The 229,101-nt window shown below is 46.2% G+C and carries 240 protein-coding genes and 2 pseudogenes (2 of these 242 cut by a window edge); 169 read left to right on the top strand and 73 right to left on the bottom strand.

What is annotated here, in order from left to right:
- From SB847_RS14565 to bacF, 7 genes are all read left to right on the top strand, one after another.
- Positions 1 to 1,146, top strand: the 3' portion of a protein-coding gene (locus SB847_RS14565; protein WP_108725258.1) for an MFS transporter. The gene continues 93 nt to the left of window position 1, outside the view; the window shows 1,146 of its 1,239 coding nt (coding positions 94-1,239); its start codon lies beyond the left edge, outside the window; it ends in the stop codon at positions 1,144 to 1,146.
- 160 nt (positions 1,147 to 1,306) lie between these two features.
- Positions 1,307 to 1,921 carry a bacilysin biosynthesis protein BacA gene (locus tag SB847_RS14560; protein WP_032875842.1) on the top strand — a complete coding sequence of 205 codons (615 nt, stop codon included), beginning with the start codon at positions 1,307 to 1,309 and terminating at the stop codon, positions 1,919 to 1,921.
- On the top strand, positions 1,911 to 2,621 hold the full coding sequence (gene bacB, locus SB847_RS14555; RefSeq protein ID WP_322435785.1) for a 3-((4R)-4-hydroxycyclohexa-1,5-dien-1-yl)-2-oxopropanoate isomerase: 711 nt from the start codon (positions 1,911 to 1,913) through the stop codon (positions 2,619 to 2,621). Before SB847_RS14560 ends, bacB begins: the two co-directional genes overlap by 11 nt.
- Complete coding sequence (gene bacC / locus SB847_RS14550; protein ID WP_410564051.1) at positions 2,618 to 3,379, top strand: dihydroanticapsin 7-dehydrogenase; 762 nt, start codon at positions 2,618 to 2,620, stop codon at positions 3,377 to 3,379. Before bacB ends, bacC begins: the two co-directional genes overlap by 4 nt.
- A 17-nt stretch (positions 3,380 to 3,396) precedes the next feature.
- Entirely contained in the window at positions 3,397 to 4,815 is a 1,419-nt protein-coding gene (gene bacD / locus SB847_RS14545) for an alanine--anticapsin ligase (protein WP_014419149.1), read from the top strand.
- Positions 4,812 to 5,993, top strand: coding sequence for a bacilysin exporter BacE (gene bacE / locus SB847_RS14540; protein WP_410564049.1), 1,182 nt, complete (start codon positions 4,812 to 4,814; stop codon positions 5,991 to 5,993). Before bacD ends, bacE begins: the two co-directional genes overlap by 4 nt.
- A gap of 12 nt (positions 5,994 to 6,005) precedes the next feature.
- Positions 6,006 to 7,205 (top strand): transaminase BacF, encoded by a 1,200-nt coding sequence (gene bacF / locus SB847_RS14535; RefSeq protein WP_410564046.1) that lies wholly within the window; start codon positions 6,006 to 6,008, stop codon positions 7,203 to 7,205.
- 16 nt (positions 7,206 to 7,221) lie between these two features.
- Here bacF and bacG read toward each other — a convergent pair whose 3' ends face one another.
- Both bacG and hemQ read right to left on the bottom strand, forming a co-directional pair.
- Entirely contained in the window at positions 7,222 to 8,001 is a 780-nt protein-coding gene (gene bacG / locus SB847_RS14530; RefSeq protein WP_410564044.1) for an NADPH-dependent reductase BacG, read from the bottom strand.
- Between the two features lie 119 nt (positions 8,002 to 8,120).
- Positions 8,121 to 8,885, bottom strand: a complete 765-nt coding sequence (hemQ, locus tag SB847_RS14525; protein ID WP_003151011.1) for a hydrogen peroxide-dependent heme synthase — start codon at positions 8,883 to 8,885, stop codon at positions 8,121 to 8,123.
- A 257-nt stretch (positions 8,886 to 9,142) separates the two neighbouring features.
- Between hemQ and pta the strand changes: the two genes are divergently transcribed.
- On the top strand, positions 9,143 to 10,114 hold the full coding sequence (gene pta, locus SB847_RS14520) for a phosphate acetyltransferase (RefSeq protein WP_003151012.1): 972 nt from the start codon (positions 9,143 to 9,145) through the stop codon (positions 10,112 to 10,114).
- 36 nt (positions 10,115 to 10,150) lie between these two features.
- On the opposite strand, the gene SB847_RS14515 is transcribed toward pta, so the two are convergent.
- The gene (locus tag SB847_RS14515; protein WP_410564039.1) at positions 10,151 to 11,128 is read right to left on the bottom strand and encodes a YeiH family protein; all 978 of its coding nucleotides are present in this window, start codon (positions 11,126 to 11,128) and stop codon (positions 10,151 to 10,153) included.
- Between the two features lie 116 nt (positions 11,129 to 11,244).
- Here SB847_RS14515 and cysL point away from each other — a divergent pair, with 116 nt between their 5' ends.
- The 6 genes from cysL (at position 11,245) to SB847_RS14485 (ending at position 15,950) form a co-directional block, all read left to right on the top strand.
- Positions 11,245 to 12,144 (top strand): cysJI operon transcriptional regulator CysL, encoded by a 900-nt coding sequence (gene cysL / locus SB847_RS14510; protein ID WP_410564037.1) that lies wholly within the window; start codon positions 11,245 to 11,247, stop codon positions 12,142 to 12,144.
- A 46-nt stretch (positions 12,145 to 12,190) separates the two neighbouring features.
- On the top strand, positions 12,191 to 13,054 hold the full coding sequence (gene lipL / locus SB847_RS14505) for an octanoyl-[GcvH]:protein N-octanoyltransferase (protein ID WP_410564034.1): 864 nt from the start codon (positions 12,191 to 12,193) through the stop codon (positions 13,052 to 13,054).
- Positions 13,055 to 13,205: 151 nt separating this feature from the next.
- Complete coding sequence (locus SB847_RS14500; protein ID WP_003151018.1) at positions 13,206 to 13,385, top strand: hypothetical protein; 180 nt, start codon at positions 13,206 to 13,208, stop codon at positions 13,383 to 13,385.
- Positions 13,386 to 13,433: 48 nt separating this feature from the next.
- The gene (locus SB847_RS14495) at positions 13,434 to 14,357 is read left to right on the top strand and encodes a DUF6895 family protein (RefSeq protein WP_410564030.1); all 924 of its coding nucleotides are present in this window, start codon (positions 13,434 to 13,436) and stop codon (positions 14,355 to 14,357) included.
- Positions 14,326 to 15,123, top strand: coding sequence for a hypothetical protein (locus SB847_RS14490; protein ID WP_410564028.1), 798 nt, complete (start codon positions 14,326 to 14,328; stop codon positions 15,121 to 15,123). Before SB847_RS14495 ends, SB847_RS14490 begins: the two co-directional genes overlap by 32 nt.
- The gene (locus SB847_RS14485; RefSeq protein ID WP_410564025.1) at positions 15,114 to 15,950 is read left to right on the top strand and encodes a hypothetical protein; all 837 of its coding nucleotides are present in this window, start codon (positions 15,114 to 15,116) and stop codon (positions 15,948 to 15,950) included. Before SB847_RS14490 ends, SB847_RS14485 begins: the two co-directional genes overlap by 10 nt.
- Here the strand turns inward: SB847_RS14485 and SB847_RS14480 are convergent.
- From SB847_RS14480 to SB847_RS14460, 5 genes are all read right to left on the bottom strand, one after another.
- On the bottom strand, positions 15,940 to 16,893 hold the full coding sequence (locus SB847_RS14480; RefSeq protein WP_012118698.1) for an ABC transporter permease: 954 nt from the start codon (positions 16,891 to 16,893) through the stop codon (positions 15,940 to 15,942). The two genes, SB847_RS14485 and SB847_RS14480, sit on opposite strands and share 11 nt — an antisense overlap.
- Positions 16,890 to 17,810 (bottom strand): ATP-binding cassette domain-containing protein, encoded by a 921-nt coding sequence (locus tag SB847_RS14475; protein WP_044802454.1) that lies wholly within the window; start codon positions 17,808 to 17,810, stop codon positions 16,890 to 16,892. Before SB847_RS14475 ends, SB847_RS14480 begins: the two co-directional genes overlap by 4 nt.
- 97 nt (positions 17,811 to 17,907) lie before the next feature.
- Complete coding sequence (locus SB847_RS14470) at positions 17,908 to 18,462, bottom strand: HAAS signaling domain-containing protein (RefSeq protein WP_088461817.1); 555 nt, start codon at positions 18,460 to 18,462, stop codon at positions 17,908 to 17,910.
- On the bottom strand, positions 18,463 to 18,777 hold the full coding sequence (locus tag SB847_RS14465; RefSeq protein ID WP_007614461.1) for a PadR family transcriptional regulator: 315 nt from the start codon (positions 18,775 to 18,777) through the stop codon (positions 18,463 to 18,465).
- Positions 18,778 to 19,037: 260 nt separating this feature from the next.
- Entirely contained in the window at positions 19,038 to 19,811 is a 774-nt protein-coding gene (locus SB847_RS14460) for an RsfA family transcriptional regulator (RefSeq protein WP_038464372.1), read from the bottom strand.
- Between the two features lie 202 nt (positions 19,812 to 20,013).
- On the opposite strand from SB847_RS14460, the gene SB847_RS14455 reads away from it, so the two are divergent.
- From SB847_RS14455 to SB847_RS14445, 3 genes are all read left to right on the top strand, one after another.
- Positions 20,014 to 20,238, top strand: a complete 225-nt coding sequence (locus SB847_RS14455; RefSeq protein ID WP_003151034.1) for a YuzB family protein — start codon at positions 20,014 to 20,016, stop codon at positions 20,236 to 20,238.
- A gap of 160 nt (positions 20,239 to 20,398) precedes the next feature.
- The gene (locus SB847_RS14450) at positions 20,399 to 21,700 is read left to right on the top strand and encodes an HD domain-containing protein (protein WP_032875878.1); all 1,302 of its coding nucleotides are present in this window, start codon (positions 20,399 to 20,401) and stop codon (positions 21,698 to 21,700) included.
- A gap of 39 nt (positions 21,701 to 21,739) precedes the next feature.
- Positions 21,740 to 22,240, top strand: coding sequence for a YwgA family protein (locus SB847_RS14445; protein ID WP_007407653.1), 501 nt, complete (start codon positions 21,740 to 21,742; stop codon positions 22,238 to 22,240).
- A 64-nt stretch (positions 22,241 to 22,304) separates the two neighbouring features.
- Here the strand turns inward: SB847_RS14445 and SB847_RS14440 are convergent, their stop codons facing one another.
- Positions 22,305 to 23,684: an amino acid permease gene (locus SB847_RS14440; protein ID WP_032864567.1), complete on the bottom strand. Its 1,380-nt coding sequence runs from the start codon at positions 23,682 to 23,684 to the stop codon at positions 22,305 to 22,307.
- Between the two features lie 385 nt (positions 23,685 to 24,069).
- On the opposite strand from SB847_RS14440, the gene SB847_RS14435 reads away from it, so the two are divergent.
- Complete coding sequence (locus SB847_RS14435; protein WP_007407650.1) at positions 24,070 to 24,489, top strand: MarR family winged helix-turn-helix transcriptional regulator; 420 nt, start codon at positions 24,070 to 24,072, stop codon at positions 24,487 to 24,489.
- Positions 24,490 to 24,526: 37 nt separating this feature from the next.
- On the opposite strand, the gene SB847_RS14430 is transcribed toward SB847_RS14435, so the two are convergent.
- Positions 24,527 to 24,715 carry a 2-hydroxymuconate tautomerase gene (locus tag SB847_RS14430; RefSeq protein WP_003151042.1) on the bottom strand — a complete coding sequence of 63 codons (189 nt, stop codon included), beginning with the start codon at positions 24,713 to 24,715 and terminating at the stop codon, positions 24,527 to 24,529.
- Positions 24,716 to 24,820: 105 nt separating this feature from the next.
- Here SB847_RS14430 and SB847_RS14425 point away from each other — a divergent pair, with 105 nt between their 5' ends.
- From SB847_RS14425 to SB847_RS14415, 3 genes are all read left to right on the top strand, one after another.
- Positions 24,821 to 25,480, top strand: coding sequence for a site-2 protease family protein (locus tag SB847_RS14425; RefSeq protein ID WP_003151043.1), 660 nt, complete (start codon positions 24,821 to 24,823; stop codon positions 25,478 to 25,480).
- Positions 25,481 to 25,492: 12 nt separating this feature from the next.
- A complete protein-coding gene (locus SB847_RS14420) occupies positions 25,493 to 26,011 on the top strand; it encodes a YwhD family protein (RefSeq protein WP_410564012.1) in 519 nt (172 codons plus the stop codon).
- Positions 26,012 to 26,154: 143 nt separating this feature from the next.
- Positions 26,155 to 26,586: a hypothetical protein gene (locus SB847_RS14415; RefSeq protein ID WP_088461814.1), complete on the top strand. Its 432-nt coding sequence runs from the start codon at positions 26,155 to 26,157 to the stop codon at positions 26,584 to 26,586.
- A gap of 24 nt (positions 26,587 to 26,610) precedes the next feature.
- Here the strand turns inward: SB847_RS14415 and SB847_RS14410 are convergent, their stop codons facing one another.
- The gene (locus tag SB847_RS14410) at positions 26,611 to 28,683 is read right to left on the bottom strand and encodes a transglycosylase domain-containing protein (protein ID WP_410564008.1); all 2,073 of its coding nucleotides are present in this window, start codon (positions 28,681 to 28,683) and stop codon (positions 26,611 to 26,613) included.
- Between the two features lie 199 nt (positions 28,684 to 28,882).
- Between SB847_RS14410 and speE the strand changes: the two genes are divergently transcribed.
- The 3 genes from speE to SB847_RS14395 all read left to right on the top strand — a co-directional run bounded on the left by speE (position 28,883) and on the right by SB847_RS14395 (position 31,030).
- Entirely contained in the window at positions 28,883 to 29,713 is an 831-nt protein-coding gene (gene speE, locus SB847_RS14405; protein ID WP_003151052.1) for a spermidine synthase, read from the top strand.
- A 58-nt stretch (positions 29,714 to 29,771) separates the two neighbouring features.
- Complete coding sequence (speB, locus tag SB847_RS14400; protein WP_101670746.1) at positions 29,772 to 30,644, top strand: agmatinase; 873 nt, start codon at positions 29,772 to 29,774, stop codon at positions 30,642 to 30,644.
- Positions 30,645 to 30,811: 167 nt separating this feature from the next.
- A complete protein-coding gene (locus SB847_RS14395; protein WP_003151056.1) occupies positions 30,812 to 31,030 on the top strand; it encodes a helix-turn-helix transcriptional regulator in 219 nt (72 codons plus the stop codon).
- Between the two features lie 590 nt (positions 31,031 to 31,620).
- Here the strand turns inward: SB847_RS14395 and SB847_RS14390 are convergent.
- The 7 genes from SB847_RS14390 to SB847_RS14360 all read right to left on the bottom strand — a co-directional run bounded on the left by SB847_RS14390 (position 31,621) and on the right by SB847_RS14360 (position 34,731).
- Positions 31,621 to 32,133, bottom strand: a complete 513-nt coding sequence (locus tag SB847_RS14390) for a stage II sporulation protein M (RefSeq protein ID WP_410564003.1) — start codon at positions 32,131 to 32,133, stop codon at positions 31,621 to 31,623.
- Between the two features lie 43 nt (positions 32,134 to 32,176).
- Positions 32,177 to 32,458, bottom strand: coding sequence for a hypothetical protein (locus SB847_RS14385; RefSeq protein ID WP_007407643.1), 282 nt, complete (start codon positions 32,456 to 32,458; stop codon positions 32,177 to 32,179).
- Between the two features lie 186 nt (positions 32,459 to 32,644).
- Entirely contained in the window at positions 32,645 to 32,830 is a 186-nt protein-coding gene (locus SB847_RS14380) for a DUF4177 domain-containing protein (RefSeq protein WP_325084594.1), read from the bottom strand.
- Between the two features lie 34 nt (positions 32,831 to 32,864).
- Complete coding sequence (locus SB847_RS14375; RefSeq protein ID WP_007407641.1) at positions 32,865 to 33,068, bottom strand: hypothetical protein; 204 nt, start codon at positions 33,066 to 33,068, stop codon at positions 32,865 to 32,867.
- Between the two features lie 13 nt (positions 33,069 to 33,081).
- Complete coding sequence (locus SB847_RS14370) at positions 33,082 to 33,285, bottom strand: helix-turn-helix transcriptional regulator (protein WP_003151064.1); 204 nt, start codon at positions 33,283 to 33,285, stop codon at positions 33,082 to 33,084.
- A 197-nt stretch (positions 33,286 to 33,482) separates the two neighbouring features.
- Positions 33,483 to 33,602, bottom strand: coding sequence for a PhrC/PhrF family phosphatase-inhibitory pheromone (locus SB847_RS14365; protein WP_021494790.1), 120 nt, complete (start codon positions 33,600 to 33,602; stop codon positions 33,483 to 33,485).
- Positions 33,586 to 34,731 carry a response regulator aspartate phosphatase gene (locus tag SB847_RS14360; RefSeq protein ID WP_410563997.1) on the bottom strand — a complete coding sequence of 382 codons (1,146 nt, stop codon included), beginning with the start codon at positions 34,729 to 34,731 and terminating at the stop codon, positions 33,586 to 33,588. The genes SB847_RS14365 and SB847_RS14360 overlap by 17 nt, the downstream gene beginning before the upstream one ends.
- A 230-nt stretch (positions 34,732 to 34,961) precedes the next feature.
- On the opposite strand from SB847_RS14360, the gene SB847_RS14355 reads away from it, so the two are divergent.
- A complete protein-coding gene (locus tag SB847_RS14355; RefSeq protein ID WP_410563995.1) occupies positions 34,962 to 36,317 on the top strand; it encodes a YncE family protein in 1,356 nt (451 codons plus the stop codon).
- Between the two features lie 39 nt (positions 36,318 to 36,356).
- A complete protein-coding gene (locus tag SB847_RS14350; protein ID WP_410563992.1) occupies positions 36,357 to 37,733 on the top strand; it encodes a YncE family protein in 1,377 nt (458 codons plus the stop codon).
- Between the two features lie 6 nt (positions 37,734 to 37,739).
- Here the strand turns inward: SB847_RS14350 and SB847_RS14345 are convergent.
- Positions 37,740 to 38,252: pseudogene (locus SB847_RS14345) on the bottom strand (bacteriocin biosynthesis protein AlbG); the annotation flags it as partial.
- A gap of 153 nt (positions 38,253 to 38,405) precedes the next feature.
- On the opposite strand from SB847_RS14345, the gene SB847_RS14340 reads away from it, so the two are divergent.
- The 4 genes from SB847_RS14340 (at position 38,406) to fnr (ending at position 42,639) form a co-directional block, all read left to right on the top strand.
- On the top strand, positions 38,406 to 38,834 hold the full coding sequence (locus tag SB847_RS14340; protein WP_032869448.1) for a YwiB family protein: 429 nt from the start codon (positions 38,406 to 38,408) through the stop codon (positions 38,832 to 38,834).
- Positions 38,831 to 40,501 carry an arginine--tRNA ligase gene (gene argS, locus SB847_RS14335; protein ID WP_038461659.1) on the top strand — a complete coding sequence of 557 codons (1,671 nt, stop codon included), beginning with the start codon at positions 38,831 to 38,833 and terminating at the stop codon, positions 40,499 to 40,501. The genes SB847_RS14340 and argS overlap by 4 nt, the downstream gene beginning before the upstream one ends.
- Positions 40,502 to 40,634: 133 nt before the next feature.
- Complete coding sequence (gene narK, locus SB847_RS14330; RefSeq protein WP_032875893.1) at positions 40,635 to 41,825, top strand: nitrate transporter NarK; 1,191 nt, start codon at positions 40,635 to 40,637, stop codon at positions 41,823 to 41,825.
- A 97-nt stretch (positions 41,826 to 41,922) separates the two neighbouring features.
- Positions 41,923 to 42,639, top strand: a complete 717-nt coding sequence (fnr, locus tag SB847_RS14325; protein WP_032875896.1) for a fumarate/nitrate reduction transcriptional regulator Fnr — start codon at positions 41,923 to 41,925, stop codon at positions 42,637 to 42,639.
- Positions 42,640 to 42,670: 31 nt separating this feature from the next.
- On the opposite strand, the gene SB847_RS14320 is transcribed toward fnr, so the two are convergent.
- The gene (locus SB847_RS14320) at positions 42,671 to 43,390 is read right to left on the bottom strand and encodes a YwiC-like family protein (RefSeq protein ID WP_410563986.1); all 720 of its coding nucleotides are present in this window, start codon (positions 43,388 to 43,390) and stop codon (positions 42,671 to 42,673) included.
- A gap of 142 nt (positions 43,391 to 43,532) precedes the next feature.
- Between SB847_RS14320 and SB847_RS14315 the strand changes: the two genes are divergently transcribed.
- From SB847_RS14315 to SB847_RS14280, 8 genes are all read left to right on the top strand, one after another.
- Entirely contained in the window at positions 43,533 to 44,009 is a 477-nt protein-coding gene (locus tag SB847_RS14315; RefSeq protein ID WP_410563984.1) for a cyclic nucleotide-binding domain-containing protein, read from the top strand.
- Positions 44,010 to 44,185: 176 nt separating this feature from the next.
- Positions 44,186 to 47,872: a nitrate reductase subunit alpha gene (locus SB847_RS14310; RefSeq protein WP_410563981.1), complete on the top strand. Its 3,687-nt coding sequence runs from the start codon at positions 44,186 to 44,188 to the stop codon at positions 47,870 to 47,872.
- Positions 47,862 to 49,325, top strand: coding sequence for a nitrate reductase subunit beta (gene narH / locus SB847_RS14305; protein WP_410563978.1), 1,464 nt, complete (start codon positions 47,862 to 47,864; stop codon positions 49,323 to 49,325). Before SB847_RS14310 ends, narH begins: the two co-directional genes overlap by 11 nt.
- A gap of 25 nt (positions 49,326 to 49,350) precedes the next feature.
- Positions 49,351 to 49,908 (top strand): nitrate reductase molybdenum cofactor assembly chaperone, encoded by a 558-nt coding sequence (gene narJ, locus SB847_RS14300; RefSeq protein WP_410563976.1) that lies wholly within the window; start codon positions 49,351 to 49,353, stop codon positions 49,906 to 49,908.
- Positions 49,905 to 50,576 carry a respiratory nitrate reductase subunit gamma gene (gene narI, locus SB847_RS14295; protein ID WP_101670612.1) on the top strand — a complete coding sequence of 224 codons (672 nt, stop codon included), beginning with the start codon at positions 49,905 to 49,907 and terminating at the stop codon, positions 50,574 to 50,576. Before narJ ends, narI begins: the two co-directional genes overlap by 4 nt.
- A 139-nt stretch (positions 50,577 to 50,715) precedes the next feature.
- Complete coding sequence (locus tag SB847_RS14290; RefSeq protein ID WP_410563972.1) at positions 50,716 to 51,345, top strand: YitT family protein; 630 nt, start codon at positions 50,716 to 50,718, stop codon at positions 51,343 to 51,345.
- 95 nt (positions 51,346 to 51,440) lie between these two features.
- Positions 51,441 to 52,943, top strand: coding sequence for a cardiolipin synthase (gene cls / locus SB847_RS14285; protein WP_410563969.1), 1,503 nt, complete (start codon positions 51,441 to 51,443; stop codon positions 52,941 to 52,943).
- 80 nt (positions 52,944 to 53,023) lie between these two features.
- Positions 53,024 to 54,751 carry an ABC transporter ATP-binding protein gene (locus tag SB847_RS14280; protein WP_007614400.1) on the top strand — a complete coding sequence of 576 codons (1,728 nt, stop codon included), beginning with the start codon at positions 53,024 to 53,026 and terminating at the stop codon, positions 54,749 to 54,751.
- 65 nt (positions 54,752 to 54,816) lie between these two features.
- Here the strand turns inward: SB847_RS14280 and SB847_RS14275 are convergent, their stop codons facing one another.
- The 3 genes from SB847_RS14275 to cls (SB847_RS14265) all read right to left on the bottom strand — a co-directional run bounded on the left by SB847_RS14275 (position 54,817) and on the right by cls (SB847_RS14265) (position 57,332).
- Positions 54,817 to 55,089 carry a hypothetical protein gene (locus tag SB847_RS14275; protein WP_003151087.1) on the bottom strand — a complete coding sequence of 91 codons (273 nt, stop codon included), beginning with the start codon at positions 55,087 to 55,089 and terminating at the stop codon, positions 54,817 to 54,819.
- Positions 55,090 to 55,157: 68 nt separating this feature from the next.
- On the bottom strand, positions 55,158 to 56,120 hold the full coding sequence (gene uvsE / locus SB847_RS14270; protein WP_410563965.1) for a UV DNA damage repair endonuclease UvsE: 963 nt from the start codon (positions 56,118 to 56,120) through the stop codon (positions 55,158 to 55,160).
- A gap of 12 nt (positions 56,121 to 56,132) precedes the next feature.
- On the bottom strand, positions 56,133 to 57,332 hold the full coding sequence (gene cls / locus SB847_RS14265; RefSeq protein WP_082998269.1) for a cardiolipin synthase: 1,200 nt from the start codon (positions 57,330 to 57,332) through the stop codon (positions 56,133 to 56,135).
- 138 nt (positions 57,333 to 57,470) lie between these two features.
- On the opposite strand from cls (SB847_RS14265), the gene SB847_RS14260 reads away from it, so the two are divergent.
- The 3 genes from SB847_RS14260 to pyrG all read left to right on the top strand — a co-directional run bounded on the left by SB847_RS14260 (position 57,471) and on the right by pyrG (position 62,182).
- Positions 57,471 to 59,579: a (Fe-S)-binding protein gene (locus tag SB847_RS14260; protein ID WP_032875925.1), complete on the top strand. Its 2,109-nt coding sequence runs from the start codon at positions 57,471 to 57,473 to the stop codon at positions 59,577 to 59,579.
- A 227-nt stretch (positions 59,580 to 59,806) separates the two neighbouring features.
- Entirely contained in the window at positions 59,807 to 60,334 is a 528-nt protein-coding gene (rpoE, locus tag SB847_RS14255) for a DNA-directed RNA polymerase subunit delta (RefSeq protein ID WP_032875929.1), read from the top strand.
- 240 nt (positions 60,335 to 60,574) lie between these two features.
- Positions 60,575 to 62,182 (top strand): glutamine hydrolyzing CTP synthase, encoded by a 1,608-nt coding sequence (gene pyrG / locus SB847_RS14250; protein ID WP_007407615.1) that lies wholly within the window; start codon positions 60,575 to 60,577, stop codon positions 62,180 to 62,182.
- Between the two features lie 47 nt (positions 62,183 to 62,229).
- Here pyrG and SB847_RS14245 read toward each other — a convergent pair whose 3' ends face one another.
- A complete protein-coding gene (locus tag SB847_RS14245) occupies positions 62,230 to 62,751 on the bottom strand; it encodes a DUF2529 domain-containing protein (protein WP_007614394.1) in 522 nt (173 codons plus the stop codon).
- A 164-nt stretch (positions 62,752 to 62,915) separates the two neighbouring features.
- On the opposite strand from SB847_RS14245, the gene spo0F reads away from it, so the two are divergent.
- From spo0F to SB847_RS14190, 11 genes and pseudogenes are all read left to right on the top strand, one after another.
- Complete coding sequence (gene spo0F, locus SB847_RS14240; RefSeq protein ID WP_012118670.1) at positions 62,916 to 63,290, top strand: sporulation initiation phosphotransferase Spo0F; 375 nt, start codon at positions 62,916 to 62,918, stop codon at positions 63,288 to 63,290.
- A gap of 175 nt (positions 63,291 to 63,465) precedes the next feature.
- Positions 63,466 to 64,323 carry a class II fructose-bisphosphate aldolase gene (locus SB847_RS14235; protein ID WP_003151102.1) on the top strand — a complete coding sequence of 286 codons (858 nt, stop codon included), beginning with the start codon at positions 63,466 to 63,468 and terminating at the stop codon, positions 64,321 to 64,323.
- Between the two features lie 118 nt (positions 64,324 to 64,441).
- Positions 64,442 to 65,080, top strand: a complete 639-nt coding sequence (gene fsa, locus SB847_RS14230) for a fructose-6-phosphate aldolase (protein WP_007407613.1) — start codon at positions 64,442 to 64,444, stop codon at positions 65,078 to 65,080.
- A gap of 309 nt (positions 65,081 to 65,389) precedes the next feature.
- Positions 65,390 to 66,679 carry a UDP-N-acetylglucosamine 1-carboxyvinyltransferase gene (locus SB847_RS14225; RefSeq protein WP_007407612.1) on the top strand — a complete coding sequence of 430 codons (1,290 nt, stop codon included), beginning with the start codon at positions 65,390 to 65,392 and terminating at the stop codon, positions 66,677 to 66,679.
- 33 nt (positions 66,680 to 66,712) lie between these two features.
- A complete protein-coding gene (glpX, locus tag SB847_RS14220) occupies positions 66,713 to 67,678 on the top strand; it encodes a class II fructose-bisphosphatase (RefSeq protein ID WP_003151105.1) in 966 nt (321 codons plus the stop codon).
- A 201-nt stretch (positions 67,679 to 67,879) separates the two neighbouring features.
- Positions 67,880 to 68,089, top strand: a pseudogene (locus tag SB847_RS14215) (hypothetical protein).
- Entirely contained in the window at positions 68,086 to 69,372 is a 1,287-nt protein-coding gene (gene rho, locus SB847_RS14210) for a transcription termination factor Rho (RefSeq protein ID WP_410563957.1), read from the top strand. Before SB847_RS14215 ends, rho begins: the two are co-directional and overlap by 4 nt.
- A 121-nt stretch (positions 69,373 to 69,493) precedes the next feature.
- Entirely contained in the window at positions 69,494 to 69,694 is a 201-nt protein-coding gene (gene rpmE / locus SB847_RS14205; RefSeq protein ID WP_003151132.1) for a 50S ribosomal protein L31, read from the top strand.
- 84 nt (positions 69,695 to 69,778) lie between these two features.
- Complete coding sequence (locus SB847_RS14200; protein WP_007614390.1) at positions 69,779 to 70,363, top strand: thymidine kinase; 585 nt, start codon at positions 69,779 to 69,781, stop codon at positions 70,361 to 70,363.
- A 283-nt stretch (positions 70,364 to 70,646) separates the two neighbouring features.
- Positions 70,647 to 72,344 (top strand): oxaloacetate-decarboxylating malate dehydrogenase, encoded by a 1,698-nt coding sequence (malS, locus tag SB847_RS14195; RefSeq protein WP_044802909.1) that lies wholly within the window; start codon positions 70,647 to 70,649, stop codon positions 72,342 to 72,344.
- 86 nt (positions 72,345 to 72,430) lie between these two features.
- The gene (locus SB847_RS14190; RefSeq protein ID WP_007407608.1) at positions 72,431 to 73,387 is read left to right on the top strand and encodes an AEC family transporter; all 957 of its coding nucleotides are present in this window, start codon (positions 72,431 to 72,433) and stop codon (positions 73,385 to 73,387) included.
- Positions 73,388 to 73,420: 33 nt separating this feature from the next.
- Here SB847_RS14190 and racA read toward each other — a convergent pair whose 3' ends face one another.
- Entirely contained in the window at positions 73,421 to 73,984 is a 564-nt protein-coding gene (gene racA / locus SB847_RS14185; RefSeq protein WP_029325733.1) for a chromosome-anchoring protein RacA, read from the bottom strand.
- 110 nt (positions 73,985 to 74,094) lie between these two features.
- Complete coding sequence (gene gloA2 / locus SB847_RS14180) at positions 74,095 to 74,478, bottom strand: SMU1112c/YaeR family gloxylase I-like metalloprotein (protein ID WP_007614387.1); 384 nt, start codon at positions 74,476 to 74,478, stop codon at positions 74,095 to 74,097.
- Between the two features lie 111 nt (positions 74,479 to 74,589).
- Between gloA2 and prfA the strand changes: the two genes are divergently transcribed.
- The 3 genes from prfA to SB847_RS14165 all read left to right on the top strand — a co-directional run bounded on the left by prfA (position 74,590) and on the right by SB847_RS14165 (position 76,871).
- A complete protein-coding gene (gene prfA, locus SB847_RS14175) occupies positions 74,590 to 75,660 on the top strand; it encodes a peptide chain release factor 1 (protein WP_003151139.1) in 1,071 nt (356 codons plus the stop codon).
- A 1-nt stretch (position 75,661) separates the two neighbouring features.
- Positions 75,662 to 76,522 carry a peptide chain release factor N(5)-glutamine methyltransferase gene (prmC, locus tag SB847_RS14170; RefSeq protein WP_410563951.1) on the top strand — a complete coding sequence of 287 codons (861 nt, stop codon included), beginning with the start codon at positions 75,662 to 75,664 and terminating at the stop codon, positions 76,520 to 76,522.
- Between the two features lie 70 nt (positions 76,523 to 76,592).
- Positions 76,593 to 76,871: a DUF5316 family protein gene (locus SB847_RS14165; RefSeq protein WP_029325732.1), complete on the top strand. Its 279-nt coding sequence runs from the start codon at positions 76,593 to 76,595 to the stop codon at positions 76,869 to 76,871.
- Here SB847_RS14165 and SB847_RS14160 read toward each other — a convergent pair.
- Entirely contained in the window at positions 76,858 to 77,232 is a 375-nt protein-coding gene (locus SB847_RS14160; protein WP_410563948.1) for a UPF0715 family protein, read from the bottom strand. The genes SB847_RS14165 and SB847_RS14160 overlap by 14 nt on opposite strands.
- Positions 77,233 to 77,393: 161 nt before the next feature.
- On the opposite strand from SB847_RS14160, the gene spoIIR reads away from it, so the two are divergent.
- The 18 genes from spoIIR to SB847_RS14070 all read left to right on the top strand — a co-directional run bounded on the left by spoIIR (position 77,394) and on the right by SB847_RS14070 (position 91,573).
- Positions 77,394 to 78,074 (top strand): stage II sporulation protein R, encoded by a 681-nt coding sequence (gene spoIIR / locus SB847_RS14155; RefSeq protein ID WP_308826229.1) that lies wholly within the window; start codon positions 77,394 to 77,396, stop codon positions 78,072 to 78,074.
- A 70-nt stretch (positions 78,075 to 78,144) separates the two neighbouring features.
- Positions 78,145 to 78,588 (top strand): GNAT family N-acetyltransferase, encoded by a 444-nt coding sequence (locus SB847_RS14150; RefSeq protein ID WP_007614382.1) that lies wholly within the window; start codon positions 78,145 to 78,147, stop codon positions 78,586 to 78,588.
- 156 nt (positions 78,589 to 78,744) lie between these two features.
- A complete protein-coding gene (locus SB847_RS14145; RefSeq protein ID WP_410563944.1) occupies positions 78,745 to 79,785 on the top strand; it encodes an L-threonylcarbamoyladenylate synthase in 1,041 nt (346 codons plus the stop codon).
- A gap of 68 nt (positions 79,786 to 79,853) precedes the next feature.
- The gene (locus tag SB847_RS14140) at positions 79,854 to 80,411 is read left to right on the top strand and encodes a manganese efflux pump MntP (protein WP_021494810.1); all 558 of its coding nucleotides are present in this window, start codon (positions 79,854 to 79,856) and stop codon (positions 80,409 to 80,411) included.
- 73 nt (positions 80,412 to 80,484) lie between these two features.
- The gene (locus SB847_RS14135; protein ID WP_410563941.1) at positions 80,485 to 80,940 is read left to right on the top strand and encodes a low molecular weight protein arginine phosphatase; all 456 of its coding nucleotides are present in this window, start codon (positions 80,485 to 80,487) and stop codon (positions 80,938 to 80,940) included.
- A gap of 133 nt (positions 80,941 to 81,073) precedes the next feature.
- Positions 81,074 to 81,523: a ribose 5-phosphate isomerase B gene (gene rpiB / locus SB847_RS14130; RefSeq protein ID WP_003151149.1), complete on the top strand. Its 450-nt coding sequence runs from the start codon at positions 81,074 to 81,076 to the stop codon at positions 81,521 to 81,523.
- Between the two features lie 13 nt (positions 81,524 to 81,536).
- Positions 81,537 to 82,079, top strand: a complete 543-nt coding sequence (locus SB847_RS14125) for a TIGR01440 family protein (protein WP_410563937.1) — start codon at positions 81,537 to 81,539, stop codon at positions 82,077 to 82,079.
- 147 nt (positions 82,080 to 82,226) lie between these two features.
- The gene (gene glyA, locus SB847_RS14120) at positions 82,227 to 83,474 is read left to right on the top strand and encodes a serine hydroxymethyltransferase (protein ID WP_007614376.1); all 1,248 of its coding nucleotides are present in this window, start codon (positions 82,227 to 82,229) and stop codon (positions 83,472 to 83,474) included.
- A gap of 134 nt (positions 83,475 to 83,608) precedes the next feature.
- Positions 83,609 to 84,238 carry a uracil phosphoribosyltransferase gene (upp, locus tag SB847_RS14115; protein WP_003151154.1) on the top strand — a complete coding sequence of 210 codons (630 nt, stop codon included), beginning with the start codon at positions 83,609 to 83,611 and terminating at the stop codon, positions 84,236 to 84,238.
- A gap of 421 nt (positions 84,239 to 84,659) precedes the next feature.
- Complete coding sequence (atpI, locus tag SB847_RS14110) at positions 84,660 to 85,043, top strand: ATP synthase subunit I (protein ID WP_003151155.1); 384 nt, start codon at positions 84,660 to 84,662, stop codon at positions 85,041 to 85,043.
- 7 nt (positions 85,044 to 85,050) lie between these two features.
- Positions 85,051 to 85,785, top strand: coding sequence for a F0F1 ATP synthase subunit A (gene atpB, locus SB847_RS14105; protein ID WP_029325729.1), 735 nt, complete (start codon positions 85,051 to 85,053; stop codon positions 85,783 to 85,785).
- Positions 85,786 to 85,830: 45 nt separating this feature from the next.
- Entirely contained in the window at positions 85,831 to 86,043 is a 213-nt protein-coding gene (gene atpE, locus SB847_RS14100) for a F0F1 ATP synthase subunit C (protein WP_003151167.1), read from the top strand.
- A gap of 142 nt (positions 86,044 to 86,185) precedes the next feature.
- Positions 86,186 to 86,698 carry a F0F1 ATP synthase subunit B gene (gene atpF / locus SB847_RS14095; RefSeq protein ID WP_003151168.1) on the top strand — a complete coding sequence of 171 codons (513 nt, stop codon included), beginning with the start codon at positions 86,186 to 86,188 and terminating at the stop codon, positions 86,696 to 86,698.
- Positions 86,695 to 87,240, top strand: a complete 546-nt coding sequence (locus SB847_RS14090; protein ID WP_003151169.1) for a F0F1 ATP synthase subunit delta — start codon at positions 86,695 to 86,697, stop codon at positions 87,238 to 87,240. The genes atpF and SB847_RS14090 overlap by 4 nt, the downstream gene beginning before the upstream one ends.
- Before the next feature lie 16 nt (positions 87,241 to 87,256).
- Entirely contained in the window at positions 87,257 to 88,765 is a 1,509-nt protein-coding gene (gene atpA / locus SB847_RS14085) for a F0F1 ATP synthase subunit alpha (RefSeq protein ID WP_003151170.1), read from the top strand.
- A 75-nt stretch (positions 88,766 to 88,840) separates the two neighbouring features.
- Complete coding sequence (gene atpG / locus SB847_RS14080) at positions 88,841 to 89,704, top strand: ATP synthase F1 subunit gamma (protein WP_003151172.1); 864 nt, start codon at positions 88,841 to 88,843, stop codon at positions 89,702 to 89,704.
- A gap of 25 nt (positions 89,705 to 89,729) precedes the next feature.
- Positions 89,730 to 91,151, top strand: a complete 1,422-nt coding sequence (gene atpD / locus SB847_RS14075; RefSeq protein WP_003151173.1) for a F0F1 ATP synthase subunit beta — start codon at positions 89,730 to 89,732, stop codon at positions 91,149 to 91,151.
- Positions 91,152 to 91,174: 23 nt separating this feature from the next.
- Positions 91,175 to 91,573 carry a F0F1 ATP synthase subunit epsilon gene (locus SB847_RS14070; protein WP_003151176.1) on the top strand — a complete coding sequence of 133 codons (399 nt, stop codon included), beginning with the start codon at positions 91,175 to 91,177 and terminating at the stop codon, positions 91,571 to 91,573.
- 44 nt (positions 91,574 to 91,617) lie between these two features.
- Here the strand turns inward: SB847_RS14070 and SB847_RS14065 are convergent, their stop codons facing one another.
- Positions 91,618 to 92,088, bottom strand: a complete 471-nt coding sequence (locus SB847_RS14065) for a hypothetical protein (protein WP_032875950.1) — start codon at positions 92,086 to 92,088, stop codon at positions 91,618 to 91,620.
- 172 nt (positions 92,089 to 92,260) lie between these two features.
- On the opposite strand from SB847_RS14065, the gene SB847_RS14060 reads away from it, so the two are divergent.
- The 16 genes from SB847_RS14060 (at position 92,261) to SB847_RS13985 (ending at position 105,545) form a co-directional block, all read left to right on the top strand.
- Positions 92,261 to 92,491 (top strand): DUF1146 family protein, encoded by a 231-nt coding sequence (locus SB847_RS14060; RefSeq protein ID WP_007614366.1) that lies wholly within the window; start codon positions 92,261 to 92,263, stop codon positions 92,489 to 92,491.
- 141 nt (positions 92,492 to 92,632) lie between these two features.
- A complete protein-coding gene (locus SB847_RS14055) occupies positions 92,633 to 93,373 on the top strand; it encodes a YwmB family TATA-box binding protein (protein ID WP_007614364.1) in 741 nt (246 codons plus the stop codon).
- A gap of 33 nt (positions 93,374 to 93,406) precedes the next feature.
- Positions 93,407 to 94,717 (top strand): UDP-N-acetylglucosamine 1-carboxyvinyltransferase, encoded by a 1,311-nt coding sequence (gene murA / locus SB847_RS14050; protein ID WP_007614362.1) that lies wholly within the window; start codon positions 93,407 to 93,409, stop codon positions 94,715 to 94,717.
- Between the two features lie 199 nt (positions 94,718 to 94,916).
- Positions 94,917 to 95,948 (top strand): stage II sporulation protein D, encoded by a 1,032-nt coding sequence (gene spoIID / locus SB847_RS14045; protein ID WP_007614360.1) that lies wholly within the window; start codon positions 94,917 to 94,919, stop codon positions 95,946 to 95,948.
- Positions 95,949 to 96,214: 266 nt separating this feature from the next.
- Complete coding sequence (locus tag SB847_RS14040) at positions 96,215 to 96,901, top strand: VWA domain-containing protein (RefSeq protein ID WP_007407590.1); 687 nt, start codon at positions 96,215 to 96,217, stop codon at positions 96,899 to 96,901.
- A 309-nt stretch (positions 96,902 to 97,210) separates the two neighbouring features.
- Positions 97,211 to 97,891: a VWA domain-containing protein gene (locus tag SB847_RS14035; protein WP_012118657.1), complete on the top strand. Its 681-nt coding sequence runs from the start codon at positions 97,211 to 97,213 to the stop codon at positions 97,889 to 97,891.
- Positions 97,892 to 97,976: 85 nt separating this feature from the next.
- Positions 97,977 to 98,141 (top strand): hypothetical protein, encoded by a 165-nt coding sequence (locus SB847_RS14030; protein ID WP_007407587.1) that lies wholly within the window; start codon positions 97,977 to 97,979, stop codon positions 98,139 to 98,141.
- A 94-nt stretch (positions 98,142 to 98,235) separates the two neighbouring features.
- Complete coding sequence (gene fdhD, locus SB847_RS14025) at positions 98,236 to 99,024, top strand: formate dehydrogenase accessory sulfurtransferase FdhD (RefSeq protein ID WP_044802920.1); 789 nt, start codon at positions 98,236 to 98,238, stop codon at positions 99,022 to 99,024.
- Positions 99,025 to 99,041: 17 nt separating this feature from the next.
- Entirely contained in the window at positions 99,042 to 100,067 is a 1,026-nt protein-coding gene (gene moaA / locus SB847_RS14020; RefSeq protein ID WP_012118655.1) for a GTP 3',8-cyclase MoaA, read from the top strand.
- A gap of 190 nt (positions 100,068 to 100,257) precedes the next feature.
- Positions 100,258 to 101,388: a response regulator aspartate phosphatase gene (locus tag SB847_RS14015; protein ID WP_007614349.1), complete on the top strand. Its 1,131-nt coding sequence runs from the start codon at positions 100,258 to 100,260 to the stop codon at positions 101,386 to 101,388.
- A gap of 121 nt (positions 101,389 to 101,509) precedes the next feature.
- Positions 101,510 to 101,989 carry a hypothetical protein gene (locus SB847_RS14010; protein WP_021494817.1) on the top strand — a complete coding sequence of 160 codons (480 nt, stop codon included), beginning with the start codon at positions 101,510 to 101,512 and terminating at the stop codon, positions 101,987 to 101,989.
- Positions 101,990 to 102,063: 74 nt separating this feature from the next.
- Positions 102,064 to 102,252 (top strand): CsbD family protein, encoded by a 189-nt coding sequence (locus SB847_RS14005; RefSeq protein ID WP_410563922.1) that lies wholly within the window; start codon positions 102,064 to 102,066, stop codon positions 102,250 to 102,252.
- Positions 102,253 to 102,605: 353 nt separating this feature from the next.
- The gene (gene ureA / locus SB847_RS14000) at positions 102,606 to 102,923 is read left to right on the top strand and encodes an urease subunit gamma (RefSeq protein WP_003151198.1); all 318 of its coding nucleotides are present in this window, start codon (positions 102,606 to 102,608) and stop codon (positions 102,921 to 102,923) included.
- Positions 102,920 to 103,294, top strand: a complete 375-nt coding sequence (ureB, locus tag SB847_RS13995) for an urease subunit beta (protein ID WP_003151199.1) — start codon at positions 102,920 to 102,922, stop codon at positions 103,292 to 103,294. Before ureA ends, ureB begins: the two co-directional genes overlap by 4 nt.
- Positions 103,291 to 105,000: an urease subunit alpha gene (gene ureC, locus SB847_RS13990; RefSeq protein ID WP_410563918.1), complete on the top strand. Its 1,710-nt coding sequence runs from the start codon at positions 103,291 to 103,293 to the stop codon at positions 104,998 to 105,000. The genes ureB and ureC overlap by 4 nt, the downstream gene beginning before the upstream one ends.
- A gap of 140 nt (positions 105,001 to 105,140) precedes the next feature.
- Positions 105,141 to 105,545, top strand: a complete 405-nt coding sequence (locus SB847_RS13985) for an Rrf2 family transcriptional regulator (RefSeq protein ID WP_007614341.1) — start codon at positions 105,141 to 105,143, stop codon at positions 105,543 to 105,545.
- 346 nt (positions 105,546 to 105,891) lie between these two features.
- Here the strand turns inward: SB847_RS13985 and xynA are convergent, their stop codons facing one another.
- Positions 105,892 to 106,533, bottom strand: a complete 642-nt coding sequence (gene xynA / locus SB847_RS13980; RefSeq protein WP_007614337.1) for an endo-1,4-beta-xylanase XynA — start codon at positions 106,531 to 106,533, stop codon at positions 105,892 to 105,894.
- 307 nt (positions 106,534 to 106,840) lie between these two features.
- Here xynA and SB847_RS13975 point away from each other — a divergent pair, with 307 nt between their 5' ends.
- Positions 106,841 to 106,978: a hypothetical protein gene (locus SB847_RS13975; protein WP_325084612.1), complete on the top strand. Its 138-nt coding sequence runs from the start codon at positions 106,841 to 106,843 to the stop codon at positions 106,976 to 106,978.
- A gap of 37 nt (positions 106,979 to 107,015) precedes the next feature.
- Here the strand turns inward: SB847_RS13975 and SB847_RS13970 are convergent, their stop codons facing one another.
- On the bottom strand, positions 107,016 to 107,402 hold the full coding sequence (locus SB847_RS13970) for a DUF5362 family protein (RefSeq protein WP_032875973.1): 387 nt from the start codon (positions 107,400 to 107,402) through the stop codon (positions 107,016 to 107,018).
- 135 nt (positions 107,403 to 107,537) lie between these two features.
- Positions 107,538 to 108,986: a cardiolipin synthase gene (gene cls / locus SB847_RS13965; protein ID WP_410563914.1), complete on the bottom strand. Its 1,449-nt coding sequence runs from the start codon at positions 108,984 to 108,986 to the stop codon at positions 107,538 to 107,540.
- Between the two features lie 220 nt (positions 108,987 to 109,206).
- Between cls (SB847_RS13965) and SB847_RS13960 the strand changes: the two genes are divergently transcribed.
- Positions 109,207 to 109,644, top strand: coding sequence for a DUF5392 family protein (locus SB847_RS13960; RefSeq protein WP_014419085.1), 438 nt, complete (start codon positions 109,207 to 109,209; stop codon positions 109,642 to 109,644).
- A gap of 31 nt (positions 109,645 to 109,675) precedes the next feature.
- On the opposite strand, the gene SB847_RS13955 is transcribed toward SB847_RS13960, so the two are convergent.
- Positions 109,676 to 110,125 carry a DUF5362 family protein gene (locus tag SB847_RS13955; protein WP_072176879.1) on the bottom strand — a complete coding sequence of 150 codons (450 nt, stop codon included), beginning with the start codon at positions 110,123 to 110,125 and terminating at the stop codon, positions 109,676 to 109,678.
- Positions 110,122 to 110,613, bottom strand: coding sequence for a GNAT family N-acetyltransferase (locus SB847_RS13950; RefSeq protein WP_105938219.1), 492 nt, complete (start codon positions 110,611 to 110,613; stop codon positions 110,122 to 110,124). The genes SB847_RS13955 and SB847_RS13950 overlap by 4 nt, the downstream gene beginning before the upstream one ends.
- 138 nt (positions 110,614 to 110,751) lie before the next feature.
- Here SB847_RS13950 and spoIIQ point away from each other — a divergent pair, with 138 nt between their 5' ends.
- Both spoIIQ and SB847_RS13940 read left to right on the top strand, forming a co-directional pair.
- Positions 110,752 to 111,621 carry a stage II sporulation protein SpoIIQ gene (gene spoIIQ / locus SB847_RS13945; RefSeq protein ID WP_007614325.1) on the top strand — a complete coding sequence of 290 codons (870 nt, stop codon included), beginning with the start codon at positions 110,752 to 110,754 and terminating at the stop codon, positions 111,619 to 111,621.
- A gap of 91 nt (positions 111,622 to 111,712) precedes the next feature.
- Positions 111,713 to 112,135, top strand: a complete 423-nt coding sequence (locus tag SB847_RS13940; protein WP_007407570.1) for a VanZ family protein — start codon at positions 111,713 to 111,715, stop codon at positions 112,133 to 112,135.
- A gap of 16 nt (positions 112,136 to 112,151) precedes the next feature.
- Here the strand turns inward: SB847_RS13940 and SB847_RS13935 are convergent, their stop codons facing one another.
- Positions 112,152 to 112,727 (bottom strand): undecaprenyl-diphosphatase, encoded by a 576-nt coding sequence (locus SB847_RS13935; RefSeq protein WP_061860945.1) that lies wholly within the window; start codon positions 112,725 to 112,727, stop codon positions 112,152 to 112,154.
- A 164-nt stretch (positions 112,728 to 112,891) separates the two neighbouring features.
- On the opposite strand from SB847_RS13935, the gene ftsW reads away from it, so the two are divergent.
- Positions 112,892 to 114,046, top strand: a complete 1,155-nt coding sequence (gene ftsW / locus SB847_RS13930; RefSeq protein WP_015418402.1) for a putative lipid II flippase FtsW — start codon at positions 112,892 to 112,894, stop codon at positions 114,044 to 114,046.
- Positions 114,047 to 114,098: 52 nt separating this feature from the next.
- Here ftsW and SB847_RS13925 read toward each other — a convergent pair whose 3' ends face one another.
- Together SB847_RS13925 and SB847_RS13920 are read right to left on the bottom strand one after the other, a co-directional pair.
- Positions 114,099 to 114,449 (bottom strand): P-II family nitrogen regulator, encoded by a 351-nt coding sequence (locus SB847_RS13925; protein ID WP_003151222.1) that lies wholly within the window; start codon positions 114,447 to 114,449, stop codon positions 114,099 to 114,101.
- 17 nt (positions 114,450 to 114,466) lie between these two features.
- Positions 114,467 to 115,678 (bottom strand): ammonium transporter, encoded by a 1,212-nt coding sequence (locus SB847_RS13920; RefSeq protein ID WP_003151223.1) that lies wholly within the window; start codon positions 115,676 to 115,678, stop codon positions 114,467 to 114,469.
- A 252-nt stretch (positions 115,679 to 115,930) separates the two neighbouring features.
- On the opposite strand from SB847_RS13920, the gene SB847_RS13915 reads away from it, so the two are divergent.
- The 3 genes from SB847_RS13915 (at position 115,931) to SB847_RS13905 (ending at position 119,480) form a co-directional block, all read left to right on the top strand.
- Positions 115,931 to 116,497, top strand: coding sequence for an isochorismatase family protein (locus SB847_RS13915; protein ID WP_007614320.1), 567 nt, complete (start codon positions 115,931 to 115,933; stop codon positions 116,495 to 116,497).
- On the top strand, positions 116,494 to 117,858 hold the full coding sequence (locus SB847_RS13910; protein ID WP_410563905.1) for an MFS transporter: 1,365 nt from the start codon (positions 116,494 to 116,496) through the stop codon (positions 117,856 to 117,858). The genes SB847_RS13915 and SB847_RS13910 overlap by 4 nt, the downstream gene beginning before the upstream one ends.
- A 167-nt stretch (positions 117,859 to 118,025) precedes the next feature.
- Positions 118,026 to 119,480 (top strand): NCS1 family nucleobase:cation symporter-1, encoded by a 1,455-nt coding sequence (locus tag SB847_RS13905; protein ID WP_045209105.1) that lies wholly within the window; start codon positions 118,026 to 118,028, stop codon positions 119,478 to 119,480.
- Between the two features lie 33 nt (positions 119,481 to 119,513).
- Here the strand turns inward: SB847_RS13905 and SB847_RS13900 are convergent, their stop codons facing one another.
- Positions 119,514 to 120,710 carry an MFS transporter gene (locus SB847_RS13900; RefSeq protein WP_014419077.1) on the bottom strand — a complete coding sequence of 399 codons (1,197 nt, stop codon included), beginning with the start codon at positions 120,708 to 120,710 and terminating at the stop codon, positions 119,514 to 119,516.
- Between the two features lie 22 nt (positions 120,711 to 120,732).
- Entirely contained in the window at positions 120,733 to 121,146 is a 414-nt protein-coding gene (locus SB847_RS13895; RefSeq protein ID WP_007407562.1) for a MarR family winged helix-turn-helix transcriptional regulator, read from the bottom strand.
- A 331-nt stretch (positions 121,147 to 121,477) separates the two neighbouring features.
- On the opposite strand from SB847_RS13895, the gene spoIIID reads away from it, so the two are divergent.
- The 4 genes from spoIIID to SB847_RS13875 all read left to right on the top strand — a co-directional run bounded on the left by spoIIID (position 121,478) and on the right by SB847_RS13875 (position 124,744).
- Positions 121,478 to 121,759 (top strand): sporulation transcriptional regulator SpoIIID, encoded by a 282-nt coding sequence (spoIIID, locus tag SB847_RS13890; RefSeq protein ID WP_003151236.1) that lies wholly within the window; start codon positions 121,478 to 121,480, stop codon positions 121,757 to 121,759.
- 180 nt (positions 121,760 to 121,939) lie between these two features.
- On the top strand, positions 121,940 to 122,941 hold the full coding sequence (gene mbl, locus SB847_RS13885; protein ID WP_003151237.1) for a cell shape-determining protein Mbl: 1,002 nt from the start codon (positions 121,940 to 121,942) through the stop codon (positions 122,939 to 122,941).
- Between the two features lie 159 nt (positions 122,942 to 123,100).
- Positions 123,101 to 123,898: a flagellar hook-basal body complex protein FlhO gene (gene flhO / locus SB847_RS13880; protein WP_410563897.1), complete on the top strand. Its 798-nt coding sequence runs from the start codon at positions 123,101 to 123,103 to the stop codon at positions 123,896 to 123,898.
- 24 nt (positions 123,899 to 123,922) lie between these two features.
- The gene (locus SB847_RS13875; RefSeq protein ID WP_032876942.1) at positions 123,923 to 124,744 is read left to right on the top strand and encodes a flagellar hook-basal body protein; all 822 of its coding nucleotides are present in this window, start codon (positions 123,923 to 123,925) and stop codon (positions 124,742 to 124,744) included.
- Positions 124,745 to 124,761: 17 nt separating this feature from the next.
- On the opposite strand, the gene SB847_RS13870 is transcribed toward SB847_RS13875, so the two are convergent.
- Complete coding sequence (locus tag SB847_RS13870) at positions 124,762 to 125,826, bottom strand: tetratricopeptide repeat protein (protein WP_007407559.1); 1,065 nt, start codon at positions 125,824 to 125,826, stop codon at positions 124,762 to 124,764.
- Positions 125,827 to 126,021: 195 nt separating this feature from the next.
- On the opposite strand from SB847_RS13870, the gene fabZ reads away from it, so the two are divergent.
- Positions 126,022 to 126,447, top strand: a complete 426-nt coding sequence (gene fabZ / locus SB847_RS13865; protein WP_003151242.1) for a 3-hydroxyacyl-ACP dehydratase FabZ — start codon at positions 126,022 to 126,024, stop codon at positions 126,445 to 126,447.
- A gap of 55 nt (positions 126,448 to 126,502) precedes the next feature.
- Entirely contained in the window at positions 126,503 to 126,898 is a 396-nt protein-coding gene (mscL, locus tag SB847_RS13860) for a large conductance mechanosensitive channel protein MscL (RefSeq protein ID WP_015418395.1), read from the top strand.
- Positions 126,899 to 126,945: 47 nt separating this feature from the next.
- Here the strand turns inward: mscL and SB847_RS13855 are convergent, their stop codons facing one another.
- Positions 126,946 to 127,356: a YwpF-like family protein gene (locus tag SB847_RS13855; protein ID WP_044802928.1), complete on the bottom strand. Its 411-nt coding sequence runs from the start codon at positions 127,354 to 127,356 to the stop codon at positions 126,946 to 126,948.
- A gap of 172 nt (positions 127,357 to 127,528) precedes the next feature.
- Here SB847_RS13855 and SB847_RS13850 point away from each other — a divergent pair, with 172 nt between their 5' ends.
- From SB847_RS13850 to SB847_RS13835, 4 genes are all read left to right on the top strand, one after another.
- Complete coding sequence (locus tag SB847_RS13850; RefSeq protein WP_003151247.1) at positions 127,529 to 127,882, top strand: hypothetical protein; 354 nt, start codon at positions 127,529 to 127,531, stop codon at positions 127,880 to 127,882.
- Positions 127,883 to 127,979: 97 nt separating this feature from the next.
- Positions 127,980 to 128,321 (top strand): single-stranded DNA-binding protein, encoded by a 342-nt coding sequence (locus SB847_RS13845; RefSeq protein ID WP_007614303.1) that lies wholly within the window; start codon positions 127,980 to 127,982, stop codon positions 128,319 to 128,321.
- A gap of 208 nt (positions 128,322 to 128,529) precedes the next feature.
- A complete protein-coding gene (gene glcR / locus SB847_RS13840; RefSeq protein WP_003151250.1) occupies positions 128,530 to 129,312 on the top strand; it encodes a transcriptional regulator GlcR in 783 nt (260 codons plus the stop codon).
- Complete coding sequence (locus SB847_RS13835; RefSeq protein ID WP_410563890.1) at positions 129,309 to 130,166, top strand: Cof-type HAD-IIB family hydrolase; 858 nt, start codon at positions 129,309 to 129,311, stop codon at positions 130,164 to 130,166. The genes glcR and SB847_RS13835 overlap by 4 nt, the downstream gene beginning before the upstream one ends.
- A 112-nt stretch (positions 130,167 to 130,278) precedes the next feature.
- Here SB847_RS13835 and SB847_RS13830 read toward each other — a convergent pair whose 3' ends face one another.
- On the bottom strand, positions 130,279 to 133,053 hold the full coding sequence (locus SB847_RS13830; protein ID WP_032876000.1) for a DEAD/DEAH box helicase: 2,775 nt from the start codon (positions 133,051 to 133,053) through the stop codon (positions 130,279 to 130,281).
- A complete protein-coding gene (locus SB847_RS13825) occupies positions 133,040 to 134,650 on the bottom strand; it encodes an SWIM zinc finger family protein (protein WP_014419070.1) in 1,611 nt (536 codons plus the stop codon). Before SB847_RS13825 ends, SB847_RS13830 begins: the two co-directional genes overlap by 14 nt.
- A gap of 203 nt (positions 134,651 to 134,853) precedes the next feature.
- Between SB847_RS13825 and SB847_RS13820 the strand changes: the two genes are divergently transcribed.
- The 11 genes from SB847_RS13820 to SB847_RS13770 all read left to right on the top strand — a co-directional run bounded on the left by SB847_RS13820 (position 134,854) and on the right by SB847_RS13770 (position 143,805).
- Positions 134,854 to 134,997 (top strand): YwzD family small protein, encoded by a 144-nt coding sequence (locus SB847_RS13820; RefSeq protein ID WP_003151259.1) that lies wholly within the window; start codon positions 134,854 to 134,856, stop codon positions 134,995 to 134,997.
- A 215-nt stretch (positions 134,998 to 135,212) separates the two neighbouring features.
- Positions 135,213 to 135,959 carry a protein-tyrosine kinase activator TkmA gene (gene tkmA, locus SB847_RS13815; RefSeq protein ID WP_410563881.1) on the top strand — a complete coding sequence of 249 codons (747 nt, stop codon included), beginning with the start codon at positions 135,213 to 135,215 and terminating at the stop codon, positions 135,957 to 135,959.
- Positions 135,946 to 136,635 (top strand): CpsD/CapB family tyrosine-protein kinase, encoded by a 690-nt coding sequence (locus SB847_RS13810; RefSeq protein ID WP_038460137.1) that lies wholly within the window; start codon positions 135,946 to 135,948, stop codon positions 136,633 to 136,635. Before tkmA ends, SB847_RS13810 begins: the two co-directional genes overlap by 14 nt.
- 45 nt (positions 136,636 to 136,680) lie before the next feature.
- Positions 136,681 to 137,445, top strand: coding sequence for a tyrosine-protein phosphatase (locus tag SB847_RS13805; RefSeq protein WP_410563878.1), 765 nt, complete (start codon positions 136,681 to 136,683; stop codon positions 137,443 to 137,445).
- 199 nt (positions 137,446 to 137,644) lie between these two features.
- A complete protein-coding gene (locus SB847_RS13800) occupies positions 137,645 to 138,970 on the top strand; it encodes a UDP-glucose dehydrogenase family protein (RefSeq protein ID WP_015240736.1) in 1,326 nt (441 codons plus the stop codon).
- A 63-nt stretch (positions 138,971 to 139,033) separates the two neighbouring features.
- Entirely contained in the window at positions 139,034 to 139,822 is a 789-nt protein-coding gene (locus SB847_RS13795) for a YwqG family protein (RefSeq protein ID WP_410577953.1), read from the top strand.
- Between the two features lie 280 nt (positions 139,823 to 140,102).
- Positions 140,103 to 140,537, top strand: a complete 435-nt coding sequence (locus tag SB847_RS13790; RefSeq protein WP_007407544.1) for a coiled-coil domain-containing protein — start codon at positions 140,103 to 140,105, stop codon at positions 140,535 to 140,537.
- Positions 140,537 to 140,797: a YwqI/YxiC family protein gene (locus SB847_RS13785; RefSeq protein WP_007614257.1), complete on the top strand. Its 261-nt coding sequence runs from the start codon at positions 140,537 to 140,539 to the stop codon at positions 140,795 to 140,797. Before SB847_RS13790 ends, SB847_RS13785 begins: the two co-directional genes overlap by 1 nt.
- Positions 140,798 to 140,816: 19 nt before the next feature.
- A complete protein-coding gene (gene ywqJ / locus SB847_RS13780; protein WP_410563874.1) occupies positions 140,817 to 142,625 on the top strand; it encodes an LXG family T7SS effector putative deaminase YwqJ in 1,809 nt (602 codons plus the stop codon).
- A complete protein-coding gene (locus SB847_RS13775) occupies positions 142,615 to 143,079 on the top strand; it encodes a toxin-antitoxin system YwqK family antitoxin (RefSeq protein ID WP_044802938.1) in 465 nt (154 codons plus the stop codon). The genes ywqJ and SB847_RS13775 overlap by 11 nt, the downstream gene beginning before the upstream one ends.
- A 9-nt stretch (positions 143,080 to 143,088) precedes the next feature.
- Positions 143,089 to 143,805, top strand: a complete 717-nt coding sequence (locus tag SB847_RS13770) for an endonuclease V (protein ID WP_410563870.1) — start codon at positions 143,089 to 143,091, stop codon at positions 143,803 to 143,805.
- An 86-nt stretch (positions 143,806 to 143,891) separates the two neighbouring features.
- Here SB847_RS13770 and SB847_RS13765 read toward each other — a convergent pair whose 3' ends face one another.
- Positions 143,892 to 144,773 carry a LysR family transcriptional regulator gene (locus SB847_RS13765; RefSeq protein WP_410563869.1) on the bottom strand — a complete coding sequence of 294 codons (882 nt, stop codon included), beginning with the start codon at positions 144,771 to 144,773 and terminating at the stop codon, positions 143,892 to 143,894.
- A 122-nt stretch (positions 144,774 to 144,895) separates the two neighbouring features.
- Here SB847_RS13765 and SB847_RS13760 point away from each other — a divergent pair, with 122 nt between their 5' ends.
- On the top strand, positions 144,896 to 145,441 hold the full coding sequence (locus SB847_RS13760) for a flavodoxin family protein (RefSeq protein WP_410563866.1): 546 nt from the start codon (positions 144,896 to 144,898) through the stop codon (positions 145,439 to 145,441).
- Complete coding sequence (locus SB847_RS13755) at positions 145,438 to 145,656, top strand: hypothetical protein (RefSeq protein ID WP_017418770.1); 219 nt, start codon at positions 145,438 to 145,440, stop codon at positions 145,654 to 145,656. Before SB847_RS13760 ends, SB847_RS13755 begins: the two co-directional genes overlap by 4 nt.
- A gap of 26 nt (positions 145,657 to 145,682) precedes the next feature.
- Here SB847_RS13755 and chrA read toward each other — a convergent pair whose 3' ends face one another.
- The 3 genes from chrA to chrS are packed head-to-tail and all read right to left on the bottom strand — an operon-like array spanning position 145,683 to position 147,296.
- The gene (chrA, locus tag SB847_RS13750; RefSeq protein WP_032876039.1) at positions 145,683 to 146,219 is read right to left on the bottom strand and encodes a chromate resistance efflux protein ChrA; all 537 of its coding nucleotides are present in this window, start codon (positions 146,217 to 146,219) and stop codon (positions 145,683 to 145,685) included.
- Positions 146,216 to 146,806 (bottom strand): chromate efflux transporter subunit ChrB, encoded by a 591-nt coding sequence (chrB, locus tag SB847_RS13745; protein ID WP_007407538.1) that lies wholly within the window; start codon positions 146,804 to 146,806, stop codon positions 146,216 to 146,218. The genes chrA and chrB overlap by 4 nt, the downstream gene beginning before the upstream one ends.
- Before the next feature lie 13 nt (positions 146,807 to 146,819).
- Positions 146,820 to 147,296: a chromate efflux transcriptional regulator ChrS gene (gene chrS, locus SB847_RS13740; RefSeq protein WP_007407537.1), complete on the bottom strand. Its 477-nt coding sequence runs from the start codon at positions 147,294 to 147,296 to the stop codon at positions 146,820 to 146,822.
- A gap of 207 nt (positions 147,297 to 147,503) precedes the next feature.
- Between chrS and ggt the strand changes: the two genes are divergently transcribed.
- On the top strand, positions 147,504 to 149,081 hold the full coding sequence (gene ggt / locus SB847_RS13735; RefSeq protein ID WP_410563860.1) for a gamma-glutamyltransferase: 1,578 nt from the start codon (positions 147,504 to 147,506) through the stop codon (positions 149,079 to 149,081).
- Between the two features lie 7 nt (positions 149,082 to 149,088).
- On the opposite strand, the gene SB847_RS13730 is transcribed toward ggt, so the two are convergent.
- The 3 genes from SB847_RS13730 to SB847_RS13720 form a co-directional block, all read right to left on the bottom strand.
- Positions 149,089 to 149,379 carry a DUF4181 domain-containing protein gene (locus SB847_RS13730; protein ID WP_046702387.1) on the bottom strand — a complete coding sequence of 97 codons (291 nt, stop codon included), beginning with the start codon at positions 149,377 to 149,379 and terminating at the stop codon, positions 149,089 to 149,091.
- A gap of 204 nt (positions 149,380 to 149,583) precedes the next feature.
- Positions 149,584 to 150,204, bottom strand: coding sequence for a flavin reductase family protein (locus tag SB847_RS13725; protein WP_032876047.1), 621 nt, complete (start codon positions 150,202 to 150,204; stop codon positions 149,584 to 149,586).
- Between the two features lie 156 nt (positions 150,205 to 150,360).
- Complete coding sequence (locus tag SB847_RS13720) at positions 150,361 to 150,891, bottom strand: CotG/ExsB N-terminal domain-containing protein (RefSeq protein WP_265972767.1); 531 nt, start codon at positions 150,889 to 150,891, stop codon at positions 150,361 to 150,363.
- A gap of 139 nt (positions 150,892 to 151,030) precedes the next feature.
- Between SB847_RS13720 and SB847_RS13715 the strand changes: the two genes are divergently transcribed.
- The 3 genes from SB847_RS13715 (at position 151,031) to SB847_RS13705 (ending at position 153,857) form a co-directional block, all read left to right on the top strand.
- On the top strand, positions 151,031 to 152,125 hold the full coding sequence (locus tag SB847_RS13715; RefSeq protein ID WP_410563856.1) for a CotH kinase family protein: 1,095 nt from the start codon (positions 151,031 to 151,033) through the stop codon (positions 152,123 to 152,125).
- Positions 152,126 to 152,247: 122 nt separating this feature from the next.
- Positions 152,248 to 153,141 (top strand): spore coat protein, encoded by an 894-nt coding sequence (locus SB847_RS13710; protein ID WP_101670490.1) that lies wholly within the window; start codon positions 152,248 to 152,250, stop codon positions 153,139 to 153,141.
- A 41-nt stretch (positions 153,142 to 153,182) separates the two neighbouring features.
- A complete protein-coding gene (locus SB847_RS13705) occupies positions 153,183 to 153,857 on the top strand; it encodes a hypothetical protein (RefSeq protein ID WP_029325794.1) in 675 nt (224 codons plus the stop codon).
- 48 nt (positions 153,858 to 153,905) lie between these two features.
- Here SB847_RS13705 and SB847_RS13700 read toward each other — a convergent pair whose 3' ends face one another.
- Both SB847_RS13700 and alsR read right to left on the bottom strand, forming a co-directional pair.
- The gene (locus SB847_RS13700) at positions 153,906 to 155,237 is read right to left on the bottom strand and encodes an arsenic transporter (protein ID WP_007614225.1); all 1,332 of its coding nucleotides are present in this window, start codon (positions 155,235 to 155,237) and stop codon (positions 153,906 to 153,908) included.
- Between the two features lie 195 nt (positions 155,238 to 155,432).
- On the bottom strand, positions 155,433 to 156,341 hold the full coding sequence (gene alsR, locus SB847_RS13695; protein WP_038460104.1) for an acetoin biosynthesis transcriptional regulator AlsR: 909 nt from the start codon (positions 156,339 to 156,341) through the stop codon (positions 155,433 to 155,435).
- 156 nt (positions 156,342 to 156,497) lie between these two features.
- Here alsR and alsS point away from each other — a divergent pair, with 156 nt between their 5' ends.
- The 3 genes from alsS (at position 156,498) to SB847_RS13680 (ending at position 159,664) form a co-directional block, all read left to right on the top strand.
- Positions 156,498 to 158,210: an acetolactate synthase AlsS gene (alsS, locus tag SB847_RS13690; RefSeq protein WP_032860108.1), complete on the top strand. Its 1,713-nt coding sequence runs from the start codon at positions 156,498 to 156,500 to the stop codon at positions 158,208 to 158,210.
- A gap of 60 nt (positions 158,211 to 158,270) precedes the next feature.
- Complete coding sequence (gene budA, locus SB847_RS13685) at positions 158,271 to 159,038, top strand: acetolactate decarboxylase (protein WP_003151318.1); 768 nt, start codon at positions 158,271 to 158,273, stop codon at positions 159,036 to 159,038.
- Positions 159,039 to 159,139: 101 nt separating this feature from the next.
- Complete coding sequence (locus tag SB847_RS13680) at positions 159,140 to 159,664, top strand: NAD(P)H-dependent oxidoreductase (protein ID WP_224181234.1); 525 nt, start codon at positions 159,140 to 159,142, stop codon at positions 159,662 to 159,664.
- Positions 159,665 to 159,788: 124 nt separating this feature from the next.
- Here SB847_RS13680 and SB847_RS13675 read toward each other — a convergent pair whose 3' ends face one another.
- From SB847_RS13675 to SB847_RS13630, 10 genes are all read right to left on the bottom strand, one after another.
- Positions 159,789 to 160,322 (bottom strand): SH3 domain-containing protein, encoded by a 534-nt coding sequence (locus tag SB847_RS13675; protein ID WP_024085887.1) that lies wholly within the window; start codon positions 160,320 to 160,322, stop codon positions 159,789 to 159,791.
- A gap of 60 nt (positions 160,323 to 160,382) precedes the next feature.
- Positions 160,383 to 161,300: a ribose ABC transporter substrate-binding protein RbsB gene (gene rbsB / locus SB847_RS13670; RefSeq protein ID WP_007407524.1), complete on the bottom strand. Its 918-nt coding sequence runs from the start codon at positions 161,298 to 161,300 to the stop codon at positions 160,383 to 160,385.
- Positions 161,301 to 161,313: 13 nt separating this feature from the next.
- Positions 161,314 to 162,285 carry a ribose ABC transporter permease RbsC gene (rbsC, locus tag SB847_RS13665; RefSeq protein ID WP_012118605.1) on the bottom strand — a complete coding sequence of 324 codons (972 nt, stop codon included), beginning with the start codon at positions 162,283 to 162,285 and terminating at the stop codon, positions 161,314 to 161,316.
- The gene (locus SB847_RS13660) at positions 162,275 to 163,768 is read right to left on the bottom strand and encodes a sugar ABC transporter ATP-binding protein (protein WP_014419046.1); all 1,494 of its coding nucleotides are present in this window, start codon (positions 163,766 to 163,768) and stop codon (positions 162,275 to 162,277) included. The genes rbsC and SB847_RS13660 overlap by 11 nt, the downstream gene beginning before the upstream one ends.
- Positions 163,769 to 163,784: 16 nt before the next feature.
- Positions 163,785 to 164,180 carry a D-ribose pyranase gene (gene rbsD / locus SB847_RS13655; protein WP_410563852.1) on the bottom strand — a complete coding sequence of 132 codons (396 nt, stop codon included), beginning with the start codon at positions 164,178 to 164,180 and terminating at the stop codon, positions 163,785 to 163,787.
- The gene (gene rbsK / locus SB847_RS13650) at positions 164,177 to 165,058 is read right to left on the bottom strand and encodes a ribokinase (RefSeq protein ID WP_410563850.1); all 882 of its coding nucleotides are present in this window, start codon (positions 165,056 to 165,058) and stop codon (positions 164,177 to 164,179) included. The genes rbsD and rbsK overlap by 4 nt, the downstream gene beginning before the upstream one ends.
- Positions 165,051 to 166,040: a LacI family DNA-binding transcriptional regulator gene (locus SB847_RS13645; protein WP_410563848.1), complete on the bottom strand. Its 990-nt coding sequence runs from the start codon at positions 166,038 to 166,040 to the stop codon at positions 165,051 to 165,053. The genes rbsK and SB847_RS13645 overlap by 8 nt, the downstream gene beginning before the upstream one ends.
- A 93-nt stretch (positions 166,041 to 166,133) precedes the next feature.
- Positions 166,134 to 167,267 carry a Ger(x)C family spore germination protein gene (locus SB847_RS13640; protein ID WP_007614183.1) on the bottom strand — a complete coding sequence of 378 codons (1,134 nt, stop codon included), beginning with the start codon at positions 167,265 to 167,267 and terminating at the stop codon, positions 166,134 to 166,136.
- Positions 167,257 to 168,348: a GerAB/ArcD/ProY family transporter gene (locus tag SB847_RS13635; RefSeq protein WP_410563845.1), complete on the bottom strand. Its 1,092-nt coding sequence runs from the start codon at positions 168,346 to 168,348 to the stop codon at positions 167,257 to 167,259. The genes SB847_RS13640 and SB847_RS13635 overlap by 11 nt, the downstream gene beginning before the upstream one ends.
- Positions 168,338 to 169,807, bottom strand: a complete 1,470-nt coding sequence (locus tag SB847_RS13630) for a spore germination protein (protein WP_007407516.1) — start codon at positions 169,805 to 169,807, stop codon at positions 168,338 to 168,340. The genes SB847_RS13635 and SB847_RS13630 overlap by 11 nt, the downstream gene beginning before the upstream one ends.
- 731 nt (positions 169,808 to 170,538) lie before the next feature.
- Between SB847_RS13630 and pgsB the strand changes: the two genes are divergently transcribed.
- From pgsB to SB847_RS13605, 5 genes are all read left to right on the top strand, one after another.
- On the top strand, positions 170,539 to 171,720 hold the full coding sequence (pgsB, locus tag SB847_RS13625; protein WP_003151337.1) for a poly-gamma-glutamate synthase PgsB: 1,182 nt from the start codon (positions 170,539 to 170,541) through the stop codon (positions 171,718 to 171,720).
- 14 nt (positions 171,721 to 171,734) lie between these two features.
- Complete coding sequence (gene pgsC, locus SB847_RS13620; protein WP_003151340.1) at positions 171,735 to 172,184, top strand: poly-gamma-glutamate biosynthesis protein PgsC; 450 nt, start codon at positions 171,735 to 171,737, stop codon at positions 172,182 to 172,184.
- 18 nt (positions 172,185 to 172,202) lie between these two features.
- Positions 172,203 to 173,351 carry a CapA family protein gene (locus SB847_RS13615; RefSeq protein ID WP_007614174.1) on the top strand — a complete coding sequence of 383 codons (1,149 nt, stop codon included), beginning with the start codon at positions 172,203 to 172,205 and terminating at the stop codon, positions 173,349 to 173,351.
- 7 nt (positions 173,352 to 173,358) lie between these two features.
- Positions 173,359 to 173,520, top strand: coding sequence for an extrachromosomal elements maintenance protein EdmS (edmS, locus tag SB847_RS13610; protein ID WP_003151344.1), 162 nt, complete (start codon positions 173,359 to 173,361; stop codon positions 173,518 to 173,520).
- A gap of 150 nt (positions 173,521 to 173,670) precedes the next feature.
- On the top strand, positions 173,671 to 174,906 hold the full coding sequence (locus SB847_RS13605) for a C40 family peptidase (RefSeq protein ID WP_410563837.1): 1,236 nt from the start codon (positions 173,671 to 173,673) through the stop codon (positions 174,904 to 174,906).
- Between the two features lie 39 nt (positions 174,907 to 174,945).
- Here SB847_RS13605 and SB847_RS13600 read toward each other — a convergent pair whose 3' ends face one another.
- The 3 genes from SB847_RS13600 to SB847_RS13590 form a co-directional block, all read right to left on the bottom strand.
- Complete coding sequence (locus SB847_RS13600) at positions 174,946 to 175,671, bottom strand: sunset domain-containing protein (RefSeq protein ID WP_032876089.1); 726 nt, start codon at positions 175,669 to 175,671, stop codon at positions 174,946 to 174,948.
- A gap of 106 nt (positions 175,672 to 175,777) precedes the next feature.
- Complete coding sequence (locus tag SB847_RS13595) at positions 175,778 to 176,635, bottom strand: Cof-type HAD-IIB family hydrolase (protein ID WP_410577951.1); 858 nt, start codon at positions 176,633 to 176,635, stop codon at positions 175,778 to 175,780.
- 154 nt (positions 176,636 to 176,789) lie between these two features.
- Positions 176,790 to 177,776 carry an LCP family protein gene (locus tag SB847_RS13590; protein ID WP_007407510.1) on the bottom strand — a complete coding sequence of 329 codons (987 nt, stop codon included), beginning with the start codon at positions 177,774 to 177,776 and terminating at the stop codon, positions 176,790 to 176,792.
- 304 nt (positions 177,777 to 178,080) lie between these two features.
- Here SB847_RS13590 and SB847_RS13585 point away from each other — a divergent pair, with 304 nt between their 5' ends.
- Both SB847_RS13585 and SB847_RS13580 read left to right on the top strand, forming a co-directional pair.
- Positions 178,081 to 179,457 (top strand): sugar porter family MFS transporter, encoded by a 1,377-nt coding sequence (locus SB847_RS13585; RefSeq protein WP_038460090.1) that lies wholly within the window; start codon positions 178,081 to 178,083, stop codon positions 179,455 to 179,457.
- Positions 179,458 to 179,550: 93 nt separating this feature from the next.
- The gene (locus SB847_RS13580) at positions 179,551 to 180,963 is read left to right on the top strand and encodes a glycosyltransferase (protein ID WP_410563829.1); all 1,413 of its coding nucleotides are present in this window, start codon (positions 179,551 to 179,553) and stop codon (positions 180,961 to 180,963) included.
- Positions 180,964 to 180,966: 3 nt separating this feature from the next.
- Here the strand turns inward: SB847_RS13580 and SB847_RS13575 are convergent, their stop codons facing one another.
- From SB847_RS13575 to gerBA, 3 genes are read right to left on the bottom strand one after another with little or no spacing between them, the layout of a single operon-like run.
- The gene (locus SB847_RS13575; protein WP_410563827.1) at positions 180,967 to 182,097 is read right to left on the bottom strand and encodes a Ger(x)C family spore germination protein; all 1,131 of its coding nucleotides are present in this window, start codon (positions 182,095 to 182,097) and stop codon (positions 180,967 to 180,969) included.
- Positions 182,094 to 183,200, bottom strand: a complete 1,107-nt coding sequence (locus SB847_RS13570; RefSeq protein ID WP_285979970.1) for a GerAB/ArcD/ProY family transporter — start codon at positions 183,198 to 183,200, stop codon at positions 182,094 to 182,096. The genes SB847_RS13575 and SB847_RS13570 overlap by 4 nt, the downstream gene beginning before the upstream one ends.
- 5 nt (positions 183,201 to 183,205) lie before the next feature.
- The gene (gene gerBA / locus SB847_RS13565; RefSeq protein ID WP_285979969.1) at positions 183,206 to 184,657 is read right to left on the bottom strand and encodes a spore germination protein GerBA; all 1,452 of its coding nucleotides are present in this window, start codon (positions 184,655 to 184,657) and stop codon (positions 183,206 to 183,208) included.
- A gap of 216 nt (positions 184,658 to 184,873) precedes the next feature.
- Here gerBA and manA point away from each other — a divergent pair, with 216 nt between their 5' ends.
- Positions 184,874 to 185,824, top strand: a complete 951-nt coding sequence (manA, locus tag SB847_RS13560; protein ID WP_410563823.1) for a mannose-6-phosphate isomerase, class I — start codon at positions 184,874 to 184,876, stop codon at positions 185,822 to 185,824.
- A gap of 140 nt (positions 185,825 to 185,964) precedes the next feature.
- The gene (locus SB847_RS13555; RefSeq protein ID WP_410563820.1) at positions 185,965 to 188,610 is read left to right on the top strand and encodes an N-acetylglucosaminidase; all 2,646 of its coding nucleotides are present in this window, start codon (positions 185,965 to 185,967) and stop codon (positions 188,608 to 188,610) included.
- Positions 188,611 to 188,671: 61 nt separating this feature from the next.
- On the opposite strand, the gene SB847_RS13550 is transcribed toward SB847_RS13555, so the two are convergent.
- On the bottom strand, positions 188,672 to 189,838 hold the full coding sequence (locus SB847_RS13550) for a CDP-glycerol glycerophosphotransferase family protein (protein WP_410563817.1): 1,167 nt from the start codon (positions 189,836 to 189,838) through the stop codon (positions 188,672 to 188,674).
- A gap of 32 nt (positions 189,839 to 189,870) precedes the next feature.
- Positions 189,871 to 190,641, bottom strand: a complete 771-nt coding sequence (locus SB847_RS13545) for a WecB/TagA/CpsF family glycosyltransferase (RefSeq protein WP_410577949.1) — start codon at positions 190,639 to 190,641, stop codon at positions 189,871 to 189,873.
- Between the two features lie 355 nt (positions 190,642 to 190,996).
- Between SB847_RS13545 and tagD the strand changes: the two genes are divergently transcribed.
- From tagD to tagH, 5 genes are all read left to right on the top strand, one after another.
- Positions 190,997 to 191,386, top strand: a complete 390-nt coding sequence (tagD, locus tag SB847_RS13540) for a glycerol-3-phosphate cytidylyltransferase (RefSeq protein ID WP_003151361.1) — start codon at positions 190,997 to 190,999, stop codon at positions 191,384 to 191,386.
- A gap of 162 nt (positions 191,387 to 191,548) precedes the next feature.
- The gene (locus SB847_RS13535) at positions 191,549 to 193,567 is read left to right on the top strand and encodes an alpha-glucosyltransferase N-terminal domain-containing protein (protein ID WP_410577948.1); all 2,019 of its coding nucleotides are present in this window, start codon (positions 191,549 to 191,551) and stop codon (positions 193,565 to 193,567) included.
- Between the two features lie 49 nt (positions 193,568 to 193,616).
- Positions 193,617 to 195,782 (top strand): teichoic acid poly(glycerol phosphate) polymerase, encoded by a 2,166-nt coding sequence (tagF, locus tag SB847_RS13530; protein ID WP_410577946.1) that lies wholly within the window; start codon positions 193,617 to 193,619, stop codon positions 195,780 to 195,782.
- A 154-nt stretch (positions 195,783 to 195,936) separates the two neighbouring features.
- On the top strand, positions 195,937 to 196,764 hold the full coding sequence (gene tagG / locus SB847_RS13525) for a teichoic acids export ABC transporter permease subunit TagG (RefSeq protein WP_015240701.1): 828 nt from the start codon (positions 195,937 to 195,939) through the stop codon (positions 196,762 to 196,764).
- A gap of 19 nt (positions 196,765 to 196,783) precedes the next feature.
- A complete protein-coding gene (gene tagH / locus SB847_RS13520) occupies positions 196,784 to 198,337 on the top strand; it encodes a teichoic acids export ABC transporter ATP-binding subunit TagH (RefSeq protein ID WP_044801931.1) in 1,554 nt (517 codons plus the stop codon).
- A gap of 34 nt (positions 198,338 to 198,371) precedes the next feature.
- Here the strand turns inward: tagH and galU are convergent, their stop codons facing one another.
- Complete coding sequence (galU, locus tag SB847_RS13515) at positions 198,372 to 199,250, bottom strand: UTP--glucose-1-phosphate uridylyltransferase GalU (protein WP_044801930.1); 879 nt, start codon at positions 199,248 to 199,250, stop codon at positions 198,372 to 198,374.
- 277 nt (positions 199,251 to 199,527) lie between these two features.
- Between galU and wecB the strand changes: the two genes are divergently transcribed.
- On the top strand, positions 199,528 to 200,667 hold the full coding sequence (wecB, locus tag SB847_RS13510) for a non-hydrolyzing UDP-N-acetylglucosamine 2-epimerase (protein WP_015240699.1): 1,140 nt from the start codon (positions 199,528 to 199,530) through the stop codon (positions 200,665 to 200,667).
- A 51-nt stretch (positions 200,668 to 200,718) separates the two neighbouring features.
- Here the strand turns inward: wecB and tagU are convergent, their stop codons facing one another.
- Positions 200,719 to 201,639 (bottom strand): polyisoprenyl-teichoic acid--peptidoglycan teichoic acid transferase TagU, encoded by a 921-nt coding sequence (tagU, locus tag SB847_RS13505; RefSeq protein WP_044801929.1) that lies wholly within the window; start codon positions 201,637 to 201,639, stop codon positions 200,719 to 200,721.
- 177 nt (positions 201,640 to 201,816) lie between these two features.
- Between tagU and SB847_RS13500 the strand changes: the two genes are divergently transcribed.
- The 12 genes from SB847_RS13500 to SB847_RS13445 all read left to right on the top strand — a co-directional run bounded on the left by SB847_RS13500 (position 201,817) and on the right by SB847_RS13445 (position 216,150).
- Complete coding sequence (locus SB847_RS13500; RefSeq protein WP_410577944.1) at positions 201,817 to 202,119, top strand: hypothetical protein; 303 nt, start codon at positions 201,817 to 201,819, stop codon at positions 202,117 to 202,119.
- Between the two features lie 22 nt (positions 202,120 to 202,141).
- Positions 202,142 to 204,259 (top strand): SpoIID/LytB domain-containing protein, encoded by a 2,118-nt coding sequence (locus SB847_RS13495; protein WP_410577943.1) that lies wholly within the window; start codon positions 202,142 to 202,144, stop codon positions 204,257 to 204,259.
- A 25-nt stretch (positions 204,260 to 204,284) separates the two neighbouring features.
- The gene (locus SB847_RS13490; RefSeq protein ID WP_015240695.1) at positions 204,285 to 205,775 is read left to right on the top strand and encodes an N-acetylmuramoyl-L-alanine amidase; all 1,491 of its coding nucleotides are present in this window, start codon (positions 204,285 to 204,287) and stop codon (positions 205,773 to 205,775) included.
- 253 nt (positions 205,776 to 206,028) lie between these two features.
- Positions 206,029 to 206,688, top strand: a complete 660-nt coding sequence (locus SB847_RS13485) for an exopolysaccharide biosynthesis polyprenyl glycosylphosphotransferase (protein ID WP_003151373.1) — start codon at positions 206,029 to 206,031, stop codon at positions 206,686 to 206,688.
- 36 nt (positions 206,689 to 206,724) lie between these two features.
- Positions 206,725 to 208,173, top strand: a complete 1,449-nt coding sequence (gene tuaB / locus SB847_RS13480) for a teichuronic acid biosynthesis protein TuaB (protein WP_406528503.1) — start codon at positions 206,725 to 206,727, stop codon at positions 208,171 to 208,173.
- Positions 208,170 to 209,366 carry a teichuronic acid biosynthesis protein TuaC gene (gene tuaC / locus SB847_RS13475; protein ID WP_410563800.1) on the top strand — a complete coding sequence of 399 codons (1,197 nt, stop codon included), beginning with the start codon at positions 208,170 to 208,172 and terminating at the stop codon, positions 209,364 to 209,366. The genes tuaB and tuaC overlap by 4 nt, the downstream gene beginning before the upstream one ends.
- Before the next feature lie 4 nt (positions 209,367 to 209,370).
- Complete coding sequence (tuaD, locus tag SB847_RS13470; protein ID WP_017418810.1) at positions 209,371 to 210,711, top strand: UDP-glucose 6-dehydrogenase TuaD; 1,341 nt, start codon at positions 209,371 to 209,373, stop codon at positions 210,709 to 210,711.
- Between the two features lie 67 nt (positions 210,712 to 210,778).
- The gene (tuaE, locus tag SB847_RS13465) at positions 210,779 to 212,266 is read left to right on the top strand and encodes a teichuronic acid biosynthesis protein TuaE (protein WP_410563797.1); all 1,488 of its coding nucleotides are present in this window, start codon (positions 210,779 to 210,781) and stop codon (positions 212,264 to 212,266) included.
- Positions 212,263 to 212,943: a teichuronic acid biosynthesis protein TuaF gene (tuaF, locus tag SB847_RS13460; RefSeq protein ID WP_032876147.1), complete on the top strand. Its 681-nt coding sequence runs from the start codon at positions 212,263 to 212,265 to the stop codon at positions 212,941 to 212,943. The genes tuaE and tuaF overlap by 4 nt, the downstream gene beginning before the upstream one ends.
- Positions 212,944 to 212,966: 23 nt before the next feature.
- On the top strand, positions 212,967 to 213,725 hold the full coding sequence (gene tuaG, locus SB847_RS13455; protein ID WP_044801923.1) for a teichuronic acid biosynthesis protein TuaG: 759 nt from the start codon (positions 212,967 to 212,969) through the stop codon (positions 213,723 to 213,725).
- 19 nt (positions 213,726 to 213,744) lie between these two features.
- Positions 213,745 to 214,941 (top strand): teichuronic acid biosynthesis protein TuaH, encoded by a 1,197-nt coding sequence (gene tuaH / locus SB847_RS13450; protein ID WP_349552123.1) that lies wholly within the window; start codon positions 213,745 to 213,747, stop codon positions 214,939 to 214,941.
- Between the two features lie 132 nt (positions 214,942 to 215,073).
- On the top strand, positions 215,074 to 216,150 hold the full coding sequence (locus SB847_RS13445; RefSeq protein ID WP_003151382.1) for a glycosyltransferase family 4 protein: 1,077 nt from the start codon (positions 215,074 to 215,076) through the stop codon (positions 216,148 to 216,150).
- Between the two features lie 98 nt (positions 216,151 to 216,248).
- Here SB847_RS13445 and SB847_RS13440 read toward each other — a convergent pair whose 3' ends face one another.
- Positions 216,249 to 217,466 (bottom strand): LCP family protein, encoded by a 1,218-nt coding sequence (locus SB847_RS13440; protein ID WP_410563793.1) that lies wholly within the window; start codon positions 217,464 to 217,466, stop codon positions 216,249 to 216,251.
- A 4-nt stretch (positions 217,467 to 217,470) separates the two neighbouring features.
- Positions 217,471 to 218,118 (bottom strand): YigZ family protein, encoded by a 648-nt coding sequence (locus SB847_RS13435; RefSeq protein WP_007614107.1) that lies wholly within the window; start codon positions 218,116 to 218,118, stop codon positions 217,471 to 217,473.
- Positions 218,119 to 218,340: 222 nt separating this feature from the next.
- On the opposite strand from SB847_RS13435, the gene degS reads away from it, so the two are divergent.
- The 15 genes from degS to SB847_RS13360 form a co-directional block, all read left to right on the top strand.
- Positions 218,341 to 219,504: a two-component sensor histidine kinase DegS gene (degS, locus tag SB847_RS13430; RefSeq protein ID WP_007614106.1), complete on the top strand. Its 1,164-nt coding sequence runs from the start codon at positions 218,341 to 218,343 to the stop codon at positions 219,502 to 219,504.
- Between the two features lie 76 nt (positions 219,505 to 219,580).
- On the top strand, positions 219,581 to 220,270 hold the full coding sequence (gene degU, locus SB847_RS13425; protein WP_003219701.1) for a two-component system response regulator DegU: 690 nt from the start codon (positions 219,581 to 219,583) through the stop codon (positions 220,268 to 220,270).
- Positions 220,271 to 220,367: 97 nt separating this feature from the next.
- Positions 220,368 to 221,216: a DegV family protein gene (locus SB847_RS13420; RefSeq protein WP_410563786.1), complete on the top strand. Its 849-nt coding sequence runs from the start codon at positions 220,368 to 220,370 to the stop codon at positions 221,214 to 221,216.
- Between the two features lie 108 nt (positions 221,217 to 221,324).
- Positions 221,325 to 222,710, top strand: coding sequence for an ATP-dependent helicase ComFA (locus SB847_RS13415; RefSeq protein ID WP_410563783.1), 1,386 nt, complete (start codon positions 221,325 to 221,327; stop codon positions 222,708 to 222,710).
- Positions 222,711 to 222,767: 57 nt separating this feature from the next.
- On the top strand, positions 222,768 to 223,052 hold the full coding sequence (gene comFB, locus SB847_RS13410) for a late competence protein ComFB (RefSeq protein WP_003151389.1): 285 nt from the start codon (positions 222,768 to 222,770) through the stop codon (positions 223,050 to 223,052).
- Between the two features lie 5 nt (positions 223,053 to 223,057).
- Positions 223,058 to 223,747, top strand: a complete 690-nt coding sequence (locus SB847_RS13405; RefSeq protein WP_198161198.1) for a phosphoribosyltransferase family protein — start codon at positions 223,058 to 223,060, stop codon at positions 223,745 to 223,747.
- 73 nt (positions 223,748 to 223,820) lie between these two features.
- Entirely contained in the window at positions 223,821 to 224,240 is a 420-nt protein-coding gene (locus SB847_RS13400) for a TIGR03826 family flagellar region protein (protein WP_012118571.1), read from the top strand.
- A gap of 69 nt (positions 224,241 to 224,309) precedes the next feature.
- The gene (gene flgM / locus SB847_RS13395) at positions 224,310 to 224,576 is read left to right on the top strand and encodes a flagellar biosynthesis anti-sigma factor FlgM (protein WP_003151393.1); all 267 of its coding nucleotides are present in this window, start codon (positions 224,310 to 224,312) and stop codon (positions 224,574 to 224,576) included.
- 14 nt (positions 224,577 to 224,590) lie between these two features.
- Positions 224,591 to 225,073: a flagellar protein FlgN gene (locus SB847_RS13390; RefSeq protein ID WP_003151394.1), complete on the top strand. Its 483-nt coding sequence runs from the start codon at positions 224,591 to 224,593 to the stop codon at positions 225,071 to 225,073.
- Positions 225,074 to 225,088: 15 nt separating this feature from the next.
- Positions 225,089 to 226,606, top strand: a complete 1,518-nt coding sequence (gene flgK / locus SB847_RS13385) for a flagellar hook-associated protein FlgK (protein WP_044801917.1) — start codon at positions 225,089 to 225,091, stop codon at positions 226,604 to 226,606.
- A gap of 11 nt (positions 226,607 to 226,617) precedes the next feature.
- The gene (gene flgL, locus SB847_RS13380; RefSeq protein ID WP_007407477.1) at positions 226,618 to 227,535 is read left to right on the top strand and encodes a flagellar hook-associated protein FlgL; all 918 of its coding nucleotides are present in this window, start codon (positions 226,618 to 226,620) and stop codon (positions 227,533 to 227,535) included.
- A 90-nt stretch (positions 227,536 to 227,625) separates the two neighbouring features.
- Complete coding sequence (locus tag SB847_RS13375) at positions 227,626 to 228,195, top strand: DUF6470 family protein (protein WP_410563772.1); 570 nt, start codon at positions 227,626 to 227,628, stop codon at positions 228,193 to 228,195.
- 29 nt (positions 228,196 to 228,224) lie between these two features.
- Entirely contained in the window at positions 228,225 to 228,656 is a 432-nt protein-coding gene (gene fliW / locus SB847_RS13370) for a flagellar assembly protein FliW (RefSeq protein ID WP_007407475.1), read from the top strand.
- A complete protein-coding gene (gene csrA / locus SB847_RS13365; protein ID WP_003151402.1) occupies positions 228,650 to 228,874 on the top strand; it encodes a carbon storage regulator CsrA in 225 nt (74 codons plus the stop codon). Before fliW ends, csrA begins: the two co-directional genes overlap by 7 nt.
- Before the next feature lie 143 nt (positions 228,875 to 229,017).
- A protein-coding gene (locus SB847_RS13360; RefSeq protein WP_007407474.1) for a flagellin N-terminal helical domain-containing protein crosses the window boundary here: on the top strand, positions 229,018 to 229,101 show its beginning. 903 nt of this gene lie beyond the right edge of the window; only the first 84 of its 987 coding nucleotides appear in the window; its start codon is at positions 229,018 to 229,020; its stop codon lies off the right edge, out of view.

Raw genomic sequence — 229,101 nt, 5'->3', positions numbered from 1 at the left:
TCTGAAGAGCTGGTGATTTCTCCGCTGCTTCCGGATTTAGCGCGGGCTTTCAGCTCGGATGTCAGTGTGCTGGCGCTTTCCATCAGTATTTACGGAGTGATGATTTTTATCGGCGCGCCGCTTCTCGTTCCGCTGGGAGATAAATATTCCCGGGAGCTCAGCCTGATGGCGGGGCTGCTTATATTTACGGCCGGCACGGTGATCTGCGCGCTGGCGCACAATCTCTTTTTCTTCTTTCTGGGCAGGGCGCTTTCCGGGCTTGCGGCGGGTGCGTTTGTGCCGACAGCTTATGCGGTGGTCGGCGACCGTGTGCCTTATGCGTACCGCGGCAAGGTGATGGGTCTGATCGTGTCAAGCTGGTCGCTCGCTTTGATTTTCGGCGTTCCGATCGGCTCTTTTATCGGCGGTGTTTTGAATTGGCGGTGGACGTTTTGGATTTTCGCCCTCATGTCTGTCCTCGTTGCTTCGCTCATTTTCATTGAGGCGCGCCGCAGCACGGCGGATGGGGATAAAACAGAAGAGGAAAACGGACGGCAGGCAGGCACTTTCCGGGATGCGCTGAAGGTGCCACGTGTCCCTGTATACCTCACGATCACTTTTTGCAACATGATCGGTTTTTACGGCATGTATTCCTTTCTCGGCACCTATCTTCACCGCGTGCTGCCGGGGGGAAATACAGCTTCAGGGCTGCTGATCATGGTGTACGGAATCGGTTTTTCCATGAGCGTGTTCACCGGAAAAATCGCAGATAAGGCGGGGAAAATGCGCTCTTTGATCGCGGCATTGGCCGTGATCAGCATATGGCTTTCCTGTCTCGCCTATGCGCCGTCATCAATGCCGTTTTTGGTCATCGGGTTATTCGTCTGGGGATTGATGCAAAGCCTGACGGTGACCTTGCTCAGCACCATTTTAAGTGATTGCTCACAGAGCCGCCGGGGCAAAATCATGGCATTTTACAGCCTGGCGTCCAATTTGGCCGTCACCTTGGGTTCTGCTGTCATGGGTCCGGTCTATGTCGGATACGGATATGCAGCTGTCGGATTTATTTGTGCGGCCGTCACCCTCATCGGCTTTGTCCTCAGCGTTTTCGCATACAGAAGGTATGGGAAATATGAGCATCAGGCCGACCAATCATTGTATCGGTAAAATAAAGTTTCTATAATTTTATAAATGTTAATTTTAACACCCTATGTCATAGGGTGTTTTCTAATATATAGGAATAATTATCAATATTTTCAAATAATATTGACAGCTTGAACATCTATGGATAATATTTACTTAAAATTTAACAGATTGGTTGGTGCTCATGATTATATTGGATAATAGCATTCAAACAAAAAGCAAGGCTTATTCAATATCTAAACTGATTACGATCAACACGCTCGGTCCTGAAGGGACAAGCAGTGAGTACGCAGCAAAAAACTTCATCACCAATTTTACCCTTCTCCAAGGGGTGAACAGCAAATTATCACTGCATGATACATTTGAATCGTGCATTGAAAAAACGCTTCAAAGTCCGCTGGAATACACAATTGTGCCTCACGCGTATGACGGCATTAAGCACTTCTACATGAGACCGGATCTGCAGCTTCTGCAAATTTTCAGGTGCGACACCCCGATGTACGGCCTGGCTGTCCGGCCCGGTTTTGAATATACGGATGACATGCTTGAACAGGCTGTCATCGTATCCCACCCGTCTCCTATCAATTTGATTAAGTATTTTACCCGTAAAGATGTCACGTTTGATCTGGTGAACTCGACGAGCGCAGCCGCGAAAAGAGTGAAGGACGGTTTGTCCGACATCGCGCTGACAAATGAGCTGGCCAGACAAAAGTACGGCCTTCACTTTGTCAAAACATTTAAAAGCATTCCCATGAGCTGGTCATTATTCGGAAAAGGAGAGATTCATGATGAAAACTGAACAAGATTTGCAGGAACTTTATTTCCCGACGCCTAAATTAATAGAATGGGATAACGGAGTAAGACAATATTCGTCCGTCAGAGGAGATACGGAAGTTCTGCTTTCTTACGTTCCGCCGCATACAAACGTGGAACCGCATCAGCATAAGGAAGTCCAAATCGGCCTTGTCGTTTCCGGTGAGCTGTCCATGACTGTCGGAGATGTCACAAGAAAGATGACAGCGCTGGAATCAGCCTATATCGCGCCTCCTAACGTGCCTCACGGCGCAAGAAATGAGACGGATCAAGAAGTGATCGCCATTGATATCAAACGCCTGAAAGCCGGTGAAACCTACACAAGCCCCGAGGGCTATTTTTTGAATATTTTTAAAACGAGAGACTTATTGCCTGGGATGGAAGTCACGTTCTTCGTGGAAGACTGGGTGGAAATCATGCTTGCCAACATTCCCGGCAACGGGGGAGAAATGCCGTTCCATAAACACCGCAATGAACAGATCGGCATCTGCATCGGCGGCGGCTATGATATGACCATTGAAGGCTGCAAAGTGGATATGACATTCGGCACAGCTTATTTCTGCGATCCGAGAGAAGATCACGGCGCCATCAACAGATTTGAAAAAGATTCAAAATCAGTCAATATCTTTTTCCCTCCGCGCTATAACAGAGCAAAAGCGAAAAAATTAGAGGCGAAAGAGTCATGAACCTGACGGATAAAACCGTCCTCATCACAGGGGGCGCATCAGGCATCGGTTATGCCGCGGTTCAGGCGTTTCTGAATCAGCAGGCGAATGTGGTCGTCGCGGATATTGATGAGGCGCAGGGAGAAGCGATGATCCGGAAAGAAAACAATGACAGGCTGTATTTTGTCCGGACGGATATTACAGATGAACCGGCATGTCAAAACGCCATCCGGTCAGCGGCGGACAAGTTCGGCGGATTGGACGTGTTAATCAATAACGCCGGCATCGAAATTGTCGCCCCGATTCATGAGATGGAGCTGAGCGATTGGGACAAGGTGCTCAACGTCAATCTGACGGGCATGTTTCTTATGAGCAAGCACGCGCTCAAGTATATGCTCAAAAGCGGCAAGGGCAATATCATTAACACGTGCTCCGTCGGAGGAGTCGTTGCATGGCCCGACATTCCCGCATATAACGCCTCTAAAGGCGGCGTATTGCAGCTGACGCGTTCGATGGCCGTCGATTACGCCAAACACAACATCCGCGTCAATTGCGTGTGCCCGGGAATCATTGACACACCTTTGAATGAAAAGTCGTTCCTTGAAAACAATGAAGGCACGCTTGAAGAAATCAAAAAAGAAAAAGCGAAAGTCAATCCGCTGCTGAGACTCGGCAAGCCTGAAGAAATAGCGAACGTCATGCTGTTTCTCGCCTCGGATTTATCAAGCTATATGACCGGAAGCGCGATCACCGCAGACGGTGGATACACCGCACAATAGAGAAGGAGTGTTTACATATGGAGAGAAAAACAGTATTGGTTATCGCTGACCTTGGGGGATGCCCGCCGCATATGTTTTACAAAAGCGCAGCCGAAAAATACAACCTCGTCAGCTTTATTCCGAGACCTTTTGCAATTACAGCCTCTCATGCAGCTTTGATTGAAAAATACTCGGTCGCGGTCATTAAAGATAAAGACTATTTTAAGAGTCTGGCTGATTTTGAGCATCCCGATTCGATTTACTGGGCTCATGAAGATCATGATAAACCTGAGGAAGAAGTAGTCGAAGAAATCGTCAAGGTGGCCGGCATGTTCGCGGTTGATGCCATTACGACCAACAATGAACTGTTTATCGCTCCGATGGCAAAAGCGTGTGAACGTCTCGGCCTGCGGGGAGCGGGCGTACAGGCCGCTGAAAATGCCAGAGATAAAAACAAAATGAGAGCCGCCTTCAACCGGGCCGGCGTCAAGTCTATCAAAAACAAACGGGTGACGACGCTGGAAGATTTCCGCGCCGCGCTTCAGGAAATCGGAACGCCGCTCATTCTGAAGCCTACATATCTGGCGAGCTCCATCGGCGTGACGCTTATCAAAGAGATGGAAACGGCCGAAGCCGAATTTAACAGAGTCAATGAATACCTGAAGTCGATCAACGTACCGAAAGCGGTCACGTTTGAAGCGCCGTTTATCGCGGAAGAATTTTTGCAGGGCGAGTATGACGACTGGTACGAAACAAGCGGTTATTCCGACTATATCAGCATAGAAGGCATCATGGCCGACGGGGAATACTTCCCCGTCGCGATTCATGATAAAACACCGCAAATCGGATTCACGGAGACATCGCATATTACGCCGTCCATCTTGGATGATGACGCGAAGCGGAAAATCGTCGAAGCAGCCAAAAAGGCGAATGAAGGACTCGGCCTCGAAAACTGCGCAACACATACAGAAATAAAATTAATGAAAAACCGGGAAGCCGGACTGATTGAATCAGCGGCACGATTTGCGGGCTGGAACATGATTCCGAATATTAAAAAGGTCTTCGGCGTCGATATGGCGCAGCTGTTATTGGATGTTCTCTGTTTCGGAAAAGAAGCCGATCTGCCGAAAGGGTTATTGGAGCAGGAGCCATGCTATGTCGCCGACTGCCACTTGTATCCTCAGCATTTCAAAGAGAACGGCCAGCTGCCTGAGACGGCTGTCGATTTCGTCATTGAAAGCATTGACATTCCCGACGGCGTCTTAAAGGGAGACACCGAAATCGTTTCTTTCTCAGCGGCCGAAGCGGGTACATCCGTGGATCTGCGGCTGTTCGAAGCGTTCAACAGCATTGCGGCGTTTGAGCTGAAAGGAAGCAATTCGGGTGACGTGGCCGAATCAATCAAACAAATTCAGCAGCAGGCGAAGCTGACTGCAAAGTATGCGTTACCGGTATGAAACAGCTGAAACCGAACTCTAAGTATTTGCTTTTCGGGCAGGCGCTTTCGTTTATGGGAGACTATTGCGTTCTCCCGGCCCTGCTCATTTTGTCTACATACTATCACGACTACTGGGTGACGTCCGGCGTCATCGCGGTCCGCAGTATTCCGATGGTGTTTCAGCCGTTTTTAGGCGTGCTCGTGGACCGGCTCGACAGGGTGAAAATCATGCTGTGGACGGATGTGATCAGAGGTGTCATCTTTTTGGGGCTGACATTTCTCCCGAAAGGCGAATATCCGCTGCTTTTTCTGGCGCTGCTGTTTGTTTCTTACGGAAGCGGCGTGTTTTTTAACCCGGCACGTCTCGCGGTCATGTCGTCTTTAGAAGCGGATATTAAAAATATCAACACTTTGTTTGCAAAAGCCACGACGATTTCGATTATTGTCGGCGCTGCAGCCGGCGGACTTTTTCTATTGGGCGGTTCTGTGGAGCTTGCCGTCGCGTTTAACGGGGTGACCTATCTTGTCTCCGCGTTTTTCATCAGCCGCATTAAGCTTCAATACGTGCCGATTCAGTCAGAAAACGTGAGAGAAGCTTTTCAGTCGTTTAAAGAAGGCCTGAAGGAAATCAAAACAAATGCTTTTGTGTTAAATGCCATGTTCACGATGATTACGATGGCGCTTTTGTGGGGTGTTGTCTACAGCTATTTCCCGATTGTCAGCCGCTTTTTAGGCGACGGGGAAATCGGCAATTTCATCCTGACGTTCTGTATCGGCTTCGGCGGCTTTATCGGCGCCGCTCTTGTCAGCAAATGGGGCTTTAACAACAATAAAGGGCTGATGTATTTTACAGTGTTATCGATCGTCTCGCTTGCGCTGTTTTTGTTTACCCCGGTTTTCGCCGTGTCAGTCATTGCCGCCATTCTTTTCTTTATCGCAATGGAATACGGTGAAGTGCTGGCAAAGGTCAAAGTTCAGGAGAACGCGGCGAACCAGATTCAGGGCCGGATCTTTTCGGTGGCGGAGGCGTCCATCGGATTGTGCATCGCCGTCGGTTCCATGCTGATCAACATTGTAGACGCGGCAGTCATCATGGCGTTTATCGTCCTTTTGGTCAGCGGGCTGTTTCTGCATACAAAACTGGTCAATAAATCCTTTTCAGAACGGAATAACGAATCAGAGCAAATTCATTTATAAGGAGCCTTTCAGATGGAAATCATACCGTCCGACGTCATCAAGACACTTCCGAAACAGGAATTTTCGCTCGTTTTTCAAAAGGTAAAAGAGTTGGAGAAAACGGGAGCCCAGATTATTAACCTCGGGCAGGGGAATCCCGATCTCCCCACACCGCCGCATATCGTTGAAACATTGCGGGAGGCTGCGCTGAATCCTTCGTATCACGGATACGGCCCGTTCAGAGGCTATCCGTTTCTGAAAGAAGCCATCGCGGAATTTTATGAGAGAGAGTACGGGGTATCGGTCAATCCGGAGACAGAAATCGCGCTGTTCGGCGGAGGGAAAGCTGGTTTGTACGTTTTGACGCAATGCCTGCTGAATCCCGGCGATATCGCCTTAGTCCCGAACCCCGGCTACCCTGAGTATTTATCGGGCATTACAATGGCCAGAGCGGAGCTGCATGAGATGCCGCTTCATCCGGAAAACGGCTATTTGCCGGATTTTGAGCGGATTGATCCCGCCGTCCTGAAAAAAGCCAAGCTGATGTTTTTGAATTACCCGAATAACCCGACGGGCGCGACTGCGGATCAGGCGTTTTATGAAAAAGCGGCAGCGTTTGCAAAAAAACATGACATCCACCTTATTCACGATTTTGCATACGGCGCGTTCGAATTTGATCAGAACCCGGCCAGCTTTCTTCAGGCGAAAGAAGCGAAAACGGTCGGCGCGGAGCTTTATTCATTTTCGAAAACCTTCAATATGGCTGGCTGGAGAATGGCATTTGCCGTGGGGAATGAGAAAATCATTCAGGCGGTAAATGAGTTTCAGGATCACGTCTTCGTCGGCATGTTCGGCGGTCTTCAGCAGGCGGCAGCGGCGGCGCTGTCAGGAAATCCTGAGCATACCGAGCGTCTGAAGCGCACATATAAAGAACGGATTGACTTTTTCACGGCGTTATGTGAAAAGGAATTAGGCTGGAGCATTGAAAAACCGAAAGGGACTTTTTATGTCTGGGCTGAAATTCCGAATGAATTCGAGTCTTCACACCAGTTTTCGGACTATCTGCTGGAGCATGCCCATGTTGTCGTGACGCCCGGCGAGATTTTCGGCAGCGGCGGAAAGCGTTATGTCAGAATATCAATGGTGGCCAAGCAGGGCGATTTGAGGGAATTTGTGGTGCGGATTCAAAAGCTCGGTTTGTCCTTTCCTTCATTACAAGAAACATCCCGCTGAGAGCGGGATGTTTTTATTATATGCTTTTCATGCTGCCGCCGTCGGCTGACACTTGCTGCCCGGTAATATAAGAGGCTTCTTCAGAGGCAAGAAAGGCAGCCAGCGCCGCGGTTTCTTCCGCAGTTCCGACACGCTTCATCGGGACGCCTGAGGCAATCCGTTCTTCCGCTTCCGCTTTAGAAATGCCGTTTTGCTTCATGACATTCTTCACGAATTGGTGATAACGGTCTGTGGCGATAAATCCGGGATTCAGACAGTTGACAGTAATGTGAAAAGGCGCAAGCTGAATGGCGATGTTTTTGCTGGCATTAATTAAAGCGGCGTTCATCATGCTGTTGGTAAACATATTGGCGCCGGGTTCTTTCCATAGGTTTCCGACGATATTAATGATTCTGCCGAATTCGTGCTGTTTCATGATTGCTGCGGCCGTTTTCATAGAGTCGATATAGGCGATCGTTTTATTCGTAAAGGTATTTGTCATATCCTCTATATCACAGTTTTCAAAGGTATCCGGCGAGCCGCCCGGAATGTTGTTGATCAATACATCAAGCCGTCTGCATTGTGATCTGATCTCTTCAAAAATGCCGGCTCTTGTCTTCTGGTCCGACATATCCCCGGCGAGAACGGTGACGCCCGCATCCGGATGTTTGGCGAGGATCTCTTCTTTTACCGATTCGATATTTTCGGGAACTCGTGAATTAATGACGGTATGAAAGCCATTGTCCGCCAGTTTCAGAGCGATCGCTTTGCCGATCCCCTGACTGGCTCCCATAATAAACGCGGTTCGTTTTGACAACTGTCTGCACCCCTTTACCAAAATGGAATCTCCTTTACATCGTAAAAAAAAATGATAAAAATAGCAAATTTTATTTAAATTCTGACAAATAAAAAACCCGCCGGACAGGCGGGTGGTTGTTACACGTGCAAAAACTTCGGAAGCGTGTCGAGGGACAAGCGGTTTCCGACAAAAAATGAACCGAATTCGCCGTAGCGCGCGCTGACTTCATCAAAGCGCATTTCGTAAACAAGTTTTTTGAACTGAAGCACATCATCGCTGAAGAGCGTGACGCCCCATTCGTAATCGTCAAAACCGACAGATCCCGTGATAATCTGTTTGACTTTGCCGGCATAGCTCCGTCCGATCAAGCCGTGGCTTCTCATCAGGTTTCTGCGTTCATCCATAGAAAGCATGTACCAGTTGTCATTGCCGCTTCTTCTTTTATCCATCGGATAGAAGCAGACGTATTTCGCTTCAGGCAGCTCAGGATACAGGCGGGCGCGGACATGCGGATTTTCATACGGATCGCCTTCTCCGCTTGCGAGGTAGTTGCTCAGCTCAACCACGGACACGTAAGAGTAAGCCGGGATTGTAAATTCTGCAAGCTTTGATTTGTTAAATTCAAGCTCGATTTCGTTCAGCTCTTCCATTGTCGGGCGAAGAATCATCAGCATGAAATCAGCTTTCTGTCCGACGATGCTGTAGATGGTTTGCGAGCCTTTGCCTTCTTTTTGGGCGACGCCCCATTTTTCAAGCAGTCCCGTAAATTCGTGAATAATCGACAGGCGCTCATCGCTGGATAACATCTTCCATGACGTCCAGTCCATTGTGCGGAAATCGTGAAGCGCGTACCAGCCGTCAAGCGTTTGGGCGGCTTCGTTCGTTTTTTGCTGCTCACTCATGTATCTTCACTCCTATATCTTTTCATTGATGCCTTCACTATATCACAGTTTAACCGTTTCGGCTGTGGAGAAACCTTGAATAATCCGAAGCCTTGTTTCAGAAACTAAGCCGTGAAACAAACCGTCAATTAAATTAGTTAGAAAAATAAGATTTCTTTTTGAAAGCGCTATAATAGAAGTTGCTTATTTGAATTTAGCTGGAAGAAGAGTATGCTGTAAAAGTAAGCGTTTTTTGTCAACATAGAGGAGGGTATATCGTGGCAGATTTATTTACAAAAGTACAAGAAAAAGTCGCAGGAAAAGATGTGAAAATCGTATTTCCTGAAGGGTTGGACGAACGTATCCTGGTTGCGGTCAACAACTTGGCGGGCAACAAGGTATTAAAGCCGATCGTAGTCGGCAATAAAGAAGACATTCAAGCAAAAGCGAAAGAATTAAATCTTACGCTTGACGGCGTGGACATTTTTGACCCGCATACATATGAAGGCATGGAAGAACTCGTTCAGGCTTTCGTAGAACGCCGCAAAGGCAAAGCGACGGAAGAACAGGCCCGCAAAGCTTTGCTGGACGAAAACTATTTCGGCACGATGCTTGTGTACAAAGGTCTCGCAGACGGACTTGTCAGCGGAGCTGCACATTCTACTGCTGATACGGTGCGCCCTGCACTGCAAATCATCAAAACAAAAGAAGGCGTGAAAAAAACATCAGGCGTCTTCATCATGGCCCGCGGTGACGAGCAATATGTATTCGCTGATTGCGCGATCAACATTGCCCCTGACAGCCAGGACCTTGCCGAAATCGCCATTGAAAGCGCCAATACGGCTCAAATGTTTGACATTGACCCGCGCGTTGCCATGCTCAGCTTCTCTACAAAAGGATCGGCGAAATCAGACGAGACGGACAAAGTGGCTGAAGCGGTGAAAATTGCGAAGGAAAAAGCGCCTGAGCTTACGCTTGACGGCGAATTCCAATTTGACGCTGCATTTGTGCCGTCTGTCGCGGAGAAAAAAGCGCCGGACTCCGACATTAAAGGAGACGCGAATGTATTTGTATTCCCAAGCCTTGAAGCAGGAAACATCGGCTACAAAATCGCTCAGCGCTTAGGCGGCTTTGAAGCGGTCGGACCGATTCTGCAAGGATTGAATATGCCTGTAAACGATCTTTCCAGAGGATGTAATGCGGAAGACGTCTACAATCTTGCGTTAATTACGGCTGCTCAAGCGCTGTAATCCGCAAAAGCCGGCCTTTACGAGGACCGGCTTTTTTTATAGAAAGAATGTCACTGCGGCCCAGCCGAACAGGGACAAACAGAGAGAACCGATCAAGCCTGCTGCGAGCGCCCGCCAGCCGCTATGACGAAACGCCGATATATGGACTTTCAAACCGAGACCCGCCATCGCCATGCCGATTAAAACATAAGACACTTGAACAAGAAACGCGGAAAACGAAGCTGAAATAACGCCTGATGTATGGATGGCGCTCATTCCGAGAAATCCGAAGATAAACCAAGGGATGGGGAGCGAAGCGGCAGAAGCCGTCTTTGACTTTCCGCTGCGGCGCGCCCGCATTCCGAGCATGAATGCGGCCGGGACGAGCAGCGCGACCCGGGTCAGTTTGACGATCACCGCCATCTCGACGGCTGCTTTTCCTCCGGCGCTGCCGGCCGCCGCCGCATGCGCCACTTCGTGAAGCGTTGCCCCGCAAAAGGCTCCGTAAGCCGCAGGAGAAAAGCCCAATCCATGATAAGCAAGAGAATATACAACAGTAAAAACGGTTCCTAATAACGAAACGGCGGCCGCGCTGATGGCGGCTGCATTTTCATTTGATCTGATCTGCGGCGCGATCGCGGCAATGGCAGCCGCTCCGCAGATCGCTGTGCCGCAGGCTGTCAGCGTGCTGAGTGTCTGATCTATACGGAACAGCCGGGACAGTCCGTATACAACGGCACCCGCAAACATCATACAGCAGACGGCAATTGCAAATACGTGCCAGCCCGCATGATAGATATCCGCCAGATTCAGTCTCATGCCAAGCAGGATGATGCCTGCTTTCAGCAAGTATTTGCTTGAGAACGCGATCCCCGGCTCTAATGCCGCCCGCTGTCCGAATACGGCACGCCAGAGCATGCCGATCAGCATTGCAAGGACAAGCATTCCGAACATATGCAAAAACGGCAGGCGGCTGACATAGAAAGCCGCAAACGCAATTCCTGCGGTAACTGAAACACCTTTTACCATCTTCATCTCAGTCACTTCCCATTATCTTGATAACTCCACTTTACTGCGGTCTTAATCATTAGTAAAATATATTTATGTGATCTAAACGATTAGGAAAAATAATGATTAGGGGCGATGCTTTTTTGTATTATGGTGAACTGAAAACATTCATTGCCGTCGTGGAAGAAAAAAACTTTACAAAGGCGGCGCAGAAGCTGATGATTTCTCAGCCGAGCGTCAGCCTCCACATTAAAAACCTGGAGAAAGAATTTCAAACCGCTTTGCTGAACCGCTCTCCGAAGCACTTTACGACTACGCCGACGGGGGACATTCTCTATCAGCGCGCCAAGCAGATGGTCTTTTTGTACGAACAGGCGAAATCCGAAATTTACGCCCATCATCATTATGTCAAAGGGAAGCTCAAAATCGCCGCGAGCTTTACCATCGGCGAATATATTCTGCCGCCGCTTCTCGCAAAGCTTCATAACGAGTATCCCGAGCTGAACCTGGACGTCATGATCGGAAACACGGAGGAGGTCAGCGAAGCGGTTCGGATGCTTCAAGCCGATATCGGATTAATTGAAGGGCATACGGGGAAAAACGAGCTCGACATTCAGCCGTTTATGGAGGATGAATTGTGCATTGCCGCACCGAACGGACACCCGCTCGCCGGCAGAAAAAACATCCCGGCTGCCGAATTGCAAAATCAAGCGTGGGTGACGAGGGAGAAGGGTTCGGGAACGAGGGAATATTTAGACCACGTTCTTCAATCAAACGGACTGCGGCCGAAATCCATGATGACGATCAGCAGCAACCAGGGCGTCAAAGAAGCCGTGATCAGCGGAATGGGTCTTTCCGTTCTGTCAAAAAGCGTGGTGCAAAAGGATCTGCTTCACGGCAGCATTTCCGTGCTTGAGATAAAAGGATTCTCCTTAAAACGGAAACTGTCTATCATCCAATCTTCCATTATAGAGAACACAAAAAACAAAGAAATCTTCATCGCACTTTTGAAAAGCCAATTTCAATCATCTCAAGCGGAGTGATATAATAAATGCATGGAAAGCCTATGACGAAAGGGATTTAATATAGATGGGAAAGCAACCGATTGATTTACTGATGCAGCCGAGCTGGAGAATCATTGACCAATCCAGCCTCGGCCCTTATTTTGATGCGAAGCAGTCATTCGCAATGGATGATACGCTGTGCGCCTCCGTAGGCAAAGGGGAATCGCCTGCGACGGCACGCTCCTGGGTGCACCACCGGACGATCGTGCTCGGCATTCAGGACACACGCCTGCCGTTTTTAAAGGACGGCGTGAAATTGCTGGAGGACGAAGGCTACCGTGTTATTGTCCGCAATTCCGGAGGCCTCGCCGTCGTCCTGGACGAAGGCGTATTGAATATCTCGCTTATTTTTGAAGACGAGAAAAAAGGCATCGACATCGACAGAGGCTACGAGGCGATGACAGAGCTGGTGCGGCGGATGCTGCGTCCGCACAATGCTGAAATTGAAGCATATGAAATTAAAGGATCGTACTGTCCGGGCAGCTATGATCTCAGCATCGGCGGCCGAAAATTCGCGGGAATCTCACAAAGACGCCTGCGGGGCGGAACCGCGGTTCAGATTTACCTCTGCGCCGATAAAAGCGGAAGCGAACGCGCCGATCTGATCAGACGTTTCTATCAAGCCGCTTTAAAAGACAAAAGCAACGATACAAAAGGTGTATATCCCGATATCCGGCCCGAAACGATGGCTTCATTAAGCGAATTGCTGCAAACGGACATTACCGTGCAAGACTTAATGCTGGCGCTTTTGACCGAACTGAAGGAACTCAGCGGCCGCCTGTATGCAGCCGGATTATCGCCGGAAGAAGAAATGGTATTTGAAAAAAATCTGACCCGAATGCTGGAACGGAATGAGAAGGTGTTCGGCACGCAGGAAAGCTTGGACTAAGTCCGGGCTTTTTTATTTTTGGTAATTATATACTATTTAGTTATAGTGAAAAAGAAGTGTTGTACCAAAACTAGTTTACATTATATACCTTATTTGATTAATATATTTATGTAGGTTCCAAATAATTCTATAAACTAAAGGAGATGGAGATATGAACTTTAAAAAAATAAAAGAAGAAAAAAGAATCACGATCCCGACACATTTGTTAGCCGGAGATGCGGAACAATCAGGCAATTCTTTCGCTTGGAGCGGCTGGGTGCTTGTAGTGCCGAGCCAAGAAGACAATCAAAACCCGAATTTGAATTTCTCTGATTTAGCCGCTCAAAAGTAGGATAATCACTGTTTGGAGCCTACACATCTGAGACGAGGCGGTGAGAGTTTGACACAAGAGTATATAACAGAAATTAAGCGGGGAGCACTGTCATGGATTGTTAAAAATATCCATTATTTTGATATGAATCATAAAGTAGCGAATGATTTCAGGTGGCGCCTTAAAACATTTATAGAACTCATTTTTCTTACCAATTACCTGATCAGAAATCAGGCAGATGATAAGGAAGTTGCTGTTTTAACGGAGTTTATTACAGAAAGGCTCCATAATGATCAGCTTGAAGAATTTATTCATTTTGATCCGGACGGTCTCGCCGGATTGGCTATTGCGGGTGAATTTCTTACCTTGACTGATCATCCGTCACGGGCTTCGGTGATATGGGAGCTGGAAAAATTCACGGCAGCGCGTTTTGATTGCAGCCTTGCTAAAATTCCCTTTCGGAAAATGGATCTGAAGTACAGTCTGCAAAGAGCAGGCGTAACCTCGGAAATAACGGATTTTTCTGACTTATATCACTACACAGCAGCTGGTCAGGATGTCCCAAATACATATATGACGGATCATGATGCGTACAGTATCACTCATACGATTTTTTATATAACAGACATGGGATGTTCTTCGCTTACGGATAAAGAGTATCATCTGCCGTCCTTAAAAGAAAAGGTCCTGAAATTTCTCGGGATCTATATCTGTCTTGAGAATTTAGATATTACCAGTGAATTATTGATGTGCAGCTCTTTTTTACATATCGACATGGATAAGGACAACCATAAACCGCTCTATGAAGCAGCCTGGAATAAAATCTATCAGGGCCGAATGAAAGAGGGGAATGTCCCGAGCATCACCTATCAACATAAACCCGGTTTGAAAGGTGAACAGCGAAGAGAAGATGTGTTTAAACATTGCTATCATACAACACTTGTCGCCGCGGGTGCCGCGCATGCCTGTCTTAGAGCGGAAAGGAACGATTAACTTGAATAGATTAGCTGAAGAGACAGATCAATTTTTATTATCTTTTGCTGAACAATCGCTTCCGGATCAAAAGAGCATTCAGCTGTTTGCCGGCTTCTGCAAGTACTACAGGAAGACGAGCCATTCTTCCGCTGTAAAAGAACATACTGAAAGGATTGCCTCCGCTTTCGTTGATAAGTCATGCTGGGAAGATCTGTTTCACTGTAACACGGCCATTGTCAATGAGTTGATTCATATCTATTTAACGGCAAAAGCTTATAAAAAGAAGCAGGGAATGGATTCGGATGATCAGGTCATACGTCACGGATTGCAAAACGGCTATCTTATAAAAAAAGAATGGCCTTATTTTAAATACGCCGAATTCGTCGGTTTGCTGAGCGAGCTGGGAATGTCAACTGACCATGAAAAAGTGCGCTTTTACAAGAATTCGATATTTCAGCCTTTGCTCCATGACGCATGGAAAAGAACAGCTGAAAACGAGCTGGAGTTTGTCGAGTACTGTCTTCTTCATTTAGATCAGGGAGAGCATCTGCTTCATCCCGGCTTGAAGGCTTCCATTCAAAAATGGCTTGTATTTTGTCTCGGCAGCCGAAAAATGAAACAGCTGTGCAATATGTTATTTATCCAATCGTGTATCGATCCATTTTTTTATGGCTGTCAAGCGGCTCTTCATCATATAAATAGCGAGAATCCATCCATTCATTGTGCTCCGGCTCTTCTGCCGGCGATTGAGATTCTGAATCTGGAGTGTGGAACATGCAGATAGTCAAGGAATATTTTAATATAAAAAAAACAGAAGAATGGCTGCTGGGTTTTTGGAAGAACATTCAGCTGCAGCCGGAAGAAATAGAAGCAGATGATCTCATGCACCTGTTTTGCAGTTTAGCGGCATGTCATCACTTTGAAAAAAGAAAGGATACAGAAGAAGTCATTCTATTCTTAGACCGTTATTTTGGAGAAAAAACGCACGAATGCCATCCGGTCCTGTTCGCGTATGCGTATCATGTGTACCGCAGGATAGATGCCGTAAAAAGCATCTTTTTTCATAACGGACTTGAACAAATGGTCCGCGGTTTACAAGAGGAACTGAAATCAGAGCCTTCCTCTATGATCCTCATGGTGTTAGGGGCTTATTTTGGGGCGGTGACTCCCGAAGAACTGATCGTGTTCTTAGAAACCGGGATGAAACGTGAGGCCGATTTGCTCATGGCACCGGGCGGCATTCAGGAAGAACAGGCGGATGCCCTTTATGCCGTCACTTATTTGCAAATGAAAGAATTGCAGCCTTTTCTCACGGAATGGTACAAAACATCAGACTTTGCTTTTTCAGGTTTAATGTTAGCCGAGTGCAGAAAGTATCACATTGACGCCGTTGCAAAATACACAGCCATTATGAAATTTCTCCAATTCGATGAGGCGCTTTTTATACGGGAAGGGCGGGAATTTCTACGCTTTCAGCAGCGAAGCAGCGGGAGCTTCGGTTATTTGAATCCATTAGCGATGGACCAAGGGGCGGTCAGCGGCAAATTGCTGGACCGTCAATATTTCCTGCCGTCCGCTCATTATGCCGCCGCCTCTCTGTCTATGCTGTAATGTCTCTCTTTTGAAAGACGGAAAAAGAAATCAATAAACAAATAAGAAAGTAGATCGCTATAACCGTCATGGAATAGGGGATGTTTAACGTTGAAATCGCATCACCCGCGCTTTTATTTACATAAGCAACGAGATTTAAATGCGGAAAGAGCGTAAATTTGTACCATGTAAATTGGGCAAGCAAATCAGTTCCGCCCAATATACTGCCGGCAAACAGCAGTAAAATGGATAAGCAAAGGGAGAGCGCCTGACTTTTGCACAATACTGACAAAGTGAACGCAATGGTGACAATGCTTATAATTGATATGAAACGCAAAAGCAGAATGATTCCGGATGCTTTGATTGAACTGATGGTATACAGACTGTCATTTAAATGAGTATAGACGAGCGGATATGAAGCATTGGAAAAACCGAATAACACGCCGCCGATCAGCAAACAGCTCACACAGTAAAATAAGTAAATCATACCGGTAAACAGAAGGGAGGCCAGAAATTTCGATGTTAAAATCCGCCATCTTCGGTTCGGGCTTGTAGCGATAAACTTAATCGTCCCAAGGGCAAACTCTTTAGAAACAACCCCGCTGACGGTTAAAATCGCGGTCAAGCTGACGAAAATCTCAAGCCCGTTTGAAGTAACCGTGCCGAAAAACCTCCAGCCGTTCCATTCATAAGGGTTGATGTTATGCTCCAAATAATAGTCTTTATTCTTAACATCAGCAGAATAATAAACGCCTGTCGTTTCAGCCGGTTTATCAATTTCTTCCTGTTTTTTTTCGGCGAGAAGCCGTTCTTTCCAATTGTTATCCGAGGAAGCATCTAACTCATGATTCATAATAAGGCCGGCCAGCAAAACGATGAGAAACAGGAAAAAAAGAGATAAAAGTGTGCCTTTTTTTCGGGTTATTTTTATGAATTCGTTCTGCGCCAGATGAAATATGCTCATACCGCGTCCTCCTGATCTGTAATCATCATGTATTTCTCTTCCAATGACAAAGTTCTTGCAGAAACGCGGGAAATCAGAATCTCTTTCTCTGCCAAAGATTTAATGACATACGGGATGGTATCTTCTTCCGCTTCCAATTCAATGATGCGGCTGTCTTTTTGCTGTACTTGAAGAATACCTTCCTGTTCTAATATTTCTTTCGCCCTTGCCGGATGATCGACCGTGACGGTAAACAGCTTTTTCTGACCAAGGTCATGTCTGTTCTTCATGTCTTCAATTCCTAAAATCCGTCCCTTTTTAATATAGGCAACCCTATCGCAAATTTCCTCCATTTCCGACAATAAATGGCTTGATAATAAAATAGAAACCCCTTGCTTCGCTAAATCGGAAAGAATGGTGCGCAATTCTTTCATTCCTTTAGGATCGAGGCCGTTCATCGGTTCATCCAGAATTAATAATCCGGGATTGTGAAGAAGAGAATAAGCGAGCCCCAAGCGCTGTTTCATGCCTAATGAGAAATGTTTCACTTTTTTGCGGGCAGCCTGCTCCAATCCGACTTTTGCAAGGGTATTCATAAGCTCATCCGTTCGCAGCGAGCTGCTGCGCAGTTTAGTAAAATATTTTAGGTTTTGCAAAGCGGTCATATTCGGATACATATCCGGGCCTTCAATGATAACCCCGATATGTCTCATAAAATATTCAAAGTCGCTGTCCGGTCTGCCTCTGAATGAAATGGCTCCTTCTGTTTTTTTAATAAGCTGTACGATCATTCTGAAAATAGTGGTTTTTCCTGAGCCGTTCGGCCCTAAAAGGCCGAATATCTCACCTTTTCTCACATCGAAAGAAATTGACTGTACAATAGGGGTATGATTGATTGTTTTAGAGACATCTTTTAATATCAGGGCTGGTTCAGTCATGATATTTGCACACCTTCCTTATGATTTAGGGTAAAAGCCGTCAAAACCGAAGAACATGCTTCCGATCAGGCCGGCAGCGATTAAAATGAGAGCAATGCTATACCACATTTTTCGATTCAATGTTTTCCCTCCTTACAACACTGACATTCCATTTGAAATAGCGCAAAAAGATGCGGAATATCAGTTTCGAAAGATCAAATCCGGCCATAAACACCGCCATACCTGCTCCAAGAACCATACATCCGTTAAAAATGGCTGTTACAATCGGCACTTTTACAAGGAGAAAGAATGATCCGGTCATCAGCATCAGGCCGATCGCCATCAAACTTAACACCGCAACAGAGGCAAAAAGAAACGGTGTCAGCATAAACATGAAGTTGAACATGCCCATCCCCAGCATCAGGCCGAATGCTTTGAAAAAGGAGCGCCATGTTTTCTGCTCCTCGGCATCACTGATGAAAATATCCGCTTTTAAGGCGCGCGCAAGTGTTTTGGGGTTTCCTAAATTGCCCGCGATTTGTTCATCGCTTTTTCCTTCAGCGCCGCCCATTTGGAATATTTCGCCGATATCGGCCAGTATCTCTTTTTGCTCACGTTCCGGCAGATCTTTTATTTCCCGCCGGAGATGTTTTAAATATTGGTCTTTACACATTCATTTTCCCTCCTTAATGATGCTGTTCACTTTTTCGGACAGGTCAAGCCATTCCGATTTTAATGTTTGATGATAAAAGGCGCCTTCTTCTGTTACTTTGTAATATTTGCGTGATGGGCCTTGATCGGAAGCTGCTGTATACGTTTTTAGGTAGTTATTTTTTGTGAGTCTTCGTAATATGGGGTAGATGGTGCCCTCCGATACAGGGAACGTTTCACTTATGATCTTGATTAATTCATAACCATATAAATCTTCATAAAGAAGCAGGGACAACACACAAAGTTCTAACGCTCCTTTTCGTAATTGGCTACTCATTTACTATCATTCCCATCATATCTAATAATTGTATTCTCTATACAGTGTATTGCACAGTAGTTAATCGATCAATAATTCCCAAGAACCATTTCGGATGAGGAATTGAATCTTTATGCTTATGTGCGGGCGGGGACCGAGATGCGCAGCCCTTGCGGGAAGAAGGCCTCCTGAACAATGTTTACATTAATATAGATCAGGATGCGCGTCATTGACAAATGGCAAAAACCCCTTTTTCCATGACAAGGAAAGGGGTTTTTCCTTTATTCGGCCATTTTTTCTAAATTGCCGTTCCGGTCCATTTTAAAGGACGGAGAGGCATGTTCATCGTCTTCAAATAAAACTAGTTTTCTGGCTCTGTTCATAATTTTCACCAAGGTTTCGTAGTCTTCCTGAATGGTTTTTTGATCTTTTTCAAGCTTTTCGACGGCCGCTTCCAGCTGCTCGGTTTTAGACTGAAGTTCTTGGTTTTCCCGTTTTAAACGGTCATTTTCCATTTGCAGGGCGGAAGTTTGCTTTCCGCTGCCTTCATAGCTCTGCAGAAATTGAATGACATCTGCCATTGTGAGCTCCGCCTTTTGGCTCGGCTGCTGAGGCGCCAGCAAATGTGATAAACTAGCTAACTCTTCCTTGAAGCTTTCATCGACATAAGGCATATGTTCGCCGGACATGACGGCTTGCCGATCCTCTTTTGGCGCTTCCGTTTGAACCGTCTCTTCGGCTGATGTTTCCTGCATGATATCCGCATCCGGTGCAGGCGGCTGGTATAATAGTTTCTTCTTGGCCGGCTGGCCGTTTCCGAGCGCGCGCATCCGCTGTTTCCGCTGTTTTTTGGCGAGCTGAAGCGCTTTTTCGTATTGATGGCGGACGACGGCATTCCATCTGAAACCGCACGCTGCCGACGTTCTGTTTAATTTATCGCCTACCTCTTCAAAGGCGTTCAGCTGCGTGCTTCCTTCCCGAACGTGACGGAGCACGGTTTCCGCAAGCAGCAGGTCGTTTTCCTCCGACCAGGCGTCCTGTCTTTGTTTTGTCAATGTTCTCAACCCCCAATATCTTTGATGGTATTAGAATGTCCAGATTGGAAAATATTTATACAAATTGGCTGAAAGAATGAGAGATACGCAGAGCCTTGCAGGATAAGATGAATCCTTGTACAATGAGATGTGATGTGATTTTTTTCTTTTTTAAAATTAAGATTTAACATAGAGGAACATTGAATGAAGGGAAGCGTACATCATGGCTAATGAATTCCGAGTGTGTGATGATTGCCAGGCCACCAATATTAAGACTTTGCTGCCGCGTTTGAAAGAAGCTGACCCGGATGCAAAAGTGGAGGTCGGATGTCAGTCATATTGCGGGCCCGGACGCAAAAAATCGTTTGCTTTCGTAAACAACCGCCCGCTGTCGGCGCCGACTGAGGACGAGCTGATTGAGAAAGTGAAAAAGAAGATCAAAAAGTAAATGTGTATTTTTACGACAGCCTCGCCCGATGGGTCAGGCTTTTTTGCTTCAAAAAATCAATGTCGGAAAACTGGAACAAAACGCCGGACAAATTCAAGGATGTTTTCAAATTACAGAGCCGATATAATAGAATCACGGCTAAAAAAAAGAGGGAATGACGATGGCGTATCCAAACGGAAAATTATCAGAAGAAAAAGTGTTTAAAGATCCCGTTCACCGCTATGTTCATGTGCGGGACAAGCTGATCTGGGATTTGATCGGCACCCGTGAATTTCAGCGGCTGCGCCGGATCAAACAGCTCGGTACGACGTATTTGACGTTTCACGGCGCGGAACACAGCCGTTTTAACCATTCTCTCGGCGTCTATGAGATTGTCAGACGAATGGTTGATGATGTTTTTAAAGGGCGTCCTGAATGGGATGACAATGAACGCGAACTCTGTCTCAGCGCTGCGCTTTTGCACGATTTGGGACATGGGCCGTTTTCACATTCCTTTGAAAAGGTTTTTCATCTGGATCATGAAGACTTTACGAGGGAAATCATCCTCGGCGATACTGAGGTGAATCAGGTTCTCAGAAAGGCGGGGCCGGGATTCCCGCAGGATGTTGCCGAAGTCATTGCCAAAACATACAAAAACAAGCAGGTGGTCAGCCTGATTTCGAGTCAGATTGACGCCGACCGGATGGATTACCTTCAGCGGGACGCGTACTATACGGGCGTCAGCTACGGACATTTTGATATGGAACGGATTTTAAGGGTGATGCGTCCGCGTGAGGACCAGATCGTCATTAAGCAAAGCGGCATGCACGCCGTCGAAGACTATATTATGAGCCGCTATCAAATGTACTGGCAGGTGTATTTTCATCCCGTGACGAGAAGCGCTGAAGTCATTTTGACGAAAATTCTCCACCGTGCGAAGCAGCTCCATGAAGAAGGGTATATATTCACTCATGCTCCCGTTCATTTTTATTCCATTTTTGAAGGGAAGCTGACGCTTGCGGATTATCTGAAGCTTGATGAAGCCATCATTTTATATTATTTCCAGGCTTGGGAGGAAGAAGAGGACCCGATTCTGTCCGACTTGTGCCGCCGCTTCATTAACCGCCAGCTGTTTCAATATGCCGAATTTAACCCCAATGAGGAAATGTCTGCTTATTTTGAACTGACCGCTCTGTTTAAAGAGGCGGGAATTGATCCCAATTACTATTTAGTGGTCGATTCTTCATCGGATCTGCCGTATGATTTTTACCGGCCGGGTGAAGAGGAGGAGCGTCTGCCGATTCACCTGTTAACGCAGAACGGCCAGATCAAAGAGCTGTCCAGGCAGTCCGCCATTGTCGAATCCATTTCGGGCAAACGCCGGACGGACCATAAGCTCTACTATCCGATGGACCTCATTTGTGACGATTCAGAAAACCCTGAAGCAAAATTAAAAATCCGGCAGCTGCTGGGACTGACATAGAAGGATTTTGGTAAAGAAGGAAAAGGAGATGTCGGGAATTTGTTGAAAGAACATGCAAAACTGATGAAGGTGTTCTCGGATTCTGGAGAAATCATCGGGCGGAAAAAGCTGCAGAAAATCATTTATATCGCGAAGAAAATGCAGTATCCTTTCTACGAAAAATATGATTTTCATTTTTACGGCCCGTATTCCGAAGAACTGACGCTTCGAATTGAAGAGCTGTGCAATCTTGGGTTTCTGGATGAGGTGAAGGAAAAAAAGGGCGGCTACTTTCAATACCGGTACTCGCTGACGGAGACGGGAGCCGAGTTTTTACATCATGCGGAGCTTACGATGCCGGATATGAAGAAGTACATCGACAGCGTCAACAGCCGCTCATCCCGGTTTCTGGAGCTGGTGTCTACGATTTTGTATTTTGACGGCCTTGAAGCTGAGGAAAAGAAAGAGAAAGTGTTTACGATAAAAAGCAAACAGAAATATACAGATGAAGAATATGATGAGGCGCTTCACTACATAGAAGAGCTGAAACACATTTGTTAAAGGCGATGGCTTTCGTCTTTTTTGATGAAAAAACCAGGCCGCGATAAAGCGGGCCTGGTTTTGTTTATTGTCTCAATTTGCTGTGCTTGTACGAATATAAAAAGTAAACGATGACGCCGATGATCAGCCAGACGGCAAAATAAAGCCACGTTTTCAGCGGCAGATTGACCATTAAAAACAAACAGCAGATAATGGCCAAAATCGGCAGTACTGGTACAAAAGGCACTTTAAATCCCCGCGGCAGATCCTTATGGGTGCGGCGCAGAATCAGCACGGACAGACTGACCATGGCAAATGTCAATAGCGCGCCGATGTTTGAGAGATCTGACAGCTCTTTCAGATCAACAAAACCCGCGATGCAGGCGCTGATCAGTCCGATCAGCCACGTATTAAAGATCGGAGCTCCCGATTTCTTTCCGACAATGGTAAAGACTTTCGGCAGCATCCCGTCTCTTGCCATCGCAAAAGATATACGGGTCGCCGCATAGGTATGGGCGAGAACGACGGCCATCAGTCCGATCACCGCACCGGCAGCGATAACGCCCGCCACCGCGTTTTGTCCTACAGTCTGTAACACATATGACATGGCTTCCGGCACATTAAGCTGTGAATACGGAACCATACCCGTCATGACGAGACAGACGATGACGTATACAAATGTACAGATCACCAGTGAACCGATAATACCGATCGGCAGGTTGCGCTGCGGTTTTTTGACTTCTTCAGCCGAAGCGGAAATCGCGTCAAATCCGAGAAACGCAAAAAAGACGGCAGAAGCCCCTGTAATGACGCCTTTGATTCCAAAAGGCATAAAAGGATGCCAATTGCCCGGCTTTACAAAAAAGCTTCCTGTGATGATAAACAGCAAAACAATTCCGATTTTTACGAGAACCATTATATTATTAAAGGTTTTGCTCTCTTTGGAGCCGCGTGACAGAACGACGGCAATTAATAGAGTAATGATGATGGCAGGAAGGTTGACGATGCCCCCCTGGCTCGGCACGTGCAGCAGACTGTCCGGCAAAGGCATGCCGATTTCGGCTAACAGATTATTAAAATAACTTGACCAGCCGCTTGCCACCGCCGACGCCGTCACCATATAAACGGATAAGAGCGTCCAGCCCATTAAATGGCCGACAATTTCTCCCATGGTGGTATAAGAGTAAATATAGGCGCTTCCGTAAACCGGGAGAACAGAAGCGATTTCGGCGTAACATAATGCTGCAAGGCTGCAGACAACGGCTGCAATGATAAAAGAAAAGATTACGGAAGGCCCGGCATTTTTCGCGGCCGTAATGCCTGTAAGAACCATGACGCCCGTCCCGATGACGGCGCCGATGCCCAGTAAAGTTAAATCAAATCCACCCATCGTTTTGGCAGTCTGCCTGTTTCTGCTTTGTTCAAGCAGCTGGGTGATGTCTTTTTTTTGTAGGATATTCCGCAACACGCATCCCTCCATCCAAAAGCAAAAGCCAAGAGGGGCTCTTTGGCTTTTACCCGTGTCACATCTTCTGTGTAATCGACAATCCTGTGTTCTGTTTCCCCGTCTGTTCCGTTTCTTTTCCAGTCATATTGTCTGCCGCATCCGATCAGATTATCCTTTCCGTCAAACGCAGTCACCCTTAATGATTTTACCTGAATCATGTCTATAAAACCAGCATTGCATAAAAGGGATGGGTGAAAAAGTAGGAGATAATAGTCTGTATAGGGCAGGATAAAAGTTGCGGGCTTTCCGGCCGAAATTTTGACTTTCCCCGCGAGGTATCAGTAAAATGTAATAAAAAACAATCAAATGATGATGGATGCATCTTGAAATGGGGAGTTTCTGCATGGAGCACGATATATTGCAAGCAAATGTACTGGATTACGCGCTCACGAAATATTTAAAGAGCACGAAAAAGCTTGATGAGGCGACAATTCCGAAAAGTATAAACAATATCAGAGGATTTATTCTCAGGATTATTTACCGGCACGGCACGTGCACGATTAAAGATATATTGCAGGAAGTCACATTATCGCCTTCGGCCACGACAACCGCTCTGAATCATTTAGAAAAAGAGGGTTTCGTGGAAAGGTCGAGAAATAACGAAGACCGACGCACGGTATGGATGACGCTTTCCGAATCGGGAAAAATGGCGGCCATGCAAATGATTGAAAACCGGCAGATGCTCATTGACGAGCTGTTTGAAGCATTGACAGAGGAAGAAAAGAACACCTTTTTCAGCCTCGTTGAAAAAGTAATGAAATAAGCCGGCCTGACATAGCAGCGCCGGCCGTTATCAAGGATTACTCCGTATCGCTGATCCGTTTGCCGGCGACGGCGTAATGATCCTTTCTCATTTCTTCAATCATGACAATGATCTTTTCTTCGGCTGCGCCTGTCGTTTCTTTTACGGCTTCTGTCACTTTTTCAACCAGATTCCGTTTTTGTTCATCTGTGCGGCCTTCAAGCATTTTAACGGTTACGAGCGGCATGGTGCTGATCCTCCTTTATCGTTTCCTCTCTTTGGAAGAGAGGTCACTTATAGTATACTGAATGAAGGACAATCTTGCATTTTTTAAAAAAGGGGATTTTTACATTTGGACAGATTTTTATATTATCCGCTGGAGCTTATGCCCTATGTCGTGATTACGCTGATCGTGGCATTTACGATGCATGAACTGGCGCACGCGTATGTTGCGTATCGGTTCGGAGACGATACCGCGGCGAGACAGGGCAGATTAACGCTCAATCCGATTAAACATCTTGATGTTTTCGGAACGATTCTAATTTTGGTAGCGGGTTTCGGCTGGGCCCGTCCGGTGCCGGTGAACCGCCGCGCCTTTAAAAGACCGCGGCTGGCGGGAGTGCTGGTTTCCGTCGCCGGGCCTGTAAGCAACCTGCTTCTTGCCTTTATCGGTTTCTTTTTGCTAGTGTTGATGCATGCTTACGGAATGGAGCTGCTTTCTGCATTCAGCATGGGGCTTGACCGCTTTTTCTCTATTTGGATTCAGCTGAATCTCGCGCTGTGTTTATTCAACCTGCTGCCGCTTCCTCCGCTTGACGGCTACCGGATTATTGAGGATCTCGTGCCGCCGCGGGTGCGCGCCAAAATGACTCAGTTTGAGAGCTACGGGATTATCGTGTTTCTCGTGCTGTTTGTGACACCGGTCGGCTCCTATGTCGTGTGGCCGCTGTTAAGCGAGGGGAGAGACTGGATTCTCAAGGTATTTGCCATTATATTTCAACCGCTTTTGTAGGAGGGTATTTTCATGGAAGAAAAAAAGAAGAAAACAATCGGATTTAATATTATTAAAAGTGATCCGACCGACGGACATGGCGGTTTTGGCGCCGGGGCGCTGAGCCTTGACAATATTTCTCCGGTATTTGTCGATGTGGAAGAGAAGGAAGCCTTCGTTGACATCGGCGCAATGCATGCCCGCAGTGTCGTTGAAAAAGGCATCAAATTCCTGCCGGACAAAGATGAAGTGCCGAACGGAAAACCGTACTGGCTCGTGTGGGTCACCATCGACAGAAAAGAAGAAGGCCCTTATTACGCGGGTGTGACGGCTTGTGAAATGACCGTGGACAGAAGTATCCGCAGAGGCTATAAGTCATTGCCGGAGCATGTGAATTTAATGGATAAATCAATGAAGCGCTGCATTATCGTGGACAAAATGGACGCCAGCTCAAAGCAGGTGCTTGCTGAATTTCTGCAGAAGCATGACCAAGGGCTATGGGAACGTTCATCCGATGAATTGAAAACAGGTCTGCTTCCGGAAGAAAAATAATTTGTGAACTTTTTGTGAACTTTATAAATATTTGCACTATTTTGCAATTGTACTGAGTAAACTGTTGATACAGAATCAGGACATGGAAAGTCCCGAGCCGAACCAAGACTCGGGGTTTTTCATGTTTACCCGGAGGTTTCATCATGTTTACCGTCTTTGAAATCGGGCCTTGGGTCATTGAAGCAGATGCGGCGGAAACGAGAAAACAATACGAAAAATCATGGCCTGATCCTTGCGATTGCGGGCACTGCCGGAACTTTTCCGAGGCGGTGAATCTCCTTCCCGCCGAGAAAACAAGGCTGTTTACGCAGTTTGGGATTCGTCCGGCTGTCTGTCACGACTTGGGGGAGCATGGAAAGGAAAACGGCCTGCATCATTATGCGGGCAGCTATCCGATTGTCGGCAGGCTTAGGGAAGGCTGGCCGAAGTTTCATATCGAGTGGGCGGGAGACATCCGCTTTTCGTTTTCATTGCCGAGTACAACATTTTTTATACCGAAGGGTTTTCCTGACCCTATTATCCATCTCGACTTTTCTCTTTTGCTCCCATGGGTGCTTGAGGAAGACGCGGATTAAAGCCCGGCGCGCAATGCACCGGGCTCAGTCTTTTTTGCCGAGCCACTTATCCCACCATTTTTTGCGCGGAGCTTCTTTGCGGGCGGGGGCGTGTTCCTTTTCTTTTTTAGACGGTTCCGCTCCGTAGCACACATCCGCGGGCTCAGTGCCTGCGATGAAATACGTATAATGCTTTGCGGCGCAGCCGGGTCCCGAAGTGTAGCCGGAAGCGGGATCGATATAGACGCCCGTGACGCCCTTCGGCGGTTTAAGCGCTATTTCCGGTTCTCCTTCGAGCGCCTTCTCCATAAAGTCCGCCCAAATCGTCTTCGCATAGCTTTTTTCTTCTACTGAATCAATCGTGCTGCTTTTGTCATAGCCTGTCCATACACCGGCGGCAAGAGCCGGGTTAAAGCCGATCATCCAGCTGTCTGCGCTCGTCGTGCCTGATTTACCGCCATAGGTTCGGGTCAGCCGGTCAGAAATGGTGCGTCCCGTGACGGAAGTATAGCCGTTTAAATCCTGATCAAACATGCCCGTCATCATGCTCGCCGTCACAAAAGCGGCTTTTTTATCAAGCGTCTGCTGATGTCCGCGCGGCTGTTCATACAAGACGTTGCCGGCGGTATCCGTCACTTTTGTGATAAAGGAAGGGGTGATTTGTTTTCCCCCGTTTGCGAGCATCGCGTAGGCATTAACCATCTCAATCGGGCGCACGGGTTCAGTTCCTAGCGCCAGAGACGGAAGGGGCTTTAAATGTTCGCTGATGCCGAATTCCTTTGCCGCCGACACGAGCTTATTCATGCCGAGAAAGAGATGGGTCTTCACGGCATAAATGTTGTCTGACAACGCAAGCGCCTGAAGCAGCGTAATCGGTTTATTGGCGTAGTAGCCGTTGTAATTGCTTGGAGAATAGGTTTCTCCGTTGTCGTCAATCTGGAACTCAGTGGCTTCGCTTTTCATCAGCGTGACCGGTGTAAAGCCGCTTTGAATCGCTTTGTAGTACAAAAGCGGCTTGATCGTGGAAGCCGGCTGCCGTTTCGCCTGTGTCGCCCGGTCAAACGGGCTTTTTTCGTAGTCACGTCCGCCGAGAAGCGCAAGCACGCGCCCTGTTGCCGGATCAATCGCGGAAAAGCCGACCTGAATGTCAGAGCCGGTACGGATCGTATGTGCCACAGTGTTTTCCGCAATCCGCTGCATGCGCTTATCAAGCGTCGTATAAACACGCAATCCGCTCGTTGCGAGCTGTTCGCGCGTCATGCCGAGCTTTTTCTCGAGTTCTTTCATCGCATCATCGTAAAAATAAGGCGCCGTTTTCGCTGCGGTTCTGTTTTTCAGCGGCTGATAGGCAAGCGGCATTTTCTTAAGCCTTTCCGCCTTTTCGTTTGAGATCATTTTTTGTCCGGCCATCAGTCGGAGAATGGTTTCCTGGCGCTGTTTGGCCTTCTTTTCGCTGACATATGGCGAATAGCCGGACGGGCCTTTCGGTATGCCCGCCAGAAGCACGGCTTCCGCATCGTTCAGATCTTTGGCGTGTTTGCCGAAATACAGGCGCGAGGCGGCTTCAATTCCATATGCGCCGTGGCCGTAATATATCGTATTTACATAACCTTCTAAAATCTCGTTTTTAGAATAGTTCTGTTCAAGGCGGATCGTGTAAAATGCTTCGTTCCATTTTCGTTTCCATGTCTTATCATGCTCAAGGTAGAGATTTCTCGCGTATTGCTGGGTGATGGTGCTTGCGCCCTGAACCTTGGCCATTGCCTTTATGTCAGCCAGCGCGGCGGCGGCCATCCGCCGGTAATCAAAACCGTGGTGATTGTAAAAGTTTTGATCCTCCACCGCAATCGCGGCCTGCACCGCTATCGGATTGATATCTTTTAACCGGACCCAGTAGCGCTTTTCCCCGAAATCGGTCTCACCTAGCTTTGAGCCGTCATTTGCATAAAGAATCGTAGACTGAGGAACCCGGACGGAGGGGGCCCCCTGCCATTTCGCTGCAAGAAGAACGGATGTGAAGCAGACGCCGGCCAGCATTCCGCCGATCAGTGTCAGAAAGATACAGGCGCGGATGATTTTGAACGTGACTCTGAGCTGTTTTCCAGATACTTTATCCACTTTTGGGAACCCCCTTTTTCATGATTCTATTATTATGTGAAAAAAGGGGGTTTTTTAAACATATCAAACCGGACACTTCTTTACTTTTTCCCCTCCATCCTCTATACTTTTTCCTTAGGTGAAAATGAGATTTTAACCGGAATAAAAGCGATACAGACGCTTACAATAAATGAAATAAGCCTTGAAAGGGAGATGACAATTGAGCGAGCTTTGGTATACGGAGAAGCAGACGAAGAATTTCGGCATTACATTAAAGGTGAAACAAACATTACATACGGAACAGACGGAATTTCAGCATCTGGAAATGGTGGAGACAGAAGAATTCGGCAACATGCTGTTCTTAGACGGAATGGTCATGACTTCTGAAAAAGACGAATTCGTCTATCATGAAATGGTTGCGCACGTCCCGTTATTTACGCACCCGAATCCGGAAAACGTCCTCGTTGTCGGCGGCGGAGACGGCGGTGTCATCAGAGAGATTCTGAAGCACCCAAGCGTAAAAAAAGCGACGCTTGTCGACATTGACGGCAAGGTTATTGAATACTCTAAAAAATTCCTTCCGTCCATTGCGGGCAAGCTTGATGATCCGCGCGTCGACGTGAGAGTCGATGACGGTTTCATGCACATCGCGAAATCAGAGAATGAGTATGACGTCATCATGGTTGATTCAACAGAACCGGTCGGACCTGCAGTCAATCTGTTCTCAAAAGGCTTCTATGCCGGAATTTCCAAGGCGTTAAAAGAAGACGGCATCTTCGTCGCGCAGACGGACAACCCGTGGTTTACACCGGAACTGATTACAAACGTACAGCGTGACGTGAAAGAAATCTTCCCGATCACCCGTCTGTATACGGCTAATATCCCGACGTACCCGAGCGGCCTGTGGACATTTACGATCGGTTCTAAAAAGTACGATCCGCTTGAAGTGGAGGACAGCCGTTTCTTTGACATCGACACGAAATATTATACGAAAGAGCTTCACAAAGCGGCATTTGTTCTTCCGAAATTTGTGAGCGATTTAATCAAATAAAAACGTACGGCGCAGGAGCGAATCTTGCGCTTTTTTACAGGAAAGCGAGGGTTTTATCATGAGGTTTGATGAAGCATATTCAGGAAAAGTATTTATCGCAAGCCGCCCCGACTGGAAAGAGGCGGACGCCATCCTTTACGGCATGCCGATGGATTGGACGGTCAGCTACCGTCCGGGTTCGCGGTTTGGCCCGGGGAGAATCCGCGAGGTGTCTATCGGTCTTGAAGAATACAGCCCGTATCTCGACCGTGACTTGGCTGATTTGAATTTCTTTGACGCCGGCGACATTCCGCTTCCGTTCGGCAATCCGCAAAGAAGCCTTGATATGATTGAAGAATACGTGGACGGCATTTTAGAAAAAGGAAAGTTCCCGCTCGGCATGGGAGGGGAGCACCTTGTATCATGGCCTGTCATAAAAGCCATGTATAAGAAGTTTCCGGACCTTGCCATCATTCATTTTGACGCGCACACCGACCTGCGCACGGATTATGAAGGCGAACCGCTTTCCCACTCTACTCCGATCCGCAAAGCGGCCGAGCTCATCGGGCCGCAAAACGTATTTTCATTCGGCATCCGTTCCGGAATGAAGGAAGAATTTGAATGGGCGAAAGAAAACGGCATGCACATTTCTAAGTTTGAAGTGCTTGAGCCTCTGAAAAAAGTGCTGCCGCAGCTTGCGGGACGCCCTGTTTATGTCACCATCGATATCGACGTGCTTGACCCCGCTCATGCGCCGGGCACGGGCACGGTTGACGCAGGAGGCATCACGTCTAAAGAATTGCTCGCGTCCATCCATGAAATCGCGCGCTCAGAAGTCAACGTAAAAGGCGCTGACCTCGTAGAAGTCGCGCCGGTCTATGACCACTCAGAACAAACTGCAAACACGGCAAGCAAGATGATTCGTGAAATGCTGCTTGGGTTTGTGAAATAAAAGAATTTCCCCGCTTGAAACATGGCGGGGGATTTTTATATTGTATATAAACTACTTAGAAGTTAGTAAAAGCAACATATTATTTTACCATTAATAATTGATGTTATTGATAAAAATTATATAATAGGGTATTATTTAGTAAATACATCTTTAGAAAGGAAGTTAGAATGAAAACAGCAGTAGAAAATGAATTGGAATTAAAAAAGATTGAAATTTCTGTAATTAAACTGATAATTGCTGAAAAACCTAATAAAGAGATCGCTAAGTCATTAAACTACTCGCAGCGTAATGTCGAATATATCATAGCCGGTCTCTGTAAAAAGTGGAATGTGAGTACTAGAGTGGGTATTGTTTCGGAAGCATATAAAAGGAATTGTATACAGTGAACGAAATGAAAGAAAAACCCCTATTGAGGGGGTTTATTTATATATGCTAAAAAAACATTCTATACAGGAATGCCGTAAAAATAAAAACTGAGATTGTCAGGTAGTTCAAATTTGTTCTCCATTTCAGAAGAATAAACAAAAGAAATAAGTATGCAATATTGAACAAATCAAAGATAGAAAAAATCAAATGATTACTTGTGAAAAATAAACTAGTGTTTGGATGTTCTGCGAAAATGTTTTTGAATGATATAAGAAAAAACTTAATTGCGACCGGGATGTTAGAAAACATAAATAGGGAATAAAAGGTTTTAATCTTAATTTGAGCGCCAAGAAAATTTATAATGAGAAATAATACAAATCCTTCAAAAATCACCCCGAACATTAAAAGTAACAGTGCGGCTATCGCAATGATATAATCTAAATGTTTTACTTGCTCAACAACTTGTATAGGGATGTTTTTGGGAATTAAACTTTTCATAAAAGGTAATAGGGAACTTAAATAAAAAGCTAACCCGATAATATAAAATAAAAATGAGGACAAAAAATTAATGTTTCGGTCCTTAAATGAAGATAATTCAATTTGCATAATCCTAAGAGACTCCTTTTATAAAGATAGGTGTAATAAATGTTTCTAACATAGCTGCTATAATTAAACCGAGAAATATAATACCAATAAATTTAAAAGTGAATTTTAAATTTATTTTGAGGAGTAATAAATCCAAAGTTAATTTCATTCCTACAGAAGCTGCAAGAAGCAATACCGGGACTTCAATTATTCCATGGGGTATAACAAGCAGTAAAAGGTTTAAATTGTCTTTGATGTTTCCTATGGCATTTCCTAAAATTAATCCATTAATAATTAAAACTGCAATCGTGCCAAGTGACAGCGTCAACGGTCCTAAAAAAACAAGCAGACTCGCTACTTTAATATTATTAAAGAAAATCTGAAAAAAATCCGGACGGATATTTCGATTTAGATTATTTACATTTGAAGCGGGAGCTGTATAAAAATATGCTGTAAATAAAGCAATTAAAAATAAGATCAGACAGATTATGTACAATTTGACTAAAACGTTCTTTTTAAACAAAGTATTTTCATCCATTCGTTTAAGGGACTGCCAGGGATATTGAATTTAATGTTTTATGTTAAGCTGCTGCTGTACTTGCTGCAGCCAATTGTTCTAAAACGGCTAATGGCAAGCCTGCACCAAGAGATCCTAAAACAGTAATGATAGCCAGGACTGAACCCGTTGCGGTGATAGCACTGACAATCCAACTAGGAGCTATTATTCCAGCTCTGTTTAAAATATCGATGACATCCATGCTTAAATGATTATGTTTTATACTGAAAAGAGCGAGAACAATGATTCCTGATGCTACTAATGTAAAAATCGCTTTACTATTTTGTGTTTTTAAAAGTAGACTCATTTTTTCCTCCAATTTTTTCAATATCCCCAGCAAGTTAAATAATAAAATATATTGGAAGCTATTTGAATTGCGGATTTCCGAAAAAAATATTTAAGAGGTGAAATCCGTTAAGGTATCTGCTGACTTATTTCAGTACAAAGAAAGCCGGACCATATGTATGATCCGGCTTTCTTTGTACTGAAACATTTATACTTTTTTTTCAAGAATAATATCAAAATAATCGGCTGCCCCATAACCTGAAATAGGAGGAGCAAATATTTGAACCAGCTTCCATCCTTGCTGCGAATACCTTTCAATAATTTCTTTATAGTCTTCTTTAGGCTTTCCTTTCCATCGGTTTACTTCTACTTTTATGAACTTATATTCGTACATTGCTGTATAATCCTCCGGAAGTGTATTGGAATTGTTACCTTGTTTTTCGATTATGATAAACTTGAATCCATAAATAGAGCGCGCAGCCTATTAAAAGTATTGGAAATTGCCATCCTGTATTTCCGTTTTTAAAATAATCTATTAATGACCATATCAGTAAAGCGACAGTATAAAAACTAAATGCTATTCTGGCGGCTATACCCGATTGGTGTTTTTGCATCTCATCCATTTTCTTCATAAGAACCGCTCCCTTAATTTTTTTTGGCGTTATAGTTGAATACTTTATCTATTCCCGTATTTAATGCGTGAGCTATCGAAAATGCCAGACTTAAAGTTGGGTCATATTTATTATTTTCAATTGCATTGATGGTTTGTCTGGTCACATTGCAGAGCTTAGCCAGATCATTTTGTGAAATATCAGCTGCTGTTCTAAGTTTTTTTATATTGTTATCCACTAAAACCCTCCTTAAATATTTTTGTTTTTATTTTAAATTTTCAAATTTATATATATTTATTTTAAATAATATATGTATATGTGTCAAATACTTTTTACACATTTGAATTTTAAGGTATACTTTTTGTTTTTGCAAATTAGTTGTTTATATATAAAACGGCTTGCAGGTTAACCTGCAAGCCTAAAAGTAATCATCATTTAAATCATTCCGCGCTGAGCAACTTCAAATTGATGTTCCGGTGCACTTGCAATGTCGGCTGAAACAAAAATAGTGCCTATCGCTAAGCAAGTAAGTGCTAATTTATACTTCAATTTCATACAACTTCACACCTCCTTGAATCTGCTGTCTTGTTTCTTCCACCTTTAAAAAATATGCGGAAGCCTTCTCGAAATTTTCTCTTTCATGATAATATTTTGCCACATCTAAGGCAAAATCTTCAAGATCAGCATACATCGATTTATCTCTGAGAAAGTCAAAACATTCCATGATTGCTTCTTCATCAGGTTCACCGACATATAAAGATTCTAAAAATTCATACTCAGCGATATATAGGGAATCTTCTGCCTTCTCTGCATAAGATACCCCTTTGTCATGATATTGTCTGGCTATGGCCATATTTCCGATTTTATAATGTATTTGTGTGATTAAGAAATAGGCTTGCGGGAGAGAAGTGATGATGTTCCCATCTTCAAAAACAGCTATTGCCCGTTTTATGTAATCAATGGCTGGTTTGTAATTTTCTTGGCTGTTAAAACAAAGTCCGATATTATATAGAGTCCGGCCCATTAATTGTGGCTGCTGTTCTGCCTCTGCCATGGCATAAGCCTTTTTAAAATGCTGAATTGCTTCATCATATTGCTTTAAGTCAAGAAAGTTGGTAGCGAACAATGAATGGCACTGAAGCACCCTTATATTATATGCTTCCTGCTTATGATAAATTTTATAAGCCTGCCGGGCATAATCCATAGAAAAATAAGTCTGTTTCATATAATAGTAGGACTCTGACATCTTAAAATAAAATTCAGCTTTCTCGATACAATCTTTGACAAAATCAAGCTTATATTCAGCTTTCTTAAAAAACTGAATCGCTGAAAGATATTCACGGCATTCCAGCTCATACATCCCCCGGAAAAAATTAAAATAATAATCAAGACGTCCGGTCAGCCGGGCCTGCTTTTTATCAATATCCGCGAGCAGATCCGATAGTCTCGGCTGTTCTTCTATCCGCTGCGATTCCAGCGGTTCGAGGTATTCGAGCATCAGATTGTGGCGGAATTCCATGAGAGAATAGTATAGATGAAGATCCTGATCATCTTCCAGACCTGCAAGTTCTTCTTTGATTTCTCTCCGCAAGTACTCGGCGTCCGGGATGCTGAACCTTCGAATGTACATATACCATTCGTTGATTTTTTCTCCAACCGCTGAAGATGATAAAACACTCGCCACTATTCCCAATCCCTCCCTTCCACGTTATGTATATGACATATTTTATCATTTTCATTCGGAAGGATAGCGCAAAAATACCGCAATGTTTTCTTTCGTTAAAACCGCATGTCTGCGGATATCATTTCAAAAATCCACTATTATCCCCACAATTTGTACAAGCAAACAAATCCACCTTCCCATATTCTGTTGTATCTGCGTGAGCAGTGTATGTCTGAAAAGGAAGTGAAGATATGAGAAATAACAAGCTTTCCTTTAAAGAAAAAGCAGGAGCCGCACAAGAAGAATGTTTATGTTTTTGCGAGGAAGAAGCAAGCCGTGAAGCGATGTTTCAAGCGCCGATTGAATTGCCTGAGGGGTTTGTCGTTGATCCGGCTGAAGCTGTTGCAAACGTGACGTGGAATGCAGGCAACCTTTCTTGTGTCATTGAACGCTGTTTCATTGAGACGGGGCCAGAGCCTGATGAAATCGGTGTTCAATTCGCAGTGCGCCTGCAGGGAACTGTTACGCTTCTCGTCAGTGTCTCACCAGTGCGAAATCAATATGGACAAGGGAACGGGTCTGTTTCTGTCATCCGCAATGCAGAGATTGACCAAGTCGTCTATTATTCCGATGAGCCTGATGATTGCCCGGATGTCAGTGACATTACGATCGAGAACCTTATTGTCGTTCCGCCATTCTATGGCAGTCCTTTATCGGTGACGGGCACGATTGTGCTTGTGCCCGAACCGGAACCCGTTTATGTGTTTACAGCGAATCCAAACGATCAATCGGTTTCTGTGATAGATACAAACACTCACACCGTTGTGACAAAAATTGCTCTTCCGTACCGGCCGACAGGTATTGAAATAACTCCGGATAAAAGCGCTGTGTTTGTTTTGCACTTCAACAATAATGTGATTTCTGTCATCGATTATGACACTTTAACAGTGACAGCATCCATACTGCTGGATCAGCCGCCTGGATCGATAAAATGTATCCCAAATCATGAGTTTGCTTATGTTCTCGGCGATACTGCGATTTATGTGATTGGAATTGATACGTTAACTGTGGATAGGTCGATTCCTGTGGAAGGATTTGATTTTGCAATTGATCCCAATGGGTTATTCGCCTATATTCTTGATTTTGGTTTAGTGCAAAAAGTGGACCTATTCACCGGTGAAGTCACAGGAACGATTGAACGAGAGCTTATCGTATCATCCATAGAAACAAATTGGCCGGAGCGGTATGCGTATGTCTTAGAACAAGAATTCTTATTCAATTATTTGACGGTTATTGACTTAAATACGTTTACGATCAGCATTACCCAAGAGCTGGAGCCTGATGGCCAATATGTAATGTTTACGAGTGGATCAGAGGTGTATTTACATGACAGCTTCAGTGGCAATTTATATGCTGTCAGTCCGAATGGTGCAGGCGTTATAGGAAATGTTCCGCAATCGGCAAGAGACTTTGCGTTTACTCCGAATGGCGAATTTCTGTATGCTGCTCATTTTTTAGAGCAGAACATCACTGTTTACAACACTGATGATTATTCTGTGGAAACTGTGATATCTCTTGGGGTTTCACCGGGAGATATTGTGATTTAACCAACTGCATGCTGTACATTTCTAAAAGGACGTGAATTGATGAAAAAGAATGATCTGTCTGCTTTACAGGAAAATTGTTTCTGTTTTTGTGATGAGGAAATTAGCAGAGAAGCGCCGTTTCAAGTGCCGATTGACATTCCCGAGGGGTTCACCATTGATTCTGCCGAAGCAGCTGCGACGGTTACATGGAGTACTGCTCATTTATTATGTATCAGTGAGCCTTGCTTAATCCAGACTGGGCCGGAACAAGAAGATATCGGTGTTCGATATGCCGTGAGAGTAAAAGGGACCGTTACGCTTCTTGTCAGTGTGTCGCCTGTACGAAATCAATATGGACAAGGGGACGGGTCTGTTTCTGTGATTCATACTGAAGAGATTGATCAAGTTGTTTATTATGCAGCGCAGTCTGGCCGCTGTCCTGATTTCAGTCAGATAACAGTGGAAGATCTTCTCATTGTACCGCCTTTCTACGGCAGTCCGCTTACGGTGACCGGGACACTTGTTTTACCGCCATCGCCAGACCCTCAATCGTATGTGTTTACAGCCAATTCAGGAGACAGCACGGTTTCGGTTATTGATTCAGATTTAAACACTGTTGTAAAAACAATCCCTTTTTCTGACGTGCCAACTAATCTAGGCGTTACTTTCGATAAAGCTTTCACGTATGTCCTCCATGGGAATACCAACCTTGTCTCAGTGCTAGATAATAAAACTTTAACCATCATAAATACCATCACTGTTGGAGGAGGGCCGAGAAAGGTTGAATTTGATTCAACAGATGAGTTCGCGTACGTGATGGCCGCCGGATCTATATATATGATCAACATGGCCTCTCAATCGTTCATTGATGTCATTCCGATACCCGGCGCTTTAGACTTTGCTCTTGATCCGAATGGACAGTATGTCTATACCGCTAATGGAAGCAGTTGGTCGGTTGATAAATATGATGTAAATACTGGGCAGTTGGTAGAAAGTATCATAGATACATTTGAATTTCCCAGTTTAATTGCCACTCCTTTCGCTGGAAATTTTGCGTATGTGTTGAATGGTGAGCTGCTGCCGAAAGGTGTAACGGAGATCAGTTTATCACCATTAAGCAGGGGAGGCGACTTCAACCGTTTATTTGAAACTCTGAGGACGATTGTATTTTCTCGCGATAGCACTAGGGCTTATTTTCTAGAGCCATATAGTGAACCGTTTCTCATTAATAACTTATATGTAGTTAATACGGCTGGACAGAGGATCATTGCAAACGTGTCTCTGCCCGGCGCCTTTGACCTCGCCGTAACACCTGATAATCAGTACATTTATGCAGCACAGCCCGACGACAATACCGTAACCGTGTACCGCACGAGTGATTATACAGCCATGACGGTGATTCCGGTTGGGACTGGTCCGTCAGCGATTGCGATGTAGCTTATTTCACAGGTTGAGAGAAGCAGAGCTACGATAAAAAAATCGTTTATAAATAAATGAGCCGATCTGCTGGATGGCAGCCAGGATGATTAAAAACAGCAGTTCACTTATGGTGAAACTGAGCATCCACCAAACCCCGGCTCCTGTCAGCGCTCCCGCAAGCCCTTTTTTGAACAGGCTTCCATGTTGGAAAAGCTGCAGCAAGTACGTCCGCATAAAATACAATAAATACAAAATCAGTAACACCGCGAGTCCCATTGATACGGCAAGGGGCGTGTGAAAGCGGAAAGGGAAGGCTTTGACGATTTCGAACACGCAGCCGAATATGATGACTTGGCATAATACAGCAGCCATCACGTGTGTTTGGCGGACGTTTTTATAGCTGTCACGCAGCGCTTTGACATCGTTGGCATTTCTGCTGCACAATCTATGTTGCTGGAAGTCGCAGCAGCTTCGATGAGACTGTGTGAGTTTCTGAAAAGCTGGTGTCATGTTTTTCACGGATTGGGTGACATAGTGATATGATTTTCTCTTCTCATAAGGAACTGCTTTTTATGAGGTTTATCTTCAAATCTAATGAGCAATGATGGTAAGATAGAAGCAGTTGAAGTTTACAAACTGAAGGATTATACTATTCAAGTCAAAGCGGAATGATGAAAAGGACGTGTCAAAATGAAACAAGAGACACCGATAACACTCCATGTGAAGTCTGTGATCGAGGATGACGGAAATGAGGAAGTCATCGAATTCCGTACTACCGGATTTTACTATGTAAAACAACAAAAAGTGTATCTATCTTATTATGAAGAACACGACCTAGGCAAAGTAAAAACGATTGTGAAGGTGAGCGAAGGCGAAGTCCTGATCATGAGGTCAGGCGCTGTTAAAATGAATCAGCGTTTCATAACGGGAGCTTCCACAATTGCGAAATATAAAATGTCATTTGGTGAGCTTGAGCTGCAAACAAGCACAAAATCGATTCAATCTGATCTCGGTGAAGAAAAAGGCCGAATCAGCATCGCATATGACATGCATGTCGGAGACGAGCAGCAGCATTTACATAATATGACGATCACGTATGAGGGAGGAACTCACGCATGAATATTGCGGAACAAATGAAGGACGTGCTGAAGGATGAGATCAAAGCGGCCGTTCTGAAAGCGGGCCTGGCGGACGAAAGCCAGATTCCAAGCGTACTGTTAGAAACGCCGAAAGAAAAAACACACGGTGATTATTCCACAAACATGGCGATGCAGCTGGCGAGAATCGCAAAAAAAGCGCCGCGCCAAATCGCTGAGGAGATCGTGGCGTCATTTGATAAAGGCAAAGCTTCCATTGAAAAGATGGATATTGCGGGACCCGGCTTTATCAACTTTTACATGAACAACAGCTACTTAACAAAACTGATTCCGTCCGTGCTTGAAGCGGGTGAACACTACGGAGAGACAAACATCGGACAAGGCGAAAAGATTCAGGTCGAATTCGTATCGGCCAACCCGACGGGAGATCTTCACTTAGGCCATGCGCGCGGCGCGGCGGTAGGTGACGCGCTGTGCAGCGTGCTTTCTAAAGCGGGCTATGATGTTAGCCGCGAATACTATATTAATGATGCGGGCAACCAGATTAACAACCTGGCGCTTTCCGTTGAAGTCCGTTATTTTGAAGCGCTCGGTCTCGAGAAACCGATGCCGGAAGACGGCTACCGCGGCGAGGATATTATCGCCATCGGGAAAAAGCTTGCCGAAGATTTCGGCGACCGTTTCGTACATGAAGAGGAGAGCGAACGTCAGGCGTTTTTCCGTGAATACGGCTTAAAGTACGAGCTTGATAAACTTCGCTCCGACCTGGAAAATTTCCGCGTGCCGTTTGACGTATGGTATTCTGAAACGTCACTGTACGAAAACGGAAAAATTGATCAGGCGCTCGAGGCGCTTCGCGAAAAGGGCCATGTATACGAAGAGGACGGCGCGACATGGTTCCGTTCCACAACGTTCGGCGACGATAAAGACCGTGTGCTGATCAAAAAAGACGGCTCATACACTTATTTGCTGCCGGATATCGCATACCATAAAGACAAACTTGACCGCGGATTCGACAAGCTCATCAATGTATGGGGCGCGGATCACCACGGGTATATTCCGCGTATGAAAGCGGCAATTGAAGCGCTCGGTTACAAGAAAGGCACATTGGAAGTTGAGATCATTCAGCTCGTTCATTTATACAAAAACGGCGAAAAAATGAAGATGAGCAAACGTACGGGGAAAGCCGTAACGATGCGCGACCTGATTGAAGAGGTCGGCCTTGACGCGGTCCGTTATTTCTTCGCGATGCGCAGTGCTGATACGCACATGGATTTTGACTTGGATCTTGCCGTATCCACATCTAACGAAAACCCTGTGTATTATGCGCAATACGCACATGCACGTATTTGCAGCATGCTTCGCCAAGGGGAGGAGCAGGGACTTAAACCGGCGGCAGATCTTGATTTCAGCCATATTCAATCAGAAAAAGAATATGACCTGCTGAAAACGATCGGCGGCTTCCCTGAGGCAGTGGCAGAAGCGGCGGAAAAACGCATTCCTCATCGTGTCACAAACTATATTTATGATCTGGCTTCCGCTCTGCACAGCTTCTACAATGCGGAGAAAGTCATCGATCCGGAAAATAAAGAGAAGAGCCGCGCGCGTCTCGCTTTAATGAAGGCGACGCAAATTACGCTGAACAATGCGCTTCAGCTGATCGGCGTATCCGCTCCGGAAAAAATGTAATGATGATCAAAGGACAAAGTCTTCGGGCTTTGTTCTTTTTTTGTATATAAAGCGTGTGATGTAATTCACAATCCCGCACACTGAGTTTTTGTATGATAAGACTGATATTGAATCAGTGAAAGGGGCAAGCCGAATGATCAATCGTCAACATATTCAATTATCGTTGCAGTCATTAAGCTTAGTGGCAGGGTTTATGGTGTGGGTGCTGATTTCATCGCTCATTTCTCAAATGACATCAGATATTCATTTAAGCAAAGGCGAGATTTCATTGGTGACGGCGATTCCCGTTATTCTCGGATCGCTTCTCCGTATTCCTTTAGGATATTTAACGAACAGGTATGGCGCGCGGCTGATGTTTATGATCAGCTTCATCCTGCTTTTGTTTCCTGTATTTTGGATCAGTATCGCGGATTCTTTATTTGATTTAATCGCGGGCGGCTTTTTCTTAGGGATCGGGGGAGCGGTATTCTCCATCGGAGTGACGTCCCTCCCGAAATATTATCCGAAAGAAAAGCACGGTGTCGTCAATGGGATTTACGGTGCCGGAAACATCGGAACTGCCGTTACTACCTTTGCGGCGCCGGTTATCGCTCAAGCCGCGGGATGGAAAGCAACCGTGCAGATGTATCTTGTTTTGCTGGCTGTTTTCGCATTACTGCATGTTTTGTTCGGCGACCGGCATGAGAAGAAAGTCAAAGTTTCCATAAAGACACAAATGAAAGCCGTTTACCGAAATCATGTGCTGTGGATGTTGAGCCTGTTTTATTTTATTACGTTCGGCGCCTTTGTCGCCTTTACCATCTATCTTCCGAATTTTTTGGTTGAGCATTTTGGGCTGAGCCCTGCGGACGCCGGTCTGCGGACGGCCGGCTTTATTGCGGTCTCTACGCTGCTCAGGCCTGTGGGAGGGTTTCTTGCAGATAAACTGAGCCCGCTCCGCATTCTGATGTTCGTTTTCGCAGGGCTTACGCTGTCAGGCGTCATGCTGTCATTCTCCCCGACGATCGGTCTTTATGCGTTTGGATCGCTGACGGTGGCAGTCTGCTCAGGGATTGGAAACGGGACTGTATTTAAACTGGTGCCTTTCTACTTTTCGAAGCAAGCGGGGATTGCCAACGGTATTGTGTCAGCTATGGGCGGACTGGGCGGTTTTTTCCCTCCGCTGATTCTGGCAAGTGTATTTCAGGCAACAGGCCAATACGCGATCGGGTTTATGGCGCTTTCAGAGGTCGCGTTAGCCAGCTTTGTCCTTGTGATCTGGATGTATTGGCAGGAAAAAATGAAAACACATACGGAGAGAAACAGTCAGAGCCTCAATTCATAATGATCCATTCACAAGATTGTTAGTTTTTTCTGGGTGAGTGCAAATCAAGTCACGTTACAATATACATACGCAACGTGACTTTCTTCGAGGTGAGCTCATGAATATTCTCTCTGTCCGAAAATCTGATAAAGAACTTCTTTCCCGCGAACTGCATGAATTGCTGGAATCGATCAGTACGAAAAGGAAAATGAAAAAACACACGTATTTGTTTCAAGAAGGAATGGATGCAAAAGAGCTTTATCTGATTCAATCAGGACTCATTGAAATCGGCAAGCTGACGTCTGACGGAAAAGACCTGACGCTTAGAATCTGCCAAAAAAACGATATTGTCGGGGAATTGACGCTATTCACAGATGAGCCGAGATATATGCTCAGTGCGAAAGTGTTAGAGGATGGCGAGGTGCTCGTCATTAATAAAAACAAGCTGGAAAAGGAATTGATCCAAAACGGTGTTTTGACGTTTGAATTTATGAAATGGATGAGCACCCATCTTCGAAAAATCCAGTCCAAGATCAGGGACCTGCTTCTTCACGGCAAAAAGGGGGCGCTCTATTCCACCCTTATCCGCTTATCAAACAGCTACGGGGTGGATCGAAGCGACGGGATTCTGATTAACATTGTGCTGACAAATCAGGATTTGGCTAAGTTTTGCGCGGCGGCAAGGGAGAGCGTCAACCGCATGCTGGGAGACCTCCGCAAACAAGGGGTTATTTCGATAGACGAAACCGGAAAAATTATTTTGCACAAGCGGGACTATTTACGGTGTGAGATCGAGTGTGAAAATTGTCCGCTTGAGATCTGCAATATTGACTGAAAAAAACAAGGACAGCGGTGTCCTTGTTTTTTTACCTTGTGATAAACAGGCACATGACGGCAAGAAAGAAGCCGGCATTTACGATTTCCAGAATGCCGATCGTTTTCACCGGCCAGTCTCTTCCGTGAAAAAACCAGGCCCGCAGACTGCTTGGGATAAAAGCGAGAAACGCCCAGCCTGCCCCGAAAAGAGCCGATAAAAAGGGGAGCAAGAGGTGATATCCCCACGACCAGTATACAAAGGTTCTGTTTTTTCTCTCCCGTATGACCGATTTCACGTAAAAAGAACTCCCGACAAAAAATAAAGCGGATTGCAAGAATAGAAACCAAGACCAGCCGTCAAGGGTTCCCGTTCCCAGCCAGCAGCTCGCAAGCCCGCCTGAACAAAAGAACAGAACACCTGCAATATCATTCGTGAGCGCCCGTTCGTTTTTTCGGCGGGCATAATGCGTATGTATGAGAAACAGCGGCAATAAAAAAACGCCGATCCAGACGAGCTGCGGCTTATGAAAGACAGAAATGATCAAAAAGCAGCAGGCCGGAAAACCGTAATACCATATCCACTTTTGATAGGGCTGAAGCTGTTTCTTTTTCAAAGCGAGCGAAACGGGATAAACCGCTAAGTATAGGAACAGCCAGCCCAAAAAGAGCGGAATATGCCAGAAAACCGGGCCTCCCTTGACCATGCCGAGTAAAAATGGAATCAGCAGCATCGCCCATGCGCCGTGCTGCTTCGGAATCATCGCCTTCATCGAAACCCCCCTTTTTATTTCATTATAAGTGCAAACACTCTCCTGATAAGTGACTTTTATCATACAAGCTGTGAAATACATCACTGCCGTGCAGGCTCAATCGGGCTACACTAAAGCTATCCTTAGCACAGGAGGCTTTCCTATGAATCAGTGTGACTATTTATTATTTCTGAAACAACTTCCTATGTTTAATGAAGTGCCTCTGTCCATTGTCGAAACCTTGCTGAAAACCGGGACGTTTATCCGCGGCTCATCTGACCACTCTCCATCCTTTCTTCATTCACAATCCGTTTATATTGTATTAAAAGGAAATATCCGTTTTACGGACAGCAGGCTCCCTGAAGGGTCGCAAACCGTTGCGCTGTGGGAAAAAGGCGATGTGTTTCCGATTGATGAAAAAGGCGGGCTCTCTTTATCGCCTTTTATCTCAGTCAATGCCTCACCGGATATTCTGGTACTCCATATTCCATATTCCGTATTTAAGCAAATGATGTCTTACCATCCGCGGCTGCAAATGAACTTTTTGGTGATGCTTCAGCAAAATGTCTTCTGTTCCTATCAGTTGTTTTTACGGTATCTGCATACATCACGGGATGAAAACGCCGAACCCGGTTCTTAAACAGAACCGGTTTTTTTTTGATGACGCCGGGTCCCATATCGTTTGAAAATCCTTCCTGCTGCTCTGTGTGAACGTTTTGTGAAAAAAGCAGAGTGTGTGACATAGTTCACAAGGTGATGCGCCGTCTCTGTTTATAGTGTACATAGCATTACCTGACTCGGAAGGAGTGAACGATCATGAAGAAAAAGAAAATGAGTCCGTTGCTCAGGAGATTAAACTATTTTTCTCCTATCGAACATCATTCAAATAACCATAGCCAAACGACAAGCGAAGATCGTGATTGGGAGAATGTATACAGAAACAGATGGCAGTACGACAAAGTCGTTCGCTCCACCCACGGTGTCAACTGTACGGGTTCTTGCAGCTGGAATATTTATGTGAAAAACGGAATTGTCACGTGGGAAGGACAAAACTTGAATTATCCATCAACAGGCCCGGATATGCCTGATTTCGAACCGAGAGGCTGTCCGCGGGGGGCCAGTTTTTCTTGGTACATCTACAGCCCGCTCCGTGTGAAATATCCATATGTACGCGGTGTGCTGATCAATTTGTGGCGGGAAGCATTGCAGGCGCATCATAATCCGCTGGATGCCTGGAAATCGATCGTCGAAAACCCTGAAAAAGCGAAGTCCTATAAACAGGCAAGAGGGAAAGGCGGCTTTGTCCGCGCGGAATGGCCGGAGGTGCTGAAGCTGATTTCAGCCTCTCTGCTGTATACAGTGATGAAATACGGGCCTGACCGGAATGTCGGTTTTTCTCCGATCCCGGCGATGTCCATGATCAGCCACGCATCAGGTTCGCGATTCATGTCGTTAATCGGCGGCCCAATGCTCAGTTTTTATGACTGGTATGCGGATCTTCCGCCGGCGTCCCCGCAAATTTGGGGCGACCAGACGGACGTTCCGGAGAGCAGTGATTGGTACAATTCAGGCTATATCATCACATGGGGCTCCAACGTTCCGTTAACGAGAACGCCTGATGCGCATTTTCTGGCGGAAGCCCGCTATAAAGGCGCCAAGGTTATTTCGATCAGTCCCGATTTTGCGGAATCCTCAAAGTTTGCGGATGACTGGCTGAGTATCCGCCAGGGGACTGACGGGGCGCTTGCGATGGCGATGGGTCACGTCATTTTGCAGGAATTTTACGTGAACCAAGAAACTGAACGTTTTATTGAGTACGCGAAGCAATACACCGATTTTCCATTCTTCGTCACTCTGTCAAAAGAAAACGGCGTGTATACAGCCGGGCGGTTTCTGCATGCAAAAGACATCGGGCGGCAGACAAAAAATGATCAGTGGAAGCCGGCGGTCTGGAATGAACAGACAGGTGCGTTTGCCATACCGCAAGGAACAATGGGCTCCCGCTGGGACGGGCAGCAGAAATGGAATCTGCACATGATCGACGAAGACACCGGGGAACAGATTGAGCCCCGTCTCTCCGTGCTCGGAATAGAGGACGAAATCGGCATGGTGCGCATTCCGTATTTTTCAAATGACGGAAACAAAGTGCTTGAGCGGAATCTTCCTATTAAAAAATTGGAGCTAAATGGTGAAGAAACGTACGTCACGACCGTGTTTGACTTGATATTGGCCAACTACGGCGTGAACCGGGGCATCGGCGGACAATCAGCCGCATCTTATGATGATCCCCGTCCGTTCACACCTGCCTGGCAGGAACAGATCACGGGAATTAAAAGAGAAGCCGTTATACAGATTGCCAGGGAGTTTGCCCAAAATGCGATCGATACAGACGGCAGATCCATGATTATCGTAGGGGCCGGCATTAACCACTGGTTCAACTCCGACACGATTTACCGTGCGGTGTTAAATCTTGTTTTACTCGTAGGCGCCCAAGGCGTAAACGGCGGAGGCTGGGCCCATTACGTGGGGCAGGAAAAGCTCCGTCCGGCTGAAGGGTGGCAGACGATTGCAACCGCAAAGGACTGGGAAGGCGTGCCTAAACTGCAAAACGGCACCTCATTTTTCTACTTTGCGACAGACCAGTGGCGTTATGAAGACCAGCCGATCAGTGACTTGGCTTCACCGATCGCTTCTTCATCCCGCTACAAGCATCACGCCGATTACAATGTGCTGGCGGCGCGATTAGGGTGGCTTCCGTCTTACCCAACATTCGATCAAAACGGCATTGATCTGTACAAAGAAGCTGAGAAGGCGGGGGCGGCGACACCTGAAGACGTAGGTGCGTACGTGGCCTCACGGCTTCAAGAGAAAAAACTGAAATTCGCGATTGAAGACCCAGACAATGAAGTGAATTTCCCAAGGAATCTCTTCGTATGGCGGGCAAATCTGATCTCAAGCTCAGGAAAAGGGCATGAATACTTTCTTAAGCATCTGCTGGGGACGACGAACGGTTTGATGAATGACGACAGCGACAGCATCCGCCCTGAAGAAATCAAATGGAGGGAGCAGGCACCGGAGGGAAAGCTCGACTTGTTAATCAACCTCGATTTTCGAATGGCGGGTACGGCGCTGTATTCCGATATCGTGCTGCCGGCGGCGACATGGTATGAAAAACACGATCTCAGCAGCACGGATATGCATCCGTTTATTCATCCATTTGCTCCGGCCATCTCGGCGCCGTGGGAATCGAAGTCAGACTGGGATATTTTCAAGGCGCTGTCAAAAGCCGTTTCCGATCTGGCGGAAGAAGTCGATATGGAGCCGGTGAAAGAGGTAGTCGCCATGCCGCTCCTCCACGACACGATGCAGGAATTGGCCCAGCCGTTCGGCAAAATCAATGACTGGAGCAAGGGTGAATGTGAAGCCATTCCGGGAAAAACGATGCCGAACATCCATGTCGTTGAACGGGATTACAAACACATTTTTCATAAAATGACCGCGCTCGGTCCTCATACGGCTTTAAAACCGAGCGGAACAAAAGGGATGAGCTGGTCGATTGCGGATGAATATGAATCACTCAAACAGAGACTGGGAGAAACCGATTCAAACAGCGTTGCCAAAGGATGTCCGAATATAAGTGAAGCGAAGCAGGCGGCGGAAGCGATTTTAACCCTGTCGTCCACCTCCAATGGAAAAGTCGCCGTGAAAGCATGGGAATCGCTTGAAAACATCACAAACCTGAAGCTGAAAGACCTGGCGGAAGAGCGCGAGGAAGAATGCTTTACGTTCGAACAAATTACAGCCCAGCCGAAAACGGTCATCACCTCTCCGGCCTTTACCGGCTCAGAAAAAGGAGGGCGCAGGTATTCGCCGTTTACGACGAATGTGGAAAAATTAATTCCGTGGCGGACGCTGACAGGCAGACAATCCTATTATGTCGATCATGAACTGATGATGGAATTCGGTGAAACGATGGCGACATTTAAACCGATCCTCCAGCACCGTCCGTTCCTAAGCAAGCGGCCTGATCAAGAGGGCAAAGAGATCGTTCTTAATTATTTGACGCCGCATAATAAATGGTCCGTCCACAGCATGTATTTTGATTCTCTGCCGATGCTGACGCTGTTCCGCGGCGGGCCGACCGTGTGGATGAATAAAGATGATGCTGCGGATACGGATATCAAAGACAACGATTGGATTGAATGCTTCAACCGAAACGGTGTTGTCGTCGCGAGAGCGGTTTTGTCTCATCGGATTCCTAAAGGAATGGCGTTTATGCACCATGCCCAGGACCGCCACATCAATGTGCCCGGCACAAAACTGACGAATAACCGCGGAGGCACCCATAACAGCCCGACAAGGATTCACGTCAAGCCGACCCAGATGATCGGGGGCTATGCCCAGCTCAGCTACGGCTTTAACTATTACGGTCCGACGGGGAATCAGCGCGATCTGAATGTCGTCATCCGCAAGCTGAAGGAGGTCGATTGGCTTGAAGATTAAAGCGCAAATCGGGATGGTCATGAACTTGGATAAATGCATCGGCTGCCACACGTGCAGCGTCACCTGCAAAAACACGTGGACAAACCGTTCCGGTGCGGAATATATGTACTTCAATAATGTAGAAACAAAGCCTGGCATCGGCTACCCGAAGCAATGGGAGGACCAGGACAAATATAAAGGCGGCTGGACGTTGAAAAAAGGAAAGCTTGAACTGAAGTCAGGCCCGAAAACAAACCGGCTTGCAGGCCTTTTCTATAACCCGAACCAGCCGACGATTGATGATTACTATGAACCTTGGAACTATGATTATGAAACGTTAACAAACAGCCCGCAGAAAAAACACCAGCCGGTGGCGCGCCCGAAATCGTCCTTAACGGGGGATTTCATGAATATCGAATGGGGCCCGAACTGGGAAGATGATCTCGCGGGCGGCCATATTACAGGGCTTGAAGATCCAAACGTTCAAAAAATGGAGGAATCCATTAAAACGGAATTCGATGAGGTCTTTATGATGTATCTGCCGCGTATTTGCGAACACTGCATCAATCCGGCGTGCGTGTCCTCCTGTCCTTCCGGCGCCATGTACAAACGTGAGGAAGACGGCATTGTGCTTGTGGATCAAAACGCATGCCGTTCATGGAGGTATTGCGTGTCATCCTGTCCTTATAAAAAAGTCTATTTTAACTGGCAAACGAACAAAGCGGAAAAATGCACACTCTGCTTCCCGCGATTGGAGGCGGGGCTGCCGACTATCTGCTCTGAAACGTGTGTGGGCAGAATCCGCTATCTCGGCGTCATGCTGTATGACGCGGACAAAGTGGAGGAAGCGGCCTCTGTTGAAAATGAAAAGGATCTCTACCATTCCCAACTGGACGTTTTTCTTGATCCGAATGATCCTGAGATTGCCAAACTGGCAAAAGAACAAGGCATCCCGGCTGAATGGATAGAGGCTGCGCAGCGATCGCCGATCTATAAAATGATCATTGACTGGAAGATTGCGCTTCCGCTTCATCCTGAGTACCGTACGCTGCCGATGGTTTGGTACATTCCGCCGCTCAGCCCGATTATGAACCTCTTTGAAGGAAAAGGCAGCCGGCAAACGGCGGAAGCGATTTTTCCGGCTATCGACCAAATGAGAATTCCGATTGACTATTTGGCGCAGTTATTAACGGCCGGTGATACGGATCATATTCGGTCAACGTTAAAGAAAATGTCTGTCATGCGCCAGTATATGAGGGCGATTCAGACGAATAAATCTATCGACCCGGCATTGGTCTCCAGTGTCGGCTTAACCGAACAGCAAATTGAAGACATGTATCGGCTGCTGGCGATCGCCAAATATGATGACCGCTTTGTGATCCCGAGCAGCCATCGAGAAGAAGTGTCGGATTTATATGCTGAACAAGGGAGCTGCGGCTTATCATTTTCAGGCGGCCCGGGCTCTTGTTTCTAATTTTTCATAAATGAGGTGTAATAACATGAACACCACAGACCGGCAAATGACGTTCTCCGCTCTTTCCTCTCTTCTCTCTTATCCGGATGAAGAGTGGAGAGCCGAGATTCCCGATTGGAAGGCTCTTATCCATGACATCACCAATCAGCAAATCCGTGAGAAATTGCTGCACTTTTTAGAGGCGGCAGCCGGCTTTTCTCCGCAAGCGCTGATTGAACACTATGTGTATACGTTCGATTTCGGAAAAAAAACGAATATGTACGTCACCTACTTTAACTCAGGCGAGCAGAGGGAACGCGGCATCGAATTGCTGTATTTAAAAAACACCTACCAGCAATCCGGTTTCCTGCCGACAGATAAAGAACTGCCAGATTACCTGCCGCTGATGCTGGAATTCGCCGCGGTTGCGGAGATTGAAGCGGCGAGAAGCGTGTTTGAGAAATACCTGTCCAATGTGAGGGAGCTGGCTTCCCGCCTCGAAAAAAATGACAGCATCTATGCTGAGCTGCTGCACGTGCTGCAGGCCGCGCTGGAAAACATCGGTGTACATGAAAGCACTGAAGAAGGGGCTGTTCAGGAATGAGCGGGCAGATCCTGTGGGGCGTTATGCCATACATTGTATTGACGATCTTTATCGGCGGGCATATTTACCGCTATCAGCATGACCAATTCGGCTGGACGGCGAAATCAAGCGAGCTGTTAGAAAAGAAAAAACTCGCCGCTGGCAGCACACTTTTTCACTGGGGCTTACTATGCGTTGTCGGCGGACATGTCATGGGAATTTTGATCCCTGAAGGCGTGTATGCTTCTCTTGGCATTTCCGAGCATATGTATCACAAAATAGCGATCGGCGCAGGCCTGCCGGCGGGGATCGCGGCATGTACCGGACTTGTCATCCTGACGTACAGAAGGCTGTTTGACAAAAGAATCCGCAAAACCAGCTCGCCATCGGATATCCTGACGCTTATTCTGCTGCTGTTCATGATGCTGTCGGGCGTTGCGGCCACGTTCCTCAACATTGACTCGAAAGGATTTGATTACAGGGCAACAGTCGGGCCGTGGTTCAGGGAAATTGTTTTGTTCCGCCCTGACGCTTCTTTGATGGAAAGTGTCCCGCTATGGTTTAAGTTTCATATCATCATAGGGTACGTCGTTTTTATCCTTTGGCCGTTTACAAGATTGGTTCACGTGTTCAGCCTGCCCCTCAAGTATTTGACCCGCAGCTATGTTGTCTATCGGAAACGCACGTGAAAATCCCCCCTGCAAAAGGGGGATTTTTTATGGTGAAAAAATAAAACCATAAGATATTTTCTGCCAAGGTAATGGCTGGTAAGCGGGGATTCCTGTTATGTTTTATTTGGAAATAACATCAACAAAAGGAGAGTGAAGAATGAAGCGGATTTACCTCATTTTAGCCGCCTGTCTGATGACAAGCGCCGGCGTCCTGACACTCAGACATTCTCATGTATTAACCGGCGGCACAGCGGGACTGTCACTAAGCCTGTCATACGTGTTTCATTCCTCGTTTGCGATTATCTTCTTTCTGATTAATATCCCGTTTTATATATTTTCTCTCATCAGAATGGGAATCAAATTCACTCTATCCACCGTTTTTGCAGTCACAGTGCTGACTCTGTTTACCGGCGCGGATCACTGGCTGCCGCCGGTCTCTGTTTCACCGCTTGCCGGGGCGATTTGCGGCGGGGCGCTGATCGGGTTGGGCCTGTCGCTCATGTTTTATCATCAGGCATCGCTCGGCGGCGCCAATATCCTCGCTTTATTTCTGCAAAAGCGCTGCGGATGGAATCCGGGTGCCGTTAATTTCCTCTTCGATTTTGGCGTCGTGCTGGCCGGCATTTTCTCCGTCGGATTGCTGAAAGGGCTCTTCTCCTTAGTGTCGATAGCGGTCACCGGTCTGATCATCGGCATCTTCAAAAATAAAATCAAAGGCAGCTGCTCGCTCAATCCGGCATTGCTTCAGAACATCACACCCGGCCAATCACAGGAAGCTTCATCATAAGCCTTTCCGCTCGTGCGGAGAGGCTTTTTCATATGTTTACAAGCCGGAAAACAGAGGGTATACAGAGATATCGGATCAGATGGGAGAGAGTCGGGATGCTGAAAAGGAGACTGGAATTTTGCTTTTTATATATGATGCTTATCGGAGCATATGTCATATGGTTTTTTCCGGTTTCCAGGCTTGAGTTTTACGGAGGGGTGCTTTGCTATGCAAGCATTATTTTGTTCAGCATCTATTCGTTAATTCTTGAAAACCGCACCTCGCAGCACACGCTGTTATGGATTCATATTCTTGTGTTTTTTCCGATCGCCGGGTACTTATTTTACCTTTTTTCCGGCCAGCTTTATGAAAAAGGCAAGCTGTTCAGGTCGAAACGGACATACAACCGGGAAAAGCTGAGAACGATATTTGATATGGAACAGACACCCGATCTGACCGGGCTGAAAGGAAATCAGAAGCGTTTCTTTCAATATTCAATCAAGGCGTCCCATATGAATATCAATACAAAAAGCAGGCTGAAGGTGCTCAAAAACGGGGACGAAACATTTCCTGAGCTGTTTGAGGCGCTCCGGGAGGCCGCGTCATTTATACATATTGAGTATTACATGTTCAAATCAGACATGCTCGGGCACAAGATGATGGACATTATGATGGAAAAGGCGCGTCAAGGCGTGGAAGTGCGGTTTTTGTTCGACGCGGCCGGCAGCCTGAAGCTGGCCGGAAAAGATATTAAAAAACTGAAACGATCGGGCGTGAATATCGTCCCGTTTCTGCCGCTGAAATACGGTTTTTTCAACCAAAAATTCAATTTCAGAAATCACCGCAAGATCGTCATCGTTGACGGGAAAGTCGGTTTTGTCGGCGGGCTGAATGTCGGCAAGGAGTATATCGGCAAAGATCAAGATGTCGGCTTTTGGCGGGACACCCATATGAAAGTCGAAGGAGAAATCGTTCAGACGCTCCACAGCATTTTTATGCTTGATTGGGAATACGTTTCGGATGAGGTGCTGATTGATCAGAAAGCATACACCCGCCCGGTTGCGGCAGAAAGCGGCGGCGTCTATCAAGTCGTTCCGACGGGCCCCGATATGAAGGAGCGGATGAGCGATCTGTATTATGCCATGATAGCGGCGGCCGAATCGTCTGTATGGATCGCGACGCCTTATTTCGTGCCGAATGAGCCGATCCGCACAGCACTAAAGGAGGCTGCTGCCAGAGGCGTCCGGGTGCGTGTCATGGTGCCGGAAACCAATGACGGGTTTTTAACCCAGTACGCGACGAGATCGTATTTCCCCGAGCTTCTTCGCGAAGGAATCGAAGTCTATTCTTATCAAAAAGGCTTTATGCATCAAAAGGTGCTCATCACTGACGGAAACCTCGCCTCTGTCGGGACAGCGAATATGGACATGAGAAGCTTTCAGCTGAACTTTGAAGTCAATGTCTTTTTTACAGATCAAGAGGCGATCAAAGATCTTGAAGCGCATTATCTGGAGGATATGAAGGAGTCTGAAAAAATCAGCCCCGTCCGTTTCTATAAGCGCACATTATGGGAAAGAACGAAGGAATCCTTCGCACGGTTATTTTCCGGCGTTTTATAAAAAACGCTTTTAAAACTCCTTGTGTATAGTATAATTGAGAAATATTATCATTAAGAACGAGGCACAAGGAGGACGGAATCGTGCTGCGACAATTTTTTTCTTATTATAAACCGTACAAAAAGCTGTTTTTTCTCGACTTCTTTTCTGCCATCGCCGGCGGATTGATGGAGCTGAGTTTTCCTCTGATTGTCAATTACTTTATCGATACATTGCTCCCGGGGCGGGATTGGAGTCTGATTATTTTGACTTCAGCGGCTTTATTCGGGGTCTACGCCCTCAGCTCGGCGCTTCAGTATGTTGTGACGTATTGGGGCCATATGCTCGGCATTAACATTGAAACCGATATGCGGAAAAAGCTTTTTGACCATCTGCAAAAGCTTTCGTTCAAATTTTACGATAACAACAAAACGGGCAGTTTAATGTCCAAGCTCACCAATGATTTGATGTATATCGGAGAAACCGCCCATCACGGACCTGAAGACCTGTTTATCGCGATTATGACGATTTTGGGCGCGTTCGGTGTGATGCTGTTTATTAACTGGCAGCTTGCGCTGTTGACTTTTATCATTATGCCGGTCGTCATTTGGCTTGCTTTGTATTTTAATAAAAAAATGACCTCTGCGTTTACAAAACTGAACAAAGACGTCGGAGACTTCAGCGCGAGGGTTGAAAACAATATCGGCGGCATCCGTCTTGTTCAGGCTTTCAGCAATGAAGCGTTTGAAACGCAGCGGTTTGACGTGAACAATCAGCGTTTCCGCAAAACAAAGCTGACGTCATATAAAATCATGGCGAAAAACGGCTCGATCAGTTACATGCTGACAAGATTCGTCACGCTGTTCGTCTTATTGTGCGGCACATGGTTCGTGATCCGCGGATCGTTATCTTACGGGGAATTCGTCGCTTTTGTGCTGCTGACGAACGTTCTGTTCCGTCCGATTGATAAAATCAACGCGATTATTGAGATGTATCCGAGAGGCATTGCCGGTTTTAAAAGCTTTATAGAAATACTGGAAACGGAGCCTGATATCAAGGACGCCCCGAACGCGAGACATGTGTCCGGTTTAAAAGGGAATATCCGTTATGATCGTGTGTCATTCGGTTACGAAGAAAACAGTCCGGTTCTGTCGGGAATCAATTTGTCCATTCATGCCGGGGAGACAGTCGCATTCGTCGGGCCTTCGGGAGCGGGAAAATCAACGCTGACAAGTCTGCTGCCGCGCTTTTATGAGCCGTCTGAAGGCGTGATTTCCATTGACGGTATCGATATTAAGGACATGACGCTGTCATCTCTGCGCGGACAAATCGGCGTCGTCCAGCAGGATGTCTTTCTGTTTTCCGGCACATTGCGGGAAAACATTGCTTACGGGCGGCTCGATGCGTCTGAGGAAGAAATCTGGCAGGCCGTCCGCCAGGCGCATTTAGAGGATTTGGTAAACGGGTATCCCGACGGTTTAAACACGGTGATCGGCGAGCGCGGCGTGAAGCTGTCAGGCGGGCAGAAACAGCGGCTTTCCATCGCCAGAATGTTTTTGAAAAACCCGTCGATCTTAATTTTAGACGAGGCTACATCAGCCCTCGATACAGAAACGGAAGCCGCCATCCAAAAATCGCTGCAAGAGCTGTCTGAAGGGCGCACAACGCTTGTGATCGCCCATCGGCTGGCTACGATTAAGGATGCGGACCGGATCGTCGTCGTCACAAAAGAAGGCATTGCTGAACAAGGTCATCATAAGGAACTGCTGGCATCCGGCGGCATGTACCAGAGACTCCATCAGGCCCAATTCGGCGAGCTGATACATCAATAAAAGAAAAAGGATAGACAAAAGGGGCCGGGCAGCCTCCTGTCTATCCTTTTTTATGTAGTCCGTATTTAATGGGCTTCTTTTTGCGCAGGTTCGATGATATGTTTGAAACGGTCAACAAGCTGCACCGCTTTCTTTCCTTCGACTACAATTAAATATTCTTGTTCTTTATGGGCCATTCTGAACGTTTCCAGCTCAATGATATCTTTGATTTTGCACATCGTTTTTTTAGAGTAGATATACAGCTCGTGGCCTCCCGTGTGGCAAAGCTGATAAAGCTGAAGCATGTTTCGTAAAGTGAACTTCTTAGCGGCTATTTTCAAAGATGTAATGTTTTTCATATGTTTTCTCCTCCGTCTGATGGTCTGTTATTTCGGAAATTCCCCATATAAACGGGTGATAAACCTGGTTATGCCTTCCACTTCAGCACTCCGCCCGCCAGGCGTTTGACTCCGCGGATGGCGCTTAATTCTTCGACGAGCCGTAGCAGCGCCCGGTCTTTCTCTTTCGCCTCAATCATAAAGTCGATGTCCGTATCCCATTGTCTGAACCGCTCCAGCACCGGCAGAATAAAATTCGCATCCACATAGTCCGCATGACTGCGTACGGCTGATTCCGATTTTGGCGAGGAGAGATGGACCTTCGGCTTTAAGCCGATCCGCTGCCATGTTTTGATCATCCGCGGAAGAATGTCATCTAAATCAGCGTCATCGGTCGGATTGGCGTAAAAATGGTGATAATCAAACACAAACGGAATGCCTTCTTGCTCACATACACTGAGTGTTTCCTCGGACGTATATGTTTTATCATCGTTTTCTAAAGTCATCCGCTGTTTGATGACATCGGGAAGTTCTTTCAGATTCACGCGGAAACGGCCAAGCGCGCTTTGTTTGTCACCGTAAGCGCCTCCGACATGGATGTTGATGACGGAACGGTCCGCGATGCCCATTGCGTCCAGCATGTCATAATGATAGGCCATATCCTTGACCGCATTTGCGGTGATCTCCTGTTTCGGGCTTGTAAAAAGCGTGAATTGGTTCGGATGAAAGCTCGTTCTGAGGTCATATTTTCTGACCAGCCCGCCGATCTCACGGAACTCCTGGCGAAACGGCGTGACAAAATCCCACAGCACATCCGGATGGGTGGCCAGCGGCACAATCGAGCTTGAGAACCTGTACAGCGGGATGCCGTGTCCGATCACATAATGGATGGTGCGCAGCGTATTGGTAAGATTGGCTTTCGTCACAGAAAGCAGGGCGTCTTTCTGCTCACTGCGGGAAAGCTTGGTATAGCGCGCATATGTTAAGGTTTTGGCGGGGGACGCGTCCCAAAGGCACATGGCGTTTGCGACGAATCCGAATCTGAACAGCATATGGTTTCTCCTTTATAAAAAGTAAGATATGGCCTTTCCCAGCCATTCTGCAGGAAGCTGTCTGACGGAGCGCTGTTTCACTTTTTCTAATGTGAGAAGCTCGGATTTTTCGATGTCCTGCTTTATGGTTGAAAGCACTTCCTTTGTAAAGGCTTCATCATGAATGATGACATTCACCTCTTCATTCCAGAACAGGCTCCGTTTATCAAAATTCGGTGTGCCGATAATGCTGATGCGGTCATCTATAATGAAGGCTTTGACATGATAAAAGCCTTGATAATACCGATAGATGAGGCAGCCGGCCTTCAGAAGCTCGGGATAATAGGTAAAAGCTGTTTCCCGAACGAGCGGGTGGTCTGATTTCATCGGAACGATCAAGATGACTTTGACGCCTTTTCGGCAGGCTGAAATAAGCGCTTCCTGAAGCTTTTTGCTCGGTACATAATAAGGTGTGCCGATAATGATTTTTTTCTCCGCCTTACGGATGCAGTTTTCATAATGCGATTCAAGCGAAAAACCGTCAGATGCATATGTCCTATGAGAGATATTCCCTTCGGATAACACCGGATAAACCCCGGGTGATCCGGGTGCTTTTCCGGTGTTTCGTTTCAGATCGCTTACAAAAAGAGTCTGAAGATCCGCCGTGCCTTCGCCGGTCATCCGCAGGTGATAATCCTCCCAGTTTCCGAACTTCGCTTTTTTGCCGAGGTACTCTTCAGCGATATTAAAACCGCCGACATACCCGATTTTGCCGTCAATGACGGTCACTTTCCGGTGATTCCGTTTTTGCAGCCTGAAAAAAAGAAACGGAAATGCCGGTTTATTTAGAAAATGAACGTGAACGCCGGCTTTTTTCATCGTTTGAATGGAAGGCTTTTTCACTTGGCGGCTGCCCGCCCAATCGAGCAGCAGATATACGGAGACGCCGGCCTGAGCCTTTTCTTTCAATAAATCAAACATCTCATGGCTGACTTGGTCGTTCTTCATAATAAAAAACATCATATGAATAGAAGAGACGGCTTGGCGGATATCGGCCGTCATCTGCCGCACAAGCTCGCTGCCGCAGTGAATGAGTGTGATATCACTCTTTTTCGGGTCAAAAACGGGCTCATACGCCTGTTTTTTGTACGCCGCCCGGCCAAGCAGCATATCAAGCAGCATAAGTGCGATCAATATGATAAAAATGACAAGCAACACAAAAATGACCTTCATACCGACGCTCCTTTCCGAAGTATTCGTAGTGTGCCCTGAGAATGTGAATTTAATTATTGACTGAACACTCATTCATTATTTATGATAAAGTAAAGATATGACAATGAAGAGGGGTATCAGAACAAAGGGGGAGACAAGATGAACGCATTTCTCATGGTAAACGCGCTGCTGTTTTCAGCTGTAACCGCTTACGCCGTTTATTTATTCGTTTACCTGATCAGAACGAGGATCGCTTATATTAAGCTCGGCCAAAGGGAAGAATTTGATAAACGCCTGAAAGAACGTCTTCAGAAGATATGGGTGAATGTGTTCGGACAGAAAAAACTGCTGAAAGATAAAAAGAGCGGAATCATCCACGTTCTGTTTTTTTACGGTTTTATACTCGTTCAGTTCGGCGCAATTGATTTTATTCTGAAAGGGCTGCTTCCTGACCGCCATCTGCCGTTCGGTCCGCTTTATCCGGCGTTTACCTTTTTTCAGGAAATCGTCACGTTTTTGATTTTAATCGCCGTAGTCTGGGCGTTTTACCGGCGCTACATTGAAAAACTCGTCAGACTGAAACGCGGGTTTAAAGCGGGGCTTGTCCTGCTGTTTATCGGCGGACTGATGGTGACGGTGCTTCTCGGGAACGCCATGAACCTTTTATGGCACGATCATTCTCTGTCTTGGACGGAACCGATCGCTTCCTCCATTGCGTTTGTGCTCGGCGGTCTTTCAGCGCCGGCGGCCGCCGCCGTGTTTTATGTTTCATGGTGGCTTCATCTGTTGTTTTTGCTCAGCTTTTTAGTGTACGTGCCGCAATCAAAGCATGCGCACTTAATTGCGGGTCCGGCGAATGTGTTCCTCAGCAGGCTGGATTCAAAAGGAAAGCTGGAAAAAATCGATTTCACCGATGAGACGAAAGAAAGCTACGGCGTCGGAAAGATTGAAGACTTCCGCCGCTCTCAGCTTGTCGACCTTTACGCCTGCGTCGAATGCGGCCGCTGTACAAATATGTGTCCGGCCTCCGGTACGGGCAAGATGCTCTCGCCGATGGACCTCATTTTAAAGCTCAGAGACCATTTGACGGAAAAAGGCGCTGCCGTGACGTCAAAATCTCCGTGGGTGCCCGCGCCCGTTTTTCAGCACACGAAGGCGAATCAGCTCGCCGCGGCTTCCTCAGGGGGAGGATCGCGTGAAGCGGCGGCGGCCATTGATTACAACCCGAGCTTAATCGGCGAGGTCATCACGGAAGAGGAGATTTGGGCGTGCACCACTTGCCGCAACTGTGAAGATCAATGTCCGGTCATGAATGAACACGTTGATAAAATTATCGATCTGCGCCGCTATCTTGTGCTTACGGAAGGGAAGATGGACAGCGACGCGCAGCGGGCCATGACAAGCATTGAAAGACAGGGAAACCCGTGGGGCTTAAACCGGAAAGAGCGGGAGAACTGGCGGGAGCAGGCTGATACAGAGATTCCGACAGTGAAAGAAATGAAAAAACAAGACAAAGAGTTCGACTACTTATTTTGGGTCGGCTCAATGGGTTCCTACGACAACAGGAGCCAAAAGATTGCCGTCTCATTTGCAAAGCTGCTTAATGAAGCGGGCGTATCCTTTGCGATTCTCGGCAATAAGGAAAAAAACTCAGGCGACACGCCGCGCCGTTTGGGCAACGAGTTTCTGTTCCAAGAGCTGGCGGAACACAACATCGGCGAATTTGAAAAACACGGGATCAAAAAAATCGTCACGATTGATCCGCACGCCTATAATATGTTCAAAAATGAATATCCTGATTTCGGATTCCGGGCCGAAGTCTATCATCATACTGAATTATTAGCCGAGCTTGTGTCACAGGGGAGACTAAAACCGCTTCACCCGGTGAATGAAACGATTACCTTCCATGACTCGTGCTATTTAGGAAGATACAATGAAGTGTATGAGCCGCCGAGAGCGATCTTAAAAGCCATTCCGGGCGTTCAATTGAAGGAAATGGAGCGCAGCCGCGAAAATGGGATGTGCTGCGGCGCCGGGGGAGGGCTCATGTGGATGGAAGAAGAAACGGGAGCGAGAATCAACACGGCCCGGACTGAGCAGGCGCTTTCTGTCAGTCCGACGGTCATCAGCTCCGGATGTCCTTACTGTCTGACCATGCTCGGTGACGGTACGAAAGCGAAAGAAGCCGAAGACGCGGTGGGCACTTATGATGTCAGTGAATTGCTCGCCATGTCTGTATTCGGCGCTGAAAAACAAGAGTCTTTATAGAAAGAAGCGGGCCGCCGGCGCATATGCCGGCGGCTTTGTTTTCGCACATTAGCCGATTTATGACGGGACGGCTCTAAAATTTCTTAAATTACGCTGTTAAGGGTAGCATATTCTGTTTTAATTTGTTTATAATGAGAGGTATGGTTTATGAACAAAACAATACAAATTCGTTCTTATTATAGGATAGAAACAGATACATATAAGTAATAGAAAGGGAGTGTCCGACCTTGAGTATCAAACAATATTCTCAGGAACAGCTGAAGCAGATGGCTTTAGTTGAAATCGCTCACGAAATTTTCTCAGAACATAAAAAACCGGTTCCGTTTCAGGAGCTGCTGAATGAAATGATCTCCTTGCTCGGTGTTACGAAAGAGGAACTGGGCGACCGTATCGCCCAATTTTATACAGACCTGAACATTGACGGCCGCTTTATTGCTCTGTCAGACCAGACGTGGGGGCTTCGCAGCTGGTATCCGTACGATCAGCTGGACGAAGAAACACAGCCGACTGTAAAAGCGAAAAAGAAAAAAGCGAAAAAAGTCGTTGAGGAAGATCTCGACCTTGATGAATTCGAGGAAGTTGATGAAGATGACATCGATCTCGATGAAATAGAAGAAGATATTGACCTTGACGCAGACAGCTTTGACGACGAAGATATCGATGAAGAAGATGACGACGAGCTTGAGATCGAAGACGATGTGATTGAAGAAGATGAGGAAGATTATGATGATGAGGAAGAGGAACGCAAAGACTGATTTTATATCAGCAAAACGATCTTGACTTTCATTGTCGAACTATGTAGTATGTATTTTGGGCTCTTCAAAAAGAAGAGAATTCATAAGAGTGCTACGCTCCCTTTCAAGAAATTGAAAGGGAGCTTTCTTATTTTCATCTCCCAAATTCTTTTACACATCATTTGTTTTTAGTGAAATGATTTTCTATAAAACGGCACATTTTAAGGAATGTAGTGCAGACCGAAGAGAGGAGCAAACGAAATGACGAAATATATTTTTGTAACCGGGGGAGTTGTATCATCACTCGGAAAAGGAATTGTGGCTGCGTCACTTGGCCGCCTTTTGAAAAACAGAGGCATGAGCGTCACTATCCAAAAATTTGACCCTTATATCAACGTTGACCCGGGAACGATGAGCCCGTACCAGCACGGTGAGGTATTCGTTACCGATGACGGCGCTGAGACTGACCTTGACTTAGGGCATTATGAGCGTTTCATTGACATTAATCTGAACAGATTCAGCAACGTGACGACTGGTAAAATCTATTCCGCCGTATTGAAAAAAGAGCGCCGCGGGGACTACCTCGGCGGAACGGTTCAGGTCATTCCGCATATCACAAATGAACTGAAAGACCGCGTGTACCGTGCAGGCAAAGAAACAAACGCAGATGTAGTCATTACTGAGATCGGCGGAACAGTGGGAGACATCGAATCCCTTCCGTTCCTTGAAGCCATCCGTCAAATGAAAAGCGACATCGGCCATGAAAACGTGATGTACATTCACTGTACGCTTGTTCCGTACATCAAAGCGGCGGGCGAGCTGAAAACAAAACCGACGCAGCACAGCGTAAAAGAGCTGAGAAGCCTCGGTATTCAGCCTAATATCATCGTCGTGCGCACGGAAATGCCGATTTCTCAAGATATGAAAGATAAAATCGCACTCTTCTGCGATATTGACACGAAAGCGGTCATCGAGTGCGAAGATGCGGACAACCTTTACTCCATCCCGCTTAACCTTCAGGAGCAGGGACTCGATAAGCTTGTCTGCGATCATATGAAATTAGAATGCAAAGACCCGGATATGACGGAATGGAAAGACCTTGTCACGAAAGTGAAAAACTTGTCTAAAACCATTACAATCAGCCTCGTCGGTAAATACGTCGAGCTTCAGGACGCTTACATTTCAGTCGTTGAATCACTGCGCCACGCCGGCTATGCGTTTGACGCTGATGTGAAGATCAAATGGATTAACGCCGAAGAAGTGACAGAAAGCAATATTCAAGAGCTGACTAGCGGCACAGACGGAATCATCGTGCCCGGCGGTTTCGGAGACCGCGGCGTAGAAGGGAAAATCATCGCCGCCAAGTATGCGCGTGAGAATAAAATTCCGTTCTTCGGCATCTGCCTCGGTATGCAGATTGCATCCATTGAATATGCGCGAAACGTATTAGGTCTGGAAGGGGCTCACTCTGCGGAGATCGATCCGTCCACTCCTTATCCGATCATCGACCTTCTGCCAGAACAAAAAGATGTCGAGGATCTTGGAGGAACGCTTCGTCTCGGACTGTACCCTTGTAAGCTCCAGGAAGACACGAAAGCCTTCGAAGCGTATGCGGATGAAGTGGTATACGAACGCCACCGCCACCGTTATGAATTCAACAACGAATACAGACAGCAAATGGAAGAGAACGGTTTTGTGTTCTCAGGAACAAGCCCTGACGGCCGTCTTGTGGAAATCATCGAGCTGAAAGACCATCCTTGGTATGTCGCTTGCCAGTTCCACCCTGAGTTCAAATCAAGACCGACAAGACCTCAGCCTTTATTCAAAGACTTTATCGGCGCTTCCGTACAAGCTGCAGAACAGAAGTAATAAAAAAAGACTTGCCTCCTTTAAAAGCGGCAAGTCTTTTTTCTGCATCAGGCATATTCCTGCATCATTTCCTTTAACGTAAAGGACAGTGCGTGATAGACATACAGGCCTGTCATTAATGAAGGAAAGCCGTATCTTGTCCCGTCTTCATCAGGCAGAAGCGGCATTTTTAATTTGCTGTCAATATGAACATCACAAAATGCCTCAATCCCGGTTTGATCTTTGATGACAGGAGATACGCCAACGAGGCCGATCCCTTTTTCATAAAGCTTTTGAGCCAGCGCCTGTTCTTCAGCCGTGCCCGGACCTGAACAAAACATCAGCACCCTGTCGCTTTCTGTAATCGAATCAGCTGTATCCGGAAACGCTTTGACGGAAGGCATCGGTTCTGAGCCGAGTTCCGCCTCGCACAAAATGCCCTGCATCTCATTTGCGCCGTATAAATAAATGGTATGACCGCTGACGGCTGCCTGCGCCAGCAGGCGCGCGCCGTCTTCTATTGCTTCGGATTCCTTATCCTGAATGCGGGAAAAAATGCCTGCAAGCTGCGTCGTAAATATCTTTAACATGAGTGAAACCTCCTTTACACATACAAGAACAGTATACAACAAAAGAGAAAATGCTCAGAAAATGTCGGAAAGTAGACTATTATAATTAAAGGAAATGTGAAAATCAAACAGAATACATAAACAACTGCTTCCTTTTGACGAAAATGATAATATTGGGGTGTAAAATGATGAATGAAAAGATTTTAATCGTAGATGACCAATACGGTATACGCATATTGCTCAATGAAGTGTTTCATAAAGAGGGGTACCAGACGTTTCAGGCCGCCAACGGCATACAGGCGCTGGACATCGTAACGAAAGAACGGCCCGATCTCGTGCTTTTAGATATGAAAATCCCCGGCATGGACGGAATCGAAATTCTCAAGCGCATGAAGATGATTGACGAATCCATCCGCGTTATTATCATGACCGCTTACGGAGAACTTGATATGATTAAGGAATCAAAAGAGCTCGGAGCGCTGACCCATTTTGCGAAACCTTTTGACATTGATGAGATCAGAGACGCGGTGAAAAAATATTTACCTCTAAAATCGAATTAATAAAATTAGAAACAATTATGTCATTGTGTTGCCGATTTGTCGAAAAGTTGGTATCCTAGAGATGGAGAAAAAGCGATCTGTTGTTTTACATATGACAGGTTTTTATGGTCATGCTATAGGTGGAAAGCTTTTTTCGAGAAGAAGCAAATCAGGCTACATAAGGAGGACTTTCGACATGCCTTTAGTTTCAATGACGGAAATGTTGAATACAGCTAAAGAAAAAGGATATGCTGTTGGACAATTTAACTTAAATAACCTTGAGTTCACTCAAGCTATTTTACAAGCAGCAGAAGAGGAAAAATCCCCGGTTATTCTTGGTGTTTCAGAAGGCGCGGGACGCTACATGGGCGGCTTCAAAACAGTGGTTGCCATGGTTAAAGCTCTTATGGAAGAATACAAAGTGACAGTTCCTGTCGCCATTCACTTAGACCACGGTTCAAGCTTTGAATCTTGTGCGAAAGCGATTCATGCAGGTTTCACTTCTGTAATGATCGACGCATCTCACCACCCGTTTGAGGAAAACGTAGCAACTACAGCTAAAGTGGTTGAGCTTGCTCATTTCCACGGCGTTTCAGTTGAAGCTGAGCTTGGAACTGTAGGCGGACAGGAAGATGACGTGATCGCTGAAGGCGTAATCTATGCTGACCCTAAAGAGTGTCAAGAACTTGTAGAGCGCACTGGCATCGACTGCCTTGCACCTGCACTGGGTTCTGTTCACGGCCCTTACAAAGGCGAACCGAACCTCGGTTTCAAAGAAATGGAAGATATCGGCAAATCAACCGGCCTTCCGTTAGTACTTCACGGCGGTACAGGAATTCCGACTGCCGACATTAAAAAATCAATCTCACTTGGTACGGCTAAAATCAACGTAAACACTGAAAACCAAATTTCTTCTGCAAAAGCTGTCCGCGAAACATTGGCAGCTAAGCCGAACGAATACGATCCTCGTAAATATCTTGGACCTGCTCGTGAAGCGATCAAAGAAACGGTTATCGGCAAAATGCGTGAGTTCGGTTCTTCAAACCAAGCTTAATCCAATGTAACATCCATAAACCGCCTGACAGCATTGACAGGCGGTTTTATGTCTTACCTTTAGAAAGCGCAATCATGTTTTACAGTTCTGAAAATTTATTACTGGGGAGGCTTTCCTTATGTTATTTTTCATTGATACAGCAAACATTGACGAGATTAAAGAAGCTTATGAACTTGGCGTTCTTGCCGGAGTTACGACAAACCCTAGTTTAGTGGCGAAAGAAGCTGACGTGTCTTTCCATGACAGACTTCGTGAGATTACGGAAGTCGTGAGCGGATCAGTAAGCGCGGAAGTCATTTCCCTGAATGCTGAAGAGATGATTGAAGAAGGTAAAGAACTTGCGAAAATCGCACCGAATATCACGGTGAAAATCCCGATGACGTCTGAAGGGTTAAAAGCCGTAAAAGCGCTGAGCGACCTGAACATTAAAACAAACGTAACGCTCATCTTCAGCGCCAACCAGGCGCTTTTGGCGGCAAGAGCCGGAGCGACTTATGTATCTCCGTTCTTAGGCCGTCTGGATGACATCGGTCATAACGGTCTTGAACTGATTTCAGAAATAAGACAGATTTTTGACATTCATGATATTGATACACAAATCATCGCAGCTTCCATCCGTCATGCGCAGCACGTGACTGAAGCCGCTTTACGCGGTGCGCATATCGGTACGATGCCGCTTAAAGTCATTCACCAGCTGGCGAAACATCCGTTAACGGATAAAGGCATCGAGCAATTCTTGGCAGACTGGAATAAATAAGGGTGAAAAGGGCGGCAAACCGGTTGCATCCGTTTGCCGCACCCTTATGTTTTCCTGTTTGGCAGCGGGCCTTCAGTATCAAAGTGAAGAGTGTGTTTCCCCGGAATGTGAACCCGGCGGGCCTCTGTGCATCCTGTGTTAAAAATGCCCCGCAAAGCTTCGCTATTTTCTTCCTGTTATTTTATAATGTCCTTGTATTCTTTCTCTTCGAATTGGCTACATTTTGGACAAGAGCTTTATTTGCAGAGACAGAATAAAATGCCATTTTATTTACGCTCCGCAGCTATCTTCTTATGGAAGGAGACTATCATGGAAAAGTTGAATATTGCCGGCGGCGATCCGTTAAACGGAACCGTACATATCAGCGGTGCGAAAAACAGCGCCGTCGCATTGATACCCGCAACCATTCTGGCAAATTCCGAAGTAACGATCGAAGGGCTTCCGGAGATCTCAGATATTGAAACGCTGCGTGACCTGCTGAAAGAAATCGGCGGAAACGTCCATTTTGAAAAAGGAGAAATGGTCGTCGACCCTTCCCCGATGATCAGCATGCCGCTTCCCAACGGCAAAGTGAAAAAACTCCGTGCTTCCTATTACTTAATGGGCGCGATGCTGGGCCGCTTCAAACAGGCGGTCATCGGACTGCCGGGAGGATGCCATCTCGGGCCGCGGCCGATTGACCAGCACATCAAAGGGTTTGAAGCGCTTGGGGCGGAAGTCACCAATGAACAAGGCGCGATTTATCTGCGCGCCGAAAGGCTGAGAGGCGCACGGATTTATTTAGATGTCGTCAGCGTCGGAGCGACGATCAATATCATGCTTGCCGCTGTACTGGCTGAAGGTAAAACCGTGATAGAAAACGCCGCCAAGGAACCTGAGATTATTGATGTTGCCACATTGCTCACCAGCATGGGCGCAAAGATCAAAGGCGCGGGAACCAATGTAATCAGAATCGACGGCGTAAAAGAGCTGCACGGATGCAGGCATACGATCATTCCGGACAGAATTGAGGCGGGCACCTTTATGATCGCCGGCGCCGCGATGGGGAAAGAAGTCATTATTGATAATGTCATACCGACTCACCTGGAGTCATTAACGGCGAAGCTCAGGGAAATGGGTTTTCACATTGAGACGAGTGACGATCAGCTTCTTATGCTCGGCGGGCAGAAGCAGATAAAACCGGTCGACGTAAAAACGCTTGTTTACCCGGGATTCCCGACTGATCTTCAGCAGCCGATGACATCTCTGTTAACGAGAGCCAGCGGTACGAGCGTCGTAACCGACACCATCTACTCGGCCCGATTTAAACATATAGATGAGCTGAGACGGATGGGGGCCAACATGAAAGTGGAAGGCAGGTCGGCCATTATCACCGGTCCGGCCGAGCTTCAGGGCGCAAAAGTAAAGGCGAGCGATCTGCGTGCAGGCGCTTGTCTGGTCGTCGCCGGGCTCATGGCTGACGGCGTAACCGAAATTACCGGTCTTGAGCATTTAGACCGCGGCTACAGCAATCTTGAGAAAAAACTCGAAGGTCTGGGCGCCACAATCTGGCGGCAAAGATTGACGGACGAAGAGATAGAACAGCTCCAAAATTCATAGAAATGCGGACTTTTGAGAGGAGATCGTGTTGAAATGGAAAGAAGCTTATCGATGGAATTGGTTCGAGTCACTGAAGCGGCGGCTTTAGCATCTGCCAGATGGATGGGCCGCGGGAAAAAAGATGAAGCTGATGATGCGGCGACAAGCGCAATGCGTGACGTATTTGATACGGTGCCGATGAAAGGCACGGTCGTGATCGGGGAAGGCGAGATGGATGAAGCGCCGATGCTTTACATCGGCGAAAAGCTCGGAAACGGATACGGCCCGCGCGTCGATGTCGCCGTCGATCCTCTTGAAGGCACAAACATCGTAGCGAGCGGCGGCTGGAATGCGCTGACGGTGATCGCGGTCGCCGACCATGGAACATTGCTGAACGCCCCGGATATGTATATGGAAAAAATCGCGGTCGGTCCTGAAGCGGTAGGCTGCATCGATATCGAAGCGCCTGTCATTGATAACTTAAAAGCCGTTGCGAAAGCGAAAAACAAAGACATTGAAGATGTCGTGGCAACCATTTTAAATCGTGACAGACACGAAAAAATCATCTCTGAATTGCGTGAGGCGGGCGCCAGAATCAAACTGATCAACGACGGTGATGTCGCGGGCGCCATCAATACGGCCTTTGACCATACGGGAGTAGACATTCTCTTCGGTTCAGGCGGGGCTCCTGAAGGCGTGCTGTCTGCCGTTGCGTTAAAAGCGCTCGGCGGCGAAATCATCGGCAGGCTTCTGCCGCAAAGTGCGGAAGAGCAGGCCCGCTGTGAGCGAATGGGCCTTGATGTATCCAAAGTGCTCCGGATGGAGGACCTTGTGAGAGGGGATGACGCCATTTTTGCCGCAACGGGCGTCACGGACGGAGAGCTGCTGAAAGGCGTTCAGTTCAAAGGCTCTGTCGGTACGACTGAAAGTCTGGTCATCCGTGCGAAATCAGGAACGGTCCGATTCGTTGACGGAAGACACAGCCTGAAGAAAAAACCAAATCTTGTGATCCGGCCATAAATAGAGAAAAGCGGGACGGAAAGTCCCGCTTTTCTTTTGCAATAAAGAGTCAACCCTATCATTTATATGTCAAAGCATTATTTAAGTTGAATAATTTTTTGAAATGAGGTAAAAATAAAGAGTGCTGCGATTTTTCTGTGTCATTCCTTCTTTTGAGTACTGGGAAATTTTCAAATTCTACCGCATACAGACGATATAAATATTGATCTTCTCAAGTTTTTGTCCTCGCTTCCTTCAAAACTCATTAAGACATTCCTTTTTTAAAAAAAGCGCCGATCATGGGTGGAAGTGTTACCGATAGAAGTTCCTTAACGTTTTATAAAAGAATGTGCTTTGGCGGAATCATGCGAAGCAGCCGATTTGAATGAAAACAGCAATACATTGACTATGAAAAGCGTGGTGTTTTTATGAAAGACGTATCTATTTCCTCTTTGGAAAATATGAAATTAAAAGAACTATATGAACTGGCCAGATATTATAAAATCTCCTACTACAGCAAACTGACTAAAAAAGAATTAATCTTTGCCATTCTGAAAGCCAACGCCGAGCAGGAGGATCTTCTGTTTATGGAAGGCGTGCTCGAAATCATCCAATCGGAAGGATTCGGCTTCCTCAGACCGATTAATTACTCGCCAAGCTCAGAAGACATCTACATTTCTGCTTCCCAGATTCGCCGCTTTGATTTAAGAAACGGTGACAAAGTATCCGGCAAGGTGCGTCCGCCGAAAGAAAACGAACGCTATTACGGACTTTTGCACGTTGAAGCGGTAAACGGAGATGATCCGGAATCTGCGAAAGAGCGCGTCCATTTTCCTGCGCTGACTCCGCTTTATCCGGACCGCCAAATGGTGCTTGAGACGAAACCGAATTATCTCTCAACAAGAATTCTCGATATGATGGCTCCCGTCGGTTTCGGCCAGCGCGGTCTGATCGTGGCGCCGCCGAAAGCCGGTAAAACCATGCTGTTGAAAGAAATCGCTAACAGCATTACGACAAATCAGCCTGACGCTGAATTGATCGTTCTCTTAATTGATGAAAGACCGGAAGAAGTAACGGATATTGAACGTTCCGTAGCGGGCGATGTCGTCAGCTCCACATTCGATGAAGTGCCGGAAAATCACATTAAGGTAGCGGAGCTTGTGCTTGAACGGGCGATGCGTCTCGTTGAACACAAAAAAGACGTTATCATTCTGATGGACAGCATTACCCGCCTGGCACGGGCCTACAACCTCGTTATCCCGCCAAGCGGACGTACGCTTTCCGGCGGGATTGACCCGGCTGCGTTCCATCGTCCGAAGCGCTTTTTCGGTGCCGCGCGAAACATTGAAGAGGGCGGCAGCCTGACCATTTTGGCGACGGCGCTCGTAGACACGGGCTCCCGGATGGATGACGTCATCTATGAAGAGTTTAAAGGAACGGGCAACATGGAGCTTCACCTTGACCGTTCTCTTGCGGAAAGACGGATTTTCCCGGCGATCGATATCCGCCGCTCCGGCACACGGAAGGAAGAGCTGCTCGTGCCGAAAGAGCATCTTGACCGTCTATGGGCGATCCGCAAATCGATGTCTGATTCTCCGGACTTCGCAGAGAAGTTTATGAGAAAAATGAAAAAAACAAAAACGAATCAGGAATTCTTCGATTTGATCAACCAAGAATGGAAGCAGGCAAACCTTTCATCATCAGCCCGCCGCTGATAAAAAATGTATTTGCAAATGCAGTAAATGACTGATATAATTCTCTCATATGCGTTCCGGATTACTCCGGAATAATAACTCTGTTTCCACACGGGATTCAGGGCGGAAGGAGATGGATACAATGAAAGCAGGAATTCATCCTAATTTCAAAAAAGCAACAGTTAAATGCGCTTGCGGAAATGAATTTGAAACAGGCTCAGTAAAAGAAGAGGTACGCGTTGAGATTTGCTCTGAATGCCACCCATTCTACACTGGACGTCAAAAATTCGCTTCTGCTGATGGTCGTGTTGATCGCTTTAACAAAAAATACGGTCTTAAGTAATAATAGATTTTACAGGCAGGCAAGAATTGCTTCTTGCCTGTTTTTTATGTCCATAAACAGGAAAAAAAGGGGAGCGGATAGCCTATGTACATAATGAAGCAAAGCGGATGGCTTGAGCTGATATGCGGCAGCATGTTCTCTGGGAAATCAGAAGAGCTGATCCGCAGAGTGAAAAGAGCGACATATGCGAAGCAGGAGGTTAAGGTATTCAAACCTGCCATTGATAATCGCTACAGTGAGGAGGCTGTCGTTTCTCACAACGGCACATCCATGACAAGCCACGTCATCTCGTCTTCGGCTGAAATATGGGATCATATCAGTGAAAGCACGGACGTCATCGCGGTAGATGAAGTGCAGTTTTTCGGCGAATCGATCATCGGCGACTTATCCTCGCTTGCGGATAAAGGCTATCGTGTCATCGCGGCCGGACTTGATATGGATTTCCGGGGAGAGCCGTTCGGTGTGGTGCCGAATCTGATGGCGGTTGCCGAATCGGTGACGAAGCTGCAGGCGGTCTGCTCCGTTTGCGGGTCGCCGGCAAGCCGTACGCAGCGTTTGATTGACGGGAAGCCCGCTTCCTATGATGATCCGGTCATTTTAGTCGGCGCGTCGGAGTCATACGAAGCGAGATGCAGACATCATCACGAAGTGCCGAAAAAAACAGACTGATAAATAACCCTTTTCATGAAAACATCGGTAAAAAATCCGGTGTTTTTTTGACGTTTTTTCAAAAAATGTAGTTAAATAACTTAAAAAAGAGTATGAAAAAATTAAGTAATTTTCATCTCTTGAATTTTCATTTTTACAGGCATAAAATGACTAAGTAATGTAAATAGTTATGAGACATTGTTCGAATAATTGTCAAAAAAAGATATAGCAGATCGCGATCACACTAGCCAAAATGGGTAATTACTTAACTTTGTTAACTATTTGAAGAAAGAAGGAGATTTTCTTGAATAATATTAAAGTAACGAAGGAAGGCAACTTAGAAACTACTTTAAGAGGAAAAGAAGTTCTATCTATCCCTACTTTAAATAAAGGTGTTGCGTTTTCAGCAGAAGAAAGAAAAAGCCTTGGATTAGACGGGCTGCTTCCTCCGACAATTCTGTCTCTTGATGAGCAGGCAAAACGCGCATACGAGCAGTTTCAAGCTCAGCCGGACCGCCTTCGCCAAAACGTGTATTTGAATGATTTGCAAAACCGTAACGAAGTTCTTTTCTTTAAATTGCTTCAAAACCATCTTCGTGAAATGCTGCCGGTTGTTTACACACCGACTGTCGGTGAAGCGATTCAAGAATACAGCCATGAGTACAGAAGACCTCAAGGGATTTACCTTTCTATCGACAACGTGGAAGGAATCGAAGAGGCATTTGAAAACCTTCATGCCACTGCCGGAGATATTGATCTGATCGTTGCGACAGACTCAGAAAGCATCCTCGGAATCGGTGACTGGGGTGTAGGCGGTATCAACATCGCCATCGGTAAATTAGCGGTATACACAGCTGCTGCCGGTATTGACCCAAGCCGTGTTATTCCTGTCGTTCTTGACGTCGGTACGAACAATGAAAAACTTCTGAACGATCCTTTATACATCGGTAACCGCCATGAACGTATCCAAGGCGAACGTTACGAAGCTTTCGTTGACGCTTATGTAAAAGCTGCGCTTAAATATTTCCCTAAAGCTCTTCTTCACTGGGAAGACCTTGGAAACAAAAACGCGCGCAATATCATGAAGAAATACAACCATGAAATTCTTACATTCAACGATGACATTCAAGGAACAGGCGCGATTACGCTTGCAGGTGTGCTTGCGGCTATGAAGAAAACAGGCGCGTCTATTAAAGACCAGCGTGTGGTTGTCTTCGGTGCAGGATCTGCCGGAATCGGAATCGCTGACCAAATCCGCGATACTATGGTGCTTGCAGGTCTTTCTGAAGAAGAAGCCAACAAAGCGTTCTTCACAATGGACTACAGAGGCTTGTTAATTGAAGGTATGGAAAACATTCTTGATTTCCAAGAGCCGTACCTGCGCACAGCTGAAGAAATTAAAGATTGGAAACGCGATGAAAATGGACAAATTCCTTTCATTGAAGTGATCCGTCAAGCGAAACCGACAATCTTAATCGGTACATCAGGCCAAAGCGGCGCGTTCAGTGAAGAAATCGTCAAAGAAATGGCAAAACACGTTGAGCGTCCGGTCATCATGCCGATGTCTAACCCGACACCGCTTGCTGAAGCCGTTCCTAGCGATCTTTTCAAATGGACTGACGGCAAAGTGCTTGTGGCGACAGGAAGCCCGTTTGACAATGTAGAGTACAATGGCGTTTCTCATGAAATCGGACAATCTAACAACGCATTCGCGTTCCCTGGACTTGGTCTCGGTTCAATCGTTGTAGAAGCGAAAGTGATTACTCCTGCAATGTTTGCGGCAACTGCTGACGCAATCGCAGAAAGCGTTGATTTTGAAACACCAGGTGCAGGCCTTCTGCCGAGCATGAGCGACTTACAAGAAGTTTCAATTAAAGTTGCGATCGCCGTAGCGGAAACTGCAATTAAAGAAGGCGTGGCAAACCGCATTCCTGAAAATGTAGAACAAGCCGTTCTTGATGCAATGTGGAAACCGCAATATAAGCAAGTTGTCGCTAAATAATTTTTACGATTAATTTTACAGTCCGAGGGAAAGCTTTTATGTAAAGGCTAAAGTATACGGACATTAAGGATTTGGAGGAGAATATTTTGAGCTTCTTAGATATTTTAATCCTCCTGGCGCCGATCTTTTTCGTGATCGTGCTGGGATGGTTCGCAGGTCGCTTCGGAAGTTATGACGCGAAGTCAGCAAAAGGGGTAAGCACCTTAGTTACGAAGTACGCGCTTCCGGCGCATTTTATCGCAAGTATTTTAACCACTTCAAGAAGTGCGTTTTTATCACAGGTTCCTTTGATGGTCGCTTTGATCATTGGGATTGTCGGATTCTTTATCGTCATTCTGTTGGTTTGCAAATTTATCTTCAAATATGATTTAACGAATTCATCTGTATTTTCTTTAAACTCTGCACAGCCGACATTTGCTTTTATGGGTATTCCCGTACTAGGAAGCTTATTCGGAGCAAGCGAAGTAGCGATTCCTATCGCCGTTACGGGTATCGTGGTTAACGCCATCCTTGACCCGCTTGCGATCATTATCGCTACTGTCGGTGAGTCATCTAAGAAAAAAGACACTGAAAACGAGAACTTCTGGAAAATGACTGGTAAGTCTATTCTTCACGGTCTTTCCGAACCGCTTGCGGCTGCACCGCTTATCAGTATCATTCTGGTACTCTGCGGTGTAACACTCCCTGGCTTGGGAGAAAAAATGCTTGATCAGCTCGGAAGCACAACATCAGGTGTTGCGCTCTTCGCCGTCGGTGTAACTGTCGGTATCCGCAACATTAAGCTCAGTCTGCCGGCTTTCGGTATCGCTTTGTTAAAAGTTGCCGTTCAGCCTGCGCTGATGTACTTGATCGCTCTTGCAGTCGGACTTCCGGCTGACCAGATCACTAAAGCGGTATTGCTCGTTGCATTCCCTGGATCTGCGGTAGCGGCGATGATTGCCACACGTTTCGAAAAACAAGAGGAAGAAACTGCGTCCGCGTTCGTAATCAGTGCGATTTTATCTCTCATCTCACTGCCGATCATCATTGCGCTGACTGCATAATGAAAAGCTCCCTGTTTCAGGGAGCTTTTTTGATTAGAATTGAAATTTAAAAGGCGAAAATCTCGTTTTTTTTCTGGGTTTCTTATGTTCTGAAGAAGCGGCTGTTTCTGAGAGGGGAGCTGTCTGGGAAAGTTCCTGGATGCGGGAGGCCAATGTCTGCAATTCGGTATTGAGGTCGTCAATTTCCCGCCTGTGCTGAAGAAGCTGATAAGACACCCCTTCATCCGCCTTTTGTTTCAGCTGGCGTTCAAGCTCCTCTATCCTTGAAAGCAGATGGTTCTCACCTTGTTTCTCTTTCGTGAGAATGTCCAGTTTGCGCTCCAGCTCTGCCAATCTTTGTTCAGCGCCGCCATTGATTTTCGGACGCTGCAAAATGAAGCCCGTCCGTTTTTTCGGCTGCCGGGGCACTTGAACGTCCAGAAGGGCAGTGCCTTCAGAAATTTGCCGTTTGACCGATTTCAGCACATCAAGATCCTCAGGTGTAAAGGAATAATGTCCGAGCTCATTCCTTTCAGCCGGAAGATTCAGCTGCTTGACCCACCTTTGCACCGTTTTTGCGGAGACACCGAGCTCTTTCGCGGCCATGTTTGTATTCATGATCACATACCTCCTTTTTGCTAGGTATTCGACCATGAGGCGGCGTTCCCTTCATGTTAGACAAAACAAGAAGGAATTCGCCAAAGAAAGCGGCATTTCTTCAAAAAACGTTACGCTTCATACAATTCAAGCGGAAGCTTGTCGGGATCGAAGAAAAAGGTAAACCGTTTCCCCGTCAGCGGATCGGTTCTGATCGGTTCTGTGCCGACGCCCTTTTCCTTTAACTCCCTGACGGCTGCTTCAAGATCGTTTACGGTGAAAGCGAGATGCCGGAGACCCGCGGCTTCCGGTCTGGTCGGCCGTTCGGGCGGATCGGGAAAGGAAAACAATTCAATCGCATACGCGCCGTCCAGCGCCAGATCAAGTTTATAAGATCCGCGATCCTTTCGGTATGTTTCTTTTATAATGCCGAAACCGAGAATCTCGGTGTAAAAAGCTTTCGACTTTTCATAATCAGAGCATATGATTGCTATATGGTGGATGGATTTCAGCATATCCGCCCCTCCTTTTTTGCTTCAGTATAACAGAGGCGAATTGCTTTTGACTGGCGATAAGCCCTATACTATAATGAGAATGTTACGCACAGGAAAACAGAGGTGAAGACCGTGTTAGACCGTTTACAGTCAATTGAACAACGATACGAAAAATTAAATGAGCTTTTAAGTGATCCGGAAGTGGTCAACGATCCGAAAAAGCTTAGAGAATATTCGAAAGAGCAATCTGATATACAAGAAACCGTTGAAGTCTATAGACAATACAGAGACGCATCAGAACAGCTTGCCGATGCGAAAGCGATGCTTGAGGAAAAGCTTGATGCCGATATGAGAGAAATGGTGAAGGAAGAAATCTCCGAACTGCAGGGAGAGACGGAAACCTTATCAGAGCGTTTGAAAGTGCTCCTCATCCCGAAAGACCCGAACGATGACAAAAACGTAATCATGGAGATCCGCGGAGCAGCGGGAGGAGAAGAAGCCGCGCTGTTTGCGGGAAATCTCTACAGAATGTACTCCCGTTACGCCGAAATCCAAGGCTGGAAGACTGAAGTCATGGAAGCAAACGTGACCGGAACGGGCGGTTACAAAGAAATCATCTTTATGATTACGGGAAAAGGCGCATACTCCAAGCTGAAGTATGAAAATGGCGCGCACCGCGTACAGCGTGTTCCGGAAACGGAATCAGGCGGCCGTATTCATACATCCACGGCGACGGTGGCGTGTCTTCCTGAAGCGGAAGAAGTAGAAGTGGACATCCACGAAAAAGATATCCGCGTCGATACATTCGCATCAAGCGGACCGGGCGGACAAAGCGTAAACACGACGATGTCGGCCGTACGCCTGACGCATTTACCGACCGGTGTCGTCGTATCCTGTCAGGATGAAAAATCTCAGATAAAAAACAAAGAAAAAGCGATGAAGGTGCTCCGCGCCAGAATCTATGACAAATTCCAGCAGGAAGCTCAGGCTGAATATGATCAGACCCGTAAATCAGCCGTCGGTTCAGGCGACCGTTCCGAGCGTATCCGCACATACAATTTCCCGCAAAACCGTGTGACGGATCACCGCATCGGCCTGACGATTCAAAAGCTGGATCAAATCCTGGAAGGCAAGCTTGATGAAGTGGTTGAAGCGTTAATCGTAGAAGACCAGTCAAGCAAGCTCCAGCAGGCGGAAAATTAAGATGAAGACCGTTTTTGAAGCCCTAAGCTGGGCTTCTTCTTATTTAACCGAAGCGGGAAGAGAAAAAAACGCGGCCGAGCTGCTGCTGTTAAATGATACCGGAATGGATCGGAGCAAACTTCTCGCAAGTCTGCAGGAGCCCGTCGGCGAGGACGAGCTTTATCGATTCAGACGGCACGTGGAGATGCATAAAGAAGGTATTCCGATTCAATATATTATCGGGAAAGAACAGTTTTACGGCAGGGAATTTTTTGTGAATGACGATGTTCTCATTCCGCGTCCGGAAACGGAAGAAGTCGTCTTTCATCTGCTGGACAGACAGAAGCAAGTATTTTCCGAGTCAGAACGCCTGAACGTCATTGATATCGGTACGGGGAGCGGAGCCATTGCGGTGACGCTCGCGCTTGAATGCGGACACTTTTCAGTATCGGCTTCGGATATTTCAAAAGAAGCGCTGCAGGTGGCGGAAAGAAATGCGCAAAACCTCGGAGCGGACGTCTGTTTTTTGCAGGGAGATCTGTTAACTCCTTTTATTTCATCAGGTAAAAAAGCGGATATTATTGTTTCCAATCCGCCGTATATTTCTGAAGAAGAAATGGCGGATTTGTCGGATATCGTCCGTTTCCATGAGCCGCTTCATGCACTTACGGACGGCGGTGACGGTTTGAAATTCTACAAGCGGTTTATGGAGGAGCTGCCTCTTGTCATGAAAGATAAAGCGCTTGTCGTCTTTGAAATCGGATATAATCAGGGAAAAGCCGTGAAAGACCTGTTCCGTCATTCCTTTCCGAATGCGGAAGTGGAAGTCGTACAGGACATCAACGGAAAAGACAGAACCGTATCCGCGATCATCACATCATGAAAAAAGCCCGCCGGTGACGCACACGGCGGGCTTTTGTTACAATGGAAAGAAAATGAAAGGGGCATCCGCCTTGAAAAAAGCGTTCGCCTTCGGATGTATACTCGCCGCCGCAGCTTATGCGGCGGGGTTTGTTCTGCCGTTTGGCTTTGACATCATTTTCGGCGCCGTTACGGCTGTTCTTATCGTCACAGCGATCATCGTTTCCGGGTTGGCCGTAAGCGGAGCGGAGCAGCGGGCCAATTATCATTCTGAAACAGAAGAAGGACGGCACGCCCGTTTAAAGATGGCTGCCGTTTTCTTTTGCGCCGCTCTCCCTTCAGCCGGCTGTCTGCTGATTACGCTTCTGTAGCCTGATTTTGTCTTTGCAGCAATACGGAATCCCATACCCAATAGACGACGGCTGTTAAAACCGCAAAGATATAAAAGGCTGAATTAGAAAACAGAGATTGGCCTGACGGCTGCAAAAGACCGAAGATGATCCCGTTTGCAATGAATGACACCCCTAAATAATAAAGAAGATACAGCGGATGAAATCTCTTCGGCTTTTTATTCAGAAAGTATTGAAGCGGCAGCGCAAAAAGCAAATAAGGAAACAAAAAATAAAATGCCATCGAAATGAAAGCCGCGATAATGAATTGGTGAACATACAAAATAGAATAAATGACAGACATACATGCCGCCGACAGCAGCACGGTGTAATTATATTTCATCTGAAAACCTCCTATCAAAATAATATCGTACCATATTTTGAATCTGTCAATGCAGATTATCAGCTTGCTAGATTTTTTTTCTTCCCGCCGGTTTAAACCTTTTCCGTCATGTCCATAATGGGACTAGATAAAAAAAGCACGGAGAGGAACGGTGGGGACCGATGAAACAGACAATGATGATCTGCATATATATTTTTCTTTTATTATCAGGAGCGCTTGCGGGTTTGACAAAAGAAGAAACGGCGCGGGCATCAGCCGATGAGCCCGTCGTCATACCGGATGAAGCGATCCGGCTCAGGATTTTGGCCAACAGTGATAACGATGAGGATCAAAAGCTCAAGCGCCAGATCAGAGATGCTGTAAACAAGCAAATCACGGACTGGGTGAAAGATATCACTTCCATTGAAGAAGCGCGGCGGCTCATTCGTTCGAAGCTTCCTGAAATTAAAGAAATCGCCAAACAAACGATGAAAGAAAAGGGTGCGCATCAATCTGTTTCAGTTCAATTCAATAAAATCTCATTTCCGACAAAGCTGTACGGCAATATGGTCTATCCGGCCGGAAAATATGAAGCGATTTTAATTACACTCGGCAATGGCGAGGGCGCCAACTGGTGGTGCGTCTTGTTTCCGCCGCTGTGCTTCCTTGATTTCTCAAACGGCGAAGCGGTGAAAGATCAGGAAGACGGCGGACAGAAGCAGGAAGAAACGCAGAAACAGACTAAAAAAGTGCTGGATGACGTAAAAGCAAAGGCTGATAAAGCGAAGAAAGAAAATAAAGAAGACGATGATACAGAAGTGAAGTTTTTCCTCGTCGATTGGATTTCAGATCTATTTTCCTGAAGCAAAAGGCATAAATCCGGATTCGATTCATAGATTGGAAGAAAGAGTTGATCGAAACGGAGGGAAATATATGTTTTATCAGCTGAGAGTGGCAAGAGATCAAGATACGGAGGCGCTGGAGGCCTTTTTGAAAAAGGCTGATACGGCACATGCGGAAATCGATCAGCAGATCAGCCGTTTTATCGTGCTGGAAGACAGCGAAAAAAAGATTGCCGCCTGTCTCGGGATCGAAAAATTCAGCGGCGGAAAAGGGCTTCTCCGTTCACTCGTCATGTCGGACAGGCTGAATCAAAGCCATATCGTTACACTGTTTCAAAGTATGGATGTGCTGTGCAAAAAACATGAGATTCAAGATGTCTACTTAGTCGCCAATCAGCCCTCATCTGCTGAGTTTCTGAATGTGATGGGATTTGAAGCGTGCGCCGATGCGCCTGATGAACTGTATACGTCCGAACATTTCCGCAACTCGTTATGCACAGAAGGTTCGTTTTTAATGGTGAAAACCTCTGCCTGATCTAACTTATACACAAGGTTATCCACTTATTAAAAAGTGTTGTCCACAGTTTGTGGATAACACTTGTTTTATTAAAGGACATCTTTTATACTTTCAAAAGGAATACACGAGAGAAAATAAAGTTTTACCGCTTTAAAATAAGGAGTTTGGTTATACATGAAAACAAAAAGATGGTTTGTGGATTGTTCCGCAGAATTATCCACAACCGATCCCCAGATTACACAAGCCGCGGAATTGCTCCGGCAGAATGAGGTTGTGGCTTTTCCGACAGAAACCGTTTACGGACTGGGCGCTAACGCTGAAAATACGGAAGCCGTAACCAAAATATATGAGGCGAAGGGAAGGCCGAGCGATAACCCGCTGATTGTGCATATATCCCATATCAGCCAGCTTGATCGTTTTATCAGCCATATTCCTGATACGGCGAAAAAGCTTATGAAGCTATTCTGGCCGGGGGCGCTGACCCTTGTCCTGCCGTGTAAGCCCGGTGTGCTGTCACCCCGTGTCACCGCGGGACTTGAGACGGTAGCGGTCAGAATGCCTGATCATCCGGCAGCATTAGCCCTCATCAGCTCGGCCGGACTGCCGATCGCCGCGCCGAGCGCCAATTTATCAGGAAAACCGAGCCCGACGAAGGCCGAGCATGTAGCTCATGATTTAAACGGCCGCATTGCCGGTATTGTGGACGGCGGCGCGACGGGAATCGGAGTGGAATCAACCGTTCTGTCCTGTACGGGGAAACAGCCCGTGCTGCTTCGTCCGGGCGGCGTGACAAAAGAGCAGATTGAATCTGCCGCCGGTCCGGTTCTTGTGGATAAAGGACTGACCGAAGAAGATGAGGTTCCTATTTCTCCCGGTATGAAATATACACATTACGCGCCTTCTGCCCCGATGGCTATTGCCGAGGGCGGCGCCCGGAGAATTCAAGAACTGGCAGACGTATATAAAAGCCGGGGAAAACGAATCGGCATTTTGACAACAGAAGAGAACGCCGATAGTTACCAGGCTGATTATATCAAGGTCTGCGGCAGACGCGCCGACCTTGAAACAGTGGCATCCGCCTTATACGATGCGCTCCGCAGCTTTGATGAAGCGGAAGTGGACATGATTATTTCTGAGTCCTTTCCGGATACCGGAGTGGGGCTCGCCGTGATGAACAGGCTGATGAAAGCCGCAGGCGGCACCGTTATCCATTAACTTGTTCTACCCCTTATCGGACATGCATAAGCTAAACAAGCGGGCACGTCCAAGGGGGTTTTTATTTCATGTCGAATCTATTCATCGGGGAACTTGTCTCCTTAAGCATCATGGCATTTGCTTTGGGGACGGATGCCTTTTCCGTCGGACTCGGAATGGGAATGATTCAGCTGAAGAAAAAACAGATTTTTCATATAGGGGTTGTCATCGGGCTGTTTCATGTCATGATGCCGCTTGTGGGAATGGCGGCCGGGCATCTGCTGTCCGGTTTTTTGGGGATGCTCGCCGTTTACATCGGCGGATCTCTTCTTTTCATTTTAGGGGTGCAGATGATCATCGCCGCGTTTAAACAATCAGACGGGCCGCTCATATCTCCGGCAGGCTCGGGACTGTTGCTGTTTGCGGTCGGTGTCAGTCTGGACAGCTTTTCTGTCGGGCTCAGTCTCGGGATGAACGGCTCCAATCCGTTTCTGGCCGTTACGCTGTTCGGGGTCTTCAGCACCGTTTTAACATGGGCGGGCCTTTTGGCGGGAAGAAAGGTGCAGTCGTGGCTCGGCTCCTACAGCGAAGCGCTTGGCGGAGCCATTTTGATCGGATTCGGGCTGAAACTGCTTTTACCGATATAAGATACGTAAAAAAAGAAACGAAGATGCCGTTTCTTTTTTCTTCATTTATAATAGGCAGTAAGAGGTGACGGACATGAAAATAATCTTTGTATGTACAGGCAATACGTGCCGCAGTCCCATGGCTGAGGCTCTTTTTAAATCCATTGCAGAAACGAAAGGGCTGGATGTCAGCGTAAGCTCGGCCGGCGTATTCGCGTCTCCGCACGGAAAAGCGTCGGCCTATGCCGTAGAAGCGCTGTTTGAAAAACGGATCGCTCTCAATCACAGTTCATCTCCCTTATCGGAAGAACATATCGAGACGGCTGATCTGGTGCTGGCGATGACGGAACAGCACAAACAGCTGATTGAAGGCCGATATCAAAACAGTCAGGGCAAAGTCTTTACCATTAAAGAATACGTAACGGGGGAAAGCGGCGATATCTCTGACCCGTTCGGCGGTCCGCTTGATGTTTATAAACAGACGCGGGACGAACTGGAGGAGCTGCTGACCCTTTTGGCTGATCAATTGCTTGACGGAAAAAGCAAGTAATCTGTCAGAAAATCTGCAAACAGGTCATTTGCAAAACGAATGTGAAAGAGTAGAATGAAATCAACGGATTTCGTAATAAAAAGGACAAGCACACTGGGCTGTCTTCGCCCAGCCACACCTAGGAGGTAAATGAATGAAAGTAGCTATTGCGTCAGATCACGGCGGCGTCCATATCCGCGAAGAAATAAAAAGTCTTTTGGATGAATTGCAGATTGAATACATTGATATGGGCTGTGAATGCGGCGCCGGCTCTGTCGATTATTCAGATTACGCTTTTCCGGTAGCGGAAAAAGTGGTGAACGGCGAAGCTGACAGGGGAATTTTAATTTGCGGCACAGGCATCGGCATGAGTATCTCCGCAAATAAGGTAAAGGGCATACGCTGTGCGCTTGCCCATGACACCTTCAGCGCAAAAGCGACGCGTGAACACAATGACACGAATGTTCTTGCGATGGGCGAACGCGTCATCGGCCCGGGGCTGGCGCGCGAAATCGCAAAAGTCTGGCTGACGACTGAATTTACGGGCGGCCGTCACGAACGGCGGATCGGCAAAATCGCAGATTACGAAGAAAAAAATCTGTAAGAGGTGCTGGACAATGGAAGAGATGAAGCAAAAATGGACGGACATGCTGACTGAGTTTCAAGAGCAGGCAGGACTGACGGACGGCAGTCTGCTGGTGATCGGGTGCAGTACAAGTGAAGCCGCCGGAAGCCGGATCGGCACCGCCGGAAGCGGGGATTGGGCTGAATTGATATACGGCGGACTTAACCGGTTTAAGGAAAAAACGGGTGTGCATCTTGCTTTTCAATGCTGCGAGCATTTAAACAGGGCGCTTGTCATTGAAGCGGAAACGGCCGAGCGGTTCAGGCTCCCCATTGTTTCAGCCGTCCCCGTCCCGAATGCGGGCGGAGCGATGGCCTCTTATGCATACCGGCAGATGCGTTCTCCCGTGCTCGCCGAATCGATTCAGGCTGACGCCGGGATTGACATCGGTGATACGTTCATCGGCATGCATCTGAAACCCGTTGCCGTCCCTGTCCGGATATCAAGCCGTGAGCTTGGAGAAGCACATGTGACGATGGCCCGCACAAGACCGAAGCTGATAGGCGGGATTCGCGCCGTTTATGAATGCGAATGATGAAAATACTTTTCCTGTATAATGTTCGTGTTTTCTAATTAAATTTTGTGATTTTTTTAAATAAGCTGTTACATTCACCTGAAAAACCATGTACAATAAGGGTGGTAAAAATAAAGAACAGGAAACGGATAGGAGAGGATCTCGCTGATGAAACATTTACCTGTACAAGACAAACAAGTGTTTAACGCCATCAAAGATGAGCGTAAGCGTCAACAGACTAAGATCGAATTAATTGCTTCTGAAAACTTCGTGACGGAAGCGGTAATGGAAGCACAAGGCTCTGTTTTAACAAACAAATATGCTGAAGGCTACCCCGGCAAACGCTACTACGGCGGCTGTGAGCATGTTGATGTCGTCGAGGACATCGCCCGCGACCGCGCGAAAGAGATTTTCGGAGCTGAGCATGTAAACGTTCAGCCGCACTCAGGCGCTCAAGCGAACATGGCTGTTTACTTCACGATTTTAGAGCACGGCGACACGGTGCTCGGGATGAACCTCTCCCACGGCGGCCACTTAACACACGGAAGCCCGGTTAATTTCAGCGGCGTTCAATACAACTTTGTAGAATACGGTGTCGATAAAGACACGCAATATATAGATTATGAAGATGTGCGTGAAAAAGCGCTGGCGCATAAGCCGAAACTCATCGTTGCCGGAGCGAGCGCGTACCCCCGCACGATCGACTTTAAAAAATTCCGCGAAATCGCTGATGAAGTCGGCGCTTACTTCATGGTAGACATGGCGCATATCGCGGGTCTTGTCGCAGCCGGTCTTCATCCGAATCCGGTTCCTTACGCTGACTTTGTAACGACAACGACTCACAAAACACTTCGCGGACCCCGCGGAGGAATGATCCTTTGCCGTGAAGAGTTCGGCAAAAAGATTGATAAATCCATTTTCCCGGGAATCCAAGGCGGACCGCTTATGCATGTCATCGCGGCCAAAGCCGTTTCTTTCGGAGAAGTGCTTGAAGATGATTTCAAAACATATGCGCAAAACGTCATCTCGAACGCGAAGCGCCTGGCTGAGTCTCTGAACAAAGAGGGCATTCAGCTCGTATCAGGCGGAACGGATAACCACCTTGTGCTTGTCGACCTCCGTTCTCTCGGTCTGACCGGAAAAGTCGCTGAACACGTTCTTGATGAAATCGGCATTACATCTAATAAAAACGCGATCCCTTACGATCCGGAAAAACCGTTCGTCACAAGCGGAATCCGTCTCGGTACGGCAGCTGTGACAAGCCGCGGCTTTGACGGTGACGCGCTTGAAGAAGTCGGCGCCATCATCGGCCTCGCACTGAAAAATCATGAAGACGAAGCAAAACTTGAAGAAGCGAGACAGCGCGTATCTGCCTTGACTGAAAAGTTTCCTTTATATAAAGAACTGGACTATTAATAAGGAAGAAACCCGCCGGAACCTTAATCCGGCGGTTTTTTTTATGATTTTCTTGAAACTGTTTGTCTTTTTCTGTAGAATCAATAGAAGTGTGAAAAAGTCACTCGGACAACAAAAAAGGAGCTGAACACAGTATGGGAAAGGTTTACGTATTTGATCATCCTTTAATCCAGCATAAGCTGACATATATTCGGAATGAAAATACAGGCACAAAGGATTTCAGAGACCTTGTGGACGAAGTCGCGTCACTGATGGCGTTTGAAATTACACGTGATCTTCCTCTTAAAGAAGTGGAAGTGAAAACACCTGTTCAAACAGCGACATCCAAAGTGATTTCAGGGAAGAAACTCGGTATCGTGCCGATCCTGAGAGCGGGTCTCGGAATGGTTGACGGCATGCTGAAATTAATCCCGGCCGCTAAAGTGGGACATGTCGGATTATACCGTGATCCGGAAACCTTAAAACCGGTGGAATACTATGTCAAGCTTCCTTCTGATGTAGAAGAACGCGAATTTATTGTCGTGGATCCGATGCTTGCTACGGGAGGTTCTGCGGTGGAAGCGATAAACAGCCTGAAAAAGCGCGGCGCGAGAAACATTCGTTTTATGTGTCTTGTAGCGGCTCCGGAAGGCGTGGAAGAGCTGCAGAAACATCACTCTGACGTTGATATTTATATCGCCGCCCTTGATGAAAAACTGAATGAAAAAGGCTATATCGTTCCGGGCCTCGGTGACGCGGGTGACAGACTGTACGGAACCAAATAAATCGGAAAACCTCATTCAGGGGGTTTTCTTTTTTTATCCAGATATTTGCTGAATGGGCAGACTTCATACATTTATAGGTGAATTTGTGAACATTCTGTGTATGCTTTCGGTATAAAAAGTTTTTTAACTTTAAACAGATTGACACATGTTAGGGGCTATTGTATGCTAAACGAGGGTATTATGAGAAGGTTTTCATTCCTTTCATTTCTAGTATCCATCCTCATTTTAAATCCTCCAAAAAACCCGTTATATGAGGATTTATCTAAGCGAATGAAACAGCATCCCGTGGCATCAGGAGGATGAGTGGTTTTTTCGAACAGGCCGTTTTGCGGGACAAAAAAAGGCCTTCTGCAAAGGGTTAACCGCATGTTTTGCCGTATCCAGGAATTATATTACATTTTCATCAGGAGACAGATAGTTGATGGACGATCCCAATCTTACATTCAGCAGACAACGGAGATATGTATTTGTGATCTTAGCAATCTATTTGCTGGGATATGGTCTTACGGCGTATAAAACTGTTTTTCTAGGCCTCTTTTTGGGAACTGTTTTCAGTTTGTTTAATTTGTGGCTCTTGACCAGAAGAATGAATGCTTTTGACAAGGCCGTGGCGAAAGGAAAGTCCATACGATCACTCGGGAGCGCAGCGCGTTGGTGCAATGCGATACTTGCGATGGCTGTCGCCTTTAAATATCCCGATAAAGTCAGTGTGGCAAGTGTGATTATTGGATTAATGACAATTTATCCCGTCATTATGATAGATTCCATTATTCAGCTCAAACGTTCATCAATGGAAGAGAGGTGAAAACCCATTGAATCACGATTACAGAACTATGGATTTGTTTGGTCTTACTTTTAATCTGACAAACATTCTGATGATTACTGTGGCAAGTGTGATTGTGCTGCTGATTGCGATTCTCACTACGAGAACGCTGTCCATCCGTCCAGGAAAAGCCCAGAACTTCATGGAATGGATTGTTGATTTTGTCCGCAATATTATAGGCAGCACAATGGATTTAAAAACAGGGGCTAACTTCTTGGCGCTTGGTGTAACCTTGCTGATGTACATATTTGTATCAAATATGCTGGGGCTGCCGTTTTCTGTAACGGTCGGACACGAGCTTTGGTGGAAATCACCGACGGCCGATCCGGCTATTACTCTGACTCTAGCCGTTATGGTTGTGTCGTTAACGCACTATTACGGCGTGAAGATGAAAGGTTTGAAGGAATACTCTAAGGATTACCTCAGACCGGTTCCGCTTATGTTCCCGATGAAGATCATTGAGGAGTTTGCGAATACGCTGACACTCGGACTTCGTCTTTACGGTAACATTTTCGCCGGGGAAATTCTTCTTGGCCTGCTTGCGAATCTGGCGACGAATTTCTACTCAAACAGCTTCTTTCTCGGTTTGGTCGGCACAGTCGGAGCCATTCTTCCGATGCTTGCATGGCAGGCGTTCAGCTTGTTCATCGGTACCATCCAGGCATTTATCTTTACGATGCTGACGATGGTGTACATGTCACACAAAATCAGTCATGATCATTAAAATCATATATCCATTCGGATAACATTTTAAAGGAGGAACTTTTTCATGAATTTAATAGCAGCTGCAATTGCAATCGGTTTAGGTGCACTTGGTGCAGGTATTGGTAACGGTCTGATCGTTTCACGTACGGTAGAGGGAATTGCCCGTCAGCCGGAAGCAGGAAAAGAACTTAGAACTCTTATGTTCATGGGTATCGCATTGGTTGAGGCCCTTCCGATTATCGCTGTCGTTATCGCGTTCTTAGCGTTCTTTGGCTAAGCAAAAAAGCCTTATATGAACTAAAAATGGCGAAGATCACTCTAAGAGAACCTTCGCCATTGCTTTATGTCTGATAAGCACGCCGTCCCGAAACGGCTTTTTATCAGAAGAGAAAACCTGCAGAAGGGAGTTGCCGTAGTAGATGTCTCAATTACCTCTTGAATTAGGACTGTCGTTTAACGGCGGAGATATCCTATTCCAATTGTTAGCTATGTTAGTTTTATTAGCGCTTCTCAAGAAATTCGCTCTTGGACCGCTATTAAATATAATGAAACAGCGTGAAGATCATATCGCCGGCGAAATTACGTCCGCTGAAGAAAGAAATAAAGAAGCGCAGAAGCTGATTGAAGAGCAGCGCGTTCTTTTAAAAGAAGCGAAACAGGAATCACAATCACTCATTGAAAATGCGAAAAAACTGGGTGAAAAGCAGAAGGAAGACATTATCCAGGCTGCACGCGCCGAGTCTGAAAGATTGAAAGAAGCAGCGAGAACCGAAATTGTTAAAGAAAAAGAACAAGCGGTTTCCGCACTTCGCGAGCAAGTCGCATCACTTTCTGTCTTAATCGCATCGAAAGTGATTGAAAAAGAGCTTGATGAACAAGCCCAGGAACAACTGATTCAGGACTATCTTAAAGAGGTAGGAGAAAGCCGATGAGTGGATCTGCTGTCTCTAAACGATACGCGTCAGCGCTTTTCGACATTGCCGTTGAGACTTCTCAAATCAATGAAATCGAAGAAGAGCTTACCGTACTAAAAGAAGTGTTCCGGAACGAAGCCGGATTACAGGAAGTGTTAAGCCATCCGAAGGTATCGGCCGCTAAGAAAAAAGAGCTGATTCAGCAATCGTTCGGCGCACTGTCTGAGTCTGTGCTGCATACGATTTTTCTTCTGATTGACCGCCGCCGGTCTTCGATTGTGCCTGATCTCACAGACGAGTTTATCAAACTTGCCAATCAGGCCCGTCAGACAGAGGACGCGGTTGTTTATTCAGTAAAACCGCTGTCAGAAGCGGAAATGTTATCATTGTCTCAAGTGTTTGCAAAAAAAGCCGGAATCGCTTCGCTCAGAATCAGAAATGAAGTGCAGACGGATTTAATAGGCGGCATTAAAGTCCGCATTGGAAACCGGATATATGACGGAAGCGTGAGCGGAAAGCTTGAGCGCATGGAACGTCAACTTGCCGGAGGAAATCGATAGAAGGGGTGAAACCTAAGTGAGCATCAAAGCTGAAGAGATTAGCACGCTGATAAAGCAGCAAATTCAAAATTACCAATCTGAAATTGAAGTTCATGACGTAGGTACAGTCATCCAAGTCGGAGACGGTATTGCGCGTGTGCACGGCCTTGACAATTGTATGGCCGGTGAACTTGTTGAGTTTTCAAACGGCGTTTTGGGTATGGCTCAAAACCTTGAAGAATCCAACGTAGGTATCGTTATCTTAGGACCTTACAGAGATATCCGTGAAGGTGATGAGGTCAAAAGAACGGGCCGCATCATGGAAGTTCCTGTAGGTGAAGAATTAATCGGACGTATCGTCAACCCGCTCGGACAGCCGGTAGACGGACTGGGTCCGATTCTGACAAGCAAAACACGTCCGATCGAAAGCCAGGCTCCAGGCGTAATGGACCGTAAATCGGTACATGAGCCGCTGCAAACGGGTATCAAAGCGATCGACGCGTTAATTCCGATCGGCCGCGGACAGCGTGAGCTGATTATCGGTGACCGTCAGACAGGTAAAACATCTGTTGCGATTGATACAATCTTAAACCAAAAAGATCAAGACATGATCTGTGTGTACGTAGCGATCGGTCAAAAAGAATCTACAGTGCGCGGCGTGGTGGAAACACTTCGTAAGCATGGCGCGCTTGATTACACGATTGTCGTGACGGCGTCCGCTTCACAGCCGGCTCCGCTTCTGTACCTTGCACCGTATGCAGGGGTGACAATGGGTGAAGAATTCATGTACAACGGCAAGCACGTTCTCGTCGTATATGATGATTTATCCAAACAAGCGGCCGCTTACCGTGAGCTGTCATTGCTTCTTCGCCGTCCGCCGGGCCGTGAAGCATTCCCTGGGGATGTATTCTATCTTCACTCCCGTCTGCTTGAGCGCGCAGCCAAGCTGAGTGACGCTAAAGGCGCAGGATCAATTACGGCGCTGCCGTTCGTCGAAACACAAGCAGGAGATATCTCCGCTTATATCCCGACAAACGTCATTTCCATTACTGACGGACAGATTTTCCTTCAATCCGACCTATTCTTCTCAGGCGTGCGTCCTGCGATCAATGCCGGATTATCCGTATCCCGTGTCGGCGGATCAGCCCAAATCAAAGCGATGAAAAAGGTAGCTGGAACATTGCGTCTTGACCTGGCTTCATACCGTGAACTTGAAGCGTTCGCCCAATTCGGATCTGATCTTGACCAGGCGACTCAGGCGAAACTGAACCGCGGTGCGCGTACAGTTGAAGTGCTGAAACAAGACTTGAATAAACCGCTCCCGGTTGAAAAACAGGTAGCCATTCTTTATGCGCTGACAAAAGGATATCTTGATGATATTCCGGTTGCGGATATCAGACGTTTTGAAGAAGAGTACTACATGTACCTTGATCAAAACCATAAAGATCTGCTTGACGGCATTGCGAAAACAGGAAACCTTCCTGCTGATGAAGACTTCAAAGCTGCAATCGAAGGCTTCAAACGCACATTTGCACCAAGCAACTAACCCTTAGAAGATGAGAGAAAAAGGTTCTCTTTTTCTCTCTTTTTACGCAAATGAAGAATAAAGGTGGTGAAATCTTTGGCCTCATTACGCGATATTAAGTCAAGGATCACGTCAACGAAAAAAACAAGCCAGATTACAAAAGCCATGCAGATGGTATCCGCTGCGAAGCTGAACCGTGCGGAAACCAACGCAAAGTCATTTGCTCCGTATATGGATAAGATCCAGGAGGTTGTGTTTAACGTCGGAAAAGGCGCGAAAAACGCGAAACACCCGATGCTTGTCTCAAGAGAAGTGAAAAAGACGGCGTATCTCGTCATTACGTCTGACCGCGGGCTTGCGGGTGCGTTTAACAGTTCGGTTTTGCGAAACGCTTACCGCACCATTCAAGAACGCCATCAGTCTAAAGATGAATACACGGTGATTGCAATCGGCAGAGTCGGCCGCGATTTCTTCAAAAAACGGGAGATGCCGATTTTGTCTGAGTTAGTGGGGCTTGGCGACGAGGTCACTTTTGCTCAGATTAAAGATTTGACCCGTCAGACGGTTCAAATGTTTATCGACGGCGCTTTTGATGAACTGCATTTGGTGTATAACCATTTCGTCAGTGCGATTTCACAGGAAGTGACGGAGAAAAAAGTGCTGCCTTTAACGGATTTCGGAACGAGCGGCGGGAAGCGCACGGCTTCTTACGAGTTCGAACCGGATGAAGAAGAGGTGCTCGAAGTGCTGCTTCCTCAATATGCGGAAAGCTTAATTTACGGCGCGCTTCTTGACAGTAAAGCAAGTGAACACGCTGCGAGAATGACAGCAATGAAAAATGCGACGGATAATGCGAAAGAACTCATTGATTCACTTTCGCTTTCATATAACCGCGCGCGTCAAGCGGCGATTACACAAGAAATTACCGAAATTGTCGGCGGTGCAGCCGCTTTAGAATAGAAAGATTTTGTCAGGAGGGATAGCGATGAAGAAAGGACGCGTAAGTCAGGTGCTTGGACCGGTTGTCGACGTACGTTTCGAGGACGGCCACTTGCCTGCGATTTATAATGCGATTAAAGTTTCACAGCCAGCTACAGGCGAAAATGAAGTAGGCATCGACCTAACGCTAGAGGTTGCTCTTCATTTAGGCGATGATACAGTCCGTACAATTGCCATGGCATCTACGGACGGAATTCAGCGCGGAATGGAAGCTGTTGATACAGGTGCGCCGATTTCCGTTCCTGTCGGTGATGTGACTCTCGGACGCGTATTTAACGTACTGGGAGATAAAATTGATTTAAATGAACCGCTGCCTGCGGATGCTCAAAAGGACCCGATCCACAGATCAGCTCCTTCATTCGATGAGCTTTCAACTGAGGTTGAAATTCTTGAAACGGGAATTAAGGTTGTTGACCTGCTCGCTCCTTACATCAAGGGCGGTAAAATCGGATTGTTCGGCGGCGCCGGCGTAGGTAAAACCGTATTAATCCAGGAATTAATCAACAACATCGCGCAAGAGCACGGCGGTATTTCCGTATTCGCCGGTGTAGGAGAGCGTACTCGTGAAGGGAACGACCTTTTCTACGAAATGAGCGATTCAGGCGTTATCAAGAAAACAGCCATGGTCTTCGGACAAATGAACGAGCCGCCGGGCGCACGTATGCGTGTAGCACTGACGGGTCTTACAATGGCTGAGCATTTCCGTGATAAACAAGGACAGGACGTACTGTTCTTTATCGATAACATTTTCCGTTTCACACAAGCGGGTTCAGAGGTTTCCGCGCTTCTCGGCCGTATGCCTTCTGCGGTTGGTTATCAGCCGACGCTTGCGACAGAAATGGGTCAGCTTCAAGAGCGTATTACGTCTACAAACGTTGGTTCAGTTACATCTATCCAGGCGATCTACGTGCCTGCCGATGACTACACTGACCCGGCTCCGGCGACAACGTTCGCTCACTTGGATGCGACGACTAACCTTGAGCGTAAATTAACTGAAATGGGTATCTACCCTGCGGTTGATCCGCTGGCTTCCACTTCCCGCGCGCTTGCTCCGGAAATTGTCGGAGAAGAGCATTATGCGGTGGCGCGTGAAGTCCAGTCAACGCTTCAGCGTTACAAAGAACTTCAGGATATTATCGCGATTCTCGGTATGGACGAATTAGGTGAAGAAGACAAGCTTGTCGTTCACCGCGCACGCCGTATCCAGTTCTTCCTTTCTCAAAACTTCCACGTAGCTGAGCAGTTTACGGGACAAAAGGGTTCTTACGTGCCTGTTAAAGAAACGGTACGAGGCTTTAAAGAAATCCTTTCCGGTAAATATGACCATCTTCCGGAAGATGCATTCCGTCTTGTGGGACGCATTGAAGAAGTCATTGAGAATGCAAAAGAGATGGGTGTAGAAGTTTAATCTGGTCCTAGGAGGGTAAAAGCATGAAGACCGTTAAAGTCAATATCGTTACTCCCGACGGCCCAGTATATGATGCTGATATTGAAATGGTAAGTGTAAGAGCCGAGAGCGGTGATCTCGGTATCTTGCCTGGCCATATTCCGACCGTGGCTCCGCTTAAAATCGGCGCTGTCCGCCTTAAAAAAGACGGGCAGACCGAATTGGCGGCTGTCAGCGGCGGATTTTTAGAAGTCCGTCCTGATCAGGTCACTATCCTTGCACAAGCCGCTGAAACAGCGGAAAGCATTGATAAAGAGCGCGCCCTTGCTGCGAAAAAGCGGGCGGAAGACCGTTTGAACAAACGATCAGATGATACTGACATTCGTCGGGCTGAGCTTGCATTACAGCGGGCTGTAAACAGATTGGATGTTGCAGGAAACTAAAAAAGAATCCTTCTCGGCTGTCTGAGAAGGATTCTTTTTCTATATTAACGCATAAGAGATTCATAGACGCAGATAAGCGGATGATCCTCTTCTTTTTGCAGATATAAATGTTCGCAGCAGTTGTCGGTGTGCCACGTTTTGTTTCCTCTCCGCACACCCGTCGTATAAGCGCCGTCCGTATACGGATAAGGTTTGACGACCCATTCGGCATCGTCATGGTGTCTGATGGCGCAATCGATGACATACACACTGAGCATTTTCTCAAATTCGTCAATCGGCAGGTTCCAATCCGCCAAAAGCAGCTCTTGTATGCTGCGGAAGTAAAGAGCTTCCACTTCCAGCAGGCTGCCGCGTGAATAATCAAGAGAAATGTTGAAAAACTGACATAATTCTTTCAGTTCCTCTGTTTGAGACTGTCTATAATCATAGTAGAATGCTATCGCTTCCCACTCGTGGTCAAATACGGGAAGAGTTTCTCCATACTGCTTTTCCGGATGAAAAAAGGAATGATTCATATTCCCATCTCCTTTCCAAAAAAGTATATCATGCCGGAGAACGGACATTTAAGCGGGGATTGCCCCTAATTTTGGATAAAAATTCTGATGTAAAAATGATCATCTTTCTCTCTTCTTCTTATATAATAAGAGAGGATATGAGGGGCGGAAAAAATGAAAGGAGATGGAATTTGTGAATGTATTGGGGCAGCAGGCCGCAATCAGCATCCTGGTTCACCTGGTATGCATTGCGGTGACATGGTGGGCGCTTCAGGCCGTCAACTTTGATCCGCTGATCCGAAAAGGAAAAATAGTGCAGGCGAGGCTGCTGATCATTCTTCTTACCATTGCGATCGGTACGGCAGTCGCTGACTTCTTTTTAGATTATCTTACCTATTCGAAACAGCTTCCATACTTATTTTAAGATGTTTCGTCTGTTGAAATGAAGGGAATCGCTGGGTGAGCAACCAATTTTTCTTCACCCGCTTGGCGAGTTTTGACGAAGTTTTCCATGTATTGCTTTCCCCGGCTCCGGTAAAAATGGGAGTAAGGGGGAGAGATCGATATGAAGAAAAAAAGAGCAGGCCGCATCATCTTGTTTTTTGTTTTTTTAAGCGCCTTAATAGCGGTATTTCATTCTATTCATGCAAGTGAGCTGTCTCCGCTTGCCCAGATTGCCGAAGGAATGGAGCGGCAGCAGGTCACTGTAGATGAATGGACGCTTCATGCGAAAAAAAATCTGAACCTGTCACTGAGTGAATTTGATGACAAGGTAAAAGAACTGAAGACGCAGTATCCGCAATATCATTGGGAATCCGCGCGGGAAGATAAAATTGTAAAGGCCGTCGGCACGTATTCTGACAAAAAAAATCACACAACTTTTAAACTGCAGCTCGTCACTACCCTCAAAAACCAGAACCCAACTTCGTATTTATTATATGAGCAAATGAGCCCGGAGCAACCGGAAAACTGGAATGATACATATGAACAGTTTGAACGGCAGGCACATGACATATTCCAAAATAAAGTATTTATTTTTACTTGTCTAAAGGGTCATTTAAATGATAATATGAGTATTGTTTTGCAAAAAAAAGCAGAACAGCTCATGAAAGAATTTGAAGCAAGTCCAGTTGAACATGTAGTTGAGCCTCATTTCGTTTCTGTTTCTGCATTTACATATAAGTGGACAGATTACATCATGACATCGAAACATAAGATGAATGTGCAAGTTGCGCTTAGAAGTGCGGGAATGGGCGAAAAACATACCGTTACGGTTGGCACACCAATCGTGACGACTGAATATTAATATAGAGAATATAGGGACGCGGAGGGGAATACCTTGGAAAAAATCATCGTCCGCGGCGGTCAGAAGTTAAACGGCACAGTGAAAGTTGAAGGAGCAAAAAATGCCGTTTTACCAGTTATCGCTGCATCTTTATTAGCAAGTGAAGAAAAAAGCGTAATATGTGATGTACCTACGCTCTCCGATGTATATACAATTAATGAAGTGTTGCGTCATTTAGGAGCAGATGTGCATTTTGAGAATAATGAAGTTACCGTAAACGCTTCTTACGCTTTAGAAACAGAAGCACCTTTTGAATATGTGCGCAAAATGCGCGCGTCAGTGCTTGTTATGGGCCCTCTGTTAGCCCGTACGGGTCATTCAAGAGTTGCGCTTCCGGGCGGCTGCGCAATCGGCTCAAGACCGATTGATCAGCATTTAAAAGGCTTTGAAGCAATGGGTGCAAAAATCAAAGTAGGCAACGGCTTTATTGAAGCAGAAGTGGAAGGCCGTCTGCAGGGCGCAAAAATCTATTTAGATTTCCCAAGTGTGGGTGCGACAGAAAACTTGATTATGGCAGCTGCTTTAGCTGAAGGAACAACAACGCTTGAAAACGTGGCAAAAGAGCCTGAAATCGTTGACTTAGCGAACTATATCAATGCGATGGGCGGAAAAATCCGCGGAGCCGGCACAGGCACCATTAAAATTGAAGGTGTCGAGAAGCTTCACGGCGTAAGACACAACATCATTCCTGACCGTATTGAAGCGGGTACTTTCATGGTGGCTGCGGCGATCACGGAAGGAAATGTATTAGTCAAAGGTGCGGTTCCTGAGCATCTTACGTCTTTAATTGCGAAGATGGAAGAAATGGGAGTCAAAATTACGGATGAAGGAGAAGGCCTTCGTGTCATCGGTCCTGCCCAGCTGAAGCCGATCGACATTAAAACGATGCCTCACCCAGGATTCCCGACTGATATGCAGTCGCAAATGATGGCGCTGCTTCTCCGTGCGAGCGGAACAAGCATGATTACTGAAACTGTGTTTGAAAACCGTTTTATGCATGCTGAAGAATTCCGCCGGATGAATGGCGACATTAAAATTGAAGGACGTTCTGTGATCATTAACGGTCCTGTACAGCTGCAAGGCGCAGAAGTTGCCGCTACGGACCTGCGTGCGGGCGCGGCGCTGATTCTTGCGGGATTAGTGGCTGAAGGTCATACACGTGTCACGGAACTGAAGCACTTGGATCGCGGTTATGTGAATTTCCATCAAAAACTTGCGGCTCTCGGCGCTGACATCGAGCGTGTCGTTGATGAAACGGCCGCTGAACAAGAAAGCAAAGAAGTCGTAACTGACCTAAACGCATAATGGCTGTAAAAACAGTATGTCAATCTGGCATACTGTTTTTTTATGGTTTATCATCATTATTATGCTCTGATTTCCAAAAAAGAATACGTTTTTCGCGTGAAAAATGGAATAAAGATTCTGTCCAAAAGGAAGTCATATTAGCTTGTCCCTGCCCATAAGATGAAGTAGAGTCGAATCCCAAGCAGGAGGCAGCTGATATATGAAACCGATTGTATTTCTACTATCCGGGCTGTGTATACTTATTCTTCTTGTCCCCACCATTCTCGTCCTTCCGTTTCAGGCAGAAAAAGGAGCAGCCGTAAACAGAGAGCCCGGACATAAAACAGCACACACCACACGAGAAACAAAAGGAGCAGAAACATTGAAAGAATCACCTGTATCCATTCCGGTTTATCGGACATCCAATCATTCTGTAGAGAACATTCCGCTTGAAGAGTACGTGGTCGGTGTCGTGGCTTCCGAAATGCCCGCAAACTTTAAACCGGAGGCCTTAAAAGCCCAGGCGCTCGCCGCCCGGACATTCATCGTCAGACTGATGGTCGCTGACTCAGCCGTTCAGGCGCCGAAAGGATCACTGGTGGATGATACGCAAATGTTCCAAGTCTATCAAAGCAAAAGCCAGCTGAAAAAAGAATGGGGTTCTAAGTACGCACACAACCTCAAGAAAATCACAAACGCGGTAGCCGGCACGCAAGGAAAGATTTTAACGTACGACAACAAGCCGATTGAGGCATCTTTCTTCTCTACGAGCAACGGGTATACGGAAAATGCGGAAGCCTATTGGACAAGCGCCATTCCTTATTTAAAGAGCGTGAAAAGTCCGTGGGATAAGCAATCGCCGAAATATCTCGCCACCCAGACCTTCAGTGTGCCGGAGTTTCAGCAAAAACTTGGCGTACAGCTCTCGGGACAAAACACGGTGGGACAGATTACAGCCAGAACGCCGGGCCATCAAGTGGCGACGGCCGTCATCAACGGCAAAAAGCTGAAGGGAAGAGACATCCGGGAAAAACTCGGACTCCGTTCTGCCGACTTTGAATGGAAACGGAACGGCGGCAGCATCACCATTACGACAAAAGGATTCGGCCACGGCGTCGGCATGAGCCAGTACGGGGCCAATTACATGGCGGAGCAGGGAAAATCAGTGGCGGACATCGTCAAGCATTATTATCAGGGTGTGGATATTTCCGAAGCAGATTCATTTTTAAACAAATATATGGCGAAAAAATAGACGCTTTCATGAGCGTCTGTTTTTTTTTGAAAACTATTCCATAAACGGTAAAGCAACCAACAGACTCATATAACGAAAGCCTAAAGGCTGACAAATGTCGATTGAAGGCTGAGCGACGGGTGTAAATCACTGATAAAAATGCCGCTTCTATGTGAATATACGCAAAAATAATGAGGAACGCCGTCCTATTTATTTCCCTTTTCATCTCATTTACGATAAATATTGTTCGGCGTTGAACGTAAATCTATTGAAAAGGGGAAAAAGCAATGAAAAAAACATTTTCACTCATACTCATGCTCGGATTGATGCTGACTGCTGCATCTCCTGCTTTTGCTGCCGAGAATGCAAACGAGAAGACTCTTTCATTTAAAAACAATACCGCCATTTTACTTGATGCGAGCGGCAGTATGGCAAAACGGATTGACGGTGTTTCTAAATACAACATGGCAAAAGAAGAAATTGTCCGTTTTGCGGATCAAATTAAATCTAAATCACAGGTCAGAATGACGGTTTTCGGTTCGGAAGGCAATAATAAAAACTCCGGAAAGGTTCAATCTTGTGAATCCATTCGCGGTGTGTACGGATTCCAAAGGTTTGACAGACAGAGCTTCCTTAACTCTCTTAACGGAATCGGGCCTACGGGCTGGACACCGATTGCAAAAGCATTAGAGGATGCGAAGGCTTCCTTTACCGGTTTGCACAAACTTGGCAGTAAATCCGTTTTCCTGTTGACGGACGGCGAGGAGACATGCGGAGGAGATCCTGTTAAGACAGCGAAAGAACTTCGCAAACAGCATATTAAAGTCAACGTGATCGGCTTTGACTTTAAGGAAGGCTTCAACGGCCAGCTTCACGAGATTGCCAAAGCGGGCGGAGGAAAATATTACGAAGCTCACAGCCAAAAGGATATGAACCGCATCTTTACAATGGCAGCGAGTTCATTAGCGGAATAAGAAAAGGTGCCGTTTATCGGCCCTTTTTTTTATTTTTATTTAACAAAAATTTCAAGAAAAGGTGAAGAGAAAACTGTAAAAAGAATCAGATTCCGGACTTATATTACAAAAAGGGCGAAAAAGGCATTAAATCTGTCATCATTTATCCAATCTTTTTAGGATGATGCGCATAATTCTGTTCATTTTTAACGGCGTACAGCCGCTTATACAAAAGGAATCCCGCCCTATATCTTTTTGCATACTCGTCATCTAGCATAGAGAAGAGCCGGGGGCCCATCGGCCAAAAACAAACGGAGAGGAATGAACGAAATGAAAAAAATGTTCACTGCGGGGATTGTCGGACTTTTGACGCTTTCACTCGGATCACCTGTTTTTGCAGCCGAGAAAAAGCACGAAGAAACAAACGTTGCCGTGCTGTTTGACGCAAGCGGAAGCATGATACAAAAAACAGGGGGAGAGCGTAAAATAGATGTCGCGAAAGAGTCTGTCACTTCTTTTGCGGAAGTTCTTCCTGAAGACACGAATCTGATGCTTCGGGTATTCGGGCATAAGGGCAATAATAAAAACTCAGGCAAAGCCGTATCATGTAATGCGACAGAAACGTTATACGGCCTTCAGCCGTACGCCGTGACTCCATTTGAGCAATCACTCAGCAAGATTAAACCGACCGGCTGGACACCGATTGCGAAAGCGCTCTCTGATACGCGTGAAGAATTTGAGCGGGCCGGCGCCACGGGGAAAAACGTCGTATATCTGATCACAGACGGTGAAGAAACATGCGGCGGTAATCCTCAGGCCGAAATTCAAAAGCTCCGTAAAGCGAACGTCAACACGATCGTCAATATCATCGGCTTCAACTTCGGCATGAAAGGAAGCGAAAGCCTTGAAAAAGCGGCGGAAGCGGGAGGCGGCACATATGTCTCAGCTGACAGCGCGGACGAGTTCAAACAGGCTTGGGAAGACGCTGCAAAGGATTTAGCAAAAGAATAGGTTAAAAAAGGACGCCCGCGCGGCGTCTTTTTTGTTTAGAAAACGGAACCGCGGGAATGATACGGATAAAAGGAGATGAGCGCTGTTGTTAAAAGGAGCAGGCATTATATTAGTGCTGGCGGCAGTCGTTTTTGTTCTGATGGGGATTTTTCTGAAGCTTGCCGCCTTCATATTCGTCAGTATATTGGCCATTATCGCCGCAGTTATTTTATTCACCATTCTGAGCAGACATCATCGCAATGAAACATAGAGTCCGAAGAGGGCTCTTTTTTTAAACCGCAAATTCGACAAAATACAGGGATTGTGGAAGAATAAAAGAGAAGGATACTGCGGAGGGGAAAACAGTGGATAAAAGAACAACAGCGGTAAGGGACATATACCGCTATGAAAAAGGGGTATTAACAAAGACGGCGGATCGGATGGTTTCAGAGTATCCGCTGACCGTCATGGTGAACGGACAGGAATTTGTTACGCTCGTCTGCACGCCTGACCATTTAGAGGAACTCGTCATCGGATTTCTCGCATCAGAAGGCGTCATTCGTTTTGAAAAAGAAATCAAAAGCTTTACTATAGATGAAAGTCTCGGGTTTGCATATGTTGAACTGACGAATCCCGGGGTGCTTGAGCAAAAAGACTATACGAAGAGGGTCATCGGTTCATGCTGCGGGAAAGGCCGCCATTTTTACTTTCAGCAGGATGCGAAAACGGCCAAAACCGCCGTCAGCCGTATCACCATAACTCCTGAGACGTGCCTTCGCCTGATGAAGGAGATGCAAAGCGGAAGCGGCACCTTCCGGGAAACGGGCGGCGTCCATAATGCGGCGCTGTGCGATACGGAAAAGCTGCTCTTCATGAGGACGGACATCGGGCGCCACAACGCGCTGGATAAGCTGTACGGCTGCTGTTTGAAAAACGGAATGCCGGTCCGTGACAAGCTGATCGTCTTCAGCGGCCGGATTTCCTCAGAGGTTTTATTAAAAGCCGCAAAAATCGGCGTGTCGATTGTCATTTCAAAATCGGCGCCGACGGAGCTCGCGCTGCAAATGGCGGAAGAGCTGAACATAACCGCGATAGGTTTTGTCAGAAACGGATCATTTAACATATACACACATCCTGAACGGGTTGAACAATAGAAAGGGGTCTTGGGCTTATGAATACAGAAACGCGCCGGGTGACAGACAAAAGGGAAAGGCCGCTCAGGGATCTTCGTATCTCTGTAACCGACCGCTGCAACTTCAGATGCACGTACTGTATGCCAGCCGAATTATTCGGACCGGATTATCCATTTTTACAAAAGACGGAATTGCTCTCCTTCGAGGAGCTTGAGCGGCTTGCGAAGCTGTTTGTCGGCCGCTTCGGCGTTGAAAAAATCAGGCTGACGGGCGGAGAGCCGCTCATGAGAAAAGATATGCCTGAATTGATCAAAAAACTTGCGCGCATCCCCGGACTTAAAGATATCGCGATGACGACAAACGGCTCTCTGCTTCCCGTGTATGCGGAAAAACTGAAGCAGGCGGGGCTGCATCGCGTGACAGTCAGCCTCGATTCTTTAGAGGATGAGCGGTTTAAGGCCATTAACGGCCGCGGGGTTTCGGTGAACAAGGTGCTTGAGGGCATTGAGGCGGCAAAAGCGGCCGGACTCGGTGTGAAAATCAATATGGTTGTTCAAAAGGGCGTCAATGAAAAAGATATCCTGCCGATGGCCCGCTATTTTAAAGAAAAGGGTCATATTCTCCGGTTTATTGAATTTATGGATGTAGGCAATACGAATCAATGGAATAAAAAAGACGTGATCACGAAGGCCGAGATTATTGATCTGATCAACCAGCACATGCCGACGGAGCCGATAGAAGCGAATTATAAAGGAGAGGTCGCTTCCAGGTTCCGCTATCTTGACGGTTCGGGCGAAATCGGCGTGATTTCCTCCGTCTCGGATGCATTCTGCGCCTCCTGCAACAGAGCGCGCCTGTCGGCGAGAGGCGAGCTGTTTACGTGCCTGTTTGCGTCAAGCGGCTATGATGTTCGGAAACTCGTGCGCGGAGGTCTGACTGATGACGAATTGACGGAATCCATCGCCTCTGTCTGGAGAAATCGCACGGATCAGTATTCAATTGACCGCGCGCTTTCTAAAACGGATGGGAAAAAGAAAGTGGAAATGTCTTATATAGGCGGATGAAGAAAAGCTTGCCCGGACAAGGGCAGGCTTTTTTATTCACAATATGAGAGCGGTCTGTTCAAAAAATACCAATGACAGCCGAAATATATGATAGGAATTTTGATGCAGGACAATCAAGTTATGCAATTCCAAAGCCATACAATATGTTAAAATATAACCAATAGAAATTAGAAAAGGTTGTGAAAGGGGCATGACCGCATACGAGATTCCGTCATCTCAAGTTGGAGTTAAGATCAACAAATGGTACAAGCACATTTTAGCGTTTCAAGCGGCTGATGCCATAAAGCTGAAAGAGGAAATTGATGAGGATATACAACGTATGGAGGAAGACCAGCTGCTGCTGTTATATTATCAGCTGATCAGCTACCGCCATCATATTATGCTTGATTACGTCAAGCCGGAATGCACCGAACAATCACAGATTCAGTACAGCGAGCTGCAAAAGACGATCGAAAGCACGGACAGCATATCGGGACTGTCTGAGTATTATTTCCATTTGTTCAGAGGGATGTATGAATTCGATCACAATAACTATGTTGCGGCTATTTCTTTTTACCGGAAAGCGGAAAAACTCCTTTCATTTGTCGAGGATGATATAGAGAGGGCGGAATTCCATTTCAAGATGTCTGAAGTGTTTTATGTCATGAAGCAGACTCATTTTTCCATGAATCACGGGATTCAGGCGCTGGATACGTATATGAAACACGATTTCTACAGAGTGCGGAGAATTCAATGCCATTTCGTCATCTCAGGAAACTACATCGACTGCAAAAACTACGACAAAGCGCTTGAGCATTTAGACGAAGCTCTCCGCCTTTCTTTGCTTGAAGGACAGCCCCGCCTGATCGGGTCTTCGCTTTACAATCTGGGGAATTGTTATTCTGAAAAGCGCGATCTGGATGAAGCGGCCCGATACTTTAGAAAAGCGGTTCCCGTTTTTGAAGAGCATCAGCTTGAACAGCTTCCGAAGGCGCTGTTCAGCTTAACGCACACCCTTTTCAGGCTGCATGATGACCAAGCGGCCCTTACCTATTATGAAAGAGGGGTCATGATCGCGAAAGAACGGGGCGACCGATTCAGTTTAGAGAAGTATAAGTTTTTACAAGCGCTTTATTTGGAGTCACTCAATATGGATTTAATCCATGAAGTGTTTGACTATATGAATGAAAAATCGCTGTATGTGTATATTGAAGATTTCGCCTTGGAGGCCGCCGTTTACACAAGCGGACATGGGCAATATAAAGAAGCGGCGTATTTTTATGAAAAAGCGATTCGCATGAGAGAAAACATTCAAAAAGAACAGTGTTTATACGATATATAATTTTCTTAACCATCTGCTTAGCAGATGGTTATTTTTTTATGCACATCATAACGTTTGACCATAGAAAAAAACGGAAAAATCGCAAAAGAGAGAAAAAAGTACGATGGGAAGGAGGGATTTGTTGTTCGGATTCAATGATATGATAAAGTTTTTTGTATCATTTCTCATCATTCTGCCGATGGTGTCTGTCATCCATGTGGCGGGACACAGCTTTATGGCCATGCTGTTCGGAGGCAAGGCATCATTGGATATCGGAATGGGGAAACGTCTTTTAAAAGTAGGGCCGATTCGGGTTCGGCGTATCTACTTCATAGATTCTTTCTGCAAGTTCGGCGAATTGCGGATAGATAACCGTCTGACGAGCGCGCTCGTCTATTCCGGAGGCTGTCTATTTAATCTCGCTTCTATCTTTTTAATAAATCTGCTGATCATAAAAGATGTCCTTGAGCCAAACTTATTTTTTTACCAATTTGTCTATTTTTCAACTTATTATGTTTTCTTTGCTCTTCTGCCGGTGCAATACGGGGATAATAAGCTGTCAGACGGATTGGCCGTTTACAAAGTGCTCCGCTACGGGGAACGCTGTGAAATCAATAATTGAGAGTTTACATGTTTGTGATCGGGCTGAAAGGGAAGAAAACAAATACACAGAACAAAAAAGGAGCTGAAGAGATCATGAGTGAGGATAATGGTTTAAAAGACAAAGTAAAAGGCGGCATGAACAAAATGAAAGGGGAAGCAAAGGACAAAGCAGGCGACATGGCAAACAAGTCCGACTTAAAAGCGGAAGGTAAAAAAGACAAAGCGAAAGGCAGCCTGCAAAAGGGTGTCGGCAAAACGAAAGATAAACTCAGTGATGAGTAATTTGATAGTGAAACACAGCAAAAGCCCAAAATATTTTGGGCTTTTTGTTATGAGAAATGACAAAAATTCCAGTTCATTTGGTTAATATTCACTAAATTTTTAAATATTCTATAAATTCCCCGGCAATTTCTTTATAATATTCACATGGAATGTAACCTTTCTTCACATTTGATTAAACGTTTGTTGAAGAAAAAAATGAGAAATCGGTAAATTCTGCAAAAGGAATCGGGCCGTTCACCGTCGAATAACTTTTATCACTTAACATTTCATGAGGTGAAGGGGGTGACGGCCGCCTGCATCGTTTCGGTATGACCATGCGGATTGTGTTTAACTATCACTAAGGGGGAATACAGATGAAACTGACACCGGTTGAACAAGAAAAATTGCTTATTTTTACGGCGGGAGAGCTCGCTAAGCAGCGGAAGGCGCGCGGCGTTCTGCTGAATTATCCCGAAGCCGCCGCATATTTGACCTGTTATCTGATGGAAGGCGCGAGAGACGGAAAAAGCGTTGCTGAGCTGATGGAATCCGGCCGCAATGTATTGACGGAAAAAGACGTTATGGAAGGCGTTGCGGAAATGCTGGACAGCATTCAGGTGGAAGCGACGTTCCCGGACGGGGTTAAGCTTGTCACCGTTCATCAGCCGATCAAAGCGGAGGTGAAGTCATGAAGCCGGGAGCGATTCAAGTCGCAAAGGGGACCATCACCATTAACGAAGGCCGGAAGACGCTGGAGGTGTCAGTCACCAATAACGGAACACGGTCAGTGCAGGTAGGATCGCATTTTCATTTTGCCGAAGCCAACGGCGCCCTTTCCTTCAATCGGGACAAAGCAATCGGCATGCGCCTTGATATCCCGTCAGGCACATCTGTCCGTTTTGAACCGGGAGAAGAGAAAACCGTCACGCTCGTGGAAATCGGAGGGCGAAAAACGGTCAGAGGTCTCAACGGCATGGCCGATACGTATATGGATGAGCGGGGAAAAGAGAAGACGCTGTCAAATCTTAAAAAAGCCGGATGGATGGAGGAGGCGATCCGATGAAAATGTCACGTGAGCAATACGCAGAACTGTTCGGACCGACAACGGGAGACAAAGTCAGACTCGGAGATACGGATTTATGGATTGAAGTCGAAAAAGATTTCACGAATTACGGTGAAGAAATGATTTTCGGCGGAGGGAAAACAATCCGGGACGGCATGGGGCAGAACGGGCGTATCACCGGGAAAGACGGAGCGCTTGATCTGGTCATTACAAACGCCGTTATCCTGGATTATACCGGAATCGTCAAGGCGGATATCGGGGTGAAGGACGGCCGGATTGTCGGCGTCGGGAAAAGCGGCAACCCTGATATTATGGATGGGGTGGACCCGCACATGATTATCGGTGCCGGAACAGAAGTCATTTCCGGCGAAGGGAAAATCGTAACGGCCGGCGGGGTGGATACGCATATCCACTTTATCTGCCCGCAGCAGATGGAAGTCGCGCTTTCTTCAGGCGTGACCACGCTTCTCGGCGGCGGAACGGGTCCTGCGACGGGAAGTAAAGCGACGACTTGTACATCCGGTGCATGGTACATGTCGAGAATGCTGGAAGCGGCCGAGGAGTTTCCGATCAACGTCGGTTTCTTAGGAAAAGGGAATGCATCCGATAAAGCGCCGCTGATCGAGCAGGTGGAAGCAGGTGCGATCGGCCTGAAGCTGCATGAAGATTGGGGATCAACGCCAAGCGCCATTAAAGCTTGCATGGAAGCAGCGGATGAGGCGGACATTCAGGTGGCGATTCACACAGACACGATAAATGAATCGGGCTTTTTAGAAAATACGCTTGATGCGATCGGCGAACGGGTTATCCATACATATCACATAGAGGGAGCCGGCGGAGGCCACGCACCGGATATTATGAAACTCGCATCTTACGCCAATATCCTGCCGTCCTCTACGACGCCGACGATTCCATATACCGTCAACACGATGGACGAGCATCTTGATATGATGATGGTCTGCCATCATTTAGATTCAAAAGTGCCTGAAGACGTGGCGTTCAGCCATTCACGCATCAGAGCGGCCACCATTGCGGCGGAGGATATTCTGCACGATATCGGCGCGATCAGCATGACGTCATCTGACTCGCAGGCGATGGGCAGGGTGGGAGAAGTGATTATCCGGACATGGCAGGTGGCCGATAAAATGAAAAAACAGCGCGGCGCTCTATCAGGAGAAAACGGCAATGACAATGTGCGCGCCAAACGCTATATCGCCAAATACACGATCAACCCGGCCGTCACTCACGGCCTGAGCCATGAAGTCGGTTCCGTTGAAAAAGGAAAGCTAGCCGACCTCGTACTATGGGACCCGGTTTTCTTCGGCGTCAAACCTGAACTTGTGCTCAAAGGCGGCATGATCGCCCGCGCCCAAATGGGAGATCCGAATGCTTCCATTCCGACGCCTGAGCCCGTGTTTATGCGGCAGATGTACGCATCATACGGTAAAGCAAACCGAAATACCTCTATTACATTTATGTCCCAGGCCGGTATCACAAACGGTGTGCCGGAAAAGCTCGGCCTTGAAAAAATGATTTCTCCCGTACGGAATATCCGTAAGCTGAGTAAGCTCGACATGAAGCTGAATGACGCGATGCCGAATATACAAGTCGATCCGAAAACCTATCAGGTGTTCGCCGACGGAGAAGAGCTGGCATGCCAGCCCGTCAGCTATGTTCCGCTCGGACAGCGTTATTTCTTATTTTAATCCCTCTCCGGCCGGTTTCCCGCCGGCCTGTTTACACCTCTATTGCCAACTTGATTTCATCCTGCCGCCCGTTTTAGTGTATATTAGTAGTTGACAAACAAATGAAATGTAACCATTGTGGTTACAACGGTGGTGAAAACATGATTAACAGCCGTCTTGCTGTGGCCATTCACATTCTATCGCTGATCTCAACGGATGAACGGGCGTCATCGGACATGATTGCGGGCAGCGTAAACACCAATCCCGTCGTCGTGCGGAGAACGATCAGCCAGCTGAAAAAAGCGGGTATTCTGACATCCCGGGCGGGTGTTCCGGGAGCCAGCCTGAAAAAAGATCCGTCGGAGATCACCCTCTTAGAGGTTTACAGGGCGGTGCAGAATAGGGAAGAGCTTTTTGCGGTTCACGACAATCCGAACCCCGACTGTCCGGTCGGCAAAAATATTCAGCGCGCGCTCGATGAGACGTTCGGAAGCGTACAGCGGGCAATGGAGAATGAACTTGCGAGCAAGTCCCTTTATGATGTAATGAATCATCTCTTTTGTTAAAAAGAGATGGGTTCATGCCGCTATTGGTGTAACAAAAATGGTTGCAAGTGATAATGAGGAAATCACGGTTTTGGCTCCATATTCAGGCAAGCCTGGATGCGGGGTTGCGATCTGTTTAATGAACTAAAGGAGGTGGTAACCGGGATATTTTTATTTTGCTTAAGGCTTATGTGAAGGTGTCTGTTGTAAGCGGGTTACCGAAAAATGACGGCACCCTTATTTTAATACGCGAAAACTGATGGAGAATATCCTGCCTCCGGTAATGCCAAAACCGTTCGCCTACATTATAAAATTTCTCAAGGAACGATCAGCAGCCCGTTAGCTGCCCCTAATTAAAGATGAGCTGTTACCACACTGTTACATTAGAACTTCCGCTGCTTTTATATCCTTCTGTCGCTAAGACTTGATAAGCCCAATTACTGCCCAGATTCATTCCATGGCTCTTCCAGGCGTTAACATGATTGCTGAAAGTGATTGTAGCGTTGCTTCCGGTTGGTCTCTTCGACTGGCGAACACTCCAGTACTGCGTAAAAGTAGTGTTATCGCCATCAATGGAAGGTGCGTTATAACGTGTTGTTGTATATATGTCATATGTACCTCCATCACTGTTTACAGTACCTTTATACGTTCCGGTAGGTCTGTAAGTACCCCATGAATCCACTACATAATATTCGATGAGAGGTGCTCTCGTCCAGCCATATAAAGTCAAATATCCATTGCCATTCGGCGCCCAGACTCCGGCATTATAGTTTATTGTTCTAAATGGCGAGCCTGTAGTCCAGCCTTTACCAACAACGAAATTTCCGGTATTAGACCAATTAACACTGTAATTCCCGCCAGATCCATTGACTGCGTTGACTGTTCCGCCCCCATCAGTCCAATTTTGCCAGTAATCTGTGCCAGCTGCAGAGGCGGTTGCCGAAAACATGCTGATACTCATGAAAGCTGCCGTTAATCCAACTAAGAATTTCTTTTTAAACTTAAACATATGTTACCTCCTATACTATTTTTTCTGACTTTGACATGAGGCAGCACTCGTAAATATTTAAAACAATTACGAACGCCAACGCTTTTGATCGTTCCTTTCAATATAATAGCATGAATACATGAGTGAATATTAAGAACAATTGTAATTTAATTACAAAGACCCAAAAAAATGTATGATAAGCGGTCTTGTTCCACCATGGCTTTTATCCTTATTTTGCAGAATCACAATTCTTGCTTCTAAACCTGATCAGGAACAGTCGAACAATTGAGTGATTTCAGCTGAAACTCTGAGGAAAAGCTTTTTTGATGTGACGGCGACACGTCTGGCTGAAGCCGGAATGTCTGAAAGAATATCTGCAGACAGCGTCTCAGCTGCGCCATTATGCATCGCCGTATTGGCAAATCCAAAGCAGAAAAACTTTCCCGTTATCGGAGAAGCGGAATAAGAAAAAATCCCGGGCGGATGCGCCGGGATTTTCCTTTTTAATATGTATTGGCATCAATATTATTAAACACGCCGTCCATGATGCCGAGCGTCATGAGGACAATAAAGAGAACAATACCGAGAACGGACAAGCCGACCGTCACAATCAGGTAGATCCCCTGCATTTTCACGAACTTTGCATAATTCTCCAGCATATGTTCCTCTGTCAGTTCATTGAACTGCTCCGCCATCTGTCCCGCTTCATTTGCCGAGCGCATCAGAAAAATGCCGGCAATGATCTGCAGAACGCCGGGAATGGCTCCGATTAAAAAGAAAAACGCGCCCGACAGCGCCGCAAACGCACCCATGATAATAAATAAAATACCTGTCGCTTTTCCCCATTTCGAAATAGAAATAAGCGAACGATTCACTGATTCAGGTTTCAAACTATGGCACTCCTTTACAAAAAAATACTCACTTTTCATTTATACACTATTCGGTCATTCTTTTGAATATAAAATGTGTTTTTTCGTGCCGTGTCCGTTTTTATATCAGAAAATTCCCGAGAAACACCCCGGGAATTACAAAATCGGCGAAAGAAGTCTTGAAATCGATTCTTTAATGCGGATCCGCAGCGAACGCTCCTGATATTCTTCATACGAATATTTTCTGGAGACGAGCAGATCTTCTTTAAATGAGGAAATGAGTTTTTTCGCGATGGTGACGTCATAAATAAAGGCGTTGACTTCAAAATTAAGTCTGAAGCTTCTGACGTCGATATTCGCCGTACCGACTGAAGCCGTCTCATCATCGACGACAATCGTTTTTGCATGAATAAAGCCGTTGTCATAAATGTAGACTGAGGCTCCGGCTTTCAAAAGGTCGCCGATGTAAGATAAAGTCGCCCAGTAAACGAAAGCGTGATCCGGCTTGTTCGGAATCATGATTTTGACGTCGATGCCTGACAGACAGGCGATCCTGAGGGCATCTAAAAGACTTGAGTCAGGAATAAAGTAAGGCGTCTGAATCAGGATCGACCGTTTGGCCGTTGAGATCATCTTGATATAGCCGTTTTTAATTTGTTCCCATTCTGAATCCGGTCCGCTCGTGACAATCTGCATCCCGACATTGCCCTTCGGCTCGCATTCCGGAAAATGATTCGGAACGTATGTGAGCGTATGATGATGGGAGGCTTGGTTCCAATCGAGGATAAACCGTGTCTGAATGGCGTGTACCGCCGTGCCTTGAAGCCTGAGGTGCGTATCGCGCCAGTAGCCGAATTTCGGATTCAGGCCGAGATATTCATCTCCGACGTTAAAGCCGCCGACATAGCCGGTTTCGCCGTCAATGATGACGAGCTTGCGGTGATTCCGATAATTGAGCCGCAAATTAATCGGACGAAGCCTGGAAGGAAAAAAGACTTCCACATGGCCGCCGGCGTCCCGCAGCGGTTTGAAGAATTTTTTTCTGAGTGATCTTGAACCGAGTTCATCATATAACACTCTGACTTTTACGCCTTCGCGTGCTTTTTTCACTAAGGCATCGCGCAATTTTTTTCCCAGTTCATCACCTTTATAAATATAGTATTGAAGGTGAATGTGATCTTTTGCGTTGGAAATGTCCTTCATTAAGCGGTTGAACTTATCGCGCCCGTCCGTCAGAATCTCCACCGAATTATCCTCTGTAAAGACTGCGTGGTTGTTCATGACAAGCATATAGATGAGGTCTTTATTATCCACAGTCGCTCTGTTGTTAAATTGGAATTGCCTCGACTTCAGATCTTTCAGCTGAGACTTCAGCAGCTTTTCAATCCCGATTTTTTTACGGTCTTCCCATTGAAACAGATGCTTGCGTCTCAGGTTATGGCCGAATAACAGGTATAAAATAAACCCTAAAATGGGAATAAAAAAAAGAACCAAGAGCCAAGCCCATGAAGCGCTGGCATCGCGTCTTTCTTTGAAAATCATGATGACGGCCAAAAGTATATTTAAAACGAAAAAAAATCCGAATAAAATAAATGAAATGCTCACTTTGCAACCCCGCTATATCATATTTATCAAGACTGTGCCCATTAGTATTCCGACAAGTGCAGTAATCTGATTCCCATTTCAAATTATAACATTGACATTTTGAAAGAATAAAGAGCCGGAATCAAAGTTGAATGCAGTTTTCTTTCAAAGAAAGTTCCGGGTGCGTTAAAATATGCATATATGAAAAAGAAGACAAAAATGACAGCAAAGGGGAGAGGGCATGAAGCTGGAGCATGCGGAACAATTGCCGGGATTCATAAAAAAAGAAATTCAGAAAATACAAATCGCCATTGCGCCGCTGATGAAAAAAAGCATCATTTACCGTTTTCTTGCTTTTCCGCTCGCCGCTTTTAGTCTGTTTCATCTGGCATCGCTTTTGATTCAGGCCCCTTCCGGGAGAGGAGCTCTCGTGTCGGCCGGCATTTTTGCACTCCTTGCGGCCTTGGGTCTTGCGTTGTTTAAGGAAGCCGGCTATCAGCGGAAACAGGTGCAAAAAACGATCCGCCTTTATATGCTGAACAGAATCAGAAAAAGCGATATTCTGTCCGAGGAACGGAAAAGCGCCTATACCCGGCTGATTGCCGAGGAGCCGTCTGCGATGAAGAGCTTTATTGAATTTTTAACGGAAGAAGACCGGAAAAAAGAAATGCTTTATTAAAAAAGAGCTGACGCGCGATCAGCTCTTTTTGTCATTCAAACACCGGGTCGTTCTCATAGTAATATGAATCAGGCGTGTCATACGTATCAGTGCTGTGATAAGCGATAATTCCGATGACAGCGAAGATGACGACTAAAATAAAAGCGAGAATGCCCAATACCACACTGGATGCCGCATAAAAAAACTGCATTTTGATAAATGAGGCGTAATGTGCAAGCATACTTTCTTCCGCGTTTTCTTCTAGTCCTTCCTGAAGGGCGGCAGCCGCTTTTGCCGAGCGCATCAGCATGACGCCGGAAATGATGAGCAGAACCCCCGGAATGGCTCCAAGCAGCGTCACAATCGCTGACAGAGCGGAAAGAGAGCCCGTGATGATCAGAAACACGGCGGTGATCTTTCCCCATTTGGCGATGTCGGCAAGGGAACGGGCTTTTTTATTGAGCGGCTGGTTTTCGTCTTTGTCTTTATCGATGGTGATCATGACAGTTCTCTCCCTAAAATGTTCAAGTCATATCGTTTTCCGTCCATTTCGGCGATACCCGGGAATACGCCCCATACGGTAAAACCGAATTTTTCAAACAGCTTAATGCTCGGCACATTATGTCCGAAGATAAAAGCCATCAGGCTGCGGATGCCGATTGCCGGAGCGAGTGCCAGGGCTTCTTTCAGCAGAAAGCTTCCTGCTCCTTTGCCGCGGCAATCCTGATGCAGATAGATGCTGATCTCCGCCGTTTTGTCATAGGCCGGACGGCCGTAAAACGTTTCAAAGCTGATCCAGGCCGCCACTTTGCCGGTTTCATCTTCCGCGACCATCAGCGGGCGCCGGTCCGTGTGCCGCAAAAACCAATCCATCCGGTCTGCGGGCGTCACTTCTTCCGTATCAGCCGTTACCATTCGTGAGGCAATCGTCGAGTTGTAAATGGCCACCACCGCATCTAAATCCTCCAATACGGCTTTGCGCAGGGTCAAATTCATATTCCGGGATCTCCCTTCACATTTCATTACATAAATAAGTGCAATCTGCACATACTATTTCCAAAAAAGTTTTTTATGGATGTGTATATATTTTCAGAAAAGTGTTCAGAATGTTGCTGAGGTGATGAACAAATGAGAGAGGAAGAAAAGAAAACTTCTCAAGTCAAAAAACTTCAGCGGTTTTTTCGCAAACGCTGGATATTCCCTGCAATCTACTTAGTCAGTGCGGCCGTCATTTTAACAGCTGTCCTTTGGTATCAATCCGTTTCGAATGATGTGAAGGACAATCTGACGAACAACGGCGGAAACTCCGCGTATGACAGCGGCAAAGACGATGCCGTCGAAGTAGGCAAGTCAATGGAAAACGTCGCAATGCCGGCTGCTCATTCTGAAAATGTTTCTGTTGTGAAAAAGTTTTATGAAACTGATGCCGCAAAAAAAGAGAAAGAAGCAGCACTTGTTAACTATAATAACACGTACAGCCTCAGTAAAGGAATTGACTTAGCTGAGAAAGACGGAAAATCATTTGATGTTTCTGCTTCTCTGAGCGGTACGGTTGTTAAAGCTGCTAAAGACCCGGTACTGGGGTATGTAGTTGAAATTGAACACTCAGACGGCCTGTCTACTGTCTATCAGTCTTTATCTGAAGTCAGCGTCGATCAGGGCGACAAAGTAAAGCAGAACCAGGTCATCGGTAAATCCGGAAAAAACCTTTACAGTGAAGAAAGCGGAAATCACGTGCACTTTGAAATCCGCAAGGACGGCGTAGCGATGAACCCGCTCAATTTTATGGACAAGCCGGTAACATCTATTGAAAAAGCGGCGGCTGAAGAGAAAAACGCTGTGACAGAAGAAACGGAAGGGGCAATTCAGCAGTCTTCCGAGAAAAAAGATGTGACGCCTAAAAAAGAAACCGAAGAAAAACCAGGTGACAAAGAGGACGGCACAAAAGACAAGACAGATGGTAAAGATGACGGCTCAATGAAAGATTCGGGCAAGTAATCTTGATCCCAAAGCGCCTATCAGCTCTGATAGGCGCTTTTCATATTGCCGCATGTGCCTTTATACTAGTAGAAAACGAAGGAGATGCTGAATGAATAAATGTCTGGCGGCCGGGTGGCTCGTCTTTGTTTTCGTTTCTGCTTTGACTGAAAGCTTTCACGATATGATTGTGTCGCAGACGGTGTCCTTCCGTTTCACGCCCCATCCGGATGTGTCCGGTTTCTTTGTGTTCGATATGGCGGAGCTCGCCATACCGGAGGCGGCGATTCAAAAGCTTGGGCACGCGTTTTCATTTTTTGTGCTCGCCTATTTGTTTTTCAGGGAGCGCAGGCGCATGAAGAGGGCGGTGCTGTATGCATTGGCCGCCGCTTTCCTGACAGAAATCGTCCAGCTCTTTTTCGGCAGAAACGGATGCCTCCGCGATGTGCTGATTGACAGTCTCGGCATTGCCGCATTCTGTGCTTTACAAAGGAAAAAGCATACAGCCAAACATACAAAAACCGGCAGTCTGTGACAGACGCCGGCTTTTTTTATATATTATGGTTTGTCGATTTGTTTTTATGAACGATACTTTCATAGATTCGCACGATCAGATCGACAATCGGACGAAGCACATTTGAAAATCTGAACAGCAGGAATCCGACAATGAGTGAAACGATAATGCTTCCGAGCACATCGATCGGATAATGGTGGCCGACCCAAATTCTTGAGAAGCCGGTCAAAAGGCCGAAAATCACAAGCGGCCAGCCGAGTTTTTTGTTGCGGAACAGAATCGCAATTGAAATCGCCAAAGCGCCTGTCGTATGGTCACTCGGAAATGAAGCATCCGCGGCATGAGGGATCAGCGTATGAACCGTATGTTCTACAAAAGGGCGCGGCTCGATATAGACTTTCGTGATGAGGTAGTTGACGATAAGCGCCGCAACACCCGTGAAGCCCGCGTACAGGGCGTTTTGTCTGCCTTTTGTGCTTCCGAACAGCCACATGGCAAGCAGGAAAAGGGCGTAGGCGTAAATGGCGTATTCCGTTATAAATACCATGATAGAGTCGAGAATGGCGCTATGGTGCGACAAACCATTGATCGCTTTAAATAGTTCGTAATTCACAAATATCACCTTTTATCTTTATTTTATATGAACAGTGTAATGCTTTTTTCTATGAGACACAATTGGTATTAAAAATAATCATAAAAAAGTAAACAGAATGAAACGTGACTGTATTACTGTGCGTCAAGTATGCGGGAAAAGAATAGCCGAAGGAGTTTTGTCCGTTGCTGAAACGTTTGAAAAACGCCGATCTGCCGCTTGTGTTTGTCATTATGCTGCTTTGCGGATTCGGCTTGTTAATGGTGTACAGCGCCAGTGATGTGATGGGGTCTCAGCGGTACGGAGATCCATCCTATTTCTTCCATAAACAAAGTACCTCTTTACTGATCGGATTATGCTTATTTCTATTTGCCGCCTGTCTGCCGTATAAGCGGTATGCGCGGCTTGTACCGCTGTTTGTGGTCGGTTCGCTGGTTTTGCTGCTGCTCGTATTGATACCGGGAATCGGGCTGGAGCGGAATTTTTCCCGCAGGTGGCTGGGAGCGGGCCCGCTTGTCGTACAGCCGTCTGAATTGGCGAAGATCGCCATGATTTTGTATTTCGCTTCGATATATACGAAAAAGCAGCCGTACATTCATCAATTTGTGAAAGGGGTTCTGCCGCCTTTAGTGATTTTGGGGACCGCTTTTCTGCTGACATTGGCGGAGCCTGATTTAGGGACGGCTTCCTTAATCCTGGCGGCGTGCGGGTCGATTTTATTATGTGCCGGCTTGAAAAAACGCCATCTGTTCGTGCTCGGCGCGACGGCGGTGTCGGGGGTTGTTTATCTCGCATTTTCCGCTTCCTATCGTGTGAAGCGTCTCGTTTCCTTTACCAATCCGTTTGGTGACGCGAACGGGGACGGCTATCAGCTGATTCAATCCTATTTTGCTATTTCCGGAGGCGGGTTTTTCGGAAGAGGACTTGGAAACAGTGTTGAAAAAATGAACTATCTGCCTGAGGCGCATACCGATTTCATTATGGCCGTGATCAGCGAAGAGCTGGGGATATTCGGTGTTCTGATCGTTTTGGGATTATATTTTGCGTTAATGCTTCTCGGCGTAAAAACGGCCGTGCGGGCTGATGACCCGTTCGGGAAGCTTCTTGCCATCGGAATTACGTTTCAATTAATGTTTCAGGTTGTATTGAATTTGGGAGCGATGAGCGGACTTCTCCCGGTTACGGGTGTGCCGCTTCCGTTTATCAGCTACGGCGGTTCTTCATTGATTATGACGCTGTTTTTGTGCGGCATACTGGTCAATATCAGTACATATGCGAAAAAACAACCCGTACGGCATAAGCGGCCTGTCCCGCATGAAAAAAAGGTTTCTTCTTTTTAATGAAGCCTGAAAAAACGCCCGGGACATTTCTGTTTCCGGGCGTTCTGCCTGTTTATAAAGCTCCTGGTCCTTCTTCTCCGGTGCGGATATTAATCGTGTTTCCGATTTCATAGACGAATATTTTGCCGTCTCCGGGCTCTCCCGTTTTCAGCACTTTCTTCGCCGTTTCCACGACTTGATCAACGGGAACCTTGCTGACAACGATTTCCACTTTCAGCCGTTCATACACATTGCTCTCAATTTTGACTCCGCGGTACAGTTCGGTGTGGGCTTTTTGAAGGCCGCAGCCGTGTACGTTGGAGAAGGTCAGCGATGTGACTCCGATTTTACCGAGTTCCTGTTTCAATGTTTCAAACTTAGCCGGACGCGTAACGATTTCTACCTTGAACATTTGACCGCTCATCTAAGCCACTCCTCACTTTATAAGTCCTGATATGCTTTTTCCCCGTGCATCGTTAAATCAAGCCCAAGTGACTCTTCTTCTTCACTGGCGCGAAGGGGAATGAACAGACCTACAATTTTAATGATAACGAAAGTGACAATAAATACAAATACATAGGTTGCCGCAATGGCCGCAATCTGCTTCCAGAGCAGTCCCGGATCGCCGTAAAACAGCCCGTTTGCCCCGCCGTCATTGACGGAAGTGGTGGCGAATAAACCGGTTGCGATGCCGCCCCATGTCCCGCCGATTCCATGCAGGCCGAAAGCGTCAAGCGCATCATCATAACCGAAAGTCTTTTTGAGCCAATACACGCCCCAGAAGCAGACAAGCCCGCCGATGAAACCGATTACGATGGAAGAGAATGGCGTAACGAACCCGGCAGCCGGCGTAATGGCGACAAGCCCGGCAATAGCGCCTGATACAGCACCCAGCATGGTCGGTTTTTTGTTCAGCATCCATTCGATTAAAATCCAGCCGATAATTCCGGCCGCAGCCGCGGTGTTTGTGTTAATGAAGGCAAACATCGCGATACTGTCAAGCGTGAGGGCACTGCCGACATTGAAGCCGAACCATCCGAACCAAATGAGCGCTCCGCCCAAGAACGTGTAAATTAAGTTGTGAGGGGAAGCCGCCGTGCCGTCCTTGCGTTTCCCGAGCACAATCGCCAGCACGAGCCCGGCGACTCCGGAAGAAATGTGGACGACGTTTCCGCCTGCGAAGTCAAGAGCGCCCATTTGGCCGATCCAGCCGCCGCCCCATACCCAGTGCGCAACGGGGGTATATACGAGGGAAGCCCACAAAAAGGAAAATACAAGAAAAGCACTGAATCTCATGCGTTCAGCAAATGCTCCGGAAATAATGGCCGTCGTCAGTACGGCAAACGTCATTTGGAACATCATGAACAAGGAATGCGGGATCGTATCACTGTAGCTTCCGGGTTCAAAGCCGACCCCCTTCAGCCCCGCCCATTCAATCCCGCCAAGCCATGTATTCCCGGGGGCAAAAGCAAGTGAATATCCGTACAAAACCCAAACGACGGATACGATGGCGAGAGAAGAAAAACTATGCATCGCCGTGCTGAGCACGTTTTTGCTTTTTACCATTCCGCCGTAAAACAAAGCCAGCCCGGGGGTCATCAGCCACACGAGTAAAGCACAAAAGAACATAAATACTGTATCGCCCATCTGCATGTTGTATTCCTCCGTCTCATTCAGAATGTAATTGTGATTAATTCATTATTATAGAGAAAAAAGAACGATAAAACATTTTCGTGTAAGGTTATCTGACATGGTTTTTTGCGTTCATAATACTGTTTTTTCAAATGGGTGCCGTGCGACTTTATATCCATAAAAAGAGCGCCGGAGCACGGCGGAAGAAATCCTGTCCGGGAAAGAGTAAAATAAACGGGGTGAGAAACACTAACTGCATCAGGAGGAATCATTATGACAACATCATTAAATCTGCAATTTGAAAAAACGGCTTTGGTCATTATTGATTTACAAAAAGGCATTGTGCCGATGGATAAGAGCGGTACCGTTGTGCCGAACGCGAAAAAATTAATTGATGTGTTCCGGGAAAAAGGCGGATTTATCAGCTTTGTGAACGTGGATTTTCATGACGGAGCGGATGCGCTGAAGCCGCTGACGGATGAAGAGGCGGCGGGGCATTCGGCTCCGCCGGCGGATTGGGCTGAATTTGTGCCTGAAATCGGAGTGAAAGAAAACGATTATACGGTAACAAAACGGCAGTGGGGCGCGTTTTTCGGCACGGACCTGGACCTTCAGCTCAGAAGACGGGGAATCGACACGATTGTGCTATGCGGGATTGCGACAAACATCGGTGTGGAAAGCACGGCGCGAGAAGCTTTTCAGCTCGGGTATCAGCAAGTTTTCGTAACTGACGCGATGGCGACATTCAGCGATGAACAGCACGAAGCGACACTCAAGTTTATCTTCCCGAAAATCGGCAGAAGCCGGACGACGGAAGAATTTATCGCACAGACAAAATGACAATCTCCAAAAAAAGCCGCGTCCTGTTTTTGACGGCCGTGGCTTCGGGGACGATGCTGAACCCATTGAACTCGTCGATGATTTCTCTTGCGCTTCACAGTATTCAGCATGCATTTCACCTGTCGTTTACAACGGTGTCCTGGCTGATATCGTCCTTTTATCTTGCCAGCGCGGTGGCGCAGCCTGTTACCGGGAAACTCGGTGATATGCTCGGCAGGAAGAAGCTGTTTTTGATCGGGCTTCTGCTTGTTGCCGTCTCGGCGGTCGGCGCGCCGTTTGCGCCGACTTTTATGACTTTGCTGATCATGCGGCTTTTTCAATCGATCGGAAGCAGCGCGATATATCCGTCCGGCGTCGGATTGATCCGTTCAAATATACAGGAGAAGCAGGCTTCGGCGCTGGCCGTCCTGTCAATCTTTGCATCAGCCATGACGGCGCTCGGTCCGACTCTCGGCGGTTTTCTGATCGTTTGGGGAGGGTGGCCGGCAATCTTTTTCGTCAATCTGCCGTTTATCATTCTCAGCTTTTTTCTCGGAATGTATATGTTTCCGAAAGATGAAAAACGCGAGATCGGCGGCTTGAAAGGCGTGCTCCGCCAGCTTGATACGATCGGGATACTCCTGTTTGCCGGAGCGATTATCCTTCTCCTGTCGTTTTTATTGTCCTTCAGTACGAAGCCTCACTATACAGAAGGCGTATTCGGGCTTTTGTTTGTCGGGCTCTTTATCTGGCGCGAGCTGAAAACAGAGAAGCCGTTTATTGATGTCAGGCTGTTTAAAACGCATCGGAAACTATCGTCGGTGTATATTCAATTTATTTTGCTGAATATATTCTTTTACTGCATCTTTTTCGGGCTTCCGAGCTATTTTCAGGATGAAATGCATTTGTCCGTTCAGACAAGCGGATTGATTATGCTGTTTATGTCGGGCATGAGTATTCTGGTGTCGCCCCTGACCGGAAAATGGATAGATAAGAAAGGGCTTCTTCAGCCGATTGTTGCCGGAACCTGTCTGACCGCGATCGGGGCGGTGCTGTTAACGTTTTTCTTTCTTCAGGCGCCTATGATAGGAAAAGGGCTGATCCTGTCCGTGCTGGGTGTCGGCTACGGCTTCGGAAATGTCACGTTTCAGGCGGCCATGCTGAAAACGAGCCCCGCCGACATGGTCGGAACAACGTCCGGCCTGTTTCAGACCTGCCGGTATCTCGGTTCGATTTTGTCTTCTGTCATTTTGGGCATTCTTTTCGGAAAAGAAATTACCGCCGGCCATTTTCATATGCTCGGCACGATTCTTATCGTTGTCGGCGCTGTAAGCCTTTTGATGGCATTCCGGTTTTCGGTTCTCCTCAAAAAAGCCTCTTAACAGGCAGGCGCAACAAAAAGAGACGGGCTCTCCCCGTCTCTTTTTTTGTGTAATGTGCTCAAAAATCAAAACGATTATTGTCGACAGCGACCAATGTTATTTACGGAATTTTCAGTTATATTTTATCACATGTGATGTAAGGAAAACGTACATGTGGGAGGGAGAAAATGAAAAAAACAACGAGTGATCGGCTGAGCAACAAAGATTTACTGCCTTTAGAAGACGGCGAACGGACATGGAAAGCGGTGAATTTTGCATCCATCTGGATGGGCTGTATTCATAATATCCCGACCTACGCGACTGTGGGCGGGCTCATTGCGATCGGCCTTTCTCCGTGGCAGGTGCTCGCCATTATCGTGACGGCGTCACTCATTTTGTTCGCCGCTTTGGCCTTGAACGGCCATGCCGGAACGAAATACGGCCTGCCGTTTCCGGTCATTATCAGGGCTTCTTACGGAATATACGGCGCTAACATTCCGGCGCTTCTCAGGGCGTTTACAGCCATCATGTGGCTCGGAATTCAAACATTTGCCGGGAGCACGGCTTTACACATTCTGCTTTTGAACATATGGCCGGGCTGGGGGAGCCTCGGCGGAGATTGGAATATATTCGGGCTTCATCTGCCGGGCTTTCTGTCGTTCATTTTCTTTTGGGGCATTCATCTGCTTGTGCTGCGGCACGGCATGGAATCAATCAAAAAATTTGAAGTGTGGGCGGGCCCGCTTGTTTATCTCGTCTTCGGCGGCATGGTCTGGTGGGCGATAGATATTGCCGGCGGGCTCGGACCGATTTACTCACAGCCGGGAAAGTTCCATACCTTTTCTGAAACGTTTTGGCCGTTTGCAGCAGGGGTGACGGGCATTATCGGGATATGGGCGACATTGATTCTGAATATTCCTGACTTCACCCGGTTCGCCGCGTCGCAAAAAGAACAGATTCGCGGCCAGTTTTACGGCCTGCCGGGAACGTTTGCGCTGTTCGCGTTTGCGAGCATTACAGTGACATCCGGATCACAGGTAGCATTCGGAGAACCGATTTGGGATGTGGTGGAGATTTTGGCCCGGTTTGATAATCCTTTTGTTATCGCTCTTTCGGTCATCACGCTTTGCATCGCCGCCGTCTCGGTTAACGTGGCGGCAAACATCGTGTCACCGGCCTATGACTTGGCGAATGTCCTGCCGAAGTATATTACATTCAGAAGGGGAGGATATTTGACCGCTGTTCTGGCCCTGTTCACAATACCGTGGAAGCTGATGGAGAGCGCCACGAATGTTTATGCGTTTCTCGGGCTCATCGGCGGGATGCTCGGACCGGTGGCCGGGGTGATGATGGCTGATTATTTTATCATCAGAAAAAGGCAGCTCTCAGTTGAAGACCTTTATTCGGAAACCGGACAGTACACTTATTACAAAGGCTATAATTACCGGGCCTTTGCCGCGACTTTTCTCGGCGCGTTTATTTCTTTAATCGGGATGTACGTCCCGGCGTTCGCCGGCATCTATGATATCTCCTGGTTTGCGGGTGTCATTTTGTCATGTCTTGGTTATACGGCGCTTATGTACATTCATCCTCCTTATGTAAAAGCGGCGGGACGAATCGCGCAGGAAAGAGCGGCCGAATAAAAAAGCCGGGGCTGCCCCCGGCTTTTTGTCATATCAGTCTGCGATTGAAACGTTTCCGTCCGCTTCAAGCGGCGTTCTTTTTTTCTGGCTCCAGCCATACAGGAGTAAAGCAATCAGGACGAACAGCCCCGCGGCCAGATAAATCGAATGGAATCCGGCCGAAGCGACGAAGAGGCCGAATACATAGGACCCGCCGGCAATCCCGCTGTCAAAGAAAGTGAAGAAGGTAGCCGTCGCAAAGCCTGAACGGTGTCCGGGCGAGTTCTGAATCGCCAGCGTCTGCATACACGGTACGATAGAGCCGTATCCGAGACCGATTACGGCACCGGACAAGAGAAGCATGAGGGCGCTGTTTGTCATCGCCAGCATGCAAAGCCCTGCGGAGAACACGATAATCGACGGATAGATGACGATTCCCGGTCCCACTCTGTCAAACAGCTTTCCTGTGAAAGGGCGGGCGGCCATCATCGTTACGGCGAAACAGACGAAGAAATAGCCGCTGACATCCAACAGGTGGATCGTCTTTGCATAAACGGATAAATATGAAGTCACACTTGAATAACAGAAAGAAATGGACAACCCGACAATCGCGATTTTAAGCGCGCCTTTTTCAAACATGTCGGAGAAAGAAAAACGGAAGACAGTCGTTCCGCTGTTGTTTTGATCCGGCACACGAATCATAAAAGCAATCAGCAAGCCTAAAGAAACAAATACAGCAAAAATCGTAAAGAAAACCGGAAACGAAATGACTTTCACAAGGCTCAGCCCGAGAAACGGACCGATCGCCATGGCAAGGTTCATAGACATCGCAAAATAACCGAGCCCCTCGCCGCGCCGCTTGGCGGGAATAATGTCAGCGGCAATTGCGCCCGTAACCGTCGTTAAAATGCTGAACCAGATGCCTTGGAAAAAACGCAGTCCGAGCAGCAGATAGAAATTGTGTATCGGCAAATACAGATAAGAAGACAGGGCGAACAGCGCCAAGGATACAATCGTCATTCTTTTCTTGCCGAACCGTTCAATAATCGCCCCTGAAAAAGGACGGGTGATAATAGCAGATAACAGGAAAAGGCTGATCAAAAGCCCTCCCTGCGATTCACTGCCGCCAAGCTCCTGAATCATATAGATAGGCAGCACGGCCAAAAATGTATAAAAGAACACAAAGACAAATAAATTCACGAGTACGACCATAATAAAATCTTTGGTCCAGATCGAGTCAGATTTACTCAAAAGTACAGCACTTCCCTTTTTATTATTTCGTTAAAAACACATTCAGAAACTCAGAAAAAGCTTCCTTATCTCCATCCTGGAAATCCGCAAGCATGTCTTCCTCGAACTTCAGCATCTCTTGATTGATGCTGTCGTATTTCAATTCAGCTTCCTTCGTCAGGACGACGAGCTTTTCCCGCTTGTCTTCTCCCTGTTCCCGCTGAATCCAGCCGTTTTCTTCAAGGCGTTTGATCGTTCTGGTAACGGTCGGCGCCTCAACGTTCAGATAGGACCAGATTTCTTTTTGGGTCATCGGTCCGATCGTTTTTAAGCAATATAGGATTGACCATTGAGAGGAGTACAGGCCGAATGGTTCCAGCCGTTCATTGGCTTTCTTCGTAATCAGGCGGGCGCATTGATTGATTTGGTGAATGAGGCGTCTGTTGACGTGGATCATTTCCGTTCTCCTTTTCAAAAAACTTACCTAAGTAACTAATTGTGCTGTTTCATTCTACAGCAGGATCGCGCGGATGTAAACCCCCCGATCAAAAAGCAGAAAATTATGACCCGCCCCTTGTCCTTATTGAGTTTTTAGCATATTCCCAATTCATTGCTAATACACTGTTACAAACCTATCAAAGAGAGTGTTTGAGGTGAGGGATCGTGGGCATATTTCTAAAACCTTCTTATATAATCGGACAACGAAGAAGCTGCATCATCAGTGAATCTGTTACAGAATACGGATCTCATTTCACACTTCTCACATCCAACTGGGGAGGTCGAGTGGTGTGCACGATTACATCAAAGAGCGAACAATCAAGATTGGTAAGTATATCGTGGAGACGAAAAAAACCGTTCGTGTCATTGCGAAAGAGTTTGGTGTTTCCAAAAGTACCGTACACAAAGATCTGACAGAGCGCCTGCCTGAAATCAATCCTGACTTGGCGAATGAAGTAAAAGAAATACTCGATTATCATAAATCCATCAGACATTTAAGAGGGGGAGAGGCGACGAAATTAAAGTACAAGAAGGATGAAATTCTTGAAGGGGAGCCCGTTCAGCAGCCGTAGCGCCTGACGTCTGCCGGGCCCTTTTTTCTCCTCCCGGGCGGTTTCGCGAATATCCGCAAAATTTTGTCAAGAACTTATATCGTTCAGCAGCTTTTTTTTGATAAATTATGATAATATATATAATTAGGGCACAATGTGGATATTTTACTGTGAAACAGATATCAAGGAGGATATAAATAGATGTTTGCAAGGGATATTGGAATTGACCTCGGTACTGCAAATGTACTGATCCATGTAAAAGGAAAAGGAATTGTTCTGAATGAGCCTTCCGTTGTGGCACTTGATAAAAACAGCGGCAAAGTGCTGGCTGTCGGTGAAGAAGCCAGACGAATGGTTGGACGTACACCTGGGAATATTGTTGCGATCCGTCCGCTGAAAGACGGCGTAATCGCAGACTTCGAAGTAACAGAAGCCATGCTGAAACATTTCATTAATAAGCTGAATGTAAAAGGACTTTTCTCAAAACCGCGCATGCTGATCTGCTGCCCGACGAATATTACATCCGTTGAGCAAAAAGCGATTAAAGAAGCAGCTGAAAAAAGCGGCGGAAAGCATGTGTACCTTGAAGAAGAACCGAAAGTTGCCGCTATCGGCGCGGGTATGGAAATCTTCCAGCCGAGCGGTAACATGGTTGTTGACATCGGAGGCGGTACGACAGATATCGCAGTTATTTCTATGGGCGATATTGTCACCTCCTCTTCTATTAAGATGGCTGGGGACAAGTTTGACATGGAAATCTTAAATTATATCAAACGCGAGTATAAGCTGCTGATCGGTGAACGTACCGCTGAAGATATTAAGGTGAAGGTCGCAACGGTTTTCCCAGACGCACGTCATGAAGAAATCACCATCCGCGGCCGTGACATGGTTTCCGGTCTGCCGAGAACGATTACAGTAAACAGCAAAGAAGTAGAAGAAGCCCTTCGTGAATCAGTTGCCGTCATTGTGCAGGCCGCCAAGCAGGTTCTTGAAAGAACACCGCCTGAATTGTCCGCTGACATCATCGACCGCGGCGTTATCATTACCGGCGGGGGAGCGCTGTTAAACGGGCTTGACCAGCTTCTTGCCGAAGAGCTGAGGGTGCCTGTTCTTGTAGCTGAGAACCCGATGGATTGTGTTGCGGTCGGAACCGGCGTCATGCTGGATAACATGGACAAGCTTCCAAAACGCAAACTGAGCTGATGATAAAACCTCATTCTGAAAAAGAATGGGGTTTTTTTCTGTCAAACCCTTCACGAACGTGAATGTAAATCCGATAATAAGAAAAAATGCTGATTTTCATTATAGAACAAATGTTCCGGTGAGGCAACTGGAAATAATGCTATTTCAGAGGTGGAAGACTTGTTAAAAGGATTATATACCGCAACGTCCGCAATGATTACACAGCAGAGAAGAACGGAAATGCTGTCAAATAACATCGCAAACGCGAATACATCAGGGTACAAAGAGGATCAAGGTTCAATCCGCGCCTTTCCCGAGATGCTTCTGAGCCGAATAGAAGGCGATAAAAAAACGAAAATCGGTTCCGTCAACACAGGCGTATACATGCAGGAGCTGAAACCGTTGTTTACGCAGGGAAGCCTGAAAACGACCGATCAGCCGACGGATATCGCACTGATGGAGAATCAGGTTCCCAAGAATGCCGAAACGAATGAAAACGCCGAGCTGTTTTATCCCGTGCAGACCGCAGGCGGCGTCCGCTATTCAAAAAGCAGCACTTTCTCATTAAATGAAAACAATCAGCTTACGATAAACGGAAACCTTGTGTTATCAACAAACGGACAGCCGATTACAGTCGACAATGAAAAATTCACCGTATCAGAAAACGGAACGGTCACGACAAACGGCCGGCCGGCGGGGCAGATTGATATCAAGATGGAAGAAGACGTGCGCAATCTGAAACGGGACGGCAATGACCTATACAGCACGGCCGACGGCTCTGAACTGCCGAGCGCGGCGGCGAATCCCCAAGTCTCGTATTCATTAAAGCAAGGCGTCTCGGAGCTTTCGAACGTGGACGTGACGAGCACGTATACAGAAATGACGGAAGCATACAGATCATTTGAAGCCAATCAAAAAGTCATTCAGGCTTACGATAAAAGCATGGATAAAGCCGCAAATGAAATCGGCAAAGTGTAACAAAATGGGGGACATTCAATTATGATGCTCAGATCAATGCTGACGGCTTCAACAGCCTTAAATCAGCTTCAGCAGCAGATGGATACAGTCAGCAGCAACCTTTCAAACAGTGATACGACAGGCTATAAAGCGAGGGACTCCCGCTTTTCCGAGCTGATCAGACAGCAGTATGACCATATAGATGACAAAAAGGAAAATTCGCCGAACATGCGGAAAACGCCGCCCGGCCTGCGTCTCGGCGCCGGAACGGTCATGACTCCGCAGCTGGACTCAGGGCAGGGAAGCATCAAAAAAACCGACCGTGACCTTGATATCGCGTTCACATCACCTTATCAATATCTTCAGGCAGAAGCGGACGGACGGCGGGTGTATACAAGGGACGGCTCACTTTCCCTCAAGCCGGCCGGCGGAAATGACCGGCTGCTTCAGCTGATGACAGCGGGAGGCAATCCCATTCTCGATGAGAACGGTCAGCCCATACAAATTGACAGTTCGCTGACTCAGCTGAAAATCAGCAAAACCGGAACGCTGACTGCTTCAGACCAGGCGGGAACCCGTTCGCAGACGTTTAATCTCGGCATTGTCAATGTCAATAATCCTCAGGCGCTTCATGCGGAAGGGGATAATCTGTTTTCCGTAAACGGCGCGGGGGCTTCAGCGATTGAAGAGCTTACCGGCGCAAACCGGCAGGCAATCGGCATGGAGCAGGGCGCGCTTGAAGGTTCAAATGTCGATATGTCAAAAGAAATGACCGACTTAATCGTGTCTCAGCGTTCCTATCAGCTGAACAGCCGCACGATTACATTGGGAGACCAAATGCTGGGCTTAATCAACTCAGTCAGATAAAAGAAGGGGCGTTTTGATCAGCCGCGCATGATAAAAAATGCGGCTTTCTCAAAATCGCCCTTTTTTTTGTAGTAATCAGTAATATCCTGAAGCAGCACTTCCAAATCCACCCACGCTTCAATTTTCTGCAGCTCCAGCACAAGCTTCTGCAATCGGTCGTACGGGTCCTCCTGAGCGGTGTACAATATGTTGAGCGCGGTCAGCTTCAATTTCATAATCTTGTTCTGCACTTTTTCAGATATGTATAAACCTTTCTGCAGCACGGTTTGTCCTTCGGCGGCAGATCCGGTTTTAAAAAGTGCTCTAACCGCTTCGTATACACAATGCAGGTAGGAAACGGGAGACTCTTTCTCGAAACGCTGATTGCCCAATACCTTTTTGTAAAAAGGGAGGGCCTCTTTATCTTTTTTCTGGGCGGTCTTTAAAAAACCAAAATTATAATAGGCGTGGCACAGCAGGTTATTGTCATTGATCCGGTCCGTTATCTTTATGGATTCATTAAAGAGCTGTTCTGCGTCGTCATAGCGTGCCTCGTCTATATAATTCACGGCGAGAAGCAGGCGGCAGCTGAGCGTTTTTTTGATGTAGCCGGCTTCATCTTGATAGATTTCCAGCGCTTTATTGACATATTGAATGGAGAGCGCAGGCGACTTCATCATGTAATATGCACCCGCTGTTTTATAATAAAATTCAGCGGCTTCGAAACGGTCCTGAATGGCCGGCAGGTACTGTTCAGCTTCTTTAAAGCGGCAGACAGCACGGTTCGGAGCGCCATTCACCATATGGAATAACCCTTTGAAAAAATAGAAATAATAAGTTAATTCATGATCCATCTCATCTTTGCGCCGCTTCAGCTCGCAGAACAGCTTATTCAGACCGTCTTTTTTCTCAAACAGCAGCTGAAACCGTGCGAAAAACAGCTGATATCTGAGTTTGAGCTTTGCATTCTTTTGTAATTTGGGGAGATGCTGATTGATTTGTTCGTGAAGGGAACGGGCTAGATCGAATTGGCGTTTTCCCATGGCGTCATACCACTCATTCAGCATCACCAGCGTACGTTTTTCAGTAAACTTAGCAATCATCTTCCAACCTCTTTGCATAGGGTAAAAGTCTTTATTTATCATAACACATTAATGGACGAGGCTCATTGCCAGCTGGTTACAGTTTACAGCGCGGTTGAAAAAGAAATTGATTCATAATATACTTCCAAATGTACAGATTGGTTGCCACATATGCCTTCTATACATACTATTGTCGATGAAGGAGATGTCAAGAGAATGCTTGATACTCAGCAAATTAAAGAAATTATTCCCCATCGTTATCCGTTTCTTCTGGTAGACAGAATTACGGAAGTCGAAGAAGGAAAACGGGCGGCGGGATATAAAAATGTGACGGCGAATGAAGATTTTTTCAACGGCCATTTTCCTGAATACCCTGTTATGCCGGGCGTATTAATCGTGGAGGCTTTGGCGCAGGTCGGAGCGGTTGCGATGCTGATTAAAGAAGAAAACCGGGGCAGACTCGCATTTTTTGCGGGGATTGATAACTGCCGTTTCAAAAAGCAGGTAAAACCGGGTGACAAGCTGGAGCTTGAGGTTGATATTACCCGCGCGCGCGGTACGATCGGACGCGGCAAAGGCGTTGCCAAAGTTGACGGCGAGCTCGTGTGTGAAGCTGAATTAACCTTTGCGCTCGGAGAATAAAAGCAAACAAATGGGCTTATAAAAAGCCCATTTTGTATAGAAAGGGGTGAATGTGATGTGGTCAGAATTTAAAAGCTTTGCGATGCGGGGCAATATCATGGATCTGGCTATCGGTGTCGTCATCGGCGGCGCTTTCGGCAAAATCGTGACGTCGCTCGTTGAAGACATCATCATGCCGCTGGTCGGCCTGCTTCTTGGCGGTCTTGACTTTTCAGGACTGGCCGTGACATTCGGCGATGCTCATATCAAGTACGGAAGCTTCATTCAAACGATTGTGAACTTCTTTATTATTTCATTTTCTATTTTTATCGTGATTCGCACAATAGGCAAGCTGAGACGTAAAAAAGAAGCAGAAGAAGAGGCTGAAGAAGCAGAAGACACAGATCAGCAGACAGAACTGCTGACTGAAATCAGAGATCTGCTGAAACAGCGGGCTCCTCACAATGACTAGGGCACAAAAAAAGGCTGGATGATTAACGTCCGGCCTTTTTCATATGATTATAATTTTTGTTTGAACGCTTCAATCAGCCGGCTGCCCGAGTAGCCTTCTTTCACGAGCGACTCCAGAATGCTTTCTGATCCGGGGTGGTTTCTTGACACCATTTGACCGTAAATTAAAACTTGTATACTTCTTTCCAGCTGGACGATATTTTTGATGCTTCCCGTCAGTTGGGCGGGGCGGTTGCTTTTTTTCGTAATCGTTACAAACACCTTCGCTTCTTTCTGGCTTTTCATCAGCATGTCAAAAAAAGACAAGTGTTCGGCCGGGACCAGTGCTTCAATTAACCAATGATTTTCTCCGTCCTCTTTATTGATAATCAATCCGTCTAAAAGGGGAAACTGTTCAATCGGCTGATCGTCTTTATCTAAACGTTCCACATTCAGATCAACCAGTTTAAAGGTTTTCATCTCTTATTTTCACCCCTGTTGTCCATGTTTTTCGTTCATTTATTATAACACATATCATTTTTCCCGGGAAAATGCTGTAAGACATGCTTCATCATTTTTGTAGGCGGTCAACATTTAATCATTTCTATTTTTTCATTATAATGTAAAAGAATATGGTCATGGAGAGATGCTTATGAATCAATTGCGCCTGAAGGAAATCTATATAGAAGACGGTTCAAGGCGAAAAGACGATCATTCCTACTTGGTATGCAAAAAGGAAGATTGTGAGGTGCATCTTAACAGAAGAGGAAATGTCGTCTTTTTATATGAAACAAAAGACCGCATGGAACAGTATAAAATTCAGCTTTCACTGACTGATAAAAAGCTGAGTTTTTACTGGTTCGCATGGGACGGCGGAAAGTTTGTCCGCATGTTTGAGAAAGACTGGCTCAAAACGAAACTTTTCTCGCGGCTGCTCAAAAATACATATTACATAAGCGGTCAAAAACAAAAGTTTTTTTTATCAGAAAGAAAAACGAAAACATAAGAGCAGCCTGAACGGATAACGGTTTTATCCGCTTTTTGCTTTCACGAGCCCTTGTACTACAATGAAGCCAGCCTCGAAAAAGAGAGGAGGATACGGCTTGTTTAACCACGTTATGCTTGTCGGCCGGCTGACGAAAGACCCGGAGCTCCGTTTTACATCAGCGGGCATTCCCGTCGCGCATATTACGTTGGCGGTAAACCGCAATTTTAAAAGCGCTTCGGGTGAAACCGGAACCGATTTCGTCAACTGCACCATCTGGAGAAAAAACGCTGAAAACACGGCATTGTACTGCCAAAAAGGGTCAATGGTCGGTGTAAGCGGCAGAATCCAGACGAGAAGCTATGAAAAGACAGACGGCGTAAAAGTTTATGTGACCGAGGTCATGGCTGATACCGTTCGGTTTATGGATCAAAAACAGAAAGAGCCGCTGGCTGAATAGCATTCTTTTTTCCTCGATTTCCCGCCTTTCAGCGGGCCCCGCAATACCTCCTTCCCACTCGCCAGTCGAAAGACTGGTTTTTTTGTGCGGGAGCTAAAAAATGGTTAAAAAGAAGTGATTTCGCTTATGAATACTTAAAAACATTGAATATATTGGGATAAAAACTTATAATTACTTACAGATAAGTGACGAAAAAGGGAATGAGGACGTGTATCAAGAAGAAAGACTGATTGCGATAATGGAATATTTGAAACAGCACCGGCGGATTACCGCGGAACAGATATGTTCGCTGCTTCATATTTCAAGAGATACCGCAAGAAGGGACCTTGTAAAGCTGAAAGAGCGCGGGGCCATTATCAGAACACGGGGCGGCGCGATTCTGCCGTCGGTGAATCAGGAGGTTCCTGGCTATTCGGGCCGGCTGAAAACTGTTTCTGAAGAGAAAAACAAAATCGGCAAGCTGGCCGCATCCCTGATCCATAAAGGAGACCGGATCATTCTGGACACCTCGACAACCGTGCAGGCCTGCGCGGAGCATTTAAATGTCACCGGCTGCACTGTTATTACAAATTCGATCAATCAGGCCGATATCCTTTCCGCAAAAGAGGGAATTGATATTCACCTGCTCGGCGGAAAGCTCCAGAAGGAACACCGGTTTTTATACGGGGCTTCCGTCGTAGAAAAACTGGGGGATTATCACGCCGATAAGGTGCTGATCGGCGTTGTCGGCATCTCGGAAAACGGTCTGACGATACCTCACGAAGAAGACGGCATGGTAAAGCGTAAAATGATCCGACAGGCGGAACAGGTGATTGCGCTGAGCGATCACTCCAAGCTTGGCCGTACGAGTTTTTATCAGTATGCAGACCTGCACGAGGTTGACCTGCTGATTACCGATCGGCTGCCTGATCAGGATTTTTGCGATCTGCTCGACCGGCACGGCGTAGAATTGCTTGTAACTGAATCTGAAGAAGAGGATGAGGACATGTGAAACTGATTGCCATAGATCTGGACGGCACACTGCTGAACAGCAGTCATCAAGTAAGCGTTGAAAATGAGCGGGCTTTAAGGGAAGCCCGGCAAGCGGGAATTGAAATCGTGGTTTCCACGGGACGCGCGCATTTTGACGTGCACTCCATCTTCGAACCGCTCGGCATAAAAACATGGATTATCAGCGCAAACGGAGCCGCCATTCATGCTCCTGACGGCAGCCTGTACCACTGTGATGCGATTGAAGAAACAAGAGCCCGCGGGATTTTGTCATGGCTTGAAGAGAATCAATATTACTATGAGGTGTTTACAAACAAAGCCATCTATACGCCTGAAACCGGCAGGCAGCTGCTCGATATCGAAATGGACCGGGTGAAAAGCGCCAATCCGGAAACCGATCTTTCCGTTTTGGAACAGGCGGCTTCAGTGCAATACAGCCAGTCCGGCTTTGCTTACATTCATTCATACCGTGAGCTCTTTGAGAAAGAAGAGCATCTGGATTTTTATAATATTCTCGGATTTTCGTTTGATGAGCGGAAGCTGAAAGCGGGCTGGGACCGATTCAGCGGTCAGAAAGATCTCACCCTTGTCAGCTCTGCCGATCACAACTTCGAACTGGCGTCTCGAAACGCCTCTAAAGGGCAGGCGCTCAAACGGCTGGCGCAAAAGCTCGGCATTCCGATGGCTGAAACCGCCGCGGTCGGTGACAGCTTAAATGACTATTCAATGCTTCAGGCGGCCGGAAAAGGCATAGCGATGGGGAATGCGAGAGAAGATATTAAAGAGATCGCTGATGCCGTTACATTGACAAATGATCAAAACGGCGTTGCGCATATGATCAGGAATTTACTGTGAAAGGTATGGCGATACTGTTCATGACTGGCGTGACGCATTCATGGCAAATGCGGCGTAACAGTAAGGACGACATAAAAGACCGGCTCTTCTGAGAGAGCCGGTCTTTTTGCGTTTAATGTGATTGCGCTGATGCGCTGAGGGTGAATAATTCTTCAAGCTCAGCGGATGACAGCTCGGTAATCCAATTTTCACTTTGGATAATCTGATCGTTCAGCGTTTGTTTCGTTTCGAGCATGGCATCAATTTTTTCTTCAATCGTTCCCGTCGTAATGAGTTTGTGAACATGGACGAACCGTTCCTGGCCGATTCGGTAGGCGCGGTCGGTCGCCTGGTTTTCCACCGCCGGATTCCACCATCTGTCATAGTGAATGACATGATTGGCAGCCGTCAGATTAAGGCCGGTTCCGCCCGCTTTCAATGACAAAATCAGCGTCGGGTATTCTTTCTTCTGGAATCGTTCGACGAGAGAATCGCGTTCCTGCTTGGATAGGCTTCCGTTTAAAAACTGAACCGGTTCTCCGAATGCTTTTTCCAGGAGGCGCTTCATCATGTTGCCCATCTGAATGTATTGGGTGAAAATGAGGCAGCTTTCCCCTTGTCCGCGGATCGCCGCCATTAAATCAAGCAGCTTTTCCAGTTTGACGGATCTCCCGTTTAACAGCTCTGTCTGTTCTTCCTTCAAATAGAGCGCGGGATGGTCGCATATTTGCTTCAAGCGGCCGAGCATGCTCAGAATCAGCGCTTTCCGCTGCATCCCGGTCAGAGAAGCCATATGTTCAAATGTATCTTTGACAAGCTGTTCATAAAGGGATGCCTGTTCGGCTGAGAGCGGGATAAACTCTTTTTGTTCCAGCTTGTCAGGAAGATTAAGCGCTACTTCTTCATCCCGTTTTGTCCGGCGCAGTAAAAACGGCCGGATTAACTGCTGAAGCTGGTTGATTCTTTTTTCGTCACGGTCTTTTTCAATCGGCAGCACATAGCGTTTATGAAAGCCGGTCAGACTGCCGAGATAGCCTTTGTTCATAAAATCAAAGATCGACCAAAGCTCTGTCAGGCGGTTTTCCATCGGTGTTCCGCTCAGCGCGATATGATGGACGCCTTTCAGCTTTCTGATCGCGCGGGACTGCTTCGTATGCGCGTTTTTAATATTTTGCGCTTCATCAAGGCAGATGGTGCTCCATGTCACGGAAGAAAGCTCTTCCTGATCGGCGTGCGACAGGCCGTAAGAAGTAAGAACAACATCCGCGTCCTGATAGGCCGGGACAAATGCTTCCCCCTTCGGCCGGCGGGGGCCGTAATGAAGCATGGCCTTCAGCTGCGGCGCGAAAGTCTGGAGCTCACGCTGCCAGTTGCCGAGCACAGATGTCGGCGCAATGATTAAGGCAGGCGCTTTTTGCCGGCCGCTTTCCTTCACATGGAGAAAATAAGCGATCATCTGAATCGTCTTTCCAAGTCCCATGTCATCTGCGAGACAGGCGCCGAAGCCGTTTTTCCGTAAAAACAGAAGCCAGTTCATGCCGTACATCTGATAAGGGCGGAGCTGGCCCTGAAACGCGGCGCTGACTTCATGCTCCGGCAGATCCCGGGCTTCCGTCAGTTTGCGGATCAGGCTTCTGAGCTGCTTTGATAATTCGATCTTGATCCCGGCAAATGCCGATGAGTCAATGATGTCTGTGTCCTCGGCTCCGTTTTCCCCGTGATCCATCAGTTCGCGCGCCAGCACGTCGGACATGTGGAGGCCCTCAGATTCCGCTTTTTCCATCAGTTTTTTCATTTGTTTAATGAATTGAGGATCAATTTTCACCCATTGGCCGCGGATGTTGACGAGACGTCTGTTGTTTGCGACGAGCTCATTGAATTCATCCTCTGTCAGCTCAATTCCGTTTGTGGCGAATCTCCAGTTGAAATCAAGCAGAGCATTCATGCCGACGAAGGACTCGCCCCGCGGGGAGGATGACACTTTCGCTTTGAGCATCATATTGCTGTCCCGGACAATCTGCCACCATGATGGGAGAAGAATCTCCACACCCATATCGACAAGCGTCTCACTCGCTTCCGATAAGAAGATCCAAGCCTCTTCTTCAGAAATCAGCGTCGTTCCTGAATCAAACGAAAGCCAGGGAACCGTTCTGCGGAAGCGGTCCTGTTCGCGCGCGATTTTTCCGCCGTATGCCTGCCACGCTTTTTTCAGTCCCTTCAGTCCGTCGAAAAAGGTGATGGAGCCGGTTTTTTTCTCACGTAAAAACATTTCGATTTTCCAGTCGTCACCGTCAAAATCAGGCTCGTTTAATCGGAGCCCGACGGTAAACGGCGTCAGATCGTCATGCCAGCCGATTCCCTCGAGAAAATCATCTTCATCCAAAAAGGAGCCTTTAAACGTATGAACGGCCGGTGAGCGGGTTTCGATCTGCCGCCATTTTTCCAGCAGGTCATCATTGTACTGAATGTAGTCCTGGACCGCGGCTGAGAACCAGTCTGCCGTAAAGCCTTCCAGCAAAAGCTCGCGGTCTTTGAAGCGCAGGACACCATTTTGCCAAGCCTCATAATCCGGAAGAAAATCGCCGTCGGCAATAAATTCGTATATCGTCGAAGCCGCTTCGATTAATGGTTCCGTTTCCTTTGTCAGCTGCACGGTGCTGAATGAATTGAACGAATTTTTTCCGAGCAGCTCGACGGTCATCCACGGGCTGAGCAGAACGGCCGGAGTGCCGATGAAGCTGACGTCTTCAAGAAACGTTCCGTAAAAGGTGGACTCATGCCATTGGAACAAATGAGTCTTCATCTGACTGAGAGTAAGCGGCTGCTCCTTCTCATCATGGCTTGACAGCGTAAATGTCCAATCTTCCATTTGTTCTACATGAATGAAAATTTCCTTAAGACTCGCCATCAATCAACTTTCCTTTCTGCAATTCTTCTTGAAGGGCGCGCAGCCTCTTGTAACTTGCGCTCAGCCGGCTGATATACCGCTCCCATACCTGCTGTTTTTTTGCCTTTTTATAAAGCGTCCGCAGTTTTTTCAGATGGCGTGCAGCCTCTTTATAGGCGCTGCGGTTTTTTTGATCGATAAAAAAGGCCGCCGCCCGGTGATAGGAGGGGATGAGCGCTTCCGGATCACTGGCGGCAATTTCCTTCAGGATGTCCTTTTCGATTTCCCAGACGGAAAAACCGACGAGGCTGTGAATCTCCACCCACTCCGCGTACCGCCGTTTTTCGTACAGGTACTGGCTGTATTCGGTAAAGGTATAGGGAAGGCAGCCGGAAGCAAACCGTTCAAACAGCTGATCATCCCGTGAGTGCCGCGCATAATCCGCCAATAGCGCAAACAGCTCTCCGATGATGTCGCGCATTTCTTTAAACGGCTTATCAAGCTTCGTATAGTTCACGGCAAGCGGCTCGATCCGGCCATACCATGTTTTCAGCCGTTTCCAGTCTTTTTTCGCGGTGAGTTCACCGAGCCATTGAAAGGTATACGGCAGCGCTTCAGGAGGGAAGCGGGACATATCTTGGAAGACCGCTTCATCATCTTTTTGCAAAAAGGCCAGATGAAGCCGTCCGAACCGCACTTCCGGCGAAAAACGGCGCCCGCTTTCCTGTGCGAGAATCTCCTGTTCACGCGCGACCCATTTCGGCCGGTTCAAAAGCGCGCTCCACATCTCACCGAATACCCGGAGGCGTTCGTATTGAAAAAGCTCTTCTTTCACAAGCAGTCTGCGGAGCACCGGGGGCGTCCGGTCTAAAAAAGGATCGAGTGAAAAAGACAAGGCGTACGTTTTCAGTCTGTCAATGGAGGAATAAATCGTATCCATCAGCTGTTCCACGTATGGATTGATGCTGTAATAATCTTTTTCGGCATCCAATCTGCCTGACTCAATCAAAGTGAACATGTGAAGCCAGACGGCAAGCGCCGAATGAATCTGATATAAGCTTTTAAGCTCGGGTTTTTTCGGGGCGTGTTTTTTGAGCGCTGACAGATAGCCGTAATAAAGGCCCTGCATTGTCTGGCTTCCGGCCGGCGTCCGCGCCTCCCACAGCGAGAATTCCGAATCAAAAAAAGCGAGCCAGCTTGACAGCGACTCTTCATTCGGCAGCACTTTTTCCTGAAACTGCCGGCGGACAAGCTCCCTGCTTTCCTCAAGCTTTTCTCTTTCCAGCCAATGTTCGGTAAAGGTACCGACCCGCTCGAATTGGGCATATACGTAAAGAAAAACGGCCAGCACGTGGCGGCAGATCGCCTCAGACGGGCATGCGCAGCCGCTTTTCACCATGAAAAATAAGTTCAGCGTGACCCTTACAGGCACAACATCCTGCACATATGCGGAAATCTCTGTCGGGGTTTGAACCTGTATACGATAGACGGAATCCTGCCGATATAAAATGAGTGCTTTCTTCATCAGCTGAACATTGTCTTCATTGTAAGGAAGAAGTTCTTTAAGCTGTTCAGCCGCTGCGAGCACATCTTCTTTAGCAATCATATCCTGAAGCATGATTATCGCTCCTAACGAGTCACAAAATAAAAAGATTCCAATTCCTCTATTATATCGCAACACATGGCCCGGAAAAAGTTTTTCCTAAAAAAGGACATAAAAACCCGAATGTGTCGAATGATGTATTAGAGATTGCAAAACAGCACCCGACAGCATATAATAATCTTGTTTTCAATTTAATGGAAGCCGAAAGGAAACGAATGATGAAGAAAACGAAGTTAGATCAAGAGGAGTTTCTGAAGATTTTAATGCATGCGCACGACATTGGTGAGCAGTCCTCTGAGATGACCACAAAAGAAATGCTTGAGAATTTGATTTCTTATATTAAAAATGGATATGCAACATAAAATCCCGCAGGCTCTTGGCCGCGGGATTTTTTAATCTTCCTGTGACACCAGTATTTAAAGCGCTTACAAAAATAAAACAGATTGAAGTGATTGTCTATTTTTGTCGAATTTTGTCATTTGAAAAGGTTAGAAATGACAGTTTAAAGCTGTATAATCGTAATTGGAAAAGATCATTGGAGGGAATGGGAATACGCGGAAAGTGATATGGAGGTTATATGGGAGAATCTACAAGCATAAAGGAAATATTCGCAATACTGAGAAAGCGTCTGCTGTTTATACTTATTATTACCGCGGCGGCATCTGCCGCAGGCGGACTCATCAGTTTCTTCGCTCTTACGCCGGTCTATGAAAACTCAACTCAAATTTTGGTCAGTCAATCCAAAAACAATCAAAAAGAAGTCCAATTCAATGACGTTCAAACCAACCTCCAATTAATCAACACGTATAATGTCATCATCAAAAGCCCGGTCATCCTCGATGAGGTGATTAAACAGCTGAATCTGTCCATGACTTCGAAAGAACTGGAATCGAAAATCACGGTGTCCAGCGAGCAGGATTCACAAGTCGTGACGATCGCCGTGAGGGATACGGATGCTAAGCGGGCGGCCGTTATGGCAAATGCGGTTGCAGCCGTTTTTCAGGACAAGATCACCGCCATCATGAACGTGGATAATGTCAGCATCCTTTCAAAGGCCGAATCGGCGGACAGCCAGTCACCAGCAGAGCCTAACCGTAAGCTGAACATCGCGATTGCGTTTGCCGCCGGACTTTTGGGCGGAATCGGTCTTGCTTTTTTGCTGGAACATCTGGATAATACGATCAAGTCGGAAGAACAGCTGGAATCGCTGCTCGGCATCCCGATCCTGGGAACGGTTACTTCAATCAGTACTAAAGACAGCGTTGCCAAAAACTTGAGGATGGCGGAAACCAAACAAGCGGGGGGCGGACATGTTGACGCGTAAAAAAGACAAACTCGGAAAACGAAGCGTGATTGCGATGTCTGAGCCGAAATCCATCAACTCAGAACAATATCGCACGATCCGCACAAACATTGAATTTTCTTCCGTTGATACGGAGGTGAAGTCTCTTTTGATCACATCCGCCGGTCCGGAAGAAGGAAAATCGACAACCGCGGCCAACCTTGCCGTCGTATTTGCACAGCAGGGGAAAAAAGTGCTTTTAATTGATGCGGATCTGCGCAAACCGACGGTTCATTTCACCTTCAAATTGGACAACGGAACCGGATTAACGTCGCTGCTGTTAAAACAGATGCCGTTTCAGAAAGCCGTCCTGCCGGCTGATGAAGCAAACCTGGATATTTTAACGAGCGGGCCGATCCCGCCCAATCCGGCGGAGCTTTTATCGACGGGTGCCATGAAAGATCTTCTGTCAGAAGCCGCCGCAGTTTATGATAAGGTGATTTTGGATACGCCTCCCGTTTTGGCCGTAGCAGATACGAAAATATTAGGCAGCTACACTGACGGGGCCATTATGGTGATCTCAAGCGGGAAAACGGACAAGGAAAAAGCGGCCAAGGCGAAAGAAGCGCTCGATTACTGCCCGTGCAAGCTCCTTGGGGCCGTGATGAACGGGAAGAAACAAACGAAACACTCGGACTACGCCTATTACGGACAATAATGTCATAATGGGCGCGGTCCATTCTTTTTAAGGAGGGATTGAAATATGATAGATATCCATTGTCACATCCTTCCTTCCATAGACGACGGTGCGGCGGATGATACAGAAAGTCTGAAGATGGCGAGAGAAGCGGTCAGACAGGGGATTGATACGATCATCGCGACGCCGCATCATGTGAAATACCGCTATGACACGGACCGGCATACGGTCAACGAAGCGGTCACCCTGTTAAACAAACGTTTGAACAAGGAAGGCATTCCGCTGACTGTTCTGCCCGGCCAGGAAATCAGAATAGACGGAGATCTGCTGGCAGGTCTTCAAAGCGGCTCGCTTGTCCCGCTCCATAATACGAAGTATGTGCTGGCGGAATTTCCGGCGGATCATGTCCCGGCCTACGCTGAAAGGCTGTTTTATGAACTGCAGCTGAACGGATATGTCCCCGTCATCGCCCATCCGGAGCGGAACAGAGAAATTCGCGAAAACCCTTCCGTCCTATACAGTCTTGTGAAGAAAGGCGCGGCCGCCCAAGTAACGGCCGGCTGCATTGCCGGAGCATTCGGGCGGAAAGCGAAATCCTTTTCGCTGCAGCTGATTGAAGCGAATTTGATCCACTTTCTCGCATCTGACGCCCATAATCTCGGACCGAGAAATTTTTATTATCAGGAGGCGCTCGGCGTTCTGAAAAAAGAAGCAGGGACAGAGCTGATTTACATGCTCACGGAAAATGCGGCGCTTCTCGCTGAAAACAAAGCCGTTTATAAGGAACCTCCGCTGCCTGTGGCCCGCCGTAAGCGCTGGGGTCTTTTTTAATCGTCGTCTCCATCCCGTTTAAATGAAGCGTAAGCGGCTGTTTTGCAAGATGATTCTTTTATGCTTATGCTATTATCAGCGGCCGGCACCGTTTTTTCCTATCATGACCTCAGGCTTCCGGCATTCAGCCGGCGCCGGGATCATATGATAATAACGGTAAGCTGCCCAGCAGCAATTTCTAAACGGTTGGGGGAACACGATGAAAATAACAGTGATCGGAACAGGCTACGTCGGTCTTGTGACAGGAGTGTCTCTTTCAGAAATCGGCCATGACGTAACATGCATAGATATTGACGAACGTAAGGTTGAGCAGATGAGAAAGGGATTGTCCCCTATCTTTGAACCGGGCCTTGAAGATATGATGAAACGAAATATCGGCCGGCATCGGCTGGCATTTGAAACAAGCTACGAAAAAGGGCTTGCGGAAGCGGACGTTATTTTTATAGCGGTCGGAACGCCGCAAAAAGAAGACGGGCACGCAAACCTTACTTATATTGAAAATGTCGCCGAACGGATTGCCGAACATATTTGTAAAGATGCGATCGTCGTGACAAAAAGCACGGTTCCCGTGGGAACGAATGACAGGATCAGCGAAGTTATTCATTCACGGCTGAAAGCGGACGTGAACATTTCAATCGCCTCGAATCCGGAATTTCTCCGTGAAGGTTCAGCGATTCACGATACCTTTCACGGCGACCGCATCGTGATCGGGGCTGAAGACCGGCAGACGCGGGAAACGCTTGACCGGGTTTTCGCGCCGCTTGCGATTCCGGTATATCATACGGACATCAGAAGCGCTGAGATGATCAAATATGCGTCAAACGCTTTTTTAGCGGCAAAAATCAGTTTTATTAATGAGATTTCTCATATATGTGAAAAAGTCGGTGCGGATGTGGAATCAGTCGCACACGGAATGGGATTGGATAAACGGATCGGCAATCAATTCTTAAGAGCCGGCATCGGTTACGGCGGTTCCTGCTTTCCGAAGGATACAAACGCCCTCGTGCAGATCGCGGGACATGTGGAGCATGATTTTGAATTGCTGAAGTCCGTCATTAAGGTCAACAATAACCAGCAGTCCATGCTGGTTGATAAAGTGCTGAACAGGCTCGGCGGTGTGACGGGGAAGACCATCGCGTTATTAGGGCTGTCTTTTAAGCCGAATACAGATGATATGCGGGACGCGCCGTCCATTGTCATTGCGGATCGTCTGGCGGCTCTTGACGCCCGGATGACAGCGTACGATCCGATTGCTTCATTCCGGGCTTCCGGGCTGCTTCCGGCTGCGGTTTCCTATCGGGAGTCCATAGAAGAAGCCGTCAGGGGAGCGGATGCCGTCCTGATTCTGACAGATTGGGAACAAATTAAACACTTCCCGCTTGAAGCGTACAAAGAGCTGATGGAAACCCCGGTTATTTTCGACGGGAGAAACTGCCACTCGCTTGAGGAAGCGGAACAGGCGGGCGTGGAATATATCTCAATCGGAAGAAGAGCCGTCGTGCCTCAGACTGATTCTGTCACTTGAAAGGCCGGCGGACCGCGCCGGCCTTTTATCATACAATCATTAGAGACGAAGGAGATATTAATCGTGGAAAACACATGGAAATTGCCGAAGCAAATGGAATCATCCCGCGGTCTGCTGGAAACGTCAGCACGGCCTTTTATCAAACTGCACGTCAAAAAAGCTGAAACGGGACGGTATGACAGTAAAATTGCCGGAGACCCCTATTTTCCGAAACATGAACCATATCCTGAAGATGAAAGCGGCAGGCCGATGAAGCTTCTCGCTCAAATCAATTTTGCGGATATGCCCGGACTCCCTGATTTTCCGGACACCGGCATTCTTCAGTTTTACATATCGGTCAGTGATGACGTATACGGTTTGAATTTTGACGACGGGTGCGCGCAAACGGGTTTCTGCGTTAAATATTTTGAACATGTGACAGCAGAAGAAGCGGAGCTCATGGATGATTTTTCTTTCGTTCAGGTTGAAGAGGAGTACGATTTTCCGATTCAATCCGAAGCGCTGATCACCCCTGAGCTGTCTGCTGAATGGGTGCTCCCGTCTGATTTTCAATTCAGGCAGTATGCCGGGATGGATGCCTTTGACTATTTCGAGCAGTTTGACGATGAGGTGTATGACGAATATACGGCGAATGCATTCGGCCATAAAATCGGCGGCTATGCGTCCTTCACCCAGGAAGATCCGCGGTCTTACTCCCATAAAAACCATACGATTCTGCTTTTGCAAATTGATTCAGATGATGACATTGATTCGATGTGGGGAGATGTGGGAATCGCCAATTTCTTTATCAGACCGGAAGATTTGAAGAAAAAAGATTTCTCAAACGTTTTGTACAACTGGGACTGCAGTTAACGACAGTATGATGATCATGATACAAGGCAAAGGAGACGGTTAATCACTGTCTCCTTTTTTTTAGGGAATTTATCATGGATACATAGAGGAGATCAATGAATGGATATGCCGTTTATGTGAGTCTTTTGGCGTTAATGATGAACATCTCGGCTGCTGAAAATAAGCCATTTAACCTATTTAAGCTGCTTTCTGTCTATTTTAAAATATAATATATGGAAATATAGTATGGAAAAGTCTGTGCTTTTTGTACGACTTTTTGCGTAAGACGAGGTGAAAACAGATGAGCCATTCAAGCACATTAAGCCATATTAACAGCACAATCAGCCATAAACTGGGCGAGGTTGAACACCAAATTGATAAATTAAAAGAAGCGAAAAGAGAGATAGAATCTCTGCAGGAAGAGGGCGTGTCTGAAATCAGAGACATCCTCAGGCCGCACTTGGACCATCATTGGACCGGCACTTTTGCTGAAGAATTTGATGACCGGCGCGATCAGGCCCATACAGAAGCATACAGAATCGTTACAGACAAATACGACGGTTATATTTACCGAATCGGCTTAAAGATGACACAGCTTGAAATTGAAAAAGGAGGGCTCCTTGCCGCCAGAAGCATCGCGAGAGAGGCAGAGCACCTGCTGACGCTGGGAGAAGAAGCCCTTGACACAGTCGGAGAAAAAATACAATCAATCAAAAGAAGCTGGAGTTGGTTTTAATGGCAGAAATAAAACTCAAATACGGAGCTGTCATGAAGCAGCTTGAATCCGTCAGCAGCGCTTTGGAGGCCGTTTCGATCGGGAACGCCGGTTCAAACGGAAAAAACAAGCTCGACTATACCTCCAAATATCAATCCCGCGAGGCAAAGCTTGTATCGATGATCAGCGAATACAAGCAGGCCGTTCATAAGAATATCGCGGACGTTAAAGACAACGTAGATTCTTTGAAAGAACAGGACGAGGCGATCGCCGTAAAATAACGAAAGAAAGGACTTGCCGATGAGCAAAGTGTTTGAATCACAATCGTTAACGGACGAAGCAGATAAGAGAAAGAAACAATACGAAGCCCTTGAAGAGCAGCTGCGTGCGCTCAAACAAGCCTTTCAAGGCGTGGCCGATCTGGGTGATGCTTTGAAAGGGAAAGGCGCAGACAATATAAAAGATTTTTTTCAGGGACAAGCGGAAATCGCCGACAGCTGGCTGACGCTTGTCTCTGCTCAAATTGCGTTTTTAAATGGCATTTCAGGTGACATTAAAGATCAAGAACTCAGCGATACATATGCGGAGACTTCATTTTTGGAGCATGAGCTGCCCAACGCGGATTTGAAAGCTTCAGAGATTGTCTCCGCTCATAAAGCAGAAATCGATTCAATTTTGTCAGGCATCAGCGATATTATTCATCTCGACACATATACGCTGGATGATTACGCTGATAAAATGGGCGATGCCCAGAAAACCAGACGCGATACGATCACGGCAGTCGATACGCTTGATGAATCCCTGACCGCTGAATATCAAAACTTAGAATCTCTGGACAACGCAGTGCTCAGCAAATATTCCGTTCTCATGCAGGCCACCAGCAACGGGAAAAGCGCATCCCCTATGTACTATGACAAAAAAGCCTTCCACAGCAATGAAATCTACAAAAGCGTCATGGCGACAGAAAAACAGGGAACGGACTATATTGACGCAAAAGCCCAGCAGGCCGAAGCAAGACGGCTTCAGGAAAAGGCTGAAGAAGAAGCCAATAAACCATGGTACGAAAAAACATGGGACGGAATCTGCAACTTTACCGGCGAAGTCACCGGCTATTATGATTATAAAAGAGCAGCCGAAGGTGTTGATCCGGTGACCGGCGAAAAACTCTCCACCGCAGAACGTGTCACAGCCGGCGCCATGGCCGCCGCCGGATTCATACCGGTCGTCGGCTGGGCGGGCCGCGCTTTCAAAGGCGGAAAAGCCATTTACAAAACCGGAAAAACCGTCATTGCCGCAGAACATGCTTTAGATGCCTATAAAACCGGAAAATCCTTAGACATTCTCAAAATGACAGAAATGGGCGCATACGGCCTTGTCGCCTCAAACGGATTCTCAGAAGCCGTCACAGGCAGAGATATGTTCGGAAACAAAGTGTCTGAGGAGAAGCGGAAGCAAGGGGCGCTGGAAGCTATTACTATGATTGGTGGAGCAGGATTGGCACACTACTTTGAGCGGTTGTACCAAAAAAATGCTCCATATGTCAATAAAGTGGCTAATGAAAGCCTTAGTAGCAATATTGCTAAGACTAGTGAAGAAAAACAAACTAGGCTTCAATATTTAAGAAATAAGCATGGTATATTGTCTAAAGAAGATCTTCACCATCGAATAAATCTAAGAGCAGAAGTGTTAAACGAACTTAGTAAAATTAAATCATCTGGTTTAACTAAAAAACAAAGAGGTCCTGCGGTAGCTGGCGTATTGGACAAAAAAACAGGCAAGTATTATTTTGGAATTAACAATATAGATGGGGAGCCACCTAAGGTACTACATCCACTTATTCATGATAGAATCGTAAATATGCCTGTAGAACTTAAGGAAGGTTATATAAAAACATCAGGGGCTGGTTCTCATGCCGAAGTTAATGCGCTAAATGAAGCATTACTACAAAGACCTGATGCGGAATTAAAAGAATTAATGGTATACGTAGTAAGTGCGAGGAAAATAAATAAAAAGATGCCAGAAGGTGTCCCAATGCCTAGATGTCCACATTGTGAATATATAACTCAAAATACAAATTATATACCGGAGGCTTTAAAGTATGGAAAATGAATATGATATGAAGAATATAAAAGAAATAGGAGTGGACTTTGAGGATTTATGGTTCTCTTCGGTCAGTGATGAGATACTAGATAATCCTGAAGACGAAAATGGCCAGCCGTTTACAGGGCTGGCTTACGAATTATATCCAAATGGACAAATCATCTATTTTACTAAATATAAGAATGGGCTGGCTCATGGTTTAACAAGTGAATTTTATGAAAACGGGAATAAAAAAAGTGAAAAAGAATATAGATATGGGCAATTGCATGGTAAAAGTATAATTTGGTTTGAAAATGGAAGAAAAAAAAGTGAGCAACAGTATGAGCATTCCATACTAATTTGCGAAAAGAGTTGGGATGAAGAAGGCAATCTATTAAATCAGTATGAGCTAGATACAAGTAGTCCTCACTTTGAAATACTAGAATCGAGAAGAGAGACTCACATTAATTTAGGTCGAGAGTGATCAATCGTTATGAAATTATTTGATGTGCATAATTTTGATATGAAAAAGGAACAAGATTTTTTACAGGTCCAATTTAACCTTCAAAATCGTATCAACCTATCCCCTGTCATCCATCCAGACTCCGTCAACACATGCGCAGGCGTCGACCTCGCTTATTGGGAGCAGGACGGGGAACCGTACGGCGTATGCAGTATCATCGTGATTGACGCTGGTACAAAAGAAGTGATTGAAAAAGTGCACAGCATGGGGAAAATCAGCGTGCCGTATGTTTCCGGTTTTCTTGCGTTTCGCGAGCTGCCGCTGATCATTGAAGCGGCCAAAAAGCTGGAGGCAGAGCCGGATGTGTTTTTGTTTGATGGCAATGGGTATCTGCATTACAATCATATGGGCGTTGCCACCCATGCGGCTTTTTTTCTGGGTAAGCCGACGATAGGGATTGCAAAAACCTATCTCAAAATCAAAGGCTGCGATTTTGAGATGCCCGAAAATGAAGTCGGCGCCTGCACCGATATTCTCATTGACGGCGAGGTATATGGCCGGGCGCTTCGGACACGGCGGGACGTGAAGCCTATCTTCTTGTCTTGCGGACATAACATTGATTTAGAAAGCAGCTATCAGATCACAATGAAAATGATCAATCGAGAAAGCAGGCTGCCGATCCCTGTCCGTCTGGCTGACCTTGAAACGCATGTTTTGCGAACGTTTTATCGGGAAAATCACGTGTAACACTTGGGGCTTTAAGCCACCAAGTGTTTTTTTGTATGCCTGGTGTCTGCTTTATTAAAAACTTTGTCGTCCTTGCAGATAGGTTTTTATTTGAATGTTTTTCGCGTCAAATCGATAAATGCCTTTAATGGTGCAGACATCCACTTGTCCTTATGCCATGCTAGTTGAGTAAAAACGGGGCATTCATTCTGCCAGTTGAGTTCTTTCATCCGTCCTTCGGCAATATCGTCTTTTACTGTCATTTCAGGCAATAGTCCAATTCCGAGTCCGGCCATCACGCATTGTTTGATGGCTTCGATGCTGACGAATTCTAATTTGTTAGGGTAGACTCCGGCGTCATGTAAAGTGTTCTCAAAGAGCGTGCGATATGAACAGCCGTCCTCTGTCAGCAGAAGGGTTTCGTTTTGAAGATCCTTCAATGTTGCTGGTGAGTCTGCTGGAAAAGGATGGTCATTGGCGGCTACCATTTTGATTTCATCCTGAATCAAAGATTCAACGTGCAGTGCGTCTTCCGTTCGGTTCACATCCAAGATGAAGGTGATATCAAGCTGGCCTTGTAAGAGCTGTTCTTTCGCTTGTTCGTTGGACACATACGGTTTGAATATGAGCTTTACTTTAGGAAAAGCCTGTTTGAATTCTTTTATGATAGGCGGAAGGCGATATGTGCACTGGCTTTCCGTCGCGCCGATTTTCAAGGTTCCGGTTGTTTCTCTTACTTGATTTGCGGCCATTTTTGCTTCTTCTGTTAACGCAATAATCTTCTGTGCATAAGATTTGAACGTTTTTCCTGCTTCTGTCAAGATAAGCCGCTTGCCGAGCCGTTCAAATAAAGGCGTCCCGATTTCTTCTTCAAGTGATTTGATCTGAGAAGTAACGCTTGATTGTGCATAATTAAGCATTTTGGCGGTTAGGGTGAAGTTTACATGTTCTGCCGCCGTAATAAAGGTGATCAGCTGCTTCAATTCCACTTGTTCTCTTCCTTTCTAAATCGGTTTTAGCGATTGGATTAATCGAAATAATCATCTGTGTTGATTGATGAATCCATTATAAAATGAAGAAAATCATTCGTAAACAAAGGAGCAGATGTATCATGAAAATTGCGGTTATTAACGGCGGAACTCGGTCTGGCGGAAATACGGATATTCTTGCGGAGAAGGCTGTTCAAGGATTCGATACGGAGCACATTCATTTGCGGAAATATCGGATCCAGCCAATTGAAGATCTGCGTCACGCTCAAGGCGGCTTTCGTCCTGTTCAAGATGACTGCGATTCTATCATTGAGCGGATATTGCCGTGCGATATTCTTGTATTCGCCACCCCAATTTATTGGTTTGGCATGTCAGGGACATTAAAGCTGTTTATTGATCGCTGGTCACAGACGTTGAGAGATCCGAGATTTCCTGATTTTAAACAGCAAATGTCAGCGAAGCAGGCATATGTAACAGCAGTGGGAGGAGACAATCCTAAACTAAAAGGGCTGCCGCTGATTCAGCAATTTGAACATATTTTTCATTTTATGGGGATGTCCTTTAAAGGCTATGTGCTGGGAGAAGGCAATCGTCCCGGTGATATTCTTCATGATCATCAGGCGCTGAGCGCGGCGAGCAGCTTATTGAAAAGAAGTGATGCTCTATGAAGCTGCTGCTGGTTATCTCTGGTATGTTGATTCTTGCACTCTTTTTAGCTTGGAAAGCGCCGACTTCTGTTTGGATACAGGCTGAAACCAATTCGCCTCAGGTTCAGCAATTTGTGAGAATGGCAGGCGCAACGCTGCAAGTTAAGCAAATCATCAAGAGTGATGCAGGCGAAGAAACAGTTGTCATATCAAATGGTATTTCTGGGCCAAAATAAAAAAGCACCTGTCCAGGTGCTTTTCTTTATAAATGAGGAACCACAAGCCCTCCATACAAAAACGCCGCGATAATCAGGAAGGCCGGATGCATCTTGAATTTTGTCAAGGCAAGGAGGGAAATCCCCGCAATCACTATCGCTTGAACCCAGCCGATCGCTTTGATGCCGTCTGCGCCGATTTGCCAGGTAAGAATGAGCATCATGACGGCGATGACAGGCTGGACGGACAGCGTCATACCTTTGATGACGGGGGATTGGCGGAAGCGCTGAATGATGCGCAAGAGGACGATCAATGCGAGCGCCGACGGTACGACGGTAGCGATCAGCGCAATCAGGAACCCGGGCCACCCGCCTGCGCTGTAGCCGACATACGCCGCGATTTTGGTTGCGATCGGGCCCGGCAATGCGTTCGCAAGTGCGAGCATATTTGAGAACTGATCGTTTGAGAGCCAGCTGTATCTGTTGACGACTTCTTCAAACATCAGCGGAATCGACGCCGGTCCGCCTCCATATCCGAGTACGTTTGCGACAAAAAACGCCATAAATAAATAGATCATGATCATGAGGCCGACATTCCTTTATCTTTTGAACGTTTATTTGTGATTTTGTCCTTTAATTTAAAATGAAACGCGCCGTACGCCAAGAAAATGATAATGACAAAGCCGGGATTGATCTGCAGCGTTTGCAGGCCGATAAAAGCGATGATAAAAAACAGGATGCCCGTGACCCAGCCGAAACCTTTAAGCGCTTTTTGGCCAAACTCGTACGCCATAATGCCGAGCATTACGGCGATCACCGGTGTTACAGCGCCAATCATGCCGGCAACAATTGCTGAGTGGCTTAAGACATTGACAGCCGCAAACAAGCCCGCCATAGCAAGGCATGTAGGCAGAATGTGGGCGAGGGTTGCCAAGATTGCGCCTAACGTGCCTTTCAGCTTGAAGCCCAGATACGCAGCCATTTTTGTGGCAATCGGTCCGGGAAGCGCATTAGCGATCGCTAATATTTCTCCGAATTCATCATCATCTATCCATTTGTATTTATTGACGGCTTCATGGCGGATGAGCGGGATCACCGACGGGCCGCCCCCGAATCCGAGAATGCCCGTTCGGACCATCGCCGCCGTAATGTCCCAATAGGGATGTTTCATGGCTATGTCCTCCTTACAGCTTCATGCCCGTTCTGCTTTTATACCGTTTAATCAGCATTTGGCAGTCGACGCTGACGACGCCTTTTTGCGTATAGAGCCGTTTTGTCAAAAACTCTTCCATCTCCTGATCATTTGCGAAAATGCCGTGCATATGCAGCTTGCTCGGTCCGGTCATATGATAAAGGCTTGTCACGGCCGGCTCCTTTTCAAGCTTTAATGCGGTTTCCTCCAAATACTGCGGCTCCACCTCCACATTAAAAAACACGGACACATGGCGGCCGATTTTCGCCGGGTTGATGACAGCGGTGAATTTTTCAATCACGCCGGCATCCAGTAAATGCTGAATGCGGTGCTGAACCGCCACTCGCGACAGGTTAACCCTTTTTCCTACGTCTGTATAGGAAATCCTCCCTTCCTCGTGCAAAATCGAAAGAATCTGTTTATCCGTTTCATCAAGGACAAGATTCGGAATGCTGTATTCATGTTCCAACCCGCTTCACCTTCCTTCATTTGGTAGACATTATTGTATCATGAAACGTTACGGTATGAAGGGGGAAATTTTTTGTTGTTTTCGATACGTAATAACTTAGAATCATTTCTTATCGAAAAGTAAATAGTGTGTGAGATTTTCTTTCAGGAATGTGGATGGCCGCGAAGCCGCTTTTTATAATTGAGAAAATTTGTAAAGGGGCTTGTCATGAATACTTCAACCATCGGAACGAAACAAATGGTCGTCAGTCCGCATTATCTCGCTTCTCAGGCGGGGGCCGGCATTCTGGAAAAGGGCGGAAACGCGTTTGACGCGGCAGTGGCGGTCAGCGCCTGTCTGGCAGTCGTGTATCCGCATATGACGGGTCTTGGCGGGGATTCATTTTGGCTCACTTACCATAAAGAAACGGGACGAATCAAAGCTTATAACGGGAGCGGACGTTCAGGGAAGCATGTGACGAGAGACTTGTATCGGGGCAGAGAAGCGATCCCTCTGCGCGGGACAGAAAGCGCCATTACCGTTCCGGGAATGGCGGACAGCTGGGATGCCGTGCTTTCGGCGTACGGGCGTCTTTCTCTCGCTGAGGTGCTGAAGCCAGCTCTTGATTATGCGGCAAACGGATTTCCGGTGTCCGCCGACCAATGCGCCCACACAGAACGCAATCTCGCTCTTTTAGCCTCGACGCCTTACACCTCGGCCATTTTTACGAGAAACAAAAAAGCGCCCATACCCGGTGAACGGTTTGTCCAAAAGGATCTGGCGGCCAGCTTGGAGCAGCTTGCCGAGAAAGGCAGAAGCGCTTTTTATGAAGGAGACCTCGCTCAACGCATCACATCCTTTCTGCAAAACAACGGCGGACGTCTGACACTTGATGACTTTAAAGCCCACCGCGGCGAGTGGACGAACCCGGTATCCTCCGATTACCGCGGGTGCAAAATCTATCAGGCTCCGCCGAATTCACAGGGCTTTACAGGCTTAATGACGCTCAATATATTGGAAAACTATGATTTTTCTCAGATCGAACACGGTTCCTTTGACTATTATCATCTGCTGATCGAGGCGCTGAAGAAGAGTTTTCAGCACCGGAATGAAGTGCTGACTGATCCGGCATTTTCTCATATTCCGCTGGATCGGCTGCTTGATAAACGGTATGCAAAGCAGCTTGCGGAAGAAATCGGTGACGTGGCTGCGCCGGCGGTAAGCCGGCCGGTCGGAAGCGACACTGCTTATGCCGCCGTTGCCGATGCGGAAGGAAATGCCGTTTCCTTTATTCAGAGCCTCTATTTCGAGTTCGGGTCTGCCGTTACAGCGGGGGAGACGGGCATTCTGCTGCAAAACCGCGGGTCATTTTTTTCGCTGGATGAATCCCATATCAATACACTTGAACCCGGCAAGCGGACGTTCCACACCCTCATGCCGGCGATGGCCTGTAAAGAAGGAAGGCCGCGCATCCTGTACGGAACCCAGGGAGGAGAAGGCCAGCCGCAAACTCAGACAGCGATGATTACGCGCATCATTGATTACAAAATGGACCCCCAGCAGGCGATCAATGAGCCGCGCTGGGTCTGGGGACGGACATGGGGAGAGGAGTATGAAGGGCTGAGGGTTGAAAGCAGAATCAGCCCTGAAACGAGAGAAGCCCTAAGGCAGAACGGCCACCGCGTCGAGACCGTTGGTGATTTTGACGGGCTTATGGGCCATGCGGCAGCGATCGTCATTGATGAAGAAGGCTTTCTCCAAGGCGGTGCCGACCCGCGCGGCGACGGAGCGGCCGCAGGAGTATAGAGCTACGCTAACTGATGAAAAAAATAAGCACGCCAAGCGCGGCAGAAAGACCTGCGTAAAACGAATCGTACACATATTGCTTTTCCTCCCGCCGGTGCCGCCATTCCATTATGCCGGTGCAGAAAAATACCATGAAAACAACTCCCGCAAATACGTACATTTCATTGAAAAAATTCACCGCTGCGATGCCCGTAATAAGCAGTGTGATTTCGATTAATCGATGTGTGCCGTTTATCGGCTTCTGCTTTTTAGCAGGCTTTGGCAAATTGAGAACTTTGACGGCAAATACTTGAAACATAAGGCTGAGCAAAATAAATACGGCTGAAAAAATCAGTAACTGTCTGCCTCCTAAAAATGTGTCACTCGTTTCATACGGGTGAGGAGCTTGTAAGTTTCGCCATTCTATAAGACATTAGGCTGAGTTTAATGGTAAAAGACTCAAAAAGACCCCTTTTGAAAGGGGTCTTTTTGACTAGTTTCTTCTATTATAAAGGTTCCTGCTTCAGGTCGGGCGGACAAGCGTATATGTCTTCCCGAGTCTGGCGTATTCATTCCCCGCGAGCCTTGCCGCAGGCTTCAGCTCATCTGTCCGTATGTAGCCTTTATCGGCGTCATATACTTGGTCATTCAAATGAAAACAAACGACTCTGCCGATGATGAGGTCTGTCGTCGTTTCTCCGCTGTCATTTTGGAACGTGAGATGGCGTTCGAGTATACATTCAAACCTGACTTTTGCTTCTTTTATACCGGGAACGCTGATGCAAGCGCTGTCTGTCACAGAAAGGTCTGTCATGCCAAGCTCACTGACATCAGGATCAAGCCTTGCCGCCGTTTTGTTAATGTCTTCAATAATGGATTCATCACTGACGTGCACCACGAATTCCCGATGAGCGATTGCGTTTCTCGCGGTGTCTTTCTGCCGTCCGTCCGCGCGGCTGACTGAGATGGCCAGAAGCGGCGGTTCCGCGGAGACAACGTTATAGAAACTGAAGGGCGCCGCGTTTACGGCGCCGTTGATGGATGACCGCGTAGTGACAAATGCGATCGGCCGGGGAACGACTGTGCCCGAAAGCAATTTGTAAGTGTCTTTTGCGTTCAGTTCGTCTGCTCGTAAGATATGCATGATTTCGGCCGCCTTTCTTTATCGTATGACCTGATTATACAGAAAGAAAATTCGGAAACACAACAAAAGAAAACCGGCTGCATATCTTATCACGTGGCATATATCTGATTGAGGAAAAAGGCTTCCGTTTAGCCGGCAGCCTATTTACGAATGGTGTTACTTGTAGTTTTTCTTTACAACCCAGATGTTCCCGTCTTTCCAGTACTCTGTTTTGCTGCAGTAATCGTCTTTTTTGCAAGGGTCTTTTTTATGAGGACGATAAGGTTTTTTCTGCGTGCGTTTTTTCTTGCGGCGGCATGATTTTTTGTGGCTGCGAGATTTTTTGTGAGAACGGCATGATTTTTTACGGCTGCGAGATTTTTTGTGAGAGCGGGATTTTTTATGGCTGCGAGATTTTTTGTGGGAACGGGATTTTTTATGGCTGCGAGACTTTTTGTGAGAACGGGATTTTTTATGGCTGCGAGATCTTTTGTGAGAGCGGGATTTTTTATGGCTGCGAGATTTTTTGTGAGAGCGGCACGATTTTTTATGACTGCGAGATTTTTTGTGAGAGCGGCATGATTTTTTACGGCTGCGAGATTTTCTCTTCTTACTGCTTTTTGGTTCTTGGTACAAATAATCTTCCAATCCCTCGGTGCTTGCGGACTTTACTGCTTCTTCGATATCAGAATGGGAATAGTGGCCCATTTTGAAACCTCCTCATGATATATGTTTTAAGGATGCGATCCTTACTACCACATAGTACGCATGAATGAAAAAAGTGTATGTGTGATCGCTGAGTTTTATATAAAAAGCACAGCCTAAATTAATACAGGGAGGGTTACTGATGAAAAACCAATCAACATTGCCTCTATACCAGCTGTTTATTCACCCGAAAGACTTAATGGAGCTGAAAAAAGACATTTGGGATGATGATCCGGTGCCCGCGGTGCTGAGAGTGAATCAAAAACGGCTTGACATTGATCTGGCGTACCGCGGCTCGCATATAAGAGATTTTAAGAAAAAATCGTATCACATCGCTTTTTATTCGCCGAAAACATTTCGCAGGGCGAGAGAGATACATTTAAACGCTGAATACAAAGATCCGTCGATGATGCGGAATAAACTGTCTCTCGATTTCTTCGCGGAGCTTGGGACGCTGTCACCAAAGGCGAATTTCGTAACCTTGCAAATCAATGGCAGATATGAGGGGGTGTATCTTGAGCTGGAGTCAGTGGATGAATATTTTCTGGCGAAACGGAATTTGGCGGATGGCGCTGTTTTTTACGCGGTTGATGACGACGCCAATTTCTCCCTCGTCAGTGATCTGGAGCGGGATACGAAAACATCGCTCGAACTTGGTTATGAAAAGAAAACGGGAACGAAAGAAGACGATTTATACTTGCAGGATATGATCTATAAAATTAATACCGTGCCGAAGTCAGAGTTCAAGGGGGAGATCGTCAAACATTTGGACGCCGATAAGTATTTGCGGTGGCTTGCGGGCATCGTGTTTACTTCAAACTACGATGGATTTGTTCATAATTACGCTTTGTACCGGAATCATGAAACGGGACTTTTTGAAGTCATTCCGTGGGATTACGATGCGACTTGGGGAAGAGACATTCATGGTGATCGGATGGAGGCCGATTATGTCAGAATACAAGGGTTTAATACCTTGACTGCAAGGCTTCTGGATGAACCGTATTTCCGCAAAGCGTACAAACGGCTTTTGGAAGAGACGCTTCAGACCCGGTTTACCATTGAACATATGAAGCCGAAGGTCATGTCACTGTATGAGCAGATCAGGCCGCATGTCGCGAAGGATCCATATAAGAAAGAAGAGATTGATTGCTTTGACCGGGAGCCTGAAGTGATTTGCGAATACATTAAGGAGCGGTCCGCCTTCATCAGCAGTGAGTTAGAGCGGTGGAATATCTGATTTGGAAATGAAGAAAGATTTTTTACAAATAGGCTGGTGAATCAGTTCCCGAAAATAATCGTGATACGTATATATGCATTATGCTTTTTACATTATGAGAAAAATGACTAGGAGGACAATAGATGAAACGCAATACGAAGCGGCAGCGGTCTGATGACAACTTTTTGCATGCGATGGAAGGAAAAGTAATTACTGTCTACCGGGGAGGTCCGGAGTCCAAGACAGGGAGATTAGCAGACATTCAATCGGATTATATCGCTCTTCAGGTTGATAATAAAATCGTTTATTATCAATGGAAACATGTGAAAAGTGTGACGGAAAATACGAGTGAAACCGTATCGCCGGCCGAAGCGGCAGAATGTGAAAAAGCTGATGATTTTCAAGACCTGATCAGCCGGATGACCAATCGCACGGTGCAATTGAATCAGGGAGGTCCGGAATCGAAAAGAGGAAAGCTTCACGAAACAGGGGATGATTTTCTCGTGCTGGAAACGGAAGATGACGGAATTGTATATTTTAACGCCGACCATGTCAAAAGCATCAGCGCGGAACAAGAAGAGGACGGCCAAGAGGAGGAGCGCCCGGAATTTGAAATGGCTGATGATTTTCACGGCATATTTAAACGCCTGATCCACAAATGGGTATCCATCAACCGCGGAGGTCCTGAAGCCGTTGAAGGTATACTTGTGGATAATTCCGACGGCCACTACACTCTTGTGAAAGATAAAGAAGTGCTGCGGATCTATCCTTTTCATATCAAGAGCATCAGCGAAGGGGCAAAAGGAGCAGCTAAAAAAGAGGAGAATAAAGACGGCGAGAATAAAGGTGAGAAAGAGAGCGCCGAAGAAGAAAAGCCGCATGAAGAAGAATCACGCGAAGAGCAGCGTACTTCCTCTAAAAAGTCGAAAAGATCATCAAGATCCGTTCGATCCTCAAAACGGGAGGAAGAGAACTCTTATAGCTACGCCACTGTATTAAGGACAATAGATTATCGGTGGAAACACGGCCGTAAATGATTGGAAAGATTGTCCGTAAACGCGGGAGAGGGGGGAATGAAATGGCTGGATTAAGCAGATTTCTGGATAAACAAGTCGATATTGAGATATCGGGGAATACGACATTTTCAGGAACTCTTTTGGATATCGGTCAGGATATCATTGTGATACATGACGGCCGGACGTTTCTTTATATTCCGCTGCTGCATCTTCAGAGGATGACATTGACGCTCCCGGACGAAGAGAATAAAGAACCGTACGCAAGAAAAAAAAGTCCGCATCCCGAAAAACAGGAACATTCCTTTTCTTACCGGAATACCCTCCAGCATATAAAAGGCAGATTCACAGAAATATTTGTTACGGGAGACCGTTCCATTCATGGGTATGTGACAAGTGTTTTAAATGATTATTTTGTTTTCTTCTCTCCGGTTTATAAGACTCTTTTCATCTCGATGCATCATTTGAAATGGCTGACACCCTATTCCGATGAGCAGACGCCGTATACGTTAAACAGTTCAGAGCTGCCTGTTGTTCCCGCTAATGTGCCCCTTGTCCGGAATTTTGAGGAGCAATTAAAAAGATATACCGGGAAGCTGATTATTCTGGATTTAGGAGATATACCGAATAAAGTGGGGCTGTTACAGGATGTCTCAGATAATATTCTTGAACTGACCAATGCAGACGGCGATACTGTTTTTTGGAAATTGAATCATTTAAAAACCATGCACCTGCCATAAATGATAAAACTGCCTCTCTTATACAGCAGGCAGTTTTTTTCATGGGGGCTAAAGGTAAATCCAACTGATCCAAACATATAAAACGGTAATGGTAAACACGACGGTGAGAGGGACAACGATAATGGTCGTTTTGATATATTCTGACCAAGAAACTTTTTCGCCGTGCTGTCTGATGATATGCATCCAGATCAGCGTGGCTAATGTCCCGATCGGCAGAAGCAATGATCCGATATCACTGCCGATAATATTAGCCAGATAAATGATTTTTACGGTTAATGGGTCGATGGACATTTCAGTTAATGTCAAAGTGCTGATCATTAAGGCGGGATGGTTATTGAACAAATTAGAGAGGACGGATGTAGCAATGCCCATAATAGATGCAGCGTGGGCAATGCTTTGTGAGACATAAGGCTCAATAGACTGAACAAGCAGCGCCGTCAGTCCGATATTATGCAGTCCGTAGATGATAATGTACATCGTGAAGGCAAAAATAAAGATATGCCAAGGCGCTTTCCTTAATAAGTCTGCCGGTCCGATTTTTAAATAAAACCATCTCCAGCCAAGCAGGATGACTGAACTGATGACAGCCACGAGCGAAACGGATATGCCGTTGTAAGAAGCTGCAAACAGACTGATCCGGACGAACAATACAAATACCAAAACACAAAACATGATGTTCGTACGGCTGTTTTGGGTCAGGTCTGGCGGAGGCTGAAGCGGATGATATCGTTTGTGTTCCAGCGAGTCAAAGTGGACCGGAATATCGGGGAGCTGTTTCGGCAAACGGCGGTAAAAAACGGCAAACAGCAGAAAGGCCATAAACACCAGTCCCAGCGTGCCGGGGATAAACATCATATTGGTGTACAAATAAAGGTCCATGCCTATCATTTTGAGAGAAATTAAATTGACGATATTACTGACGCCGATCGGGGTGCTTGCGGCCGTCGCAATTAATACGCCGCTTATTAAATACGGTGTTTTCTGATGTCTTTTAAGTCCGAGATATTGTAAGACCAATAGTAAAATAGGAGTGGTGATTAAGACGCTGCCGTCATTATTCAGAAAAAGCGTCATTGAAAAACAGAGCAGGTTGGTCAGCCAAAAAAGCCGGATGCCCGATCCCTTGGCGCGGTGAAGCAGTTTGGCTGCCGCCCAGTTAAAAAAACCGAAGCTTTCCAGTGCGATTGCCATAATCATTGTGGAGATAATGGTGATTGATGCTCCGGTGACTTTTGACCCTATATCCCCTAAATCATGAAAGGAAACGGTTCCGCATAACAAAACGAGAATGGCGCCCAGCGACGCCGGAACGGCTTCATTTAATCCCCCGGGTCTCCAAAATATAAAAATAATGGTCACAAAGAAAGAAATCAGGGTCAAAATGACGGTAATATGTGTAATGTGTTCTGCCTCCTTTTAGATGGGTCATTGCCGCCCCGTTATTTTTATCCCTCCTGATCAGTTGTACTGTATGTATACGGGTACAGGTCGTAAGGTGTACTGAGCGTTTCTACCAATTTAGTAAAAATCCATAAAAGCACAAAAAAAAGAGGCTGCTTTCGGCGGCCCTCTTTTTTATGCATTTTCCTTATCCGCCTGCAATAAAGCCTGGCGCTTATTCATAATATCCAGAAAATGTTTCAGAATCGGATTTTGATTATCCTTGCGGTAGGCAATGACCCATTCGGCCGTGAGCTGCACCTGATTAATGCCGCGGTAGGCGACTTCGAGATTAAACAGCTTTCTAGCAGAAGAAGGCACGAAGGTTACGCCAATGCCGGCACTAACCAATCCGATCACCATTTGATACTCCGTCGCTTCCTGAACGATTTTCGGTTTGAAGCCCGCCTGCTCGCAGTAGTTTACAAACTCTAGGTATAAAGTCGGCCATGTTTCTTTCGACAGTGTGATAATCGGTTCATTTTTTAAATCCTGAATGTCGATTGTCTGTTTAGCGGTAAGCGGGTGCTGCTTCGGCAAAGCCAGAATGCACGGGCTGCTCTGCACCTTTTCCATATGTAACGCGGAATGCTGTAAAGGCGGATGAAGGATGCCGATATCAATGTTCCCCTTCAGAAGTTCTTCCTGCTGTCTGAAAGAAGAAATTTCACGCAGATCAAGCTTGACGGAGGGGAATTTTTCGCGGAATTCCCGAATGATGGGCGGCAGAAATTCATATGTGGCCGAGCCGACAAAACCGACGACAAGGCGGCCGAGCTCTCCCCGCGCCGTTCTCTGCGCCATTTCAATCGCTTTGTCTATTTCTTCGATCGCGTTTCTGCTGTGTTTTAAAAAACTTTCTCCGGCAGCTGAAAGCTCTACAACCCGTTTCGTGCGCTTTAATAAGGTCACGCCGACTTCCTTCTCAAGCTGTTTGATCTGCTGGCTGAGAGGCGGCTGTGTCATATTTAACCGAAGCGCAGCTTTGCCGAAATGAAGTTCTTCGGCAACGGCAATAAAGTATTGAAGATGGCGAAGCTCCATCCTTATCCATTCCTTTCTCTTTGTTAATTATTCGTGAAACATATTAATCATACGGCGAATTGATATTGGAGGTCAATTTCCAAAGAGTGTATAGTGAATAATATCACAAATTACTTAAAATTTTATATTTAATATGCATAATAAGGAGTGAGGGTGTTGGCAAAAGCAACAAATGAACTAAAAACCTCTGAAAAAAATCGGGGGGCGGAGCTTGTTGTTGATTGCTTAGTGGAGCAAGGTGTCACACATGTTTTTGGCATTCCGGGTGCAAAAATTGATGCAGTATTTGATGCGTTAAAAGATAAAGGACCTGAACTGGTTTTATGCCGTCACGAACAGAACGCTGCATTTATGGCTGCGGCTGTCGGAAGACTGACTGGAAAACCAGGCGTTTGTCTCGTTACTTCAGGCCCGGGGGCATCCAACTTGGCGACCGGCTTGTTAACGGCTAATACAGAAGGTGATCCGGTAGTGGCGCTGGCGGGTAACGTAATTCGCGCAGACCGGTTAAAACGGACACACCAATCATTGGACAATGCGGCGCTATTTCAGCCGATTACAAAATACAGTGTAGAAGTACAGGAAACAGGGAATATACCAGAAGCGGTAACAAACGCCTTCAGGGCAGCGTCAGCAGGTCAGGCAGGCGCGGCTTTTGTGAGCTTTCCGCAGGATGTTGTGAATGAAATCACAAATGTGAAAAACGTACGCAGCGTGCCGGCGCCGAAACAAGGCCCTGCACCGGAAGAAGCGGTCAGCGCGGCTATCGCGAAAATCCAGACGGCGAAACTTCCCGTTCTGTTAGTCGGCATGAAAGGCGGTAGACCGGAAGCGGTAAAACAAATCCGCAAACTGCTTGCCAAAACAAAACTGCCTTTCGTAGAAACGTACCAAGGGGCCGGCACATTATCCAGAGAGCTGGAAGACCAATATTTCGGCCGGATCGGACTGTTCCGCAACCAGCCGGGCGATCTTCTGCTTGAACAGGCGGATGTCGTATTAACGATCGGTTATGATCCGATTGAATACGATCCGAAGTTCTGGAACGTAAACGGCGACCGTGCTATTATCCATCTTGACGAAATCCAGGCCGATATCGATCATGCCTATCAGCCGGAATTAGAGTTATTAGGCGATATCGCCGCTACGGTTAAACAAATTGAACACGACGCTGTGACATTTGATATGGGCAGCCGTGAACAAGAAGTGCTGAGCGAATTAAAACAGATGCTCACAGACAGCGAGAAGGCGCCAAGCGACCATAAATCCGACAGAGTGCATCCTCTGCAAATCGTCCAAGAACTGCGCAATGCAATTGACGACGACGTAACCGTCACTTGCGATATCGGTTCTCACGCGATCTGGATGTCCCGCTACTTCCGCGCTTATGAGCCACTGAAACTGTTGATCAGCAACGGCATGCAGACATTGGGCGTAGCGCTTCCTTGGGCGATTGCCGCCACATTGGTGAATCCGGGTGAAAAAGTCGTATCCGTTTCAGGAGACGGAGGATTTCTGTTCTCTGCAATGGAATTGGAAACGGCAGTCCGCTTAAAAGCGCCGATCGTTCACCTTGTATGGAATGACAGCACATATGATATGGTCGCATTCCAGCAAATGAAAAAATATAACCGTACATCATGCGTAGATTTCGGAAACATTGACATCGTAAAATATGCAGAAAGCTTCGGCGCCACCGGCTTGCGCGTTGAGTCACCGGAACAGCTGGCAGACGTGCTGCAAAAAGGCTTGAACACAGAAGGCCCTGTCATCATTGACATTCCTGTCGATTACAGTGACAATGTCCATTTATCAAGCGACATGCTTCCGAAGCAATTCAAAGAAAAAATGAAAGCAAAAGCTCTCTAGCACTCTGCGCACCATGACCTGTTTTCTAAAACAGCCCAATTTAAAAGGAGTGAAGGGAATATGAAAAACGCAAGCGACATCCATATGATGAGCCGCGGAGAAAAAGGCTCACCTGAGGATCAGATCTATCAAGTATCCACAATGACATCTCTGCTGGACGGAGTATATGACGGAGATTTTGATATGGCTGACATTCCGAAGTTCGGTGATTTTGGAATCGGCACGTTCAACAAACTGGACGGCGAATTAATCGGATTTGACGGAGAATTTTACCGTCTGCGCGGCGACGGAACGGCTACGCCTGTTAAAGGCGGAGACCTGTCACCATTCTGCTCATTCACATTTTTCACGCCGGATATGACGCATACGATCGACGGCGAAATGACCCGTGAAGAATTCGAGCAGGAAATCGCCAGCCTTCTGCCTAGTAAAAACTTATTTTATGCGATCCGTTTAGACGGCGTATTTAAAAAGGTGCAGACAAGAACGGTAGAACGCCAGGAGAAACCGTACGTTCCGATGATCGAAGCGGTGAAAACACAGCCTGTGTTCAACTTTGACGACATTCAGGGTACAATCGCCGGCTTCTGGACGCCGGGTTACGCAAACGGCATCGCTGTTTCCGGATATCACCTGCACTTCATTGATGAAGGACGCAATTCCGGCGGACACGTGTTTGACTATGTCATTAAAGATTGTAAAGTGACCATTTCTCAAAAAATGAATATGAACCTCAAGCTTCCGAATACGGCGGACTTTTTCAACGCAAATTTAGATAATCCGAATTTTGCGAAGGATATCGAAACAACCGAAGGAAGCCCGGAATAAATTAAAAAAGAAAGCTTCATTTTTCTCGGGGCTTTCTTTTTATTTGGCTGAACCGGCAAAGATTAGGTAAAATACAGTCAAAAGGGAAAGGTGTGGTAGCTGTGAAAGTATTGGTATTAGCGGTTCATCCTGACATGGACAACTCAGCGGTCAATAAGGCGTGGACAGAAGAATTAAAAAATCATGATGAAATCACGGTCCGTGAGCTTTATAAAGAATATCCGGACGGGAAAATAGATGCGGAAAAGGAACGGCAGCTGTGTGAACAGTATGACCGGATCGTATTTCAATTCCCGCTGTACTGGTACAGTGCGCCTCCGCTTTTAAAAACATGGATGGATCATGTGCTGGCGTATGGCTGGGCTTACGGCTCCAAAGGAAAGGCGCTGCACGGCAAAGAATTGCTGCTGGCTGTTTCCGTAGGTGCCGGAGAGGATGCATATCAGGCAGGCGGGTCCAACCATTTTTCACTGAGCGAGCTCTTAAGGCCGTTTCAGGCAATGGCTAATTTTACGGGTATGACCTATTTGCCGGCTTTCGCGATGTACGGGGTAAGCACCGCCGATGCTGCGGCTATCCGTGACAATGCCAAACGACTGGCGGATTACATAAAGAAGCCATTTTAGAGTCGTATGCATTCATCTTCATCCGACAATATTTCCTGAGAAATATTTCGAACCTTAGACGTTTCTGACTGCTCAAGAAAGAAAAAACGGATTTCGCGCTGAATTTGCGAAATCCGTTTTGATATTATGTCAGTTTTTGCAGATCTTTTGTGCTGATATATCCCGTTGCGCCCCCGTAATCGACAAGCGCCCAGCCGAAGTCAATGCCGCCGCCGGCTGTCTTTTTCCATCCGAGGAAAGAAACGCTCGTGTTTTTAGCAAGGGAAGCTTTGACCGCTTGTTTGTCTGTATATACTTTTGTTTTTGCCGTCGTTTTTACGGTTGTTGCTTCTTTAACAATATAATGAGTAGATACAAATCCTGTTTTTCCGTTTTTATAATGTACTTTTGCCCAGTCAGCGTTCTGGAATGAAACGATCTTTAAGCTGTCGCCTAAATGAAGGGTATCAGCTCTCGGGCTGGCTGCTGATGCTTTTGTTCTGACGTTCAATGCTTCCGCGGAAACGAGATAAGAGTCAAGCGGGTAGCTGTACAGATCGTCAATTTTGACCGCTTCTTGCGCGTGTGTCTCCGGAAGAGGCGTTATTCCGGCAGCTGAAGCCGCTGATATTCCCGCTGCAAGGGTCAGAATGGATGCCGCTTTGGCTGTTTTCTTCATCTGTATCTCTCCTTTTACTTCATCCTTTCACGTTTTACCGGAAGTCTAAACATCGGCCGGTTATTTTTGTGTTTGAAGTTTCAATGGAGCGGAAATGGTTTTTTTGACTTTTTCTCCTTTGAGCACCTGCTCCGCCGCTTCGGCCGCCAGTTTTCCGATCAGCTCCGGCTGCTGGGCGACCGTGGCTGTCAGCTTTCCGTTTTTAATGGAAGAAATCGCATCTTTATTTCCGTCGAAACCGACGACCAAAATGTGTTTGCCCGAGCTGTTAATCGCTTCGAGCGCCCCGAGTGCCATTTCATCATTATGGGCGAACACGGCTTTGATATCCGGATGTCCCTGCAGCAGGTTTTCCATGACGGTCAATCCTTTTGTACGGTCAAAATCCGCCGCTTGCTTTGTTACGACATCCAGCTTTTTGTCGGCAATATGATGAAAGCCCGTTCCGCGTTCCCGTGTCGCGGATGCGCCCGGCACCCCTTGCAATTCAGCCACTTTGGCGCCTTTTCCGAGCTGATCGGCGAGGTAGTCAGCCGCCATTTCTCCTCCTTTGACATTGTCAGAGGCGACAAGCGTTTCGACTTTGCCGTGTTCGGCTGAACGATCAAGCGCAATGACGGGAATGCCGAGGGAATTTGCCGATTCGACGGCTGTTGAAATCGCTGATGAATCGGTCGGATTGATCAGCAGCGCATCGACTCCCTGCTGTATCAAATCTTCTACGTCATTTGACTGTTTAGATGAATCATTTTGAGCATCGACAATAATGACCTTCATGCCCCGTTTTTTGGCTTCCTTTACAACGCCTTCTTTTAATGAAACGAAGAACGGATTGTTCAATGTGGAGACGGAGAGCCCGATAGTGAATTCTTTTTTATGTTTTGTGTTTGACGGTTTTGCCCATTGCGGCGGTTCAAGTGAACAGGCGGACAGCAAAAACAGTGATAATGCCGCGATCGTGATGATGGCTTTCTTCATAATGGTCCTCCTACTATGCCGATTTTTTGCGGTCCAGCAGCACCGCGATTAAAATGACGATTCCTTTGACGACGAGCTGATAAAAAGATGATACGCCGAGAAGGTTCAAGCCGTTGTTCAGCGTACCGATAATCAAAACCCCGATCAGCGTACCGATGATGCGCCCTCGACCGCCGGACAGGCTCGTTCCGCCGAGAACGACCGCTGCGATGGCGTCCAGCTCGTATGATTCCCCGGCCGTCGGCTGTGCGGAATTTAAGCGTGATGTCAGAATCGCTCCCGCCAGCGCCGATAATAAACCTGTCAGAGAATAGATCATGATCTTGATGCGGGGCACTTTGATTCCCGATATCAGCGCCGCTTTCTCATTGCCGCCGATGGCGTATGTCCGGCGGCCGAACGGTGTTTTGTGCAGAAGAACCCACAGGGCCGCAAATGCAATCAGCATCGTAATGGCAGGTACGGGAATTCCGAGAAAATAACCGCGCCCGAATAATTGAAATGCGTAATTTGAACCGAGCCCCGTAATCGGATTTCCGTCCGTATAGACGAGGGTCAGTCCGCGAAAGACGGTCATTGTCGCCAAAGTGGCGATGAACGGCGCCATTTTTCCTTTTGTGATTAATAATCCGTTTATCATGCCGAGTACGGCGCCGATCACGCAGCCGATGATGACGGCTAAGATCGGGTCGATGCCTGAGACCATCATACCTGCGACCAATGCGCTCGATAAGGCGAGGATGGCTCCGACAGAGAGATCAATGCCTCCCGTTAAAATGACAAACGTCATTCCGAAAGCAATCAGAGCGTTAATCGCAACCTGCCTAAGAAGGTTGAGAATATTGAGGGGTTCAAGAAAACTCGGGTTTAAAACGGAAACGATCAGCACAAGAATCAGTAAGCCGAGAAACGGACCGAGTTTTTGCGTAAAGGTATGAATGGAAAATCGCTTTTGTTCAGTTGATGTCATTGGTTCAGTTTTCATTCTGCTGCCCTCCCGTGGCAAGTGTCATGATGTGTTCTTGTGTGGCGCCGGCCGCATTGATTTCTCCGCTAATGCGCCCTTCGTGGACGACGATGATTCTGTCACTCATGCCGAGAATTTCCGGCAGCTCGGAAGACACCATGATGATGGCGACTCCGCGATCGGTCAGTTCATTCATTAATGAATAGATTTCCCTTTTAGCGCCTACGTCGACGCCTCTTGTCGGTTCATCAAGGATGAGAACTTTCGGGCCGATTCCGATCCATTTGGCGATGACGACTTTTTGCTGATTTCCTCCTGATAAATGCCGGGCGGCGGTTTCCGGAGATGCGGTCTTAATGGTCAGACGCTTGATGAGCAGCTCAACGAACTCCGCCTCGCGTTTTCGGTCAATGATGCCTTTCGGAGAGAAGCTGGTCAGGTTCGGCAATGAGATATTTTCACGAATGGACGTATCCAGCAGCAGCCCTTCATCTTTGCGGTTCTCCGTAATCAGGCCGAGTCCCTTGCGGATGGCATCGTACGGACCCCGAATGCCGGTTTTTCGGCCGGAAATCCAGATCTCTCCGGAATCGAGCCTGTCAATCCCGAACAGCGCCCTCATGATTTCTGTCCGTCCGGCACCCATTAAGCCGGAAACGCCGAGGATTTCTCCGGCGCTCACATGGAAACTGATCTGTGAAAAGCTTCCTTTTTTTGAGGCGTTTTTCACTTCGAGCACCTTATCGCCGAGTGACGGCGTGCGAGTAGGATACCGATCGGTCAGCTCCCGCCCGACCATTTTTTTGACCACTTCATCAAAATTAGTATCTTTAATATGCGCCGTATCCACAGTGAGGCCGTCCCGCATAATGGTGATCCGGTCGCAAATCGAAAATATCTCTTCCATTCGGTGCGAAATATAGACGATGGATACGCCGTCCCGCTTTAACGCCGTCATCACGTCAAACAGTTTGCTGATTTCCCGTTCGGTCAGCGCCGCGGTCGGTTCGTCCATAATAATGACTTCGGCGTTTGTCATCAGCGCTTTGGCAATCTCAATCATCTGCTGCTGTCCGACGGAACATTGTCCGGCTTCCCGGTCAAGAGGAAGAGAGACTCCCAGTTTTTCAAGCTGTGATTTTGCTAGCGCTTTCATTTTCTTTGTTTCTAAAACGCCGAACGCCGTCGTCAGCTCTTTGCCGATAAAAAGGTTTTCAAGCACCGTCATGTCCGGCCATATATTCAGTTCCTGATGGATAAAGGCGATTCCGTGCTTTTCAGCTTCCTTTGGATTGGAGAAGCTCATATTTGTTCCGTTTATCGTAATGTTTCCCTTGTCGAGCCGGTGGAGCCCGGTGAGCAGATTCATTAACGTCGATTTGCCCGCTCCGTTTTCTCCCATTAAAGCGTGGATTTCTCCCGGCAGAAGCTCAAATGAGACGCCGGAGAGCACTTGGTTTTTGCCGAATGCTTTATGAATGTCTGTCATGCCGATGTGCATGCTGGATCCCTTCTTTCTAGAAAATCACACCCGCCTGCAGGATGCAGTTGGCGTATGGTGTCATTTCACCCGTTCGGATGACGGCTTTTGCTTTCTGTGTGAGCCGTTTGAATTCCTCGTGGGACATGTACTCGATCGTCTGCGCTGAGAAATGGCTTTTTATGAAACTTGCATTCTCAGGATTTGCGTCTTTGATCTCGGAAGCGGCTATCACCTTTTCGACTGCCATCTCCCCGGCTACCAGGCTGGTCACGTCCCGAAAGGCGGGAACGCCCGCCGTTAAGGACAAATCAATTTTAGGGACGCCGTCAGGGACGGGGAGACCCGCATCGGCGATTGCGATGAGGTCTGTATGCCCGAGATCGGCCAATACTTTGGCAATGTGGCTGTTTAACATTCCGTGTTTTTTCATGAGAGCAGCTCCTCAACTTCTTTTCTGGCCGGCATCCCGCCTTGGGCGCCGAAGTGCTGCACGGACAGGGAGGCGGCGCGGTTGGCAAACAGGAGCGCTTGCTCGATGTCCCGTCCTTCCGCGAGTGCGACGGCAAGTGCCGCATTAAAGGTATCGCCGGCTCCCGTCGTGTCGACCGCTTCTGCAGGGAAGGCGGGAACAAGCCGTTCCGCGGTGCCGTCTGAGTAGCGTACGCCTTGTTTTCCTTCGGTAATGAACAGTTTACCGGGATAGCCGGCGAGCGCTTCTTCTTTCCTCAGGTCAGGAAATAAAATGGATGCTTCATGTTCATTCGGCGTAAGATAAGCGGCATTCTCAATCGTCGATTGTTTCAGCGGCCGGGCCGGCGCGGGATTCAGGATAACCGGAATTTGCTGCGCGCGGCAGTAGCTGCACACTTCTTCAACGGTTTCTTCAGGAATCTCCTGCTGGATCAGCACGATATCAATGCCGGGAAGTTTTGCCAGCGCACTTTTTGCATAATCGGGGGAGATGTCATCGTTTGCGCCTTTTACGACGACGATGCTGTTGTCTCCTTCTGCGAGCACAATATGAGCCGTTCCGCTTTTTTTATGTGTAACCGTTTCCATATAGTCCGTATTGACACCGTTTGCCTTCAGGTTTTCAATAATCGCTTTTCCGTAGCTGTCATTGCCTGCTTTTCCTACCATATATACGTTTGCGCCCAGGCGGGAAGCGGCTACGGCCTGATTTGCGCCTTTTCCTCCGGGCACAGTTTGAAAGTCTGTGCCCAGTACGGTTTCTCCGGCTTTCGGACGCCGTTCAGATGTGACGACCAGATCCATAGAACAGCTTCCGATAACACAAATTTCACTCATGGTGATCATCCTTTCTCGTCGTTTGTCTTCTTATGTAAGTCACGGGCAGTTGAATGGCCGTCTCTTTCGGCGGCTCTTTCTTTATCAATTGCAGCAGCAGGTTTGCCGCTTTTTTTCCCATCTCATATGCAGGCTGGCGGATGGTTGAAAGCGGCGGGAACAAAAGCCTGCTCTGCGGAATATCGTCGTATCCGATGATCTGAATCTCCTCCGGAACTTTTTTGCCGAGCCGCAGCGCCTCATGGAGGACGGCAGCCGCCGCAATGTCGTTACTGGCAATGACTCCGTCGGTTTCAGGGTATGCTGCAAACAATTCTTCTGCTAAAATGGCGGCATCCTTGATGGAAAATGAAGCGGCGGAGATGACATTGAACGGCGCGCCCGCTTTTTGCAGCACGTTAAGTGCGCCGTTAAAACGTTCCTGAGCGGTCGGAAGGTGGACTGGACCTTTGACAAGCGTGATGCTTGTGCTTTTGCCGCGAAGCATTTCCTCAGCCGCCCGTTTTCCGCCTGCCCGCCCGTCACTGAATACGGATGGGGCGCCTTCTTTTGTCCGGTCCAGAAATACGACCGGGTAAAGGCTGCCGCTGTATTCGGGAAGGTCGGGATAATGGGTGGCCGCCAAAATACCGGCAACTTGATTTTGTTTAAATGTTTGCAGGTAGTCGAGTTCTTTTTCCAATTCTTCATCGCTGTTGCCGATGATCAGCCGGTATCCTTCCCGCTGCAACTCGTCTTCAGCGCCGCGGGCAAGCTGAGGGAAAAAGGGATTCGTAATATCCGGAAGCAAAAGCCCGACCAGTCTGGATTCTCTTTTATAAAGAGAGCGGGCAACTTCATTCGGATAATAATTCAGCTTCTCCATGGCAAGCATGACCTTCGTTCGTGTATCTTCATGCACGTAGCCGTTGTCATTGAGGACACGCGAAACCGTGGCAACAGAGACGCCGGCAGCGCCTGCGACATCTTTAATCGTTGCCAACAAACACTCCTCCTTCATTTATGTAACCGTTTACATAAAAAGAGTAACACGAATCATTTCGGTTGGCAACAAAAAAAGAGACCGGGGTCTCTTTTAGTTCACGATGCCGATTTGTGAGATATTCACTTTGATATCAGGGATTATCTCGATGGAAGGATAGACCTCACGCCAATTGAGCCGCTTGCCCCGCTCATAATAATGGGTTTGATATTTACGGCCGATGCCGAGGATATCCGAATTGTGCTCCTGAATATGGCTGATCACCGATCTGGCCTGGCTGTTCAAATTTGCTGATGCTTGTTTGTTCATTTGGTCGATTGCCGTATAAGAATTCAGCTTGTCCTTTGGATATTCCAAGACGCGTGCATTCAGTTTTAAACGGATTTTCACTTTTATATGCTGCGGATCTGTATCTATAAATACAATCTTTCGCGTGGCATCCGTGATGCCGAGAGAAAGATAATTTTCAATATCCATTTTGTATTTGTCCCACAGCTTCAGATTAATATTAGCCGATTTATTAAATTGCCCGCTTAAAAGGGTCAGGAGGGTCGAATCCTGACCGAGCACCTCAGTCACTTTCCGCTGGCCGCTGAACAGGGCAGAACCCTCTATCTTTATCGTCTGTCCGTTAATCGATAAATAAGGAAGGGCGAAATCCTTATCAGCCGTCAGCATGCTTGAACGGATGGATTGCAAATTTTCCATGCTGATATTTGATTCCGCATTAGCGCTTGTTAATAAATTCGTTAAATACTTGCTGACGATCAATTTCTGCCGGACGATCAGCTTCAGCACTTCAATCGCCTCACCGTCTTTGACAACCGCCGGATGAGCGAGAAGCGGGCTTTTCGGATCTCTGTAAAAGACATCGAGATAAGGAAAAAGCGGTTTTTCCGCCATTTTCTCACCAATTAATAAGACTCTTTGCTTGGACGTGTCAATGCGCTGATCGACAAGTTTATCCAATTGAAACCGCGCTTCACGGATGGTGTGCCCGGAAGCGCTGAGCACCGTCGTAATGAATGAGCCGCCCGTTTCCTGTTCCGCCTGGGAGGACTGAACCTTCCGATAGGTGATGCCGATTTTATTTTTACCGTCATGATCAACATCAAGGCTTGCGGTCAGCACGAGAGAAATATCTTTCAGCAAATTTTGATCCCAGCAGCCCGCAAGTGTCAGGCTTGCGCACATGAGACTGATAAGAACCGCTTTTTTAATGCGCATGGCGGACACCCTTTTTGCGTACAAGGACAATCAATACCATAAACAACGGAAACAAATATACAAACACAATATCGGAAATGCGGAAAAACTGATCCAGCTGCTGTATCGTTTTATCTGTGCTTGTGGCCCAAATAGACAGAAGGAAGACGAGCAGGGCCAGCGGATAAACAAACCGGCTGTGGTCTTTTTGATTGAACAGCTTGGCAATGCCGGTGCTTGCCAAGTAAAACACGTTGGCCAGCGTTGAAAAGACGGTCACGAACCAAAACGTCAAAAAGAGCAGATCCGTCCGTTCGATAATTCTGAATGAAACGGTTTTTAACAGGTACAGCACAGGCTCCGGGATCATTTTTATTTCTTCGGGGCTGATTGTGACAAAGCAAGCAAGGGTGATATACAGGTAGTAAAGGATAATCAAGATGTTTGAAATCGTCAGTATTTTGTAGCGCTGGCTGACGGTGCAGTTGATAAGGGGCCCGATTACGAGCGCCGCCTGAAAGCCGGTAATGCTGACAAGTGTTTGCTGCACCCCGGTAAGCATGTCTTTTGCGGTTCCGTGAAAAATCGGCATAATGTATGTGATATCGGCTTTTCCCAGCGTGTATAAAATCGGCAGAGAGATCAGCAGCAAAAACGGCGTTAAGATAAAGCTGAACCTGGCGATCGCATTCAGCGGAGCTTGGGCGATATAGACAGAACCGAGGATCAGCATTAAGCTGACCACCCAATTCGGAGTCTGCGGGAGCACCCAGATATCCAATATCCGTGTAAATACAGAAAGAATGAGCGTGCAGAGAAACGCGAAATATAAAATATACAGCACCTGCACCCCTTTGCCGGCAAGTGTTCCGAACACCTCCTCCAGCATTTCGTACAGGTTCAGCTTCGGAAACCGGTGAAATAATATCATATACAGGCTGAATGTAAGCTGGACGAGCAATCCGGTAAGCAGAATGGAAATCCATCCGCTGCTTCCCGATTTCATCATCAGTAAATGGGGCAGCGCCAAAATGCCGATGCTGATCTGCGTCTGATTAATGAAAAACACGCCTTGAAGCGGGCTTATTTTTTTAGGCTTCATCTTTTCTCCACCCCCGAACATGTTTCATCTGCTTTGAGTCTTGCGGTCTCAAATAAAACGGCCTTCTTTTAATAAACCAAGCCGGCAGCCGGATAAATGCATCCTTCAAGTCGCTGAAATGAAACGGCGTCAGAGATGATAAATAAGGAACGCCGAGTGATTCAAGCTTGCACAGGTTCATCAGAATAAGCCCGAAGCCGAGTGCGATGCCGATAAAACCGAACGAGGATGCCAGAAACATAAGCGGAAACCTGAGCGTTCGGATGGACGTGCTCATTTCATATGAAGGAAGCACAAAAGAAGATACGGCCGTAACGGCTACGACGATAATCATCATATTAGAAATGAGTCCCGCCTGAACGACTGCGTCACCGATCACGAGACCGCCGACAATGCCGATCGTCTGACTGATCGGTTTCGGCAGCCTGATACCGGCTTCGCGGATCAGTTCAATTGTAATCTCCATAATCATGGCTTCTATCAGCGGAGGGAAGGGAATATCAACAATCGAATTTTTCATGGTGATAATCAGATCGTTGGGAATGACTTCGAAATGAAACGCAATCAACGCGATATAAAAAGCGGGCAGCGTAATCGCGATCATAAAGGCGAAAAATCTCAGCACTCTTAAAAAACTGGCAGAAATCCACCTCGTGCTGTAGTCATCCGGAGATTGAAAAAAAGAAAAGAATGTGATCGGCGCAATCAAAGCCGACGGACTCCCGTCCATCATGATCAGTACACAGCCTTCCATCACGCATGCTTTTGCTTTATCCGGACGTTCCGTATGAATGATCTGCGGAAAAATGGAAAACGAATTATCTTCTATTGATTCCTCGATAATCCCGGGCGCAAGCACGCTGTCTATACGCAGGTATGACAGGCGCCGCTTCACTTCCTCCACAATCTCCGGATTGGCGATATTCTCAACAAAGATAACCGCAACTTTTGATTTGGCTCTTTCCCCGATATCCATATAATGAACGGAGAGATGGCGGTCCTGTATGTGAAACCGCAGCTGATGAATGTTCGTTTCCAAACTTTCCACAAACCCGTCATGGGCGCCGCGGACGATACTTTCAGATTCGGGTTCCATAATGGAACGCAGCGGATTCTGCCCGACGGAAAACAGCTTCGCTTTCCTCGATGCATCGCTGAGAAAAACAACCTGGCCTGCCAAAATCCCGTCAATGAGTTTTCTGGTTTCATCTGTTTCCGCACTGCTGACGGCATTCATCGTTTCCTCGAGCGGGCCGTTTTGCAGGGTGTCGCTTAACAGAAACTCATTCAGCTTCTGTTCTTCTATCATTTGTTCAATATAAAAGAAAGCGGTATGACGGTCCTGCAGTTTGATCCTTCGTATTTTAAAATCACCGCAAACACACATCAGCTCCTGCATTTCCCGTACAGCCGATTCAAAATCGCCGGGAATCCGTTTGTTTTGTTTATCCGCAGACATCAGACCGCCTCCTTTCCCGGTTATCTGTAGTTTTCAGCGGGTATTCCTTTTTTATGCATTTTATAAAATAGAGGAGTTCCTCGATGTTTTACCAAGAACTTCACATTTATGGATGAATATTTCTTGAACGAATATAAAGATTTATTAAAATTATTTCAAAAGAGGGATAAATGTCCTGTAAATGGTTTAAAAGGAGAAAGGCTTTCCGCATATAAAATGTGTATTTCTTGTAAACACTCCGGACCCGTCTTATTCTGTCATGTACCAGTCATTCCGCTAGTTATTTTGGAATGGGACTGAAAGCAGGATACGGGGGAAAAATGAATGACTTTATGACCTTATCCTTAACAAAACAGGCAGTCTGCACACAGCGGACAGAGAGTCCCGAAACGTATGCGCAGTGCGAAAAACGCTGATACAAACGGGCTGGAAAAGATGGATTATCATTACATCTTTTTCTTCCGGTACGCGAATAGTTCCATTGGTCCAAATGAATTTCTGTGCGTAAATGTAAACGCATTCATTTTTCTTTTGAAAAATTGAAGTAAGGTTGAAGTCCTGCCTATTCCCAAAAAAAGCAATTCGATAATAGGAAGAATAGCGTCACTAATAGAGAAGTTTGGCTCAGTGAAAGCGGGAAGATTATGTTACATAATGCCGATTGAGAATTCATAGTGAAGCTATATACTGATGAATGAATTTATCAATACAGAAGGAGATGTCAAAAATCAATGTGGTTACTCATTATAGCCTGTGCTGCCGTACTAATCATCGGAATCATTGAAAAAAGGCGGCATCAGAAGAATATCGATGCTCTGCCAGTACGCGTCAATATTAATGGTATCCGCGGAAAGTCAACCGTAACGAGGCTGACGACCGGAATACTGATGGAGGCGGGCTACAAAACAGTCGGAAAAACGACGGGAACAGATGCAAGGATGATTTATTGGGATACACCTGAGGAGAAACCGATCAAACGGAAACCGCAGGGCCCGAATATCGGCGAGCAAAAAGAAGTAATGAAGGAAACCGTAGAACGGGGCGCCAATGCCATTGTCAGTGAATGTATGGCGGTAAACCCGGATTATCAGATTATCTTTCAGGAAGAACTCCTTCAAGCCAACATCGGCGTCATCGTGAATGTGCTTGAAGACCATATGGACGTCATGGGGCCGACGCTTGATGAAATCGCTGAAGCATTTACCGCGACGATACCGTATAACGGTCACCTTGTCATTACAGACAGTGAATACACAGACTTCTTTAAAGAAAAAGCCGCAGAGCGAAATACCGAGGTCATTATTGCGGATAACTCTAAAATTACAGATGAATACCTTCGTAAATTTGAATATATGGTCTTTCCTGATAACGCTTCCCTTGCGCTCGGCGTTGCTCAGGCTCTTGGGATAGATGAAGAAACGGCGTTTAAAGGAATGCTGAATGCGCCGCCTGATCCTGGCGCCATGAGAATCCTGCCGCTGCTCAGCACGAAGGAGCCCGGTCATTTCGTAAACGGCTTTGCCGCAAATGATGCATCTTCTACTTTAAATATATGGAAACGTGTAAAGGAAATCGGCTACCCGACAGATGAACCGATTGTTATCATGAACTGCCGCGCCGACCGTGTGGACAGAACGATTCAGTTCGCAAACGACGTGCTTCCGTACATTAAAACGAAGGAACTCATACTCATCGGCGAGACGACAGAACCGATCGTCAGAGCTTATGAAGAAGGCAAGATTCCTGCCGATACACTGCACGATCTGGAATATAAATCAACAGACGAAATTATGGACGTGCTGAAAACAAGAATGCAAAACCGTGTCATATATGGCGTCGGCAATATCCACGGTTCAGCGGAACCATTAATTGAAAAAATCCAAGAGTATAAGGTGAAACAGCTCGTTAGCTAGGAGGAAAAGGATAAATGTTCGGATCAGATTTATACATTTCACTTATTTTAGGCGTGTTAATCAGTTTAATTTTCGCGGAAAAAACAGGTATCGTACCTGCCGGTTTAGTTGTGCCGGGTTATTTAGGGCTCGTATTTAACCAGCCGGTCTTTATTTTACTCGTACTGCTGGTGAGTCTTCTTACATACGTGATCGTCAAATACGGTTTATCCAGATTTATGATTTTGTACGGACGCAGAAAATTCGCAGCTATGCTGATCACGGGAATCTGCTTAAAAATCGCCCTTGATTTCCTTTACCCGATCGTACCGTTTGAGATATCAGAATTCCGCGGAATCGGTATCATCGTACCGGGTCTGATCGCCAATACCATTCAGAAACAGGGATTAACGATTACATTTGCCAGCACGCTGTTCTTAAGCGGCGCAACTTTTGCCATTATGTTTGCTTACTACTTAATCTAATGTAAGGTGTGTCAAACGATGAAAAAACAATTAAGCTTTCAAGAAAAACTGCTGAAGCTGACCAAACAGCAGAAAAAGAAGACCAATCTTCACGTTTTTATCGCGCTGCCGATCGTCTTTTGCCTGATGTTCGTCTGCATCCTGACAGGGAAGGCGGAAACGCCGAGTGTGAAAAGAAATGCCGATGACCTTGTATCAGCCTCATTCGTCGGAGATATTATGATGGGCCGGAATGTCGAGAAAGTGACAAAGCATAAAGGCACGGAGAGTGTCTTCCGTTACGCAAAGCCATTCTTCGAAGCATCCGACTATGTGTCGGGGAACTTTGAAAACCCGGTTACATATAAAAAGAACTACAAAGAAGCAGAAAAAAATATCCACCTTCAGTCAAACAAAGATGCCGTAAAAGTATTGAAGGACATGAATTTCACCGTTCTCACGGCAGCCAACAACCATGCGATGGATTACGGCCCTCAAGGAATGCGGGATACGGTTGAAGAGTTTTCAAAGCAAAATCTTGAACTTGTCGGCGCAGGCCTCACGCTGAAGGAAGCCGAGCAGAACATTTCTTATCAAGATGTAAACGGAATCAAAATCGCAACACTGGGTTTCACTGATGTTTCCGGAAAAGGCTTTGCAGCTAAACGAAATGCGCCGGGTGTGCTTCCGGCCGATCCAGAGCTGTTTATTCCGATGATTTCTAAAGCCAAAAAGAAAGCCGATCTTGTCATTGTTCAAACACACTGGGGACAGGAATACGATAATGATCCGAATGACAGACAGCGCCAATTGGCAAGGGCAATGTCAGATGCCGGAGCGGATATTATCGTCGGACACCATCCGCACGTGCTAGAACCGATCGAAATGTACCACGGCACCGTTATTTTCTACAGCCTGGGCAACTTCGTATTCGACCAGGGGTGGACAAGAACGAGAGACACGGCGCTTGTTCAATATCATCTGCAGAAAAACGGCACGGGACGCTTTGAAGTCACGCCGATGAATATTCATGAAGCAACGCCTGCACCGGTTAAAAAAGGCAGCATCAATCATAAAACGATCGTACGTGAACTGACGAAAGAATCGAATTTCGATTGGAGCGTCAAGGATGGAAAATTAACGTTTGATGTGGATCACAGCGATATCTTAAAAAAGAAAGCGGAGTGAAAAACAAATGAAAATCATTAAAGCGGGATGGCCGTTTGCCGCGATCATTATGGTATTTATGTTTATGTCAGCGTTTAAATACAATGATCAGCTCACAGATCAGGAAAAACAAAAAATTGACACGGAAATGCAAAAAATTCAGCAAGAGGACACAGCGGGCGCAAAATAAGCGCATGATTCCGCTTGCCGGCATATTGTTTGTTCCGAATCCAGTAAAGAATGCCCATAACGGGCATTCTTTTTTTGTGTGCTCTCCTAAACATTTGTTAAAAGTTACCGATGTAAAAACTACTAAAAATGAGGAGAGTGAATAGAAAACATGCTCACAAGCTGGAGGAAGTACATCCTTGCCGGCCTTATGATTTGTCTTGTGGCACCTGCAGTAACGAGAACGGAAATTGCTGAAGCGGATTCTCAAGTTTCTGTCCTGATGGTTTCAGACGCGCAAAAACTTGTCGGAAATAAATATGTTTACGGAGGCGAAGAGCCTGAGGACGGTTTTGATCCGTCCGGATTGATGCATTATCTTTTCAGCAGACAGAACATCCATCTGCCGAGAACGGTCAGTGATCAATGGAAAGTCGGAGCTGCTGTCAAAGAAAATGACCTTTTACCGGGAGATCTTGTGTTTTTCAAAAAGTCGGATTCCACACAAAACGCGCCCGTCCATGACGGTCTTTATATCGGAAACGGAGAGATGATACACAGTTCTCCGTCAGAAGGCGTAACCGTCACACACTTTCAAAAAAGCAGTTATTGGATGAATTTATATCTTGGCGCAAAGCGGATTACAAAAGATCCGGAACTGGCTGATGATCCGATCGTTCAGGAGGCAGCCCGTTACCTCGACATTCCGTATGTATTCGGCGGAAGCACGCCCGAGGAGGGATTCGACTGTTCGGGGCTGGTCCAATATGTTTTTGAAAACAAGCTTCACATTTACCTGCCGAGATCTGCGGAACAGCAGTGGCTGGTCGGTGAGAAAATCAAACTGAGCGATATAAAGCCCGGGGACGTGATTTATTTCAGCGACACGTATAAAAAAGGAATTTCCCATGCGGGCATTTATGCGGGAGAGGGAAGATTCATCCAAGCGAGCCGCTCCGCAAAAGTCACCATTTCTTACTTGTCGGAAGATTACTGGAAAAAACATTTTACGGGGGTGCGCCGATTCAGCAATTTAGCCATTTCTAAAGAAAATCCCGTTGTGTCCACAGCGGCCGATCATATCGGAATTTCTTATCTGAAAGGCGGCGTTTCACCGGAAACCGGCTTTGATACGGCGGGATTTGTTCAATACATCTATCAAAAAGCGAAAGGAATCAGCCTGCCGCGTTATGCGGACAAGCAGATGCAGGCGGGCGTTCCGGTCGATAAACAAGATCTGAAGCCCGGCGATCTGGTCTTCTTTAAAGCGGAAAGCCTGAATCCGGCCATTTATATCGGGAACGGACAAGTGATTCATGTCACCGTGTCCGCAGGCGTTACCATAACAAATATGAACACAAGCGCTTATTGGAAGGACAAATATGCGGGCAGCATCCGGCTTCCGTAAAAAAAAGACGTCAGAGAGTGTCTCTGACGTCTTTTTCTTTTACCGTTTCGGCGCTCTGTATCCGGCCGCTACCGCATCCTCTACGGAACAGAACATTTCCGCGGGATCTGTCGTCCGGTCGTAGTATGTACTTCCCGGCGTGTGATAAATGCCGTTCCGGCTGCCTTTAATATCGCATCCCTGTGAGGTGCCGGCTGCTTTCGTTTCGGCATGTCCGCCGGAGGAAGGGGCGTTGTTTTGCGCCGTTTCCGCGTTTTCGGATGTTTTTGTTTCTGCTTTCTGCCGCTTTAAAGTTTTATTTTCTGACTGAAGCGTTTCAGCGGTCTTTTCGAGCTTCTTTTGTGAATTTTTTAATTTCTCATTGTCTTGTTTGAGTGATTTGTTTGTTTTTTTCAGCTCACTTATCTCTTGGCTGAGTTTGCTGAGTTTTTCTTCATTGCCGGCTTCGGCTTCGGATTTCTCCTTTTCGGCCGCGGCACTGATGCTTTCATATTTTTTCTCAAGCGCCTGGTGTTCCTTCGTCAATTTTTGATAAGCGGTATCAAGGGTGCTGTATTTCTCCTCTGCCTTCTCGGCCGAGGCGTCCGGTTCTGCGAGGGAGGCACCTGTCAGAAGCAGGATAAATCCGCCGATGAGAAGGGGCCAAAACAGCTTTTTTGAAAAATGTTTTTCTTTTTTTGCCGCTTTGCATATGAGATGGAATATTCCGTATCCGACTGCGCAGAGAAAAGCTAAACATCCTATAATAGCGATTGCATTCGACATCATGAAACTCCTTTTTTCTTTATCTTACAATTTATTTTCATTTTTGGGAATTTCTTTTTTTCGGAAACATGAAAAACCAGGCCGTGAAAGACCTGGCTTTTGCCTTTTATTGATCGTTGTCGAGAAGCAGGTTGATGAAATATGCGACGCCGTTTTCATCGTTGCTTTTTGTAATATACGTGCTTTTTTCCTTCAGTTCATCAATCGCATTGCCCATGGCGATGCGGTTTCCCGCCGCTTCAAACATGGAGAAATCATTCGGGCTGTCGCCGATGGCGTAAATATCCTGTTTTTCAATTCCGTACAGTGAGGCAAGCTCCTTCAGAGCACGTCCCTTTCCGGAACCGGCAGGGAGGATTTCGATAATGTGTTTCCCGGAAGATGTCTGGGATAATTTCGGATGATGTGTAATTTCTTCTTTGGCGTTTCTCAGTTTTTCCATATCAAAAGAGAAACAAAGAAGCTTGTAAACATGTTCGTCTCCGTTAAAAATCGCCTGTATATCCTGCACGGGTTTAATGCCGAATTGTTTGAACTGCGTCTTTGCGCCCTCCCATAATGTCCGAATATCTTCCTTGGGATTGGCGCTTTTCAGAATGTCCAGTTCTGCCTGCAGTTTGGACTCGCCGTCAAATGGGGACAGCAGATGATCATCTGTATAGACCTCAAAGTAAATGTCTTTGTCCGTTAAATAAGCGGCGATATCCTTCCCGGCCTGCTGATCCATTAAGAGCCGGCTGACGAGGCGGTATCCTTTGTCATGGACTGTCCCGCCGTTTGCCGCAATGATCGGAATATCCAAATCCTTTAAGAGCGCTTTTACATCAAACGTGGCTCTGCCCGTGCAGATGGCCACGAGAATGCCCGCTTCATCCGCTCTTTGTAAAGCCGCTCTGTTTTCCGGAGAAATCACACTGTCCGAGTTCAGTAATGTGCCGTCTAAGTCAATGGCTATCAATTTCATATGTATGGATGCCCTCCTTAAAAATAAAGCTGCTTCATGTAGTATGTTCAGCTTTGTGCGAAATCAGCAGAAAGCCGTCAGTTAAAAGGCTATACCTTCATGTCCTTTTTTTCAACAGAAAAACGGCGGGATTTGCTAATCCCGCCGTGACATCTTACGCGTTTAAATCATTTTTTAATTTCGTTTTCACTTCTTGAAGGTTTTCCTCATTCAGCTTGAAGTAATAAATATTTTTGCCGTACTGAGGAGTGTAAATATAGCTGTCTGAACCTGTCAGCTGCAAAGAATCCACCGATTTCAGCGATGTGATAAACGGGAACAGACCGATGGCGTCATTAAGAGATAAGTTCATTTTTAAGTTTTTCCCTAAGCTGTCGACGATATCATCATAAGATGGGATCGAGCTTAACGATTTAGATTTTTTAATAATGGCGCTCAGCACTTCCATCTGTCTTTGTCCGCGCATCAGATCGGTGTCCGCTTTGCGTGTTCTTACATAAGCCAGCGCCTGCTCACCGTCAAGCGTCTGAACGCCCGGCTTCAGCACGACTTTTCCTTTTGTATCGACTTTAATACGATCGGCAATTTTTTGGCTTTTCACATTTACCGTAACGCCGTTCAATTCATTGACGACATCGCGGAACGCGTCGAAGTTGCTCTCAACCACATAATCTACCGGAATATCAAGCATGTTTTCTACTGTTTTATAAGTTAAATTATAACCGCCGTAAGCATGTGCGTGCGCGAATTTGTCATAGCCGTGTCCCGGGATGTTGACATAGGAATCCCGCGGAATGCTGAGCATCGTCGCTGTTTTCTTTTTCCGGTTGAAGGTGACGAGCACGTTGGCGTCACTTCTTGCGTCATCTACTGATTCGCCCTTATTGTCACGGGCGTCTATTCCTAAAAGCAATACGGTGAAAGAATCCTTCTTCGGGTCAAATTCTTTGATCCGTTTTACGGACTGGTCGCCGCGGTCAAGGCTGACGTGCGCTTCTTTGGTCGCATTATTCAATTTCACAAATGCGTAGGTGCCGACGGAACCGGCGATCACCAATAAGAAAGCGGCGAATACCAGTACAAATTTCACCCATTTTCTGAGGCGTCTTTTCTTTTTTCTGCGTTGAGATCGTTCTTCCATATCATTACCTCTCGTTTCTATTCTTTGTGAAGCGTACCATAATTGTTGACTTGGAGCAACTCTGCAAATGAGAAAATTCCAAATCTTTCTCTCTATTTCGACAACATCTACTGTTATTTTTGCATCAGGTTCACATTATATTGGACGGCAGGAAGCGGGAAATGTTTCGTCGCTTTGTAAAAAATAATTAGTAAAATAATGGATATTAAGGGTGCGGAAGGTTTGAAACGGACGGAAACAGGTAAAAGAAGCAGTAGAACAATTCCGCGCGGATACAGCGTTGGATGAAGGGAGTCTACATAACATGAAAAGCATACACTCGAATAAATGGCTCTATTTTTTCGGCGCACTCGGCGGCGCGTTATACGGATATGATACCGGAGTCATTTCCGGAGCTATTTTATTTATGAAAAAAGAACTGGGACTGAACGCCTTTACAGAAGGCCTCGTCGTCAGTTCGTTATTGGCGGGGGCGATTCTCGGGTCGGGATTCGCCGGCAAACTGACCGACCGGTTCGGCAGGCGGAAGGCCATCATGGGAGCGGCGCTGCTGTTTTGTATAGGCGGTTTAGGAGTCGCTTTTGCCCCGAATACAGAGGTGATGGTTCTTTTCCGGATCATTCTCGGACTGGCTGTCGGAACATCTACAACGATCGTTCCGCTCTATTTATCGGAGCTGGCTCCGAAACATAAACGGGGGGCGCTTTCTTCGCTGAATCAGCTGATGATTACGGTCGGAATCCTCGTTTCTTATATCGTGAACTATATATTTGCCGATGCAGGCGCTTGGCGCTGGATGCTTGGACTTGCGGTTGTGCCGTCAGTCATTCTGCTGATCGGAATCTTATTTATGCCGGAAAGCCCGCGCTGGCTGTTTACGATCGGCAAAGAAGAGAAAGCAAGAGAAATCCTTTCATCATTGCGGGGAACGAAGAATATTGATGATGAGATTGATCAGATGAAAGAAGCGGAAAAGGAAAACGAAGGCGGCTTGAAAGAATTGTTTGAGCCGTGGGTGAGACCCGCGCTGATTGCGGGCCTTGGACTTGCCTTTTTACAGCAATTCATCGGGACAAATACAATTATTTATTACGCCCCGAAAACATTTACCAGTGTCGGGTTCGGCAATTCCGCGTCTATATTGGGAACTGTCGGAATCGGCGCCGTCAATGTCATCATGACGCTTGCGGCTATTAAAGTCATTGATAAAATCGGCCGGAAGCCGCTGCTGCTGGCCGGAAATGCGGGCATGGTCATCAGTCTGCTCGTATTGGCCGCGGTCAATCTCTTCTTTGAACATTCAGCAGCCGCATCATGGACAACGGTGATTTGTTTAGGCCTGTTTATCATTGTGTTTGCGGTCAGCTGGGGGCCTGCCGTGTGGGTCATGCTTCCTGAATTATTCCCGCTGCATGTCCGGGGTATCGGGACGGGTGTCTCCACTTTGATGCTGCATGCCGGAACATTGATTGTCTCATTAACCTATCCGATGTTAATGGAAGCAGTCGGCATCAGCTATTTATTTCTTATTTATGCCGCGATCGGGATACTGGCATTCCTGTTCGTCTGGTTTAAAGTGACCGAGACGAAGGGGAAAAGCCTTGAAGAAATTGAGCAGGATCTGAAAAGCCGTAACGGAGGCTCGGGATCAGAATCAAATCGGCGGACAGTTCATCCGTAATATTCAGTTTTAGGGGGGGCGGTTATTCACCGGCCCCTCAAAACGGATGCGGGCAGGCGCCCGGTCACATAAATGACGGGGATATGTCATACGTTGTATAAAGTCACGATAAAGGCGGGGATGCCGGTGAAAACGAGTATTATTATCCTTACATATAATGAACTTGAGCTGACGAAAAAATGTCTGGCCAGCATTGAACGATACACCGACAAAGATAAGATTGAACTGATTATAGTTGACAACGGTTCCTCAGACGGAACGAGAGAATACATATCAAATCTGCCTGACATCAAAGTCATCCTAAATGAAAAAAACCTCGGGTTCGCCAAAGGGTGCAACCAGGGTATCGAAGCGGCAGGGGGAGAAAATCTGCTGTTTCTGAACAACGATACGATGGTCACGAAAAATTGGCTCACCTCCATGCTGAGGGTGCTGTATCATTCTGAAAAAGCCGGTATGGTCGGGCCCGTCAGCAACTATGTCAGCGGCGCGCAAATGATCCATGACGCATATCAATCGCTTGATGAGCTGGAGTCATTCGCGGAGGCGTATTGCGCACGGGAAAAGCATCATACAAAGCGGGTGCTGCGCCTTGTCGGCTTCTGTCTTCTGGTGAAAAGAAGCGTCATTGAAGACATCGGCCCGTTCGATGAACAATTCGGATACGGTTCTTTTGAAGATGATGACCTATGTCTGCGCGCCCTGCAAAAAGGCTACAGCCTGCACATCGCCCTCGATGCTTTTGTGCATCACCACGGGCACGCGACGTTTACGGCTAATCAGGATATCAATATCAATCAGTTATATTCGGAGAACCGCCAGCGGTTTACGGAAAAATGGGGCACTGATTTTACGTACTTTACTCATCCGAGACCGGAAATTGCGGAGCTCGTTCCCCGGGAGGCGAAACGGATACTTGATGTCGGCTGCGGCGCGGGGGCTACGGGGCTGGAACTTCAAAACAGACAGCCTTGCGAACTGTACGGAATAGAACTGCACCCGCTGGCGGCGCAAGCGGCAAAAGGACACTATGAAGCGGTGCTGCAGGAAGATGTCGAAGAAGTGAAGCTGCCTTATCCGGAAGGCTTTTTTGATTGCATCATTTTCGCGGACATCCTTGAGCACTTAAAAGACCCGTGGCGCGTCATTGAAACGTATTCATCCTATTTGTCGCCTGCCGGATCAATCGTTTGCAGCATTCCGAATATTTCCCACGCCGAAGCGCTGTTCCCGCTTCTGCTCGGTGACTGGACATACAGAGACGCCGGCATTCTCGACCGCACCCACTTGCGGTTTTTTACGCCGCAGACGGTGCGCACGCTCTTTCCGGAAGAGACATTTGCTGTGAAAAAGCAGTCCTATACGTATGTTCACGTGGATGAGCGGGTGCAGCTGTTTTTACAGGAAATCACACGAATGGCGCAATCGATGCAATTTCCGGTGACACAACTGCCCGAACAAAGCCGGATTTATCAAATTCTCCTCCGTGTCGAAAAAACAGGCTGAAGGCTACCGTCCCATCGTTCCGAAGTTGGTAATCTTAATGGAAACATCATAGTCAAAAGCCGCTTCGGAGAAGGTCTCATCCCAATGATGCTTTACTTTCTTCCAATAGTCGGGATATTGAATGCGGACTCTGTCAGAAAAGAATACAGGGTCCGTTTCATATTGATTCTGCAGCTTTTCGATGACTTCTTTCACATCGCTTTTCAGTTTTTTTTCGAAAATCTTTTCCAGCCCGTTTAAATAGTGCTGATCGAATGAATCTTCTCCGGCATATTGATCCTCTGACAAAAGTCCTTTTGTTTTTACCGCTACATGAAATGACAGCTTCCCGTTTTTCAGCCTGGGAGTGATGGTAGATGTTGATTTTTTGATCTCGAAGGTAATCGGGTGCCCCCCTTTATCCAAAGCGGGCAGCACGCCGCCCCGTATCGTCCCCATCAGCCAATTCAGGCTCTGTATTTCGTATGATGACAGAAAGCCCGCCAATCTGTTTTGTTTTGCGTTTTTGATAATGGCCGCTCCGTCATACACCGTTTTTCCTTTTTGATTGCTGACGGCCTGAATGAGAAAACTGAGTTTATTATGGCAGTAAATCGAAGCTCTCCCGATTCGGAGCGGTTTTAAAATCTTCCCGTTGTAGCCGCCGTTGTTCGTAAGGTCGATCAGCTTTTCCGCGGCCATGGGCTGCTGCTGATTCGGCGTCGGCTCCGTCAGAATATCGGAAGCTTTTCCTCTTGCCGCGAAGAGATAGCTGCTCCGCCGTAATTCATCATCGCGGATAAAATGATTCATCATCTGCAGTATATTTTGGTCGGCCAGCAATTTGTCGCTGAATATCAGCACTTTTAAGTGATCGCTGTAAACAGGCGGATCTTTTAAAGCGACTTCACTGACGGCTTCAAGAATGGTATCCCCCCGCGTCGTCACATTGACAAACACGGGCCGGCCGGAAGCTTGGCTGTTTTCACTTTGGGGCAGCAGGTTTTGATAGGTTAATTTATATCGGCGGTCACTCGTCTCGTCTATCGCCAGTCCCCGGGCGAAAGATAGCTTTTCGACTTCCTTCGCGTCCCAGCATCCTGAAAGCGTCATCAGTATGAAAAGCGCCGCCGCCCATTTGATGAAAAGTGTCATGACGTCTGTTTCCTCCCGGCTATTTTTTTCATCCAGCTGACAAACCAGATGAGAAAAGGAATCATAATGACGGCAAAAAACGCATATCCGAGAATATTCGCGAATGCAAACACACTGTTGATATCATCGGGGTACATTGAAAGGCCGAATGTCACTGCCAATAAGCCTCCCAGCAGCCAGGCATTGTTTTTATTTTTCAGTTTGAAAATGGTGTTTAATCCGAGATGCGCTCCTTTAAAAGAGCCGAGCATACAGGTAAACTGCTGGCATGTCCACGTGATTAAAAGAAAGATATCAAACCGCTCAATGAAAATACCCCGGATTTCTAAGGCGTGAATCAGGGAAATGGTCGGATACGTCACCGTTTTGGCTTCAGCGACCGACATACAGCCGATGACGACAAGCAGCGTAATGCTGTAAAATAAGCCTGCGCTGGCGATGCCGAAGACAGCAGCCTTTTTCGCCTGCTTCGGTTTTTTCATAAACGGCACCAGATACAGAATCACCTCAAGTCCTGAAAAATACAAAAGGGTCCGCGGAAACATCTCAAAAAAGCTTTTGTAGCCTCCTTCCATGACCGGGCGGACGAAATCCAGATTAAACAGTCTCAGGCTGAATATAAGCAGCATAATCAGAATGACGATCGTAACCGGGAACAAATAGGCATAAAGCTTTGAAATGGGATAGACCCCGCCGGTCACATGGTAGATGCCGACCGCCAGAAAGATGAATATGACGACACCCATCGGCGTATTTTTCAGTAAAAAGTAATTGATGACTTCACCGAGAAAACGGGCTTGAAAACAGACGGTGACGACAAAATAACAGCTGATGAATAAATTCAGAAGAGAACCGATAGCTCGGCCCATGATGCTTTGATTCAGCTCATAAATGGTTTCCCCGCTGTTTTTCTGCAAAAACGGCATAAAGAGCAGGACGATGCCGATAAACACGACACTCTGCACAAGAATAATGATCCATCCGCTCGGACTGTCCGCTGTTGCGGCGGAGCGCGGCAGTGTTAACACGCCCGCTCCGATCATTGTTCCGCTTACCATGAGAAGTGTCTGCATAAACGACAGCTTGTCTTCCGGTTTTTTCATGGGGATCACCTTTGCTTGATTTTATCTTTCGTCTCTTTTCTGGTCGGCCGTTTTTTCAAAAGAGGCGTCGGCAGTCTGACGATCGTATCTTTTAAGTCTTGGCCAGGCTGCGCCATGATCGGAATAAGATAGTCCTGACCGAAGCTTTTCAGACGCATCAGATGGCCGATGACAAGCAGATAGCACATGATCAGTCCGTATAAACCTAATATCGCCGACAGAATCATTGAAAAAATACGGATGAGCCTCAGCGGAAAATTGAACGCATAGGAGGGCGCCGTAAAAGAAGCCAACGCCGTAACGGATACGACAATGACCATCATCGCGCTGACAATATTCGCCTGAACGGCGGCCTGTCCGATCACCACGCCCCCGATCAGGCCGATCGTCTGTCCGATCGGCTTCGGCAGCCTGAGTCCGGCTTCTCTGATCATCTCGATCGTAAAAATCATGATGAACGCTTCAACAAAAGGAGGGAACGGGACATTCAATCTGCTTCCGGCAATCGTAACCGCCATTCTCGTCGGCAAAAGCCCCGTGTGAAACGTAACGAGCGATATGTAAAGGCCGGGTAAATAAATCGTGATTAAAATGCATGTATACCGAAGCAGCCTGAGAAAGGTAACCGGAACCCACCGCTGATTATAATCGTCAGGTGAGTGGATAAATTCATCAACGGTAGCCGGCACCAAAAGGGTAAAAGGCGTTCCGTCTACAAGAATGGAGACCCTTCCTTCCAAAAGAGCGCCCATAACCCGGTCGGGCCGTTCGGTCGTCAAGACGGTCGGGAAAATAGAATACGTGTTATCTTCAATAAGCTGCTCGATCGCTCCTGATTCCGGAATGTCGTCAATGGTGATCGAATCCAGTCTTTTCATCACTTCTTTTACAACATCATCAGGCGCGATATCCCGAATGTAAGCAACGGCGATCCGCTTTTTTGTCCGTTCGCCGAGTGTGATCTCTTTGATCTGGAGGTTGGGATCACCGGACTGCTCGCGCAACAGCGCCGTGTTTGTTCGGAGCTTTTCGACAAAACCTATCCTCGGTCCTCGTTCAAGCACTTCTGAAGACGGTTCTTCAATATCACGCATTTTAAATGTTTCCGTCTCAAACGAAAGAGCTTCCTCCCATCCCTCCGCCAGCAAAACCGATTTGCCGGAGAAAATGTCTGCCTCCGCGTCCTTAAGTGAAGAAAGCCGGGTATGACGATAGCCGAAAGAGATGGATGACGGCGGTGTTTCAGCCGGTTCCTCTTGATGCCGGGCGGCCGCCTGCACGGGCGAAATAATATATTCCGCAAGCAATTGATTGTCGGTCAGTCCGTCTATATATATAAGACAGGCGTCACATTTGCCGTTTCCGTACGTAAACGAATAAAACATCATGTCATCGCTTTGGCCGAACCGTTTTTTCAGCACTTCAAGGTTTTTGCCGAGCTCCGCATGTATCGTCAAAATGTTCCCCCCCTTTCCATCAGTTATTTTAATTTGCGACAAACAAGGCATTTTATTCTGGAATAGGAAATGACTGAGCATTCCGCCCCATCCGAATGGTATAATGAGCAGGTCAGCCATTATACATATTGTTTTTAACCGCGGCTCCCTCCGTGTTTTAAAAAAGACACAGGGGGAATGGGATATGAGCCGCTTTTTAAGGGGAGGGGAACGAACATGACGCAAGAGCCGATTTTTTTACAGCCTGTATGTAAAGAAAAACTATGGGGCGGCACGTTATTACGCGAACGATTCGGATACGACATACCTTCAGAAACAACCGGCGAATGCTGGGCGATTTCAGCCCATCCGCACGGAATGAGCACGGTCAAAAGCGGTCCGTATCAAGGGAAAACCTTGATGGAACTGTGGGATCAGCATAGAGAATTATTCGGCGGAACGGAAGGGGACCGATTTCCGCTGCTGACGAAAATACTGGACGTCAAACATCATCAGTCTGTTAAAGTCCATCCTGACGATTATGACGCCGAGGAGCATGGACTGGGCGAAACGGGGAAATCTGAGTGCTGGTACATTATTGACTGTAAAGAAAATGCGGAAATCATATACGGTCACACGGCCCGTTCGAAAGCGGAACTTGTCACCATGATTAACAGCGGTGACTGGGAAGGCCTGCTGCGCCGCGTGAAGATCAAACCCGGCGATTTTTATTATGTGCCGAGCGGAACCATCCATGCCATTTGCGCGGGGGCGCTCGTGCTTGAAACACAGCAGAATTCAGAGGCCGCCTATCGGATATATGATTACGGGCGTACAGATCAAAACGGCCAGGCACGTGAGCTGCATATCCGCGATGCCGTCAACGCCGCCACCGTTCCTCATGTGGACGGATTTTTAGATGAATCAACTGAAACGAGAAAAGGCGTCACCATCAAAACCTTTGTGCAGGGAGAATATTTTTCTGTATACAAATGGGATATCAGCGGGACGGCGGAAATGACCCAGGACGCTCCGTTTATGCTGTGCAGCGTCATAGAAGGAAGCGGCTCCATCATCTGTGAAGGCAAGTCTGCCAAGCTTGAAAAAGGCGCGCATTTCATACTGCCGGATCAGATGCCAGACTTTACGATAAACGGAGATTGCACGCTCATCGTTTCTCATATATAAAACCAAACTTAATCCCAGCTCTGGGATTAAGTTTTTTTTATTTGGAAAATTGGGTGGTTTCTCTCTGTAAAAATGAAGAAGGCCGGCCGATAAATAAACTAGTTTGATAGAAACCAATTGAATCAGAAAGAGGAGAAGGAATGAAAAAGAGATTCGTTGCACCTATGTTATTGTCCGCCGTTTTCCTTGTCTTTTGCACCCTTACACAGCCCGCTGAGGCCGCATACAGCGACTACTCCGTTTACGAGCTGGAAACGAAGCAGCAATTTGCTTCTGAGAACGAGGCGCTTCAAGCGGCAGCCAAATTGAAAAAGGATACGGGGTGGCAGGCTGACGTAAAGAAAGCCGGAAATACGCCGCTCACTTATCAAATCTCAGCTTCAGGCTTACACGATGAAACGGATGCGAAAACCGTGCTGAAAGATTTTACGAAGCAGACGGGCGTGACCGGCACTTACAGCGCAAGCGGAAGCAAACAGCCGTACGTGACCGTCACATCAGGCGTTCTATCAGACGAGCGGCAGACGAAAAATCTTCTTGCCGAACTGACGAAAAAAACGAGCGTGACCGGCGCCGTCAAGGCGGCGGGGACAAAACAGCCGTATATGCAGGTCGTGACTGCTGAGATGGCGGCCGAAGCAGACGCAAAAGCGCTCTCGCAAGCGTTGACAAAGCAGACGGGCGTGAAAGCGTCATACCGTCAGGTCAAACGGGAAACAGCCCGGTTTCAGATCCAATCAGGAACCATCTCCGGCGATCAAAAAGCCGCTCAAATCCAAACTGATTTTCAAAAGGAAACAGGATTGCAGTCGTCGCTGAAAGTCACGGCAAAGGCCAGTCCGAATATCACCGTGACAGCCTCTGACATTTCAAATGCAAATGCTGCGGCAGGTTTAGCGAAACAGCTTCAGCAGAAAACGGGCGTCAAAGGGAATGTTCAAAAGTATGCCCAAAGCAAAACAGCAACCGTGTACAACGTGCAGTCAGGATATTTTAACGGAGTAAGCGCCGTGCAAAATGCTATCACCCAAATCAAGAAGAATACGGGTGTCAGCGGAAGCTATCAAAAAGCCGGCAAGAAAAATAATTATACGGTCGCGATGAGCGGACTGACGGCTAAGCAGCTGCAAAGTGTTCAAGCTTTCTTTAAAAAGAAAAAATGGCATTGCGACGCATCGCCTGTCAAAAAGACAGCATCAGTGTCCGTTTATCGGATCACGGCAGGGCAGCTTACCGCTGCACAGGCAGATCAAGCGGAGGCGTTTTTCCGCCAGCAGCATGTAAAGACGGCAAGAACAGCGGCGGGAAAAACAGCAGAAAACGAATATCAGCTGCTTTCTCAGCAGACGGCAGACCAGTCGAAGATAAAAAAAGGATTGAATCTGCTGGCGGGATATAAACTGACTGCCATTTCAAAAACGATATCCAAGCAGACGGACACAACGTACCAAGTCACAACCGAATCACTGCTTGATACGGCAAAGATCAATCGTTCGCTGGACTTTTTCAAAGGGAAAAAAGTATCTGCCTCCGCACAGAAAACAGGTGAAGCGGCGTATACACAATTCAGAATTGAAACGGCACCGCTGCTTAAAAAGGAAGACATTGACCGCGTGACTGCTTTTTTTAAGCAAAACAAAGCGGCCGGAACTGTGAAGGAGACGGGGAAAACCGGCTCTGCACAGTACGTCATCAAAACCGAAACATTCAGCAGTAAAACCGTTTTAAATAAAAGCATGAGCTTTTTCAGCGCCAAACAATTACAGGCCGGCTATACGAGTGAAAGCCATCCGGTTTATGAACTCCGCATTCGCAATCAATTCACGGGAGCGCAGTCAGCGGACGCCGCCTCCCAAAAGCTGAAAAAGCTGTACGGATGGACGATGGCTATTTTGAAAATAAAAAACGGACCGCAAATCATGAATACCAATTACAACATCTCGCTGGCAGATATGGTCAAAAAACAAATGACAGTCAGCCCGCAGACTGATGCCGCGGCTTATGCATCGCTTACGTACATCAATACGGCCTCCGGAACGGTCACAGCCGACGTCCTGAACGTCCGGTCAACCCCGGAAGTCAGCTCCGGCAATATTATCGGGCAGTTGAAAAAAGGTGATAAAGTCAGCATCACAGGCCAGACAAACGGCTGGGCCAAACTCAGCATGGGCTGGAGAAACGCCAGCAGTGACGAAGTCGGGCAGTATGTCAATCCGGCTCAATTCGCACAAGACAGCAAGTATTACTTTCAATTTCTGAAGCTCTCTCAGGCAGCCGGACTGAACGCATCGGAACTGAATCAAAAAGTGCTGGTCAATAAAGGAATACTGACAGGGAAAGGCCAGGCCTTTATTACAGCCGCCGGCAAATACAGCATCAATGAAGTGTATTTGATTTCGCATGCTTTGCTTGAAACGGGCAATGGCACGTCAGAGCTTGCGAACGGCATTATGTATAATGGTAAAAAGGTTTACAACATGTACGGCATCGGGGCTTATGACAGCAATCCGAATTACTACGGCGCACAATACGCGTATAATCAAGGCTGGTTTACTCCGGAAGCCGCGATTATCGGCGGAGCCCAATTTATCGGTGCCTCTTATATTCACAATCCTTCATACGAGCAGGATACGCTGTATAAAATGAGATGGTCCCCAGCCGCGGCCCATCAGTATGCGACAGACATCGGCTGGGCGTATAAGCAGGTAAACCGCATGTACAGCTTATACTCACTGCTGGATGACTATACGCTTTACTATGATGTTCCCGTGTATATGAAAGTATAAAAAAAGGGCTGAAGTGTATGCTTCAGCCCTTTTTTCATGCAAAAAACACCCGCCGTCGGATTCAGGCAGGTGCTTCAGCACAATTTTTCATTTTTGTTTCCGCAAATTTCAATAACGCTTCACTCGAATTCCCATCTGAATACATATTCCATTTGTCCGAGAACCGCTTCATTTCTTCTGCACGAAATGGCTTTTTCGTCATTTCCTCCAGAAGGGCTTCGCTGTCATGACAAGCCTTTCCGGGAATGACGGAAGTATAATTGTCGATTAAACCGCGCTTTTGATCATATTCCTCCAGATCATACGTGAAAAAGAAAATCGGTTTATTTAAGAGCGCGAATTCAAAAGGCACAGAAGAGTAATCCGTAATTAAAATATCAGCCGCTTTCAAGAGATCATGAAGACGCATGTCAGACACGTTCTTGATCAGTTCGCTTTCAAACGAAGCCGAAATATGATGCAAAACGGCAGGATGAAGCTTTACAAGCAGCATATACTCTCCGTTTAACGCGTTTGTGAGCTGTTCTTCGGTGAATGGCAGCCGAAAGGATTGCATATCATAATCCCTGAATGTCGGTGCGTACAAGATGATTTTTTTCGGCCATTTGTGCTTCAGTTCGGGCTTGTGTTCTTCATAATAGACGTCAGTCAGGGGGACACCCGTTTTTAACAGCTGGCCGTCCCGTATGCCGAACGACTTTTTAAAAACGTCAGCCATCGCGTCTGAGCCGACGGTGACAAAGTCAAACGAGCGGTACACTTTTTTAAAACGGCTGATGTCTGATGCCGGGCGGTTTTGATTCGTCACATCCTCAAGGCCGAACTTTTTCAAAGAGCCGTTCGCATGCCACACCTGAATGCATGTCGTTTGCGGCCGGCGGTTTAAGGCGCTTGTCATGAGGAAATAGTTATCCGTTATCACCACTTTGCTCTTAAAAAGGATCAAAACAGCCTTCAAAAGATGCAGCGGATGTTTTTCGTTCACATAAAAAGAGCCGACACCTTCCAGCTCTTTTTTCAGACTGACGGCGTGTCTCGTATACAAAACCGTCACTTCATAAGAAAGCGATTCAGCGTGCGCTTTGTAAGAACGGATGAGAGCCTGCGCATTCTCCTCAAAAGATACCAGCAGGGTCAGATGGTTCTTGGGCTTTACAGGCTTGAACAAAACGCCGAGAACAGACAGATATATAGAATAAAAAGCGGCGAATAAAGATCGCAGGTTCATAGATTACCAATCTCTTTTGCTGTTTTATTTGTTTAAAGCTGTTTCGTTTGATCTTCTGCCTGCTTGGAATACAGGCTTTTATTTGATTTATTATTTCTCAAAACGGTAAAAGCATACTTCGGAATGTTCAGCATCCTTTTCCATCTCCACGGATTCGTCACCAGTCTGTACAGCCATTCCAGATTCGTTTTAATCATCCATTCAGGGGCGCGTTTCACCGTTCCGCTGAACACATCAAAGCTTCCGCCCAAACCGATCGATACAGCCTGAGGAAAAAGATGTTTGTATTCATAAATAAATTGTTCCTGATGGGGATATCCTAAGGCGACAAACACGAGATCGGGTTTCGCCCGGGAAATCTGTTTGGCGACGAAGCGTTTATCCGCTTCATAACCGTTGCTGGCTCCGACAACCTCAATATTCGGATACTCTTTGCTGATCCGGTTCAAAACGGCGTCAAGCACGTCTTGTTTAGCTCCGTATAAAAATATTTTTTTAGTTTGCCGGTTTGCGAGGCCGAGCAGCGCAAGAAACACATCGAATCCCGCAATTCTTGATTTCAGCGGGTGCTGCGTCAAACGTGACATTAACACGACGCCGATACCATCCGGCAGGACGAAATCCGCGGATGAAATGACTTGATGATAACCTTTGTCTTTCGCCGCAGCGTATCCGATCTCAGGATTGACCGTCGCAATGACGGCTCCTTGCTTTTGTGCGATATAATAAGTGTCTAAATATGAAATAAACTCCTGTAAATTTCCATTAACATAAGAAAGGTTGTGCACCATTTCAGTCTGCATCTGCCGTCCTCCTTTTTGTACGGGATTTTCTTTCACTTTTTCGTGACTTAGGCTAAGCTTTATTTTAACATAATACCTTCAGATAAACTTAACAATAGTTTTACAAAAATATAAATAAGATAACAATTTCTTTAATCATACGCGCAAAAACCCTGCTAAACTCCTATTGTAATAACATTTGTTAATAAGTGGATTTTAACTTCGTTTTACATTGGCTTAACCTTTTCAGGGCTATGTGATATAATGAGGTTCCATGAGTACGAAATTGGCACTTTAGTGATTAAGGATACAGCTGCGCAGCATTTCAGGGCAGTTGCTTGTTATACGTATGATGATAGAAAGGAGCTTTTGTTTCATGAAGAAGGTCATTACTTACGGTACGTTTGATTTACTGCATTGGGGTCATATTAAACTGCTTGAGCGCGCAAAGCAGCTTGGGGATTACCTTGTTGTTGCCATCTCAACAGACGAGTTCAACCTGCAAAAACAAAAAAAGGCCTACCACAGCTATGAACACAGAAAGCTGATTCTGGAAACGATCCGTTATGTCGACGAAGTCATTCCGGAAAACAGCTGGGATCAAAAAGTACGTGACGTAGCGGATCACAACATCGACGTGTTCGTAATGGGAGACGATTGGGAAGGCAAATTCGATTTCCTTAAAGATCAATGCGAAGTCATCTACCTCCCTAGAACCGAAGGCATTTCCACCACACAGATTAAAAAAGAAATTGCCGGGGTGTAATACGGAATTATAATAGATTGAGTGAAAAACCATCAAAGTACTTCTTATTTATTGATAAGAAGTACTTTTTGATGCTTAAATTGGTTTTGCTAATTTAATCTGCGGGAATAGTATTATTTTGCAGTGTTTTACTAAATTCATATGGTGAAAGGGAGAAAAAATTTGTCCAATCAGCCTATTAACTATAATAATGAGCTTCCCGATATGATGTATTATTTTATCTCAGGCGGACTGCCGGATAATTACGGCGGTCTGACCAAATCACTATTATTGCGTTCTAAACTATTCGGAGAAGAAAGCCAAAAGAAAACCGCCTTTCTTACTTTTAGATTTGATTTAGAGTTTGCTAGAAAAAAGAACGAGCTGTTTGAAAAGGGAAAAGCTGACTCTGAATACACTCAAGTTATAAACATGTATGATGACTTTTTAAGTAAAAAAACAAAAGGCAAGCGGATTTATTCGGAGAAAATTGAGCTGGAACAAATAAAAAGACATGTCAGCAAGGGGAAAGTAAGCAAGGCAATTTCAAAAATCTTCGGCAAATCATCAAATGATTATATTCTTTCCTATTATTCAGGCGGTGCGGCGGTGCGTTACGTAGACTATCTGAATGATGAGAAACAAGTAATCAAAAGAGAAGAATACAATAAAGAAGGAAAACCCGTCATTGTCTCTCATTTTGACACAAAGATTAATCAAATTTTCCTTCAGGAGTTTATCAACAGCGAAAGTGTCGTTTACCTGGAAAAACACTACATGTGGGACAGCCAAAGTGAAGAAGTGAAATTTACCCATTTTACGTGGTACACGGAGGAAGGTCCATTAACATTTAAAGATGAATCTGAGCTGCGCCGGTATTGGATAGACGTTCTTCAAAATGAAAACGATCAGCCTAAACTATTTCTGGTAGACAGCAGACCTCAGGACAAACATGTCTTCAGAGTGAAAAAAGCGCCGTCATCATATTATGCCGCGATTATTCACAATAAACATTATGGTGATAATAAATTCCAGATCAAAGGGCGTTATAAAGAAGTTTTTGGCCAGATGAATAATCTGGATGCTGTATTTTTTATTACTGAGGAGCAGATTGCAGATTTCATTTTGATTACAGGGGAAAAAGAGACTTTCTTTTTTACGCCGCATACCATTAATAAACCGCTTGATGAAGAGGTACTGAACGTTCCGAGTGAACGAAATAAAGCGGTTATTATCTCAAGGCTTGCCGCGATGAAAAACCTGACGCATGCCGTTAAAGCGTTCAAACTTGTCGTAAATGAAATCCCGGATGCAAAACTGGAAATATTCGGGTCCGGAGAAGATACAGAAAAAATCAAAAAGGAAATTGAAGCTCAAAACCTCCAGAATAATGTATTGCTGAAAGGCTACACGAATAACCCTGATTACGAGTTTCAAAAAGCGTGGCTGACAATTTCAACTTCTCACTTTGAAGGCTTCGGTCTGTCCAACATGGAAGCATTGAGCAACGGATGCCCTGTGGTAACTTACGATTATGATTACGGTGCCAGAAGCTTGGTAGAAGACGGAGTAAACGGCTATGTAATCGAGCAATATAATATAGAAAAATTAGCCGAGGCCATTGTCTCTTTAATGAGAGATGACAGCACTCATCAACAATTTTCACGTCAGGCCTTTAAAATGGCTGAGAAATACTCAAAGCCAAATTATATTAAAAATTGGTCATATGCTCTTTCCAAAATGATTGAAGTGAGAAAAGAAAAGGAACGGCTCGCTGAAAAAGCCGGTTCTAAAGAACAGCCGATTACATCCTTTGAAAATAACGGCACCGGATTGGCGATCAGCGTTTCAGTGTGCGATCAGAATGATGGCTTTGAAAAAGTCAGACTGGTCGGGATTGATCGGAAAAACAAAGCTGAAATCATCTCCGTATCCGCTGATCAACCGGCTCAGCCATTTACTATTGATTTTGAAAAGGATATCAAAAAAGAAAAAATCGATGCTAATCATACTTCGGTTCTTGACTTTTACATTCAGTTTGTAACAGCTGACCATATCAGTATTCTTAGAAGGGTATCCAGCCGTGAAGTTATTTTCGGCGAAAAGGAACGGTTTATGAATAACGGATATACTTTCGAACCTTATACGACTGTGAAAGGGAATTTCTCTATTAAATTAAACAAAAAGGATCACATCGATTAAGTAAATCGGCAAAGTGAAGAGCTTTAATACAGAGGAGCAGAAAATAAGTATGGATGAAAATACTGTGAGTAAATGTATTTTGAAAAGCTTAAAAAATAATGTGGGCGATCTGGCGCTCTCTATTTCACTTGAAAGCGAAGAACCGTTAGCTGAGGAAGTGAAATGTTATTTAAAATTAAAAGAACGGCGTTCCGGAGCCGAGGACTTTATTATTTTAGAGAAAGAGAGCCCGGCTCAATACAGCGCATCAATTAATATTCACTCGTTTCCTGAACCTTTAGAAATGGGACAGACTTATGATTTTTATGTGGTACTTGGTGAACCGGAAGCGGAAGAAGAAGAACAGCCGCAGCAGGTGCGTTTATCTGTGGAAGCTGAAGCGATTGAGCGTGCCTACCACCTTGATCATACGACTGAGCTGTTAATTTTGCCTTATACAACCGATAAGGGGAATTTTTCCTTAAAGGTAAAAAGAGAAGCGAAGATTGTGAAGTTTGATGAGATTCAGCTGAAGGCAGAAGAAATTATGATTTCAGGGTATGCAGGATATCTAAGTTCGGAGAATCAGCTTTCAGTTAAAAACCTGCAATTTGTCATTAAAAAAGGGGGAGAAGACCCCGTAGAAAAACATTTCCCTATTGAAATGACGAAAAAAACGGAGAATATTGAACAGCTTCGGGAAGATGCATTCACCCCTGAAATTTTTGATTTCCAAATAAAACTTCCATTAAAAGATATTCCTTATTCTCTGGAAAAACGGTTTGTCTACCGTATGTTTATGGAGTTTCATTGTGAAAACGACGAAGCTGAACCTATTGTTCTCAGCAGCACTCCGCTTGTGCTCGGAGACAGAAAAAATAAACTGAAAGGCCTCATAAGCGTTGTGAATAAAGACAGCGGGCCGGTCAGATATGAAGTATATAAAAAGAAGAAAAAGCAGACTGTCTGTATCCGTGTGAACGACTACAGCCTGAAAACAAGGATGAGATACTTCATAAAAGGGAAGAAAAAACGTTTCATTTCCAAAATGAAAAAACTGAAAAAACGCAGAAATTCCCTTATTACGAAAGGTTATAAAGTTGTTTTCAGAATGGCGAGCAAAATGCCAGTTAAAAGCAAGACCATTATTTTTGAAAGCTTTAACGGCAAACAATACAGCTGTAATCCGAGAGCAATTTATGAATACATGCAAATCAATCACCCGGAATATAAAATGTATTGGAGCGTAAATAAACAGTATGCAGCGCCTTTTAAAGAGAAGGGCATTCAATACATTAACAGGCTTTCTATCAAGTGGCTGTTTGCTATGGCGCGGGCAGAATATTGGGTCGTCAACAGCCGTCTGCCTTTATGGATTCCAAAGCCGGAACATACAACCTATCTTCAAACATGGCACGGGACGCCTTTAAAAAGACTTGCAATGGATATGGAAGAAGTTCATATGCCGGGTACTAATACGAAAAAATATAAAAAGAATTTTATTAAAGAGGCATCCAATTGGGATTATTTAATTTCCCCTAATGCCTACTCGTCTGAGATATTTGCGCGCGCCTTCCAGTTCGATAAAACTATGATTGAATCAGGCTATCCGAGAAATGATTTTCTTCATAATGACAATAATAATGAGACAATCACAGCGATAAAAAGAAGGTTAAACCTGCCTGAGGATAAGAAAATTATTCTTTATGCGCCGACATGGAGAGATGACCAGTTTTATGCTAAAGGGCGTTATAAATTTGACCTTGATTTAGACCTGCATAAATTAAGGGAAGAGCTCGGGGATGAATATCTCGTTATTCTGAGAATGCATTATCTTGTGGCCGAAAATTTTGACCTCGGTCCGTTTGAAGGGTTTGCTTACGACTTTTCTGCACACGAAGATATTCGGGAATTGTATATGATTTCAGATCTGTTAATCACCGATTACTCTTCTGTATTTTTCGATTTTGCAAATCTGAAACGCCCGATGCTGTTTTTTGTTCCCGATATTGAAACATACCGGGATAAACTCAGAGGGTTTTACTTCGATTTTGAGAAAGATGCTCCTGGTCCGTTAGTGAAAACGACAGAGGAAACGATCGAGGCAATTAAACATATTTCATCACCGGATTATCAGCACCCGGTTTCATTCAAACCTTTTTATGACAAATTCTGTTATCTTGAGTCAGGACATTCTTCTGAGAAAGTCGTAAAGATTGTGTTTGAATCTGAATAATAGAAAAACCCCTTTGTATCAAGGGGTTTTTCTATTATGCTTTACAAACCTTTTAGCAGCATTTGCATGCGGCTTGAAAGTGAAAAAAAATTTGATTTCTGGTACAATTATCAGCGATGCTTTATAAAATCAAATCAACCTAAGGAAGATTAAAATGAATGCTGTAGTGAAAATACTAAAAGAGCAAGTAACATCATTTCCTTTAATCATGCGATTAGCGGCCTACGAAACAAAGTCTAAATATCAAATGAATTATTTAGGCGTTTTATGGCAGTTTTTAAATCCTCTTATTCAAATGCTCGCCTATTGGTTTGTTTTTGGATTGGGGATCAGAAAAGGGGGGCCGATGGCTACAGGTGCCGGAGAAGTGCCTTTTATTCTGTGGATGCTTGCAGGTCTGATACCGTGGTTTTTTATAAGCCCGACAATACTGGACGGATCAAATAGTGTATTTAAAAGAATTAAAATGGTTGCTAAAATGAATTTCCCAATCAGTTCTTTGCCGTCTGTCGCCATCGCTTCTAATTTGTTCAGTTATGCAATTATGATGGTGATCTATATCATTGCATTGCTCGCCAGCGGAATCTATCCGAGCCTTCATTGGCTTCAATATATTTATTATTTTGTTTGTCTGATGGCTTTCTTATTTTCGTTCAGCTTATTTAATTCGACAATCAGCGTGCTGATCCGAGACTATCAGTTTCTTCTGCAGGCAGTGACAAGACTTTTATTTTTCCTGCTGCCGATTTTTTGGGACATTCACTCGAAACTGGGGGCAGATCACCCGGAATTGGTGCCGGTCCTGAAGCTGAATCCGCTGTTCTATATTATTGACGGATTCAGGAACAGTTTCTTAGATGGCCAGTGGTTCTTTCAAGATGTGAAGTATACACTGTATTTCTGGCTGTTCACCTTATTTTTATTAACAGTCGGTTCAGTTTTACACATGAAATTCAGAGATAAGTTTATTGACTTTCTTTAATACGTAAGGAGATTGTACAATGAAACTAAAGGTTTCGTTTCGAAATGTTTCAAAGCAGTATCATCTTTATGAAAAACAGTCGGACAAAATAAAAGGTTTGTTTTTCCCTGCTAAAGATAACGGTTTTTTCGCTGTGCGAAATGTCTCCTTTGATGTATATGAAGGGGAGACAATCGGCTTTGTAGGAATTAACGGATCGGGTAAATCGACGATGTCCAATCTGCTTGCAAAAGTAATACCGCCGACAAGCGGTGAAATTGAAATGAACGGCCAGCCGTCGCTGATCGCGATTGCAGCCGGTTTAAATAATGCTTTGACGGGCCGGGATAACATTAGACTCAAATGTTTAATGATGGGGCTGACCAATAAAGAAATCGATGAGATGTATGAAAGCATAGTTGAGTTTGCTGAGATTGGTGATTTTATTAATCAGCCGGTGAAAAACTATTCTAGCGGTATGAAGTCCCGCCTCGGCTTTGCGATATCCGTGCATATAGATCCGGATATTTTAATCATTGATGAAGCCCTCTCTGTCGGGGATCAGACATTTTATCAGAAATGTGTCGACCGAATCCAGGAATTTAAAGAACGAGGAAAAACCATTTTCTTTGTGAGTCATTCCATCGGTCAGATTGAAAAAATGTGTGACCGTGTGGCTTGGATGCACTATGGTGAATTAAGAATGTTCGACGATACTAAAACCGTAGTCAAAGAGTACAAAGCCTTTATCGATTGGTTTAATAAGCTCTCCAAAAAAGACAAAGAGAAATATAAGAAAGATCAGGTTGCTGAACGTAAAAAAGAATCGCCTGAGCAGCAGGCAATTGTGAAGGAACAAAAGAAAAAAAATAAATCCGGATCAGCAGTCAATGCTATTCAAATTGCTATTTTATCAATACTGCTTGTGTTTATGGCCGGAACCATGTTTTTCAGCGCCCCGCTTCGTACGATCGCTTCGTTCGGTAAGATCGGATATCAAGATGATGTTAACAAGGGGAAAGACCAGATATTGGTGAACAAAAAAGGTTTCGTATTAAAAGACCAGACGCAGGCCTATAAAGATACAGAGCTGAAAAAAAAGGCGGACTTCCTTATTCCGTTCGGTGCTCAGGTGAAAGTGGTATCTGAAGACAGGCAATCAGCAAAGATTGAGGTCAACAATAAAACGTACTATATCCCAGAAAACGCAGCGGTCTATAACGAAAAAAATTCAAATGTGAAAGCATCCGCTTTTTCTCCGTATGTAAAGCAGGGTGATGCTGATCAACTTGTGTCGCATCTCGGTGAGCGCGTTAATGATATCCAGCAAGAAATGAAAGAGTTGCAGAAAGAAGTGGTGAACGGCCGGGAGACGCTATATCTTAAAAATGGCGAGGTCAGTTATGCAGTGAATAATGGCAAGGCCGAGCAGCTTGTTTTCAGAGGAATATCAGCTATTACTCCGGCAGATCTATCCCTGAATAATAAAGGTGTTATAAAGGGCAGCAGTGATCGGCAATTTATTGCGGCAAATGATAAATACGCTTTTATTATCAATAACGATAATCAAACTTTAACCTGCATTTTAAAATAAAAAGCTGTTGGAATAAATCCAACAGCTTTTTTTCTTATAATTCATCTTTTCTTAACAGGTCTTCCATGAAAGGGATAAGGTGATCACGCAGTTCACGATCCTGCATCGCAAATTCTAATGTAGTGGTAATAAAACCTAGTTTTTCACCAACATCATATCTTTTGCCCTCAAAATCGTAAGCAAAAACCCGCTGGATTTCATTCAGCTTTTGAATAGCGTCTGTAAGCTGAATTTCCCCTCCGGCACCAATTTGCTGTTCTTCAAGATACATGAAGATTTCAGGAGTGAAGACATAACGTCCCAGTATTGCCAGATTGGACGGAGCAGTCCCTTGAGCCGGCTTCTCAACAAAGTTCTTCACCTGATATCTGCGGCCTTCACTTGTCAGCGGATCAATAATTCCGTAACGATGGGTTTCTTCTTCAGGCACTTGCTGAACCCCTATAATAGAAGAAAGTGTTTTTTCATATTCATCCATCAGCTGGCGAAGCCCTGGTTTTTCAGCTTGAACGATATCATCTCCGAGAAGGACGGCAAATGGCTCGTCACCGATAAAATTACGTGCGCACCAAACGGCATGTCCAAGACCTTTTGGCTCCTTTTGCCGGATATAATGAATGTCAGCAAGATTAGAGGCTTTTCGGACTTTTTCTAAGAGTTCGGTCTTCCCTTTTTCTTCTAGGTTTCTTTCCAGCTCTGGTGAGTAATCAAAATGGTCTTCAATGGCTCTCTTGCTTTTTCCCGTAACAATAATAATGTCTTCAATACCCGCTTCAACCGCTTCTTCAATTATGTATTGAATCGTTGGTTTGTCTACAATCGGAAGCATCTCTTTCGGCATGGCTTTTGTTGCCGGCAGAAAGCGTGTCCCTAAACCTGCAGCGGGAATTATGGCTTTGCGTACTTTTTTCACTTTAAAGCACCTTCCTTAGCGTCACTTAAATATAAGTTATGATATCTATACAGACTCAGGCTTGCTGATATTTTCTGTATACCCGATATTTCATTTTTAACACTTTTAATGATATAAGATAAACCATTATTAAACAAGTTTTATCCGTAAAGCCTTAATGATATATCCTTTTTCATTTAGGGGAAAAATAATACAAGATATTTAACCGGCGGATCATATCGTGTAAAATGGGTTGATAATGAAAAATGATCACAAACTTGATACAGGAGAAAGAGATATGAAAAAACTTAAAGTCATGACGGTATTCGGTACAAGGCCTGAAGCGATAAAAATGGCGCCCCTTGTGCTCGAATTAAAAAAACGCCCTGAAATAGAATCATATGTCACTGTGACTGCCCAGCATAGACAAATGCTGGATCAAGTTCTTCACGCATTTCAAATTAAGCCTGACTTTGATTTGAATATTATGAAAGAACGGCAGACGCTGGCTGAAATTACTTCAAACGCCCTGGTAAAACTGGACGGCCTGTTTAAGGAAATCAAACCTGATATTGTTCTTGTTCATGGTGACACGACAACGACCTTTGCCGGAAGCCTTGCAGCTTTCTATCACCAGATTGCAGTCGGACACGTGGAGGCCGGATTGCGGACGGGCAACAAATATTCACCTTTTCCGGAAGAATTGAACCGCCAAATGACCGGAGCGCTTGCTGATATTCACTTTGCTCCGACTCAGCAAGCGAAGCAAAATTTATTGAATGAGAATAAAAAAGAAAGCTCCATTTTTGTTACCGGAAATACAGCGATTGATGCTTTGCATACAACGGTTCACTCTGAATATTCCCATAACATTATTGAGAAAATCGGCAATGACAGAATGATTTTACTGACGGCGCATCGCCGGGAAAATTTAGGTCAGCCGATGGAACATATGTTTAAAGCCATCCGCCGGATCGCAGATGAATTCAGCGATGTGCAAGTCGTTTATCCGGTACACCTGAATCCTGCTGTACGTGAAGCTGCTGATAAGCACTTTGGTGATTCGGAGCGCGTCCATTTAATTGAACCTCTTGAAGTGATTGATTTCCACAATTTTGCGTCAAGGTCGTATTTTATTTTAACTGATTCAGGAGGCGTTCAGGAGGAAGCTCCTTCCTTAGGAAAGCCGGTTCTCGTATTGCGCGATACTACTGAACGGCCCGAGGGAGTGGAGGCGGGCACTCTGAAATTAGCCGGTACTGATGAAGAAACGATTTATCAGATGGCAAAACAGCTGCTGACAGACAAGCAGGAATATGAAAAAATGTCGCGGGCATCTAATCCCTATGGAGATGGCATGGCGTCAAGAAGGATTGCTGAGGGACTGCTCTATCAATTCGGACTGCGTTCAGAGCATCCTGATTCTTTTGAAGTGTAACAAAAAAGCAGCTCCGCATAAATTATGCGAAGCTGCTTTTTCTGCATTAGTTTAAAGGTTGAGGCTGCTTCTCAATTCTTTAGTAATGGAGGCAAGTCCGTTTTCATCTGCTTTATAATAGTAAATTCCGTCGATTTTGGTGCCGTCACCCTTCAGCTCATGCTGAATCACTTTCTTGCGGGCATCTTTATAACCGGATTGAATATCCCACATATCATCAAAGGTTAAATTCGTTTTTACATTGTTCTCTACTACTTTAAACATATCTCCGAATCTCGTGACAGAAGAGATACTTGCCCCTTTATTGATAATACCCTCTATAATCTGCCGCTGTCTGTCTTGGCGTCCGAAATCCCCTTTAGGATCTTCTTTTCTCATTCGTGAGTAAGCGAGGGCTTCATCACCGTTTAATGAAATATTGCCTTTGCTGAAGGAATAACCGTCATAGTTGAAAGCGAATGTACTGTTGACAGTGATGCCTCCTAAAGTGTCAACGACATCTTTAAAGCTTTCCATGTTTACTTTAATGAAATAATCTACAGGCAGGTTCAAGAAGCTCTCCACAGTATCTACTGCCATTTGCGTACCGCCAAATGCATATGAATGATTGATTTTATCCATCGTGCCTTTGCCGATAATTTTTGTATAAGTGTCACGCGGAATACTGACCATTTCCGTTGTTTTTGTCTTTGGATTGACTGTAAGGTAAATGAGCGAGTCGGCCCTTCCTTTATCATTTTTACGTTCGTCTACTCCCATGATCAAGACAGAGAACGGTTCGTGTTTATTTATTTTCACCTCAGTCCTGCGTTTATTCGATTTGTTAATGTCTTCGTGAATGCTTGCGACGGTTGATGCCGCTTTATGCCATAGGTAGTATGTAAAGCCGCCGGAAACTAAAATAAAAATGCCGATGATTGTCAGAAAGACCAGTAACAAAGTCTTTTTCTTTTTTCTTCGTTTACTTCTCATCTCAATACACCTCATCTGTTTTAATTGGAAATCGGGACTCCCAGCAAATGCATTTTTTTATAATAGAATACAATAAATCCTAATATAGTCGAATGTTATCGAAAAAAGTTTCAATGTTTCTTAATTTTTCTTTAAAATAATAATATATTGTCGATAATCCATAATGAGGTGAAAAAAATGAAAAAAATTTTTGGATGTTTGTTCTTTATACTGCTTCTCGCCGGGTGCGGAGTTAACAATGAAAAATCTCAGGGCGAGGATGCGGGTGAAAAGCTGGTCACGAAAGAGGGCACTTATGTAGGACTGGCGGATACTCATACAATAGAAGTCACTGTGGATCATGAACCAGTAAGTTTTGATATCACTGAAGAATCAGCCGCCGATGTTAAGAATTTGGATAATGGCGACAAAGTGACAGTAAAATATCAAAAAAATAGCAAGGGACAGCTTATGCTGAAGGATATCGAACCGGCAAATTAATGAACAGGGGGACGCTGTAATCTTGAAAACTTGCAAACATTTAATAGGACTGACTCTAGCTGTTGTTATATTGCTTATACCGGCGGTTTCCTTTGCGGCAGATTCAAATATATCTGTTAAGCTGACAAATTACATAGGAAATCAATCAAGCATTTCTTTATCTCCAACCGGTTTTTATCAGGTTACCGGTGATCATGTGTCTGTAACCAACCGCTTTTCGGGGGCATCCCGATATGAGACGGCGGCTCTTGCATCTGACTCTCAATGGACGAATCCTAAAACCGTTATTCTCGTCAATCGTGATGTTTTTATCGACGCATTACCAGTAATTCCTCTGGCAAAAAAATTGGATGCGCCGGTGTTATTTACACAGCCGGACACTTTGACGAAAACAACAGAAAAACAGATTGCTAAGTTCAATCCCGATAATATTCTGGTCATCGGCGGGGCTAAAAGCATTTCAAAGGACGTTGAAAATAAGCTTAAGTCTTATGGAGCTGTGAAAAGAATCAGCGGGAAAAACCGTTATGTTCTGTCTGAAAACATTGCAAAACAAATGGGAAATTACGATAAAGCAATTGTTGTAACAGGGAATGTTTTTCAAGACGCTTTAGCCATTGCTCCGTATGCCGCTGCAAACGGCTATCCCATTTTACTGACTGAAAAGGATAAATTGCCGGATTATGATCTTCCGAAGCAAGTCATAATTATCGGGAGTTCGTTCAGCGTGAGTGATGCTGTAGAAAATCAAATTAAAAAAACTTCAACTGTGCAGCGAATACCCGGATCAACACGGTATGAATTGACTGCTAATATTATTAATCAGCTAAAGTTGAAGGCTGATAAAGTCGTCATGACTAATGGAACGAAATATGCTGATGTCCTGGTTGGCGCTTCTTTAGCCGCCAAAAAAAACAGCCAAATATTATATATCAAACAAGATGATGTTCCTTCAGCAGCTAAATCAGTGACAAAAGAGAAGGCGTCGTATGCATACGACTTTATCGGAAGTACGAGCTCCATTTCCGCCGGGGTTGAAAATGAGCTTTCAAACCATTTTTACTTAGCCGGCGGGAGCACATACAACTTACAAATCAATAATGGAAAGTTAAATCTTAATCATATTAAAACATATGGGAATTCATTGAGAATAAAACCGGAAACGTACAATGAATCCAACCGGATCAGTTTGAATGGAAAAGAATACTTGGGGACGGTTAATTTTTCAATAGAGTCAGGCAAATATATCAGACCTGTAAATGAAAACATTCCTTTTGAAGATTATTTAAAAGGTGTCGTACCGAATGAAATGCCTGCAAGCTGGTCTCTTGAAGCGCTGAAGGCGCAAACGGTTGCGGCAAGAACATACTCAATTACGAAGACCGGGAGCACTGTTGCTGATACTACTGCTTTTCAAGTATATGGCGGGTACAGCTGGAATGCCAATACAACGAAAGCGGTGCAGCAGACAAAAAATAAGGTGCTGACTTACAAAGGGAATTTAATTACGGCGGCTTATTCATCAAGTAATGGCGGTTATACAGAATCAAGCGGCGAAGTGTGGGGTTCAAGCGTTCCTTATTTAACTGCGAAAAAAGACACAAAAGATCCTCAAACTGCCTGGAGTCTGACGCTTTCTAAGCAGCAAATCAATCCGGATTCAATTGATGTAAATAAGCCGGCCTCTTGGTTTGCTTCAAAGAATGAGACAAATGCATCTCAACTGAGCGGTATTAAAAATTGGATTTTGAAAAATAAGGAAACAGGCGCTTCCGCCATTAAAATTTTAAAAATAGAAGATTTTACATTCAGCGGAACAACTAAAGGACAGCGGGCTAAAACAGCAACTTTGAAAGTGAATTACGCTATCAAACAAAACAATGGAAATTACGAGGCAAATAAAACATCTTCAATGACTGTGCCGGTGACTGAATTGAGAACGATGATCGGAGCCTCCGTGTTTAAAAGCACTTATGTGACCGTCAGTCAAAACGGTTCTGCTTTTACAATCAGCGGAAAGGGATACGGACACGGCATCGGCATGAGCCAATACGGCGCTAAGGCAAGAGCGGATTCAGGAGATTCATATAGTTCAATTTTAAAATTTTATTATCCGGGCACCACATTGACTGACTATTAAATAAAAGAGAGCAGGAGGAAGGCAATTGCGTTCTTATCTTAAAGTCCTGATCATTTCTATGCTGGGACTCATCTTATTTATCCCGTCAGCCTTAGCTGACAATGCGGTTAAAAGAGTAGGGGGAAGCAACAGGTACGGTACGGCTGCTGCGCTTTCCAAGCAGGTGTATTCAACAGCGAGTACAGCTGTTGTCGTCGGCGGAGGCTCGTATGCAGATGCTATATCTGCTGCCCCGATGGCATATCAGAAAAATGCTCCGCTGCTTTACACAAACAAAGATAATTTGTCATCAGAGACGAAAACCCGTCTGAAAGAATTAAAAACAAAAACGGTCATTATTGTCGGCGGAACGCCTGCTGTGTCAGCAAATACAGCAAATCAAATCAAAGCGCTCGGCATCAGTGTTAAGAGAATTTCAGGAAGCAACCGATATGATACGGCAGCTAAAGTAGCAAAGGAAATGCCTGCCGCTTCAAAAGCCGTTATTGCAAACGGATTTTTATATGCTGACGCAATAGCTGCAATTCCATATGCCGCAATGAACGGATATCCAATTTTGTTTACGAATCAAACAGATATCAACAGTGCGACAGCAGGAGCTATAAAAAGCAAGGGGATCAAAAGCTCTATTGTAGCAGGGGGAACCGGGAGCATAAATGCCTCTGTCTTTAATAAACTTCCTTCTCCAAAAAGAATCAGCGGAAGCAATCGATACGAACTTGCGGCCAATCTAGTTCAGCAATTAAATCTTCCGACAGGCAATGTATTCGTCAGCAATGGTTTCGGGTATGCAGACTCCATAGCGGGTGCTGCTCTTGCTGCAAAGAAAAAACAATCTATCATTCTGACAAACGGCAGCAATCTTTCAAAAGAAACAAGAGTCATCATCGGGAGAAAAAAATTAAGCAGCTTTACCATTATCGGGAATACCCCGGCTGTCAGCTCAAATGTTGCAAACCAGCTGAAAAATCCGGCAGCAGGAAAAACAATTTTAATTGATCCGGGTCATGGAGGGAAAGATTCCGGTTCTATAGGTAACGGCATTTTAGAAAAAGACGTCAATCTTGATATCGCTAAAAGGCTGAATACAAAATTAAATGCTTCAGGTGCTCTGCCGGTCATGACGAGGTCTAATGATACATTTTATTCGTTGCAGGAAAGGGTAAATAAAGGTGCAACCGCAGGAGCGGATTTATTCATCAGCGTTCACGGCAATGCAAATGATGCAACTTCTGCAAACGGAACTGAAACCTACTATGATGAGACATATCAAGCTGCTGCAAGCAAACGCCTGGCAGGACAAATTCAGCCTAGGGTTGTTAATGCATTAAAAACAAGAGACAGAGAGGTTAAAACAGCTCCGTTTTATGTCATTAAGTATTCCAAAATGCCTAGTGTATTAGTAGAGACGGCTTTTATTACGAATCCGTCTGATGCAAGTAAATTAAAGCAAGCATCCTATAAGGAAAAGGCAGCTGCAGCCATCAATGATGGAATCGTGTCTTATTATAAGTAAAACTTTTATATATTTGTGTACGAGCCTGCTGGTCAAAATTGATCGGCAGGCTTTTTCGTTGTTTTCCGCTCATAATGATCCTTTTCAATTATAGTAACCGCTGTTTATGGATATGAATAGATTTACAATAAAAAAACAATAATCGAAACATTCTAATAAACATTAACGCTTCCTTTACTTCCAATTAACATCCATCTGCTAAACTCACGGCATAGGTCATCAAACATCCCAACAAATCGTGAGGTGTGTGTCAGTGGGAGCAGAGAAAAGCATGAATGTAAATAATAACTATGCAGTGCGGCAGGGGACTTCCGCTGCCGTTACGGAAAGAACGGCCCGTTATTTGGCTTTTAAGCGATTCATGGACATTGTGTTTGCGCTTGCGGGGCTCTTGGCGGCGCTCCCGGTGATGGGCCTGTTCTCCATACTGATTCGTTTGGAGTCGCCCGGCCCGGCTTTTTATAAGCAGGAGCGGGTAGGCAAAGACGGGAAGCCGTTTTATTTGTATAAGCTCCGCTCTATGAAAATAGATGCTGAAAAATCGGGGGCGGTTTGGGCGCTGAAAAAGGATCCCCGCGTGACAAAGGTCGGCGCTTTTATCAGAAGGACCCGTATTGATGAGCTGCCGCAGCTGGTAAATGTGCTTCGGGGAGAAATGAGCCTGATCGGCCCGCGTCCCGAGCGGCCCGTGTTTACGGAACAGTTTCAGGCTGAGATTCCGGGGTTTACGGAGCGGCTGGCCGTTAAGCCGGGATTAAGCGGCTGGGCGCAGGTCAACGGGGGATATGACATGACACCGAGGGAAAAACTGATGTTTGACTTATATTATATCCGCAACCTGACCTTTTCATTGGAACTGAAGATTATGCTCAAAACGTGCAAAGTGATCTGGACCGGTGACGGGGCGCGATAAAAATTCTGGTCAGCAGACAAAAAAGTAGGGAAAACGATGCCTAGTATTACAAATCAAATCTTGAGCGGCGCCAAATGGACAAGTATTTCGACAGCGTGTATTACGGTCATTCAAATCGTCCAATTCGCCCTGCTCGGGCGGGTCATGTCACTGGCTGAATTCGGCCTTGTCGGCATGATCACAACAGTAGTGGTGTTTGCCCAAATTGCGCTTGATATGGGTTTTGGCGCCGCGCTCATTCAAAAAGATCATGTGACTGATAAACAGATGTCTTCCTTGTACTGGCTGAATATCATAACGGGGCTTGCGCTGTTTGCGCTGCTGTTTTTCAGCAGTCCGCTCATCGCCGATTTTTATCGGCGGGAGGAGCTTGTCTATTTAATCCGCGTGCTGGCCGTCATGTTTTTAATCGCGCCGATCGGTCAGCAATACCAGTATATGCTGCAAAAAGCGCTGGCATTTAACACGCTAAGCAAGATTGAAATCTTTTCAAATGTGCTGTCCTTCGTGTATTTGGCGGCCGCGGTTTTTTATACGGACCCGATTCTCGCCTATGTGATTTCCCAGGTGCTGCTGCAATCGTCAAAAGGCATTCTGTACTGGGTGTCCTGCAGAAAAACATGGAGACCGGAGTTCGTTTTTGATCTGAAAGGAATGAAAGGCTTCTTTTCTTTCGGGGCCTTTCAGCTGTCTTCCCGGCTTGTGAACCGGCTCGGAGCGAATATTGATATGATTCTTATCGGCAGTTTTATCGGCGCCGAGGCGCTCGGCATTTACAATCTGGCCTACCAGATTGTCACGCTTCCGGTTTTAAAAATTAATCCGATCATTACGAGAGTCGCGTTTCCCGTCTTTGCGAAAAACAAGCATGAAAACAGCGTTATCAGAGAAGGTTTTCTCAATATGACCAAAATACTCGCGCTGATATCCTTTCCGCTTTTGCTCGGTTTGGTTTCAGTGTCGGATGCATTCGTGGCTTCGGTATTCGGAGAAAAATGGCTGGCGGCTGTCCCGGTTTTAAACGTTCTCGCCATCGTCGGGATTTTAAGGGTCCTGATGAATCCGAACGGATCTGTGCTGCTCGCAAAAGGGCGGGCCGATCTGGCGTTTTATTGGGACGCCGGGGTGATGCTGCTGTATGGTGCATCTTTGTACGCCGCCGTGCTGTCCGGAAATCTCTTGACGGTAGCCTGGACGTACGCTTTCATCAGCATCCTGAATTTCCTGATCGGGCGCTGGCTGTTGGCATATGTCATTAAGCTGCGGCTGTCGGCTTACTTCAAAGCCGTGGCCAAACCGTTTCTGCTTACGGCGGCAATGGGTGTCATCGCTTTTACAGCCAGCTTCGGAACGGAGCGCATCAGCCTTGATGTCAAGCTGCGGCTGGTGATCTCCGTAGCCTGCGGCGCGTTGTGTTATTTATTCCTGTTAGGAAAAGCTTACCCGCATATGAAAAGTAAATTAAGAAAAGGACGTTTGCTATGAAGGTATTGTGGATGACAAGTGTATATCCGAGCAGTGAGAAGCCGGGGGAAGGCGTTTTTCATGAAACACAGGCGCAAGAACTGAGAAAGCTTGGCGCGGAGATGACCGTCATTTGTCCGCGGCCGAAACTCGCCGCGCCATTCCGGGTGCTGAAAAAGACATATCGGAAAAAGGATATCAGGCCGGCGCATGAATGGCGGAAAGGCGTGTCCGTCCACCGGCCGTTTTATCAGGCGGTTCCCGGGCAGCTGAAATGGGCCCAGCCGCATAAAAGAATGGCGTTATCGGTTCTTTCCGCGATTAAAAATCATGGTCTGAAGCCCGATCTGATTCACGCGCATTTCGCCATGCCGTCAGGCGGAGCGGCCGCCATTGTGTCAAAGGCTTTAGGCATTCCGTATGTGCTGACCTTGCATGGCAGTGATGTCAATGTCTATCCGCATTACAGCAAAAGCGCTCATCGCGCATTTACATTTGCGGTGCGGGAAGCAGCCGATATTTACGCTGTGAGCGGCAGTCTGCGGGAACAAATGAAAAAGCTCATCGAAGCGGAGTGCAGCGTGCTTCCGATCGGCATCACGCTTGACGCCTTCCGAGAAAGGAACGAGACGAAAGAAGCCGTCAGAAAACGGCTCGGCCTTCCTCCGGATAAAAAACTGATCGTGTTCATCGGCAGGCTTGTCAAAGAGAAAGGTGTTTTCGACTTATCAAAAGCCGTTCAATCATTGGATGAAAGATATGAAGCCGTCTTTGTCGGTGACGGTCCCGCCGCATCTTCATTGCGTGAAGCCGCTCATATCGTCACGGGGCAAGTGCCGAACGACAAGGTACAGGACTATCTGCTGGCCTCGGATGTAATGGCGCTGCCGTCCTACAGCGAAGGCATGCCGACTGTGGTCATTGAGGCGCTCGCTCTGAAGGTGCCGGTAATCTGCACCGATGTCGGAGGATTGGCTTCTTTATTCGGGAAACACCGGGGGTTGCTGATCAAGCCGGGTTCACCTGACACGCTGGCAGAATCGATTCTGCAATATGACGGAGGAGAGGCTTGGACGCCGCAAACAGCCGAGGAACTTTATCAAACCGTCCGCACGTATTTTGACGCAAGCCAAAACGCGAAAGCGCTGAAAGAGAAATACCGATCCGTAATGAACCGGGCCGGGCAAGAGGAGAACCTTTCGAAAGAGGGATGAAGCTGTGAAAAAAATCGCTGTATTAGGAACAGGGTATGTAGGTCTTGTATCTGGAACTTGTTTTGCGGAAATCGGCCATCATGTGACTTGCTGTGACATCAATGAAGCGAAAATCAGAAGCTTGCAAAATGGAGTCATCCCGATATACGAACCGGGGCTTGAGGAATTAGCCGAAAAAAATGTCAGTGCCGGGCGGTTATCCTTTACGGCCGATATTGAGCCGGCTGTGAAAGCCGCTGATATCATCTATATCGCCGTCGGTACGCCGATGTCAAAGACGGGTGAAGCCGATCTGACCTACATTAAGGCAGCGGCGCAAACAATCGGAGAACAGCTGAACGGATACAAAATCATTGTCACCAAAAGCACTGTTCCGGTCGGGACGGGAAAGCTCGTTTATCAAATCGTCAGCGAAGCGTCAAAGGGAAAATATCCGTTTGATGTCGCGTCAAATCCTGAATTCCTCCGCGAAGGTTCGGCGGTGCGGGATACGATGCAGATGGAGCGGGCGGTTATCGGCGCCACAAGCGAACATGCCGCTTCGGTCATTGAAGAGCTTCATAAGCCGTTCCGTACGAAGATCGTAAAGACCAATCTTGAAAGCGCGGAAATGATTAAGTATGCCGCAAATGCTTTTTTAGCCGCCAAAATATCTTTTATTAACGATATCGCAAATATTTGCGAACGTGTCGGGGCGGACATTTCCCACGTGTCAGAAGGCGTCGGTCTTGACAGCCGGATCGGGAATAAATTTCTGCAGGCGGGCATCGGATTCGGCGGATCCTGCTTTCCGAAGGATACAACGGCTTTATTGCATATCGCAAACGCCGCCGGCTATCCGTTTCAAATGATGGAAGCCGTCATTGAAACCAATCAGAAGCAGCGGGTCCGTATTACGGAAAAATTGAACCGCGCCATCGGTCCCTTAAAAGGGAAAACCGTGGCCGTACTGGGGCTGGCCTTTAAACCGCACACAAATGACGTCCGCTCCGCCCCGGCTCTTGATATCATCACAAGTCTTAAAGAGCAGGGCGCTCACGTGAAAGCGTATGATCCGATCGCGATTCCCGAAGCGTCAGCGATATTAGGAGACGGCGGCATTGAATATCACACAGAGCTGTACAGTGCCATCAAAAACGCGGACGCATGCCTGATTACAACAGATTGGCCGGAAGTCAAGGAGATGGATCTTCAGAGAGTGAAGCAGCTGCTCAAACAGCCGGTCATCATTGACGGCAGAAATATGTTTCCGTTGGAGTATATGAGGGTTTCAGGATTCACTTATCATTCCGTCGGACGTCCGGCGGTTCATGCCGATCGGCAAATAAAAGAACTGGCAAGATAGAAAAAGATTTGTCTTCAGGCTCTCGGCAGCCCGGCTCGGCTGCCGGTTTTGGAAAGGGGTTTGCCATGTGAGTATCAAACGTTCAGCGGCATATGTTCTTGTGCTGCTTGCCGCTCTCATTACAGGAGGATTTATCATGCTGGAGGCGGTCAGGGCGGATGCCGGCTTCGGAAAAATCACCGTGCTGCTGCTTGCCGCCATGATCGGCATTGCCGGACTTGCTTTGCTATCCGCCTTTACAACAAACGGTCAGATGTTTATGGGGCTCATTTATATACTGATCGCGTGTACATTTTTAAACCAGGCCTTCTTTGCGGTTCATCTCGGATTTTTCAGCTTATTTATATACCGGCTGTTATTAATCGGAGCTGGCGCCCTTCACATCGCCGGCATCCTGACAAACCGTCATCATATTGACAGATGGAATCGGGTGAATGTAAAAGGGATTCTGATGTTTTTCGCCTTATGGTTTACATACGGTCTCCTATCGTTATTGTGGGCAAAATCCGTGACGTACGGGATTAAATATTTAGCTTTAATGGGAATGGGCATGTTTTTGATTTATCTTATTGTCATGTTCATTCAGCGCTTTGATCAGCTGATGGTTTTTTACGGCATATGGCTTGTGATGACCATTTTTGTGATGGCGATCGGCTTTTACAACCATTTTACACACCACCATCTGCCGAGCTCCACGCTTTATAACGGCCCGCAGTACAAACAGCATTATCCGACGTCCGTTTTCTTTAATCAAAATGATTTCGCGACGTTTTTGTGTATCAGTTTCTTTCTGTATGCGGCGGCGGTGAAAAATTTGAAAAACGGCTATGTGAAGGCCGTCAGCCTGCTCTTAGCGATCTGCGCTTTGTATTTAATCATTTTGACCGGTTCGCGCGCGAGTCTGCTGGGCATATGCGCGGGGGCGGCTGTATACGTCTTCATCCTGCTGCCTTATCTGTTGAAAAAATTCGCGCTGTACGCTGCGGGAGCGGGTGCTGCGCTGTTTGCGGTTTTATTTGCGGGCCGTATCACCAATGCCGTCTTGAATCTGTTTTCAGCTCCGCAGGCGATGCCGGGACAGCAGCCGCTTCCTTCCAACCTCGCGAGGGCGAATCTTTTAAAGAACGCCTTTCACTATGTGATTGATTCCTGGGGGTTCGGAGTGGGTGCCGGAAACGTCTCTTACTATTTAAAAGCGGAGCCCGTTTATGATACGGGCGGCGTAGTTGAGGTGCACAACTGGCTCGTCGAGATTATGGCGAACTTCGGCGTACTTACGATGCTCGGTTACCTGACAGTCTATTTGTTCCTTTTTTGGACACTTTATAAATGTCATGAAAGAAAATCGGAAAATCAGTCAAGACTGATCACAGAAGGACTTATCACGGCGATGGCCGGTTTTTTGGTAAGCAGCATCAGCCCAAGCTCCGTATCAAATTTATTTTTCCACTGGGTATTTCTCTCGCTCGTGATCGCGGCGGTCAATATATTGAGGCGTTTACAAAAGGAGCCTGCCGTCACGGCGTACTATGAAAAACAGGGAGATGCGAGATGAAGGATATGTTGACAAGAATAACCCGGCGTATCAAAAAGAATATCATTTGGATCATTGCGCTGCCCGTTGTGTTAGGGGCGGCGGGATATGTATTGCCGTCAAAAATCAGCGGAAACAGCAGTTTTACATCAGAAGCGGCGATCGCCGCGGGAAATTATGATCATCCGCTTTATAACAATACAAAAGAAATCCCGCTCCTTTTGACGAGCGATGCCTTTTTAAAGCAGGCTCTGCCTGATAAAACAGATGAAGAAAGAGCGGCCGTGAAAAGTAAACTGACTGTCGAAACACAATCAGATTCATTGATCACGGTCAGCTACAGCGGCCAAAACAAACAGGATACTGAATCGGTGTTTCAAGCCGTCATAACAACTTTTCTGAAGAATGATCAGGACCTGTTTGAAAAACGGGCAAAAGTAGTGCGGCAGAGTATTGCTGCGCTTGAAGGAGAAACCGTCAGTGCGGACGCCAAAGTGGATAAGGAACGATTTTTATATGAATTGAAAAATACGCAGCTGAACCTGAAAGCGGCCGGCATCATCAATTCAGAGCCGATGAATGAAACGGCGGGACAAGGCATGCCGCCGAAAAAGAAAGCGGTTCTGGGCGTTTTAATCGGCATTGCAGTTGCATTTATGTTCATTGTCATTCCTGAGTTTTTTAGAGAGTCCTTGTAAAAATCTGCGATGGAGATGTGACCATGACAAACTGGAAACCTTTCGTATCTGTCATTACACCGTCTTATAACGCAAGTGAATATATCGAAGACACGATCCAGTCCGTTTTACATCAAAGCCACCCGCATTGGGAAATGATTATCGCAGATGATTGTTCAACGGACGGAACGAGAGATATTTTACGGCAATATGAACAAAAGGATGAGCGGATCCGCGTCGTTTATTTAGATCAAAACGGGGGAGCCGCGGCTGCCAGAAATACAGCCCTTAAACATGCCAAGGGCCGTTATGTTGCATTTCTGGACAGCGATGACAGATGGAAAAAGGAAAAGCTTCAAAAACAGCTTGCGTTTATGGCAGAGCGGTCCTGCGCTTTTTCATTTACGGGCTACAGCGTCATGGAGCAGGACGGAACGCCGACGGACAAAACGATTCAAGCTCCTGAAAGCCTGTCATATGATGAAGCTTTAAAAAATACGATTATCGGATGTTTAACGGTCATGATTGACAGAGAGCAGACGGGGCAGATTCAAATGCCTGATATCAGAACGCGGCAGGATTTAGCGACATGGCTTTCCCTGCTGAAAAGGGGATTTACGGCTTACGGCCTGAATGAGTGCCTTTCAGAATACAGGCTTGTGCAGAATTCGATTTCAAGCAACAAGTGGAAAGCCGCAAAAAAAACGTGGTTTGTTTATAGAGAAATTGAGCGCCTGCACTTTATCAAGGCTTCGTGGTGTTTTATGCAATATGCGAAAAACGCGGTCATGAAAAGACTGTAGGCGTCAGAGGAGCTGGGTGATGAAGGTGGAACCGATTATTCACGTAATCGTCGGAGCGGCGGAATGGGGTCATGACCGGCTGAGATACAGACGGCACCGGCTGGCTGAATTTCTCGCCCGGCAAAAAGAAACGAAAAGCGTCATTTGGGTATGCCCGTCTCCGCGAGCCAATGATGGTCAGATGGCCGGGATCGCCGAGGGAATCCGGCAGTTCACTGTAAAGGATCTCATGCAGCAAAAAGCTTTCCGCTTCGGCAGGTATACAGACATGTGCTACAGGCATAAGCTTTCACCATTGGTGAACATGCTGAAGGAAGAAGGAGAAGGGGCCCGCTGCTGCTTATGGTACACTTTCCCCGGTTTTCCGCTTCTGGCAGATCTGTTTCCTTGGGATGAAGTGATTTATGATTGCAGTGATCTGTGGGCCGCTCCGATCAGCGGCCGGTCCGGGGTGTTGTCAAATGTTAGAAAAAACATCATTAAACAAGCGGAAATGAGAATCATTCAGCGTGCCGATTCCATTACGTGTACATCTGACTGTCTGCACCAGGAGGTTGGAAAAAAGCTGGAGAACCCGCACCAGAAAGTGTTCACCATTGAAAACGGTGTGGAATATGACCTGTTTTCACGGGAAAATAAACAGCCGGCTGAAGACATTTTACGGGGGCGGAACGGAACGGTTCTCGGTTTTATCGGCGGAATCAAACCGAAGCTCGATTTTGCGCTTATGACGGAAGCGGCAGATGTGAGGCCTGACTGGACGATTTTATTGGTAGGCCCTAACACGGCTCAGGACGATCCGGATTTCAAGTCGCTTCTGGAGCGTCCGAATGTCATCTGGACGGGACCTGCCGCGCCGAATGAAGTGCCGTCCTATATGCAGCTTGTCGACATCGGCATCATGCCGTATAAAAATTCACCTTATAATGACGCGGTATTTCCGCTTAAGCTTTTTGAATTTTTAGCCGCCGGAAAACCGGTTGTCGGCTGCAACCTTTCTTCTACGTCAAAAATCAAAAGGCCTTTCGTTTATGAACACGTTGAAGGCAGTGACCCCGCAGATTTCATCGCGGCCTGCGACGCGCTTCTGGCAGCGGACCGCAGCGGATCATACGAGGCTTTGCGCCGTGAATTGGCCCGGAGACGGGATTGGAATGTTTTATTCGGCCGAATGCTCGAATGCACGGGTATATTGAAAAATGCGCAATCCCATTAAAAGGGAAAGCGCATTTTTTGATTTGCGTGTTTCTTTTTGATGATGCTTGTTATAATAACTAGTAAGAATTATAATGGAAGGAACGGTTCAATATCAGAAAAGACTTCATATAATTCCAAAGGAGACTTCTTTATGCTTGACGAACGCATGTTTCGCATAGTTGTTGCGTTTTTTGTCTCTCTGCTAACGGTTTTAATCCTAACTCCTATCGTGAAAAAAATTGCGATCAAAATAGGTGCAGTTGACCAGCCCAGCAACCGAAAAGTACATGATAAAATAATGCCCCGTATGGGCGGCTTGGCCATCTTTATCGGCGTAGCGGCGGGTGTGCTCGCGGCCGGCATATATAATGAAACGAAAATGACCGCCATTACAGTGGGTGCGTTTATTATTGTTATTTTAGGAATCCTTGATGATAAATACCAATTAAGCGCAAAGGTAAAGTTTTTCGTCCAGCTGGCCGTGGCCATTATGATTGTGAGCACGGGACTGAAAATGGACTTTTTCTCCGTACCGTTTTTAACGGAACGTTTAGAATTGGGATGGGTCGCTTACCCGCTGACTGTGTTATGGATCGTCGGTATTACGAACGCGATGAACCTGATTGACGGTTTGGACGGACTCGCTGCCGGCCTGTCGGTCATCGGACTCTCCACTATCGCCGTTATGGCGTTGTCCGGAGGGAAAATCCTTATTCTGTCACTTTCACTTGTCGTGATAGGAAGCACACTCGGATTTTTATTTTATAATTTTCACCCGGCAAAGATATTTATGGGAGATACCGGATCGCTCTTTCTCGGATACGTCATCTCAGTACTCTCATTATTGGGTCTTTATAAAAGTGTTACTTTATTCAGTATCATCATTCCGATCATCATTTTGGGCGTGCCGATTTTTGATACGACATTCGCCGTCATCAGGCGGATTTTAAACAAACAGCCGATCTCAGCGCCTGATAAGTCACATATACACCACCGGCTGATGGCCTTCGGGCTGTCACACCGCACGGCTGTCATTATCATTTATTTAATCGGCTTTATTTTCAGCGTCAGTGCCATCCTGCTGAAAAGCGCGACCATATGGCTTTCGCTGTTTATTATTTTTGTATTGATTGTATTTATGCAAATCATAGCAGAGGTCACAGGGTTAGTAAATGAACAATTTAAACCATTTACCAAGTTTTACAAGAGATTGGTAAAGAAAAATTAAAAAGAGCAGATCATGCGAATGGTCTGCTTTTTTGTGGATTCTGCTATTCTCTTATTATATAAAAAAACCCGATCCTGCTCAAAGGATCGGGTTTACTCTTAATAGCCTGTTGTGCCGCCGGACTGTGTGCTGTCCGTACCGTTTGCACCAGCAGTACCGTTGGTTGAATCGGTTGTGCCGCTTGTTCCTGTGCTGTCAGAAGTCGAATCAGTCGTGCCGTCTGTTCCCGTGCTGCCGGAAGTCGAATCAGTCGTACTGTCCGTTCCTGTGCTGTCAGAAGCAGGATCGGACGCCGTGCTGCTTCCGGACGGGTAATCCAGATGTTTCTGCAATTCCTGCCGTACTTTTTCGAGATTGGTCGGATCCGGCTGGAAATAATATGTTCCGCCTGTAGACGCGGTTCCGCCGCCGCCTAAATATAGATCTGATCCTGTTATGCTCAGTGTATCAATCTTTTTGCTGGTAAAGCCGCTGTAAATCTGCTGAAGGGCAAGTCCTTCAGTGATTCGGATATTCGTTTGGACGTTATTGCTTGCTGTTTCAGCGATTTTATCGATTTTAGCAATATTTCCAGCCTTAGACATTTGGTCGATCAGTGCATTTAGGATTTGCTTTTGGCGGTCATTCCGGCCGAAGTCTCCGCGCTTATCCTGCTTTCTCATCCGCGCGTAAGCCAGAGCCTGCTCACCGTTCAAATGCATGTTTCCTTTCTTGAAGTAGATCCGTTTCTTTTTACTGACGTCACTCATTTCGTCGAAGTCAAACGGCACTTTTACATTGACTCCGCCGACTTCATCAATAACATCCTTAAAGCCATTAAAATCGACAGTGACATACTTATCAATCGGTATGCCTAATAAGTCTTCGACGGTTGAGACGGTTTCATCCGCCCCGCCTTTAGCAAAAGCCGCATTGATTTTTGATTTTTTACCGGTTGTATCGCCGGCAAGCGTCACCCGCGTATCACGCGGAATACTCAGCATTTTCATTGTTTTATTTCTCGGATCAAGGGTAACGACAATAAGAGAGTCTGATCGTCCGCCTTTTCCGCTTGTGGCATAATTTTCGATCCCCATAAACAAAATGGAGAACGGTTTTTTCTTCATATCGATGACTTTATCCCGAAGTTTTGATTTGTCTCCGCGGGAAAGGGCATCATATGCATTATCTGCCGCATTGATCGTTTTGTATACTTTGTATCCGCCAAACCCGGCAGCGACTAACAAAACGAGGGTAAGCAGCAGCAAAATCCGTTTGAATATCTTTCGTTTGCTTTTCTTTTTCTTTCGAACACGCACTCTTACACGTTCAGCCATTACATTAGTCTCCTTTAGGGCTGACGTCTGTTTCTAAATACGTCAGTTCTCCCTCTGTATTCTTACTCTTGCCGTTCGTCAGTTCTGTCATCCATTTTATAAACTCGTCTTTGTCTTTTTCTTCAACGTACGTTTCAAATTCGACATGATCCGCATAATGGATATCTTTCAGTAAAAAAACTGATTCTCTCAGTTCGTTCTCTATCTTGCCGAGCCACGTATAATCCGCTGATGTATGCATAATCCGCATCAGCTTCCGCTCCGTAACCCCTATATGATTTAAGCCTTCAGACACTGACTTCCCATATGCACGAATCAATCCGCCTGCACCGAGCTTTATTCCGCCGAAATACCGGGTAACCACCGCGCAGGTATCTTTCAGACCGCGTTTTTTCAGCACTTCCAGCATGGGGACGCCGGCTGTGCCGCTTGGTTCTCCGTCATCATTCGCCTTTTGTATATGGTCGGTTTCGCCGATCAGATAAGCTGAGCAGTTATGAGTTGCATTCCAGTGCTGTTTTTTTATCTTTTGTATAAATTCCTGCGCTTCCTCTTCAGAAGCAGCACGGCTCAGGTGACAGATAAAACGCGATTTTTCAATCACAATCTCATGTTCACCCGTTTCTTTAACTGTTAAATAGCTGTGCAGCATGATTGCTGGACCCTCCTGACAAGCATTAAAAGACTTGTTTCTACAAATTCGAACAGACTTTAGAATTTTTGCGCATATTTTGGTATCATGAAAGAGTAAGATACTATATAAAAATGTTTTTTTCTAGAATATACGCATTCTTTCATTATAATTCGACATAAATTGCAGTTCAATTACATTTATAATAAAAATACATAACAACACCGTTACGGAGGGAGACAGATGAATAAATCGAAGATGGACTCCAAAGTTTTGGATTCTATACTTATGAAAATGCTGAAAACCGTGGACGGGAGCAAGGACGAGGTTTTTCAAATCGGAGAGCAGTCGCGCCAGCAATATGAGCAGCTGGTTGAAGAACTCAAACAGATCAAACAGCAGGTGTACGAAGTCATTGAGCTGGGCGACAAACTTGAAGTTCATACGCGGCACGCACGAAACCGCTTGTCTGAAGTAAGCAGAAATTTCCATAAGTTCAGCGAAGAAGAAATTCGCAACGCCTATGAAAAGGCGCACAAACTTCAAGTGGAACTGACGATGATCCAGCAGCGTGAAAAGCAGCTGCGGGAGCGCAGAGATGATTTAGAACGCCGGCTTTTGGGGCTTCAGGAAATCATTGAACGGTCAGAATCATTAGTCAGCCAAATAACCGTCGTTCTGAATTACCTGAATCAAGACCTTCGCCAAGTAGGGCTTCTTCTTGCCGATGCGCAGGCTAAACAAGATTTCGGTTTAAGAATCATTGAAGCCCAAGAGGAAGAAAGAAAAAGAGTTTCCAGAGAAATTCATGACGGTCCCGCGCAAATGCTGGCAAATGTCATGATGAGATCGGAATTAATTGAACGGATCTTCCGCGACCGCGGCACGGAGGACGGATTTCAGGAAATCAGAAATCTACGGCAGAATGTGCGGAATGCCCTTTACGAAGTCAGAAGGATTATATATGATTTAAGACCGATGGCATTGGACGATCTCGGGCTGATTCCGACACTGAGAAAATATCTTTATACAACTGAAGAATATAACGGAAAGGTGAAAATACATTTTCAGTGCATCGGAGACACGGAGAACCAAAGGCTTGCCCCGCAATTTGAAGTGGCGCTTTTCCGTCTCGCTCAGGAAGCCGTCACAAATGCACTCAAGCATTCAGAATCAGAGGAAATTACAGTAAAAGTGGAAATAACCGCTGATTTTGTCGTTCTCATCATTAAGGACAATGGAAAAGGCTTTGATATTAAGGATGCTAAACAAAAGAAAAACAAGTCATTCGGCTTGCTGGGAATGAAAGAAAGAGTAGATCTGCTTGAAGGAACGATAACGATAGACTCTAAAATAGGTCTTGGGACATTTATCATGATTAAGGTTCCGTTATCTCTCGGCCTATAATTTGTTAAATAGAGCCAAAAGACATATTGACCGAACAGCGGCGTATATAGAACAATAGGATAAGGAGGCGTAGCGTGTGACTAAAGTAAATATTGTTATTATCGACGACCATCAACTATTCCGTGAGGGTGTAAAAAGAATATTGGATTTTGAACCTACCTTTGAAGTGGTAGCAGAAGGTGACGATGGAGATGAGGCGGCTCGAATCGTCGAGCATTATCATCCCGATGTTGTCATAATGGACATTAATATGCCGAATGTAAATGGTGTAGAGGCTACTAAACAGCTTGTTGAGCTGTACCCTGAATCTAAGGTGATTATCCTCTCCATCCATGATGATGAAAACTATGTGACTCATGCTTTAAAAACAGGTGCAAGAGGCTATCTCCTGAAAGAGATGGACGCAGATACTTTAATCGAAGCAGTGAAAGTGGTAGCCGAGGGCGGTTCTTACCTTCACCCGAAAGTAACCCACAATCTTGTCAACGAATTCCGCCGTCTTGCGACAAGCGGAGTTTCTGCTCATCCTCAGCATGAGGTTTACCCGGAAATCCGGAGACCATTACATATATTAACGAGACGGGAATGTGAAGTGCTGCAAATGCTTGCAGACGGAAAAAGCAACCGCGGAATCGGTGAATCATTGTTTATCAGTGAGAAAACAGTGAAAAATCACGTGAGTAATATTTTGCAGAAAATGAACGTTAATGACCGGACACAAGCCGTTGTCGTGGCCATTAAAAACGGCTGGGTAGAGATGCGTTAGTCATGTGTGAGAAGACTTGCCTGTTATGGCAAGTCTTTTTTTACAGCTGCATATCTATTAAAATACTTATTAAGTACTTAATAAGGCAGGTAAAGTGATGAAGATTGCAGTTGTAACAGACAGTACAGCATATATTCCGAAAGAGATGAGAGAAGAACATCATATTCATATGATCCCTCTCCAAGTGGTTTTCGGTGAAAAAACATTCCGCGAAGAAACAGAACTCGACTGGAGAAGTTTTTATAAAGAAGTAAAAAATCATGATGAGCTGCCGACTACGTCTCAGCCTTCTTTCGGTGAATTAATCGCATTGTACGAAGAACTGGGCAAAACATATGATGCAGTCATAAGCATACATTTGTCCAGCGGAATCAGCGGAACATATAACAGCGCCGCCTCGGCAAACACTATGATTGATCATATTAAAGTTTATCCCTTTGATTCAGAGATCAGCTGTTTGGCACAAGGTTTTTATGCATTAAAGGCAGCACAGCTCATTAAAGACGGTGTTGACTCACCGGAAGAGATTATAAAAGAGCTGGAAGAAATGAAAAAAACAGTCCGTGCGTATTTTATGGTGGACGATTTATCACACCTCCAGCGGGGCGGGCGTCTAAGCAGTGCTCAGGCTTTTATCGGCGGTCTGTTAAAGGTAAAGCCTATTCTTCATTTTGACAATAAGGTAATTGTTCCTTTTGAGAAGATTCGGACACGCAAAAAAGCGATTTCGAGAATTTTTGAGCTGTTTGGGGAAGATGCAAGTAAAGGAATCCCGATGCGGGCCGCTGTCATCCATGCAAACAGGGAAGAAGAAGCGGCGGATATTATACAGGAGTTAAGCGGTAAGTATCCTCATGTCGAATTCTATAACAGCTATTTCGGTGCCGTGATCGGAACCCATTTGGGCGAAGGTGCCATCGGAATCGGCTGGTGCTTTAAAAACTAAGTGAAAATCTCCGTTTTCAAGGGCGGAGATTTTTTTATTTTTTAATTTTGGCAATTCGACAAGTGGGTTCCCGACAAGGCATACTTTGAGCAGAAAGGAGGCAGGGAGATGTCCGAAGGTGCTTCAGAATTTTCAGAGGTGCGGGATTTCTTTTACGGCCGGCATTTATTGAGATCTGAGATACCGTTTTCAGATCAGCGCATCAACGGTTTTATAGAAAAAGAGTATATAACGGCCGAGCCGTCAATCATCCGCCGGAAAAATCGTTACGTCTGCCAACGATGCGGTCAGTCTGATCAAGCCTGCTTTGCGGCATTTTGGGCGTCCTCTGCCAAAAGGCAGATTACCTATTGCCGTGCCTGTGTCATGATGGGAAGGGCTGATGAACTGACATCATTATATTCTTGGAATCAAGCCTCTGAAAACAGCTGGGAGCCTGTAAAGCTTTCTTGGGAAGGAACACTGACAGACGGACAGAAGCGGGCGGCCGCCGCGCTTACAGATGCGATAAAAGAGAGACAAGAGCTTTTAGTATGGGCGGTTTGCGGATCGGGGAAAACAGAGATGCTGTTTCCGGGTATCGAGTTTGCGCTGAATCACGGTTTGCGCGTCTGTGTCGCGACTCCGCGTACAGATGTCGTACTTGAACTGCTGCCGAGACTGAAAAAAGCATTTGAGAAAGTCGACGTTTCTGCTTTGTACGGCGGCAGCGAGGACAAAGGCCGCTTGACTCCGCTGATGATTTCAACCGCTCACCAGCTGATGCGCTACCGAGACATTTTTGATGTCATGATAATAGATGAAGTAGATGCGTTTCCTTTTTCAGCCGATGAGACATTAAGATTCGCTGTTGATAAAGCGAGGAAGAAAAACAGCGCCCTTGTTTATGTAACGGCAACTCCTTCAGACACATTAAAAAAGAAGGCTGAAGCCGGTTTGCTGAAAAGCGTCCGCATACCGGCCAGATATCATCGGCAACCCCTCCCGGAGCCGCGTTTTTTGTGGTGCGGCAATTGGAAGAAGAAGCTTCAGAAAGGAAAACTGCCGCGCTCTGTAACGGATTGGGTTTGCCGAAAACTTCAATCACAGCTGCCTGTTTTCTTATTCGTTCCGTCTGTACACGTATTGAAAAAGACAACGGATTATTTTCAGAAATTAAACATACGGGCAGAAGGCGTACATGCGGAAGACACATTCAGAAAGGATAAAGTGAAACGGTTCAGAGACGGCCGGCTTGACCTGCTGGTAACGACTACGATTTTAGAAAGAGGGGTTACCGTGCCCAAAGTTCAGACATGTGTCCTCGGAGCAGAAGCACCTATCTTTACTGAGAGCGCGCTCGTACAGATCGCGGGCAGAACGGGAAGGCATTATAAACATTTCAGCGGTGATGTCGTCATGTTTCATTTCGGAATTACAAACGAAATGAAAAAAGCAAAAAAACATATTGAACATATGAACAAATTGGCACAAAAAAGTAAATTGTTGGACTAGTTAATTTCAGAAAACGTGATACAGTATACTCATACTTTCCTATGAGGAGCTGTCAGCATGCTTGTCAATTCTAAAGAAATCATATTAAAGGAACTTCTCGACCGCCATATGCCTAAGCTTCATATGAAATGCACATGCCGGGTATGCAAAAATGATGTACTGGCACTTTCACTAAACCGGGCTGAACCGGCATATGTTACAGATAAAAAGAAAGTTGCTTATGCAAAAGCAGAGATAGTTGATAAACAGAAAAATACGGCGCTGCTTGTCATTCTGGCTGAATCAGCGGCGATTGTTTCGGTTAATCCAAGCGAGTTCTGTGAAACTCGGGAAGGAGCGTAATATCTCTGAATTGTTTATTGTGTGACTCACCAATTTCAAGTTCATTGACTTGGAGATCTCTGTTTTCTCTGGCGCCCGAGCAAGAGGTATGCAGCATATGCAGCAGCCAATTCGAAAAAATTGAAGGCCCCGTATGCAGTATATGCGGGAGGCCTCAGGAGTCAAATGAAAAATGCGCTGATTGTGCGGCCCGGGAATCAAAAACGGAAAAGCGCTTTTTGCTGCGGCAAAACCGTTCGGTATATTTGTATAATGATGCGATGAAGGACTCATTGGCCCGGTTTAAATTCAGGGGTGATGCGAAAATCATTCAAGCATTTGAACGTGACTTTGCTGCCGGCTTTAAAGCGGCATATCCATCAAATACACATACTCTCATCCCTATTCCGCTGAGCGGCGAACGGCTGGCGGAACGCGGATTCAATCAATCCGAGCTGCTGGCCTCTCTGCTCGGAATGCCCGTCATTTCCCCCCTCATCCGACTGAACAACGAAAAACAATCCAAAAAGAGCAAAACAGACAGGCTGTCTGCAGAAAAAAAGTTTTCAGCAGCCGAAAACTCCGCTGAAGGTATGAACGTCATCTTAATAGACGATATTTATACGACGGGCGCCACACTTCACCAAGCCGCCGAAGTCCTGCTGACAGCGGGTAAAGCGTCATCGGTCTCCTCTTTTACTTTAATCAGGAGCTAAATCATTCTTTTTTTCTGCCGATATAATTGATAGAAATATAAGGCAGATTAAAGAAGGAATAGGAGTTAATACGATGGGTGAATTGGCGAATTGTCCAAAATGCAATGCTTTATTTTTTAAAACGAACCTGCAGACCGTGTGCCAGGCATGTATTAAAGAAGAAGAAAAAGCATTTGAAACCGTCTATAAATTTTTGAGAAAGCAGATCAACAGACAGTCGACGATGCAGCAGATCACTGAGGAAACAGGTGTGGATGAAGAGCTGATCCTCAAGTTTATCAAACAAAAAAGGATTCAGATCAGCCAGCTTCCAAATTTGGCATATCCTTGCGAAAGGTGCGGAAATCCAATCAGGACGGGGAAATTTTGCAAGTCCTGTCAGACAGATATTGAGTCGCAATTAGACCATATGAACCAAAAAACAGCCGCTGAATTCGAAGAGAAAAACAGTACAAAAGACACATACTATGCCTATAATACCAAAAACACCTGATTCCCTAAACTAACTGATAACGCAGTCGATAAAAGAATTAGACTGCGAACAGAAAGCGAGAGGAATCCTATGAAAATCAATCAGTACGGAACACAATCCGTTAATCCATACCAAAAAAATTACGAAAAGCAAGCCGTACAAAAAGAGGCTGCAAAGCCGAAGGACAAAGTGGAAATTTCTTCTCATGCAAAAGAGCTTCAAAATGCGTCAGATGCGGTCACTAAAACACGTCAGGAAAAAATCGCTCAGCTTAAAGCGGATATAGAGAGCGGAACATATAAAATAGATTCAAACAGCATCGCTGAAAACATAGTGAATTTCTATAAAAAGCAATAAAAAGGAGAAAGCCAATGTCAGCAAAGCCAATTATTGATCAACTGAAGCGACTTTGCGCACTGCATGAACATCTGCTCACGCTGTCTGAGGAGAAAACGGAAGCGCTGAAAGCAGGTAAAACAAAAGAGCTCTCCAACATATTGACCAAAGAGCAAAAGTATATTCAGGCAATCGGGCAGACTGAGGAAGAACGAATCAGGTTAACTTCTCAGTTTCTCAGCCGCGGTGAGGACAATACAATTGCTGCATGCATCTCCAGAACTTCAGGCAGTGAAAAACAGGAGCTTGAAGGGTTATTTCACTCTTTGTCTGCGCTTCTTGACCGTCTGAAAGAAGTGAATGAGATGAACAAACAGCTCACGATTCAGGCTTTACAATTCATCTCCGGGGCATTTGATATGATCATGCCGGGTGAAAAAGAGAATATGAATTATAAAGAGCCGCAAGCGGCGCGCAAGCCTGTCAGCCGTTTGACATTATTCGATTCAAAAGCTTAGAACGGAGGATTTTTAATGCCATCGACTTTTATGGGGCTCGAAACAGCAAGGCGTGCATTGAGTGCGCAGCAGACTGCATTGAGCACAGTTTCAAATAACGTTGCAAATGCAAATACAGAAGGATATACGAGGCAGCGCGTCACATTACAATCGACGAGCCCTTATCCCGCAGTATCAAAAAACAGTGATCTGACGGCCGGGCAAATCGGAACAGGAGTAAAAGCCGGTTCAGTTGAGCGCGTCAGAGACAGTTTTTTAGACTATCAGTACAGAACTGAAAATACAAAATTAGGGTACTATACAGCCCGTTCCAATTCACTGTCGCAAATGGAAGGCGTCATGAAAGAGCTTGACGATAATGGATTAAACGGATCGCTCAGTTCGTTTTGGAATGCCCTTCAGGATCTGGCGACGAATCCGGAAAATACGGGAGCGCGCTCAGTTTTGCAGGAGCAGGGGAAATCTCTTGCCGAAAGTTTTAACTATATATCTACCTCTTTGACTAACATTCAGGGTGATATTAAAAAGAACCTGGATAACACAGCGGATCAGGTCAATTCCATTCTCAATCAGTTGAATGACCTTAACAATCAAATTGCGGCAGTTGAGCCGAGCGGTATGCTCCCTAATGATTTGTATGACCAAAGAGACAGATTGATTGATCAATTATCTTCTATGGCAAATATTAAAGTTTCATATAATAAGTCGGGCGGACATGCCTTGGCGACTGCTGAGGGCACGGTTAACGTCGAATTGCTGAACGGAAACAACAATTCTCTCGGTACGCTGCTCGACGGTAACACAAAAACAGTTTCAGAAATGAAAATAAACTACGACAAGGACAGCGGCCTCGTGTCGAGTGTGTCAGTCGGCAGCAGTACGGTCAATGCGGATGCATTTACCGGAAAAGGCTCACTTTTAGGTCTTATTGAATCATACGGCTATATGTCAAACGGAGAAGAAAAAGGTCTTTATCCTGAAATGCTGACCGCTCTTGACAATATGGCGCTATCCTTTGCTGACGCGTTTAATGCAGTTCATGAAAAAGGGAAGACCTATACAGGTGAACAGGGCGCAGCATTTTTTGATTTCAGCGGTGGTGAAGCGGTGCCTGCAAAAGGTGCGGCAGCGAAAATAAAAGTCAGTGACAAAATTCTTGCGTCTACTGATAATATCGCAGCGTCGTTAAACGGAGAAAAAAGTGACGGCACAAACGCGACAAATCTTGCAGCCGTACAGAACAGCAAGCTGACTATTAACGGTGAAACCACTACAATTAATGACTTTTATGAATCCCTTATCGGAAAGCTGGGCGTTAATTCACAAAAAGCGGCCAATCTTATGAACAACTCTGAAAGCAACACCCTTTCAGCCGATGAACGGAGACAATCAATCAGTGCAGTGTCTTTAGATGAAGAAATGACAAATATGATTCAGTTTCAGCACGCTTATAATGCGGCTGCGCGGATTATAACGATGCAAGATGAAATATTCGATAAAATTATTAACGGTATGGGCACCGGAGGAAGATAGGAGATAAGTAAATGAGAGTAACTCAAGGGATGATCGCAAAAAATTCTCTTAGATTTATCGGCTCAAGTTATGACAAGCTCGATCGGCTTCAGCAGCAAGTGTCTACGGGGAAAAAAATCACGAAAGCTTCTGATGATCCGGTCGTTGCAATGAAGGGAATGCAGTACCGTACTCAGCTTGCGCAGGTAAACCAGTATCAGCGGAATGTTTCGCAAGGCTTTACATGGCTGGAAAACTCGGAATCAAGCGTAAACTCGGAAACGGATATTATGGGGAAAATCCGGGACTTGATGGTTCAGGCGAAAAGTGATTCGAACGGTGAAACAGAATTGAAAGCAATCGGTACAGAAATCGGCCAGCTGAAAAAGCAGCTCGTTTCTGTCGCGAATACTCAGGTAAACGGACGTTATCTGTTTAACGGAACAAATTCAGATGTCCCGCCGATCACTGAAAATGCCGACGGCACATATACGTACAACTATGAGAATTATACAGGTGCTTCGGATGTTAACATCAACATCTCGAACGGAGCAGTGCTGAAAGTGAATTCTGATCCAAACTCAGCTTTCGGAGGCGTCGCACAAAATGGAGATAATGTTTTTGAATTTCTAAACTCCCTAGAAGCTTCTTTAAGCAAAGGCACGCTGTCCGAAGCAGATTCAGATCAAATTCTGTCAGATATTGACGGTTTTACTGATAAAATGAATGCTGAAAAATCCAATATCGGCGCACGCACAAACCGGTTGGAACTCATTCAGACGAGATTGGAATCACAAGCGGCAACCGCTGAAAAAGTATTGTCGGATAATGAAGATGTAGAAATGGAAGATGTGATTGTTGATTATTTATCTCAGCAGACGGTCCATAGAGCAGCGCTGTCAGTGAATGCGAATATCATTCAGCCGTCACTGATCGACTTCCTGAAATAATAGAACTGATCGTCTTCAATATATAAAAAAGCGACTCACACCAGGGAGATCGCTTTTTTTACTAAAATACTATAAACAGGAGGGGTCTCTGTGCAGATGCCGAGATTGATTATTGACAGTGTGCCTGCTAAAATCGGTATAACCTTTCAAAAGGAAGAAATCGAGATGGAACAGCCGCCCGCTGACCTGGAAATCGAGCAGCCGCCGGCAGAGCTGAACATAGAAAGCACGCCGGCCAAACTGACGATTGACCAGACGAGGGCGTGGGAGAACTTGAATCTCAAATCATTTGAAAAGCTGAACGCTGAAGCCGCTCAGAAAGGTGCGGAAGCCTGCAGCGAGTTTATTGCAAAAACAGTCAGGGAAGGGAAGGAAATGGCGGCTATCGAAAAGAAAACGGGCAATGTGATGGCCCGGCAGGCAGCAGATGTCAGACCGCCCGATCCATTCGGCGAATTCAGCGACTTTCTGCCTGCGCAGTTACTCGTCGACATTGACTGCATTCCTTCAAAGCTTACGATTGATATTGAAGCCCGCAAACCTTCAATTGAAGCAGCCGTCAATAAACCTGTATGGAATTATACGCCGGGGAAAGTTCAGATTGATATGATGCAAGACCCTAAGGTGACGATTTCGGTTGACGATGGCAACGCAGAATAAAAGATGAAAGTGGTAAAGGATTGTGAAGCATGATAATTAAAACAAAATATCACGGAGAAATCAGAATAGATGAAGGGCAGATTATCTCATTTGAAAACGGCCTGCCGGGATTTAATGACGAGACTCAATTTGTTGTTCTTCCTTTGTCGGAAGATTCACCGTTTTTGGCGCTGCAGTCTGTCAAACAGGAGCACATCGCTTTTATTGTCGCCAGTCCGTTTATTTTCTTTAAAGGGTACGAATTTGACATTGACCATGCGACGCTTGAACTTTTGCATATTGAAGATATAGAGGACGTCGAAGTGATGGCGATTTTAACGCTGGAAGAGCCTTTTGAAAACACGACCGCCAATTTAAAAGCGCCGATTATCGTCAATAAAAAGGAAATGAAGGCGAAACAAATCATTTTACATGATGCTTCCTATGAAACAAAACATCTGATAGGAGGAGGATCATGCTAGTTCTCTCAAGAAAAGTGAATGAGTCCATTCAGATCGGGCCGGATATTGAAATAAAGGTGATCGCTATCGAAGGAGAACAAGTGAAGCTGGGAATTGAAGCGCCTCAGCACGTAGATATTCACAGGAAAGAAATCTACTTGTCGATCCTGGAAGAGAACAACAGAGCTGTATCTTTTAATACTGATTTATTACTTAACTTATCCTCACAAAAAAAGTGAGGATTTTTTTATTTTCAATATAAACAATGGAAGCGGCCGTCCGATATATATATTGTAGCCAATGAGAGGAAAAATTTTCTTCAGAATGACGCTGCGCAAATGCACAAGGACGTGCGAAAAACAATTCAGGGAGGAAATACAAAATGAGAATCAACCACAATATCGCGGCTCTTAACACTAGCCGTCAGCTGAATGCAGGTTCAAACTCTGCTGCAAAAAACATGGAA

The sequence above is a fragment of the Bacillus sp. SIMBA_026 genome (assembly GCF_046535335.1).
Classification (GTDB): domain Bacteria; phylum Bacillota; class Bacilli; order Bacillales; family Bacillaceae; genus Bacillus; species Bacillus velezensis.
This window is presented reverse-complemented; position numbering and strand designations above follow the sequence as displayed.

What these genes read in the sequence shown, in the direction of transcription:
- argS (WP_038461659.1), top strand. Translation starts at nt 38,831, where the DNA reads ATGAATATTGCGGAACAAATGAAGGACGTGCTGAAGGATGAGATCAAA.
- spoIIQ (WP_007614325.1), top strand. Translation starts at nt 110,752, where the DNA reads ATGAGAGAGGAAGAAAAGAAAACTTCTCAAGTCAAAAAACTTCAGCGG.
- ureA (WP_003151198.1), top strand. Translation starts at nt 102,606, where the DNA reads ATGAAACTGACACCGGTTGAACAAGAAAAATTGCTTATTTTTACGGCG.
- tagG (WP_015240701.1), top strand. Translation starts at nt 195,937, where the DNA reads ATGAATGCTGTAGTGAAAATACTAAAAGAGCAAGTAACATCATTTCCT.
- glpX (WP_003151105.1), top strand. Translation starts at nt 66,713, where the DNA reads ATGGAAAGAAGCTTATCGATGGAATTGGTTCGAGTCACTGAAGCGGCG.
- fsa (WP_007407613.1), top strand. Translation starts at nt 64,442, where the DNA reads ATGTTATTTTTCATTGATACAGCAAACATTGACGAGATTAAAGAAGCT.
- SB847_RS13400 (WP_012118571.1), top strand. Translation starts at nt 223,821, where the DNA reads ATGGGTGAATTGGCGAATTGTCCAAAATGCAATGCTTTATTTTTTAAA.
- tuaG (WP_044801923.1), top strand. Translation starts at nt 212,967, where the DNA reads ATGACAAACTGGAAACCTTTCGTATCTGTCATTACACCGTCTTATAAC.
- SB847_RS13440 (WP_410563793.1), bottom strand. Translation starts at nt 217,466, where the DNA reads ATGGCTGAACGTGTAAGAGTGCGTGTTCGAAAGAAAAAGAAAAGCAAA.
- SB847_RS13895 (WP_007407562.1), bottom strand. Translation starts at nt 121,146, where the DNA reads ATGATCCACGTCAACAGACGCCTCATTCACCAAATCAATCAATGCGCC.
- SB847_RS13615 (WP_007614174.1), top strand. Translation starts at nt 172,203, where the DNA reads ATGAAAAAACAATTAAGCTTTCAAGAAAAACTGCTGAAGCTGACCAAA.
- bacC (WP_410564051.1), top strand. Translation starts at nt 2,618, where the DNA reads ATGAACCTGACGGATAAAACCGTCCTCATCACAGGGGGCGCATCAGGC.
- SB847_RS13585 (WP_038460090.1), top strand. Translation starts at nt 178,081, where the DNA reads ATGAAAAGCATACACTCGAATAAATGGCTCTATTTTTTCGGCGCACTC.
- atpE (WP_003151167.1), top strand. Translation starts at nt 85,831, where the DNA reads ATGAATTTAATAGCAGCTGCAATTGCAATCGGTTTAGGTGCACTTGGT.
- budA (WP_003151318.1), top strand. Translation starts at nt 158,271, where the DNA reads ATGAAAAACGCAAGCGACATCCATATGATGAGCCGCGGAGAAAAAGGC.
- SB847_RS14470 (WP_088461817.1), bottom strand. Translation starts at nt 18,462, where the DNA reads ATGTGTAAAGACCAATATTTAAAACATCTCCGGCGGGAAATAAAAGAT.
- SB847_RS14375 (WP_007407641.1), bottom strand. Translation starts at nt 33,068, where the DNA reads ATGAAGAAAATGGATGAGATGCAAAAACACCAATCGGGTATAGCCGCC.
- moaA (WP_012118655.1), top strand. Translation starts at nt 99,042, where the DNA reads ATGAATACAGAAACGCGCCGGGTGACAGACAAAAGGGAAAGGCCGCTC.
- ggt (WP_410563860.1), top strand. Translation starts at nt 147,504, where the DNA reads ATGAATACTTCAACCATCGGAACGAAACAAATGGTCGTCAGTCCGCAT.
- narK (WP_032875893.1), top strand. Translation starts at nt 40,635, where the DNA reads ATGATCAATCGTCAACATATTCAATTATCGTTGCAGTCATTAAGCTTA.
- SB847_RS13660 (WP_014419046.1), bottom strand. Translation starts at nt 163,768, where the DNA reads ATGCACATCGGCATGACAGACATTCATAAAGCATTCGGCAAAAACCAA.
- alsR (WP_038460104.1), bottom strand. Translation starts at nt 156,341, where the DNA reads ATGGAGCTTCGCCATCTTCAATACTTTATTGCCGTTGCCGAAGAACTT.
- SB847_RS13725 (WP_032876047.1), bottom strand. Translation starts at nt 150,204, where the DNA reads ATGCATATCTTACGAGCAGACGAACTGAACGCAAAAGACACTTACAAA.
- SB847_RS13810 (WP_038460137.1), top strand. Translation starts at nt 135,946, where the DNA reads ATGTTGACGCGTAAAAAAGACAAACTCGGAAAACGAAGCGTGATTGCG.
- SB847_RS14340 (WP_032869448.1), top strand. Translation starts at nt 38,406, where the DNA reads ATGAAACAAGAGACACCGATAACACTCCATGTGAAGTCTGTGATCGAG.
- glyA (WP_007614376.1), top strand. Translation starts at nt 82,227, where the DNA reads ATGAAACATTTACCTGTACAAGACAAACAAGTGTTTAACGCCATCAAA.
- SB847_RS13675 (WP_024085887.1), bottom strand. Translation starts at nt 160,322, where the DNA reads ATGAAGAAAACAGCCAAAGCGGCATCCATTCTGACCCTTGCAGCGGGA.
- wecB (WP_015240699.1), top strand. Translation starts at nt 199,528, where the DNA reads ATGAAAAAACTTAAAGTCATGACGGTATTCGGTACAAGGCCTGAAGCG.
- SB847_RS14560 (WP_032875842.1), top strand. Translation starts at nt 1,307, where the DNA reads ATGATTATATTGGATAATAGCATTCAAACAAAAAGCAAGGCTTATTCA.
- hemQ (WP_003151011.1), bottom strand. Translation starts at nt 8,885, where the DNA reads ATGAGTGAGCAGCAAAAAACGAACGAAGCCGCCCAAACGCTTGACGGC.
- SB847_RS14355 (WP_410563995.1), top strand. Translation starts at nt 34,962, where the DNA reads ATGAGAAATAACAAGCTTTCCTTTAAAGAAAAAGCAGGAGCCGCACAA.
- SB847_RS13590 (WP_007407510.1), bottom strand. Translation starts at nt 177,776, where the DNA reads ATGGAAGAACGATCTCAACGCAGAAAAAAGAAAAGACGCCTCAGAAAA.
- SB847_RS14035 (WP_012118657.1), top strand. Translation starts at nt 97,211, where the DNA reads ATGAAAAAAATGTTCACTGCGGGGATTGTCGGACTTTTGACGCTTTCA.
- rho (WP_410563957.1), top strand. Translation starts at nt 68,086, where the DNA reads ATGAAAGACGTATCTATTTCCTCTTTGGAAAATATGAAATTAAAAGAA.
- SB847_RS14415 (WP_088461814.1), top strand. Translation starts at nt 26,155, where the DNA reads ATGTTTACCGTCTTTGAAATCGGGCCTTGGGTCATTGAAGCAGATGCG.
- SB847_RS13445 (WP_003151382.1), top strand. Translation starts at nt 215,074, where the DNA reads ATGCTTGACGAACGCATGTTTCGCATAGTTGTTGCGTTTTTTGTCTCT.
- SB847_RS14475 (WP_044802454.1), bottom strand. Translation starts at nt 17,810, where the DNA reads ATGACTGAACCAGCCCTGATATTAAAAGATGTCTCTAAAACAATCAAT.
- SB847_RS13575 (WP_410563827.1), bottom strand. Translation starts at nt 182,097, where the DNA reads ATGACACTTTTCATCAAATGGGCGGCGGCGCTTTTCATACTGATGACG.
- SB847_RS13630 (WP_007407516.1), bottom strand. Translation starts at nt 169,807, where the DNA reads ATGTCTGCGGATAAACAAAACAAACGGATTCCCGGCGATTTTGAATCG.
- pgsB (WP_003151337.1), top strand. Translation starts at nt 170,539, where the DNA reads ATGTGGTTACTCATTATAGCCTGTGCTGCCGTACTAATCATCGGAATC.
- SB847_RS14485 (WP_410564025.1), top strand. Translation starts at nt 15,114, where the DNA reads ATGCAGATAGTCAAGGAATATTTTAATATAAAAAAAACAGAAGAATGG.
- SB847_RS13955 (WP_072176879.1), bottom strand. Translation starts at nt 110,125, where the DNA reads ATGATCACCATCGATAAAGACAAAGACGAAAACCAGCCGCTCAATAAA.
- flgK (WP_044801917.1), top strand. Translation starts at nt 225,089, where the DNA reads ATGCCATCGACTTTTATGGGGCTCGAAACAGCAAGGCGTGCATTGAGT.
- tagU (WP_044801929.1), bottom strand. Translation starts at nt 201,639, where the DNA reads ATGAGAAGTAAACGAAGAAAAAAGAAAAAGACTTTGTTACTGGTCTTT.
- cls (WP_410563969.1), top strand. Translation starts at nt 51,441, where the DNA reads ATGCTGAAAAGGAGACTGGAATTTTGCTTTTTATATATGATGCTTATC.
- lipL (WP_410564034.1), top strand. Translation starts at nt 12,191, where the DNA reads ATGGGAAAGCAACCGATTGATTTACTGATGCAGCCGAGCTGGAGAATC.
- SB847_RS13805 (WP_410563878.1), top strand. Translation starts at nt 136,681, where the DNA reads ATGATAGATATCCATTGTCACATCCTTCCTTCCATAGACGACGGTGCG.
- SB847_RS14065 (WP_032875950.1), bottom strand. Translation starts at nt 92,088, where the DNA reads ATGAATCATTCCTTTTTTCATCCGGAAAAGCAGTATGGAGAAACTCTT.
- rbsD (WP_410563852.1), bottom strand. Translation starts at nt 164,180, where the DNA reads ATGAAAAAACACGGAATGTTAAACAGCCACATTGCCAAAGTATTGGCC.
- SB847_RS14420 (WP_410564012.1), top strand. Translation starts at nt 25,493, where the DNA reads ATGGAAGAAAAAAAGAAGAAAACAATCGGATTTAATATTATTAAAAGT.
- SB847_RS13910 (WP_410563905.1), top strand. Translation starts at nt 116,494, where the DNA reads ATGACAATCTCCAAAAAAAGCCGCGTCCTGTTTTTGACGGCCGTGGCT.
- SB847_RS13760 (WP_410563866.1), top strand. Translation starts at nt 144,896, where the DNA reads ATGAAAATTGCGGTTATTAACGGCGGAACTCGGTCTGGCGGAAATACG.
- SB847_RS13920 (WP_003151223.1), bottom strand. Translation starts at nt 115,678, where the DNA reads ATGCAGATGGGCGATACAGTATTTATGTTCTTTTGTGCTTTACTCGTG.
- SB847_RS13435 (WP_007614107.1), bottom strand. Translation starts at nt 218,118, where the DNA reads ATGCTGCACAGCTATTTAACAGTTAAAGAAACGGGTGAACATGAGATT.
- SB847_RS14365 (WP_021494790.1), bottom strand. Translation starts at nt 33,602, where the DNA reads ATGAAATTGAAGTATAAATTAGCACTTACTTGCTTAGCGATAGGCACT.
- speB (WP_101670746.1), top strand. Translation starts at nt 29,772, where the DNA reads ATGAGGTTTGATGAAGCATATTCAGGAAAAGTATTTATCGCAAGCCGC.
- chrB (WP_007407538.1), bottom strand. Translation starts at nt 146,806, where the DNA reads ATGAAACATCCCTATTGGGACATTACGGCGGCGATGGTCCGAACGGGC.
- SB847_RS14435 (WP_007407650.1), top strand. Translation starts at nt 24,070, where the DNA reads ATGGAGCACGATATATTGCAAGCAAATGTACTGGATTACGCGCTCACG.
- SB847_RS13715 (WP_410563856.1), top strand. Translation starts at nt 151,031, where the DNA reads ATGAAAAACCAATCAACATTGCCTCTATACCAGCTGTTTATTCACCCG.
- SB847_RS13790 (WP_007407544.1), top strand. Translation starts at nt 140,103, where the DNA reads ATGAGCCATTCAAGCACATTAAGCCATATTAACAGCACAATCAGCCAT.
- SB847_RS14225 (WP_007407612.1), top strand. Translation starts at nt 65,390, where the DNA reads ATGGAAAAGTTGAATATTGCCGGCGGCGATCCGTTAAACGGAACCGTA.
- SB847_RS14350 (WP_410563992.1), top strand. Translation starts at nt 36,357, where the DNA reads ATGAAAAAGAATGATCTGTCTGCTTTACAGGAAAATTGTTTCTGTTTT.
- SB847_RS14515 (WP_410564039.1), bottom strand. Translation starts at nt 11,128, where the DNA reads ATGAAGATGGTAAAAGGTGTTTCAGTTACCGCAGGAATTGCGTTTGCG.
- ureB (WP_003151199.1), top strand. Translation starts at nt 102,920, where the DNA reads ATGAAGCCGGGAGCGATTCAAGTCGCAAAGGGGACCATCACCATTAAC.
- SB847_RS14465 (WP_007614461.1), bottom strand. Translation starts at nt 18,777, where the DNA reads ATGAGTAGCCAATTACGAAAAGGAGCGTTAGAACTTTGTGTGTTGTCC.
- pyrG (WP_007407615.1), top strand. Translation starts at nt 60,575, where the DNA reads ATGACGAAATATATTTTTGTAACCGGGGGAGTTGTATCATCACTCGGA.
- rbsB (WP_007407524.1), bottom strand. Translation starts at nt 161,300, where the DNA reads ATGAAGAAAGCCATCATCACGATCGCGGCATTATCACTGTTTTTGCTG.
- tagF (WP_410577946.1), top strand. Translation starts at nt 193,617, where the DNA reads ATGGATGAAAATACTGTGAGTAAATGTATTTTGAAAAGCTTAAAAAAT.
- SB847_RS13985 (WP_007614341.1), top strand. Translation starts at nt 105,141, where the DNA reads ATGATTAACAGCCGTCTTGCTGTGGCCATTCACATTCTATCGCTGATC.
- SB847_RS14200 (WP_007614390.1), top strand. Translation starts at nt 69,779, where the DNA reads ATGTACATAATGAAGCAAAGCGGATGGCTTGAGCTGATATGCGGCAGC.
- SB847_RS13595 (WP_410577951.1), bottom strand. Translation starts at nt 176,635, where the DNA reads ATGAAATTGATAGCCATTGACTTAGACGGCACATTACTGAACTCGGAC.
- spoIIR (WP_308826229.1), top strand. Translation starts at nt 77,394, where the DNA reads ATGAAACAGACAATGATGATCTGCATATATATTTTTCTTTTATTATCA.
- tkmA (WP_410563881.1), top strand. Translation starts at nt 135,213, where the DNA reads ATGGGAGAATCTACAAGCATAAAGGAAATATTCGCAATACTGAGAAAG.
- cls (WP_082998269.1), bottom strand. Translation starts at nt 57,332, where the DNA reads ATGAAGGTCATTTTTGTGTTGCTTGTCATTTTTATCATATTGATCGCA.
- SB847_RS13415 (WP_410563783.1), top strand. Translation starts at nt 221,325, where the DNA reads ATGTCCGAAGGTGCTTCAGAATTTTCAGAGGTGCGGGATTTCTTTTAC.
- SB847_RS13960 (WP_014419085.1), top strand. Translation starts at nt 109,207, where the DNA reads ATGAAGCTGGAGCATGCGGAACAATTGCCGGGATTCATAAAAAAAGAA.
- SB847_RS14310 (WP_410563981.1), top strand. Translation starts at nt 44,186, where the DNA reads ATGAAGAAAAAGAAAATGAGTCCGTTGCTCAGGAGATTAAACTATTTT.
- fnr (WP_032875896.1), top strand. Translation starts at nt 41,923, where the DNA reads ATGAATATTCTCTCTGTCCGAAAATCTGATAAAGAACTTCTTTCCCGC.
- manA (WP_410563823.1), top strand. Translation starts at nt 184,874, where the DNA reads ATGACGCAAGAGCCGATTTTTTTACAGCCTGTATGTAAAGAAAAACTA.
- SB847_RS14385 (WP_007407643.1), bottom strand. Translation starts at nt 32,458, where the DNA reads ATGAGTCTACTTTTAAAAACACAAAATAGTAAAGCGATTTTTACATTA.
- atpD (WP_003151173.1), top strand. Translation starts at nt 89,730, where the DNA reads ATGAAGAAAGGACGCGTAAGTCAGGTGCTTGGACCGGTTGTCGACGTA.
- SB847_RS14090 (WP_003151169.1), top strand. Translation starts at nt 86,695, where the DNA reads ATGAGTGGATCTGCTGTCTCTAAACGATACGCGTCAGCGCTTTTCGAC.
- SB847_RS14135 (WP_410563941.1), top strand. Translation starts at nt 80,485, where the DNA reads ATGAAAATAATCTTTGTATGTACAGGCAATACGTGCCGCAGTCCCATG.
- SB847_RS13640 (WP_007614183.1), bottom strand. Translation starts at nt 167,267, where the DNA reads ATGCGCATTAAAAAAGCGGTTCTTATCAGTCTCATGTGCGCAAGCCTG.
- SB847_RS14245 (WP_007614394.1), bottom strand. Translation starts at nt 62,751, where the DNA reads ATGTTAAAGATATTTACGACGCAGCTTGCAGGCATTTTTTCCCGCATT.
- SB847_RS14450 (WP_032875878.1), top strand. Translation starts at nt 20,399, where the DNA reads ATGGCGTATCCAAACGGAAAATTATCAGAAGAAAAAGTGTTTAAAGAT.
- pgsC (WP_003151340.1), top strand. Translation starts at nt 171,735, where the DNA reads ATGTTCGGATCAGATTTATACATTTCACTTATTTTAGGCGTGTTAATC.
- SB847_RS14395 (WP_003151056.1), top strand. Translation starts at nt 30,812, where the DNA reads ATGAAAACAGCAGTAGAAAATGAATTGGAATTAAAAAAGATTGAAATT.
- SB847_RS14150 (WP_007614382.1), top strand. Translation starts at nt 78,145, where the DNA reads ATGTTTTATCAGCTGAGAGTGGCAAGAGATCAAGATACGGAGGCGCTG.
- SB847_RS13550 (WP_410563817.1), bottom strand. Translation starts at nt 189,838, where the DNA reads ATGAACCTGCGATCTTTATTCGCCGCTTTTTATTCTATATATCTGTCT.
- tuaC (WP_410563800.1), top strand. Translation starts at nt 208,170, where the DNA reads ATGAAGGTATTGTGGATGACAAGTGTATATCCGAGCAGTGAGAAGCCG.
- mscL (WP_015418395.1), top strand. Translation starts at nt 126,503, where the DNA reads ATGTGGTCAGAATTTAAAAGCTTTGCGATGCGGGGCAATATCATGGAT.
- SB847_RS14290 (WP_410563972.1), top strand. Translation starts at nt 50,716, where the DNA reads ATGAAGCGGATTTACCTCATTTTAGCCGCCTGTCTGATGACAAGCGCC.
- narJ (WP_410563976.1), top strand. Translation starts at nt 49,351, where the DNA reads ATGAACACCACAGACCGGCAAATGACGTTCTCCGCTCTTTCCTCTCTT.
- SB847_RS13875 (WP_032876942.1), top strand. Translation starts at nt 123,923, where the DNA reads ATGCTCAGATCAATGCTGACGGCTTCAACAGCCTTAAATCAGCTTCAG.
- SB847_RS13605 (WP_410563837.1), top strand. Translation starts at nt 173,671, where the DNA reads ATGCTCACAAGCTGGAGGAAGTACATCCTTGCCGGCCTTATGATTTGT.
- spo0F (WP_012118670.1), top strand. Translation starts at nt 62,916, where the DNA reads ATGATGAATGAAAAGATTTTAATCGTAGATGACCAATACGGTATACGC.
- tuaF (WP_032876147.1), top strand. Translation starts at nt 212,263, where the DNA reads ATGAAGGATATGTTGACAAGAATAACCCGGCGTATCAAAAAGAATATC.
- SB847_RS13870 (WP_007407559.1), bottom strand. Translation starts at nt 125,826, where the DNA reads ATGATTGCTAAGTTTACTGAAAAACGTACGCTGGTGATGCTGAATGAG.
- atpI (WP_003151155.1), top strand. Translation starts at nt 84,660, where the DNA reads ATGGACGATCCCAATCTTACATTCAGCAGACAACGGAGATATGTATTT.
- fabZ (WP_003151242.1), top strand. Translation starts at nt 126,022, where the DNA reads ATGCTTGATACTCAGCAAATTAAAGAAATTATTCCCCATCGTTATCCG.
- SB847_RS14015 (WP_007614349.1), top strand. Translation starts at nt 100,258, where the DNA reads ATGACCGCATACGAGATTCCGTCATCTCAAGTTGGAGTTAAGATCAAC.
- SB847_RS13830 (WP_032876000.1), bottom strand. Translation starts at nt 133,053, where the DNA reads ATGGCGAGTCTTAAGGAAATTTTCATTCATGTAGAACAAATGGAAGAT.
- ywqJ (WP_410563874.1), top strand. Translation starts at nt 140,817, where the DNA reads ATGAGCAAAGTGTTTGAATCACAATCGTTAACGGACGAAGCAGATAAG.
- SB847_RS14455 (WP_003151034.1), top strand. Translation starts at nt 20,014, where the DNA reads ATGGCTAATGAATTCCGAGTGTGTGATGATTGCCAGGCCACCAATATT.
- SB847_RS13710 (WP_101670490.1), top strand. Translation starts at nt 152,248, where the DNA reads ATGAAACGCAATACGAAGCGGCAGCGGTCTGATGACAACTTTTTGCAT.
- SB847_RS13905 (WP_045209105.1), top strand. Translation starts at nt 118,026, where the DNA reads ATGAAAAAAACAACGAGTGATCGGCTGAGCAACAAAGATTTACTGCCT.
- csrA (WP_003151402.1), top strand. Translation starts at nt 228,650, where the DNA reads ATGCTAGTTCTCTCAAGAAAAGTGAATGAGTCCATTCAGATCGGGCCG.
- mbl (WP_003151237.1), top strand. Translation starts at nt 121,940, where the DNA reads ATGTTTGCAAGGGATATTGGAATTGACCTCGGTACTGCAAATGTACTG.
- spoIID (WP_007614360.1), top strand. Translation starts at nt 94,917, where the DNA reads ATGAAACCGATTGTATTTCTACTATCCGGGCTGTGTATACTTATTCTT.
- SB847_RS13390 (WP_003151394.1), top strand. Translation starts at nt 224,591, where the DNA reads ATGTCAGCAAAGCCAATTATTGATCAACTGAAGCGACTTTGCGCACTG.
- SB847_RS13755 (WP_017418770.1), top strand. Translation starts at nt 145,438, where the DNA reads ATGAAGCTGCTGCTGGTTATCTCTGGTATGTTGATTCTTGCACTCTTT.
- SB847_RS14315 (WP_410563984.1), top strand. Translation starts at nt 43,533, where the DNA reads ATGAATCAGTGTGACTATTTATTATTTCTGAAACAACTTCCTATGTTT.
- SB847_RS14055 (WP_007614364.1), top strand. Translation starts at nt 92,633, where the DNA reads ATGAAGAAAAAAAGAGCAGGCCGCATCATCTTGTTTTTTGTTTTTTTA.
- ureC (WP_410563918.1), top strand. Translation starts at nt 103,291, where the DNA reads ATGAAAATGTCACGTGAGCAATACGCAGAACTGTTCGGACCGACAACG.
- rbsK (WP_410563850.1), bottom strand. Translation starts at nt 165,058, where the DNA reads ATGAGTGAAATTTGTGTTATCGGAAGCTGTTCTATGGATCTGGTCGTC.
- SB847_RS13940 (WP_007407570.1), top strand. Translation starts at nt 111,713, where the DNA reads ATGAATAAATGTCTGGCGGCCGGGTGGCTCGTCTTTGTTTTCGTTTCT.
- SB847_RS14235 (WP_003151102.1), top strand. Translation starts at nt 63,466, where the DNA reads ATGCCTTTAGTTTCAATGACGGAAATGTTGAATACAGCTAAAGAAAAA.
- tuaB (WP_406528503.1), top strand. Translation starts at nt 206,725, where the DNA reads ATGCCTAGTATTACAAATCAAATCTTGAGCGGCGCCAAATGGACAAGT.
- bacB (WP_322435785.1), top strand. Translation starts at nt 1,911, where the DNA reads ATGAAAACTGAACAAGATTTGCAGGAACTTTATTTCCCGACGCCTAAA.
- rpmE (WP_003151132.1), top strand. Translation starts at nt 69,494, where the DNA reads ATGAAAGCAGGAATTCATCCTAATTTCAAAAAAGCAACAGTTAAATGC.
- SB847_RS13775 (WP_044802938.1), top strand. Translation starts at nt 142,615, where the DNA reads ATGGAAAATGAATATGATATGAAGAATATAAAAGAAATAGGAGTGGAC.
- gloA2 (WP_007614387.1), bottom strand. Translation starts at nt 74,478, where the DNA reads ATGCTGAAATCCATCCACCATATAGCAATCATATGCTCTGATTATGAA.
- SB847_RS13600 (WP_032876089.1), bottom strand. Translation starts at nt 175,671, where the DNA reads ATGTCGAATGCAATCGCTATTATAGGATGTTTAGCTTTTCTCTGCGCA.
- flgM (WP_003151393.1), top strand. Translation starts at nt 224,310, where the DNA reads ATGAAAATCAATCAGTACGGAACACAATCCGTTAATCCATACCAAAAA.
- SB847_RS13855 (WP_044802928.1), bottom strand. Translation starts at nt 127,356, where the DNA reads ATGAAAACCTTTAAACTGGTTGATCTGAATGTGGAACGTTTAGATAAA.
- SB847_RS14275 (WP_003151087.1), bottom strand. Translation starts at nt 55,089, where the DNA reads ATGAAAAACATTACATCTTTGAAAATAGCCGCTAAGAAGTTCACTTTA.
- chrA (WP_032876039.1), bottom strand. Translation starts at nt 146,219, where the DNA reads ATGATCATGATCTATTTATTTATGGCGTTTTTTGTCGCAAACGTACTC.
- narI (WP_101670612.1), top strand. Translation starts at nt 49,905, where the DNA reads ATGAGCGGGCAGATCCTGTGGGGCGTTATGCCATACATTGTATTGACG.
- SB847_RS13420 (WP_410563786.1), top strand. Translation starts at nt 220,368, where the DNA reads ATGAAGATTGCAGTTGTAACAGACAGTACAGCATATATTCCGAAAGAG.
- SB847_RS14320 (WP_410563986.1), bottom strand. Translation starts at nt 43,390, where the DNA reads ATGAAGGCGATGATTCCGAAGCAGCACGGCGCATGGGCGATGCTGCTG.
- SB847_RS13770 (WP_410563870.1), top strand. Translation starts at nt 143,089, where the DNA reads ATGAAATTATTTGATGTGCATAATTTTGATATGAAAAAGGAACAAGAT.
- SB847_RS14140 (WP_021494810.1), top strand. Translation starts at nt 79,854, where the DNA reads ATGTCGAATCTATTCATCGGGGAACTTGTCTCCTTAAGCATCATGGCA.
- SB847_RS14380 (WP_325084594.1), bottom strand. Translation starts at nt 32,830, where the DNA reads ATGTACGAATATAAGTTCATAAAAGTAGAAGTAAACCGATGGAAAGGA.
- SB847_RS14005 (WP_410563922.1), top strand. Translation starts at nt 102,064, where the DNA reads ATGAGTGAGGATAATGGTTTAAAAGACAAAGTAAAAGGCGGCATGAAC.
- racA (WP_029325733.1), bottom strand. Translation starts at nt 73,984, where the DNA reads ATGAATACAAACATGGCCGCGAAAGAGCTCGGTGTCTCCGCAAAAACG.
- atpF (WP_003151168.1), top strand. Translation starts at nt 86,186, where the DNA reads ATGTCTCAATTACCTCTTGAATTAGGACTGTCGTTTAACGGCGGAGAT.
- rpiB (WP_003151149.1), top strand. Translation starts at nt 81,074, where the DNA reads ATGAAAGTAGCTATTGCGTCAGATCACGGCGGCGTCCATATCCGCGAA.
- SB847_RS13925 (WP_003151222.1), bottom strand. Translation starts at nt 114,449, where the DNA reads ATGAGCGGTCAAATGTTCAAGGTAGAAATCGTTACGCGTCCGGCTAAG.
- SB847_RS14070 (WP_003151176.1), top strand. Translation starts at nt 91,175, where the DNA reads ATGAAGACCGTTAAAGTCAATATCGTTACTCCCGACGGCCCAGTATAT.
- SB847_RS14145 (WP_410563944.1), top strand. Translation starts at nt 78,745, where the DNA reads ATGAAAACAAAAAGATGGTTTGTGGATTGTTCCGCAGAATTATCCACA.
- prmC (WP_410563951.1), top strand. Translation starts at nt 75,662, where the DNA reads ATGAAGACCGTTTTTGAAGCCCTAAGCTGGGCTTCTTCTTATTTAACC.
- SB847_RS13720 (WP_265972767.1), bottom strand. Translation starts at nt 150,891, where the DNA reads ATGGGCCACTATTCCCATTCTGATATCGAAGAAGCAGTAAAGTCCGCA.
- SB847_RS14480 (WP_012118698.1), bottom strand. Translation starts at nt 16,893, where the DNA reads ATGAGCATATTTCATCTGGCGCAGAACGAATTCATAAAAATAACCCGA.
- SB847_RS13555 (WP_410563820.1), top strand. Translation starts at nt 185,965, where the DNA reads ATGAAAAAGAGATTCGTTGCACCTATGTTATTGTCCGCCGTTTTCCTT.
- SB847_RS14260 (WP_032875925.1), top strand. Translation starts at nt 57,471, where the DNA reads ATGAACGCATTTCTCATGGTAAACGCGCTGCTGTTTTCAGCTGTAACC.
- edmS (WP_003151344.1), top strand. Translation starts at nt 173,359, where the DNA reads ATGAAAATCATTAAAGCGGGATGGCCGTTTGCCGCGATCATTATGGTA.
- SB847_RS14125 (WP_410563937.1), top strand. Translation starts at nt 81,537, where the DNA reads ATGGAAGAGATGAAGCAAAAATGGACGGACATGCTGACTGAGTTTCAA.
- SB847_RS13730 (WP_046702387.1), bottom strand. Translation starts at nt 149,379, where the DNA reads ATGTTTCAAGTATTTGCCGTCAAAGTTCTCAATTTGCCAAAGCCTGCT.
- SB847_RS13820 (WP_003151259.1), top strand. Translation starts at nt 134,854, where the DNA reads ATGAAGAAAACGAAGTTAGATCAAGAGGAGTTTCTGAAGATTTTAATG.
- bacE (WP_410564049.1), top strand. Translation starts at nt 4,812, where the DNA reads ATGAAACAGCTGAAACCGAACTCTAAGTATTTGCTTTTCGGGCAGGCG.
- SB847_RS13705 (WP_029325794.1), top strand. Translation starts at nt 153,183, where the DNA reads ATGGCTGGATTAAGCAGATTTCTGGATAAACAAGTCGATATTGAGATA.
- SB847_RS14160 (WP_410563948.1), bottom strand. Translation starts at nt 77,232, where the DNA reads ATGAAATATAATTACACCGTGCTGCTGTCGGCGGCATGTATGTCTGTC.
- SB847_RS14430 (WP_003151042.1), bottom strand. Translation starts at nt 24,715, where the DNA reads ATGCCGCTCGTAACCGTTAAAATGCTTGAAGGCCGCACAGATGAACAA.
- SB847_RS13635 (WP_410563845.1), bottom strand. Translation starts at nt 168,348, where the DNA reads ATGAAGCCTAAAAAAATAAGCCCGCTTCAAGGCGTGTTTTTCATTAAT.
- tuaH (WP_349552123.1), top strand. Translation starts at nt 213,745, where the DNA reads ATGAAGGTGGAACCGATTATTCACGTAATCGTCGGAGCGGCGGAATGG.
- SB847_RS14500 (WP_003151018.1), top strand. Translation starts at nt 13,206, where the DNA reads ATGAACTTTAAAAAAATAAAAGAAGAAAAAAGAATCACGATCCCGACA.
- SB847_RS14390 (WP_410564003.1), bottom strand. Translation starts at nt 32,133, where the DNA reads ATGGATGAAAATACTTTGTTTAAAAAGAACGTTTTAGTCAAATTGTAC.
- SB847_RS14040 (WP_007407590.1), top strand. Translation starts at nt 96,215, where the DNA reads ATGAAAAAAACATTTTCACTCATACTCATGCTCGGATTGATGCTGACT.
- xynA (WP_007614337.1), bottom strand. Translation starts at nt 106,533, where the DNA reads ATGTTTAAGTTTAAAAAGAAATTCTTAGTTGGATTAACGGCAGCTTTC.
- SB847_RS13825 (WP_014419070.1), bottom strand. Translation starts at nt 134,650, where the DNA reads ATGCTTCAGGATATGATTGCTAAAGAAGATGTGCTCGCAGCGGCTGAA.
- SB847_RS13545 (WP_410577949.1), bottom strand. Translation starts at nt 190,641, where the DNA reads ATGCAGACTGAAATGGTGCACAACCTTTCTTATGTTAATGGAAATTTA.
- flgL (WP_007407477.1), top strand. Translation starts at nt 226,618, where the DNA reads ATGAGAGTAACTCAAGGGATGATCGCAAAAAATTCTCTTAGATTTATC.
- tagH (WP_044801931.1), top strand. Translation starts at nt 196,784, where the DNA reads ATGAAACTAAAGGTTTCGTTTCGAAATGTTTCAAAGCAGTATCATCTT.
- SB847_RS13850 (WP_003151247.1), top strand. Translation starts at nt 127,529, where the DNA reads ATGAATCAATTGCGCCTGAAGGAAATCTATATAGAAGACGGTTCAAGG.
- SB847_RS13570 (WP_285979970.1), bottom strand. Translation starts at nt 183,200, where the DNA reads ATGAAAAAACCGGAAGACAAGCTGTCGTTTATGCAGACACTTCTCATG.
- SB847_RS13500 (WP_410577944.1), top strand. Translation starts at nt 201,817, where the DNA reads ATGAAAAAAATTTTTGGATGTTTGTTCTTTATACTGCTTCTCGCCGGG.
- uvsE (WP_410563965.1), bottom strand. Translation starts at nt 56,120, where the DNA reads ATGCTGTTCAGATTCGGATTCGTCGCAAACGCCATGTGCCTTTGGGAC.
- SB847_RS13785 (WP_007614257.1), top strand. Translation starts at nt 140,537, where the DNA reads ATGGCAGAAATAAAACTCAAATACGGAGCTGTCATGAAGCAGCTTGAA.
- SB847_RS13800 (WP_015240736.1), top strand. Translation starts at nt 137,645, where the DNA reads ATGAAAATAACAGTGATCGGAACAGGCTACGTCGGTCTTGTGACAGGA.
- fliW (WP_007407475.1), top strand. Translation starts at nt 228,225, where the DNA reads ATGATAATTAAAACAAAATATCACGGAGAAATCAGAATAGATGAAGGG.
- rbsC (WP_012118605.1), bottom strand. Translation starts at nt 162,285, where the DNA reads ATGAAAACTGAACCAATGACATCAACTGAACAAAAGCGATTTTCCATT.
- bacD (WP_014419149.1), top strand. Translation starts at nt 3,397, where the DNA reads ATGGAGAGAAAAACAGTATTGGTTATCGCTGACCTTGGGGGATGCCCG.
- comFB (WP_003151389.1), top strand. Translation starts at nt 222,768, where the DNA reads ATGCTTGTCAATTCTAAAGAAATCATATTAAAGGAACTTCTCGACCGC.
- bacF (WP_410564046.1), top strand. Translation starts at nt 6,006, where the DNA reads ATGGAAATCATACCGTCCGACGTCATCAAGACACTTCCGAAACAGGAA.
- SB847_RS14490 (WP_410564028.1), top strand. Translation starts at nt 14,326, where the DNA reads ATGCCTGTCTTAGAGCGGAAAGGAACGATTAACTTGAATAGATTAGCT.
- SB847_RS13915 (WP_007614320.1), top strand. Translation starts at nt 115,931, where the DNA reads ATGACAACATCATTAAATCTGCAATTTGAAAAAACGGCTTTGGTCATT.
- upp (WP_003151154.1), top strand. Translation starts at nt 83,609, where the DNA reads ATGGGAAAGGTTTACGTATTTGATCATCCTTTAATCCAGCATAAGCTG.
- tagD (WP_003151361.1), top strand. Translation starts at nt 190,997, where the DNA reads ATGAAGAAGGTCATTACTTACGGTACGTTTGATTTACTGCATTGGGGT.
- degS (WP_007614106.1), top strand. Translation starts at nt 218,341, where the DNA reads ATGAATAAATCGAAGATGGACTCCAAAGTTTTGGATTCTATACTTATG.